At 69.8% G+C, this 218,618-nt stretch carries 220 protein-coding genes, 2 tRNA genes, 1 pseudogene and 2 riboswitches (1 of these 225 running past the window's edge); of the genes and pseudogenes, 133 read left to right on the top strand and 90 right to left on the bottom strand.

Features of this window, described 5'->3' with window-relative positions; genetic code table 11:
• Positions 1 to 123 precede the first annotated feature (123 nt).
• Both ABD708_RS17140 and ABD708_RS17135 read right to left on the bottom strand, forming a co-directional pair.
• A complete protein-coding gene (locus ABD708_RS17140; protein ID WP_344756707.1) occupies positions 124 to 2,187 on the bottom strand; it encodes an aldehyde dehydrogenase family protein in 2,064 nt (687 codons plus the stop codon).
• Positions 2,187 to 3,113 carry a dihydroxyacetone kinase subunit DhaK gene (locus ABD708_RS17135; RefSeq protein WP_344756705.1) on the bottom strand — a complete coding sequence of 309 codons (927 nt, stop codon included), beginning with the start codon at positions 3,111 to 3,113 and terminating at the stop codon, positions 2,187 to 2,189. The genes ABD708_RS17140 and ABD708_RS17135 overlap by 1 nt, the downstream gene beginning before the upstream one ends.
• Positions 3,114 to 3,122: 9 nt before the next feature.
• Here ABD708_RS17135 and ABD708_RS17130 point away from each other — a divergent pair, with 9 nt between their 5' ends.
• The 4 genes from ABD708_RS17130 to ABD708_RS17115 all read left to right on the top strand — a co-directional run bounded on the left by ABD708_RS17130 (position 3,123) and on the right by ABD708_RS17115 (position 7,420).
• Positions 3,123 to 4,235 (top strand): dihydrodipicolinate synthase family protein, encoded by a 1,113-nt coding sequence (locus ABD708_RS17130; RefSeq protein WP_344756703.1) that lies wholly within the window; start codon positions 3,123 to 3,125, stop codon positions 4,233 to 4,235.
• A 96-nt stretch (positions 4,236 to 4,331) separates the two neighbouring features.
• The gene (locus ABD708_RS17125) at positions 4,332 to 5,042 is read left to right on the top strand and encodes a FadR/GntR family transcriptional regulator (RefSeq protein ID WP_344756701.1); all 711 of its coding nucleotides are present in this window, start codon (positions 4,332 to 4,334) and stop codon (positions 5,040 to 5,042) included.
• A gap of 102 nt (positions 5,043 to 5,144) precedes the next feature.
• Complete coding sequence (locus ABD708_RS17120; RefSeq protein WP_344756699.1) at positions 5,145 to 6,506, top strand: MFS transporter; 1,362 nt, start codon at positions 5,145 to 5,147, stop codon at positions 6,504 to 6,506.
• A 29-nt stretch (positions 6,507 to 6,535) separates the two neighbouring features.
• Positions 6,536 to 7,420 (top strand): dihydrodipicolinate synthase family protein, encoded by an 885-nt coding sequence (locus ABD708_RS17115; protein WP_344756697.1) that lies wholly within the window; start codon positions 6,536 to 6,538, stop codon positions 7,418 to 7,420.
• Between the two features lie 4 nt (positions 7,421 to 7,424).
• Here the strand turns inward: ABD708_RS17115 and ABD708_RS17110 are convergent, their stop codons facing one another.
• Both ABD708_RS17110 and ABD708_RS17105 read right to left on the bottom strand, forming a co-directional pair.
• Complete coding sequence (locus ABD708_RS17110) at positions 7,425 to 7,775, bottom strand: hypothetical protein (RefSeq protein WP_344756695.1); 351 nt, start codon at positions 7,773 to 7,775, stop codon at positions 7,425 to 7,427.
• Between the two features lie 49 nt (positions 7,776 to 7,824).
• Positions 7,825 to 8,799 (bottom strand): zinc-binding dehydrogenase, encoded by a 975-nt coding sequence (locus ABD708_RS17105; RefSeq protein WP_344756693.1) that lies wholly within the window; start codon positions 8,797 to 8,799, stop codon positions 7,825 to 7,827.
• Between the two features lie 121 nt (positions 8,800 to 8,920).
• Between ABD708_RS17105 and ABD708_RS17100 the strand changes: the two genes are divergently transcribed.
• Positions 8,921 to 9,373: a VOC family protein gene (locus ABD708_RS17100; protein ID WP_344756691.1), complete on the top strand. Its 453-nt coding sequence runs from the start codon at positions 8,921 to 8,923 to the stop codon at positions 9,371 to 9,373.
• 3 nt (positions 9,374 to 9,376) lie between these two features.
• Here ABD708_RS17100 and ABD708_RS17095 read toward each other — a convergent pair whose 3' ends face one another.
• Both ABD708_RS17095 and ABD708_RS17090 read right to left on the bottom strand, forming a co-directional pair.
• Positions 9,377 to 10,186: a putative protein N(5)-glutamine methyltransferase gene (locus ABD708_RS17095; protein WP_344756734.1), complete on the bottom strand. Its 810-nt coding sequence runs from the start codon at positions 10,184 to 10,186 to the stop codon at positions 9,377 to 9,379.
• A 22-nt stretch (positions 10,187 to 10,208) separates the two neighbouring features.
• On the bottom strand, positions 10,209 to 10,496 hold the full coding sequence (locus ABD708_RS17090; protein ID WP_344756689.1) for a GNAT family N-acetyltransferase: 288 nt from the start codon (positions 10,494 to 10,496) through the stop codon (positions 10,209 to 10,211).
• Between the two features lie 50 nt (positions 10,497 to 10,546).
• On the opposite strand from ABD708_RS17090, the gene ABD708_RS17085 reads away from it, so the two are divergent.
• Complete coding sequence (locus ABD708_RS17085) at positions 10,547 to 10,816, top strand: hypothetical protein (protein ID WP_344756687.1); 270 nt, start codon at positions 10,547 to 10,549, stop codon at positions 10,814 to 10,816.
• Here ABD708_RS17085 and ABD708_RS17080 read toward each other — a convergent pair.
• Positions 10,813 to 13,413, bottom strand: coding sequence for an MGH1-like glycoside hydrolase domain-containing protein (locus ABD708_RS17080; RefSeq protein ID WP_344756685.1), 2,601 nt, complete (start codon positions 13,411 to 13,413; stop codon positions 10,813 to 10,815). The two genes, ABD708_RS17085 and ABD708_RS17080, sit on opposite strands and share 4 nt — an antisense overlap.
• 35 nt (positions 13,414 to 13,448) lie before the next feature.
• On the opposite strand from ABD708_RS17080, the gene ABD708_RS17075 reads away from it, so the two are divergent.
• Positions 13,449 to 13,925 (top strand): GyrI-like domain-containing protein, encoded by a 477-nt coding sequence (locus ABD708_RS17075; protein ID WP_344756683.1) that lies wholly within the window; start codon positions 13,449 to 13,451, stop codon positions 13,923 to 13,925.
• Positions 13,926 to 13,956: 31 nt separating this feature from the next.
• Here ABD708_RS17075 and ABD708_RS17070 read toward each other — a convergent pair whose 3' ends face one another.
• Complete coding sequence (locus ABD708_RS17070; RefSeq protein ID WP_344756681.1) at positions 13,957 to 15,210, bottom strand: alpha-amylase family glycosyl hydrolase; 1,254 nt, start codon at positions 15,208 to 15,210, stop codon at positions 13,957 to 13,959.
• Entirely contained in the window at positions 15,210 to 15,653 is a 444-nt protein-coding gene (locus ABD708_RS17065; protein WP_344756679.1) for a MarR family winged helix-turn-helix transcriptional regulator, read from the bottom strand. Before ABD708_RS17065 ends, ABD708_RS17070 begins: the two co-directional genes overlap by 1 nt.
• A 127-nt stretch (positions 15,654 to 15,780) precedes the next feature.
• On the opposite strand from ABD708_RS17065, the gene ABD708_RS17060 reads away from it, so the two are divergent.
• Genes ABD708_RS17060 through ABD708_RS17050 form a run of 3 tightly spaced genes read left to right on the top strand, consistent with a single transcriptional unit; the run spans position 15,781 to position 18,410 of the window.
• Positions 15,781 to 17,130: an FUSC family protein gene (locus ABD708_RS17060; RefSeq protein ID WP_344756677.1), complete on the top strand. Its 1,350-nt coding sequence runs from the start codon at positions 15,781 to 15,783 to the stop codon at positions 17,128 to 17,130.
• A complete protein-coding gene (locus ABD708_RS17055; protein ID WP_344756675.1) occupies positions 17,123 to 18,043 on the top strand; it encodes a ribokinase in 921 nt (306 codons plus the stop codon). The genes ABD708_RS17060 and ABD708_RS17055 overlap by 8 nt, the downstream gene beginning before the upstream one ends.
• Complete coding sequence (locus ABD708_RS17050; RefSeq protein WP_344756673.1) at positions 18,033 to 18,410, top strand: RNA-binding S4 domain-containing protein; 378 nt, start codon at positions 18,033 to 18,035, stop codon at positions 18,408 to 18,410. Before ABD708_RS17055 ends, ABD708_RS17050 begins: the two co-directional genes overlap by 11 nt.
• On the opposite strand, the gene ABD708_RS17045 is transcribed toward ABD708_RS17050, so the two are convergent.
• Positions 18,407 to 19,579: an acyl-CoA dehydrogenase family protein gene (locus ABD708_RS17045; protein ID WP_344756672.1), complete on the bottom strand. Its 1,173-nt coding sequence runs from the start codon at positions 19,577 to 19,579 to the stop codon at positions 18,407 to 18,409. The two genes, ABD708_RS17050 and ABD708_RS17045, sit on opposite strands and share 4 nt — an antisense overlap.
• Positions 19,580 to 19,636: 57 nt before the next feature.
• Here ABD708_RS17045 and ABD708_RS17040 point away from each other — a divergent pair, with 57 nt between their 5' ends.
• Complete coding sequence (locus tag ABD708_RS17040; protein WP_344756670.1) at positions 19,637 to 20,653, top strand: aldo/keto reductase; 1,017 nt, start codon at positions 19,637 to 19,639, stop codon at positions 20,651 to 20,653.
• Between the two features lies 1 nt (position 20,654).
• Here ABD708_RS17040 and ABD708_RS17035 read toward each other — a convergent pair whose 3' ends face one another.
• Positions 20,655 to 20,873, bottom strand: a complete 219-nt coding sequence (locus tag ABD708_RS17035; protein ID WP_344756668.1) for a hypothetical protein — start codon at positions 20,871 to 20,873, stop codon at positions 20,655 to 20,657.
• 47 nt (positions 20,874 to 20,920) lie between these two features.
• On the opposite strand from ABD708_RS17035, the gene ABD708_RS17030 reads away from it, so the two are divergent.
• Complete coding sequence (locus tag ABD708_RS17030; RefSeq protein WP_344756666.1) at positions 20,921 to 21,394, top strand: MarR family winged helix-turn-helix transcriptional regulator; 474 nt, start codon at positions 20,921 to 20,923, stop codon at positions 21,392 to 21,394.
• A 232-nt stretch (positions 21,395 to 21,626) separates the two neighbouring features.
• Entirely contained in the window at positions 21,627 to 22,625 is a 999-nt protein-coding gene (locus ABD708_RS17025; RefSeq protein WP_344756664.1) for a type IV toxin-antitoxin system AbiEi family antitoxin domain-containing protein, read from the top strand.
• Positions 22,626 to 22,781: 156 nt separating this feature from the next.
• On the opposite strand, the gene ABD708_RS17020 is transcribed toward ABD708_RS17025, so the two are convergent.
• A complete protein-coding gene (locus ABD708_RS17020) occupies positions 22,782 to 24,011 on the bottom strand; it encodes an MFS transporter (protein ID WP_344756662.1) in 1,230 nt (409 codons plus the stop codon).
• Positions 24,012 to 24,254: 243 nt separating this feature from the next.
• On the opposite strand from ABD708_RS17020, the gene ABD708_RS17015 reads away from it, so the two are divergent.
• The 4 genes from ABD708_RS17015 to ABD708_RS17000 all read left to right on the top strand — a co-directional run bounded on the left by ABD708_RS17015 (position 24,255) and on the right by ABD708_RS17000 (position 29,507).
• Positions 24,255 to 26,732 (top strand): ribonucleoside-diphosphate reductase subunit alpha, encoded by a 2,478-nt coding sequence (locus ABD708_RS17015; protein ID WP_344756660.1) that lies wholly within the window; start codon positions 24,255 to 24,257, stop codon positions 26,730 to 26,732.
• 6 nt (positions 26,733 to 26,738) lie between these two features.
• The gene (locus ABD708_RS17010) at positions 26,739 to 27,722 is read left to right on the top strand and encodes a ribonucleotide-diphosphate reductase subunit beta (RefSeq protein WP_344756658.1); all 984 of its coding nucleotides are present in this window, start codon (positions 26,739 to 26,741) and stop codon (positions 27,720 to 27,722) included.
• A 71-nt stretch (positions 27,723 to 27,793) separates the two neighbouring features.
• Positions 27,794 to 28,681, top strand: coding sequence for a sulfurtransferase (locus tag ABD708_RS17005; protein ID WP_344756656.1), 888 nt, complete (start codon positions 27,794 to 27,796; stop codon positions 28,679 to 28,681).
• Between the two features lie 142 nt (positions 28,682 to 28,823).
• Positions 28,824 to 29,507: a hypothetical protein gene (locus ABD708_RS17000; RefSeq protein ID WP_344756654.1), complete on the top strand. Its 684-nt coding sequence runs from the start codon at positions 28,824 to 28,826 to the stop codon at positions 29,505 to 29,507.
• Between the two features lie 22 nt (positions 29,508 to 29,529).
• Here the strand turns inward: ABD708_RS17000 and ABD708_RS16995 are convergent, their stop codons facing one another.
• Both ABD708_RS16995 and hrpA read right to left on the bottom strand, forming a co-directional pair.
• Complete coding sequence (locus ABD708_RS16995) at positions 29,530 to 32,202, bottom strand: phosphoenolpyruvate carboxylase (protein WP_425553316.1); 2,673 nt, start codon at positions 32,200 to 32,202, stop codon at positions 29,530 to 29,532.
• A 78-nt stretch (positions 32,203 to 32,280) separates the two neighbouring features.
• Positions 32,281 to 36,210: an ATP-dependent RNA helicase HrpA gene (gene hrpA / locus ABD708_RS16990; RefSeq protein WP_344756652.1), complete on the bottom strand. Its 3,930-nt coding sequence runs from the start codon at positions 36,208 to 36,210 to the stop codon at positions 32,281 to 32,283.
• A 152-nt stretch (positions 36,211 to 36,362) separates the two neighbouring features.
• Here hrpA and ABD708_RS16985 point away from each other — a divergent pair, with 152 nt between their 5' ends.
• The gene (locus ABD708_RS16985; protein ID WP_344756650.1) at positions 36,363 to 37,190 is read left to right on the top strand and encodes an ArsR/SmtB family transcription factor; all 828 of its coding nucleotides are present in this window, start codon (positions 36,363 to 36,365) and stop codon (positions 37,188 to 37,190) included.
• A gap of 10 nt (positions 37,191 to 37,200) precedes the next feature.
• Here ABD708_RS16985 and ABD708_RS16980 read toward each other — a convergent pair whose 3' ends face one another.
• A complete protein-coding gene (locus ABD708_RS16980) occupies positions 37,201 to 38,094 on the bottom strand; it encodes an alpha/beta hydrolase family protein (protein WP_344756648.1) in 894 nt (297 codons plus the stop codon).
• Between the two features lie 93 nt (positions 38,095 to 38,187).
• Here ABD708_RS16980 and ABD708_RS16975 point away from each other — a divergent pair, with 93 nt between their 5' ends.
• Complete coding sequence (locus ABD708_RS16975) at positions 38,188 to 39,468, top strand: O-acetylhomoserine aminocarboxypropyltransferase/cysteine synthase family protein (RefSeq protein ID WP_344756646.1); 1,281 nt, start codon at positions 38,188 to 38,190, stop codon at positions 39,466 to 39,468.
• A gap of 77 nt (positions 39,469 to 39,545) precedes the next feature.
• Here ABD708_RS16975 and ABD708_RS16970 read toward each other — a convergent pair whose 3' ends face one another.
• From ABD708_RS16970 to ABD708_RS16955, 4 genes are all read right to left on the bottom strand, one after another.
• On the bottom strand, positions 39,546 to 40,730 hold the full coding sequence (locus ABD708_RS16970) for a MalY/PatB family protein (RefSeq protein ID WP_344756643.1): 1,185 nt from the start codon (positions 40,728 to 40,730) through the stop codon (positions 39,546 to 39,548).
• A 64-nt stretch (positions 40,731 to 40,794) separates the two neighbouring features.
• Complete coding sequence (locus tag ABD708_RS16965; protein WP_344756641.1) at positions 40,795 to 41,640, bottom strand: PPK2 family polyphosphate kinase; 846 nt, start codon at positions 41,638 to 41,640, stop codon at positions 40,795 to 40,797.
• 114 nt (positions 41,641 to 41,754) lie between these two features.
• Positions 41,755 to 42,087 (bottom strand): hypothetical protein, encoded by a 333-nt coding sequence (locus ABD708_RS16960; protein WP_344756639.1) that lies wholly within the window; start codon positions 42,085 to 42,087, stop codon positions 41,755 to 41,757.
• 67 nt (positions 42,088 to 42,154) lie between these two features.
• Complete coding sequence (locus ABD708_RS16955; protein WP_344756637.1) at positions 42,155 to 43,411, bottom strand: citrate synthase; 1,257 nt, start codon at positions 43,409 to 43,411, stop codon at positions 42,155 to 42,157.
• Between the two features lie 52 nt (positions 43,412 to 43,463).
• Between ABD708_RS16955 and ABD708_RS16950 the strand changes: the two genes are divergently transcribed.
• The 3 genes from ABD708_RS16950 (at position 43,464) to ABD708_RS16940 (ending at position 46,443) form a co-directional block, all read left to right on the top strand.
• Positions 43,464 to 44,594, top strand: a complete 1,131-nt coding sequence (locus tag ABD708_RS16950) for a citrate synthase (RefSeq protein ID WP_344756635.1) — start codon at positions 43,464 to 43,466, stop codon at positions 44,592 to 44,594.
• A 101-nt stretch (positions 44,595 to 44,695) separates the two neighbouring features.
• A complete protein-coding gene (locus ABD708_RS16945; protein ID WP_344756633.1) occupies positions 44,696 to 45,136 on the top strand; it encodes a hypothetical protein in 441 nt (146 codons plus the stop codon).
• On the top strand, positions 45,133 to 46,443 hold the full coding sequence (locus ABD708_RS16940; RefSeq protein WP_344756631.1) for a M18 family aminopeptidase: 1,311 nt from the start codon (positions 45,133 to 45,135) through the stop codon (positions 46,441 to 46,443). Before ABD708_RS16945 ends, ABD708_RS16940 begins: the two co-directional genes overlap by 4 nt.
• A gap of 112 nt (positions 46,444 to 46,555) precedes the next feature.
• Here ABD708_RS16940 and ABD708_RS16935 read toward each other — a convergent pair whose 3' ends face one another.
• Positions 46,556 to 47,275, bottom strand: a complete 720-nt coding sequence (locus ABD708_RS16935; RefSeq protein ID WP_344756629.1) for an SDR family oxidoreductase — start codon at positions 47,273 to 47,275, stop codon at positions 46,556 to 46,558.
• Between the two features lie 101 nt (positions 47,276 to 47,376).
• On the opposite strand from ABD708_RS16935, the gene ABD708_RS16930 reads away from it, so the two are divergent.
• Entirely contained in the window at positions 47,377 to 47,949 is a 573-nt protein-coding gene (locus ABD708_RS16930; RefSeq protein WP_344756627.1) for a TetR/AcrR family transcriptional regulator, read from the top strand.
• Here the strand turns inward: ABD708_RS16930 and ABD708_RS16925 are convergent.
• Positions 47,937 to 48,308, bottom strand: coding sequence for a DUF5997 family protein (locus tag ABD708_RS16925; protein ID WP_344756731.1), 372 nt, complete (start codon positions 48,306 to 48,308; stop codon positions 47,937 to 47,939). The two genes, ABD708_RS16930 and ABD708_RS16925, sit on opposite strands and share 13 nt — an antisense overlap.
• Before the next feature lie 80 nt (positions 48,309 to 48,388).
• Between ABD708_RS16925 and ABD708_RS16920 the strand changes: the two genes are divergently transcribed.
• Entirely contained in the window at positions 48,389 to 49,096 is a 708-nt protein-coding gene (locus ABD708_RS16920) for a LysR family transcriptional regulator substrate-binding protein (protein WP_344756625.1), read from the top strand.
• Here ABD708_RS16920 and ABD708_RS16915 read toward each other — a convergent pair.
• Positions 48,987 to 49,934 (bottom strand): sulfurtransferase, encoded by a 948-nt coding sequence (locus ABD708_RS16915; protein WP_344756623.1) that lies wholly within the window; start codon positions 49,932 to 49,934, stop codon positions 48,987 to 48,989. The genes ABD708_RS16920 and ABD708_RS16915 overlap by 110 nt on opposite strands.
• Before the next feature lie 96 nt (positions 49,935 to 50,030).
• Between ABD708_RS16915 and ABD708_RS16910 the strand changes: the two genes are divergently transcribed.
• Genes ABD708_RS16910 through ABD708_RS16895 form a run of 4 tightly spaced genes read left to right on the top strand, consistent with a single transcriptional unit; the run spans position 50,031 to position 52,688 of the window.
• Positions 50,031 to 50,276: a helix-turn-helix domain-containing protein gene (locus tag ABD708_RS16910; RefSeq protein WP_344756621.1), complete on the top strand. Its 246-nt coding sequence runs from the start codon at positions 50,031 to 50,033 to the stop codon at positions 50,274 to 50,276.
• Positions 50,260 to 50,811, top strand: a complete 552-nt coding sequence (locus ABD708_RS16905; RefSeq protein ID WP_344756619.1) for a Clp protease N-terminal domain-containing protein — start codon at positions 50,260 to 50,262, stop codon at positions 50,809 to 50,811. The genes ABD708_RS16910 and ABD708_RS16905 overlap by 17 nt, the downstream gene beginning before the upstream one ends.
• A 57-nt stretch (positions 50,812 to 50,868) precedes the next feature.
• Positions 50,869 to 51,867: an ATP-binding cassette domain-containing protein gene (locus tag ABD708_RS16900; protein ID WP_344756617.1), complete on the top strand. Its 999-nt coding sequence runs from the start codon at positions 50,869 to 50,871 to the stop codon at positions 51,865 to 51,867.
• Positions 51,864 to 52,688 (top strand): ABC transporter permease, encoded by an 825-nt coding sequence (locus tag ABD708_RS16895; RefSeq protein WP_344756615.1) that lies wholly within the window; start codon positions 51,864 to 51,866, stop codon positions 52,686 to 52,688. The genes ABD708_RS16900 and ABD708_RS16895 overlap by 4 nt, the downstream gene beginning before the upstream one ends.
• Positions 52,689 to 52,815: 127 nt before the next feature.
• Here ABD708_RS16895 and ABD708_RS16890 read toward each other — a convergent pair whose 3' ends face one another.
• The 3 genes from ABD708_RS16890 to ABD708_RS16880 form a co-directional block, all read right to left on the bottom strand.
• Entirely contained in the window at positions 52,816 to 56,193 is a 3,378-nt protein-coding gene (locus tag ABD708_RS16890; RefSeq protein ID WP_344756613.1) for an AfsR/SARP family transcriptional regulator, read from the bottom strand.
• A gap of 23 nt (positions 56,194 to 56,216) precedes the next feature.
• Entirely contained in the window at positions 56,217 to 57,173 is a 957-nt protein-coding gene (locus ABD708_RS16885; protein WP_344756611.1) for a nucleoside hydrolase, read from the bottom strand.
• Positions 57,174 to 57,320: 147 nt separating this feature from the next.
• Entirely contained in the window at positions 57,321 to 58,997 is a 1,677-nt protein-coding gene (locus tag ABD708_RS16880) for a dolichyl-phosphate-mannose--protein mannosyltransferase (RefSeq protein ID WP_425553315.1), read from the bottom strand.
• 117 nt (positions 58,998 to 59,114) lie between these two features.
• Between ABD708_RS16880 and rsmI the strand changes: the two genes are divergently transcribed.
• Positions 59,115 to 59,930 (top strand): 16S rRNA (cytidine(1402)-2'-O)-methyltransferase, encoded by an 816-nt coding sequence (gene rsmI / locus ABD708_RS16875; protein ID WP_344756607.1) that lies wholly within the window; start codon positions 59,115 to 59,117, stop codon positions 59,928 to 59,930.
• Between the two features lie 11 nt (positions 59,931 to 59,941).
• Here rsmI and ABD708_RS16870 read toward each other — a convergent pair whose 3' ends face one another.
• Complete coding sequence (locus ABD708_RS16870) at positions 59,942 to 60,385, bottom strand: DUF4190 domain-containing protein (protein ID WP_344756605.1); 444 nt, start codon at positions 60,383 to 60,385, stop codon at positions 59,942 to 59,944.
• A 133-nt stretch (positions 60,386 to 60,518) separates the two neighbouring features.
• Between ABD708_RS16870 and metG the strand changes: the two genes are divergently transcribed.
• Genes metG through ABD708_RS16850 form a run of 4 tightly spaced genes read left to right on the top strand, consistent with a single transcriptional unit; the run spans position 60,519 to position 64,752 of the window.
• The gene (gene metG / locus ABD708_RS16865; protein ID WP_344756603.1) at positions 60,519 to 62,093 is read left to right on the top strand and encodes a methionine--tRNA ligase; all 1,575 of its coding nucleotides are present in this window, start codon (positions 60,519 to 60,521) and stop codon (positions 62,091 to 62,093) included.
• A gap of 3 nt (positions 62,094 to 62,096) precedes the next feature.
• Positions 62,097 to 62,981: a TatD family hydrolase gene (locus ABD708_RS16860; protein WP_344756601.1), complete on the top strand. Its 885-nt coding sequence runs from the start codon at positions 62,097 to 62,099 to the stop codon at positions 62,979 to 62,981.
• Positions 62,978 to 63,820, top strand: a complete 843-nt coding sequence (gene rsmA / locus ABD708_RS16855; protein ID WP_344756599.1) for a 16S rRNA (adenine(1518)-N(6)/adenine(1519)-N(6))-dimethyltransferase RsmA — start codon at positions 62,978 to 62,980, stop codon at positions 63,818 to 63,820. Before ABD708_RS16860 ends, rsmA begins: the two co-directional genes overlap by 4 nt.
• A complete protein-coding gene (locus tag ABD708_RS16850; RefSeq protein ID WP_344756597.1) occupies positions 63,817 to 64,752 on the top strand; it encodes a 4-(cytidine 5'-diphospho)-2-C-methyl-D-erythritol kinase in 936 nt (311 codons plus the stop codon). The genes rsmA and ABD708_RS16850 overlap by 4 nt, the downstream gene beginning before the upstream one ends.
• A gap of 170 nt (positions 64,753 to 64,922) precedes the next feature.
• Here the strand turns inward: ABD708_RS16850 and ABD708_RS16845 are convergent, their stop codons facing one another.
• Entirely contained in the window at positions 64,923 to 67,835 is a 2,913-nt protein-coding gene (locus tag ABD708_RS16845) for a LuxR C-terminal-related transcriptional regulator (protein WP_344756595.1), read from the bottom strand.
• Positions 67,836 to 67,987: 152 nt separating this feature from the next.
• Here ABD708_RS16845 and ABD708_RS16840 point away from each other — a divergent pair, with 152 nt between their 5' ends.
• Positions 67,988 to 69,820 carry an ABC-F family ATP-binding cassette domain-containing protein gene (locus tag ABD708_RS16840; protein ID WP_344756593.1) on the top strand — a complete coding sequence of 611 codons (1,833 nt, stop codon included), beginning with the start codon at positions 67,988 to 67,990 and terminating at the stop codon, positions 69,818 to 69,820.
• 74 nt (positions 69,821 to 69,894) lie between these two features.
• On the opposite strand, the gene ABD708_RS16835 is transcribed toward ABD708_RS16840, so the two are convergent.
• From ABD708_RS16835 to ABD708_RS16825, 3 genes are read right to left on the bottom strand one after another with little or no spacing between them, the layout of a single operon-like run.
• Positions 69,895 to 70,638 (bottom strand): GNAT family N-acetyltransferase, encoded by a 744-nt coding sequence (locus ABD708_RS16835; protein WP_344756591.1) that lies wholly within the window; start codon positions 70,636 to 70,638, stop codon positions 69,895 to 69,897.
• Positions 70,635 to 72,020: an MFS transporter gene (locus ABD708_RS16830; RefSeq protein ID WP_344756589.1), complete on the bottom strand. Its 1,386-nt coding sequence runs from the start codon at positions 72,018 to 72,020 to the stop codon at positions 70,635 to 70,637. Before ABD708_RS16830 ends, ABD708_RS16835 begins: the two co-directional genes overlap by 4 nt.
• A gap of 22 nt (positions 72,021 to 72,042) precedes the next feature.
• Positions 72,043 to 72,891 (bottom strand): class I SAM-dependent methyltransferase, encoded by an 849-nt coding sequence (locus ABD708_RS16825; protein WP_344756587.1) that lies wholly within the window; start codon positions 72,889 to 72,891, stop codon positions 72,043 to 72,045.
• 221 nt (positions 72,892 to 73,112) lie between these two features.
• On the opposite strand from ABD708_RS16825, the gene ABD708_RS16820 reads away from it, so the two are divergent.
• Positions 73,113 to 74,183, top strand: coding sequence for a 3-deoxy-7-phosphoheptulonate synthase (locus ABD708_RS16820; RefSeq protein ID WP_344756583.1), 1,071 nt, complete (start codon positions 73,113 to 73,115; stop codon positions 74,181 to 74,183).
• 114 nt (positions 74,184 to 74,297) lie between these two features.
• Here the strand turns inward: ABD708_RS16820 and ABD708_RS16815 are convergent, their stop codons facing one another.
• Positions 74,298 to 74,807, bottom strand: coding sequence for a MarR family winged helix-turn-helix transcriptional regulator (locus tag ABD708_RS16815; protein WP_344756579.1), 510 nt, complete (start codon positions 74,805 to 74,807; stop codon positions 74,298 to 74,300).
• 43 nt (positions 74,808 to 74,850) lie between these two features.
• Between ABD708_RS16815 and ABD708_RS16810 the strand changes: the two genes are divergently transcribed.
• Positions 74,851 to 74,922, top strand: a tRNA-Gln gene (locus ABD708_RS16810).
• 17 nt (positions 74,923 to 74,939) lie between these two features.
• Here ABD708_RS16810 and ABD708_RS16805 read toward each other — a convergent pair.
• Positions 74,940 to 75,737 carry a family 1 encapsulin nanocompartment shell protein gene (locus tag ABD708_RS16805; protein ID WP_344756577.1) on the bottom strand — a complete coding sequence of 266 codons (798 nt, stop codon included), beginning with the start codon at positions 75,735 to 75,737 and terminating at the stop codon, positions 74,940 to 74,942.
• Complete coding sequence (locus ABD708_RS16800) at positions 75,734 to 76,792, bottom strand: Dyp-type peroxidase (protein ID WP_344756575.1); 1,059 nt, start codon at positions 76,790 to 76,792, stop codon at positions 75,734 to 75,736. Before ABD708_RS16800 ends, ABD708_RS16805 begins: the two co-directional genes overlap by 4 nt.
• A gap of 72 nt (positions 76,793 to 76,864) precedes the next feature.
• Here ABD708_RS16800 and ABD708_RS16795 point away from each other — a divergent pair, with 72 nt between their 5' ends.
• The 11 genes from ABD708_RS16795 to ABD708_RS16745 are packed head-to-tail and all read left to right on the top strand — an operon-like array spanning position 76,865 to position 86,789.
• Positions 76,865 to 78,748, top strand: coding sequence for a Na+/H+ antiporter NhaA (locus ABD708_RS16795; protein WP_344756572.1), 1,884 nt, complete (start codon positions 76,865 to 76,867; stop codon positions 78,746 to 78,748).
• Between the two features lie 40 nt (positions 78,749 to 78,788).
• The gene (locus ABD708_RS16790; protein WP_344756570.1) at positions 78,789 to 79,568 is read left to right on the top strand and encodes an SDR family NAD(P)-dependent oxidoreductase; all 780 of its coding nucleotides are present in this window, start codon (positions 78,789 to 78,791) and stop codon (positions 79,566 to 79,568) included.
• A 40-nt stretch (positions 79,569 to 79,608) separates the two neighbouring features.
• Complete coding sequence (locus tag ABD708_RS16785) at positions 79,609 to 80,079, top strand: S-ribosylhomocysteine lyase (protein ID WP_344756568.1); 471 nt, start codon at positions 79,609 to 79,611, stop codon at positions 80,077 to 80,079.
• Complete coding sequence (mtnN, locus tag ABD708_RS16780) at positions 80,076 to 80,780, top strand: 5'-methylthioadenosine/S-adenosylhomocysteine nucleosidase (protein WP_344756566.1); 705 nt, start codon at positions 80,076 to 80,078, stop codon at positions 80,778 to 80,780. Before ABD708_RS16785 ends, mtnN begins: the two co-directional genes overlap by 4 nt.
• On the top strand, positions 80,777 to 82,237 hold the full coding sequence (glmU, locus tag ABD708_RS16775) for a bifunctional UDP-N-acetylglucosamine diphosphorylase/glucosamine-1-phosphate N-acetyltransferase GlmU (RefSeq protein ID WP_344756564.1): 1,461 nt from the start codon (positions 80,777 to 80,779) through the stop codon (positions 82,235 to 82,237). The genes mtnN and glmU overlap by 4 nt, the downstream gene beginning before the upstream one ends.
• Entirely contained in the window at positions 82,234 to 83,229 is a 996-nt protein-coding gene (locus ABD708_RS16770) for a ribose-phosphate diphosphokinase (RefSeq protein ID WP_344756562.1), read from the top strand. The genes glmU and ABD708_RS16770 overlap by 4 nt, the downstream gene beginning before the upstream one ends.
• Positions 83,230 to 83,233: 4 nt before the next feature.
• Positions 83,234 to 84,472 (top strand): methyltransferase domain-containing protein, encoded by a 1,239-nt coding sequence (locus ABD708_RS16765; protein ID WP_344756560.1) that lies wholly within the window; start codon positions 83,234 to 83,236, stop codon positions 84,470 to 84,472.
• 15 nt (positions 84,473 to 84,487) lie between these two features.
• Positions 84,488 to 84,751, top strand: a complete 264-nt coding sequence (locus tag ABD708_RS16760; protein ID WP_344756558.1) for a toxin HicA — start codon at positions 84,488 to 84,490, stop codon at positions 84,749 to 84,751.
• Positions 84,744 to 85,082, top strand: coding sequence for a type II toxin-antitoxin system HicB family antitoxin (locus ABD708_RS16755; RefSeq protein WP_344756557.1), 339 nt, complete (start codon positions 84,744 to 84,746; stop codon positions 85,080 to 85,082). The genes ABD708_RS16760 and ABD708_RS16755 overlap by 8 nt, the downstream gene beginning before the upstream one ends.
• 54 nt (positions 85,083 to 85,136) lie before the next feature.
• The gene (locus ABD708_RS16750) at positions 85,137 to 85,499 is read left to right on the top strand and encodes a hypothetical protein (protein WP_344756556.1); all 363 of its coding nucleotides are present in this window, start codon (positions 85,137 to 85,139) and stop codon (positions 85,497 to 85,499) included.
• A 30-nt stretch (positions 85,500 to 85,529) separates the two neighbouring features.
• Positions 85,530 to 86,789, top strand: coding sequence for a chloride channel protein (locus ABD708_RS16745; protein ID WP_344756555.1), 1,260 nt, complete (start codon positions 85,530 to 85,532; stop codon positions 86,787 to 86,789).
• Positions 86,790 to 86,855: 66 nt separating this feature from the next.
• On the opposite strand, the gene gndA is transcribed toward ABD708_RS16745, so the two are convergent.
• Complete coding sequence (gene gndA / locus ABD708_RS16740) at positions 86,856 to 88,319, bottom strand: NADP-dependent phosphogluconate dehydrogenase (RefSeq protein ID WP_344756553.1); 1,464 nt, start codon at positions 88,317 to 88,319, stop codon at positions 86,856 to 86,858.
• Between the two features lie 26 nt (positions 88,320 to 88,345).
• Between gndA and ABD708_RS16735 the strand changes: the two genes are divergently transcribed.
• The 6 genes from ABD708_RS16735 to ABD708_RS16710 all read left to right on the top strand — a co-directional run bounded on the left by ABD708_RS16735 (position 88,346) and on the right by ABD708_RS16710 (position 93,062).
• Positions 88,346 to 88,903: a gluconokinase gene (locus ABD708_RS16735; RefSeq protein WP_344756551.1), complete on the top strand. Its 558-nt coding sequence runs from the start codon at positions 88,346 to 88,348 to the stop codon at positions 88,901 to 88,903.
• A 132-nt stretch (positions 88,904 to 89,035) separates the two neighbouring features.
• Positions 89,036 to 89,257 (top strand): hypothetical protein, encoded by a 222-nt coding sequence (locus ABD708_RS16730; protein ID WP_344756549.1) that lies wholly within the window; start codon positions 89,036 to 89,038, stop codon positions 89,255 to 89,257.
• A 105-nt stretch (positions 89,258 to 89,362) separates the two neighbouring features.
• Entirely contained in the window at positions 89,363 to 90,406 is a 1,044-nt protein-coding gene (locus tag ABD708_RS16725; RefSeq protein ID WP_344756547.1) for a helix-turn-helix domain-containing protein, read from the top strand.
• A gap of 22 nt (positions 90,407 to 90,428) precedes the next feature.
• Positions 90,429 to 91,043, top strand: coding sequence for a TetR/AcrR family transcriptional regulator (locus ABD708_RS16720; RefSeq protein ID WP_344756544.1), 615 nt, complete (start codon positions 90,429 to 90,431; stop codon positions 91,041 to 91,043).
• 87 nt (positions 91,044 to 91,130) lie between these two features.
• Entirely contained in the window at positions 91,131 to 91,736 is a 606-nt protein-coding gene (locus tag ABD708_RS16715; RefSeq protein WP_344756542.1) for a DUF6230 family protein, read from the top strand.
• A gap of 12 nt (positions 91,737 to 91,748) precedes the next feature.
• Positions 91,749 to 93,062 (top strand): DUF6114 domain-containing protein, encoded by a 1,314-nt coding sequence (locus tag ABD708_RS16710; protein WP_344756540.1) that lies wholly within the window; start codon positions 91,749 to 91,751, stop codon positions 93,060 to 93,062.
• Positions 93,063 to 93,066: 4 nt separating this feature from the next.
• Here the strand turns inward: ABD708_RS16710 and uxaC are convergent, their stop codons facing one another.
• A complete protein-coding gene (uxaC, locus tag ABD708_RS16705; RefSeq protein ID WP_344756538.1) occupies positions 93,067 to 94,473 on the bottom strand; it encodes a glucuronate isomerase in 1,407 nt (468 codons plus the stop codon).
• A 105-nt stretch (positions 94,474 to 94,578) separates the two neighbouring features.
• Here uxaC and ABD708_RS16700 point away from each other — a divergent pair, with 105 nt between their 5' ends.
• Positions 94,579 to 94,992 (top strand): DUF3054 domain-containing protein, encoded by a 414-nt coding sequence (locus ABD708_RS16700; RefSeq protein WP_344756536.1) that lies wholly within the window; start codon positions 94,579 to 94,581, stop codon positions 94,990 to 94,992.
• A 2-nt stretch (positions 94,993 to 94,994) separates the two neighbouring features.
• Here the strand turns inward: ABD708_RS16700 and ABD708_RS16695 are convergent, their stop codons facing one another.
• The gene (locus tag ABD708_RS16695; protein ID WP_344756534.1) at positions 94,995 to 96,002 is read right to left on the bottom strand and encodes a LacI family DNA-binding transcriptional regulator; all 1,008 of its coding nucleotides are present in this window, start codon (positions 96,000 to 96,002) and stop codon (positions 94,995 to 94,997) included.
• Between the two features lie 76 nt (positions 96,003 to 96,078).
• On the opposite strand from ABD708_RS16695, the gene ABD708_RS16690 reads away from it, so the two are divergent.
• The 5 genes from ABD708_RS16690 to manD are packed head-to-tail and all read left to right on the top strand — an operon-like array spanning position 96,079 to position 101,284.
• A complete protein-coding gene (locus ABD708_RS16690) occupies positions 96,079 to 96,921 on the top strand; it encodes a sugar phosphate isomerase/epimerase family protein (RefSeq protein WP_344756532.1) in 843 nt (280 codons plus the stop codon).
• Entirely contained in the window at positions 96,918 to 98,111 is a 1,194-nt protein-coding gene (locus ABD708_RS16685; protein WP_344756530.1) for a Gfo/Idh/MocA family protein, read from the top strand. Before ABD708_RS16690 ends, ABD708_RS16685 begins: the two co-directional genes overlap by 4 nt.
• Positions 98,108 to 98,977: a sugar phosphate isomerase/epimerase family protein gene (locus ABD708_RS16680; protein WP_344756528.1), complete on the top strand. Its 870-nt coding sequence runs from the start codon at positions 98,108 to 98,110 to the stop codon at positions 98,975 to 98,977. The genes ABD708_RS16685 and ABD708_RS16680 overlap by 4 nt, the downstream gene beginning before the upstream one ends.
• Positions 98,974 to 100,044: a mannitol dehydrogenase family protein gene (locus tag ABD708_RS16675; protein WP_344756526.1), complete on the top strand. Its 1,071-nt coding sequence runs from the start codon at positions 98,974 to 98,976 to the stop codon at positions 100,042 to 100,044. The genes ABD708_RS16680 and ABD708_RS16675 overlap by 4 nt, the downstream gene beginning before the upstream one ends.
• A complete protein-coding gene (gene manD / locus ABD708_RS16670) occupies positions 100,034 to 101,284 on the top strand; it encodes a D-mannonate dehydratase ManD (protein ID WP_344756524.1) in 1,251 nt (416 codons plus the stop codon). Before ABD708_RS16675 ends, manD begins: the two co-directional genes overlap by 11 nt.
• A gap of 114 nt (positions 101,285 to 101,398) precedes the next feature.
• Here manD and ABD708_RS16665 read toward each other — a convergent pair whose 3' ends face one another.
• Complete coding sequence (locus ABD708_RS16665; protein ID WP_344756522.1) at positions 101,399 to 102,067, bottom strand: TetR/AcrR family transcriptional regulator; 669 nt, start codon at positions 102,065 to 102,067, stop codon at positions 101,399 to 101,401.
• 72 nt (positions 102,068 to 102,139) lie between these two features.
• Between ABD708_RS16665 and ABD708_RS16660 the strand changes: the two genes are divergently transcribed.
• Positions 102,140 to 103,588 (top strand): MDR family MFS transporter, encoded by a 1,449-nt coding sequence (locus tag ABD708_RS16660; RefSeq protein ID WP_344756520.1) that lies wholly within the window; start codon positions 102,140 to 102,142, stop codon positions 103,586 to 103,588.
• Positions 103,589 to 103,670: 82 nt separating this feature from the next.
• Here the strand turns inward: ABD708_RS16660 and ABD708_RS16655 are convergent, their stop codons facing one another.
• The 3 genes from ABD708_RS16655 to ABD708_RS16645 all read right to left on the bottom strand — a co-directional run bounded on the left by ABD708_RS16655 (position 103,671) and on the right by ABD708_RS16645 (position 105,964).
• Positions 103,671 to 103,931, bottom strand: coding sequence for an SHOCT domain-containing protein (locus ABD708_RS16655; RefSeq protein WP_344756518.1), 261 nt, complete (start codon positions 103,929 to 103,931; stop codon positions 103,671 to 103,673).
• Between the two features lie 132 nt (positions 103,932 to 104,063).
• Positions 104,064 to 104,711, bottom strand: coding sequence for a response regulator (locus ABD708_RS16650; RefSeq protein WP_344756516.1), 648 nt, complete (start codon positions 104,709 to 104,711; stop codon positions 104,064 to 104,066).
• Entirely contained in the window at positions 104,708 to 105,964 is a 1,257-nt protein-coding gene (locus ABD708_RS16645; protein WP_344756514.1) for a sensor histidine kinase, read from the bottom strand. Before ABD708_RS16645 ends, ABD708_RS16650 begins: the two co-directional genes overlap by 4 nt.
• Before the next feature lie 225 nt (positions 105,965 to 106,189).
• Here ABD708_RS16645 and ABD708_RS16640 point away from each other — a divergent pair, with 225 nt between their 5' ends.
• The 7 genes from ABD708_RS16640 to ABD708_RS16610 all read left to right on the top strand — a co-directional run bounded on the left by ABD708_RS16640 (position 106,190) and on the right by ABD708_RS16610 (position 113,345).
• Positions 106,190 to 106,810: a 50S ribosomal protein L25/general stress protein Ctc gene (locus tag ABD708_RS16640; RefSeq protein ID WP_344756510.1), complete on the top strand. Its 621-nt coding sequence runs from the start codon at positions 106,190 to 106,192 to the stop codon at positions 106,808 to 106,810.
• 64 nt (positions 106,811 to 106,874) lie between these two features.
• Positions 106,875 to 107,468 carry an aminoacyl-tRNA hydrolase gene (gene pth, locus ABD708_RS16635; RefSeq protein WP_344756508.1) on the top strand — a complete coding sequence of 198 codons (594 nt, stop codon included), beginning with the start codon at positions 106,875 to 106,877 and terminating at the stop codon, positions 107,466 to 107,468.
• Positions 107,469 to 107,478: 10 nt separating this feature from the next.
• A complete protein-coding gene (locus tag ABD708_RS16630) occupies positions 107,479 to 108,060 on the top strand; it encodes a GNAT family N-acetyltransferase (protein WP_344756506.1) in 582 nt (193 codons plus the stop codon).
• The gene (locus ABD708_RS16625) at positions 108,057 to 108,770 is read left to right on the top strand and encodes an alpha/beta fold hydrolase (RefSeq protein WP_344756504.1); all 714 of its coding nucleotides are present in this window, start codon (positions 108,057 to 108,059) and stop codon (positions 108,768 to 108,770) included. The genes ABD708_RS16630 and ABD708_RS16625 overlap by 4 nt, the downstream gene beginning before the upstream one ends.
• 132 nt (positions 108,771 to 108,902) lie before the next feature.
• Positions 108,903 to 112,466: a transcription-repair coupling factor gene (mfd, locus tag ABD708_RS16620; protein ID WP_344756502.1), complete on the top strand. Its 3,564-nt coding sequence runs from the start codon at positions 108,903 to 108,905 to the stop codon at positions 112,464 to 112,466.
• A 362-nt stretch (positions 112,467 to 112,828) separates the two neighbouring features.
• On the top strand, positions 112,829 to 113,086 hold the full coding sequence (locus tag ABD708_RS16615) for a type II toxin-antitoxin system Phd/YefM family antitoxin (RefSeq protein ID WP_344756500.1): 258 nt from the start codon (positions 112,829 to 112,831) through the stop codon (positions 113,084 to 113,086).
• A gap of 1 nt (position 113,087) precedes the next feature.
• Positions 113,088 to 113,345, top strand: coding sequence for a Txe/YoeB family addiction module toxin (locus tag ABD708_RS16610; protein ID WP_344756498.1), 258 nt, complete (start codon positions 113,088 to 113,090; stop codon positions 113,343 to 113,345).
• A 50-nt stretch (positions 113,346 to 113,395) separates the two neighbouring features.
• Here the strand turns inward: ABD708_RS16610 and ABD708_RS16605 are convergent, their stop codons facing one another.
• A complete protein-coding gene (locus ABD708_RS16605; protein ID WP_344756496.1) occupies positions 113,396 to 114,268 on the bottom strand; it encodes an aminoglycoside phosphotransferase family protein in 873 nt (290 codons plus the stop codon).
• Positions 114,269 to 114,357: 89 nt separating this feature from the next.
• Here ABD708_RS16605 and ABD708_RS16600 point away from each other — a divergent pair, with 89 nt between their 5' ends.
• Positions 114,358 to 114,780 (top strand): GNAT family N-acetyltransferase, encoded by a 423-nt coding sequence (locus ABD708_RS16600; protein WP_344756494.1) that lies wholly within the window; start codon positions 114,358 to 114,360, stop codon positions 114,778 to 114,780.
• A gap of 30 nt (positions 114,781 to 114,810) precedes the next feature.
• Here the strand turns inward: ABD708_RS16600 and ABD708_RS16595 are convergent, their stop codons facing one another.
• On the bottom strand, positions 114,811 to 115,437 hold the full coding sequence (locus ABD708_RS16595) for a GNAT family N-acetyltransferase (protein WP_344756493.1): 627 nt from the start codon (positions 115,435 to 115,437) through the stop codon (positions 114,811 to 114,813).
• Positions 115,438 to 115,495: 58 nt separating this feature from the next.
• Here ABD708_RS16595 and ABD708_RS16590 point away from each other — a divergent pair, with 58 nt between their 5' ends.
• Both ABD708_RS16590 and ABD708_RS16585 read left to right on the top strand, forming a co-directional pair.
• Positions 115,496 to 115,945, top strand: coding sequence for a GNAT family N-acetyltransferase (locus ABD708_RS16590; protein ID WP_344756491.1), 450 nt, complete (start codon positions 115,496 to 115,498; stop codon positions 115,943 to 115,945).
• A 119-nt stretch (positions 115,946 to 116,064) separates the two neighbouring features.
• Positions 116,065 to 116,649 carry a 2'-5' RNA ligase family protein gene (locus tag ABD708_RS16585; RefSeq protein WP_344756489.1) on the top strand — a complete coding sequence of 195 codons (585 nt, stop codon included), beginning with the start codon at positions 116,065 to 116,067 and terminating at the stop codon, positions 116,647 to 116,649.
• Between the two features lie 74 nt (positions 116,650 to 116,723).
• Here ABD708_RS16585 and ABD708_RS16580 read toward each other — a convergent pair whose 3' ends face one another.
• The 4 genes from ABD708_RS16580 to ABD708_RS16565 all read right to left on the bottom strand — a co-directional run bounded on the left by ABD708_RS16580 (position 116,724) and on the right by ABD708_RS16565 (position 118,910).
• Positions 116,724 to 117,065 (bottom strand): type II toxin-antitoxin system PemK/MazF family toxin, encoded by a 342-nt coding sequence (locus ABD708_RS16580; RefSeq protein WP_344756487.1) that lies wholly within the window; start codon positions 117,063 to 117,065, stop codon positions 116,724 to 116,726.
• Positions 117,062 to 117,262, bottom strand: coding sequence for a hypothetical protein (locus tag ABD708_RS16575; protein ID WP_344756485.1), 201 nt, complete (start codon positions 117,260 to 117,262; stop codon positions 117,062 to 117,064). The genes ABD708_RS16580 and ABD708_RS16575 overlap by 4 nt, the downstream gene beginning before the upstream one ends.
• 347 nt (positions 117,263 to 117,609) lie before the next feature.
• Positions 117,610 to 118,278, bottom strand: a complete 669-nt coding sequence (locus tag ABD708_RS16570; protein WP_344756483.1) for an SGNH/GDSL hydrolase family protein — start codon at positions 118,276 to 118,278, stop codon at positions 117,610 to 117,612.
• A gap of 185 nt (positions 118,279 to 118,463) precedes the next feature.
• Positions 118,464 to 118,910, bottom strand: coding sequence for a winged helix-turn-helix transcriptional regulator (locus tag ABD708_RS16565; RefSeq protein WP_344756481.1), 447 nt, complete (start codon positions 118,908 to 118,910; stop codon positions 118,464 to 118,466).
• A 128-nt stretch (positions 118,911 to 119,038) separates the two neighbouring features.
• Here ABD708_RS16565 and ABD708_RS16560 point away from each other — a divergent pair, with 128 nt between their 5' ends.
• From ABD708_RS16560 to ABD708_RS16550, 3 genes are all read left to right on the top strand, one after another.
• A complete protein-coding gene (locus ABD708_RS16560; RefSeq protein ID WP_344756479.1) occupies positions 119,039 to 119,911 on the top strand; it encodes an oxidoreductase in 873 nt (290 codons plus the stop codon).
• 73 nt (positions 119,912 to 119,984) lie between these two features.
• Entirely contained in the window at positions 119,985 to 120,230 is a 246-nt protein-coding gene (locus ABD708_RS16555; RefSeq protein WP_344756477.1) for a ribbon-helix-helix domain-containing protein, read from the top strand.
• Complete coding sequence (locus ABD708_RS16550) at positions 120,224 to 120,571, top strand: type II toxin-antitoxin system PemK/MazF family toxin (RefSeq protein WP_344756475.1); 348 nt, start codon at positions 120,224 to 120,226, stop codon at positions 120,569 to 120,571. The genes ABD708_RS16555 and ABD708_RS16550 overlap by 7 nt, the downstream gene beginning before the upstream one ends.
• Before the next feature lie 258 nt (positions 120,572 to 120,829).
• Here ABD708_RS16550 and ABD708_RS16545 read toward each other — a convergent pair whose 3' ends face one another.
• The 3 genes from ABD708_RS16545 to ABD708_RS16535 are packed head-to-tail and all read right to left on the bottom strand — an operon-like array spanning position 120,830 to position 123,227.
• Entirely contained in the window at positions 120,830 to 121,876 is a 1,047-nt protein-coding gene (locus tag ABD708_RS16545) for an alanine racemase (RefSeq protein ID WP_344756473.1), read from the bottom strand.
• Positions 121,873 to 122,592, bottom strand: coding sequence for an alanine racemase C-terminal domain-containing protein (locus ABD708_RS16540; RefSeq protein ID WP_344756471.1), 720 nt, complete (start codon positions 122,590 to 122,592; stop codon positions 121,873 to 121,875). Before ABD708_RS16540 ends, ABD708_RS16545 begins: the two co-directional genes overlap by 4 nt.
• 53 nt (positions 122,593 to 122,645) lie before the next feature.
• Positions 122,646 to 123,227: a TetR/AcrR family transcriptional regulator gene (locus ABD708_RS16535; protein WP_344756469.1), complete on the bottom strand. Its 582-nt coding sequence runs from the start codon at positions 123,225 to 123,227 to the stop codon at positions 122,646 to 122,648.
• A gap of 60 nt (positions 123,228 to 123,287) precedes the next feature.
• On the opposite strand from ABD708_RS16535, the gene ABD708_RS16530 reads away from it, so the two are divergent.
• Positions 123,288 to 124,016 carry an MBL fold metallo-hydrolase gene (locus ABD708_RS16530; protein ID WP_344756467.1) on the top strand — a complete coding sequence of 243 codons (729 nt, stop codon included), beginning with the start codon at positions 123,288 to 123,290 and terminating at the stop codon, positions 124,014 to 124,016.
• Here the strand turns inward: ABD708_RS16530 and ABD708_RS16525 are convergent.
• From ABD708_RS16525 to ABD708_RS16510, 4 genes are all read right to left on the bottom strand, one after another.
• Entirely contained in the window at positions 124,013 to 124,606 is a 594-nt protein-coding gene (locus ABD708_RS16525) for a VIT1/CCC1 transporter family protein (RefSeq protein WP_344756465.1), read from the bottom strand. The two genes, ABD708_RS16530 and ABD708_RS16525, sit on opposite strands and share 4 nt — an antisense overlap.
• A 102-nt stretch (positions 124,607 to 124,708) precedes the next feature.
• Positions 124,709 to 125,443, bottom strand: a complete 735-nt coding sequence (locus tag ABD708_RS16520) for an FAD:protein FMN transferase (RefSeq protein WP_344756463.1) — start codon at positions 125,441 to 125,443, stop codon at positions 124,709 to 124,711.
• Positions 125,440 to 125,916, bottom strand: coding sequence for an FMN-binding protein (locus tag ABD708_RS16515; protein WP_344756461.1), 477 nt, complete (start codon positions 125,914 to 125,916; stop codon positions 125,440 to 125,442). The genes ABD708_RS16520 and ABD708_RS16515 overlap by 4 nt, the downstream gene beginning before the upstream one ends.
• Positions 125,913 to 127,214 (bottom strand): ferredoxin reductase family protein, encoded by a 1,302-nt coding sequence (locus ABD708_RS16510; protein ID WP_344756459.1) that lies wholly within the window; start codon positions 127,212 to 127,214, stop codon positions 125,913 to 125,915. The genes ABD708_RS16515 and ABD708_RS16510 overlap by 4 nt, the downstream gene beginning before the upstream one ends.
• Before the next feature lie 107 nt (positions 127,215 to 127,321).
• Between ABD708_RS16510 and ABD708_RS16505 the strand changes: the two genes are divergently transcribed.
• A complete protein-coding gene (locus ABD708_RS16505) occupies positions 127,322 to 127,957 on the top strand; it encodes a nucleoside triphosphate pyrophosphohydrolase (protein ID WP_344756457.1) in 636 nt (211 codons plus the stop codon).
• 101 nt (positions 127,958 to 128,058) lie between these two features.
• Here ABD708_RS16505 and ABD708_RS16500 read toward each other — a convergent pair whose 3' ends face one another.
• Positions 128,059 to 129,459 (bottom strand): MDR family MFS transporter, encoded by a 1,401-nt coding sequence (locus ABD708_RS16500; RefSeq protein WP_344756455.1) that lies wholly within the window; start codon positions 129,457 to 129,459, stop codon positions 128,059 to 128,061.
• Between the two features lie 106 nt (positions 129,460 to 129,565).
• Here ABD708_RS16500 and hisS point away from each other — a divergent pair, with 106 nt between their 5' ends.
• The 15 genes and pseudogenes from hisS (at position 129,566) to ABD708_RS16425 (ending at position 143,594) form a co-directional block, all read left to right on the top strand.
• Positions 129,566 to 130,843, top strand: a complete 1,278-nt coding sequence (hisS, locus tag ABD708_RS16495; RefSeq protein WP_344756452.1) for a histidine--tRNA ligase — start codon at positions 129,566 to 129,568, stop codon at positions 130,841 to 130,843.
• 40 nt (positions 130,844 to 130,883) lie between these two features.
• A pseudogene (locus tag ABD708_RS16490) lies at positions 130,884 to 131,045 on the top strand (tyrosine-protein phosphatase); the annotation flags it as partial.
• 69 nt (positions 131,046 to 131,114) lie between these two features.
• Complete coding sequence (eno, locus tag ABD708_RS16485) at positions 131,115 to 132,395, top strand: phosphopyruvate hydratase (RefSeq protein ID WP_344756450.1); 1,281 nt, start codon at positions 131,115 to 131,117, stop codon at positions 132,393 to 132,395.
• 71 nt (positions 132,396 to 132,466) lie between these two features.
• The gene (locus ABD708_RS16480) at positions 132,467 to 132,907 is read left to right on the top strand and encodes an FtsB family cell division protein (protein ID WP_344756448.1); all 441 of its coding nucleotides are present in this window, start codon (positions 132,467 to 132,469) and stop codon (positions 132,905 to 132,907) included.
• Between the two features lie 26 nt (positions 132,908 to 132,933).
• Positions 132,934 to 133,449, top strand: coding sequence for a DUF501 domain-containing protein (locus ABD708_RS16475; RefSeq protein ID WP_344756446.1), 516 nt, complete (start codon positions 132,934 to 132,936; stop codon positions 133,447 to 133,449).
• A gap of 53 nt (positions 133,450 to 133,502) precedes the next feature.
• The gene (locus tag ABD708_RS16470) at positions 133,503 to 135,005 is read left to right on the top strand and encodes an NAD(P)/FAD-dependent oxidoreductase (RefSeq protein WP_344756444.1); all 1,503 of its coding nucleotides are present in this window, start codon (positions 133,503 to 133,505) and stop codon (positions 135,003 to 135,005) included.
• A 77-nt stretch (positions 135,006 to 135,082) separates the two neighbouring features.
• A tRNA-Leu gene (locus ABD708_RS16465) sits at positions 135,083 to 135,156 on the top strand.
• Positions 135,157 to 135,243: 87 nt separating this feature from the next.
• A complete protein-coding gene (locus ABD708_RS16460; RefSeq protein ID WP_344756442.1) occupies positions 135,244 to 135,879 on the top strand; it encodes a TetR/AcrR family transcriptional regulator in 636 nt (211 codons plus the stop codon).
• The gene (locus ABD708_RS16455) at positions 135,876 to 137,135 is read left to right on the top strand and encodes an MFS transporter (RefSeq protein ID WP_344756440.1); all 1,260 of its coding nucleotides are present in this window, start codon (positions 135,876 to 135,878) and stop codon (positions 137,133 to 137,135) included. Before ABD708_RS16460 ends, ABD708_RS16455 begins: the two co-directional genes overlap by 4 nt.
• Positions 137,132 to 138,382, top strand: coding sequence for an alanine racemase (locus ABD708_RS16450; protein ID WP_344756438.1), 1,251 nt, complete (start codon positions 137,132 to 137,134; stop codon positions 138,380 to 138,382). The genes ABD708_RS16455 and ABD708_RS16450 overlap by 4 nt, the downstream gene beginning before the upstream one ends.
• Positions 138,379 to 139,728: a D-arabinono-1,4-lactone oxidase gene (locus ABD708_RS16445; RefSeq protein WP_344756436.1), complete on the top strand. Its 1,350-nt coding sequence runs from the start codon at positions 138,379 to 138,381 to the stop codon at positions 139,726 to 139,728. The genes ABD708_RS16450 and ABD708_RS16445 overlap by 4 nt, the downstream gene beginning before the upstream one ends.
• Positions 139,729 to 139,776: 48 nt before the next feature.
• Positions 139,777 to 140,106, top strand: a complete 330-nt coding sequence (locus tag ABD708_RS16440; protein ID WP_344756434.1) for a YciI family protein — start codon at positions 139,777 to 139,779, stop codon at positions 140,104 to 140,106.
• Between the two features lie 175 nt (positions 140,107 to 140,281).
• On the top strand, positions 140,282 to 141,562 hold the full coding sequence (locus ABD708_RS16435) for a GAF domain-containing protein (RefSeq protein WP_344756432.1): 1,281 nt from the start codon (positions 140,282 to 140,284) through the stop codon (positions 141,560 to 141,562).
• Between the two features lie 74 nt (positions 141,563 to 141,636).
• Complete coding sequence (gene exaC, locus ABD708_RS16430; protein ID WP_344756430.1) at positions 141,637 to 143,208, top strand: acetaldehyde dehydrogenase ExaC; 1,572 nt, start codon at positions 141,637 to 141,639, stop codon at positions 143,206 to 143,208.
• A complete protein-coding gene (locus ABD708_RS16425; RefSeq protein WP_344756428.1) occupies positions 143,208 to 143,594 on the top strand; it encodes a DUF779 domain-containing protein in 387 nt (128 codons plus the stop codon). Before exaC ends, ABD708_RS16425 begins: the two co-directional genes overlap by 1 nt.
• A gap of 19 nt (positions 143,595 to 143,613) precedes the next feature.
• Here ABD708_RS16425 and ABD708_RS16420 read toward each other — a convergent pair whose 3' ends face one another.
• The gene (locus tag ABD708_RS16420; protein WP_344756426.1) at positions 143,614 to 146,112 is read right to left on the bottom strand and encodes a DEAD/DEAH box helicase; all 2,499 of its coding nucleotides are present in this window, start codon (positions 146,110 to 146,112) and stop codon (positions 143,614 to 143,616) included.
• 136 nt (positions 146,113 to 146,248) lie between these two features.
• Between ABD708_RS16420 and ABD708_RS16415 the strand changes: the two genes are divergently transcribed.
• The 4 genes from ABD708_RS16415 to ABD708_RS16400 are packed head-to-tail and all read left to right on the top strand — an operon-like array spanning position 146,249 to position 148,983.
• Positions 146,249 to 146,767 carry a MarR family transcriptional regulator gene (locus tag ABD708_RS16415; RefSeq protein ID WP_344756424.1) on the top strand — a complete coding sequence of 173 codons (519 nt, stop codon included), beginning with the start codon at positions 146,249 to 146,251 and terminating at the stop codon, positions 146,765 to 146,767.
• Between the two features lie 53 nt (positions 146,768 to 146,820).
• Positions 146,821 to 147,111, top strand: a complete 291-nt coding sequence (locus tag ABD708_RS16410; protein ID WP_344756422.1) for a hypothetical protein — start codon at positions 146,821 to 146,823, stop codon at positions 147,109 to 147,111.
• A gap of 6 nt (positions 147,112 to 147,117) precedes the next feature.
• Positions 147,118 to 148,014, top strand: a complete 897-nt coding sequence (locus tag ABD708_RS16405; protein ID WP_344756420.1) for a serine/threonine-protein kinase — start codon at positions 147,118 to 147,120, stop codon at positions 148,012 to 148,014.
• A 54-nt stretch (positions 148,015 to 148,068) separates the two neighbouring features.
• Positions 148,069 to 148,983, top strand: coding sequence for a DUF817 domain-containing protein (locus ABD708_RS16400; protein WP_344756418.1), 915 nt, complete (start codon positions 148,069 to 148,071; stop codon positions 148,981 to 148,983).
• Here the strand turns inward: ABD708_RS16400 and ABD708_RS16395 are convergent.
• Together ABD708_RS16395 and ABD708_RS16390 are read right to left on the bottom strand one after the other, a co-directional pair.
• On the bottom strand, positions 148,958 to 149,692 hold the full coding sequence (locus tag ABD708_RS16395) for an ABC transporter permease (RefSeq protein ID WP_344756416.1): 735 nt from the start codon (positions 149,690 to 149,692) through the stop codon (positions 148,958 to 148,960). The genes ABD708_RS16400 and ABD708_RS16395 overlap by 26 nt on opposite strands.
• Positions 149,689 to 150,420: an ABC transporter ATP-binding protein gene (locus tag ABD708_RS16390; RefSeq protein ID WP_425553312.1), complete on the bottom strand. Its 732-nt coding sequence runs from the start codon at positions 150,418 to 150,420 to the stop codon at positions 149,689 to 149,691. The genes ABD708_RS16395 and ABD708_RS16390 overlap by 4 nt, the downstream gene beginning before the upstream one ends.
• A gap of 73 nt (positions 150,421 to 150,493) precedes the next feature.
• On the opposite strand from ABD708_RS16390, the gene ABD708_RS16385 reads away from it, so the two are divergent.
• Together ABD708_RS16385 and ABD708_RS16380 are read left to right on the top strand one after the other, a co-directional pair.
• On the top strand, positions 150,494 to 151,060 hold the full coding sequence (locus tag ABD708_RS16385) for a LemA family protein (protein WP_344756727.1): 567 nt from the start codon (positions 150,494 to 150,496) through the stop codon (positions 151,058 to 151,060).
• 9 nt (positions 151,061 to 151,069) lie between these two features.
• Positions 151,070 to 151,993, top strand: a complete 924-nt coding sequence (locus tag ABD708_RS16380; protein ID WP_344756414.1) for a M48 family metalloprotease — start codon at positions 151,070 to 151,072, stop codon at positions 151,991 to 151,993.
• A 103-nt stretch (positions 151,994 to 152,096) separates the two neighbouring features.
• Here ABD708_RS16380 and ABD708_RS16375 read toward each other — a convergent pair whose 3' ends face one another.
• Together ABD708_RS16375 and ABD708_RS16370 are read right to left on the bottom strand one after the other, a co-directional pair.
• Complete coding sequence (locus ABD708_RS16375; RefSeq protein ID WP_344756412.1) at positions 152,097 to 152,996, bottom strand: aminoglycoside phosphotransferase family protein; 900 nt, start codon at positions 152,994 to 152,996, stop codon at positions 152,097 to 152,099.
• Positions 152,997 to 153,014: 18 nt separating this feature from the next.
• The gene (locus tag ABD708_RS16370; RefSeq protein ID WP_344756410.1) at positions 153,015 to 154,262 is read right to left on the bottom strand and encodes a winged helix-turn-helix domain-containing protein; all 1,248 of its coding nucleotides are present in this window, start codon (positions 154,260 to 154,262) and stop codon (positions 153,015 to 153,017) included.
• A gap of 61 nt (positions 154,263 to 154,323) precedes the next feature.
• On the opposite strand from ABD708_RS16370, the gene ABD708_RS16365 reads away from it, so the two are divergent.
• Together ABD708_RS16365 and ilvA are read left to right on the top strand one after the other, a co-directional pair.
• On the top strand, positions 154,324 to 155,508 hold the full coding sequence (locus ABD708_RS16365) for an AI-2E family transporter (RefSeq protein ID WP_344756408.1): 1,185 nt from the start codon (positions 154,324 to 154,326) through the stop codon (positions 155,506 to 155,508).
• 9 nt (positions 155,509 to 155,517) lie between these two features.
• The gene (gene ilvA, locus ABD708_RS16360; RefSeq protein WP_344756406.1) at positions 155,518 to 156,780 is read left to right on the top strand and encodes a threonine ammonia-lyase; all 1,263 of its coding nucleotides are present in this window, start codon (positions 155,518 to 155,520) and stop codon (positions 156,778 to 156,780) included.
• A gap of 16 nt (positions 156,781 to 156,796) precedes the next feature.
• On the opposite strand, the gene greA is transcribed toward ilvA, so the two are convergent.
• Together greA and ABD708_RS16350 are read right to left on the bottom strand one after the other, a co-directional pair.
• Positions 156,797 to 157,288, bottom strand: coding sequence for a transcription elongation factor GreA (gene greA / locus ABD708_RS16355; RefSeq protein WP_344756404.1), 492 nt, complete (start codon positions 157,286 to 157,288; stop codon positions 156,797 to 156,799).
• 95 nt (positions 157,289 to 157,383) lie between these two features.
• Complete coding sequence (locus ABD708_RS16350; RefSeq protein WP_344756402.1) at positions 157,384 to 157,791, bottom strand: DUF4307 domain-containing protein; 408 nt, start codon at positions 157,789 to 157,791, stop codon at positions 157,384 to 157,386.
• Between the two features lie 77 nt (positions 157,792 to 157,868).
• On the opposite strand from ABD708_RS16350, the gene mca reads away from it, so the two are divergent.
• Together mca and ABD708_RS16340 are read left to right on the top strand one after the other, a co-directional pair.
• The gene (gene mca, locus ABD708_RS16345; protein WP_344756400.1) at positions 157,869 to 158,741 is read left to right on the top strand and encodes a mycothiol conjugate amidase Mca; all 873 of its coding nucleotides are present in this window, start codon (positions 157,869 to 157,871) and stop codon (positions 158,739 to 158,741) included.
• The gene (locus ABD708_RS16340; protein WP_344756398.1) at positions 158,738 to 158,983 is read left to right on the top strand and encodes a hypothetical protein; all 246 of its coding nucleotides are present in this window, start codon (positions 158,738 to 158,740) and stop codon (positions 158,981 to 158,983) included. Before mca ends, ABD708_RS16340 begins: the two co-directional genes overlap by 4 nt.
• Positions 158,984 to 159,078: 95 nt before the next feature.
• On the opposite strand, the gene trhA is transcribed toward ABD708_RS16340, so the two are convergent.
• Complete coding sequence (gene trhA, locus ABD708_RS16335; protein ID WP_344756396.1) at positions 159,079 to 159,786, bottom strand: PAQR family membrane homeostasis protein TrhA; 708 nt, start codon at positions 159,784 to 159,786, stop codon at positions 159,079 to 159,081.
• A 49-nt stretch (positions 159,787 to 159,835) separates the two neighbouring features.
• On the opposite strand from trhA, the gene ABD708_RS16330 reads away from it, so the two are divergent.
• Positions 159,836 to 160,630 (top strand): isoprenyl transferase, encoded by a 795-nt coding sequence (locus ABD708_RS16330; protein ID WP_344756394.1) that lies wholly within the window; start codon positions 159,836 to 159,838, stop codon positions 160,628 to 160,630.
• Positions 160,631 to 160,635: 5 nt separating this feature from the next.
• Here the strand turns inward: ABD708_RS16330 and ABD708_RS16325 are convergent, their stop codons facing one another.
• Positions 160,636 to 161,400 (bottom strand): SDR family NAD(P)-dependent oxidoreductase, encoded by a 765-nt coding sequence (locus ABD708_RS16325; RefSeq protein ID WP_344756392.1) that lies wholly within the window; start codon positions 161,398 to 161,400, stop codon positions 160,636 to 160,638.
• 98 nt (positions 161,401 to 161,498) lie between these two features.
• Here ABD708_RS16325 and ABD708_RS16320 point away from each other — a divergent pair, with 98 nt between their 5' ends.
• The 3 genes from ABD708_RS16320 to ABD708_RS16310 all read left to right on the top strand — a co-directional run bounded on the left by ABD708_RS16320 (position 161,499) and on the right by ABD708_RS16310 (position 164,890).
• On the top strand, positions 161,499 to 162,614 hold the full coding sequence (locus ABD708_RS16320; RefSeq protein WP_344756390.1) for an aminotransferase class V-fold PLP-dependent enzyme: 1,116 nt from the start codon (positions 161,499 to 161,501) through the stop codon (positions 162,612 to 162,614).
• A 234-nt stretch (positions 162,615 to 162,848) separates the two neighbouring features.
• Complete coding sequence (gene phoH2 / locus ABD708_RS16315; RefSeq protein ID WP_344756726.1) at positions 162,849 to 164,156, top strand: RNA 5'-3' helicase PhoH2; 1,308 nt, start codon at positions 162,849 to 162,851, stop codon at positions 164,154 to 164,156.
• A 242-nt stretch (positions 164,157 to 164,398) separates the two neighbouring features.
• Complete coding sequence (locus tag ABD708_RS16310; protein ID WP_344756388.1) at positions 164,399 to 164,890, top strand: DUF4262 domain-containing protein; 492 nt, start codon at positions 164,399 to 164,401, stop codon at positions 164,888 to 164,890.
• Positions 164,891 to 164,969: 79 nt separating this feature from the next.
• On the opposite strand, the gene ABD708_RS16305 is transcribed toward ABD708_RS16310, so the two are convergent.
• The 5 genes from ABD708_RS16305 to xseA are packed head-to-tail and all read right to left on the bottom strand — an operon-like array spanning position 164,970 to position 169,207.
• Positions 164,970 to 166,370, bottom strand: coding sequence for a class II fumarate hydratase (locus tag ABD708_RS16305; RefSeq protein WP_344756386.1), 1,401 nt, complete (start codon positions 166,368 to 166,370; stop codon positions 164,970 to 164,972).
• Positions 166,371 to 166,413: 43 nt separating this feature from the next.
• The gene (locus ABD708_RS16300; protein ID WP_344756384.1) at positions 166,414 to 167,067 is read right to left on the bottom strand and encodes a carbonic anhydrase; all 654 of its coding nucleotides are present in this window, start codon (positions 167,065 to 167,067) and stop codon (positions 166,414 to 166,416) included.
• Positions 167,064 to 167,720: a DUF4245 domain-containing protein gene (locus ABD708_RS16295; protein ID WP_344756382.1), complete on the bottom strand. Its 657-nt coding sequence runs from the start codon at positions 167,718 to 167,720 to the stop codon at positions 167,064 to 167,066. Before ABD708_RS16295 ends, ABD708_RS16300 begins: the two co-directional genes overlap by 4 nt.
• Positions 167,713 to 167,937: an exodeoxyribonuclease VII small subunit gene (locus ABD708_RS16290; RefSeq protein ID WP_425553311.1), complete on the bottom strand. Its 225-nt coding sequence runs from the start codon at positions 167,935 to 167,937 to the stop codon at positions 167,713 to 167,715. The genes ABD708_RS16295 and ABD708_RS16290 overlap by 8 nt, the downstream gene beginning before the upstream one ends.
• Positions 167,938 to 167,968: 31 nt before the next feature.
• Positions 167,969 to 169,207, bottom strand: coding sequence for an exodeoxyribonuclease VII large subunit (gene xseA, locus ABD708_RS16285; RefSeq protein ID WP_344756377.1), 1,239 nt, complete (start codon positions 169,205 to 169,207; stop codon positions 167,969 to 167,971).
• Positions 169,208 to 169,286: 79 nt separating this feature from the next.
• Here xseA and ABD708_RS16280 point away from each other — a divergent pair, with 79 nt between their 5' ends.
• Genes ABD708_RS16280 through ABD708_RS16270 form a run of 3 tightly spaced genes read left to right on the top strand, consistent with a single transcriptional unit; the run spans position 169,287 to position 171,465 of the window.
• Entirely contained in the window at positions 169,287 to 170,318 is a 1,032-nt protein-coding gene (locus ABD708_RS16280) for a 4-hydroxy-3-methylbut-2-enyl diphosphate reductase (RefSeq protein WP_344756725.1), read from the top strand.
• Positions 170,315 to 170,980: a DUF6264 family protein gene (locus tag ABD708_RS16275; protein WP_344756375.1), complete on the top strand. Its 666-nt coding sequence runs from the start codon at positions 170,315 to 170,317 to the stop codon at positions 170,978 to 170,980. Before ABD708_RS16280 ends, ABD708_RS16275 begins: the two co-directional genes overlap by 4 nt.
• A gap of 23 nt (positions 170,981 to 171,003) precedes the next feature.
• Positions 171,004 to 171,465 (top strand): GNAT family N-acetyltransferase, encoded by a 462-nt coding sequence (locus ABD708_RS16270; protein WP_344756373.1) that lies wholly within the window; start codon positions 171,004 to 171,006, stop codon positions 171,463 to 171,465.
• A 53-nt stretch (positions 171,466 to 171,518) separates the two neighbouring features.
• Here ABD708_RS16270 and fbaA read toward each other — a convergent pair whose 3' ends face one another.
• The 3 genes from fbaA to ABD708_RS16255 are packed head-to-tail and all read right to left on the bottom strand — an operon-like array spanning position 171,519 to position 174,431.
• Positions 171,519 to 172,547, bottom strand: a complete 1,029-nt coding sequence (gene fbaA / locus ABD708_RS16265) for a class II fructose-bisphosphate aldolase (protein WP_344756371.1) — start codon at positions 172,545 to 172,547, stop codon at positions 171,519 to 171,521.
• Positions 172,548 to 172,582: 35 nt separating this feature from the next.
• Positions 172,583 to 173,791, bottom strand: a complete 1,209-nt coding sequence (locus ABD708_RS16260) for a DNA recombination protein RmuC (protein WP_344756369.1) — start codon at positions 173,789 to 173,791, stop codon at positions 172,583 to 172,585.
• Positions 173,792 to 173,846: 55 nt separating this feature from the next.
• Positions 173,847 to 174,431: an exonuclease domain-containing protein gene (locus ABD708_RS16255; protein ID WP_344756367.1), complete on the bottom strand. Its 585-nt coding sequence runs from the start codon at positions 174,429 to 174,431 to the stop codon at positions 173,847 to 173,849.
• Between the two features lie 31 nt (positions 174,432 to 174,462).
• Between ABD708_RS16255 and ABD708_RS16250 the strand changes: the two genes are divergently transcribed.
• Positions 174,463 to 175,215 (top strand): class I SAM-dependent methyltransferase, encoded by a 753-nt coding sequence (locus ABD708_RS16250; RefSeq protein WP_344756365.1) that lies wholly within the window; start codon positions 174,463 to 174,465, stop codon positions 175,213 to 175,215.
• On the opposite strand, the gene ABD708_RS16245 is transcribed toward ABD708_RS16250, so the two are convergent.
• Positions 175,111 to 176,181, bottom strand: a complete 1,071-nt coding sequence (locus tag ABD708_RS16245) for a DMT family transporter (RefSeq protein WP_344756363.1) — start codon at positions 176,179 to 176,181, stop codon at positions 175,111 to 175,113. The two genes, ABD708_RS16250 and ABD708_RS16245, sit on opposite strands and share 105 nt — an antisense overlap.
• Positions 176,182 to 176,513: 332 nt before the next feature.
• Between ABD708_RS16245 and ABD708_RS16240 the strand changes: the two genes are divergently transcribed.
• The 3 genes from ABD708_RS16240 to ABD708_RS16230 all read left to right on the top strand — a co-directional run bounded on the left by ABD708_RS16240 (position 176,514) and on the right by ABD708_RS16230 (position 178,055).
• On the top strand, positions 176,514 to 176,879 hold the full coding sequence (locus ABD708_RS16240; protein WP_344756361.1) for a hypothetical protein: 366 nt from the start codon (positions 176,514 to 176,516) through the stop codon (positions 176,877 to 176,879).
• Between the two features lie 10 nt (positions 176,880 to 176,889).
• Entirely contained in the window at positions 176,890 to 177,303 is a 414-nt protein-coding gene (locus tag ABD708_RS16235) for a hypothetical protein (RefSeq protein WP_344756359.1), read from the top strand.
• Between the two features lie 167 nt (positions 177,304 to 177,470).
• Positions 177,471 to 178,055, top strand: a complete 585-nt coding sequence (locus tag ABD708_RS16230; protein WP_344756357.1) for a CPBP family intramembrane glutamic endopeptidase — start codon at positions 177,471 to 177,473, stop codon at positions 178,053 to 178,055.
• A 333-nt stretch (positions 178,056 to 178,388) separates the two neighbouring features.
• Here the strand turns inward: ABD708_RS16230 and ABD708_RS16225 are convergent, their stop codons facing one another.
• Entirely contained in the window at positions 178,389 to 178,640 is a 252-nt protein-coding gene (locus tag ABD708_RS16225; RefSeq protein WP_425553321.1) for a hypothetical protein, read from the bottom strand.
• Positions 178,641 to 178,784: 144 nt separating this feature from the next.
• Here ABD708_RS16225 and ABD708_RS16220 point away from each other — a divergent pair, with 144 nt between their 5' ends.
• On the top strand, positions 178,785 to 179,123 hold the full coding sequence (locus ABD708_RS16220; protein WP_344756353.1) for a hypothetical protein: 339 nt from the start codon (positions 178,785 to 178,787) through the stop codon (positions 179,121 to 179,123).
• 12 nt (positions 179,124 to 179,135) lie between these two features.
• Positions 179,136 to 180,215, top strand: a complete 1,080-nt coding sequence (gene ychF / locus ABD708_RS16215) for a redox-regulated ATPase YchF (protein ID WP_344756351.1) — start codon at positions 179,136 to 179,138, stop codon at positions 180,213 to 180,215.
• Between the two features lie 27 nt (positions 180,216 to 180,242).
• On the opposite strand, the gene ABD708_RS16210 is transcribed toward ychF, so the two are convergent.
• The 3 genes from ABD708_RS16210 to ABD708_RS16200 all read right to left on the bottom strand — a co-directional run bounded on the left by ABD708_RS16210 (position 180,243) and on the right by ABD708_RS16200 (position 181,647).
• Positions 180,243 to 180,371: a hypothetical protein gene (locus ABD708_RS16210; protein ID WP_344756349.1), complete on the bottom strand. Its 129-nt coding sequence runs from the start codon at positions 180,369 to 180,371 to the stop codon at positions 180,243 to 180,245.
• Between the two features lie 278 nt (positions 180,372 to 180,649).
• Entirely contained in the window at positions 180,650 to 181,294 is a 645-nt protein-coding gene (locus ABD708_RS16205) for a dihydrofolate reductase family protein (protein WP_344756346.1), read from the bottom strand.
• 11 nt (positions 181,295 to 181,305) lie between these two features.
• Positions 181,306 to 181,647, bottom strand: coding sequence for a YciI family protein (locus ABD708_RS16200; protein WP_344756344.1), 342 nt, complete (start codon positions 181,645 to 181,647; stop codon positions 181,306 to 181,308).
• Between the two features lie 77 nt (positions 181,648 to 181,724).
• Here ABD708_RS16200 and ABD708_RS16195 point away from each other — a divergent pair, with 77 nt between their 5' ends.
• From ABD708_RS16195 to ABD708_RS16185, 3 genes are read left to right on the top strand one after another with little or no spacing between them, the layout of a single operon-like run.
• Positions 181,725 to 182,144 (top strand): globin domain-containing protein, encoded by a 420-nt coding sequence (locus tag ABD708_RS16195; protein WP_344756342.1) that lies wholly within the window; start codon positions 181,725 to 181,727, stop codon positions 182,142 to 182,144.
• A 17-nt stretch (positions 182,145 to 182,161) separates the two neighbouring features.
• Positions 182,162 to 182,452, top strand: a complete 291-nt coding sequence (locus ABD708_RS16190; RefSeq protein WP_344756340.1) for a DUF1905 domain-containing protein — start codon at positions 182,162 to 182,164, stop codon at positions 182,450 to 182,452.
• Positions 182,449 to 183,108: a CHAD domain-containing protein gene (locus ABD708_RS16185; protein ID WP_344756338.1), complete on the top strand. Its 660-nt coding sequence runs from the start codon at positions 182,449 to 182,451 to the stop codon at positions 183,106 to 183,108. Before ABD708_RS16190 ends, ABD708_RS16185 begins: the two co-directional genes overlap by 4 nt.
• A gap of 8 nt (positions 183,109 to 183,116) precedes the next feature.
• On the opposite strand, the gene ABD708_RS16180 is transcribed toward ABD708_RS16185, so the two are convergent.
• Positions 183,117 to 183,608, bottom strand: a complete 492-nt coding sequence (locus ABD708_RS16180) for a flavodoxin domain-containing protein (protein WP_344756336.1) — start codon at positions 183,606 to 183,608, stop codon at positions 183,117 to 183,119.
• Between the two features lie 93 nt (positions 183,609 to 183,701).
• Between ABD708_RS16180 and ABD708_RS16175 the strand changes: the two genes are divergently transcribed.
• A complete protein-coding gene (locus ABD708_RS16175) occupies positions 183,702 to 184,445 on the top strand; it encodes a class I SAM-dependent methyltransferase (protein WP_344756333.1) in 744 nt (247 codons plus the stop codon).
• 74 nt (positions 184,446 to 184,519) lie between these two features.
• Here the strand turns inward: ABD708_RS16175 and ABD708_RS16170 are convergent, their stop codons facing one another.
• The 5 genes from ABD708_RS16170 to ABD708_RS16150 all read right to left on the bottom strand — a co-directional run bounded on the left by ABD708_RS16170 (position 184,520) and on the right by ABD708_RS16150 (position 190,666).
• On the bottom strand, positions 184,520 to 185,635 hold the full coding sequence (locus ABD708_RS16170) for a substrate-binding domain-containing protein (RefSeq protein ID WP_344756331.1): 1,116 nt from the start codon (positions 185,633 to 185,635) through the stop codon (positions 184,520 to 184,522).
• Positions 185,636 to 185,703: 68 nt separating this feature from the next.
• Positions 185,704 to 187,011 carry a multiple monosaccharide ABC transporter permease gene (gene mmsB, locus ABD708_RS16165; protein WP_344756329.1) on the bottom strand — a complete coding sequence of 436 codons (1,308 nt, stop codon included), beginning with the start codon at positions 187,009 to 187,011 and terminating at the stop codon, positions 185,704 to 185,706.
• A complete protein-coding gene (gene mmsA, locus ABD708_RS16160; protein ID WP_344756327.1) occupies positions 187,012 to 188,532 on the bottom strand; it encodes a multiple monosaccharide ABC transporter ATP-binding protein in 1,521 nt (506 codons plus the stop codon).
• A gap of 128 nt (positions 188,533 to 188,660) precedes the next feature.
• Complete coding sequence (locus tag ABD708_RS16155; protein ID WP_344756324.1) at positions 188,661 to 189,674, bottom strand: LacI family DNA-binding transcriptional regulator; 1,014 nt, start codon at positions 189,672 to 189,674, stop codon at positions 188,661 to 188,663.
• A gap of 68 nt (positions 189,675 to 189,742) precedes the next feature.
• Positions 189,743 to 190,666 carry an SDR family oxidoreductase gene (locus ABD708_RS16150; RefSeq protein ID WP_344756322.1) on the bottom strand — a complete coding sequence of 308 codons (924 nt, stop codon included), beginning with the start codon at positions 190,664 to 190,666 and terminating at the stop codon, positions 189,743 to 189,745.
• 87 nt (positions 190,667 to 190,753) lie between these two features.
• On the opposite strand from ABD708_RS16150, the gene ABD708_RS16145 reads away from it, so the two are divergent.
• Genes ABD708_RS16145 through ABD708_RS16135 form a run of 3 tightly spaced genes read left to right on the top strand, consistent with a single transcriptional unit; the run spans position 190,754 to position 192,555 of the window.
• Positions 190,754 to 191,440 carry a TetR/AcrR family transcriptional regulator gene (locus tag ABD708_RS16145; protein WP_344756320.1) on the top strand — a complete coding sequence of 229 codons (687 nt, stop codon included), beginning with the start codon at positions 190,754 to 190,756 and terminating at the stop codon, positions 191,438 to 191,440.
• A complete protein-coding gene (locus ABD708_RS16140; RefSeq protein WP_344756318.1) occupies positions 191,437 to 191,952 on the top strand; it encodes a GNAT family N-acetyltransferase in 516 nt (171 codons plus the stop codon). Before ABD708_RS16145 ends, ABD708_RS16140 begins: the two co-directional genes overlap by 4 nt.
• A gap of 9 nt (positions 191,953 to 191,961) precedes the next feature.
• A complete protein-coding gene (locus ABD708_RS16135; protein WP_344756316.1) occupies positions 191,962 to 192,555 on the top strand; it encodes a DinB family protein in 594 nt (197 codons plus the stop codon).
• A 4-nt stretch (positions 192,556 to 192,559) separates the two neighbouring features.
• On the opposite strand, the gene ABD708_RS16130 is transcribed toward ABD708_RS16135, so the two are convergent.
• Positions 192,560 to 194,008, bottom strand: coding sequence for a DHA2 family efflux MFS transporter permease subunit (locus ABD708_RS16130; RefSeq protein ID WP_344756314.1), 1,449 nt, complete (start codon positions 194,006 to 194,008; stop codon positions 192,560 to 192,562).
• 101 nt (positions 194,009 to 194,109) lie between these two features.
• Positions 194,110 to 194,196, top strand: a riboswitch (glycine riboswitch).
• A gap of 1 nt (position 194,197) precedes the next feature.
• Positions 194,198 to 194,284: riboswitch (glycine riboswitch) on the top strand.
• Between the two features lie 25 nt (positions 194,285 to 194,309).
• On the opposite strand from ABD708_RS16130, the gene gcvT reads away from it, so the two are divergent.
• The 3 genes from gcvT to gcvP are packed head-to-tail and all read left to right on the top strand — an operon-like array spanning position 194,310 to position 198,660.
• Positions 194,310 to 195,455: a glycine cleavage system aminomethyltransferase GcvT gene (gcvT, locus tag ABD708_RS16125; protein WP_344756312.1), complete on the top strand. Its 1,146-nt coding sequence runs from the start codon at positions 194,310 to 194,312 to the stop codon at positions 195,453 to 195,455.
• Between the two features lie 2 nt (positions 195,456 to 195,457).
• Entirely contained in the window at positions 195,458 to 195,829 is a 372-nt protein-coding gene (gene gcvH / locus ABD708_RS16120; protein ID WP_344756310.1) for a glycine cleavage system protein GcvH, read from the top strand.
• Positions 195,830 to 195,885: 56 nt separating this feature from the next.
• The gene (gcvP, locus tag ABD708_RS16115; RefSeq protein ID WP_425553320.1) at positions 195,886 to 198,660 is read left to right on the top strand and encodes an aminomethyl-transferring glycine dehydrogenase; all 2,775 of its coding nucleotides are present in this window, start codon (positions 195,886 to 195,888) and stop codon (positions 198,658 to 198,660) included.
• 89 nt (positions 198,661 to 198,749) lie between these two features.
• Here the strand turns inward: gcvP and ABD708_RS16110 are convergent, their stop codons facing one another.
• Positions 198,750 to 199,496, bottom strand: coding sequence for a CPBP family intramembrane glutamic endopeptidase (locus ABD708_RS16110; RefSeq protein ID WP_344756306.1), 747 nt, complete (start codon positions 199,494 to 199,496; stop codon positions 198,750 to 198,752).
• A gap of 174 nt (positions 199,497 to 199,670) precedes the next feature.
• Here ABD708_RS16110 and ABD708_RS16105 point away from each other — a divergent pair, with 174 nt between their 5' ends.
• The 3 genes from ABD708_RS16105 (at position 199,671) to ABD708_RS16095 (ending at position 204,275) form a co-directional block, all read left to right on the top strand.
• A complete protein-coding gene (locus ABD708_RS16105) occupies positions 199,671 to 201,464 on the top strand; it encodes an ABC transporter family substrate-binding protein (protein ID WP_344756304.1) in 1,794 nt (597 codons plus the stop codon).
• Positions 201,465 to 201,657: 193 nt separating this feature from the next.
• Positions 201,658 to 203,205, top strand: coding sequence for an ABC transporter permease (locus ABD708_RS16100; RefSeq protein WP_344756302.1), 1,548 nt, complete (start codon positions 201,658 to 201,660; stop codon positions 203,203 to 203,205).
• Positions 203,202 to 204,275, top strand: a complete 1,074-nt coding sequence (locus tag ABD708_RS16095; protein ID WP_344756300.1) for an ABC transporter permease — start codon at positions 203,202 to 203,204, stop codon at positions 204,273 to 204,275. The genes ABD708_RS16100 and ABD708_RS16095 overlap by 4 nt, the downstream gene beginning before the upstream one ends.
• Before the next feature lie 15 nt (positions 204,276 to 204,290).
• On the opposite strand, the gene ABD708_RS16090 is transcribed toward ABD708_RS16095, so the two are convergent.
• Positions 204,291 to 204,908: a PH domain-containing protein gene (locus ABD708_RS16090; RefSeq protein ID WP_344756298.1), complete on the bottom strand. Its 618-nt coding sequence runs from the start codon at positions 204,906 to 204,908 to the stop codon at positions 204,291 to 204,293.
• Positions 204,909 to 204,973: 65 nt separating this feature from the next.
• On the opposite strand from ABD708_RS16090, the gene ABD708_RS16085 reads away from it, so the two are divergent.
• Positions 204,974 to 206,647: a dipeptide ABC transporter ATP-binding protein gene (locus ABD708_RS16085; RefSeq protein ID WP_344756296.1), complete on the top strand. Its 1,674-nt coding sequence runs from the start codon at positions 204,974 to 204,976 to the stop codon at positions 206,645 to 206,647.
• Between the two features lie 101 nt (positions 206,648 to 206,748).
• The gene (gene typA, locus ABD708_RS16080) at positions 206,749 to 208,668 is read left to right on the top strand and encodes a translational GTPase TypA (RefSeq protein WP_344756294.1); all 1,920 of its coding nucleotides are present in this window, start codon (positions 206,749 to 206,751) and stop codon (positions 208,666 to 208,668) included.
• 4 nt (positions 208,669 to 208,672) lie between these two features.
• Here typA and ABD708_RS16075 read toward each other — a convergent pair whose 3' ends face one another.
• The 4 genes from ABD708_RS16075 to efeU are packed head-to-tail and all read right to left on the bottom strand — an operon-like array spanning position 208,673 to position 213,354.
• Positions 208,673 to 209,155: a DUF4190 domain-containing protein gene (locus ABD708_RS16075; RefSeq protein WP_344756292.1), complete on the bottom strand. Its 483-nt coding sequence runs from the start codon at positions 209,153 to 209,155 to the stop codon at positions 208,673 to 208,675.
• 56 nt (positions 209,156 to 209,211) lie between these two features.
• Positions 209,212 to 210,522 carry a Dyp-type peroxidase gene (locus tag ABD708_RS16070; RefSeq protein ID WP_344756290.1) on the bottom strand — a complete coding sequence of 437 codons (1,311 nt, stop codon included), beginning with the start codon at positions 210,520 to 210,522 and terminating at the stop codon, positions 209,212 to 209,214.
• Positions 210,519 to 211,769: an iron uptake system protein EfeO gene (gene efeO, locus ABD708_RS16065; RefSeq protein WP_344756288.1), complete on the bottom strand. Its 1,251-nt coding sequence runs from the start codon at positions 211,767 to 211,769 to the stop codon at positions 210,519 to 210,521. The genes ABD708_RS16070 and efeO overlap by 4 nt, the downstream gene beginning before the upstream one ends.
• Positions 211,756 to 213,354 carry an iron uptake transporter permease EfeU gene (efeU, locus tag ABD708_RS16060; protein WP_344756286.1) on the bottom strand — a complete coding sequence of 533 codons (1,599 nt, stop codon included), beginning with the start codon at positions 213,352 to 213,354 and terminating at the stop codon, positions 211,756 to 211,758. Before efeU ends, efeO begins: the two co-directional genes overlap by 14 nt.
• Positions 213,355 to 213,467: 113 nt before the next feature.
• Between efeU and ABD708_RS16055 the strand changes: the two genes are divergently transcribed.
• The 5 genes from ABD708_RS16055 to adhP all read left to right on the top strand — a co-directional run bounded on the left by ABD708_RS16055 (position 213,468) and on the right by adhP (position 217,789).
• Positions 213,468 to 213,851 carry a histidinol dehydrogenase gene (locus ABD708_RS16055; protein ID WP_344756283.1) on the top strand — a complete coding sequence of 128 codons (384 nt, stop codon included), beginning with the start codon at positions 213,468 to 213,470 and terminating at the stop codon, positions 213,849 to 213,851.
• 4 nt (positions 213,852 to 213,855) lie between these two features.
• Positions 213,856 to 214,176: a ferredoxin gene (gene fdxA / locus ABD708_RS16050; RefSeq protein ID WP_120788084.1), complete on the top strand. Its 321-nt coding sequence runs from the start codon at positions 213,856 to 213,858 to the stop codon at positions 214,174 to 214,176.
• A 13-nt stretch (positions 214,177 to 214,189) separates the two neighbouring features.
• On the top strand, positions 214,190 to 215,290 hold the full coding sequence (dapC, locus tag ABD708_RS16045) for a succinyldiaminopimelate transaminase (RefSeq protein WP_344756278.1): 1,101 nt from the start codon (positions 214,190 to 214,192) through the stop codon (positions 215,288 to 215,290).
• A 63-nt stretch (positions 215,291 to 215,353) separates the two neighbouring features.
• A complete protein-coding gene (locus ABD708_RS16040; protein WP_344756276.1) occupies positions 215,354 to 216,637 on the top strand; it encodes a citrate synthase in 1,284 nt (427 codons plus the stop codon).
• A gap of 84 nt (positions 216,638 to 216,721) precedes the next feature.
• Entirely contained in the window at positions 216,722 to 217,789 is a 1,068-nt protein-coding gene (gene adhP, locus ABD708_RS16035) for an alcohol dehydrogenase AdhP (RefSeq protein ID WP_344756724.1), read from the top strand.
• Between the two features lie 6 nt (positions 217,790 to 217,795).
• On the opposite strand, the gene dapD is transcribed toward adhP, so the two are convergent.
• Positions 217,796 to 218,618, bottom strand: partial view of a 2,3,4,5-tetrahydropyridine-2,6-dicarboxylate N-succinyltransferase gene (gene dapD / locus ABD708_RS16030; protein ID WP_344756274.1) — the 3' portion only. Its footprint extends 125 nt past the window's final position; only the last 823 of its 948 coding nucleotides appear in the window; its start codon lies off the right edge, out of view; the stop codon is at positions 217,796 to 217,798.

The raw sequence follows: 218,618 nt of genomic DNA, 5'->3' as shown, positions 1-218,618 counted from the left end.
GTCAGATGGGCATTAGCGTGAGTCACGAAGACCTCCGTGAAGCGATGAGAGTGTGGTAACCCACATCGTTCCGGAGGTCTTCGCTACCTCAGCCCACGTTCACAACGTGCCGAGGAACTACACCTAGGCGTCGCGGAGCTCGGCCGGGAGCAGCCGACCCGGGAAACCCTGGAGGGCGACCGGGCGCAGGAATCGGACGATCGCCGCGGTGCCGACCGAGGTCGTCTGTGACGCCGTGCTCGCTGGATAGGGACCGCCGTGCTGTTGCGCATCGGTGACGGCGACCCCTGTTGGCCATTGGCACCAGAGCAGACGTCCCGCCCGCTCTGCAAGCGTGTCGAGGAGGGTGCGCGGGGAATCCGCCTCCGTCCCGAAAACGGTCGCGGTGAGCTGCCCGTCGAAGACCTCCGCGAGTCGGAGCAACTGGTCGTCGGAGCCGTACTCGACGACCAGCGCCGCAGGCCCGAAGCACTCGTCGAGATACCGCGCAGGGTTCGCGAGCACCTGATCGCCGTGCGTGCGCAACAGGATCGGGCCGGGAACGTCTGCGAACGGGTCGTCGACGCTGCGCAGCCGCGTGACGCCGGGCGCCTCGATGAGCTCAGTGAGGCGGCGCCGGAAGCCGGTGAGAATGTGGTCGTTCAGCAGCGGCGCGGGATCGGGGAGAGGCGATCGTTCGAGCGCCGTGAGGACCGCCGATCCGCTCGGTACGAAGAGGGTGCCGGGTTTCGTGCAGAACTGGCCGGCGCCGAGCGTGAACGACGCGATGAAGCCCGCGGCGATCTCCTCGGCGTCATCCGCATCCGCAGCCGGCGTCACGAACACAGGGTTGCTGCTCCCGAGCTCGCCGTAGAACGGGATCGGTACGGGCCGCGACTGGGCGATGTCGAACAGCGCCCGTCCGCCCGCGATCGAACCGGTGAATGCGGCGGCGGCGATTCGCGGATCGCGCAGCGCCGCGACTGCCTCGTCCTGTCCTTCGATGAGGGCGAAGATCCCCTCGGGCGCCCCTGCCGCGGCGAGGGCGGTGATCGCGAGCTCGGCCACACGGCGGGAGAGGCGGGGATGCCCGGGGTGTGCTTTCACGACGACCGGATTCCCGGCGCCGAGCGCTGATGCGGTGTCGCCACCCAGTACGGAGAAGGCGAAGGGGAAGTTGCTCGCCGCGAACACCAGCACGGGTCCTACCGGGCGCAGCGAGCGGCGGAGCTCCGGTCGCGGCGCGACCGGCCATGAGGGGTCGGCTGGATCGATCCGGGCATCGAGGAACCCGCCGTCGCGGACGAGGTCTGCGAACATCCGCAGTTGGAAGGCGGTGCGCACGACCTCCCCGGAGAGGCGCCCGGTCGAGAGATGTGTCTCGTCCTCGGCGATCGCGACGAGCTCCTGGCTGTGCTCCTCGAGCGTCGCCGCCAGCTGATCGAGCAGATCGGCCCGCTGTGTGAGGGGAAGCCCCGCCAAGGGGCGGCGGGCGCGGTGGGCGGCCGCTATGGCAACTGCGGAATCGGGAGCGAGCGCGTCGGTCGCCGCGTCGGTCGACTCCTCCGCACTCGCTGACGCCTGAAGCAGGCGGTCGAGGCCTTGCTCGACGTCCTCGCCGGCGGATCGGCCGAAGGCCGTGAACATCAAGGCGATGCCGACCGCACCAGGATCGGGGGACCCCACGGCCCGCTCGCCGACGTAGCTCGCACGTCCACGGCGGGCCACCAGTTCGCGTGTCGCGATGGCGCCGTCCACCGCCGCGGTGACGGCCGTGGCGAGCGTGCCGCCGGTGCGGAGGACCTCGACGGCGGGCGCCAGCGCGTCCACGAGCGTGCGATCGCCGAGCTGTGCTTCGCCGACCCGCTGAATCGCGGCGAGGCCCGCAGCGGTGCCGTCGGCGAGCACGGCGGGAAGCGTCGCGCCCATCGCCGCCGCTCGCGCGAGCTGCCGGAAGAGAAGGCCGAACAGCGGGCCGCTGGTTCCACCGACGTCGTCGAGGAAGACCTTCGCGAGCGCCGCCCAGGCATCGCTGCCGCTGTCGCCCTCCGCATGGCTCGCCGCGAGGGACAGCCCGCCCTGGAGGTTCGCTCCGAAGTCGCCGTCGCCCGAACGCTCATCGAGAGCAGTAAGCAGCGGCTCGGCCTCATCGACGAGTCTCTTATAGGCGTCGAAGGCAGAGCGCAGGGTCGCATCCAGTGCGGTCATCAGTGCAGTCCGTTCCATCCGGCGGCGCATGCGTCCGCCTGCCAAAGCCCGAGCCAGTCGTCCTCGGCGAGGTCGAGGAGCGACAGCGAGAATCCGTGCATATCGAGTGCGGAGACGAAAGTGCCTACGAGGCGTGCCGCGACGTCGATGCCGAGCACCGCAAGGCGCTCGACCGCGATCGAGTAGATCGCGTAGAGCTCGAGAGGGGTTGCGGAGCCCAGACCGTTCACGAAGAGGATGGAGCCGCGCCCGGTCAGCGTGCCGAGCGAGGCGAGGACATCATCGAGCATCCGCGTTATGAGTGTCTTCAGATCGGCGAACGGGGTCGACAGCGTGGCCCGTTCGCCGTGGATGCCGATGCCGTATTCGACCTGCCCGGGGGCGAGCTCGTGCATGCGCGCCCCGGTGTGCACCGAGGTGAGGAACTCGCTCGCGACGGCAATGCTGCGGCTGCGGTCGTTGACCGCCGTTCCGAGGCGCACGAGCTCTTCGAGCGTCGCGCCCCGGTCCGCAGCCGCCCCGAGGATCTTCTCAACGAGCAGGGTTGCCGCAGTCCCGCGCCGTCCCGTCGCGGTGTGCGCGGATTCTGTGGCGACATCATCGTGCACGAGCACGCGCCCGACCGGGATGCCCTCGTCGCGGAGTCGCTCAGCCGCGATCCCGAAGTTGATGCGATCGCCCGTGTAGTTCTTGACGACGTGCACGACTCCACCCGGCAGCGCGACGGCACGGCTCGCTTCGTACACCTGACGGTTGTGCGGGGAGGCGAAGACCTGCCCGGGAGCGACGGCGTCGAGGAGACCGGGCCCGATGAAGCCGCCGTGGAGGGGCTCATGGCCGGATCCGCCGCCGGAGACCAGTGCGACCGACCGGCCTGGATTGCGCTGCACGCCGGCGAAGTAGGTCGGATCCTCGACCAGTCTCACCTTCTCCGGGTGCGCGTCGGCGAACCCGCGGAGCGCAGCCGCAAGCCCCTCTCGACCGGAAGGGATGAACAGTTGTGGCATCGGAGTGGTCCGCCTTCCTGGGGTGCCTGCATTGCCAGCATCGCGCGATACGGGCATGATATCAGTTGTCCGTCAACGGATGACTTCAATCAAAGGACCGAACTCATGAGTCACAGTTACTCCAAGTCGCACAACGGCGTACAACTCGACCTGTCGGGCATCATCCCCCCGATGGTGACCGCCTTCGATCCAGAGACGGAGGAGCTCGACGAGGACCTCATCCGTGCGGAGGTCGAATACCTGATCTCGACGGGCGTGCACACCATCTGCATCGGCGGCAGCACCGGTGAAGGTCAGGGGCTCTCGGAAGACGAGACCTACCGGCTCAACAAGGCCGTGGTCGATCAAGCCGCGGGGCGCGTCAAGGTGATCGGCGGCGTCATCGCCGACACCACCATCGAGGCGATCCGCAAGGGCGAGGCGGCGCGGCGCGCCGGCGTTTCCTCGCTCCAGGTCACGCCGCCGCACTACCTGTGGGTGCCGTCCGTGGCCGGACTCGTTCAGCACTTCACCCGCATCGGCGATGCGGTCGAACTGCCGATCTTGATCTACAACGTGATCCCGTGGGTCGACATCGACGTCCACGCGATGAACAGCATCGTCGACGACGCTCCGTGGGTACTCGGCGTCAAGCAGAGCGGCGGTGATATGCACAAGGTGGCCGACATGATGGCCCTGCTGCACGACAAGGTGCCGATCACGACGGGCATCGATGACCTTCTCTATCCGACCTTCGCGCTCGGAGTCGACGGCGCGGTGACCTGTATGACTGCGGTGTTCCCGCGAGAGACCTCCGAGCTCCATGCGGCCGTGCAGGCCGGTGATCACGACCGCGCGCTTGCCATGCATCGTCGCCTTCTGCCCGTCTGGCGCAGCATCGAGGGTCCGAACATGACGGCGAACGCGAAGTACGCTCTCTCGCTCCTCGGTCGGAACAACGGCGTGTCGCGCAGCCCTATCCTCGCGCCCGACGAGGGTCGGCGGTCGCGCATCCGGGAGGCGCTGAAGTCGGCGCGCCTGCTCGAGCCCGCCGGCGTCTGAGTCAGGGGGAGGGGGCCGGTGGCGCTCCCTCCCACGCCTGGCTGCCGGGACGGGTCGCGGGCCGGCTGTAGGCTCGGTCCACCGGAGGGGCAGAGTATGGCGAGAGCGCGTCGTGTGAGTCGTGTGGACGAGGTCTTTCCCGTTCTGCGGGACCACGCCCGATCGTTGGAGGTCGGGCAGCAGATGCCGACCGAGTTTCAGATCGTCGAGGAGTTCGGAGTCAGCCGCCAGACCGCTCGCGAGGTGCTGGCCACCCTGCGAGCCGAGGGCTACATCGAGATCAAGCACGGCCGCGGGGCGTTCGTCGTGGACAAGACGCAGTCCGATCGGCAGCGCTTCCAGGAATGGTTTCGCGGCAATGAGTTCGAGATCGCCGAGCTGCTCGAGATGCGCGCGGCGATCGAGCCGTTCGTTGCCGAGCTCGCTGCCGAACGGGCGACGGACGAGGAGATCGCTGCGCTGCGCGAGAGCGTCGACGCATTCGAAGCTGTCCTGCTCGGGCATGACGTCGACGCCAAGGTGGCGGCCGACGAGGCCTTCCATGGCGTCATCCTTGCGGCCAGCCGCAACAGTGGCTTGCGGGTCTTCTACGACTCCTTCATCCCGAGCCTGCGGCAGTATCGCGCGCACGTCTTCTCCCCACCGGCCGACCCTCTGCTGGCGCTCCCGCATCACCGCGCGATCTTCGAGGCGATCGCCGCACGGAACCCCGCGGCCGCGAGCGCGGCGATGCGGAATCACATCGATCACTCGCGCCTGGACGTCCACCGTCTCGCGAGTGGTGACGGCCACGCCGCGGCAGAGTGACCTCTGCTCGATTTATTTTGTCGGTTGACAGACAACTGACGTGTATATAGTTTGGCGACGGCCCCCAGCTCCGGGCCCACCCGAACCGACAGGACTTCAACGATGAATGCTTCCGTTCCTTCACCCGCATCCCCGGCCCAGGGCCGCGGCTACTTCTGGAAGGCGACGCTCTCCGGTCTCGCAGGCAACACGCTCGAGCTGTACGACTTCCTGCTCTACGGCACCGCCGCCAGCCTCTTCTTCCCGACGCTTTTCTTCCCCGGCGACGCCTTCGCCGCGACCCTCTCGAGCCTCGCGACGTTTGCCGTCGGTTTCTTCGTCCGCCCGCTCGGCGGTCTGCTGATCGGCCGCTACGGCGACCGATTCGGCCGCAAGAAGGCGCTGCTCTTCACGCTCTGGGTGATGGGCGGCGCGACGATCGCGATCGGCTTCCTGCCGTCGTATGCGAACGTCGGGGCGCTCGCTCCGATCCTGCTGATCGTCGTGCGTGTCATTCAGGGCATCGCGCAGGGCGGCGAGTGGGGCGGCTCGATGGTGCTCGTGGCCGAGTCTGTGCCCCCTGGGCGCCGCGGGTTCTTCTCCGCCATTCCGAACCTCGGCGGGTTCGTCTCCCAGCTCTTCGTCGCAGGGGCGATTGCCCTGGTCCTCATGCTCCCGCAGGAGGCGCAGCTGAGCTGGGGTTGGCGGCTGCCGTTCCTCGCCTCGATCGTGGTGCTGATCGCCGGCCTGTGGATGCGCCGCAGCCTTGTCGAGACTCCTGTCTTCACCGAGAACAAGATCGCGGAGGCGACGGGCGCTCTTCCGCTCGCCAAGCGCGGGCCGATCGCGACGCTCTTCGTCGACCACTGGCGCGACATCCTGCTCATGACCGGACTGCGCTTCTCGGAAGGACTCCCGTACTTCCTGCTCACCGTGTTCGCGATCAGCTACGCCAAGGCGATCGACGTGAACGCGTCCGGCATGCAGGCCTCGATCCTGATCATGGCGGTCATCGCGATCCCGGCCACATGCCTCTACGGCTGGGCCTCCGACAAGATCGGGCGGCGCCCGGTCTTCGCCTTCGGATCGATCGTCGTCGCGCTCGCCGCCTTCCCGTTCTTCCTGCTGATGAACACCGGGAACTTCTGGTTGATCACGCTCGGCTACGTCCTCGTGCTCAACCTCGGACACAACCCGGTCGGCGCCGTGCAGCCGGCCCTGTTCTCGGAGATGTTCCCGGCGCACAGCCGCTACAGCGCGGTCGCCGGCGCCCGCGAGATCGCCGGCATCATCACCGCGGGCCTCACGCCGTTCATCGCGGCCCTGCTCGCTGGCCCGGACAGCACGCGCTGGTACCTCGTGGCCGGGTACGTCGTAGTAGGTGCGATCGTCTCGCTCATCGCGATCAAGATCGTGCCGGAGACCCGGAAGCGCGATCTCCTGACCATCGGCCGCGAGATCCCGGACGCGGCACCCGCCCGCTGACCCCCTCACCCCACTCAAGGAGCAACATCATGCCGACCGCGCCCATCCGGGGCCTCGTCGCCCCGGCGCTCACCCCCTTCACTGCCGATGGATCGATCGACTACGGGATCTTCCGCGACCAGGTCGAGCATCTGCTCGGGCAGGGCGTGCACGGGGTCAGCCCGGGTGGCAGCACCGGCGAGGGCGCTGTGCTCGAGGACGACGAGCTCGGCCGGCTGGTCGCGGAGGCACGCGCTCTCAGCGGTGATCGGCCGGTCGTCGCCGGGGTCATCCGCAGCTCGACGAAGGCCGCGGTACGTGCAGCGAAGCTCGCCAGGGACGCCGGGGCCGACGCCCTCATGGTGACGCCGACCTTCTACAACGTGCTGGTGCCCGACGCCGCCGGGAACGAGGTGTTCTACCGGGCGATCTCCGACGAGGTCGGGCTCCCGATCGTGATCTACAACGTCGTCCCGCAGAACGAGATCTCCCCGGAGACCTTCACGCGCCTCCTCGAGATCGAGCACGTGGTGGGCGTCAAGCAGAGTGTCGGCGGCATCATGGCGATGTACGACATGCGGCTGACGGCCCCGAACGCAATGGTGTACGCCGCCACTGACGAGCTGCTGTTCAGCTGCTTCGAGCTCGGCGCCGACGGCGCGATCTCCGCGGTGCTCTCGCTGTTCCCGGCGGAGTGCCGTCGTCTGTGGGATTGGGCGCAGGAAGGCGATCACGCTGCGGGCCGCGCGCTGCAGGACACGATGTTCCCGATCTGGAAGGTCGTCCGCGGGCCGCAGTTCCCCGCGCGGGTCAAGGCGGCGCTGTCGATTCTCGGGCGTGACCTCGGCGAGTGCCGCAGCCCCGCCTCGCCGGTGCCCGCCGCGGTCCGATCAGCGCTCGAGGATGCACTCGCCCCGCTCGCGGCCGTCCGCTAGCCGGTCAGACGATGGTCCACTCCGAGTCGCCGGAGTCGGCGAGTGCCGCCGACGGCTCGGCGTGCGCCAGCCGCACGGCGATGAGCTCCTCGTCGAGAGCGAACCGGCGGGCGCGCTCGTCGGCTCTGGCGGCCTCTGCGGCGCAGCGATCCGCCTCGGCGTCGAGCCGCCTGGCATCCGTCTCGCGCATCTTCGCGATCTGACCGGAGCGAGCGGATGCCGCCAGCAGCCGCACCCGCTGCGCCTCGCCGCGCTTCTCCTGCTCGATCGCCCGGAAGTCCGCCGCCTTGCGCTCTTCGGCGAGGCGGTTCTTCCGCTTCAGCATCAATTCGACTTCGGTGACGGGGGCAGGCATCACGCCGACGGTACCCAGGGATGCGGCGTGCACGGCGCAAGGGCCGCGGCTATTCAGAAATCCGCACCACGAGCTTCCCGCGCACCTCGCCGTCGATGAGCCGCTGGAAGCCCGCCGGGATCTCGTCGAAGGGCAGCACGGAATCGACGTGCGGCCGCACGCCGCTCGCCTCAAGGAAGCGCAGCAGTGCCTCGAACTCGGAGCGCGTCGACCCCGTCGAGCCGATCACCGACAGCTGCTGATAGAAGATGCGGTTCAGCTCGGCCGGCGGCATGTTGCCGCTCGTCGCGCCGCAGGTGACCACGACGCCGCCCGGCTGCAGTGAACGCAGCGAGTGCGCCCAGGTCGCCTCGCCGACCGTGTCGACGACGACGTCGACCCGCTCGGGTAGCCGGGCACCGCTCTCGAACACCTCGTGTGCGCCGCACTCCAGCGCGAAGGCACGCTTGGCGTCGGTGCGCGCCGTCGCGTAGACCTTGGCACCGGCGGCGCGGGCGAGAGAGATCGCGGCGCTGCCGACACCGCCCGACGCGCCCTGCACGAGCACGCGATCGCCGGCGCGGACCCGGGCGCGGGTGAACAGCATGCGGTAGGCGGTGCCCCACACGATGCCGAGCGTGGCCGCGTCGTCGAAGCCCAGCCAGTCGGGCTTCGGCACGACGCAGGCGTCGGGCACCAGCACGAACGACGCCAGCGAGCCGTTGACGGTCTCGGACAGCAGCGCCCGCTTCGGGTCGAGGGTGACGTCGCCCCCGCCGCGGTTCGGATCGCCGAGCACGGGGTGGATGACGACCTCGTCGCCGGCATCCGTCACTCCCGCGCCGTCGCAGCCGAGCACCATCGGGATCCGCTCGGCGGGGTGGCCGACGCCGCGCAGGGTCCACACGTCGTGAGGGTTGAGGGATGCGGCGCGCACCCGCACCCGCGTCCACCCCGGTTTCGGCTCGGGATCGGGCATTTCCTTGAGGGATAGGCCCGACAGCGGGTCGTCCAGGCTCTGAGCGACGGCGACAGCAGCGCGCACGGTGTACCTCCCGTTCCGCCTGCCACGATATCGACTCTTGCCGCCGCGCGGCTCCGGCGGGATGATGCCCGCGACTGCAGGTCATTCGGCCACAGAATCACTCATTTCAGGAGGCCTTCCGATGTCCGCCAGCTTCACTCCCTACCTCTCGTTCCGCGGCCAGGCCCGCGAGGCGATGAACTTCTACCAGTCGGTGTTCGGCGGCGAGCTGAGCCTCATGACCTTCGCGGAGGGCGGCATGACCGACGGCGCCGATCCGAACCAGATCATGCACGCGAGCCTCGACGGCCCGGTCTCGATCATGGGCTCCGACGTGCCGGAGTCGATGCCCTTCTCGCAGGGCTCCCGGGTCTCCCTGTGCTTCTCGGGCGACGCCGCCGAACTCGACACCGGCCGCCGGTATTACGCCAGCCTCTCCGAGGGCGGCGCCGACGTGCTGCCCTTCGACCTCGCGCCGTGGGGCGACTACTACGGCCAGCTCACCGACCGGTTCGGCATCAGCTGGATGTTCGACTTCGGCGCCCCCGAAGTCCCGAGCGACCCCAGCTCGCTCGGTTCGCACCAGGCTCTCTGAGCACTACGCGCGAACCGCGCACACGGCCGTCGCGTCGAGCTCGTCGTCGCGCGCGATCTCGGCGCGCCAGCCGTGGGATTCGAAGATCTCGAGATCGACGGATGCCTGACGCCGGCTCGTCTCGACGAGCAGCGTGCCTCCGGGCTTGAGCCAGGTGGCCGCCTCGCCCGCGATGCGCCGGTGCAGCGCGAGTCCGTCCGCCCCGCCGTCGAGGGCGAGCGCGTGCTCGAAGTCGCGTGCCTCGCGCGGCATGTTCCGCACCTCGTCCGTCGGCACATAGGGGGCGTTCGCGACGATCACGTCGAAGCGCGCGCCCGCGGGCAGCCCGGCGAACAGGTCGCCCTCGACGACCGCACCGCCGAGCGGCTCGAGATTGCGGCGCGCGGCGGCGACCGCGGCCGGGTCGAGATCGGAGGCGACGACGGATGCCTGCGGCATCCGTCTCTTCACCGCGGTCGCCACCGGCGCGACCCCGCAGCACACCTCGAGCACCGAACCCCCGATGGTTGAGGAGCCGTGCAGCGGTGTCTCGAAGCCATCGTCACCGGCGAGATCGTTTCGAGACGCGCCTACGGCGCTCCTCAACGATCGCAGGGCGAGCCTGACCAGCAGCTCCGTGCGCCGCCTGGGCACGAACACTCCCGGCGCGACCGCGAGCCGCAGCCCTGCGAACTCGACCCAGCCGAGCACGTACTCGAGCGGCTCGCCCGCGATGCGCCTCGCGACGAGCGCCTCGAGCTCGCCGGCATCCGTCGTCGCCGCGATCAGCAGCGCTGCCTCGTCCTCCGCGAAGACGCAGCCGGCCGCGCGCAGTCTCGCGACCAGCTGGGCGAGATCAGCCAGCGAGCAGCCCCGACTTCTCGGGGTGCTCGTCGAACCACTTCGCGGCGTACCAGCACATCGGCACGATCTTGAGCTCTGGGGAGTTCTTCTCGATGTCGTCGACCGCGAACGAGACGACCTGGCCGGCATAGCCGTGGCCGCGCTGCATCGGGTCGGTGAAGGTGTGGGTGATCGAGAGGCGGTCGCCGTTGACCGTGTAGTCGGCGGCGCTGACCAGCTTCCCGTCGACCTTGAGGGTGTAGCGGTGCGCCTCGGTGTCGTGCTGGAACTCGCTGCTCACGCTCTGAGCCTAAGCCCGCGTGCGCCCTGCCGCGCCGGTAGCCTGGGCGCGTGCACAGTCCTGGGCGGCGCCGCGTGGTGTTCCTGCTGATCGCGGTCGGGGTCGTGTTCCTCGGCATCGAGGCGGTCGAGGCGGTGATCGCGAACCAGACGCTGCCGTCGGCGCTGCGCTTCGCCGCGCTGCACTCGGTCGGGGCGATCGTCTTCGGAGCGCTCTCGATCGTGGCCGTCATCGCGGCGGTCGTGCTCGAGCGTCGCTGGCTGGTCACCCTGATCGCCGCCTGTGTCGCGGCGGCGGCCGTCGCGCTGCTGCTGGTCTAGGCGCGATTCCGCAGCAGCAGATGGGCGACCAGGGCTGTCCAGCCGGTCTGGTGCGAGGCGCCGAGACCCTGGCCCGTGTCGCCGTGGAAGTACTCGTAGAAGAACAGCTGCTCGCGCCACCTCGGGTCGGCCGACAGCAGCGGGTAGCGGGCATCCGAGGCCCGCGGCCCGCCCCCGGGTGCCGGCGTGAACAGCGTGATCAGCCGCTCGGCGAGGTCGTCGGCGATGGCGCCCAGTCCGAGCGCGCGCCCCGACCCCGCGGGGTACTCGACCGTGTGCGATTCCCCGAGGTTTGCCTCGTAGTCGCGCAGCGCGTCGATGATGAGCACGTTGAGCGGGAACCACACGGGCCCGCGCCAGTTCGAGTTGCCGCCGAACAGGTGGCTCGTCGACTCGCCCGGCTCGTAGTCGACGAGTTGCTGCACCCCGCCGACGGACACCTCGAAGGGGTGCTCCCGATGCCACGCCGAGATCGAGCGGATGCCGTGCGGCGACAGCATCCCCTGCTCGTCGAAGACCTGCGCCAGCACGCGCGTGAGCCGCTCCGGGCTGACCAGGGCGAGCAGCGTCGTGCCGCCGCCGCGTGGGTGGGCGTGCAGATTCTCGGCGGCTTCGGGCTGCCGCCGGAGAAATGCGCGAACGGATGCCTGGAACTCGGGCAGCCCGTCGGCGAGGCCCTGCAGCGGCAGCGACGCCGTCACCGGCACGAGCCCCACGAGCGAGCGCACCCTGAGCGGGTGCTTCGACCCGTCGGGCAGGGTGAGCACGTCGTAGTAGAAGGCGTCGTCCTCGCTCCACAGGCCCTCGTCGTTCGCGGCATCCGCGATCCGCGTGAAGTGCTCGAAGAACTTGACCGCCACGTCCTCGTAGGCCCGATCGTGGTGTGCGAGGGTGAGTGCCATCTCGAGCAGGTCGAGGGCGTAGACGGCCATCCACGCGGTCGAGTCGGCTTGCTCGATGCGGCCTTCGCCCGCCGGCAGCGTCGAGCGGTTCACGGGCGCGATGTTGTCAAGGCCCATGAAGCCGCCCTCGAAGAGATCGTCCTGCCCGGCGTCCTTCGTGTTGGTCCACCACGTGAAGTTCATGAGCAGCTTGTGGAAGACGCGGGCGAGGAAGGTGAAGTCGCGGTCGCCATCGAGGTGGAACACCTCGAGCGCCGCGCGCGCCTGCGTCGGCGGGTTCACGTCGCCGAAGTCCCACTCGTAGGCGGGCAGCTGCCCGCTCGCGTGCGTGTACCACTCGCGCAGCAGCAGGATCAGCTGGCCCTTCGCGAACTCAGGGTCGACGTGCGCGTAGGTGACGCAGTGGAAGGCGAGGTCCCAGGCGGCGAACCACGGGTATTCCCACGCGTCGGGCATGAGGATCACGTCCTTCGCGGCCAGGTGCTGCCACGCCCCGTTGCGGATCGCGCCGCGGCCCGGCGGGGGCGGCGGGTAGGCCGGGTCGCCCGTGAGCCAGCGGCGCACGTCGTAGTGGAAGAACTGCTTCGACCAGGTGAGGCCCGCGAGCGCCTGCCTGAGCACGCGCTTCCGGTCGTCGTCGAGCCCGGCCGGCGCGAGGCTCTCGTGGAACGCGTCGGCCTCGGCCTCGCGGGCGCGCATGACATCGTCGAAGTCGCCGAAGGGGTTCCCGATGGCGCCCTCGCGGAGCCGAAGCCTGATGACCCGCTTCTCCCCAGGCGCGACCGTGAGCGTATAGCGAACGGATGCCTTCGTGCCCGTCTGCGCCGGGTTCACCGTCTCGGCCCCGCTCACCACGAAGTCGTTGATGCCGTCCTTGGGATAGGGCGAGCGATTCACGGCGCCCTCCCCGAAGAGCTTCACCGCGTTGGTCTCGTTGTCGCAGAAGAGCGCGGCCGCGGCATCCGTCTTCTCATAGCTGAGTGTCAGCGGGCCGGCCCGCAGCGCGCCGTCGCCCGCCGTGATCTCGGGCTTCTCGCCCTCCGGCACGTCCCAGCTCCAGGTGTTGCGGAACCAGAGCGTGGGCAGCACGTCGATGGTCGCGGTCTCGGGTCCGGCGTTCTCGACCGTGAGGCGCAGCAGCAGATCGTGCGGGCCGGCCTTGGCGTAGTCGGCGGTGACGATCCAGTAGCGCGAGTCGTCGAAGACGCCGGTGTCGGCGAGCTCGTACTCGGCGTCGAGCGAGCCGCGGCGGGCGTTCTCGGCGCGCAGCTCGTCGTACGGGAACGCTGCGTGCGGGTAGTGGTACCGCCAGCGCTGCCACGAATGCGTCGGCGTGCCGTCGAGATACCACCAGTAGTCCTTGGCGTCCTCGCCGTGGTTGCCCTCCGGCCCGCCCAGGCCGAACATGCGCTCCTTGAGGTGATCGTCCTGCCCGTTCCACAGCGCGAGCGCGAGCACCCAGGTCTGCTCGAGATCGCAGAAGCCGGCCATGCCGTCCTCGTTCCAGCGGTAGACGCGGCTGCGGGCGTGCTCGTAGGGGAAGAACCGCCAGGCGTCGCCGTCGGCGCTGTAGTCCTCGCGCACGGTTCCCCACGCGCGCTCGGCGACATATGGGCCCCAATCACGCCAGGGGGCTTGCCCGGAATCCGCCGCTTCGACACGCTGGTGTTCGGGTGAGCGCTCGTCCGCGGCCATAGCTGCCGATGATATGCGCAGGAGAGGGGCGCGACATGGACATCGAGGAAGCGCGGCTCGATCCGCTGCACGTGTACGCGATCTCCTCCGGCCCGGCACCGATCCCGCGCGACGAGGTGCCGCCCGTCGTCTACAAGCTGTTCGACCAGCTGCGTGAGCGGCTGTCGGACATCGAGATCGAGATCCCCGAGCGGGCGATCGCCTGGTATGAGCGGGTCACCGGCGAGTTCGGCGAGCACAGCCAGCGGGTGTGGGTCGGCTACGTCGCCGCCGAGGACGAGATCGGCGGCGAGATCTCGCCGGTCGTGCTCGACGGGGCGGAGCATGTCGCGATCGGCATGCACTACGGGCCGATGGCAACGATCCGCGAGTCGTGGAATGAGCTGTTCGACTGGGTGCACGAGCACGGCGGGCATTCGGCCGGCTACATGCGCGAGGTGCACGTGAAGGCGTGGCCCTACCCCGAGGACGAGTGGGTCACGAAGCTCGAGCTCCCCTTCGACGTGGACTGAGCGCAGCGGGGCGGGGCGCTCAGCGCGCGGGTCAGCCGAGCACGGCCCAGCCGTGCGGCGGAACGGAGGCACGCTCGGCGTCGTACGAGGCAGCCCCGTCGAGCAGGCGCGTGCGGCCGCCGGTCGGCAGCTCCGCCGGGGAGTCGGCGAGGTTCAGGAGCACGGTGACCCCCTGAGCGGCGTCGGCCGCACCGAGCGACTCGTAGGCGAGCGCCGTCGTCGCGACGCTCAGCGGTTCGGTGCGGGCATCGTGCAGCCACGGGTTCCTGCGCCGCAGTCCGATGAGCCGCTGGTGCAACCGATACAGCTCGGCGCCAGCGGGGTCGAGTTCGTCGGGACGGTCGGGGTAGGCCGGGCGTACGGCGTCATCGCCGCCCACGCGGTCCTCCTTGACGCCGAGCAGGCCGCGCTCGTCGCCGTAGTAGACCGCCGGCGTGCCCGCCACGGTGAACAGCACGACGACGGCATGCGCGAGATGCCGCGAGTCGCCGATGCGTGTCGCGACCCGGCTGACGTCGTGATTGCCGAGGAAGGTGAACGGCACGAAGTCGGCGAGGAGCTGCTGGTGGCGCTTGAGGCTCCATGCGAGCTCGAAAAAATTGTGGTCGTGGATGCTGCTGCCGATCGCCTTCCACAGCTCGTACTGCGTCACGGAGTCGAGGCCGCCATCGCGCACGAGGCCCGCGTAGTCGCCGGCGATCTGCTCGCCCCAGAGGTACGCCTCGGGGTGGCTCGCCCGCACCCGGGGCAGCACGCGCGCCCAGAACGCGCGCGGCACCGAGTACGCGGCGTCCAGTCGCCAGGCGGAGGCACCCCGATCGAGCCAGTGCGTCATGACCGCGGCGACGTAGTCGGCGACCGCGGGCGAGTCGTGGTTCAGGGTGACGAGCTGCCGATGCCCCTCCCAGACGTAGAAGTCGTCGCCGACCGGCTGGAACCACTCGCGCGCGACGGCAGGGTCTTCGAGGGCCTGCAGGAAGCGGGGGTGCGAGCGGCCGACGTGATTGAAGACGCCGTCGAGGGCGATGCGCAGGCCGCGCTCGTGCGCGGCCGCGATCAATGCGTCGAAATCGGAGTCCTGGCCGAGTCGGGAATCGATGCGGAAATGGTCGACCGTGTCATAGCCGTGGGTCTCTGACGCGAACACCGGGCCGAGGGCAACGCCCGACGCACCGAGCTCACGGGCGTAGTCGAGGTAGCGCTCGATGCGGCGCAGGCCGCCGCCGAAGCCGAGCGGATAGATGTGCCACCAGACGGCGCTGCGCACCCAGGGCGGCGCGGCCATCAGGGCGACTCCGCGAGGCGCGTCATGAGTTCGGCGGCGAGGCGGAGTACGGCGAGCTCCGCCGGGGTCAGCTCCGCCAGCGCGTCGGCGAGCCATGCGTCACGCCGAGCGGCGTCCGAGCTGACCGCTGCCGCACCGGATTCCGTCACCTCGAGCAGCGACTGGCGCGCGTCATCGGGGTCGGGGTGACGCGCGATCAGCTGCGCGGCCTCGAGCTCGGCGAACACACGCGTGAGGGCCTGCGGGCTCACGTGCTCGGCGGCCGAGATACGGCCGGGCGTGCTGGGCCCGTCGCGCAGCAGGCGGCTCAGTATGAGCAGCTTGTTGCCCGAGAGGCCGCTCTCATGGCCTCGCTCGGTGCGAAGCCGATGGCCGAGGTGCACCGTGCCGAAGCGCAGCCGACTCGCGATCTCGCGCAGTTCGGGTGCGGGCGAAGGAGTCATATTAGTACGCTAACACGTACTATTCAGGCAACAGAGTGCGGTCACGATGACGGGAGGTATTGAAGGAATGCTTAGGGAACTAAGGCGCCTCTCGCTCGGTCGGCTGCGCACAGGGGCGAGGCTCGCTGTGGCATCCGTCATCGCCGCCCTGCTCTCGTTCTGGACCATCGCCTACGTCGCGCGCCACCAGCCGGTCGTCGTCCAGCTGTGCATCTCGGGCGTGATCATCGCGCTGTCGATCGTCCGCTCTTCCGAGCGGCGTGCCGAGCCCGAGCCCCTGCCGCGCTGGGCGACGTGGGCGGCGCGGTTCCTGATGATCCCGCTGGTCGCGCTGCTCGGCTCGGCGATCGGCCGCGTGGTGCAGACGGATGCCGCACTGGGCTTCGCCCTCATCGGGGTGCCGCTCGTCGCGGCGGTGTGGGTGCGTCGCTTCGGGCCGGCCTGGACCCGGATCGGTACGCTCTGGTCGTTCCCGTTCATCGCCGCGCTCGTGACGCCGGCCGCCGCGCTCGCCGCAGGGGGCGGGGTGTGGTGGGGCGCGCTCGCCGCGCTGATCGCGGTCGCATGGGGGTCGGCGCTAGGAGCGGCGACCCAGTGGGTCGCCGCGCGCCGGGCCCCCGAGCGGGCTGTGCCCGCGAGGTTCGAGAATCGCCGCTCGCGGTCTGGCGCCGAACGCAAGCTCCTCCCCAGCACCCGAATGTCCCTCCACCTCGCCCTCTCCCTCGCGGCGGCGATCGTGCTCGGCTGGTGGCTTCTGCCCGACCACCTCGGCTGGCTGGTGCTCACCGCCTACCTCGTCAACAGCGGGAACCGCGGGCGGGGCGATGTGGTCTACAAGGGCATCCAGCGCCTCATCGGCGCCGGTGTCGGCACCGTCGTCGCGACCCTGCTCGGCACGCTGTACGCCCCAGGGGATTCGACGGCGCTGGTCGTGCTGTTCATCATCCTCGGAATCGGCGCCGTGCTGCGCCCGGTCAGCTACGCGTGGTGGGCCGCCGCGATGACGGGCGGACTCGCGCTGCTGTACGACTACCTCGGCCAGGGCGGCACCGGGCTGCTGGGGCAGCGGCTGCTCGCGATCCTGATCGGCGGCCTCATCGCGATCGCGGCGAGCTGCTTAATCGCGCCCGTGCGGTCGATCGACGTGGTGCGCCGCCGCACCGCCGACCTGCTCAGCCTCGGCAGTGCGGTCCTGACCGGTGACCGGTCTGCCGAGGAATACGTCGCCCTCGCTGCGGAGGCGCGCGTCGCGACGGCCCGCGTCGAGCAGCTCGCGCCGCCCTTCCATGCGCTGCGCATCGTCACCCTCGGCCGGGTCGCGGTCGCACGCCGCACCGCCGACCTCGTCGATCGCGCCGCTGCGCTCGGCGCCGGTCTGGAGCGCTTCGTCGCCGCCCCGTCGCGCGAGCTCGGCGCCGAACTCGGGGGCGAACTGCGCGGCCTCCGCGAGGTTTTGGTTTCATTGAGGCGTGACTGAGCACATCGTCATGGTCGGGGCGCTGAACGCCGACCTCGGCATCCGTGTCGACCGCCTGCCCGCCCCCGGTGAGACCGTCTCGGGTCGAGAAGTCGAGGTGCTGCCCGGCGGGAAGGCCTCGAACCAGGCGGTCGCCGCGGCCCGCCTCGGCGGCAGGGTTCGGCTCGTCGGGGCCGTCGGCGACGACGAGAACGGGCGGATGCTGCGCGAGCACGCCACCGCCGCCGGCGTCGACGTCTCGTTCGTGCGCGTTCTGCCCGAGGTGGCGACCGGCCAGGCGATCATCCCGGTCGATGACGCAGGCGAGAACTCGATCATCCTCGTGCCCGGTGCGAATGGCGCGATCACGCCCGATGACATTCCGATCGAGGCATATACGGATGCCTCTCTCGTCTGCCTCTCGCTCGAGGTGCCGCTTCCCGTGGTGCTGCGCGCGGCGTCCCGCGCGGTGTCGGTCGGCGCGACGGTGGTGCTCAACCCCTCGCCCTACCGGCCGCTTCCCGGCGAGCTGCTCGACGCGGTGGGTGTCTTGATCGTCAATGAGCTCGAGGCCGAGCAGCTGCTCGACGCCTCGATCGAACCGGCCTGGCCCGCCGGGGCCGAGGCGCTGCGCCTGGCGCTCGAGCCGCATCGCATCGCGCGCATCGTGGTCACCCGCGGCGCTGCGGGCGCCATCGTGGTCGACGGCGACGACATCACGGAGATCGAGCCGACGGCCGTCGAACCGGTCGACACCACCGGGGCCGGCGATGCCTTCACTGGGGCTCTCGCCGTGAGGCTGGCCGAGGGTCGCTCGCTGGCGGACGCCGCGACCGAGGCATCCGTCGTCGCCGCCTTCAGCACCACGCGCCGGGGCGCGCAGCCGTCCTACCCGACGATCGCCGAGCTGGCCGAGTTCCGTGATGGCCGCTGAACTCACCAGCGTGCGCGTCGACGTCTGGGCGTGGTCGGTGCGGCTCTACAAGACGCGTTCGGCCGCGACGGATGCCGCGAAGGCCGGGCACATCCGGGTGAACGGCGACCGCGCGAAGCCTGCGCAGCCGGTCAAGGTCGGCGATGAGGTACGCGCCCTGACCGACCGCGAGCACATCGTTTTCGTGAAACAGCTGCTGACGAAGCGCGTCAGCGCGGCCGTGGCGGCCGCCGCGATCGACGACCGCACTCCCGCGCTGCCGCCGAAGGAGGAGCGCGCCGCGCCGGTCGTGCGCGAGCGCGGCGCCGGCCGGCCGACGAAGCGCGACCGCCGTGCGCTGGAGAAGCTCAGGGGCGAGCGGCGCTAGGCGACGGGGCCGAGCAAAGCGTTCGCGACGGTGTTGTGCGCCGACTCGTCGTCGGACGGGTGGAAGATACCCGCGAGCACGTCGCGGTAGAGCCGCCCGAGCTCCGAGGAGTTGAAATACGACGAGCCGCCCGACACACGGATCGCCGCGTCGACCACCTCGCGCGCCGTCTCGGTCGCGCGGATCTTCACCCCGACGAGCTTCGGGAACCACTGGCCGCCGTGGTTGACGAGGTTGTCGACGTCGCTCGCCACGGACTGGATCTGCGGCGCCAGCCCGTCCTGCGCGATGGCGGCCGAAGCGAGGCGGAAACGGATGTCGGGGTCCTGCGCGTAGGGCAGGCCGGTCTTGAGCGAGGTGCGCTTCTGCACGGTTTCCACGGCGAGCTCGAGCGCCCGCGCCCCGATCCCCGTGTAGACCGAGGCCAGCAGCACCTCGAAGTTCGCGAAGATGCCGAACACCAGGCTGTCGGGGTTCGGGCCGGGTGCGAGCCGGCGCACGATGCGGTCGGCAGGCGCGTGCGCGCCCTTCAGCACGGTGGTGCGCGACTGCGAGGCCCGCATGCCGACCGTGTCCCAGTCGTCCTTGATCTCGACCGTGCCGTCATCGACCGCGGCGCGGTCGACGAAGCCGTAGACGACTCGCGGCCCGTCGTCGCTGGTGGAGTCGAGCCCGGTCACCCCGAGCCGGGTCCAGGCGGGGGAGAGGGACGTGAAGATCTTCGTGCCGGTGAAGCGATAGCCGCCGTCGGCGTCGGGCGCGGCATCCGTCGTCGACCCGAACAGCACCAGGTCGTTGCCCGCCTCGCTGATGCCGAAGCCGAACACCTCGCCCGCCCCTGCCTCGCGCAGGACGAAGTCGAGCGAGTCGTCGCCGCGGTCGCGCAGCACCTTCGCGACCCCCGTCCACACGAGGTGCATGTTCACGGCGAGGGCGGTCGCCGGCGCGGCGCCCGCGAGGCGCTGCTGCTCGCGTGCCACCTCGGCGAGCGTCATGCCGAGGCCGCCGTAGCCGGCGGGCACGAACGCCGTGAGATACCCGGCCGCCTTCAGCTCAGCGAGGTCCTCGTCGAAGAACCCGTTATCGCGGTCGTAACCGGCAGCACGGGCACGGATGCCTGCCAGCAGCTCATCGGAGAGAACGGACACACCCGGGATCGATTCGGCCATGTCGCTAGCGTATGCAAGCCCTCTGACATGCACGACGACCCACTTAGAGTGGAGGGCATGCAGCAACGGACGCTCGGAAGGACGGGGCGCAGCGTCTCCGTCATCGGCCTCGGCACCTGGCAGCTCGGCGCGGACTGGGGAGCCGTCACCGAAGCGGATGCGCTGGCCGTGCTCGACGCGTCCGCCGAGGCGGGCGTCACCTTCTTCGACACCGCCGACGTGTACGGCGACGGTCGCAGCGAGACGATCGTGGGGCGGTTCAAGGCCGCGCATCCGGATGCCGGCATCACGGTCGCCACCAAGATGGGCCGCCGCGTCGACCAGGTGCCCGAGAACTACACCCTCGCGAACTTCCGGCAGTGGCTCGACCGCTCGCGGTCGAACCTGCGCGTCGACACGATCGATCTCGTGCAGCTGCACTGCCCGCCGACGCCCGTGTACTCGAACGACGAGGTCTTCGACGCGCTCGACCAGCTCGTGTCCGAGCAGGTCATCGCGAACTACGGCGTCAGCGTCGAGACCGCGGCCGAGGCCCTGACCGCGATCGCCCGGCCGAACGTCGCCACCGTGCAGATCATCCTGAACGCGTTCCGCCTCAAGCCGCTCGACGAGGTGCTGCCCGCGGCCAAGGCCGCCGGTGTCGGCATCATCGCGCGCGTCCCGCTCGCCTCGGGGCTGCTCACGGGCCGCTACACGAAGGACACGACCTTCCCCGAGAACGACCACCGCAACTTCAACCGGCACGGCGAGGCTTTCGACGTCGGCGAGACCTTCTCCGGTGTCGACTTCGAGACCGGCGTCGCCGCCGCGCAGGAGTTCGCCGACGCCGTCGCCCGCCTGCGCGAGGAGTGGAAGATCGAGAACCACGCCCTGCTCACGCCCGCCAAGGCGGCGCTCGCGTGGGTCGCCCAGCAGGCCGGCGTCTCGACCGTGATCCCCGGCGCACGCAACGCGGACCAGGCGCTGAGCAATGCGGCCGCGGCATCCGTGCCCGAACTCGGGCCCGAGTTCAACGCGCGCGTGCGCGACATCTACGACCGCCGCTTCCGTGCGGTGATCCACGACAAGTGGTGAGCTAAGCAGGACACACGAGCCGCGTCGGCTCGCGCTGATCGTCGGCGCGCAGCACGGTGTGGGCCGTCATCGGCTGCCCGCAGATCGGGCACGCGGCATCCGCTCGCCTGATCTCGGGTTCTTCGGGGTGCCCGGCGCCGATCTGCGCGGGCCCCGTGAAGGTGCGCACGATGCGGTTCGCCTTCTGATAGAAGCCCCAGAACCCCTTGTGGTCAGCCACCGCGTGCCTACTTTCATTAGCGCACTAACTATTTGTACACTGATCATATGACGGATGCCGCACCGCGCGCCACCTCGCCCGACGACCTCCTCGCGCTCGAGAACCAGGTGTGCTTCGCCCTGGCCGTCGCGTCGCGCAGCGTGATCGGCATGTACCGGCCCCTGCTCGAGCCGATGGGGCTCACGCACCCGCAGTACCTCGTGATGCTCGCCCTGTGGGAGCGCGGCCCGCACTCGGTGCGCGCCCTCGGCGAGGCGCTGCGCCTCGAGCCGGCGACGCTGTCGCCCCTGTTGAAGCGCCTCGAGGCGCTGGGCTATGTGCGTCGGGGCCGCGACCCCGAGGACGACCGCGCACTGCGGATCGAGCTCACGCCGTCCGGGAGGGCGCTGCGGGCGCAGGCCCTCGAGGTGCCGCCCGCCGTGATGAAACTGCTCGACATGGACGTCGCGGAGCTCGCCTCCCTGCGCGACACTCTGCACGCCCTCATCGCCGCGGTGGAGTCCGCCCCGGCGCGCGCGTGACCCGCCCTGCCTCGCCTCGCCTCGCCTCGCCCAGGGTGCCCGTTCGGCGCGAATGTGCCCGGCGTATCGGGCGCACTCGCGCCGAACGGGCGCGGCTTCCGGCCATTCGGGCGCGCCCGCACAGCGGCGGACGCAGCAGCAGTTGCGCGGGACTCTCCCTCCACGGGCGATGATCACGTGAGTTCTGCACAGAAGGCCGATTGCGGGGGCGTCTGGTCCTACAACGGATCGCATGGATGCCCCGACGCCCGACCTCTCCCGCATCATTCGCGTGTCGCGTGATGCCGCCGCCGAGCTCTCGCATCAGGAGTTCGCCCGACGTGTTCGCGCGGGCGACGTCGAGCGGCTGCGTCGTGGGGTCGGGCGCCCGGCGCCCGTCCCGCTCGCTCTCGTCGACCGCTTCGACCGGCCAGCCGAGCGCAGATCGCGCTACCTCGACCTCGTGGCAGCGGTGGCCGAGACTCGTCGGAGCCAGGTTGTCTTCGCTGGCCGATCCGCCGCCGCGATCTGGAACCTCGCGACCGTCGCCGCGTGGCCATCATTTGTGGAGATCCTCGAGCCGCGAGGCTCAGCGCGGCGCAGCAAGCGAGGGATCGTCGTGCATCGCACGGCGTTCGAGGCCGATGACATCGTCCCGTGGGGTGAGCACTATGTGACATCCCCCGCCCGCACGATTGCCGACCTGGCGCGGTCCGGCGATTTCGTCGCAGCTGTGGTCGCACTCGACCACGCGCTCTCGCGGCGTGCCAACGACGCGCTGCGCATGACGAAGGAGGACGTGAGCGAGGTGCTCGATCGCACGGGCAGTTCGCGCGGCCTCGCGAGAGCGCGCGCCGCGGTCGAGTTCGCCGACGGCCGTGCGGACAGCGTCGGGGAGTCCCTCAGCCGCATTGACATCTTCCAGCTCGGATTCGAACTGCCGGAGCTGCAGGTCCGGCATCCGCACCCTGGCGGCTTCTACGATGCGGACTTCAAGTGGCCGGGGACCTCTCGTCGGCCGCCGACGATCGGAGAGTTCGACGGCGTCATGAAGTACCTCGATGAGCGATATCGGAACGGGACGGATGTCGGGCAGGTCCTCGTCGCGGAGAAGTTTCGCGAGGACTTCCTCCGCGGCGAGGGCAATGGCTTCCTGCGGTGGGGCTGGGAGGAAGCGCGTAAGCCGGTGCCGTTGCTGCGCCCGAAGCTGTTGCGGGCCGGCATCCGTATCGTCCGCCGCCCGCTTATCTGAGGAACGGTTCCCAAACGGCGCGATTGTGGCCACCGTACCGGGCGCGCTTGCGCCAAACGGGCGCACCTCGACGCGCAACGGGCGCAGTCGATGCGGGTGCGTGTGCGCGTGCGGGTGCGGCGCCGTGAGGCAGGGGAGCGAGACGGATGCCGCGGCTCAGCTCGGCTGGATGGCGATCGGCTCCGTGTCGGGGATCGGACTCGAGTCGCGGCCGCGCAGGTCGGGCAGCTTCCGCACCCCCAGCGCGGCCACGATGACGCCGAGCAGCGCGACCGCCGCTGAGACGAGGAAGGCCCCCTGCGCGCCGTGCTCGTCGATGACGACGCCGGCGACCGCCGAGCCGATGCCGGCGCCGATGAGCTGGCCGGTGCCGATCCAGCCGAAGGCCTCTGCCGTGTCGCTGAACTTCACCGACGACGAGGTCATCGCGAACATCGCCGCGAGCGCCGGCGCGATCCCCGCGCCGGAGACCAGCAGGGCGGGGATCATCCACCAGATGTTGAGCCAGGCCGCCGCGAGCGCGACGCCCGCGAACATCAGGAACATGCGCCGCGCGAGTGCCCATGGCGACAGCGGCAGATGTCCGAACGCGAAACCGCCGATGAGAGACCCCAGTGACCAGATCGCGAGCACGACCCCGGACTGGTAGCCGTGCGCCGAGGCATCCGTGCCCGTCCCCTGGAAATTCGCGACGACGCCCGCCTCGACCGCCGAGCACGAGCCGATGAGCAGCAGGCCGACGATCGTCGACAGCAGCACGGTCGGCCGGGTGAGCACCACGCCGAAGCGGCGCTTCGAGCGAGGGATCCGCACCCGGCCCAGCTCGGGCGAGAGCAGGAACCAGAGGCCGCCGAACACCATGAAGAACGCGCACAGCACGAGGCCGAGCACGGTCGAGACCTGGGTGGAGACGAAGGTGACGACGACGGGCCCGGCGATCCAGATGATCTCTTGCGCAGAGGCGTCGAGCGAGAACAGCGGCGTCAGCAGCTGACTCGTGACGAGCTTGGGGTAGATGGTGCGCACGGCCGGCTGCACGGGCGGCGTGGCGAGGCCCGCGACGAACGAGACCAGCACGGTGAGCGGCACCGGCATGGTGACGAAGGCGATGAGCAGGATGCCGGCGGCGCACACCGCCGTCGTGACGGCGAGGACGGGGCGGATGCCGAGGCGGCCCATCAGGCGGCTGGTGAGCGGCCCCGCGACGGCCTGGCCCGCGGCGCCCCCGGCGAGCACGAGCCCCGCGGCGGTGTAGCTCGCGTGCACCTGCTCGATGTGCAGCAGCATGCCGAGCGAGAGCATTCCGGAGGGGAAGCGGGCGGTGAGCTGCGCGGCGATGATCCGGGCGACGCCCGGCGTCTTCAGGACACTCGAATACGCGCTCACAGTTCAGCCAGTCTATCGAGGGACCACCGACATCACGGGTGCCGGAACGGCCCGCTGCGCCAGTGTCGGAGGTCGCGCCTAGCCTGTCCTGAGCTGTGGAAAACAAGGCGAAGTTATACACAGATTGTGGATGACACGCCCACTAGATGTGGTGTCGTGAGGCTCGAGCACCCCCGCTATATAGTGATCAAGCTGTTGCGGGGACGAGCAGCGATCTGACCGGGGAACGAAGGAGAAATAGCCGTGGCAATCACCGTTGTCAAGCGTGATGGAACGCGCGAGCCGTACGACGCGAACAAGATCAACCTCGCCATCGAAAAGGCGGCGGAGGGGCTCGACGAGAACATCACCTGGGTGACGCAGATCGCGAGCGAGCTCGAGCTCACGCTGTTCGACGGCATCACGACGCAGCAGCTCGACGAGGCGGTCATCCAGGTCGCGCTGCAGAACGTCAAGGACGACCCGGCCTTCGACACCGTCGCGGCCCGCCTGCTGCTCAAGACCATCTACAAGCGCGTGCTCGGGGACTACGCGACGGATGCCGAGCTGAAGCAGAAGCACCGCGACCAGTTCCGCGCCTACGTCGAGCGCGGCGTCGAGGAGCAGCTGCTCGACCCGCGGTTCCCCCAGCTCTTCGACCTCGACCGTCTCGCCGCCGCGCTCGAGCCGGCGAACGACCAACTGCTGCGCTACATCGGCCTGGTCACCCTCAACAACCGCTACGGCATCAAGGCCCGCAACGGCGAGCCGCTCGAGGTGCCGCAGTACTTCTGGATGCGCATCGCGATGGGCCTCTCGCTCAACGAGGCCGACCCGACCGCCATCGCGCTCGAGTTCTACGAGACGATGTCGCGCCTCGACTACCTCGCCGCGGGCTCGACGCTCGTGAACGCGGGCACCAAGTTCCCGCAGCTCTCCAACTGCTTCGTGATGGAGATGCACGACGACATCGAGCACATCGCGAAGTCCGTGCGCGACGTCATGTGGATCACGAAGGGCACCGGCGGCATCGGCCTCTCGGTGACCAAGCTGCGCTCGCAGGGCTCGCCGATCCGCTCGAACAACACCGTCTCGACCGGCCCGATCCCGTTCATGCACACGATCGACTCGGTGCTGCGCGCCGTCAGCCGCGGCGGCAAGAAGTTCGGCGCCCTTGCCTTCTACATGGAGAACTGGCACCTCGACTTCCCCGACTTCCTCGACCTGCGCCAGAACTCGGGCGACCCCTACCGCCGCACCCGCACCGCGAACACCGCCGTGTGGATCTCCGACGAGTTCATGAAGCGCGTGCAGAACGACGAGCCGTGGTACCTCTTCGACCCGCTCGAGGTCGGCGACCTCAACGAGCTCTACGGCAAGGCATTCTCCGCGCGCTACGCCGAGTACATCGAGCAGGCCGAGGCCGGCAAGCTGCGCATGTTCAAGAAGCTGCCTGCCCGCCAGCAGTTCAAGGACATCCTGATGAGCCTGCAGACCACGGCCCACCCGTGGCTCACCTGGAAGGACACGATCAACAACCGTGCCCTGAACAACAACACGGGCACGATCCACCTCTCGAACCTGTGCACCGAGATCTGCCTGCCGCAGGACATCGACAACATCGCGGTCTGCAACCTGGCCTCGATCAACCTGCCGCGGCACCTGCGCGAGGACGGCACCTTCGACTGGGCATCCATCGAGCGCTCCGTGCGCCTCGCCGTGCGCCAGCTCGACAACCTGATCGACATCACCATGTCATCGGTGCCCGAGGCGGACAACGCGAACCTCAACAACCGCGCCATCGGCCTGGGGATGATGGGGTACACGGATGTCGTGGAGAAGCTCGGCCTCGCCTACGACTCCGAGCAGGCGTACGACCTGATCGACGAGGTCGCCGAGCGCATCTCGTACTACGCCATCGAGGAGTCGGTCGACCTCGCCGCCGAGCGCGGCGCGTACCCGAACTTCGAGGGCTCCCGGTGGAGTCAGGGCCTTGTGCCCTTCGACACCCTCGCCCTGACCGAGAAGGATCGTGGTGTGCCGATCGAAGTCAGCCGCCGCAGCACCCTCGACTGGGACGCGCTGCGCGAGCGCGTCAAGGGCGGTGTGCGCAACGCGACCCTGATGGCCGTCGCACCGACCGCGTCGATCGGCCTCGTCGCCGGCACGACCCCCGGCTTCGACCCGCAGTTCTCGCAGATCTTCAGCCGGGCCACCTCGAACGGCAAGTTCCTCGAGGTCAACCGCAACCTGGTCGCCGCCCTGCAGGAGAAGGGCCTCTGGGAGCAGGTGCGCGAGCAGGTGCTGCGCAGCCAGGGCGACATCCAGGGCATCGCGGCGATCCCCGACGAGATCAAGCGCGTCTACAAGACGAGCTTCCAGCTCTCGCCGATCGCGTTCCTCGAGGTCGCGGCCCGCGCCCAGAAGTGGATCGACCAGGCGATCAGCCGCAACATGTACCTCGAGACGCGCGACGTCTCCGAGATGGTCGACATCTACTCCGAGGCGTGGAAGCGCGGCGTGAAGACGACGTACTACCTGCACATGAAGCCGCGTCACCAGGCCGAGCAGTCGACCGTGCGCGTCAACAAGAGCGAGGAGCTCGGCGGGGCGCGCAAGGGCTTCGGGGCCGCTTCGGGTCCGGCATCCCCCGCTTCTGCTCCTGCCGCCGAGCCCGCGACCGCCGGCGCGCCCGCGCGCCGCGGCTTCGGCGGACTCTCCTCACACACGGAAGGCAAGTAATCACCGATGGGAATCCTCGGCACGGGCGTCAAGGACGGCCTGCTCCTCAAGCCGATCACCTACAAGTGGGCGATGGACCTCTACGACCAGGCGGTGGCCAACACCTGGTTCCCGAACGAGATCCAGCTGGGTGAAGACCTCGCCGACTTCAAGAAGATGACCGACGAGGAGCGGCACGCGGTCACGTTCCTGATCTCGTACTTCAACCCGAACGAGCTGCTCGTCAACAAGGCGTTGGCCTTCGGCGTGTACCCGTACGTGAACGCCCCTGAGGCACACCTCTATCTCGCGAAGCAGATGTGGGAAGAGGCCAACCACTGCATGTCGTTCGAGTACGTGCTCGAGACCTTCCCCATCGACCGCGACGAGGCCTACAACGCCCACGTCGACATCCCGTCGATGGCCAAGAAGGAGGAGTTCGAGGTCAACTTCATCCGGCGGATGACCGAGGAGACGCTCGACATCACGACGACCGCGGGCAAGCAGGACTTCATCCGCAACCTCGTCGCATACAACATCATCCTCGAGGGCATCTGGTTCTACTCGGGCTTCATGGTGGCGCTCTCGTTCCGCCAGCGGAACCTGCTGCGCAACTTCGGCTCGCTCGTCGACTGGATCGTGCGCGACGAGTCGCTGCACCTGAAGTTCGGCATGAACCTGATCCTCACGGTGCTCGATGAGAACCCCGACCTGCAGACGCCGGAGTTCGCGAACGAGATCAAGCAGATGATCCTCGACGCGGTCGAGATGGAGGAGCAGTACAACAACGACCTGCTGCCCGGCGGCATCCTCGGTCTCAACGCGAACTACATCAACCAGTACGTCAAGTACCTCGCCGACCGCCGCCTCGAGGAGCTCGGCTTCGAGCCCGAGTACAAGGTGTCGAACCCCGCGAAGTGGATGGCCACCGCGAACGACACCCTCGAGCTGGTGAACTTCTTCGAATCGACCAACACCTCGTACGAGTCGAACGCGAAGGCGTCGAGCTGAGTCGAGCTGAACGATGAACGGATGCTACGAGCCGGGTGTGCGCAAGGCCCCCGGCTCGTAGCGTTGGAGCCATGCCTGACATCGACTTCCCGATCCTGACCGACGCCGACGAGCTCGAGACGGCGCTGCGTGACGGGCGCTATGCGGACGGCGGCCCGGTGCGCGTGCTCGACGTGCGCTGGGGCGGCGTGGGGCGCCCGGCCGACAAGCCGGACGGGCGCGAGGCCTTCGAGCTGGGCCACATCCCCGGAGCGGTCTATGTCGACCTCGACACCGAGCTCGCGCTGCCGCCCGCCGAGCGCCGCGCAGAGGACGGTCGCCACCCGCTGCCGCGGCTCGACGAGCTGCAGCAGTCGGCGCGCAGCTGGGGGATCGACCCTGGCGACACCGTCGTCGTCTACGACGACCTCAAGAACCTGTCCAGCGCCCGGGCGTGGTGGCTGCTGCGCTACGCGGGCGTCGCCGACGTGCGCCTGCTCGACGGCAGCCTGCGGGCCTGGAAGGACGCGGGCAACCCCCTCGAAACGGGCTTCGGCGACCCGCCGATCCCGGGCACGGTCACGCTCGAGTACGGAGCCCTGCCGGTGATCGCCCTCGACGAGGTCGCCTCGTTCGCGGCATCCGGTGTCCTGCTCGACGCGCGTGCCTCTGAGCGCTTCACGGGTGCGACCGAGCCGATCGATCCGCGTGCCGGTCACATCCCGGGCGCAGTGAGCGCACCGACGACGGCGAACGTCGACGCGCACGGCCGATTCCTGACGCCGGGCGAGCTGCGGGCGCGCTTCGAGGAGCTGGGAGTGACGGATGCCTCAGCCGTCGGCGCCTACTGCGGAAGCGGCGTCACCGCGGCGCACGAGGCCGTCGCCCTGACCCTCGCCGGGTTCGAGCCGGCGCTGTACCCGGGCTCATTCAGCCAGTGGTCGAACCACCCGGAGCTTCCTGTTGCGTTCGGCGCTTAGCGCGACAACCCGGTGGGTCGTCGCGCGCTGGACGCCGAGCGAGCTGTGCTCGCGAGGGAGTGCCTAAACCTCGGCACACCCCCTTGCCGACCGTGCCGCGCGGGGTGATGATCTAAGGACCATCGACACGAGCGAGGTCGCAATGAGTTCACGCATTTCGACACCGGACTACCTTCCGCGGCTCGGCGCGGGGCGGCACCGTACGCCGCGCCGCGGCGCCTGCTTCATGGAGTTCGCCTCATACCTCGCGGGGGAGCGCTGGAGCGATCACCCCGCCTGCACCGATCCCGTCCTGGCCGCATTGGCGCGCGCCGTCAACGACCTGGTCAGCGACACCCGCCGTCAGGAGCTGCTCGGCGACGTGCCCCGCGTCATCGGCCTGACCGCGTCGAACGTCGGCATGATGAGGGTCGCGGCGAGCGCCGCGATCTCTGCGCTGCCGGTCTCGAGCATGCACCGCCAGCACGCCCTGGCGGTCGGCTTGCGCGCCGCGCTCGGCTCGTTGGACGACGCGGGCGTCGAGGTGCCCGAGCTGAAGGCCCGTGCCGCGGCCGCCTTCGCGTCGGCGCCGGGTGCCGCCGATTGGCTCGCCCGGCACGCCGAGTTCAACACCAGCATCCCGGTCGCCCGGCAGGAGCGCGCGGGCCTCGAGATCGTGCGCGTCGCCGCGTGCGGCATCGCCGAGGCATGCGTCTGGGACGCCGACGACCGGCTGATCACGACGCTGCGCACGGCGATCGAGGAGCTCGAGTCGACGAAGAAGGCGCAGGAGCCGGTGCGGATGCCGGTGGCGGAAACCCCGCTGAGGGAATCCGTCATCGTCTGAGCTGCGCCCTCGCGAGCACAGCTCACCCGGTGTTCTGCAGGCCCGCGGCCACTCCGTTGACGGCGAGCAGCATGAGGCGGTGCGGCCGGTCCTCGGCATCCGTCGATCCGGTCGCCCTGATCTCACGCAGCGCCCGCAGCTGCAGCAGCGACAGCGCGTCGACGTAGGGCGAGCGCAGTTGCACAGCGCGCTGCAGCACGGCGCGCCCCTCAAGCAGCGTCTCGTGCTGCGAGGTGAGCAGCACCTGCTCGCGCGTGAGCGCCATCTCCTCCAGCACGAGCTCGGCGAGATCGGGACGGCCGTCGAGCGCGAGGTAGCGCCGAGCGAGGCGCTCATCGGTCTTCGCGAGTGACATCTCGACGTTGTCGATCATCGTGCCGAACAGCGGCCACTCGGTGTAGGCACGGTGCAGCAGCTCTGCATCCCCGATCGAGGCGAGCGCCGTGCCGAGGCCGAACCAGCCGGTCAGGTTGACGCGCGCCTGCGACCAGGCGAAGACCCACGGGATCGCCCGCAGATCCTCGAGCGACTCGAGCGACAGTCCGCGGCGGGCGGGGCGCGAGCCGAGGGCGAGCAGGCCGACCTCCTCCTGCGGGGTGACGCGGCCGAACCACTGCGCGAAGCCATCGGCTTTCACGAGCTCGAAGAAGCGCGCGCGGCTCGTCTCGTCGAGGCGGGTCGCGAGCGACGCGTATGCGACGGATGCCTTCTCGTTGCGCTCCTGGTTCGACGGCGCCTCGGCCAGCAGCGTCGCAGAAGCCATCTGCTCGAGGTGGCGCGCGGCGATGGTCTGGTCGCCGTACTGGGCGAAGATGACCTCGCCCTGCTCGGTGATCTTGAAGCGGCCCTCGACCGAGTGCGGCGGCTGCGCGAGCACGGCCTCGTTGGCGGGGCCACCGCCGCGGCCGAGCGCGCCGCCGCGGCCGTGGAAGAGGGTGAGCTCGATGTCGTTGGCCTTCGCCCACTGGGCGATGCGGCTCTGCGCGTCGTAGAGGGCGAGCGTCGCCGAGACGGGGCCGACGTCCTTCGACGAGTCGGAGTAGCCGAGCATCACCTCGAGCTTGCGGCCGGTCGCGGCGAGGCGCGCCGTGACGGGCTCGAGGGCGATCAGTCCGTCGAGGATGTCGACGGAGTTGTTCAGGTCGGCGAAGGTCTCGAACAGCGGGATGACATCGAGCACGGGCGCCGCCTCGGCCGAGCCGAGGGCACGCTTCGCGAGCTCGTAGACGTTCGCGAGGTCTTCGGCCGACTGGGTGAACGACACGATGTAGCGGCGAGCAGCGTCGAGGCCGAAGCGCTTCTGCAGGGCGGAGATCGTGTGGAAGACCTCGAGCACCTCGTCGGCGAGCTCGGAGCGGGGCGTGGTTCCCGAGCGCAGCTCCTCGAGCACCTGGCGGTGCACCTTCGAGTGCTGGCGCACCTCGAGGTCGGCGAGGTGGAAGCCGAAGGTCTCGACCTGCCAGATGAGGTGCTGCAGCTCGCCCGAGGCGGCCCGCTCCGCACCGCCCGCGCGCAGCGAGGACTGGATGATGCGCAGCTCGGTGAGCAGCTCGTCGGGGCCGGCATAGGAGAGGTCGGCGTCGCGGGTGCGCGTCGCGACGATGCGGCGCGTCACGAACAGCAGGGCGCGACGGTGCGGCTCGGTGTGCGAGCGCTGCTCGAGCTCGTCGGCGGCGAAACCGGCAAGAGCGCGCTGTCGGGCCCACAGGTCTTGCAGCTCGGCCGACGCCGGCGCCTCCTCGGCCGAGATCGTGAGGGTGCGGCCGATGCGCGTGGCGGCGTGCTCGTAGCCGAGCAGCACGTGCTCGCTGGCGATCGCCGCAGCCTGACGGGTGACCTTCGCCGTGACGAAGGGGTTGCCGTCGCGGTCGGCGCCGATCCAGGAGCCGTAGCGCACGAAGGCGGTGGCGCGAGCGGGCGCCTTTCCGGCATCCGTGCCCAGCAGCCAGTCGTCGAGCGCGCGATACACCCGCGGCACGACCTGGAACAGTGAGGTGTCGAACACGTTCATCGCCGTGCGCACCTCGTCGACCGGCGTCGGCTTCTGTGCGCGCAGCGGACTGGTGCGCCACAGGGTGTCGATCTCCTCGAGCAGGCGGCGCTCGTTCTCGAGCCCGGCGGCGTAGCCGAGGCGCGGGTCGTCGCGCTCGGCGAGCAGTTCGGCGATGCGGCGGATCGCGCCCGAGATCGCCGGGCGCCGCGCCTCGGTCGGGTGAGCGGTGAGCACGGGATGGAAGCGCAGCGCGGCGACGCGGCGCGCGGTCTCCTCCGCACCGACCTCGTTGGTGAGCTGCGTGATCGCGCCCGCGAAGGTGTCGGTGCGCGTCTCGGCGCGGCCGGGCACGTCGCGCTCGCGCAGACGGCGGATGCGGTGCTGCTCCTCGGCGAGGTTCACGAGGTGGAAGTAGGCGGTGAACGCGCGCGCGACCTGCTCGGCGCGCTCGGGGGTGAAGCTCTCGACGAGGCCTTCCGCCTGCTCGAACGCCTGCTGGTCGTCATCGGTGTACGCCGTGATCGTCAGCGAGCGCAGCCGCTCGACGTCGTCGAGCAGGCCGGGGTCGCTCGCGCTCAGCACCTGGCCGAGCAGGCCGCCGAGGGTGCGGACGTCGGCGCGAAGGGACTCATCGACCTCGGCGCGCACGGAATCGCGGCGGCGAGTGGACAGCGATGCGGTGACGGGCTGGGAGTCGCTCACGGAAGTCAGGTTAGGTGACGTGCGTAGAGAGGAGCGAATTCGCCTGTTTCGTGCGCGTTACGGTATGCGCAATGCTCGCTATGCCCCGGCCGCTTCGGCAAGGACCTTGGCGATGCGCTGCACCGAGACGCTCTCGGCGGTGCCGAGCGGCTGGGCGAACAGGCTGATGCGCAGCTCCTCGAGCATCCAGCGGGCATGACGGATGCCGGGGCGAGCGCCCGGGGCGAGGGGCAGCGTGCCCCCGGCATCCGTATATCTCGCCGTGGCGCTCTGCACCTCGGTCATCCACACCCGGTCGCGGCCCGGATTGTCGGGCAGCTTCTCGACACGCCAGGCGATGCCGTTCAGATAGCGCGGCAGGTGGCGCAGCTGCGCGCGGCCCGTCGCCGAGATGAAACCGGGGTAGACGAGGTTCGCGAGCTGCTGCTTCGCGTCGGCGAGCGGCGCGAGCAGAGCGAGGCTGCTCGTCGAGGTGAGGGCCTTCTCGGCCGTGCGCGCGGCCGCGAGCACGGCGGCGACCTGCTTGACCGTGTCGAACATCGCGTCGACGACGACGGCCGAGACGCGGTCGCGCACACGCTCGTAGTCGGCCTGCGCGAAGACCATTCCGCCGGTCTGGTCGTTCTCGAGCACCTCGTCGACGACCGCCGCGAGGCAGTCGGCGAACAGCGCAGGCGTGCTGGCGTAGGGCGCGGTGGCGAGGGCGAGCTTCTCGGGCGCGGTGAGGTGCTCCTGCACATAGGACGCCGGGGACGGGATCTCGGTGAGCAGCAGCCGACGCACCCCGCGCGGGTGCTGCCTGGCTTGGTCGGCCGGGGTCGCGAGGATGCGCAGGGCGACCCTGCCGCGCTCATCGACGAGGGCCGGGTAGCCGCGCACGGTGTTCTGGAGCCCGCCGACGGTCGTGTCGACCTGGCGGGGCAGCTCGCGCATGTCCCACTCGGGCACCTCGGCGCGCTCGAGCGCGTTGGGAACCGTGGCGGCCGCGACGGCGGCGACCGAGTCGCGAGCGCGCGTCGCGAAGCGGCGCTGCAGCTCGGCGAGATCCTTCGAGCGGCCGAGCCGCTTGCCGCGCTGGTCGATCACCGCGAAGGTCGGGCGCAGGTGGGCGGGGACGCGCTCGAGGTCGAAGTCGCCCGCGTCGACGGGGGCGTAGGTGAGCTTCTTGATGACGGATGCCACCACCTCGGTGAAGGCACGGCCATCGGGTTCTGATGGAAGCTCTGTGACGATCTTCGCCGCCCAGTCGGCGGCCGGCACCACCGAGCGGCGCAGCGCCTTCGGCAGCGAGCGGATCATCGCCGCCACGAGCTCGGCGCGCAGCCCCGGCACCTGCCAGTCGAAGCCCTCTGGGGTGAGCCGCGCCAGCAGCGGCAGGGGGACGGTGACGGTCACGCCGTCGTCCTCGGCGCCCGGCTCGAAGCGGTAGCTCAGGGCGAAGCGCTGGTCGCCCTGCTGCCAGATGCTCGGGAAGGCGTTCTGGTCGACGAGCTCCTCGGGCGAGTCGTCGCCGAGAAGCATCCGTTCGGTCATCGTCAGGAAATCGGGGTCTGCGGTGCGTGCCTCGCGCCACCATGCCTCGAAGCTGCGGGTGTCGACGACATCGCGCGGCACGCGCTCGTCATAGAAGGCGAAGACCGCCTCGTCGCCGTCCAGGATGTCGCGGCGGCGCGTCTTCTCCTCGAGCTGGCCGATGCGCTTCACCAGCGCGCGGTTGGCGCGGTCGAACGCGAACAGCTGGCCCTTGCGCTCGCCCGGCCACTCTCCGTCCACGAGTCCGTGGCGCAGAAACAACGTGCGGGCGTACGCCTGGTCGATGCGCGCGAATTGCACCCGGCGGCGCTCGACGATCGGCACGCCGTAGAGCGTGACGCGCTCGTAGGCGACGGCGGCGCCCTGGTTCTTCTCCCAGTGGGGCTCTGAATAGGTGCGCTTCAGCAGCGCGTCGCCCGCGATCGGCTCGGCCCACGCGGGGTCGATCGCGGCGTTCACGCGCGCGAACAGCCGGCTCGTCTCGACGAGTTCGGCGCTCATCAGGGCCGGCGGCTGCTTCTTGGCGAGCGCCGAGCCGGGGAAGACGACGAATCGGGTGCCGCGGGCGCCGGCGTAGTCCTTCTTCTGCAGATCGCGCAGACCGATATGGCTCAGCAGGCCGGCGAGCAGGGACTTGTGGATGCCGTCGCTCAATGCGCCCGGATCCCGAGGCTCGGGACGAGCCTCGGCGCGATGGCCGCCGGAACGGCCAGAAATGGCCGTTCCCTCAGGCGGCAACGCGCGCCTGAGCTGCCGGTAGACGTCCTGCCACTCGCGCACGCGCAGGTAGTTCAGGAACTCGGCTTTGCAGAGTCTTCTGAAGGCGCTGGAGCTGAGCTCGCGCTGTTTCTCTTCAAGGTGGTTCCAGAGGTTCAGCAGGGTGAGGAAGTCGCTCGTCGGGTCGACGAAGCGCGCATGCAGCTGGTCGGCGGTGCCGCGGCGTTCGACCGGTCGCTCGCGCGGGTCCTGGATCGTGAGGCCCGCCACGATCGCCATCACCTCGCGGGTCGTGCCGTGGCGGCGGCTCTCGAGCACCATGCGCGCGAAGCGCGGGTCGATCGGTAGCCGGGCGAGTTCGCGGCCCGTTCTGGTGAGCCTGAGCTCGGCGCCTCTTCCTTGCAACGCGCTGCGCTCATTGTTCGCGTCCTTCGGCCGCGAATGCGCTACCGCGCTGATCGCCCCCAGCTCGGCCAGCAGATCGAGGCCATCCTTCACGCCGCGCGGGTCGGGCTCGGTGAGGAAGGGGAAGCTCTCGATCGCGCCGAGCCCGAGCGAGATCATCTGCAGGATGACGGCGGCGAGGTTCGTGCGCAGGATCTCGGGCTCAGTGAACGCCGGGCGCTTGCTGAAGTCGTCCTCGGAGTACAGCCGAATCGCGATGCCGTCGCTCGTGCGCCCCGCGCGGCCGGAGCGCTGGGTGGCCGACGCCTGGCTGATCGCCTCGATCGGCAGCCGCTGCACCTTCGCGCGCGTCGAGTAGCGCGAGATGCGCGCGGTGCCGGTGTCGATCACGTACTTGATGCCTGGCACCGTCAGGCTCGTCTCGGCCACGTTGGTGGCGAGCACGATGCGGCGACGGATGCCGGCGCGGGTGCTGGTCTCGAAGACCTTATGCTGCTCGGCGGCGCTCAATCGGCCGTAGAGGGGCAGCACCTCGGTCTGCTCGGCCTTGCCCTGACGGGTGAGGTGGCCGCGGATGGCATCCGCTGCGTCCCTGATCTCGTTCTCGCCGGAGAAGAACACGAGCACATCGCCGGGTTTCTCACGGGCGAGTTCGTCGAGGGCATCGAGGATGCCCTGATTCATGTCCCGGTCGACCGCGGGGGCCGAATCCACGTCATCGTCTTCGACGTCTTCCGCGACGAGCGGCCGGTACCGCACCTCGACCGGGTACGTCCGCCCCGACACCTCGATGATCGGGGCCGGGTTGCCTGCGGCATCCGCGAAGTGCCTCGCGAACGACTCGGGGTCGATCGTCGCCGAGGTGATGATGACCTTGAGATCGGGGCGGCGCGGCAGCAGGCGGGCGAGGTAGCCGAGCAGGAAGTCGATGTTGAGGCTGCGCTCGTGGGCCTCGTCGATGATGATCGTGTCATAGGCGGCGAGGTCGCGGTCGCGGTGCATCTCGTTGAGCAGGATGCCGTCGGTCATCAGCTTGATGCGGGTGCTGCTGCTCACCTGATCGGTGAAGCGGACCTTGTAGCCGACGGTCTGCCCGACGTTCTCGCCGAGCTCGTCGGCGATGCGCTCGGCGATCGTGCGGGCGGCGAGGCGGCGGGGCTGCGTGTGGCCGATGCGCTCGCGGCCGATGCTGAGGGCGATCTTCGGCAGCTGCGTGGTCTTGCCCGAGCCCGTCTCGCCCGCGACGATGACCACCTGGTGGTCGCGGATCGCCGCCGCGATCTCGTCGCGCTTCGCGCTGACCGGGAGCTCGGCGGGGAAGCGGATTTCGCGTGCGGGGGCGGTGTCGGACATGCCGCTTCTAGTGTCCCATGAGAGTGCGCGTGCCATCTGGCGGCCGAATCGCCCAAGACGCACGCTCGGGAGGAGCTTCTGACGGATTTCTCCTCCCGAGCATGAATATTGGGTCATTGAGATATGCAGGTAAATGCCTGCATAATGCGACTGTGGACGCGGACAAGGTGTTCAAGGGGCTCGCTGATCCCGGTCGGCGGCGGCTGCTCGATGCCCTGCACGAGCGCGCCGGGTTGACGCTCGGCGAGCTCTGCGAGGTTCTCGAGCTGCGCCGGCAATCCGTCAGCCAGCACCTCGCCCTGCTCGAGGCCGCCGGGCTCGTCACAGCGGTGCGCAACGGGCGGCGCAAGCTGCACTACCTGAACCCGGTGCCCATCCACGAACTCCAGAGCCGCTGGATCTGGAAGTTCCAAGAGCCGCAGCTCGCGGCTCTCGCGTCGATCAAGAACAGAGCAGAGAAGAGCGCGATGTCAGAGACCACGCCATCACCGGCGATACCCGACTATGTCTACGTCACCTACATCCGTGCCACGGCCGAACAGGTCTGGCACGCCCTCACCGACGCCGAGCTCACCGCCCGGTTCTGGGGCCACGCCCAGATCTCCGACTGGAAGGTCGGCAGCCACATCGAGCACGTCCGCTCGGACGGGTCCGGCATCGCCGACGCGGCCGGCACCGTCGTCGAGGTCGACCGCCCGACGCGCCTCTCGTTTGAGTTCGGAGATCCGCGTGACGCCGCCGACCCGACCGCCGAGCTGAGCCTCGTGACCTTCGACATCGAGCCGTTCCGCGAGATCGTCAAGCTCACCGTCACCCAGACCCGTTTCCCGAGCGCCGCCGACCGCGACGCCGTCGGACAAGGCTGGCCGACCGTGTTCGCCAACCTCAAGACGCTGCTCGAGACGGGCGAGGTGCTGCCGACCGCGCCCTGGGAGTTCCACGCCGTGCAACGCGCCGCGCGCATGGCCGAGCACGGCTGAACGGCGCCGGCTACTCGGTCGGAACCGGGTGCTCGCGGGCCCAGGACTGCATCGCATCGAGCACGGCGTCTGCGTTCTGGCGAGGCCAGCGCACGTGATCCCAGGCGCGGCCGTCGTTGGCATCCGTACCCAGATGAAGCCGCTGCGGCGTGACCGGTCCGACCCGTGCCGCCAGCATGTCGACCGCACGCGGCGAGACCAGCGTGTCGCCCGCGAACGACACCTGAAGCACGGGCACCTCGACATGGTGCAGTGCTTCCTCGTAGTCGACGTCGGTGTTCGCGAACTCGAAGCGGCCCGTGCGCGCCTCACGGTGCCAGTCGCCGATCATCGTCTTCGGCTGCCGATCGCCGAAGCCGAGCCGGTCGCCGGGGAAGTACCCGACCGCCTTCGTGATCGCGATGGCAGTGGGGGTGATCAGGCGGCGCTGCAGCTTGGGGATCGCGCCGTCGCGCGTCGTGTAGTGGGCGGCGCCACTGCCGGCAGTCACGATGCGCTCGGGCTTCAGCACCCCGGCACCGGTCGCCGAGAGCGCGAGCAGGCCGCCCAGGCTGTGGCCGACGACGCTCAAGTGCTCGACGTCGCCGAGCGGGGACTGCCGGAACGCCGCCGGGATGTCCTGCTCGATGATCGTCGCGTAGCCCCAGTCGTGCTTGCGCATGTCGGTCGTCGAGGTGCGCGGGCGGCCGCGCATCTCGAGGCCGAAGATACGGATGCCGCGCGCGGCGGCCTTCTCGAACAGGGGCGTGTAGTAGCCGATCGGCACGCCGAGGGCCGGCAGGAAGAGCACGGCGCTCCCGGCATCCGTCGTCGCGCCTGCACTGCCTGGTGCAGTGGTCGGAAGGTATTCGTCGACGACGGTCCTGGTGCCGTCGGGCGCGGTGATCGGGTGCTCCGTTGCCATGGCGTCACGCTAATCGCACGCCGCTGCGCTCTCGTTGCGTCTTGTGAACCGGCCACAACGGGCGCTCGCGGGAGTGCCAATACAGTTGTCGGCATGCCCCTCGACTTCGAGACGCGCCAGATCCACGCGGGTGCCGTGATCGACGCGCACGCCCAGGCACGCGTCACCCCGATCTATCAGACCGCCGGGTACGTGTTCGACGACTTCGACGACGGCGAGGCGCGCTTCGCCGGCCGCGGCGGGCGCGCCTACTCGCGCAACGAGAACCCGACGAACTTCGTCGCCGGGCAGCGCATCGCCGACCTCGAGGGCGGCGTCGACGGCATCGTCGTCGCGAGTGGGCAGGCGGCGATCCTCGTCGCGGTGTCGGCGCTCGCCGGCGCGGGCGATCACCTGCTGATCACGAAGTCGCTCTACGAGGGCACCAATGAGATGTTCCGCGGCGTGCTGAAGCGCCAGGGCATCGAGGCCGAATACGTGCCTGACGAGGCGAGCGACGAGGAGTGGGCCGCCCGCATCCGGCCGAATACGAAGGCGCTGTACACCGAGAGCCTGACCAACCCGCTCGGCCAGGTCACCGACCTCTCGCGCCTCGCCGAGATCGCGCACGCGCACGGCATCCCGCTCGTGGTCGACAACACCGTGCCCACGCCCTATCTCGAGCGGCCGATCGAGTTCGGCGCCGACGTGGTCATCCACTCGACATCGAAGTGGCTCTCGGGCCACGGCTCGGTCATCGGCGGCGCCGTGGTCGACGGCGGGCGCTTCGACTGGGCCGCGTCCGGCCGCTTCCCGCAGCTCAGCGAGCCGCCGCGCCCCGGCGTCGGGTCGTTCGTCGAGCGCTTCGGCGCCGGTGCGCTCGGGGCGTACCTGCGCACGGTTATCGTGCTCGAGTACGGCCCCACTGTGCCGCCCACGAGCACTTTTCTGCTGCTGCACGGCATCGAGACGCTGTCACTGCGCATGGAGCGCCACGTCGCCAACGCCCAGGCGGTGGCCGAATTCCTCGCGGGTCGGCCCGAGCCGGCATCCGTTCTCTATCCGGGTCTGCCGTCGAGTCCGTACTACGCGCTGGCACAGCGCTATCTGCCGAAGGGCGCCGGCTCGGTCGTGTCGGTCGACCTCGGCTCGCGCGAGGCCGCGCGCCGCTTCATCGACGCGCTCGAGCTGATCACGCCGATGACGCACATCGGCGACGTGCGCACGCTGGCGATCCACCTGGGGTCGACGATCCATCTCAAGCTGGACGAGCAGCAGCAGGCGGATGCCGGCATCACGCCCGGCCTCGTCCGGCTGTCGATCGGCATCGAGAGCGCCCGCGACCTCATCGCCGACCTCGAGCGCGGGCTGGTCGCGGCGGGGTCGGTGGCGTAGCCGCGCTGCGCGCTACAGCTACGGGATGGCGCTGCAACTGTGGCGGCCACGCCGATCCGCAGGTGTAGCGCGGGCGATCAGCGAGCGGCGGGAGCGGCGGATTCCTCCGCCACGAGCTCCAGCGTGCGCGCGATGCGCGCCACCGCCTCGACGACCGTCGACGGGTCGCAGGCGAGGTTCGCGCGCACGAAGCCACGGCCAGGTGCGCCGAACGACGGGCCCGCGTTGAAGGCGACCCGACCGAGCTCGCGCAGCGGCGTGGCCGGGTCGTCGCCGAGCGCGGTGTCGCGGAAGTCGAGCCAGACGAGGTAGCCGGCGTTTGGTCGCACCAGCCGCACCGAAGGGGCGTGCGCCGCGAGCTCGCGCTCGAGCAGTCGGGTGTTGGCCACGATCTGCCGCACCGCGGCATCACGCCAGTACGGGTTCGCGAACGCCGCGATGTTGGCATGCAGGCCGAGGATGCTGGTGCGGGCGGCGAGCTCCTCGGGCAGGCCCTGCAGCTGTGCGGCAGTGCGCGAATCGGCCGCGACCACGACGGCGCACTTGGCGCCAGCCAGGTTCCAGCCCTTGCTCGCGCTCGTGACGGTGGCGCTGCGCGCGCCGGCCGCCGCGGCGATCGGCGCGAACGGGGCGAACTCGGTACCCGGGTGCGTGAGCGGCGCGTGCACCTCGTCGCTCACGATCAGCACATCGTGCGCGGCGGCGATCCGGGCGAGCTCTTCGAGTGCGGCACGCGAGTGCACGCGCCCCGTCGGATTCTGCGGATGGCACAGCACCATCGCGTCGACGCCGCTCGCAAAGGCCGCCTCGAGCCCCGCGAGATCGAGGGACCAGCCGGATGCCTCATCGAGCGGCACCTCGACGATCTCCGCGCCCGTCTCGCCGACCATCTCGTAGAACGGGTTGTAGACCGGCGGCGTGATCACCACGCGTCCGCCTGTGCGCGGCACCTCGAGGCGCAGCGCCTCGACGACGCCGACCGTGACGTCGGTGGCGAGGTGCACCCAGCCTGGGTCGACGAGCCAGCCCCACGAGGTGAGCGCGAAGTCGGCGAAGGCGGGAGCGAGCGGGCCGGGGTTGTCCAGGTATCCGGTGTCGCCCTTGGCCAAGGCATCCGTCAGCACCGCCGTGATCTCGGGTGCGATGCCCCAATCCATCTCGGCGACCGACATCGGCAGCACGTCCTCGTCGAACCTGCGCCACTTGATGCTCGAGCGCGTGCGGCGCAGTTCGTCAAGCGGCAGTGCGGGCTCGAACGTCATGGATTCAGGATGCCGCGCAGCCGTCGCACGACGAAATCAGCGTGAAGCCCTATGACTTCAAGCCCTATGACTTCTTGAGCCGCTTCTTCTCGGCGGCGAGGTCGAAGCTCGGCAGCGGCCAGGTCAGGTCGAAGCCCTCGAGCACGCCGTCGAGCAGGCGCTGCACGGCGATGCGGGCGTACCACTTGCGGTCGGCGGGGACGACGTACCAGGGTGCGGCATCCGTCGACGTCCGCGTGATCGCGATCTGGTACGCCTCCTGGTATTCGTTCCAGAAGCCGCGCTCCGTCACGTCGGAGGGGTTGTACTTCCAGTACTTGTCCGGGCGGTCGAGGCGCTCCTGCAGGCGCGCCTTCTGCTCATCGGGCGAGATGTGCAGCATCACCTTGATCACCGCGATGCCGCGCTCGACGAGACCGGCCTCGAAGTCGTTGATCGCGCCGTAGCGGCGCTCGATCTCGGCGGCCGGCGCCATCTGGTGCACGCGCTGGATCAGCACGTCCTCGTAGTGCGAGCGGTTGAAGACGCCGATCATGCCGGGCCCGGGTACCTGGCGGGCGACGCGCCAGAGGAAGTCGTGGCGGCGCTCCCACGGGGTGGGCGCCTTGAAGGATTTGAGGGCGATGCCCTCGGGGTGGGTCGTGCCGACCACGTGGCGCACCGTGCCGTCCTTGCCCGAGGTGTCCATGCCCTGCAGCACGAGCAGCACCCGGCGCTCGTCGCCCTCGACGCCGCGGGCGTAGAGGCGCTGCTGCAGCGCGGTGAGGTCGGCGGCGCCGGCAGCCAGCACCGCCTCTGAGTCCTTCTTGCCGCCCGTGAATCCGGGCGTCGACGCGGGGTCGAGATCGGCGAGCGCGAACTTCGGGCCCGCCTTGAGCGCGACGGACGGGTCGACCTTCCATGCCTTCATGGGGCGACTCTATTGCGGCGGGCCGACTGTGCCCAGAGGGCGGGGCGGTGCGCCCGAATGGCGCAAGTGCGCCCGGTGCCGCGGACGCAGGTGCGCCGAACGGGCGCAGCCGGGCTACGCCGCGTCGTGCAGCCGGCCCAGCAGACCCCACACGGCCCGGGTGAGGCCAGGGTGGTCGAGCGCGATGCCGCGCAGCACGCTGAACTCGAAGCGCTCGGCCGCGTCGTGCGGGGCCGTCGGGTGGTAGGCGCGCGCCCGCTCGTCCTCGAGGCCGGCCTCTTCGATGCGCTCGAGCCGCATGGTCAGCACGACCTGCTCGTCGACGCTCGGCAGCTCGGGCAGGAACTCCCACGGGTCGTCGCCCATTCGGCACTTGAGCTCGATGATCGCGGAGAGCTCGTCGCGCGCCTCACGGCGCCGCGTCTCGAGATCCTCGCTGCCGGTCATGCGGAAAACCCTACGCCAGCCCGGTGACGGGTGGATTGCGCCGCCGTGGAGTGCCGCGTGCTATGGGCTACGGCCCGACGTAGCGGCCGCGCGGCCGAAGCCGCATCGGGCGCTGCTCGTACTCGGCGAGCGCGTGCGCGATCCAGCCGACGAGGCGGCCCATGGCGAAGGCGGCCGTGCCCGCGTCGTGACGCATGCCGGCGGCCAGGGCAAGCGCCCCGAGCGCGAGGTCGATGTTCGGGTGGAGGTGCGAGGCGCGGCCGCTCACCTCGGCGGTCAGCGCATCGACGGCTGCGAGCACCGGCGCGGCGCCGTCGAGCTCGGCGATCAGCGGGAAGAGGGCGGCGGCTCTGGCATCCGTGCCCGCATAGAGCGGCTGACCGAACCCGGGCACGCCGCCGCTGTCGCGCACCGCGACCGCAAGCGCTCGGTGCGGCTCCGTGCCGCCGACGATCTCGGTGAGAACCTCGGCAGCGGCACGGCTCGCGTTGCCGTGCAGCGGTGAGTCGAACGCGCCCAGCGCCGCGGTGGCGACGGCGTAGCCCGAGGCTCGAGCCGACGCCGCGACCCGGGCGGCGAGCGTCGAGACGGCGAGATCGTGATCGATCAGCAGGACGAGGGCGGCATTGAGGGCACGGATGCCTGCCGCCGTCGGCGCCTCGGCGGTGAGCGCCGGCCAGAGGACTTCGGCGACGCCGGCCTCGGGCGGTGCGTCGATGGGGGAGAGCGCGCGGGGGATGCCGGCCAGCAGCAGCGCGCCCGCACGTCGCAGTCCGTCGGCGGTCGCCTCGTGTCGCAGCGGGTCGGAGGCGGCCAGCCCCGTCACCGCCACCTGGATGCGGTCGAGCAGCGCGGCATCCGGCGGGAGCGCGGCGACGAGCGCGCGGGCAGTGTCGAGGGCGGCATCGTCGAGGAGAACAGCGCCCGCCTCGACCGCGTTGCCCGGGCCGTGCCAGAGCCAGGCCGCCACCTCGCCGAGCGGCCGCCCAAGTAGCTCGACGACGGGGCGGCCGCGGTAGAACAGCTCGTCATCGGCGATCTCCGCGAGGTCGGTGTCGAGCACCATGAGGGGCGAGCCGGCCGCACTCGCCGCGGCGGCCGTGCTTCTCGTTCCGGTCGAGCCGGACGCGGGGCCACGCTGCCGCGCGCGTGCGAACGCCTCGACCTCGAGCGGGTCGAAGGTCGAGCCGGCCGCCGTGCGCTCGCGGCCGAGCAAGCCGCGCGAGACGTAGGCGTAGAGCGTCGCCTGCTTGATGCCGAGCCGGGCGGCTGCCTGGGCGGCGGTGAGGCGAGGGAGCGGTTCGTGGCTGCCGTGCTCTGTCATATTGATCCGATCAAGATTGACTGACTGGCGATCACGTTCGCACACTGATCGCATGGACGACAAGCTCATCGACGTGCCGCGAGGCCTCAGCGGGGTGGCGGTGGCCGAGACCACGATCAGCGACGTGCACGGCCGGGAGGGCTACTACCAATACGGAGCCCACTCAGCCATCGAGCTCGCCCGCACCGCGAGCTTCGAGGAGGTCTGGCACCTGCTCGTCACGGGACGCCTGCCGAGCGAGCCCGAGCTCGCGGCGTTCCATGCGCGGGTGCGTGCCGCGCAGCAATCGCCCGAGCTCGGGCGGGTGATCGCGTCTCTCGTAAAAGGGGCCGGTGAGGCATCCGTCACGCCGCTCGCCGGGCTCAAGGCGGCCTGGCCGCTGCTGTCGGCCGCGCGCGGCCTGCGCCCCGTCTACGACCTCGACGAGAACGCGCGACTCGCCGACGCGATCGAGCTGGCAGCCGCCGCCCCGGTCGTGCTCGCAGCGGTGTTCCGCGGCGCGGTCGAGCCGCTGCCGCTGCGTGATGACCGCGGACTGGTCGCGAACTACCTGTTCCAGGTGACGGGAGAGGTTCCGGATGCCGTGCACGAGCGCGCCCTGAGCGCCTATCTCGTCGCGGCGATGGACCACGGTTTCAACGCCTCGACCTTCACCGCGCGGGTGATCGCATCGACCGGAGCCGACGTGGCCTCGTGCCTCGCGGGAGCGCTCGGCGCGCTCTCGGGGCCGCTGCACGGCGGGGCGCCTGCGCGCGCCCTCGACAGCCTCGACGAGGTCGGCACGCCCGAGCGCATCGAGCCGTGGGTGCGGGAGCAGCTCGCCGCCGGGCGGCGGATCATGGGCTTCGGCCACGCCGTCTACCGCACGGTCGACCCGCGCTCTGCGCTGCTGAAAGAGGTCGCGCGGGGCTTCGGCGGCCCGCGCGTCGAGTTCGCGCTGCGCTTCGAGGAGACCGTCGAGCGGCTGCTCGCCGAGCTGAAGCCGGGGCGCGCGCTGCACGCGAACGTCGAGTTCTACGCCGCCGTCGTGATGGAGCTGTGCGGGCTGCCGCGCGAGATGCTGACGCCCACCTTCGCGGTCGCGCGCACGATCGGGTGGACGGCGCACGTGCTCGAGCAGGCGCGCGACGGCAAGATCATCCGGCCGTCGGCGCGCTATGTGGGGCCCGAACTGGCGGCCTGAGGCGCCGGTCTTCTTCAGCACAGGCGCGAGATGCGGTTGCTTGTCCACATTTCGGGGGTCCGACCGGATGCCGGGTCTGCGGCTGCCTGCACGATGGCCGCATGGACGAGATCGACCGCTTCGAGCCCCTGCTCACGGACACCGACATTAACGACCGCGTCGCCCTGCTGATCGGGCGCGCCTGCCGGAACCAGCTCTGGCTGCTGTTCCTCGATGAGCGTTCGGTGATGCTGCCGACGCTCATGCCCAATGACGAACTGCCCTCGCCGCTCGATCCCGAGCTGGCAGCAGGCATCGCCGGAATGCTCCGCCAGGCGATCGCCGGCACGCCGATCGAGTCGGTGATCCTCGTGTGGGAGCGCTTCGGCGGCCCGATCGCCACCGAGGCCGACCTGCAGTCCGCCGCCGCGCTCGCGTGGGCGTGCGCTGACGAGGGCGTGCCCGTGCACGCGCAGCTCATCAGCCACGACTTCGGCGTGCGGAGCCTCGGTGCGGAAGAGTTCGCCGAGGTCGCCCGGGTCGCCGCTAGTTTTGAGGAGTGACCGACGCCAGCGAATCCCCCGTCACCGACGCCTATATCGCCGACTTCACCGCCTTCATCGAGGCATCCCCGAGCTCGTACCACGCCGCAGCCGAGGTCGCGCGCCGGGTCGAGAACGCGGGCTTCGCTCGGTTGGCTGAGACGGATGCCTGGCCTGAGGCCCCTGGCCGCTATGTGGTCGTGCGCGACGGCGCGGTCGTCGCGTGGATCGTGCCGGAGGGTGCGGGGGCGACGACCCCCTTCCACGTCCTCGGCGCGCACACCGACTCGCCCGCCTTCAAGCTCAAGCCGAAGCCCACCGTTGAGGGCTCGGGGTGGCTGCAAGCCGGCGTCGAGGTGTACGGCGGGCCACTGCTGAACTCGTGGCTCGACCGCGAGCTCGAGCTCGCCGGACGGCTCGTCACCCGCGACGGCCGCGAGCATCTCGTGCGCACGGGGCCGCTGCTGCGCATCCCGCAGCTCGCGATCCACCTCGACCGCGGCGTCAACAACGAGGGGCTGGTGCTCGACAAGCAGCGGCACACGCAGCCCGTGTTCGGGCTCGCCACCGACGCGCCGCTCGGCGGCGCCGACGTGGTCGGGCTGCTGGCCGAGGTGGCCGGTGTGCGGGCATCCGATGTCCTCGGCTACGACGTGCTGACCGCCGACACCCAGCCGCCCGCGCGCTTCGGGCTGGGCGGGTCGCTGTTCGCGAGTCGCCGCCTCGACAACCTGAGCTCGGTGCATGCCGGCGTGACCGCGCTGATCGCGGCAGCCGAAGGCGCGGCGGCCGGCGCCCAGATCCCCGTGCTCGCCGCGTTCGACCATGAGGAGCTCGGCTCAGAGTCCCGCTCGGGGGCATCCGGTCCGTTCCTGTCCGACGTGCTCACCCGCATCTCCGCCGGGCTCGGGGCGTCGGAGACCGAGCGGCTGCGCGCGTATGCGGCGAGCTGGGTCGTCTCGGCCGACGCGGGGCACTCGGTGCACCCGAACTACTCCGACCGTCACGACCCCGTGAATCGGCCGCTCGCCGGTCGAGGGCCGCTGCTCAAGATCAACGCCAACCAGCGCTACACGACGGATGCCGCGGGCGCGGCGCTCTGGGCGCAGCTGTGCGAGACGGCCGGGGTCGAGTACCAGGAGTTCGTGTCGCACAACTCGGTGCCGTGCGGGTCGACGATCGGGCCGCTCACCGCGACGCGGCTCGGCATCGCGACGCTCGACGTCGGCATCCCGCTGCTGTCGATGCACTCGGCCCGCGAGCTCTGTCATGTGAACGACCCGGTCGCCCTCGCGAGCGCTGTCACGGCGTTCTTCGCGCTGGGCTGAGTTGATTGTGCGCCGGTCTCTACCCGGCGCACCGCAGCCGGCGTGAGGAGTACGGCCCGATCGACGCAGCGGCGAGCACGTCGCCGCCGCGTGGAGTGTCTTGCGACGTGCTTCAGGCGAGCAGCTGGCCGCCGTCGACGGTCAGCACGGTGCCCGTCACGAAGGCGTTCTGCATCAGGTAGAGGTGCGCCGCCGCGATCTGCTCCGCCGAGCCGATCGTCTTGGTCAAGGTGCGGTTCGCGAGCGAGGCCAGCGCGGCCTCGCGCTGCGGCTCAGGGACGCCGTCCCACAGCGGCGTGCGGATCGCGCCCGGCCGGACCGCGTTGACCCTGATCGGCGCCAGCTCGGCGGCGAGCCCCCTGGCCAGTCCCTCGATCGCCGCTGCACCGCTGGCGACGAGCGCCATGCCCGGCGCGGGGCGCTCGCCGACCGTGCCGGAGGTCAGGGCGATCGAGCCGCCTGCCCGCAGCCGCGGCGTCGCATGCTTCACGGCGGCGACGGCACCCCAGAAACGCACATCGCGCAGCTGCCGCGCTTCGTCGAGCGAGACTTCGGCGAGCGGCTTCGGCCGGACGGAGTCGCCCGCCGTGTAGACCAGGTGATCGATCTCGCCTGTGTGTGCGAACAGCTCCGCGAAGTCGGACTCGCTGCGGGCGTCGACCACGATGCCGACGCTGTCGGCGGGGAGGGTGGCGAGCGCCTCATCGAGACGCGACCGATTGGAGGAGGCGATGGTGACCTGCGCCCCAGCCTCGGCGGCTGCCCGGGCCGTGGCGAGCCCCATTCCCGAGCTTCCCCCGATCACGACGACGTGCTGATCCGTGAGTGCCATGGTGTCTCCTTCGCGAGAAAGGGCCGATACGGCCGTGATGTCTCAATGTGACATCACGCTATCACTGATGTCTCACTGTGTCATCGCGCTAATGTTGACCCATGCCGCGTTGGGACCCAGAGGGCGAGAGCCGCCTCCGCGAAGCGGCGCTCCAGCTGTTCCTCGAGCGCGGCTACGAGAACGTCACGGTTGCCGAGATCACCGAGCGGGCGGGCCTCACTCGCCGCACCTTCTCGCGCTACTTCGCCGACAAGCGGGACGTGCTGTTCGCCGGTTCCGATGAGCTGCCGGCGGTGATCGGCGATCGGATTCGAACGGCAGACGCGGCGCTCGCTCCCATGGAAGCCGTGCTCGCCGCCCTCGACGCCGTCGCCGAGCGGCTCGCGGACCAGGCCGCGATCGCCGCGCGGCGGCAGGCCGTCGTGCGCGCGAGCCCCGAGTTGCAGGAGCGCGCGCTGACGAAGTTCGCCGTCGCGACAGATGCCGCGGCCGATGCGTTGCGCAGCCGCGGTGTGCCTGCCTCGACCGCGACGTTGCTCGCCCAGGTCGCCATCGCGATCTTCCGCACCGCGTTCGAGCGGTGGCTCAACGCCCCCGCCGAGGTGAGCCTGCGCGATCGCGTCCGCGAATCAGCGGCCGAGCTCAGCAGCAGCTTCGGCTCTCAGCCCTCCTGAGCTCGCGCAGCCTTTGCGGCGTTCGCCTCTTTCACCCGCGCGTTCTCGGCGCGCACGGCGGCCTGAGTCGCACGCTCGCGCACGAGCCACTCGGGCGGGCTCTGCAGCAGAGCCGTGATCTCGGCGGTCGTCAGCGCCTCGGTGACGCCGGCGCGGGCGAGACCCGAGGTCGAGACGCCGAGCTTGCGGGCGACGACCTCGCGCGGGTGCGGGCCGGCGAGACGCAGCTCGACGAGCCACTCGGGCGGGTTCGACTGCAGCTCCTGGAACTCGTCGCGCGTGAGCGCGCCCACCTGGAACGTCTCCGGCGCGGCCGGCAGGTAGATGCCGAGCTTCTTCGCGGCGGTGGCCGGCTTCATCGCATCGGGGCCGGCGGGTCGGGGCGCGTTGTCGCTCATGACCTCAGGCTACCGGCGACCGCCTTCGGTAGCCTGGCCGTGTGCCCGACAGCCTGCGCATCGCCTACGCCCGCGGCGTCACGCCCGGCAAGTGGGCGCGCATCTGGGGGGAGCGCTTCCCCCGGCATCCGCTCGAACTCGTTCAGATCGCGGCGGTGACGGATGCCGCGGCCGAGCTGCAGCCGCTGCGCGAGCGCGCAGCCGAGCTGGCCTTCATCCGGCTTGAGGAGGGTGTGGAGCGCCCCGACGACGTGCACCTGATCGCGCTCTACGAGGAGCGCCCGTTCGTCGTCGCGCCCAAGGGCCACGTGGTCGAGGCCGCCGATGAGGTGACGCTCGCCGAGCTCGAGGGCGAGGTGCGGCATCCGTTCGACGATGACGTCGAGATGACGATCGAGGTGGTCGCTGCGAACGTCGGCGTCGTGATCGTGCCGCAGTCGATCGCGCGGCTGTACGCCCGCAGGGACGTCGTCGCGCGCCCCGTCACGGACGTGCCCGGCTGGCGGGTCGGGCTCGCCTGGCTCACAGATTCACCAGAAGAGTCGCGGCCGCGCATCGACGACTTCATCGGGGTCGTGCGCGGGCGCACGGCGAACTCCTCGCGCGGCGCGAACTCGGGCGCAGGCGCGAACGCAGGCGCTACGGCTTCGGCTGCTCCGGCCGCGCCAGGTGCCGACCGCCGCCGGAAGCCGCAAGCACCGGGACGCTCGTCTCGAGCGGGGCGCTCGCGTCGGCGGCCCACTCGTTGAGCGATCCGTCGTAGACCTTCACATCGGTGCGGCCGATGAGCTCGAGGGCCAGCGCTCCGCTCGTCGAGGCGACGCCGCTGCGGCAGTAGGCGATGATCGGCGACTCGGCGACGAGTGCCTCTGCCAGGGTCTCGCGCAGCCGCGCCGCCGGCAGGTAGGCGTTCGTGGCCCGGTCGACGAGTTCGGCCGCCGGTGCGCTCACCGATCCGGGAATGTGCCCCGGCCGGCGGATGCCGCCCGCCTCGCCCGTGTACTCGGGGGCCGGCAGTGCGCACAGCAGCACGGCATCCTCGCCGCCCGCCACCACGGCCTCGACCTCGCTTTTGTCGGCCCATGCGTCGTTGTCGGGGTGGGCCGAGAACTCCCCGGCGCGCCGCGGGCGCACGTCGCCGGTCGCGATCGGCCGGCCCTCCGCGCGCCACTTCACAAGGCCGCCGTCGAGCACCCGCACCGCGAAGCCGACCGAGCGGAACAGCCACCACAGCCGCGCCGCCCAGACGCCGTCCGCGGTGTCGTACACCACGACCGCGGTGTCGTTGTCGATGCCGTGTGTCTGTGCGGCGCGCTCGAAATGCCCGGCGCTCGGATGGCTGAAGGGGTACTCGCCCTCTGGGTCGCTGAAATCGTCGAACAGGTCGGCGAACACCGCCCCGGGGATGTGGCCGTTCACGAGGTACTGCTCCTCGCCGCTCACATACGCGTCGGCCCCGTTGAAGCCCGTCACCCGCAGCACCGTGGCGTCGAGCACGACGAGCCCCTCGGCGCCGAGGTGTTCGGCGAGCCACTGCGTCGTGACCAGGGCCGGGTCGGGAAGACCGTCGAAGAGGGGGTGCGGCACAAGCGCAATGCTAGGCGGATGTTCAACCGGTGTTAAGCATCGCGGAATAGCAACTTCAGTTGACATCCTCGAATTAAGCAACCACAATTGCTTGTCATGGCCTCGACTGTTCCCGACCCGCTCGGCGGCCCCGCCGACGAGCTCGCGGCCGTCGTCGCCCTGCGCGAGCTCGCCGACCGCCTCGAGGACGCCGCCGTCGAGCGCGCTCTGCGTGCCGGCTGGTCTTGGTCCCAGGTCGCCGAGGCGCTCGGGGTGACCCGCCAGGCGGTGCACAAGAAGCACCTGCGCCGGCTCGCCGGCACCGACATCGACTTGAGGAGGCGCAATGTCCGCGTCGACTGACGGCCGCACCGGCGGCCACCAGGGCCGCTCCGGCCAGTCCATCGGCGCCGAGGTTCGCGCGCTCGTCCGCCTTGCCACCGCCGAGGCGGAGCGCCGCGGCCTCCCGGCCGTTGAAGCCGAGCACCTGATGCTCGCGCTGCTCGCCGGCACAGGCAGCACAGGCGGCACAGCCGGCACAGGCGGCGCTGCGGCGGTGCTCGCCGCCGAGGGGCTCGACTACGACACCTTCGCCCGCGCGCTGATCGCCGAGCGCGAGAACAGCCTGCGCGCCGCCGGCGTCGAGCCGGTGCCTGCTGACCGTCTGGTGAGCACCGGGCGGCAGAGCCGCGCCCGCTTCGGCACCTCGGCGCGTCAGGCGCTGGTCGCTGCCCACCGCGTCTCGGCATCCCACAGACGCCACAACATGAGGACGGGCGATGTCGCGGCAGGCATCCTCTCGTCTTCTCTCGGCACCGTGCCGCGCGCGCTCGCCTACGCCGGTCTCGACCGTTCGCGGCTGCTCCAGGCGGTTGTAAGCGCCACGCAAGAGGCGTGAAAGCGCCGCGTCCGATCATCGAATCATCCACTCAACGAACAGATTGAGGACACAGACATGACTTCCACCGAACTCGCCGTCGAGGCCGAGGGCCTCGTCAAGGTGTTCGGGTCCAACCGGGCGGTCGACGGCGTCGACCTGCAGGTTCAGGCGGGCACGGTTTACGGCGTGCTCGGCCCGAACGGCGCCGGCAAGACCACGACCATCTCCATGCTCGCCACCCTGCTCAAGCCCGACGGCGGCACCGGCCGCGTCTTCGGCCACGACGTGGTGCGCGAGGCGAACATCGTGCGCCAGCTGATCGGCGTCACCGGGCAGTATGCCTCGGTCGACGAGAAGCTCTCGGCCAACGAGAACCTGTACATCTTCGGCCGCCTGCTCGGGCTGTCGAAGAAGCAGGCGAAGGCCAAGGGCGACGAGCTGCTCGAGGCGTTCGGGTTGACGGATGCCGCGAAGAGGCCCCTCGCCAAGTTCTCCGGCGGCATGCGCCGCCGCCTCGACCTGGCCGCCTCCCTCATCGCGCAGCCGCCGCTCATCTTCCTCGACGAGCCGACCACGGGCCTCGACCCGCGCACGCGCGGGCAGATGTGGGACACGATCCGCAGCCTGGTCGCGACCGGCTCGACCGTGCTGCTGACCACGCAGTACCTCGACGAGGCCGACCAGCTCGCCGACCGCATCGCAGTCATCGACACGGGCAAGGTCGTCGCAGAGGGCACGGCCGATCAGCTCAAGGCATCCGTCGGCACGTCCTCGCTCATCCTGCGCATCGCCGACCGCAACGACACCGGCGAGGCGCTGCGCCTCATCTCCGAGGTGTTCGGCGTGCAAGGCACGCCCTCGCCGGAAGCCGGCCGCATCACGGCACCCATGTCGAACCCCGACGCCGTCACCGACCTGCTGATCCGCTTCCGCGAAGCCGGCATCCGCCTCGACGAGTTCTCGGTGCAGAAGCCGACGCTCGACGAGGTGTTCCTCACCATCACCGGCCACGGCGTCACCGCCGAGGCCGACGACTCGGATTTTGAAGACAGCGCTGCGGAGGTGCGCGCATGACCACCATCTCGACGACTCGGATCGTCCCGGCATCCGAGCGCAAGCTCAAGAACCACACGAGCATCGCGCAGACGGTGTCGAACTCGCTCGTCATGGCCTACCGCGGGTTGGTGAAGTTCCGCCGCACGCCCGAGCAGTTCTTCGACGTGACGCTGCAGCCGATCCTGTTCACCGTCATGTTCACCTTCCTGTTCGGCGGAGCGCTCGCAGGCGACATCAAGGGGTACCTGCCGACGATCATCCCGGGCGTGCTCGCCCAGACGGTCATCACGGCATCCGTCGTCACCGGCGTGCAGCTGCGCGAGGACATGGACAAGGGCGTGTTCGACCGCTTCCGCTCGCTGCCGATCGCGCGCATCGCGCCGCTTGCCGGAGCGCTCACGGCCGACACGCTGCGCTACGCGATCGCCACGACGATCACCTTCCTCACCGGCATCGCGATCGGCTGGCGGCCCGACGGGGGAGTGCTCGGCCTCGTGCTCGCCGGGCTGCTGATCGTCGCCGTCGCGTGGGCGATCAGCTGGATCTTCGCCTTCTTCGGCGTGATCGCGCGCACCGCGAGCTCGGTGCAGGGCATCTCGTTCATGGTGCTGTTCCCGCTGACGTTCCTCTCGAACGCCTACGTCAACACCGCCACCATGCCGAACTGGCTGCGCTGGTTCGCCGACGTGAACCCGGTGTCGCACGTCATCACCGCGATGCGCGCGATCGTCGCCTCTCAGCCGGTCGGGGCCGACGTGTGGTGGACCCTGCTCGGGGCCGCGGTCGTGGTCGCGGTGTTCGCGCCGCTCACGGTGCGCGCGTACATGCGCAAGGCGTAGCCGCCCCGGCGCGGCCTCGGCGCCGCCCCGCCATGCGCGCCGCGCTACAGCTACGGATCGCCGCCACTCTTCTTGAGGTGGCGGCGATCCGCATGTGTAGCGCACTTGACCGCTTCGCGGGTGCCGCTCAGAGGCGGGTCAGCCGCAGCAGCTCGTCGAGGTCGCTCGTGCAGGCCGCGAGATCGGGCAGGGCGGCCACCCGCTCGCGGGCGGAGGCGACGGCGGATGCCCCGACCGCGCTCTCGGCGAGGGCGAACGCCCGCGCCCGCACCAGCACCGGCTGATCCTGTCGGGAGTGCAGCCGCTCGGCCAGAGCCACGAGTTGCACGCCGACCCGGCGTGCGGCATCCGTCGCTCCTGGCGCGCCCAGCAGCCAGATCGCGAGGCCCAGGGCGGCGGTCGCGAGCACAGGGCGGTCGACCATGGCCGGCCCGCCGCGCCCACGGCCGCGGGCCGCGACGCGCGTGCCGATGCGCTGGATGCGCCACATCGCCAGCGCCTCCTCGTCCCTGCGGCCGTAGTAGACGGATGCCGCGAGCGCGCCGGCCCCGCTGATCAGGTACCACGCGCCGCGCGAGAAGGAGCCCGGCTTGGGGCCATAGAGCCGCACGGCGGAGCGGTAGCGCTCGACCGCCTCGTCGGTGTCGCCGTCGGCGGCGGAGAGCTCGGCGAGCCCCGCCCACCCGATCGCGCGCGCGTCGAGGCCGTCGAAGCCCCCCTGCGGGCCGTCCTCCGTGTTCGCGAAGCGCTCGAACGCCTCGGCGACACCGTCGCGCCGGCCGAGCTTGAGCTTGTTGATCGCCACGACCCAGTCGGACTGCCCGATCTCCTCGACGGCGCCGATCGCCGCGAGCTTGTCGCGCGAGCGCGCGGCCCAGTCCAGGGTGTCGGCAGGCCGGTCGTCCTGGCTGGAGAGGTTGGCGAGGCCCTGCGCCGCCTGCCCGGCGACCCAGTCGAGGCCGAGGCGCGAGGCGCCGTCCCACGCGGTCCGCACGTGCGCCAGTGCACGCTCGAGTTCTCCGGTGTTCTCGCTGAGCAGACCGCTGAACAGGTGGCCGAGGATGCGGACGACCTCGTCATCGGAGTCGCGCAGCCCCTCGAGCTGGGCGGCACCCCACTCGGCTCGGTAGCTGATCGTCGAGGCGAGCACTTCGCCGAGCGCGGCGAGCCAGGGCGACACCGCGCCCGAGCGCACGAGGCGCCGCACCTTGACGCGCGCCCGCAGGCCGGCGCGCAGCAGCACGCCCGGCGGCACCGCCTGGAACTCCTTGAGCTCGTCGGGCAGCTCGGGCCGCTGCTCGCGCCCGCGCTGGCCGGTGCGCGGCGCCTGCGAGCCCGCGAGGCCCATTATCGAGGCGAAGATCAGGGTGATGGTCGCCGCGTCCGGAGCCTGCGCAGGCAGTTCGCCGGCCGCGGTGCGCGCGATGAGCGGCGCGAACGCCAGCACCTCGCGGAACTGATTGCGGACCATCCAGTGGAACAGCAGCGCGGCGAACACCGGCACGACGACCGCGGGGTCGCTGTCGTGGGTGCGCAGCACCGCGACCAGGTTGTCGTGCTCGACGGCGAGCGCGCGGATCGCCTCGCTCTGCCGCGACGTCGGAAGACGAGCGATCGCCTCACGGGAGAAGCGCTGCGCCCAGCGTGCCTGGGCGGTCGCGACGAGGGCGTCCTCGCCGGCATCCACCAGGGCCATGTCGCCGAACTCGCGCACCGTCTCGAGCATGCGGTAGCGCAGCCCGACGGGCCCCTCCGTGACCGAGACGAGCGATTGCAAGACCAGAGCATCGAGATCATCGGATGCCGCGAGTCGTGCTGCGTCTTCGCCGTCCGCCGCCGTGTCGATGAGTACGACGGCCGCAGCGGCCTCTGCGCTGAACCCGTCGGGGAAGCGCGAGAGCCGCCGCAGCATGCGGCGCTCGGACTCCGAGAGCAGGTTCCAGCTCCAGTCGATGACGGCGATCAGCGTGCGGTGGCGCTCCGGCGCGCTGCGGTCGCCGCCGCGCAGCAGCGCGAAGCGGTTGGAGAGGCGGCGCTCGATCTCGTCGACCGACATGGAGCGGATGCGCGCGGCGGCGAGCTCGATCGCAAGGGGCAGCCCGTCGAGGTGCTCGCACAGGCGGGCGACGGCGTCGAGCGGGAGTGCAGCGCCCGGGCGCGCGGCGCGGGCGCGCTCGAGGAAGAGCGCGACGGCCGGGCCGTGCTCGTCAGCGGTGAGCGGGCCGAGCGGGTAGACGCTCTCGGCGCCGAGCTGCAGGGGCGCGCGGCTCGTCGCGAGCACCCGCACGGTCGGGATCTCGCTGAGGACCTGGTCGACGAGCTCGGCCGCCCCCTCGATGACGTGCTCGCAGTTGTCGAGCACGAGCAGCGTCTCGCGCTCGGCCAGCGCGGTGCGGATGCGGGTGCGCACCTCGAGCAGCACGATCGGGTCGCGCAGGCTGAGCCGCCCGGCGCCGACCTCGCCGATGCCGAGGGTGGCGGCGACGGCGAGCGGCACATCGTCGGACTCACGGATGCCGGCGAGCTCGACCACCACGACACCGGGCGTCGTCTCGGCGGAGCGGTGCGCGAGCTCCTGCGCGAGGCGCGTCTTGCCGAGCCCGCCCGGCCCGAGGATCGTCGTGAGCCGCGAGCTCGCCATGAGCTTCTCGAGCGCGTTGATGTCGGCGTCGCGGCCGATGAGCTGGTTCGGTGCGGCGCGCAGGCCGATCGCGACGCGCTTCGGGGCGCCGCCGCCCTTCCCCGACGCGGATTGCGCTGCTGGGATCCGCTCTGCGCTGTCCGGATCCGAGCCGCGCGTGGCGGATCCGAGCAGCGCACGTGTCGGGGTCGCGGCGCCGGGGTCGCGCAGCAGCTCCGCGTTGCACGCGACCAGCTCGGCCCCCGGCCGCGCCCCGAGCTCGTCGTCGAGGCGCTGCTTGAACTCCGCGAAGGCGCGCAGCGCCTCGCCGCGGCGGCCGTCGGCGGCGAGAGCCTTCATCAGCATGAGCTGGGCGCGCTCGTCGTACGGGGTGGCGTCGGCGAGGGCGCGGGCCGCGTCGACCGCGTCGGCGGGGGAGCCGGAGTTCACGGCATCCGTCACCCGTGCTTCGAGCGCGCGCACGCGCACACCGTCCGCGGTCTCGCGTAGCCGGGTGGCGAGCTCGGTCTCGCCGAGGTCCGCGCCCGGCTCGCCGCGGCGGGGCGATTCGGCGGACCAGAGGTCGACGGCATCCGTGCCCAGCCGGTAGCCGCCGGCGTGCGACTCGATCAGCTCGTCGCCGGCGACGGCGCGCACCCGCGAGACGAGCGTCTGCAGGGCGGCGCGGGCGTTGCGGGGCGGGTCGTCCTGCCAGATGTCGTCGACGAGCGACGGCACCGAGACCACCGCGCCGCGGGCCAGCACGAGCGAGACGATGAGCGCCTTGCCGTTGACGCCGGGCACGTCGACCCACCCGTCGGGCCCGGCGACGCGCACCGGCCCGAGCACCTGGACGCGCGCCGCGCCCACGCCCGTCTCTGCCACTTGCCCAGTTTAGAGAGCGGGGTCTAGGGAGCGGGGGATGCCGCGACGGCGTCGACGACCAGGTCCCAGAACCAGGCCGCGTCGAGGCCGAGGGCGACCGACGTGGGCGTGTCGCTGCCGGCGGCGACCCAGGGCCGCAGATCGACGACCGTCATGCCTGTCGTGTGCCTGCCCCCGGTCTCGACCGCGATCGGCGCCCGCACGAGGTCGACGTGGCCGCCGCCCAGTTCCTCGTCGATGACGATCGCGACCGCGACGGGGTCGTGCACCGGTGGCGCATCGAAGCCCTGCACGTCGGAGTAGCGGCGCCCGTACTCCGCGATCAGGTCGACCATGAACACGGACTTCGAACCGCCGACCGCCGCAATGCGCTCGGCGACCGCGGGCAGCGCGAGCGCCTGGTGCGTCACGTCGAGACCCGCCATCACGACGGGCCAGCCCGCCGAGAACACCGCGTCGGCGGCTTCGGGGTCGAAGGCGATGTTGAACTCCGCGACAGGTGTCAGATTGCCGGTGTGCGCGGCGCCGCCCATCAGCACGACCTCGCGCACGCGGCCGACGATGCCGGGCTCGCGCGCGATCGCGAGGGCGATGTTGGTCAGCGGCCCCGTGGGAACGAGCGTGATCTCGCCCGGCTCGTGCGACATCACCAGCTCGACGATCAGGTCCACCGCGTTCCGCGGATCGAGGGCGACGGATGCCGCGGGCAGCACGACGCCGTCGAGCCCGCTGTCCCCGTGGATGTCCGCGGCGTAGTCCGCCGACCGCACGAGCGGGCCCTCTGCCCCTGCCGCGATCGGCGCCGTCACGCCGAGGAGTGTCGCCACCCCGAGGGCGTTGTGTGTCACCTTCGGCAGGCTCTGGTTGCCGGCCACCGTCGTGACGGCGAGCAGTTCGATCGCGGGGTGCGCCTGGGCGAGCAGCATGGCCACGGCGTCGTCGTGGCCGGGGTCGCAGTCGAGGATGATCTTGCGTGGCATCCGTCAATGCTGTCTCATGCGATCGACTCCTTGCGGAAGGGATTTGGGCCGACACGCCGCGTCAGAGCTCGAACACGCCGATCACCGCCCCGGATCCCTTCCGTTGGCGCCCGCCTCACTCGGAGTGGGCCTGGGTGGGCAGGCTGCCTAGATCCAGCTGCGCAGCCACATGTGGGCACGCCAGAACTCGTATGAGGTCTGCACCCCCGACCAGATCGGCCAGAAGAACGCGCTCGCGGCGAGCACGATCAGGAGATATGCCGCGACGCCGACGATGCCGCGGGTGCGTCTGTAGGTGGAATCCGTCGCCCTCCCGAGCGCCTTCGCGGCGAAGTAGACGATGCCGAGGATCAGATACGGCTCGAACGCGATCGCGTAGAAGGTGAAGATCGTGCGGCCGTGGTACAGGATCACCCACGGCAGCCAGCCCGCGCCGACCGCGGTCAGCAGCAGGCCGGCGCGCCAGTCGCGATAGCGGATCAGCACGTAGATCAGGCCGAGCAGCGCGAGCGTGCCCGCCCACCAGATGAACGGATTCCCGAGGTCGGTGATCGCCTGCGCGCAGCCGAACTGCGCCGCCGTGCATCCGTTCTGCCCGTCCGAGACCGGGTTGTAGTACATGCTCGTCGGACGCAGCATGAGCGTCCACCACAGTGGGTTGGACTGGTACGGATGCGTCGCGTGCAGGTTGATCGAATAGCCGTAGAGCTCCGTGTTGTAGTGCCACAGGTTCTGCGCCCAGTACGGCACCCACGACAGCAGCCCGTGCCAGGCGTGCTGCGCGGGGTTCTGCTCGACCCAGTGCCGGTCCCAGCCGCCGTCCGTGAACAGCCACCCCGACCACGCCGCGATGTAGGCGGCGATCGCGATCGGCACCATCGTGACGAAGCTCACGACGGTCTGTGCCGCGGCCTCGACGCCGCCGAGGAAGCCGGCCTTGCGGTAGGCGATGAGGTCGGAGAGCACCGCGTAGACGCCGAACACGGCGAGGAAGTAGAAGCCCGACCACTTGACGCCGGAGCAGAGCCCGAAGGCGAGCCCGGCGGCGAGCAGCCAGGGGCGCCAGAGGACAGGGCCGGGCAAGCGCTTGGGCGCCTTGCGGCGGGCTGAGCCCGCCGCTTCAAATGGGCGCTGCCCGCTAAGGCGAGGAATCCGTCGATCGCGATAGCCGCGATCGAGCAGCACAGCGCCCACGCCGAGCAGCGCGAAGAACATCACCATGTTGTCGAGCAGCGCCACACGGCTCATGACGATGGCGCTGCCGTCGACGGCCATGAGGAGCCCGGCGACGCAGCCGAGCAGCGTCGAGCCGTGGAACAGCTTCTTCGCGATCAGGATGATGAGGACGACCGCGAGAATGCCCACGATCGCGTTCGACAGCCGCCAGCCGACCGAGCTGTCGATGCCGAGCAGGTGCTCGCCGAGCGCGATGATCCACTTGCCGAGCGGCGGGTGCGCGACGAACTCGGGGTCCGGCGACCAGCCGCTGGCGTTGCCCGCGTTGAACGCTTTGTCGGGGTTCGAGACCCAGGAGCCCTCGTAGCCGAGGTGCGAGAGGGTCCAGGCGTCCTTCACGTAGTAGGTCTCGTCGAAGACCAGCACGTGGGGGATGCCGAGGTGCCACAGGCGCAGCGCGGCGGCGAGCAGCGTCACCGCGATGGGGCCGCCCCAGTCCCACAGGCGCTTGTTCAGCGGGCTCGCGAGCCGCCGCGCCCACCAGCGGTCGAGGCGGGTGCCCGTGGGCTCGGGCTCATCGGGTTCGACGGGTGCGTCCACGATCTCGTCGAACTCGTCGGCGGGGTCATGGGAAGTCACGCGCGTCATCGTACCGGGGCCACCGATGCCCACTCAGAGTCCTTGCGGGCACAGCCCGCTCGGCGCGCCGCGCGGCGGCCCACCGGGCCGCCGCCGTTCAGCGGACGCGCGCATTAGATTCGCCTCATGCTCATCCTCGCCGCGACGCCCATCGGAAACCTCGGCGACGCGACCCGGCGGCTCGTCGCCGCGCTGGGCGCCGTCGAGCTCGTCGCCGCCGAGGACACGCGGGTCGCGCAGCGGCTGCTGCAGGGTCTCGGCGTCGAGCATCGGCCCCGCCTCGTCGCCCTGCACGACCACAACGAGCGCGAGCGCTCGGGCGAGCTGGTGGCGCTCGCGGCATCCGTCGACGTCCTCGTGCTGTCGGATGCCGGCATGCCGACCGTGAGCGACCCGGGCTACCACCTCGTGCAGGCCGCGATCGCCGCCGGGGTCACGGTCACCGCGCTGCCCGGCCCGTCCGCCGTGCTCACCGCGCTCGCCGTCTCGGGCCTGCCGACCGACCGCTTCGCCTTCGAGGGGTTCTTGCCGCGGAAGGAGGGGGAGCGCGGCAAGCTGCTCGCCTCCCTCGCCGACGAGCGCCGCACGCTGGTGTTCTTCGAGTCGCCGAACCGGCTCGCGGCGTCCCTCGCGGACATCGCCGCGCACTTCGGCGCCGGTCGCCGCGTGGTCGTCGCACGCGAGCTGACCAAGCTGCATGAGGAGGTGCGCCGCGGCACTGCCGCCGAGCTCGTCGCGTGGGCAGAGGGCGGGGTGCGCGGCGAGATCGTGATCGTCACCGAGGGCGCGGCCGAGAAGGTCGTGTCGCTCGATTCCGGGGTGACTCGGGTTCTCGAGCTGGTCGCCGCGGGCACGAGACTGAAGGATGCCGCGGCCGAGGTCGCGGGCGCGACGGGGCTGTCGCGCCGGGAGCTGTACGAGGCGGCGCTTCGGGCTCGCTGACCGCACGCGCCTCAGTTGCCGTAGGGGGTCGCGCCCGGCGTCGGGATCCGGAACCGCGGCCCGCCGCCCCCGAAGCCGCCCTGGCCGCCCGGCGTGACGACCGAGCCGTGGCCGAAGTGGGTGAACGCGAACACGATCCACACGATCGCGAGCACGACCCAGATCGCGGTGAACACGTAGCCGAGGATCGTGCCGGCGAGCGCGTACTCGCGCCCGCGCTCCGGCAGGCCCTTGCGGTACTCGGCGAGCGTGATGTGGCCGCACACGATGCCGACCACGGGGATGACGAAGGCTCCGACGAAGGCGATGATCGCCATGATGTTGAAGGGCGGCAGCTGGCTGCGGTCCACGACCGGCTGCGCGGCGGGCGCCGGCGCGGGTGCGGCAGGCGCAGGCGCAGCAGGCGCGGCGACGGATGCCTGCTCGGCGGTCTCTGGCTCGTTCGGCGTGCTCATACGCAGACCATAAGCCGGGCCGCCCTGGCGCGAAGATGACGATTGCCGAGATTCCGATAAGGAAAATCCGGCGAAATGCAACCTGACCTGCCCCGGCACAGTCGCTCAGGCATCCGCCTCTAGGATTAAAAACATGCCAGAGGGCCGCCCGTTCTACCTCACCACCCCCATCTTCTATGTCAACGATGTGCCGCACATCGGGCACGCGTACACCGAGGTCGCGGCCGATGTTCTGACGCGCTGGCACCGCCAGTCGGGCGACGACACCTGGCTGCTGACGGGCACGGACGAGCACGGGCAGAAGATCCTGCGCACGGCGACCGCGAACGGCGCGAGCCCCAAGGAATGGACCGACCGGCTCGTCGAGACGGCCTGGAAGCCCCTGCTCGAGACGATCGATATCGCGAACGACGACTTCATCCGCACGACGGACGAGCGCCACGAGCGCCGTGTGAAGCTGTTCATCGAGAAGCTGCACGAGGCCGGCCACATCTACGAGGCCGAGTTCGAGGGGCTCTACTGCGTCGGCTGCGAGGAGTTCAAGCCGCAATCCGAGATCGTCGAGGGCACCGGGCAGTACGCGGGGCAGAAGGTGTGCGCGATCCACGGCCGGCCGCTCGAGCTCATGCAGGAGAAGAACTACTTCTTCCGCATGAGCGCGTTCCAGCAGCAGCTGCTCGACCTCTATAAGGAGCGGCCCGAGTTCGTGCAGCCCGAGAGCGCCCGCAACGAGGTCGTCGCCTTCGTGTCGCAGGGGCTCAACGACCTTTCGATCTCGCGGTCGTCGTTCGACTGGGGCATCCCGATCCCGTGGGACCCGTCGCACGTGCTCTACGTGTGGGTCGACGCGCTGCTCAACTACGCCACGGCGATCGGCTACGGCGAGGACGACGCCGAGTTCACCCGCCGCTGGCCCGCCCAGCACATCGTCGGCAAGGACATCCTGCGCTTCCACGCCGTCATCTGGCCGGCCATGCTGATGGCGGCCGGCCTGCCGGTGCCCGCGGGCGTCTTCGGCCACGGCTGGCTGCTCGTCGGCGGCGAGAAGATGTCGAAGTCGAAGCTGACGGGCATCGCGCCGAACGAGATCACGGACACCTTCGGGTCGGACGCCTTCCGCTACTACTTCATGCGCGCGATCTCCTTCGGGCAGGACGGCTCGTTCTCGTGGGAGGACCTCGCGGCCCGCTACCAGGCCGAGCTCGCCAACGGCTTCGGCAACCTCGCCTCGCGCGTGCTCGCGATGGTGAAGCGCTACTTCGACGGCGTCGTGCCGCAGCCGGTCGTCGACGAGGCGGCCGAGCTGGCGATCCAGACCACGGTGAGCGCCGCGGTGCTCGAGGCGGATGCCGCGATCGAGCGCTTCGCGATCCATGACGCGCTCGCCGCGGTGTGGAAGATCGTCGACGCCCTGAACGGCTACATCACCGAGCAGGAGCCGTGGGCGCTCGCGAAGGACCAGGCCCGGCGCGACCGTCTGGCCACCGTGCTGTACACCGCGACCGAGGGACTGCGCGCCCTCGCCGTGCTGCTCTCGCCCGTGCTCACGAAGGCGGCGCCCAAGCTGTGGGCGGCGCTCGGCGTCGAGGACTCGCTCGGCGAGCTCTCGGCCCAGCCGCTGCGTTCCGCGGGCGAGTGGGGGCAGCTGAAGCCCGGCACGGCCGTCGGCGAACTCGAGCCGCTGTTCCCCCGCATCGAGGCCGCGTAGCGCGTGGCATCCGATCGCTCCTACCCGCCGCTGCCCGATGCGCTCGCCGTGCCGGTGTACGACGACCACACGCACCTCGACCCGGCGATCCACCGCGACGAGCCCGGGCTCGAGCAGCTCGGCTGGCGCGAGCAGCTCGACCGTGCGGCCGCGGTCGGGGTGCGCGGGGTCGTGCAGGTGGGGGTCGACGTCGAGACGTCGATCTGGAGCGCGGAGCATGCGCTGAGGGACAGGCGGATGCTTGCCGCGGTCGCCCTGCACCCCAACGAGGCGCCTGAGCTCGCGGCATCCGGCCGGCTCGACGATGCGCTCGAGACGATCGCGTCCCTCGCCGCCCGGCCGCGCGTGCGGGCGATCGGCGAGACCGGGCTGGACTTCTTCCGCACCGACGAGTCGGGGCGGGCCGCGCAGTTCCGCAGCTTCGAGGCGCACCTCGACATCGCGAAGCGCCACGGCCTCGCGCTGCAGATCCACGACCGCGACGCGCACGCCGAGGTGGTAGAGACTCTGCTGCGCGTCGGCGCGCCCGAGCGGACGGTGTTCCACTGCTTCTCGGGCGATGCCGCGCTCGCCCGGCTCGCCGCCGAGCACGGCTGGTACCTGTCGTTCGCCGGAACGGTCACCTTCAAGAACGCGCCCGCGCTGCGAGAGGCGCTCGCCGTCGTGCCGCGCACCCTGATCACGGTCGAGACGGATGCCCCGTACCTGACGCCCACGCCGTACCGCGGACGTCCCAACGCGCCGTACCTCGTGCCGCACACCGTGCGGTTCATGGCCGAGACCCTGGGGATGCCCGTCGACGAGCTCGCGGCACAACTCGCGGCGAACACTGTCGACGTGTACGGCTCGTGGGATTCCGAGCTCGAGTCGCTCGTGGGGGAGTCGTGACGGGCCTGCTGGGGCCGGCCGAGGTGCGCGACCTCGCCGAGCTGCTCGATGTGACGCCGACCAAGAAGCTCGGCCAGAACTTCGTGCACGACGCGAACACGGTGCGGCGCATCGTGCGCGTCGGCGAGGTGCAGCCGGGCGACACGGTCGTCGAGGTCGGGCCCGGGCTCGGCTCGTTGACGCTCGGGCTGCTCGAGGCCGGGGCATCCGTCGTCGCCATCGAGATCGACGGACGGCTCGCCGCGCAGCTGCCGGTGACGGTCGAGACGCAGCTCGGGGCCGAGGCGGCGGCCCGCCTGACCGTCGTCCACCAGGACGCGCTCACCGTCGACGCGCTGCCCGGCGATCCGACCCGGCTCGTCGCGAATCTGCCTTACAACGTCTCGGTGCCCGTGCTGCTGCACCTGCTCGAGACGGTGCCCTCGCTGCGCTCGGGCGTCGTGATGGTGCAGGCCGAGGTCGGCGAGCGCATCGCCGCCCGGCCCGGCTCGAAGGTCTACGGCGCTCCGAGCGTGAAGGCCGCGTGGTACGGGCGCTTCCGCACCGCGGGAGGTGTCAGCCGGCAGGTGTTCTGGCCGGTGCCGAACGTCGACTCCATCCTCGTGGCGTTCGAGAAGGGCGAGGCGCCGGGTTCCGAGGAGCTGCGGCGGCGGGTGTTCACGGTGGTCGACGCCGCCTTCCAGCAGCGGCGGAAGATGCTGCGCCAGTCGCTCTCGGGCGTCTTCGGGGGTTCGGCCGAGGCGTCCGCCGCCCTCGAATCGGCGGGTGCGGCGCCGACCGCGCGCGGCGAGGAGCTCGACCTCGCCGCCTTCGTCGCGATCGCGCGGGAAGCGTCATGACCGAGGCGGTGGAGACGGGGCGCGACACGCGCGTGCATGTGCGCGCGCCCGGCAAGATCAACGTCTATCTCGGCGTCGGCGAGGTGATGGCCGACGGCTATCACGAGGTCGCGACGACGTATCAGGCGGTGAGCCTCTATGAGGAGGTGTACGCGAGCGAGTCCGCCGAGTTCACGGTCGCCTTCCGCGGTCCGATCGACTGCTCCGGACTGCCGACCGACGAGACGAATCTCGCCCTGCGCGCGGCGCGGCTGCTCGCGACGCACACCGCCTACGCGGGCGGCGTGCGGCTCGAGATCGAGAAGCATGTCCCGATCGCGGGCGGCATGGGCGGAGGGTCGGCGGATGCCGCGGCGGCGCTCGTCGCCTGCGACGCGCTCTGGGGCACCGGCGTTCCGCGCGAGGAGCTGCACGAGCTGGCCGCCCTGCTCGGTGCCGACGTGCCCTTCGCGCTCGCCGGCGGCACGGCGATCGGCACCGGCCGTGGCGAGGAGCTCTCGCCCGCGCTTGCGCACGGCACCTTCCACTGGGTGCTGGCACTGCCTGAGGCGCAGCTGTCGACCCCGGCCGTGTACGGCGAGCTCGACCGGCACCGCGAGCGCCACCGCGCCGAGCTCGCCCCGCGGCTCGCGCCGACGGTCGACCCCGCCGTGCTGCAGGCACTGCGCGCCGGCGACGCGCGGCAGCTCGCCGAGGTGCTGGCGAACGACCTGCAGGCGGCGGCGATCCACCTCGCGCCCGAGCTGGCCGGAGTGCTCGAGACGGGGGAGCGGGCCGGGGCGCTCGCCGGGCTGGTCTCGGGCTCGGGCCCCACGGTCGCGTTCCTCGCGGAGGACGGCGACGGTGCGCTCGATCTGCAGATCGCCCTCTCGGCCTCGGGCCTGCACGCGCTGCGTGTCACCGGGCCGGTGCACGGCGCCCGTGCCGTGTGAGCCGGCCGCGCGACATGTAAGCCGGCGGGGAACCCTTCGGGTCGTCGGGTCGTTCCACGGGGTTGGGGGGAGTTAGGGGGTGTGGGCTCGCCTAGAGCACTGGTCCCCCGCCTGGCCTGACCAGGCTATGGGCGCGGGAAGCCCGTGCTCGCCGCCCGCCGGGCAAACCGTCAAGACCTGACAGTCCCGTCGCCGTCCCGTGGTTTCCGGTGAAGGACCACACGCAGCTCGCGGCGTGATCGCAGGCCGAGCTTCGCGAGGATGTTGCGCACGTGAAAGTTCACCGTCGTCACGGAGATGTACAGCTGCTCGGCCACCTCGCGGTTCGTGAGGCCGCTCGCGACCGCGAGGGCCACCTCGCGCTCGCGCGCGGTGAGCTCGGCGAGCACGGCGGCGTTCGCGGGCTGGTCCAGCGCGGGCCGAACCGGCGGAGGCGGCACGGCCGGGCGCTCGTCTGCGAGCGCCTCGATGCGCTCGAGCGTGCGCATCAGATAGGTGCCCGCCTTCAGCCGCCGGAAGGTCGCAGCCGCGAGCTCGAGCTGCTCGAGTGCGCCATCGGCGTCGCCTGAGGCCTGCAGCACCGACGCGTAGTCGACGCGGTCGCGGGCGAGCAGGAAGGGCTGGCTTGCCCCGGTCTGGCTCTTCACGACGCCGGCGTAGAGCGCCTTCGCCTGCTCGAGCTCGCGCGTGGCGAGGGCGATGCGGGCGCGCAGCCGGCTCGCCGCGTGGGGCGAGCGGCTCCACGGCGTCTGACCGGAGAGCGCCTCGTTCGCGATGCTGAGAGCCTCGGCGGTGCGGCCGAGCGCGAGCAGGGCGTCGACGTGCAGCGGCAGCCAGCTCCAGGCGCTGCCGCGGCGAGTGGCGACGCGCGCGGCCTCTGTCGCCCGCAGCTGCGCCAGAGGGTCGCCGAGGGCGGCGCCGAGCTCGGCGCGCATCAGATCGGCCAGGTCGGGGTCGTAGGGCACCGCGCCGCCGCCGGTGGGCGGCAGCAGCCCGATCAGCCGCTCGACGCGCTGCACCTCGGCGGCGTCGCCACGAGCGGCCGGCACGAGGCCGGAGATCGCGTAGGCGGTGGGCAGCGTCGCGCGATAGGGGTCGTCGAAGGCGCTGTCGAGCGCCTTCCGACCCGTGATGAGCGCCTGCTGCCAGTCGCCGGTGAGAAAGAGCACGTGCGCGTACATCGTGAGCGCGGTGTGCCGCATCCAGGCGTTGGGGTAGCCGCCGGCGACTCTGATGGCGCGGTGCAGCAGATTCGCGGCATCCGTCACCCTGCCCGCATAGAGCAGGGTGCGCGCCCGGTACACGATCGCATCGACGGCAGCAGGCGAGTCGGGGGTCGAGCGCAGCAGCAGGTCGAGCCGTGCCATGCGGTCGGCGAGCCGCTCGGGCTCGCGCAGGCGGGCGGCGGCGACGAGCTCCCATGAGGTGAGCCAGAGCTCGTTCTCGCCGGGGCGCACGAGCCAGCGCAGCTCGGGGGCGACGTCGGCCGCGCGGACGGGGGCGGAGGCGAGGATGCGGCGCGCGGCAGCGACGTGGCTGCCGACGAGCTCGTGGTGCTCGTTGACCGCGTCGTACAGCGGGATCATCGCGGCGGCGTGCGCGCGCAGGGCGCGGCCGGTGGGCGAGTCGTCCGGCGCCGCGATGACCGCGAGGGCGCGCTCGATGCCGGCGTCGCGGTTGCCGGTGAGCACCTCGAGGTCGGCGAGGATCGCGTCGCGCAGTTGCGACTCGGGCAGTGCGGCCACCTCGCCCTTGAGACCGAAGACGCGCTGGTGCTCGTGCAGGCGCAGGGCGAGTGTGCCGGCGGAGAGCAGGGCGCGCTCATACTCTGCGCCCGGGGCCGCCAGCTGCACAGCCGAGAGGGCGAGTGACATGGCGCGCTCGGCGTCGCCGACGGCGGCACGGGTCAGGGCGCCCTCGATCAGGTCGGCGACCAGAGTGACGTCCTCGACGTCCATCGCGCCGATGCGGTGGCGCAGCACCGTGACGCCCGTCAGCACATCGGCAGCCGCGCGGTGGATCTCGCGTCGGCGGTCGATCGTGATGCCCGCCGCGATAGCGTCCCCGGCCACGCGCGTGGGCGGTGCGACGGTCGGCACGGCGGCGTCCGCGATGAAGCGCACGAGGCCCGCGCGCTCCGCGCCGTCGAGGTCGAACGCGCCGAAACTGTCGGTGATGCCGAGCCAGGCGGCGACCCGGTTCACCGCGGCGATCGCCGTGGGCTCGCGCAGCACCGCGACGATCTCGGCCGCCGTGCGCACCCCGAGCGGCGCCTCGCCGAGCGCGCGCTGCTGGTGGGGGAGGAGCGGCACGATGCGGCCGCGGTCGAGGTCGACCGCCGCCGGGTGCAGGGCACGCCGCAGGTCCCCGCTGTAGGCCTCGAACAGGCCCGCGATCAGTGTCGGATTCCCCTCGGTGTCCTCGACGAAGTGCCGCGCCACCCGGCCCGCGAGCGGCCGGCCTGCCCGCTCCACGGCGAGCTCCTGCACGTCGGCGGCTGAGAGCGCGGGCACGCGCACGATGACGTTGTTCTCGGGCCGCTGCTGGGCGAGCGAGAGCAGCGTCAGCTCATTCGGGCTCGCGAGCGACTCGGTCGACATGAGCAGCAGCTGCGGCTGTCGCCCGTGACGGCGCATGGCGAAGCGCACGGCATCGGCCGACTTCTCGTCGACGAAGTGCATGTTCTCGACGATGAGGCAGATCGGCGCCTCGATGCCGGCGAGTGCGCGCGCCAGGCCGCGGCCGACGACCGTCGGGTCGTCGGGGACCCCCGGTGCCGAGAGCGGCGTCGTGAGCTGCGCACCGAAGTGGGCGAGAGTGGAGCCCAGCGACTCGAGGAACGCCCAGTCCGACATCCGCTCGCGCTCATCGGCGACCCCGGCGACGAGCGTCCAGTCCTCGAGGAAGCGCACGCAGTCGCGCAGCAGAGTCGCGGGCTGGTGCCCGGGCGGCCCGTAGACGAGCACCGATCCGACCCGGGCGCGCGGCTCGAGGGTGAGCGCGGCGACCCGGGCGATCGCGGAGCGCAGACGCTCGTACGTGGCCGCCGTGGCGACCGCGCGGGGCGTCGGGTATGCGCTCATGCCTTCCCCCAGGCTGAAGTGGCGTGCGTGCGCCGCATCTCGGGCCGCGGATACACGCTGGAAACACAGGATGCCACAGTCTGCTCGTCTAGGTACCCGGCGGTCTGCCCCCCAATTCAGAGGTACACGAAGCCGTCCGTAGACTGGACAGAATGGCCCACCTCCTCGGCGCCGAGTCGCTGCACGTCGAATTCCCGACCCGCGTGGTCTTCGATTCCGTCACCCTCGGGCTGCAGGACGGCGACCGCGTCGGCATCGTCGGCCGCAACGGCGACGGGAAGTCGACGCTGCTGCGGCTGCTCGCAGGCCTCATGCAGCCGGATGCCGGGCGAGTGACCCGCCGCCGCGGGCTGCGCGTCGGCGTGCTCGACCAGGCCGACACTCTCGACCCCTCTCTGACGGTGGCCGAGGCGATCGTCGGCGACGCCGCGCATCACGAGTGGGCCGGGGATGCCAGGACCAGGGACGTCCTCGCCGGGCTGGTCGCGGACATCGGGTGGGATGCCGCGATCTCGACCCTCTCGGGCGGTCAGCGCCGCCGCGTGGCGCTCGCCGCGCTGCTCGTCGGCGAGTGGGATGTCGTCTTCCTCGACGAGCCCACCAACCACCTCGACGTCGAGGGCATCGCGTGGCTCGCCGGGCATCTCAAGACGCGCTGGGCCGCCGGGGCCGGCGCGCTCGTGGTCGTCACCCACGACCGCTGGTTCCTCGACGAGGTCTGCAACGCCACGTGGGAGGTGCACGACCGCATCGTCGAGCCGTTCGAAGGCGGCTACGCGGCCTATATCCTGCAGCGGGTCGAGCGCGACCGGATGGCGGCGGCCGCCGAGTCGCGGCGCCGCAATCTGGCTCGCAAAGAGCTCGCCTGGCTGCGCCGCGGCGCGCCCGCCCGCACCTCGAAGCCGAAGTTCCGCATCGACGCGGCGAACCAGCTGATCGAGGACGTACCCGAGATCCGCGACGCCGTCTCGCTGCAGCGGCTCGCTGTCTCGCGCCTCGGCAAGGACGTCGTCGACCTCATCGACGTGTCGGTGGCGTTCGACCGGCCGATCCTGCGCGATGTGACCTGGCGCATCGCGCCGGGGGAGCGCACCGGGGTGCTCGGCGTCAATGGCGCGGGCAAGTCGACGCTGCTGGGGCTCATCGCGGGCACGGTCGCGCCGGACTCGGGCCGCGTGAAGCGGGGCGCGACGGTGAAAGTCGCGACGCTGACGCAGCGCCTCGACGAGCTCGACGAGGTGCTCGACGAGCCGGTGCGCACGGTGATCGGCCGGCTGCGCGCCTCGTACACGATCGGTTCGGGCTCGAAGGCGCAGGAGCTCACGCCCGGCCAGCTGCTCGAGCGCCTCGGCTTCTCGTCCGCGCAGCTGTCGACGCCCGTGAAGGATCTCTCTGGTGGGCAGAAGCGCCGCCTGCAGCTGCTGCTCATCCTGCTCGACGAGCCCAATGTGCTGATCCTCGACGAGCCGACCAACGACCTCGACACCGACATGCTCGCCGCCATCGAGGACCTGCTCGACTCGTGGCCGGGCACGCTGATCGTGGTCTCGCACGACCGCTACCTGCTCGAGCGCGTCACCGACCAGCAGTTCGCGATCCTCGACCAGCGCCTGCGGCATCTGCCCGGTGGGGTGGACGAGTACCTGCGGCTGCGACGCGCACAACAGGCAACGGATGCCGCACCCGCTGCCGCTTCGGCCACGGCCGCGGTTGCCGCGGCCTCGGCTTCCGACCGGCCGGTCCCCGAGGCGTCCGCCCTCAGCGGCGCGGACCGGCGCAACGCCCAGAAGGAGGTCGCCTCCATCGACCGCCGCATCACCCGCCTGCAGAGCGACATCGCGGCGGCGCACGACCGGCTCGCCGCGCACGACCAGGCGGATTACGTGGGCCTAGGCGAGCTCACGGAGGCCCTGCGGTCGCTCGAAACCCAGCTCGCCGACCTCGAGACCCGCTGGCTCGAACTCTCGGAGCAGCTCGAGGGCTGACCGGGCGCGCCGAGACGCGCTGAAACGGGCCTCTCCGGCAGAATTCCGCCATTACGGACCGTCTCGGCGCGGCATCAGCTACAGATCTCCACCCAGAGGTAGCTGTACCGGTCGACCTCGGCGAAGCCGAAGCGCTCGTAGAGCGCGATCGCGCCGGCGTTGCGGGCGAGTACCTGCAGCCAGGCATCCGTCACGCCGCGCTCCGCACCGGCCGCGAGCACTGCCGCCACCACGCGCTCGCCGAAGCCCCGGCGGCGGCACTTAGGCAGCGTCGCGACGCAGTACAGCCCGCCCCACGAGCCGACGAGGGCGAGACGCGCGACCGAGACCAGCACGCCGTCCCTGCGCAGACCGGCATAAAGGGCGGGCACGCCGGTCAGGATGCGGCGCGCGATGGCGAGCTCGGCCGTGCCGCCGCGCCCATCGACCGCCCACCACACGGCGATCCACTCGTCGCTCGGCGCGTCGGCGATCTCGACCCCGCTCACGGGCGGTGACGGAGAGACGGATGCCGCGAGCACGAGCGTCTCGTCGATCGCACGGTAGCCGCGCCCGATCAGCTGTGCCCGCGCATCGCCGTCTGCGCCCGACAGCTGGAACAGCGGCGGCAGCCCGCGCTCGCGATACGCGTGCTCGACGGCGGCGAGCGCTTCGAGTGAGGCCGCCGGATCGAGCCCGTCGAGATCATCCGCGCCGCCCGCCCACGCCGAGTTCGCCCGCTTGGTCACCCCGCCGGCGAAGCGCAGCCGCCACCCACCGAGCTCGGCGCGCTCAAGCGGAGGCCACGCCGCATCGGCCAGTGCGGCGAAGTCGGTCATGAGAGCACTCCCGCGCGCCGGCGCAGCGAGACGACGGTCAGCCAGACGACGGGTGCCGTGAGGGCGGCGAGTATCAGGAATCCGATCGTCAGGGTCGGCGCCGCAGCCGCCCCCGAGCTCGTCGCCAGCGAATAGCTGCCGCCGGTCAGCAGCGAGCCGACGGTGATGGAGCCGGTCTCGGCGAACGCGGCGGCCGTCGCCACGGCGGAGACCTGCGTCGGCTCCAGGTCGTTGAAGTTCGCCGCGGACTGCACCGTGTAGGCCATGCCCATGCCGATGCCGACCACGGTGCCGGCGACGATCGCAGCAGGCACGCCGACGCGCGTCGACCCCGACAGCACGGCGAGCGCGAGTCCGACCAGGCCGAGGCCGATGAGCACGGCGCCGATCGGCGCCCGGCCGAAGGCACGCGGGGCGCTGCCGACGGGCACGAGGCCGAGCAGCGACCACGCCACACCCGCCGCGCCGACGACGATGCCGCCCGCGAGCACGGTGCCGCCGAGCCCCGTCACCACCGAGAGCGGCATCACGGATTCCGCGGCGAAGTAGACGACGCACGAGCCGAAGAAGGCCGTGAGCGCGGCCACGCGCCGCCGCGAGCCCACCGAGGCGTGCACGATGAGGACCAGCGAGAGCACGATCGCGGCGCACAGTCCGATGAGATAGCCGGCCCAGGCGAGCAGCCCGCCGCCCGAGGACGTCCACGTGGCGAGCGCCAGAGCGGCCACGACGCCGAAGCCGATCAGCGGGCTGACGCGCGCGCCGCCCTCCTGCTTCGGGATGATCGCGGCCGAGCGCCACATCAGCAGCCGTCCCCCGATCACGAGGACGGCCGGCCATGCCATCGCCCATCGCCAGCCGGCGGCCGACGCGACCGCGGCGTTGATCAGCGGCCCGACCAGCGACGGCACGAGCCACATGAACGCGAACAGCCCGAACACCCGCGGGCGCAGCGCGTCCTCATAGAGCGAGCCGAGCGCCGCATAGCCGAGCCCGGCGATGACGCCCATGCTGAGGCCCCTGATCACGTTCCCGACGAGGATCCAGACCATCGCGGGGGCGAGCGCCGACAGTGCGGCGCCGAGCGCGAACAGCACGGTCGCGGCGCCGATGGCGTTCGAGAAGCCGAGTCGCACCATGAGCCCGGGGCCGAGCGCGAGCACGAAGATCGACGACAGCGTGGCGGCGGCGAGCGTCGCGCCGTAGAGCGCCGCGCCGTGCAGCTCGGTCGCCGCGAGCGGCAGCACGGTCGAATAGGCGATGCCCTGCACCGCGGCGCCGAACTCGCCGATGAGCAGCGCAGTCAGCAGCCGGCCGCGCGGCCCGGAGAACACCGCCCGCAACGTCGCCGATGGCAGCTGTGCAGCCGATGCGTCACTCACTCATCCGAGGCTACGCGACAGCTCAGGCGCTGCGGCGCACGTCGCCGGGCGGCTCGATGGTCGGCAGCTCGCGGGTCTGGTCGAACATGTGCGACAGCTCGTCGACATCGTCGCGCGCCAGCACGCGGGCGTCTTCGGCATCGGCGGATGCCTCGCTCGAGCGCTCCTCCGGCGCTTCGCCCGCCCTCGCCTCTGACTCGGCCTTGGGTCCCGCCACCGCCACGGGCTTGGCCCACTGCAGCCGGTACCTGCCGAGCAGGCCGCGGTGCAGCTCGGCGCCGGGGAGCAGCTCGGCTGCGGCATCCGTCACATCCGCAAAGGAGTAAGAGGGGGCGACCGGCTGCGCCGAGGCGAACTCGGGGCGATACATGCCGCGCCATGTATAGAAGAGCTCGAGCGCGCGGGAGTACGGCGCTGAGATCCACTGCACGCCGCGGTCCAGCAGCGTCGTCGGCGCGGTCTGCCCCACGACGATCAGGGTGCCGCCCGGCTTGAGCAACTCGACCACCCGCTCGAGCGCGGGGATCAGCGGCAGCTCATGCAGCACCGACACCATCGTGATGACGTCGTAGCTCTCGGGAATGAGGCCCCACTCCGTGCCGAACTCGGACACCGCGGCATCCGTGTTCGGCACCAGGCCCAGCCGCTTGTGCGCCTGGGCGATCGCGACCGGGTCCTTGTCGATGCCGACGACGGAGCGCGAGACCTCGGCAAGCCGCAGGGCCAGCAGGCCATCGCCGCAGCCGACATCGAGCACATCGCCGGCGTGCTCGGCCGCGATGCGCCGGATCCAAGGGTGGTAGGCGGCGTCGCGGTTCCATTCGCCGCGGACGTCAGAGGGCATGGCCCCCATAGTGGTCACGACGCACACTCGCCGCCAGGGGACACGCCGCAAAGCCCTGGCGCGCCACCCGTGATAACCTCAGCGGCATGAACCGTTTCTGGTATGTGTATGAGGCTCCGGCTGAGGTGCCGGCTCTCTGACACGACCAGAACCCCACCTTCAGCCCGGCAGAGATTTCGATCTCTGCCATTCGTCTTTCTAGGCGTCGGGCTGTGGGCCTTCCGCCGGGAAGGGAGAGAGGAATCGGAATGTCTCACGACATCGACTCGGCAGCGACCTTCGAGGCTCTGCCCACCCCCAACCAGCTCAAGGCCGAGTTGCCGATCAGCGCCGAAGCGGCCGCGCGCATCGCAGGCCATCGCGCCGAGATCGACGCGATCATGCAGGAGCAGGACGACCGCCTGCTCGTCGTCGTCGGCCCCTGCAGCGTGCACGACCCTGAGGCCGCCCTCGACTACGCCCGCCGGCTCGCGCCGATCGCCGAGAAGCTGCGCGAGGACGTGCTCATCGTGATGCGGGTCTACTTCGAGAAACCGCGTTCGACCGGCGGGTGGAAGGGCCTCATCAACGACCCGCACCTCAACGGCACGCACGACATCGCGACGGGTCTGCGGGTCGCGCGCAAGCTGCTGCTCGACATCGTCGAGCTCGGCCTGCCGACCGGCACCGAGTTCCTCGAGCCGGTCAGCCCCTCGTACATCTCGGATCTGGTCAGCTGGGGCGCGATCGGCGCCCGCACCACCGAGAGTCAGATCCACCGCCAGATGGCCTCGGGCCTCGGCATGCCGATCGGCTTCAAGAACGCCACCGACGGCGACGTGCAGGTCGCGATTGACGGCGTCACCGTCGCCGCCCAGCAGCACACCACCTTCGGCATCGATGACGACGGCCGGGCCGCCGTGGTCACGACGCGCGGCAACAACGCGGGCCACATCATCCTGCGGGGCGGGCGCTTCGGGCCGAACTACGGCACCCACAACGTGATCCACTCGGCGCGGCTGCTCGCCCGGGCGGGGCTATCGCCGCGCATCATCGTCGACGCGAGCCACGCGAACAGCGGCAAGAGCCACATCCGCCAGCTCGAGGTCGCGCACGAGCTCGCCGCCCAGATCGCCGACGGCGAACCGATCGCAGGCGTCATGATCGAGAGCTTCATCGAGCCGGGCGCGCAGAAGCTGACGGATGCCGGACTCGCCGGCCTCGTCTACGGCAAGTCGATCACCGACGCGTGCATCGGCTGGGACGACACCGCCGCCCTGCTCGAGGACCTCGCCGCGGCGGCGCGTCGTGCGGCGCGCCTCGAGCCCGTGGACGTCTGAGTCCACGGCGCACCGGCCCTCGCCGGGCGCGCGCCGGATTCCAGCGGAAGGGATTCCGCGCGGCTTCCGGCGTGTCGCGCTCAACACGCCGACGAGGCGACCGAATCCCTTCCGTTAGGGCTGCGTCGGCTCGTCGAAGTCGACCGTCAGCTTGCGCAGCAACGTCGAGAGCCGACTGCGATCGGCGGCGCCGAGATTGGTGAGGATGCCGGCCTCGGCATCCACCAGCCGGGTGATCGCCGCGTCGACGTGGGTCAGGCCCGAGCGCGTCATCCGCACCAGCACCCCGCGCCCATCGGCCGGGTCGGAAGAGCGCTGCACGAAGCCGCGCTCGACGAGCCGATCGATGCGATTGGTCATCGTCCCCGAGGACACCAGCGTCTGCTGGAGAAGCGTTTTGGGGGAGAGCTGATACGGCGCGCCGGCTCGGCGCAGCGCCGCGAGCACGTCGAACTCCCACGACTGCAGGCTCGAGCGGCTGAACGCCTGCTTGCGCGCCGCCTCGAGGTGCCGTGAGAGGCGGTCGACGCGCGAGAGCACCTGCAGCGGCGTGAAGTCCAGGTCGGGGCGCTCGCGCAGCCAGGCGTCGACGATGCGGTCGACTTCGTCCTGGGGTGCCGGCATGCGGTCAGCCTAGCGGCGCGCGTTCTGCAAGACTTGTAGGCGATCCGCGGTGGTGTAACGGCAGCACGACGGCCTTTGGAGCCGTTAAGTCCTGGTTCGAATCCAGGCCGCGGAGCGCACAACGACGGGCCCTCAGTGAATGACGACCGCCGCCTCGGGCGTCGCCACCCGGAAGCTCAGGGTCTCCTCGAGGTACAGCCCGACCGACTCGCCGGTGTGGGCCGCGTACCCGAGCGACAGGTCCTCGCCGAGCTCGAGCAGCCAGTCGCCGCCGCGGGTTGAGAGCACCACACTTTCGCGGATGCCCGGGATCCACTCGATCGGCCCGTCGAGCACCTCGCCGAGGTGGCGCAGCAGCGGGTAGCCGCGGTCGGTCGCCTCGATGACGGCCGTCCAGTCAGAGGGACACAGCGCGAGCGCGTACGGGCCGCCGATGCCGGCCGACTTCAGTGTGGCGACGGCCCGCGCCGCGACCGCCTCGAAGCCGGTCGCGCCGGGCTCGTGCACCAGCGGCTCGTGCGGCGACGACGGGATGATCCCCACGATCCCCGCCTCCTCGAAGCCGTGGAACACCGCCGCGTTCTCGGCGCTCGCGATCTGGTGGGCGGCGAGGTCGAGGGCGCTTAGGTCGACGTCGGCGGCGCCGCGTGTGGCATCCGTCAACTCCGCAAGCGGCAGCGTGAAGTCGGCCCTCAGCTCGGTCAGTGGCAGCACGCGGCGGCTGCGGCCGACGACGCCTTCTCCGAGCGCAACGCTCGGCCCGACGCGCCCGAGATTCGTCGCCGAGTGCTGCCAGCCGAGTGGCCCGGCCACGTCGACGAACTTGCGCGCGCCGAGCGCGACGGTGAGCCGCTCCTTCGCCTCGTTGTCGAGCAGCTCCCACACCTCGTCGGCGATCGGAGCGTGCCTGCGCAGCAGATGACCGGTCATGATGTCCGTCCTATTCGAAGAGATCCGATGCCGAGCGATTCGTCGGGGTCAGCAGGGGGAGACGGGTGAGAGACGGATGCCGGCGAAGCATCCGTCTGCTCCTCAGACTCGCCCAGCCCCACGAGCACCGGCCGCGACGGCACGAAGAACGTCGTGCCCGTGAGCGCGGTCGACACGTCGAGGATGCGGTCGTGGAAGCCCGTGGGCTCGCCGATGAACATGCGCTCCAGCATCCGCTCGATCACCCACAGCCGCCGCGAATAGCCGATGAAGAAGGTGCCGAACTCGCCATGGCCGGGCCGTCCGAATGGCATGTTGTCGCGCAGGATGTCGAGCTCGCCGCCCGCCCCGTCGTCGATCGTCGAGAGCGTCTTGTGCGCGAACTGCGGGCCGGGCGCGTCGTCGAGCTCGACGTTGTCGAGCTTGGTGCGGCCGATGATCGACTCCTGCTCTTCGGTCGAGAGCCGGCCCCAGGTGTCGAGGTCGTGCAGGTACTTCTGGACGACGACGTAGCTGCCGCCCGCGAAATCGGGGTCCTCAGACCCGATGAGAACGGATTCCGCGAGCTCGGCGCCCACCGGATTCGCGGTGCCGTCGACGAAGCCGAGCACATCGCGCGCGTCGAAATAGCGGAAGCCCTGCGTCTCACTCGCGACCGTCGCGGCACCGCGCAGCGCGTCGAGCAGCAGCCGCTCGAACTCGAAGACGAGATCGACGCGGTCGGCGCGAATGTGGAAGAGCACGTCGCCCGGCGTCGACGGCGCCGTGTGCCGCGCGCCCGAGACCATCGGGAACGGACGCAGCTCGGCGGGTCTCGCGCCTGGGCTCAGCCGATCCCACAGCTCCGACCCGATGCCGACCACGCACGACAGGTGCGCCGACAGGTCGCGGAAGCCGACGGTCTTGATCAAATCGTCGACCCCGGCGACAACCCCGCGCGCCTGCTCGAGCGCGGCATCAGAAGCCCCGACCGTCACCACGAGGAATACCGCGAAGCGCGACAACGGGGCGGCGACGCTCTGCGCGTCCAGCGGGATGCGATCGCCGTCGGCCATGGTTCTGAGGCTAGCGGCGCGAGCCCCGACTGCGAAGAGCCCGATGGTCGCCTGTCTGCGACGATGAACGGTGTGACGTCGCCCGATCGCACCGTGTGGACCCGCAGCCTCGCGATGCAGCTCAGCCGCTTCGCCGAGACCGAGGCCGCGAGCTCGATCGTGCTCATCGGCGCCATCGCCGCGGCGCTCGTGTGGATCAACGCCGCGCCGGGCAGCTACGACGATGCGTGGGGCACTGAGCTCGGCATCCGTCTCGGCTCCCTGGACGTCGAGCTCAGCCTGCGCGAGTGGGTGACGCAGGGCCTCATGCCCCTCTTCTTCCTCGTGGTCGGGCTCGAGGCTCGCCGCGAGTTCGACCTCGGCACCCTGCGCGAGCGGCGGCAGCTGATCGTCCCGTTCACGGCGGGGCTCGCGGGCATGGTGCTGCCGATCCTGATCTTCCTCGCCTTCAATCTGCACTCGGGCGGCGCGCACGGCTGGGGCGCAGCGATGTCGACCGACACGGCGCTCGCGCTCGGGCTGCTCGCGGCGGTCAGCAGGCGGCTGCCCGAGCAGGTGCGCACCTTCCTCGTGACGGTCTTCATCGTCGATGACCTGGTCGCACTCGTCGTCATCGCGGTCGTCTACAGCAGCGACGTGCGCGTGCTGCCTCTGGTCGCCGGCATCGTCTGCTTCGCGCTCTTCGCGGGTTTGATGCGATGGACACGGACGCCGGGCGCGCTGCTCCTCGTCGTGGGCGTCGCCAGCTGGGCGTTCGTGCGGGCCTCCGGCATCGACCCGATCGTCGTGGGGCTCGCCATCGGGCTCGTCGCGCCCGCGTACACCCCCGGTCGGGAGCAGCTCGAGCACGCGAGCGGCATCTTCCGCAGCTTCCGCGAGCAGCCGACCTCGCGGCTCGCGCAGCTCGCGGCGACGACGCTCGTCGGCACGACCTCGCCGAACGAGCGCCTCCAGACGCGTCTGCACCCCTGGACGAGCTTCGTGATCGTCCCACTGTTCGCGCTCGCCAACGCCGGCGTGCGCATCGACGGCTCCTTCGCGCGCGCGGCGTTGGCCTCGCCGATCGTGATCGGCATCGTCGTCGCCTACGTGGTCGGCAAGCCGGTCGCGGTGATCGGCTCGACGGCGCTGCTCGCGCGGCTGTCGGGCGGCAGGCTCAGGCCGCCGGTCGGCTGGAACGCGGTGGCCGGCAGCGGCACGATCGCAGGCGTGGGGTTCACCGTCGCCGTGCTCGTCGCGACGCTGGCGTTCACGGGGCCGGTGCTCGGCGAGGCGAAGATCGCGCTGCTCGCCGGGTCGGCGATCTCGACCGGGCTGACGTGGCTCGTCGTGCAGGGCACCGCACGGCTGCCCGAGCAGCGCCGCGTGCGCGCGCTGCTCGGCGACGCGCAGGACGGCGTCGACCTGGTGCCGCCGGTCGACGCCGCGCGCGATCACATCCGCGGCTCGGCCTCGGCGGTGGTCACCGTCGTCGAGTACGGCGACTTCGAATGCCCGCACTGCGGCCGAGCCGAGCATTCGGTGCGCGAGCTGGTCGCCGCAGAGGACGTGCGGTTCGTGTGGCGGCACCTGCCGCTCAGCGAGGTGCACCCGCATGCGGCGCTCGCCGCAGAGGCATCCGAGATCGCGGGGCGCGCCGGCCGCTTCTGGGAGCTGCACGACCTCATGCTCGCCGACCAGGGGCGGCTTGCCCAGGCCGAGCTGATCGGCAGCCTCGAGCGGCTCGGGGTGGCCGCCGAGCTCGCGGAGGACGAGCTGCAGCGGCACGTGCATCGCGCCCGGGTCGAGGACGACATCGCGAGCGCCGACCTCAGCGGGGCATCCGGCACACCCACCTTCTTCATCAACGGGCAGCGGCACTACGGCGCGTACGACGCCGCCAGCCTGAAGGAGGCCGTGCGGCTCGCCCGCGACCAGGTGCGCGCGACGGCGACCGGCGGGCCGCGGCGGCGATGAGCTGATGACAGGCGTGCCCCCGTACCAATACGGTGTGCCCATGGAACTCGGTCTTGAGGGTCGCTCGGTTGTCGTCACCGGAGCAAGCAAGGGAATCGGGCTGGCGATCGCCAAGGCCTTCGTGGCCGAGGGCGCGACGGTGATCGCCGGCGCCCGCCACAGCTCCGATGCGCTCGAGGCGCTGGTCGCCACGGGCCGCGCGCGCGTCGTCGAAGTCGACCTCGGCACGGTGGACGGCCCCGGCCGGCTCGTGGCCGCGGCCGATGGCCCGGTCGACGTGCTGGTCAACAACGTCGGCTTCGCGACGCCCCGCGTCGGCGGCTTCCTCGACGTCACCGACGAGCAGTGGCAGCAGTCGATCACGCTCAACTTCTTCGCCGCGGTGCGCGCCACCCGGGCGGTGCTGCCCGGCATGATCGAGCGCGGCCACGGCGCGATCGTCAACGTCTCAAGCGTCAACGCGAAGCTGCCTGACCCGCTCGTGATCGACTACTCCGCCGCGAAGGCTGGCCTCGCGAACTTCTCCAAGTCGCTCTCGAAGGAGGTCGGGCAGCATGGCATCCGTATCGTCGACGTTGCTCCTGGCCCCGTGCACACCGACCTTTGGCTCGGCGCAGGCGGGGTCGCGCAGACGGTGAGCGCCGCGAACGGCGTCGCGCCTGACGATGTCGCCGCCGGTGCGGTGGCAGGCACGGCAACCCGGCGCTTCACCAACCCGCGCGAGGTCGCCGACCTCGTGCTGTTCCTCGCGAGCGACCTGGCAGCGAACATCACGGGCACCTCGGTCGGTATCGACGGCGGCCTCGTTCAAACGCTGTAACGGCACCGCGTTCGGCGCGCATGCCTGAAAGAATCGGGGCATGACTGATCAGCAGCGCATGAACGTCGAGTCGTTCAACCTCGACCACCGCACGGTGAAGGCGCCCTACGTCCGCCTCGCCGACCGCAAGGTGCTTCCGCACGGCGACGTCATCGTCAAGTACGACGTGCGCTTCGCTCAGCCCAACGTGGGCCACCTCGAGATGAAGACAGTCCACTCGGTTGAGCACCTCTTCGCCGAGAAGAGCCGGAACCACAGCAAGGACGTCATCGACTTCTCGCCGATGGGCTGTCAGACCGGCTTCTACCTGATCCTGCAGGGCGAGCCCGCCTACGACGACGTGCTCACCCTCATCGAGCAGACCCTGACCGACATCACGACCGCGACCGAGGTGCCTGCCGCCAACGAGGTGCAGTGCGGCTGGGGTGCGAACCACTCGCTCGAGGGCGCCCAGCAGGCGGCGCGCGACTTCCTCGCGAAGCGCGACGAGTGGAGCCAGGTCACCGCATGACGGATGCCCAGGCTCCGGCATCCGTCGTCATCGTCGCCATGGAGGAAGAGGCCGCGCCCTTCCTCGAGCGCGCCGAGAGCGTGAGAGAGGTCGAGACCGGCGTGCACGCCGTCCGCCGCGACCTCTCCTTCCGCGACAACGACGTCGTGCTGCTGCGCGCCGGCATCGGCTTCGCCAACGCGGTGGCCGCCGCCGCCTACGCGCGGTACACCTTCAGCGCCGGAATCCCGCTCATCAGCGCGGGCACCGCCGGCGGGCTCGCGACGGGAGTGCAGGTGGGCGAGGTCGTCGTCGGCTCGCGCTATCTGAACCTGAATGCGGATGCCACGGCGTTCGGCTATGCGCTCGGGCAGGTGCCCGGCATGCCGGCCGACTACGCCCCGGAGCCGCTGCTCGCCGAGCGGGCCCTCGGCGCGGACTCGGCCGAGCAGAGCGTGCGCGCGGGCACCATCGGCTCGAGCGAGGCCTTCGTCACCTCCGACCGCGCGCTGCGGTTCCGTGAGGCGTTCCCCGACGTGCTCGCCGTCGACATGGAGACCGCCGCGATCGCGCAGTTCGCCTACACGCACGGCCTGCCGTTCGTCTCGATCCGGGCGATCAGCGACTTGTGCGCGCCTGACGGCACCGAGTTCCTCACCCACGTCGACGACGCGGCCGCCCGTTCGGCCGATGTGGTCGTGGCGACGATAATGGCTTTGTGACCGACAGCCGCCTCGCCATCGTCGTCCTGGCAGCCGGGCAGGGTACGCGCATGAAGTCCGCGACCCCGAAGGTGCTCCACGAGCTCGCGGGGGTTCCGCTGCTCGGCCACGTGCTCAACACGGCGCTGGCCCTCGACGCCGCGCACCTTCTCGTCGTCGTGCGGCACGAGCGCGACCGGGTTGCCGCGGCGGTGGCCGAGCTCGCGGCATCCGCTCGCCTCATCGACCAGGACGAGGTGCCGGGAACCGGGCGCGCTGTCGAGCAGGCGCTCACCGCGCTGCCCGCCGACTTCGACGGCGATGTGCTGATCCTGTCCGGCGACGTCCCGCTGCTCGACGCCGACACCCTGCGCGCGCTCGTCGCCGCCCACCGCGATGGGGGCGACAGCGGCACTCTGCTCTCCACGGTCGTGCCCGACCCGACGGGCTACGGCCGCATCGTGCGCGACGCCGACGGCGCCCTCGCGCGCATCGTCGAGCACAAGGATGCGAGCAGCGTCGAGCGCGCCATCGACGAGATCAACGCGGGCGTGTACGTCTTCGGCGTCGCTGCGCTGCGCGACAAGCTCGCGGGCCTGAGCACTGCGAACGTGCAGGGCGAGAAGTACCTCACCGACGTGGTCGCCGCGCTGCGCGCCGCTGGAATGGACGTCAATGCCGTGCCGACGCCCGACAGCTGGAAGGTCGAGGGCATCAACGACCGCGCCCAGCTCTCCGAGGCGGCCGCCCGCCTCAACGCCCTCATCGTGCGGGGCTGGCAGCTCGCGGGCGTCACCGTGCAGGACCCGGCCACCACCTGGATCGACCTCGCCGTCAGGCTCGAGCCCGACGCGACGATCCTGCCGAACACGCAGCTCAAGGGGGCGACCGTGGTCGCGGCGGGCGCCGAGGTCGGACCCGACACGACGCTGGTCGACACCGAGGTCGGTGCGGGCGCCACGGTGAAGAGAACGGATGCCACGCTCGCCGTCATCGGAGCAGGGGCCACCGTCGGCCCGTTCTCCTACCTGCGCCCCGGCACCGAGCTCGGCGCCGACGGGAAGATCGGCGCGTTCGTCGAGGTGAAGAACGGGAAGATCGGGGAGCGCGCGAAGGTGCCGCACCTGAGCTACATCGGCGACGCCGAGATCGGCGCAGGCGCGAACATCGGCGCGGGCGGCATCACGGCGAACTACGACGGCGTGAACAAGCACCGCACCGAGATCGGGCCTGAGGCCAAGACGGGGGCGCACACCGTCTTCGTCGCGCCGGTTAGAGTAGGCGCGGGGGCCTACACGGCCGCAGGCGCGACGATCCGCAAGGACGTTCCGCCCGGGGCGCTCGCGATGGCCGTCTCACCACAGCGGAATCTCGAGCGGTGGGTGCACGCCAACCGCCCGGGAAGCACGGCCGACCAGGCCGCGCGCGACGCGCAGGGCTCTGCCGACGCGCAGCACGAGGAAGGGCAGGGCCGGTGACGGAGTCCGTTACCCAGTGGGGCATCAAGTCTGACGCGCGGCGGAGGCTGGTGCTGGTCTCGGGCCGGGCGCACCCGGGGCTCGCCCAGGATGTGGCCGACGAGCTCGGCATCGAGCTGCTGCCGACCGACATCCGCACCTTCGCAGGCAGCGAGATCTACACCCGCTTCGAAGAGAGCGTGCGCGGCGCCGACATCTTTGTGCTGCAGTCGCACACGAGCCCGATCAACGAGTGGCTCATGGAGCAGCTCATCATGGTCGACGCCGCGAAGCGCGCCTCCGCCAAGCGCATCACCGTCGTCGCGCCCTATTACCCCTACGCCCGGCAGGACAAGAAGGGGCGCGGCCGCGAGCCGATCTCGGCCCGCCTCGTCGCCGACATGTTCAAGGTCGCCGGCGCCGATCGCATCATGTCGGTCGATCTGCACGCCGCGCAGATCCAGGGATTCTTCGACGGCCCCGTCGACCACCTGTTCGCGATGCCCGTGCTGCTCGCGCACTTCAAGAAGTCCCTCGACCCCGAGACGCTGACGGTGGTCTCGCCCGACATGGGCCGGGTGAAGGTGGCGGATGCCTGGAGCGACAAGCTCGGCGTGCCGCTCGCCATCATCCACAAGCGCCGCGACCCGAAGGTGCACAACGACGTCACCGTTCACGAGATCGTCGGCGACGTCTCGGGCCGGGTGTGCCTGCTGGTCGACGACCTCATCGACACGGGGCGCACGATCGTCAAGGCGGCCGAGGCGCTCAAGGCCAACGGAGCGATCGGCGTCGTCGTCGCCTCGACCCACGCCGTGTTCTCCGACCCGGCCACCGAGATCCTGCAGAGCGACTTCATCGACCAGGTCGTCGTCACCGACACGCTGCCGCTGCCGGAGGAGAAGCGCTGGGACCGCCTCACCGTGCTCTCCATCGCGCCGCTGCTCGCCCGCGCGATCCACGAGGTGTTCGACGACGGCTCGGTGACGAGCATGTTCGATGGGGCAGCGTAGGCCCGTGGCCCACTCGGCGGCGAAGCCGTCGACGATAAGCGCAGTGCGGCCTGAGCTCACGGCATCCGTCGCCATCCCCTGCAGGTATTTCGACGCGGGCGTCTGCCGGTCCTGCTCGCTGCTCGACGTCGCCTATGACGATCAGCTCGCCGGCAAGCAGGCGCGAGTTCACGAGCTGATCGACGGCTTCGGCGCCATCGAGTGGCTCACGCCCGTGGCGAGCGACGTGGCCGGGTTCCGCACGAAGGCGAAGCTCGTGATCGGCGGGACGACGGATTCCCCGACCCTCGGCATCCTCGACGCGCAGCAGCACGGTGTCGACCTCGAGGGCTGTCCGATCGTGACGCCGGCCATCCGCGAGGCGCTGCCCGCGCTCGCGTCGTTCATCACGACCGCCCGCCTCGTTCCGTACGACATCCCGGCCCGCCGCGGAGAGCTCAAGTACCTGATCGTCACGGCGAACGCGCGCGGCGAGCTGATGCTGCGCTTCGTGCTGCGCTCGACGGAATCCGTCGGCCGCATCCGGAAGCACCTGCCGGCGCTGCGCGACGGGCTGCCGCAGCTGCGGGTCGCGACCGTGAACCTGCTGCCCGAGCACAAGGCGGTGCTCGAGGGGGAGGAGGAGCTCTGGCTGACCGAGCAGCGCGCCCTCGAGCTGCCGCTGGGCGATGTGGAGCTGCAGCTGTTGCCGCGCAGCTTCGTGCAGACGAACGAGTCGATCGCCGCGCGGCTGTATGAGACGGCGGCAGTCTGGGCAGAAGGGCTCGCTCCTGCATCCGTCTGGGACCTGTACTGCGGCGTCGGCGGCTTCGCCCTCCACCTCGCCTCCCGGTCATTGAGGAGCGGCGACGCCGCGTCTCGAAATGATCGTGTGCAGGTCACCGGCATCGAGCTCAGCGAGGACGCCGTCGCAAGCGCCACGATGGCCGCGGCATCCGCCCGCCTCGACGCCGATTTCATCGCAGCGGATGCCACGCAGTGGGCGCTCGCCCAGGTGTCCGCCCCCGACCTGGTCGTCGTGAACCCGCCCCGTCGCGGCATCGGCGCCGAGCTCGCCGGCTGGCTGGAGAAGAGCGGCGTGCGCCACGTGCTCTACTCGAGCTGCAACGCGGAATCGCTCGCGCGCGATCTCGCAGCGATGCCGACGCTGCGCCCGGTGCGCGCCCAGATCTTCGACATGTTCCCGCACACGGCGCACTTCGAGACGCTGGTCCTGCTTGAGCGATCGTTCTGGTACCAATAATGGTATTGTTTTCGTGTGACGCGGTTCGGCAAGATCATCGATGAGATGCGTCGAGCACCGCAGAACGTTCGTTTCGACGAACTGATCAAAGTCTGTGAAGAGCATTTCGGCAGCCCTCGCCAGCGGGGCACTTCGCACGCGGTGTTCAAGACGCCGTGGCCGGGCGACCCGCGCGTCAACATCCAGCGAGGTGAGGGCGGGCGGGCCAAGCCCTATCAAGTACGGCAGGTTCTCGCTGCGATCGACAAACTGCATGAGGAAGGAGATGCGGATGGCTGAGATCGATGTCGCGCACTACACCTATCGAGTCGCATGGTCGCCAGAGGATGGTGAGCATGTGGCCACGGTCGCAGAACTACCCTCTCTGTCTTGGCTGGCAGGATCGCCGGCCGAGGCGCTGAGCGGCCTGGCGGTGCTCGTGAACGAGGTCATCGCGGACATGAGGACTTCCGGTGAGCCCGTGCCCGAACCCCTAGGCGACCGCAGCTATTCCGGCAAGTTCAACGTGCGAATCCCTCCCGAGTTGCATCGGCGCCTGGCGATCGAGGCGGCCGAGCAGAAGGTCAGCCTCAACCGGCTGGTGTCCGATCGGCTGTCGCGCGCGTCCTGAGTCGGCGCACTTCGAGATGCTGGTTCTGCTCGAGCGGCCTGAGAGACTGGTGCGATGACCGTTCCCGCCGACTGGCTCGAGTTCCGCCGCACCGATCGCGAGCTCGTCGGCTGGTTGCGCCCCGACGGTGAGGGCTGGATCCCCGTCGACCTGCTCGGCCGCGACGCCGCGCCGGCTGCCCTCGATCTCGACCGGGCCGAGGGCGTGCTCGACGAGCTGGGCATCGGATTCCTGGCCGAGCGGTGGTCGCTCGAGCAAGACGGGGTCGAGCTACCTGTGCGGCTCTCGGAGGTGTCGGCAGAGGCGATCGTCGTGGTCGATGACGCGTTCGGTTCGGCCGCAGTGGTCGCCCCAGGCCGCCGACGCGCCACGTGGACCCTCCCGTGGCCCGCGCCCGAGACGCTCCGCCGTCGCTGACGCCGCGGCGGAACCGCTAACGTCGAGAGCATGCCCGCCGCCGCCCGACGCATCCTGCGCCTCGCGCTCGTCATCCTCATCGTCGGCGTGCTCGTCGGCGTCATGGCGGGGCTCGTCACGCTGTTCTTCCGCGGGGTCGAGAGCCTCGCGTTCGGCTACTTCGAGGACCCGTCGCGGCCCGGCGCGGTCGCGGCGCCCGTCTGGCGCCGCTTCGCCGCCGTCATCGTCGCGTGCTGCATCGCCGCGGTCGTGTGGTGGCTGATCCGCACCAGGGCGCGCGCGGTGCCGAGCGTGCAGAAGGCGGTGACGGGCGAGCGGATGCCCTGGTGGGAGACCATCGTGCACGCCGGGCTGCAGGTGTTCATCGTCGGCGCGGGCGCGCCCGTCGGCCGTGAGGTCGCGCCGCGCGAACTCGGTGCGCTCATCGGCGGCGGATTCAGCCGCCTGTTCCGCCTGGACGCGCGCGAGCGCACCCTCGTCGTCGCAGCTGCCGCCGGAGCCGGCCTCGCCGGCGTCTACAACGTGCCGCTCGCGGGCGCGCTGTTCACGGTCGAGATCCTGCTCGCCGAACTGTCGCTCGAGGCGATCGGCGTCGCCCTGGGCGCGTCTGCCCTCTCCGCGCTCGTCGCCAGCGTCGTCGAGGGGGACCACGGCTTCTACGCGATCCACGGCGCCGACCCGTCGTGGTCGCTCGCCGTGTTCGCGCTGGTCTTCGGGCCCCTGTTCGGATTCCTCGGCTATTGGTTCTCGCACTGGACGGCCTGGGCCGAGAAGAAGAAGCCGAACGGCATCGCCATCCTGTGGCTGCTGCCCGCGGCATCCGTCATCGTCGCCGTCATCGGCATCTGGCTGCCGCAGATCATGGGCAACGGGCGCGCGCTCGGCCAGTACGCCTTCAACGCGACGTCGTGGACCGCGCTCGGCGTGCTGGTGATCGGATTCGCCGCCAAGTCGGTTCTGACGCTCGCGACGATCCGCTCGGGCGCAGCGGGCGGCGTGCTGCAGCCGGCGATCTCGCTCGGCGCGGCCGCGGGCGCCGCGCTCGGCATCGGCTGGGCGCTGCTGTGGCCGGGCTCGCCCGTCGCCGCGTTCGCGATCGTCGGCGGAGCCGCGCTGCTCGCCGCGAGTCAGAAGGCGCCGCTGATGGCGCTCGCGATCGTCTTCGAGCTGACGCACGCGCCCCTCGAGTTCCTCGCCCCGCTCGGCGTCGCGGTCGCAGGCGCCGCCCTCACGCGCCGTCTGCTCGAGCACCGCGAGGACCGCAACGCTCCCCGCAAGCTCGACATCTGACCCCGAATACGGAGTAGCTGCTCTCAAACCACGGGTTTTCGAGCAACTACTCCGCACTCGATGGGCTCAGTGCCAGCTGGGCTCCGTCTCGATCTCCGAGCGGTCGCCGGACCACAGGGTGTGGAAGATGCCGTCCTTGTCGATGCGCTTGTAGGTGTGCGCGCCGAAGAAGTCGCGCTGGCCCTGCACGAGCGCGGCGGGCAGCCGCTCGGCGCGCAGGCCGTCGTAGTACGCGAGCGACGACGAGAAAGCGGGAGAGGGGATGCCGGCCTCTGCGGCCGACACGACGACGCGGCGCCACGCGCCCTGGGCTGCGGTCACGGCGTCGCGGAAATACGGCGCGAGGACGAGCGCGACGAGATCGGGGTCGTCCGCGTACGCCTCGGTGATGCGCCCCAGGAAGCGCGCTCGGATGATGCATCCGGCCCGCCAGATCTTCGCGATCTCGCCCTTCTTGATGTCCCAGCCGAACTGCTCTGCCCCGGCGATGATCTCGTCGAAGCCCTGCGAGTAGGCGATGATCTTCGAGGCGTACAGCGCCTGGCGCACGTCCTCGATGAAGGCGTCGGGGTCAGAGGGCTTCCAGTCCTCGCTGTCCGGCCCGGGCAGCACGCCCGCGGCCGCGGCGCGTTGCGAGGCCTTCGACGACAGCGAGCGCGCGAACACGGCCTCGGCGATGCCCGAGACGGGCACGCCCAGGTCGAGCGCGTTCTGCACGGTCCACGCGCCGGTTCCCTTCGCGCCTGCTGCGTCGAGGATGACGTCGACGAGGGGCTTGCCGGTCTCGGCATCCGTCTGCCGCAGCACCTCTGCGGTGATCTCGATCAGGTAGGACTCGAGCTCGGTCTTGTTCCACGCGTCGAAGACGTCGGCGATCTCGGCGGGCGTCTTGCCGGTGCCGCGGCGGATCAGGTCGTAGGCCTCGGCGATGAGCTGCATGTCGGCGTACTCGATGCCGTTGTGCACCATCTTCACGAAGTGGCCGGCGCCGTCGGTGCCGACGTGCGTGACGCACGGCTCGCCGTCGTCGGCGCGCGCGGCGATGGATTCGAGGATCGGCCCGAGGGTCTCGTACGACTCGACCGAGCCGCCGGGCATGATCGACGGCCCGTGCAGCGCGCCCTCCTCGCCGCCGGAGATGCCGGTGCCGACGAAGTGGATGCCCGTCTCGCGGATCTTCTGCTCGCGCGCGATCGTGTCGTGGAAGTTCGCGTTGCCGCCGTCGACGATGATGTCGCCCGGCTCGAACACCTTGGTGAGCTCGTCGATGACCGCGTCGGTGCCGCGGCCTGCCTGCACCATGATGATCGCGGTGCGCGGCTTCGACAGCGACGCGGCGAACTCGGCGTAGTCGTGAGCGGGCACGAACCCGGCCTCAGGGTGCTCGGTGATGAGCGTCTCCGTGCGCTCCCACGTGCGGTTGAAGACCGCCACGGTGTTGCCCTCGCGCGAGGCGAGGTTGCGGGCGAGGTTCGACCCCATCACCGCAAGGCCGACGACACCGATGTTTGCCACGGACTGCTCTGTCATATGACCACAGTAGCCAAGATAGAGACATGGATTCCGCGCCGGTCGTCACACTGCAACCCATCGTCCTCATGGGGGTGAGCGGGTCGGGGAAGTCCACGGTCGGCGAGCGCCTGGCCGCGGCATCCGGCCGTGTCTTCATCGACGGCGACGACCTGCACCCGGCCGAGAACAAGGAGAAGATGGCGGCGGGGATCCCGCTCACCGACGACGACCGCCTGCCGTGGCTGCGGCGCGTCGGCGAGCGCCTCGCGGTGGGCGACGGGGCGATCGTCGCGTGCTCGTCGCTCAAGCGCGCCTATCGCGAGCTGCTGCGCGAATACGCGCCGGAGGCGTACTTCGCGCTGCTGAGCGGCACGCGCGAGCTCCTCGAGCAGCGCCTCGCCGGGCGGCACCACGAGTACATGCCGACGACGCTGCTCGACTCGCAGCTCGCGACCCTCGAGCCGCTCGATTCCGACGAACGCGGCGGGGTCTTCGACATCGCGCGCCCCGTCGACGATCTGGTCGCCGAGATCCGCGCCGCGCTCGCCGCGGGCGAGCCGGTCGACATCGGCGCGCCCGCCGAAGGCGACATCATCTGCTGAGACGGATGCCCGAGGCATCCGTCTTCTCGTGCACAGCGGTCCAGCCGGGCGAGTCGTCCACAATCCGTGCGATCGCGGAAAGATCGACTTCATCGTCTGGCAATCTGGCGGCACCGGTTCGATGATGGAGGGGTGCCGACGTTGACGGAAGCGCAGGTCTGGACGATTATCGGGGTCTTCGCGACCCTGTTCTTCAGCATGCTCGCGCTCATGTCGAACATGTTCGTGCGGGTGATCCGGGCGGAGATCGGCCGGCTGGATTCCAAGTTTGACATCGTCAACGCCAAGATCGACGCACTCGATCGCGACGTTCAGCTCCTCTTCCGACGGGAATTCGGCAGCGACGCCGAGTGAGTCGGTGTGCGGGGTTCCGCGGAATTCCGCCACTGGCTTGACGGTCGGGTCGCCGATCAGGTTCAGAATGCGCGAACCTTCGGCGCCCCATGCTGAGCTTCTTCCATGACCCCCAGCAAGAAGGCGTTCGGCCAGTTCGTCATCGCGAAGCGGCAGGCGGCCGGCCTCACTCAGCGCGAGCTCGCCGAGCGCCTGTACATCACCGAGTCGGCCGTATCGAAGTGGGAGCGCGGGCTCTCGTACCCTGACATCACCCTCGTCGGCCCGCTGGCCGAGGCGCTGAGAGTGAGTGAGGGCGAGCTCATCAACGCGAGCGATGATCATGCGTCGCAGCGGGTCGAACGCGAGGCTCGGGTCTACCGCCGGTGGCGGGCCGCGGTGCTGTGGAGCACGTCGATCGGCTACGCCGCCGCGCTTGTCACATGCTTCATCGTCAACCTCTCGGTCGCGCACACTCTCAGCTGGTACTGGGTCGTGCTGGCGGCGATCGCGCTCGCCTTCAGCCTGACGACGCTGCCGCTGCTTCCCGGGGAACGCAACCCGTGGATCGCCCCGGCCGCCGCGTTCCTCAGTCTGTTCGCGCTGCTGGCGATTATCCGGCTGCTGTACAGCGACGACGGCGCCTGGCTCGCCGTCGCCATCAGCTCCGTGCTGTTCGCGACCATTCTGATCCTCGGCCCCATCTGGCTCGCCGCACGGCCGCTGCCGGAGACCGCAGCCCGGCATCGCACCGTCATCGCGCTCGGCGCGGACACCGTGGCGCTCGTCCTGCTGCTCTTCGTCATCCGTGCGGCGACCGGGCAGCCCGAGCACCTCATCACGCAGGCGCTGCCGATCGTCGTGGTCAGCGCGGCGCTGCCATGGCTGATCGCCCTCGTCATCCGCTACCTTCCGGTGGCCGCCCTGTACCGTGCCGCGATCGTGGTCGCTGCGGGCGGTGTGTACACCTTCGCCGTCCTGCAGCCCGCGATCGACCGGCTGGCCGGCGGCCAGCAGCAGGCGCGCCCCGTCGACCTCGGCCGCTGGGACGGCGACCACATCAGCGGCAACGTCAACGCCCTGACCGTCGTCGCCTGCCTGCTCGTCGCCGGGATCCTTGCCGTGACCGCCGCGTTGCGCAGCTCGCAGCGCGCCCGAGAGCTCCGTTGAGAGGCCCCGATAAGCTCGGGGGATGCCAGGTTCGGAGCGTCGCACGCGACTGACGCCCGAGGAGCGGCGCAAGCAGCTGATCGCCTTCGGGGTGAACGCGCTCGCCGATCGGCCGCTCGAAGAGGTCACGATCGAGTTCCTCGCGGCGGAGGCGGGGGTCTCCCGCGGGCTGGTCTTCTACTACTTCAACTCGAAGACGGGACTGCACCACGAGCTCGTTCGCGCTGCGCGCGACAGTCTGATGCGCGCCACCGAGCCGAAGCCCGAGCTCGCTCCCTCCGAGCGGCTGCACGACACCCTCGAGCGCTTTGTGACCTTCGCCCGTGAGCACAGCCAGACGTTCTTCTCGCTCGTGCGGGGCGCGGCCTCCGGCGACGAGACGGTGCGCACGATCGTCGACGAGGTGCGCTCGGCGCAGGCCGAGCGGCTGACGCAGATGTTCAGCGAGCTCGGCGTCGTGCCGAGCCTTCGTCTGCACATCGCGCTGCGCTCGTGGGTGTCGCTGGCCGAGCAGGCACTGATCGACGGCGCCGTCAACGCGGGGCTCGAGCACGAGGAACTCGTGGCGTTCCTCGAGCGCAGCTGCCTCGCCGTCGTCGAGCTGGCGACGCCCGCTGCGGCATCCGACACGCCCTGAGAGCGCTATTTGACCGTTTGTCAATAGGCTTGTAACCTCAACGGGGCAAGACAGAGTGGTCTTGTCACTCGTTCCAAAGGGGGAGCAATGAACTTCAAGAGCATCGTGAACTCGCGCGGGGGGCGCATCGCGATGGTCGCCGTTCCGGTGGGAATCGTGGCGGCGGTCATGGTGGGCGGAGTCGCCCAGGGCGCGGTTCCCGTCTCGTTCTCCATCTCGGGCACCTCGTTCACCATGGGCGGCTCCGAGCTCGACGGTACCTCGTTCTCGCAGTACGGCGGCGTCGCCAAGCTGCAGGACGGCAAGGAGCAGCCCGTCGCGATCGCGAACATCGGCAGCGCGACGATCTCGAACCTCTGCCAGGCCGTCGTGCAGGACACGCCGCTCGGCAAGGTGGGCCTCGTGATCACCGCGGGCGAGGGCGGCGACCCGGTGACCGCGAAGGACCTCCAGATCGGCATGACCGACCTCAAGGGCGACGCGGTCTTCAGCAACATCCGCATCGGCGCCGACGCGTCGACGGTCGTGACGAACGCGAAGGGCTCCGCGGGCGACTTCGCCCAGGATTCGCAGGGCATCACGCTGAAGAACTTCTCGCAGGTGGCCTACAGCACGACGGCGGGCACGCTGGCCCTGCCCGGCATGCACCTGAAGATCACCACTGACGGCAGCGGCTGCCCCGCCGGCAAGTAGGCGGCGCGCATCGTGACGACACGACGCGCCGCCTTCGCGCGCTGGCGCCGCGAACGCCCCTTCTGGGGCGCGGTGCTCATCGCGCTCGGCGGCATCGAGGAGTTCTTCTCCGGTCAGCTCGACATCGGGAAGATCCACATCCAGCTGGGGCTCGAGGGCCTGCAGGCCCTCGTGATCCCCGCCGTCTTGGTCCTGCTCGCGATCCTGATCGCGCTCATGCCCGTGCACCGCATCTTCTACGGCATCATCGCGCTCGTCCTGTCGCTCTACTCCCTGATCGGCGTGAACCTCGGCGGCTTCGTGATCGGCATGCTGCTCTCCGCGGTGGGCGGGGTGCTCGCCGTCGCCTGGATGCCGAGGCCGTCGAGATCCAGAAAACAGGCGGGCCATGCGATGACGGATGCCGGGGCCGACGTCTCTGACGCAGAAGACGCCGCATCGCAGGACCCGCCAGGGAAGTCGCGCGTGCTGCACGGCCCCGGGCACGCCGAGCCCGTCATCCCGCCCGGGCTGCGCAAGGGTGGTGCGGCCGCCGCCATCGCGGCGCTCGCGCTCACCGTCGCCGCTGTGGCGCCGCAGCCCGCGCAGGCGGCCGAGACCTCGGCCGTGCAGTCGGGCTGCGTGCTGCTCATCTTCTGCTCGCCGTCGTCGACTCCCACTCCGACTCCGTCGTCATCGGCGTCGAGCACACCGAGCCCCAGCCCGTCGTCGGGCTCGGGCGGGTCGGTGATCACGCCCGGGTCCGGCGGCGGCACGACGATCCAGGTGCCCGGCCAGTCGGGCTCGTCGGCTCCCGCGCCCGGGCAGCCGGCCGCCACCCCCGGGGCGAGCGACCCCACGACGCAGACCCCGCTGCTCGCGCTCGGCGCCGACAACGACCACGGACTTTTCACGACCCCGTCCGCGACCACGTGGGGCGACTCGCTGCAGCTCTCCGGTCCGAGCCAGATCGGCATCGTGACGGTTCCGCTCGCGAACGGCTCGCGGGCGACCGCGATCCGCATCGAGTGCGACCAGCTCACGATCGGGAACTTCCACCTCGACACGAAGAACCGTCAGGAGGTCGTGAACCTCGACACCTCCGGCATGACGCTGAAGGGCCACGCGGTGGTGTACATCGACCGCATCGGCACGCAGTACGGCGACGGCGAGGGGCTCGACAAGAGCCTCGCCGCCAACCCCCTCACGCTCGAGGCGCTCATGACGCTGCTCGGCCAGGGGCACATGGTGCTGGGCCTCCTCGGGGCACAGGCCGACAGCCTGAGCTACTCCGATTTCCAGGAGTCGGCGTCGCTGCAGAGCACGGGCGTGCCCACCAGCCCATAAGCGCTCAGAGCTTGAACACGCGCCGGGGCTGTTCGTCGACGAGTCGTCGGGCAGCCCCGAGCGCGTCTTCCTCCGTCAGCTGGTGGGTCGTGACGAGGGAGGCCAGGAATGCGGCATCCGCTCGCCTCGACATGTCATGCCGCGCCGGGATGGAGCAGAACGCGCGCGTGTCGTCGATGAAGCCGCTGGTCTTGCCGAATCCGGCGGAGTCGGTGACGGCGGCGCGGTAGCGCTCGATGGCCGCGGGGGAGTCGAGGAACCACCACGGGGCGCCCGCATACACGCTCGGGTAGAACCCGGCCAGCGGTGCGATCTCGCGGCTGAACAGCGTCTCGTCGACCGTGAACAGCACAAGGTGGAAGCCCTCGGCCGTTCCGAAGTCCTGCAGCAGCGGTGCGAGCGGCAGCGTGTAGCCGCCGACCGCCGGAAGGTCATGGCCCGTGTCCGGCCCGAAGCGGTCGAACGTCGGGCGATGTGTGTTGCGGTGCACGCCCGCGTGCAGCTGCATCACGAGCCCGTCATCGACGGACAGCTCGGCGAGGCGGTACAGCAGGTTGGAGCGATAGGCGGATGCCTCGGCCGGCGTCACCTCGCCCGCGAGCGCCCCGAGGTGGATGCGCTCGGCCTCCGTGTTCGAGAGGGGCGTCGTGTCGGGCCAGAGCACGCCGGTGTCGGTCGCCGTGCCGCCCGCTGCGCGGAAGAACGCGCGCCGGCTGCGCAGTGCGTCGAGCAGGCCGGCGTAGCTCCCCGTGTCGATGCCGGATGCCTCGGCCAGCGCCGCGAGCGCCGGCGCCCACGCCGCGGTGCCCGGCGTCAGGTAGCGGTCGGCGCGGAAGGTGGGGATGACCCGGCCCGTGAACGTCGGGTCCTCGCGCAGCGCGAGGTGCGCGGCGAGATCGTCGGCCGGGTCGTCGGTGGTGGCGAGCACCTCGATGCCGAAGCGGTCGAAGAGGGCGCGCGGCCGGAACGCCGGCTCGGCCAGGCGCGCCTGCAGCTCGTCGTAGATGCGGTCGGCGGACTCCTCACCGGGCTGCTCGGCGATGCCGAAGACGCCGGCGAGCGCACTCTCGAGCCAGAAGCGCACGGGGGTTCCGAGGAAGGCGTCCCAGTGCGCGCAGAGCAGCCGCCAGATGGCCCTGCCGTCGCGGTCTTCCTGGGGAACGCCGACTCCGAGCCGGTCGAGGGGGACGCCGTGCGCGTGCAGCAGCCGGGTCACGTAGTGGTCCGGCGTGACGAACAGTGCGGCCGGGTCGGGGAAGGGCTCGTCGTCGAGCAGCAGCCTCGCCTCGACGTGCCCGTGCGGCGAGAGGATCGGGGCGTCGGCGACCTCGTCGTAGAGCCGTCTGGCCACGTCGCGTGTCGCCGGGTCCGAGGGCAGCAGGCGGTCGGGGTGCGGGGACAGCGCGCTCATGCTGGGCAGTCAAGCAGCAGGCATCCGTCATGACAAACGTTTGCCATGGGCTTGCCAGAGCGGTAGCCACGGCGTTTTCCCAGACATAGATGCAAGCATGCATACATGACCGTTTACAAGATCACCTCGGCCCGCCGCTCCGGCCTGAGCCTGTGGCTCGTGCCGGCCCTCTTCCTGGATCTCGCGCTCGTGACCGCGTTCACGATGGTCGGGCGCATGATCCACGGCTACGATCTCGGCTTCCTCGGGGTCGCCCACACGGCATGGCCCTTCCTCGTCGGGGCGCTGCTCGGCTGGGGCGTCAGCCTCGCCTGGCGCCGCCCGCTCGCCGTCATGAAGTCGGCTGTCCCGATCTGGCTCGTCACGATCGGCGTCGGCATGCTTCTGCGCTTCGTGAGCGGCCAGGGCGTCGCCCTTCCGTTCGTCATCGTCGCGCTCGTCTTCGTGGGCGTGGTGCTGCTCGGGTGGCGTGCGCTGGCGAAGCCCTTCGCCCGGCGGTCGGCCCTGCTGCAGAGCTGACGCTAGCCCGGCGCAGGCCCTGTCGACGCCCTGATGGTCAGGTGCGTCGGCAGGGTCACCCCCTGGCGCATCCGGCTCTCACCACCGAGCTGCGCGAGCAGCGTCGACACCGCGACGCGCGCCGCCTGGGCGACCGGCGCGGTGATCGTGGTGAGCGGCGGGTGGCAGAAGTCCGCGCCGAAGATGTCGTCGCAGCCGACCATGCTGAGATCGCGCGGTACCCGCACGCCGCGCTCGGCGAAGCGCTGGAGCATGCCGATCGCGAGCAGGTCGTTGAACGCGAGGGTCGCGCTCGCGCCCGTGTTGAGCACCGCGTCCGCCGCGGCGGCGCCCTGGCTCTGCCGCGGCTCGAAGGGTCCGACGCGCGACACCTCGACACCGAGCCGCTCGGCTGCGGTGCGGAACGCGCGCCAGCGCCGCTCGTTCGGCCATGAGGTCAGGGGCCCGCCGGCGTAGGCCACGCGCCGGTGCCCGTGCGACACGAGGTGCTCGAGCGCCTGGCCGACGCCCGCGGGGGTGTCGATGAACACGCTCGGCACGCCGCGCGTCTGCCGGTTGATCGCGACGAGGGGCACGGCCTGCGCGAGCTCGGCGAGCCGGCGGTCGGTGAGGCGGGACGCCGCAATGATCGCGCCGTCGTAGGAGGCGCGCAGCCGGCGCAGCATCGCCTCCTCGAGCTCCTCCGACTCCTCGGTGTCGAGCAGCAGCGGGGTGTACCCGGCCGGGCCCAGCTCCTGCTGGGCGCCCCGGATGATGTCGAAGTAGAACGGGTTCGTGACGTCGGAGACGAGGATCGCGACGCTGCGGGTGCGGCCGGAGCCGAGCGCGCGCGCCGCCGTATTGGGGCTGTAGCCGAGTTCTGCCGCGGCGGCGGAGATGCGCTCGCGCGTGGCCGCGTTCACACGCTCGGGCCGCGTGAGCGCCCGCGACACGGTCGAGATCGCGACGCCGGTGCGCGCCGCGACGTCGGCGAGGGTGGCGCGGCGAGCGGGCCGAGCGGCAGGCGGCATGGCTCGATGCAAGCATCCGTGGCAATAATTGGCAAACGTTTGCTGCAATCGGATGCCGATGCCTAGCGTGAATGCCGTGAGCGACACCGCGGTCTGGACCCTTTCCGGCTTCGGCGACGAGATCTCCCCAGACCCTGCCATTCAGCTCGCGGTGCTCGAGGCGCTCGGCGCCCGGCATCTCGAGGTGCGCAGCGCATGGGGCGTGAACGTCGCCGACTTCGACGATGAGAGAACGGATGCCCTGGCCAGCCTCCTCTCCGGCGCGGGCTTCGGCGTCTCGGCCATCGCCTCGCCGATCGGCAAGGTCGATGTGTCGTCGCCCGTCGAACACGAGGTGGAGCGGCTGCGCGCGGTGATCCGCGTCGCGCACCGGCTCGAGTCGCATTACGTGCGCGTCTTCTCCTTCTACCGGCGCGAGGGCGCGCCGGCCGAGAGCATCCGCGATGACGTGCTCGCGCGTCTGCGTGCGCTGGCGGACCTCGCCGAGGCCGAAGACATCGTGCTGCTGCACGAGAACGAGAAGGAGATCTACGGCGACGTGCCCTCACGGGTGCTCGACCTCGTCGAATCCGTCGGCAGCGACCACTTCCGGCTCGCGTGGGACAACGCGAACTACGTGCAGTGCGGCGTGAAGCCGTTCAGCGAGGGCTGGGCGCCGCTCGCGCCCTACGTCGACTACCTGCAGGTGAAGGACGCCGTCGCCGCGACCGGCGAGGTGGTTCCCGCCGGTGAGGGCGACGGCGAGCTGCTCGAGACGGTGACCGCGCTGCGCGACGCGGGGTACGACGGATTCGTCAGCCTTGAGCCGCACCTCGCGGAAGGCTTCTCGCTCGGCGGCTTCAGCGGCCCGGGCGCCTTCGGCACCGCCGCGCGCGCACTCGCGCGTCTTCTCGACCGGATCGGAGTCCGCACCGTATGAATGACACCTCCGCCCTCACCGTCGCGATCGTGGGGAACGGTGTGATCGCCGCCAATCACGTCAGGGCGATCGCGCAACAGGGCGGCATGGCCGTCACCGCGCTCGTCGACCCCGATCCGGCGGCGCGTCAGGCGATCGCCGCGATCCTGCGGGACGAGACCGTGTGGGCTGCGCCGGCCGAGTTCGCGAGCCTCGGCGAGCTGACCGCCTCCGGCGTGCCCGACATCGTCGTCATTGCGACGCCGAGCGGAACCCACGTCGAGCTCGCGCTCGAGGCGCTCGCCGCGGGCGCGCACGTCGTCATCGAGAAGCCCCTCGACACCACGGTCGGGAAGGCGCTGCCCCTCGCCGCGGCCGCGCGCGAGGCATCCGCCCGCAGCCAGGTGGTCAGCGTGATCAGCCAGCACCGCTTCGACCCGGCATCCGTCGTCGTCGCCCGAGCCGCGCACGGCGGCGAGCTCGGCAGGCTGACGAGCGCCGTCGCCACGGTGGCGTGGTGGCGCAGCCAGGACTACTACGACTCCGGCGCGTGGCGCGGCACCTGGGAGTTGGATGGCGGCGGCTCGACCATGAACCAGGGTGTGCACACCGTCGACCTGCTGGTCTGGTTCCTCGGCAACCCGGTCGCTGTGTTCGCCTATGCCGCTTCGCTCGCGCACGAGCGGATCGAGGTGGAGGACACGCTCGCCGCGACCATCCGCTTCGAGGGCGGCGCGATCGCCGTGCTGCACACCACGACGGCCGCGTTCCCCGGCCTGTCCGTACGGCTCAACGTGCACGGCTCGAAGGGCTCCGCCCAGATCGACCGCGACCAGCTCGAGTACTTCTATGCCGAGCCCGCCGAAGGCATCGACCCCGCGGTGCTGGGCGACACCCACGTCGACCCCACCCGCCGTGGGCCGCGCAATCTCGCGCCAGAGCTGGTCCCGGCCGAGCATCTCGCCGGCGCCGACGTGCCGCCTGACGCCTTCGTGCAGGGCCACCGCCGGCAGTACGACGACGTGGTCGCCGCGATTCGCGAGGGGCGGGCGCCCCGGGTCGGCGTCGACGACGCGCTGCTGTCGCTCGCGGTCGTCCGCGCGCTCTACGCCTCAGCTGCCCTCGGGCGCGAGATCGCCGTCGCCGATGTGCTCACCGGGTTGTTCGACGATGTCGTCTTCGACCCAACCGCCGGGAGGGTCGCGCAATGAAGTTCTCGGTCTTCACCGCCTCGACACCCGACTGGACGCCGGAGCAGGCCTCCCGCACGCTCGCAGCCCAAGGGTGGGACGGCATCGAGTGGCGCATCACCGACCAGGTCGATGCCCCCGACGGCGAGGGGCCTGGGTTCTGGGCGGGCAACCTCGCCACCTGGCCGCTGACCGGGCTCGAGGAATCCGTGCCCGAGATCCTGCGCATCACGCGCGAGGCCGGGCTCGACTTCTCCGGCGTCGGCGGCTACGCGCCGGCATCCGATCACGACGACGTCGAGCGGATGCTGGCCGCGACCGCCGCCCTCGGCGCGCACCGCGTGCGCGTGACGATGCCGAAGCTGCCGGTCGACGATTACCGAGCGGCGTTCGCGGCGACCCGTGCCGATCTCGAATGGGCCGTGGAGCGCGCCGCGGAGCACGGCGTGCAGGTGCTCGTCGAGCTGCACCACCGCACCATCACCTCGAGCGCGTCGGCCGCCCTGCGGCTCATCGACGGGCTCGACCCGGTGCGCATCGGCGTCATTCACGACATCGGCAACCTGATCTTCGAAGGCCACGAGGACTTCGACGTCGCGGCGCAGCTGTTGGGGGAATACCTCGCCCACGTGCACGTCAAGAACGTCGCGTGGCGCCCGAGCGGCGAGACCGGGCCAGACGGCCGCACCGTCTGGCAGGCGGATTGGGCGACGCTGCGCGAGGGCCAGGGCGACATCGACGCGCTCTTCCGCGCGCTCGCCGCCGTGGGGTATGACGGCTGGGTGACCCTCGAGGACTTCTCGACCGCGCTGCCGCTCGAAGAGCGAACCGCCGACAACCTCGCCTATGTGCGCGCCGCCTGGCAGCGTGCTGGCGGCGCCGCATGACCCGGCTCGTGCACCTCGGCCTCGGGAACTTCTTCCGAGCGCACCAGGCCTGGTACACCGAGCGGGCGAACGCGCTGCAGCCCGAGGACCCCTGGACGTACACGGCGTTCACCGGCCGCTCGCCCGCCCTCGCCGCGGCGATGACCGCGGGCGGAGATCGCTACACGCTGATCGAGCGCGGCGCGTCCGGCGACAGCGCGATGACGATCAGGGCCGTCGCACACTCGATTCCCGGCGGCGATACGGATGCCTGGGCCGCGGCCCTCTCGGAACCGGAGCTCGCCGTCGTGACGGTCACCGTCACCGAGTCGGGCTACGGCGCCGAACCGAGCGGGGCTCCCGCGCGGCTGCTCGCGGGCCTCGCAGCCCGGCGGAGCGCAGGCGGGGGCCCGCTCGCGCTGGTGAGCTGCGACAACCTGGCGGGCAACGGCGAGGTGCTGCACGGGGCGGTGGTGCGGCTGGCCGAGGCATCCGATCTCGAGCTTGCGCGCTGGGTCGAGGCGAACGTGACGTTCCCGTCGACCATGGTCGACCGCATCACGCCGCATTCGGGCGACCCGCTCACGGTCGTCACCGAGCCGTTCTCGGAGTGGGTGATCGCGGGCGGCTTCCCGGCCGGGCGCCCCGCATGGGACGAGGTCGGCGCGCGCTTCGTCGACGACGTCGCGCCCTATGAGCGCCGCAAGCTGTGGCTGCTGAACGCGGCGCACTCGACGATGGCCTACCTCGGGCTGCTCGCCGGGTTCGAGACCGTCGACCAGGCGTGGGCCTCGCCCGAGATCCGGGCCACGGTCGAGCAGCTGTGGGGCGAGGTGCGGCCCGTCCTCGGCTTCAGTGACGACGAGACGGATGCCGCGCTCGCGGCGCTGCGCCCGCGATTCGCGAACCCGCGCATCGCCCACCGGCTCGAGCAGATCGCCCGGCAGGGCAGGGAGAAGCTCGCCCAGCGGCAGCAGGCGATCATGGCCACGCGCGTCGAGGCGGGGCTGCCGCCCGGTGAAGCGTGTCAGACGACCATCGCCGCCTTCGAAGACGTCGTGAGGAAGGGACAGTTCCGTGTTGATTGAGAAGGCCGAGGTCCTTGTCGCGAGTCCGGGGCGCAATTTCGTGACCCTGCGCATCACCACCTCCGACGGGGTGACGGGGCTCGGCGACGCGACCCTCAACGGGCGCGAGCTCGCCGTCGCGGCCTACCTGCGCGAGCACGTCGTGCCGCTGCTCATCGGGCGGGACGCGCAGCGCATCGAGGACACCTGGCAGTACCTGTACCGGGGCGCGTACTGGCGGCGCGGGCCGGTCACGATGGCATCGATCGCGGCGGTCGACACCGCGCTGTGGGACATCAAGGCGAAGGTCGCGGGGCTGCCGCTCTACCAGCTGCTCGGCGGGCGCTCGCGCGAGGGGCTGCTGGTCTACGGGCACGCGTCGGGGGCCGAGCTGCCCGAGCTGTTCGACTCGATTCGCGAGCACCTGGAGGAGGGCTATCGGGCGATCCGCATTCAGACCGGCATCCCCGGTCTCCCGTCCGTCTACGGCGTCGCGTCGTCGGCCAATGCCGCGACGGGATCGGCCGAGGGCACAGACGAGCGCTACGACTACGAGCCCGCTCGGCGCAACGCGGTGCCCGTCGAGGAGACTTGGGACACGCGCGCGTACCTCAGGCACATCCCGGGGGTGTTCGAGGCGGTGCGGAACGAGTTCGGGCCCGAGCTGCCGCTGCTGCACGACGCGCACCACCGGCTCACGCCGATCCAGGCGGCGAAGCTCGGGAAGTCCCTCGAGCCGTACGACCTGTTCTGGCTCGAGGACGTGACGCCGGCGGAGAACCAGGACGCGCTGCGGCTCGTGCGGCAGCACACCACCACGCCGCTCGCGATCGGCGAGGTGTTCAACACGATCTGGGACTACAAGACCCTCATCGAAGATCAGCTGATCGACTATGTGCGCAGCCCCGTCACGCACGCGGGCGGCATCACGGGGCTCAAGCGCATCTTCGACTACGCGAGCGTGTACCAGATCAAATCGGGTGTGCACGGGCCGACGGATGTCTCACCCGTCGGCCTCGCGGCGGCGATCCACCTCGGGCTCGCGATCCCGAACTTCGGCATCCAGGAGTACATGCGGCATGCGCCCGCGACGCACGACGTGTTCCACACGACGTACTCGTTCGAGGGCGGTCTGTTGAATGCGTCGGAGGAGCCGGGCTTGGGCGTCTCCTACGACGACGAGGCGGCCGCCGCGCGCCCCTACGAGGCCGCCTACCTGCCGGTCAACCGGCTTCTCGACGGCTCCATGCACGACTGGTAGCCGCCCCGGCACCACTGTTCGAGCGCGATGTGCGCAACGTCTGCATCGGGTGATCCGGCAGAGTCGCCGCCAAGACTTCCCGTCCTCAGGGGCGCGGGCCTCGGCCTGAGGGGCTCAGCCTCTTCGGCCGTACGCCCGCATGAACGCGTGCGCTCCATCGACCATGACCTGGCGGATCCTGGTCGCATCGTTGCGGGCGCTCGCCGGCAGGTTGACGGCCAGTAGCGTAGTCAAACCGTTGAAGTGATCGGCGGCCAGGCGCGGGTCGGGGGCATTCAGAAGGCCGGCACGTGCGAAGTGGGCCAACCGTTCGGCGAGCGCCTCCTCGGGGGCCACAGCGAGCGGGTGATCTTCCAGCTCGGCCAGCTGTGCGCCGTTCTCCGAGATCAGCCCCAGCACCGCCGCGTAGTCGGAGGAGCCGATCATCGAGGCGCCCAGCTCGATCGCGAAGTCGACAAGAGCTCGCTCCAAGCCCGCGACGTCTGCGATCTCGGCGGCATCCGAGAGGTGTGCGTCGAGCGCTCCGCGCAAAGTGCGCACGAGGGATTCGCCCGCGGACTCGATCACTCCGAGAAGCAGCCCGCGCTTGTCGCCGTAGTAGTCGTAGACGGTGCGCTTCGAGACGCCGGCTCGTGTAGCGACAGCATCCATGCTGGTGCGCTCGACACCGTCGCGCACGAACAGCTCTCGAGCGGCGGCGAGGATGGCGGCGCGCTTGGCCGCGTTGCCGTCACGAATGGGCTTCTCGGGCGTAGCGACCGCCGCTGCCGAAGTGGACGTCAATGAATGCCTCCTGCTCCGCATCCTACACTGAGCGGTTTACTTAACTACACTGCACGGTGTAGTGTGACGCGCATGACCACACCCTCCACGGAGCCGGTATCGAGCCGCCGGCTGAATCTCCTCAGCGTTGTCCTGGTGCTGGGAGCGATCACCTCCCTGCTCGACACGACGATCGTGAACATCGCGCTCGACCACCTGCATGCCTCTTTCCACGCGTCGGTCGCCCAGACACAGTGGATCTCCACCGGGTACTTGCTGGCCTACGTCTCGGTGATCCCGGTCAGCGGCTGGGTATCCGAGAGATTCGGTGCCCGCAACGCCTGGATGTTCGCGATCGCGACCTTCCTCGTCGGCTCGCTGCTGTGCGGCCTGTCCGGCTCGCTGCCGCTACTGGTCGCCTTCCGGGTGCTCCAAGGGATCGGCGCCGGCATGATCCTGCCCGTGACGATCACGATCCTGACCCGCGCCGCCGGCCATGCCCGCATCGGTCACGCCATGATGGCCATCGCTCTGCCCGGTCAGCTTGCGCCCATCCTGGGCCCGGTCATCGGCGGGGCGATCCTCGACTCACTGAACTGGCACTGGCTGTTCTTCGTGAATGTGCCGATCTGCGTCGTCGCCCTCGTGCTCGGCCCGGTCTTCCTCGCGAAGGATCTCGGCCGGCGAGAACACCGCTTCGACCTCGCGGGCTTCGCGATGCTCACGCCGGGCGTCATCGCCATCGCCTACGGTGTCAGCGAAGCGGCCGGAGCACACGGATTCGCCGCGATCGGCGCCTGGTTGCCGCTGGTTCTCGGTGCGGTGCTGCTCGTCGCCTTCGTCTTCTACGCGCTGCGCGTGCGCACGCCCGCACTCATCGACGTGCGCGTGTTCGCCCGCCGCAGCTTCGGACTCTCGAGTGTCATCACCTTCGTCGGCGGCTTCTCGACCTTCGCGCTGATGTTCCTGCTGCCGCTCTTCTACCAGCAGATCCGTGGTGAGACCGTGCTTCACACCGGACTGCTGCTCATCCCGCAGGGACTCGGCACGATGTTCTTCCTGGTTCTCTCGAGGCGGTTCCTCGCGAACGTCGATGGCCGCATCGTGGTCGGCGGCGGGGTCCTGCTCACCATGATCGGCATCGTGCCGTTCGCCCTGGCGGGCGCCTCGGGCGGCGAGGCCGTGTTGCTCGCCGCACAGTTCCTTCAGGGCATCGGTCTCGGTGCCGTCAGCCTGCCGGTCATGGCGCTCGCATTCTCCAGCCTCAGCCCGGCCGAGACGCCGCGAGGCTCGGCCGCGTTCAGCGTCGTGCAGCGCGTCGGCGCCCCCTTCGGTGTCGCCGTGATCGCGGTGATCCTGCAGGGGCGCCTCTCGCACGCGGTGACGCCTGCGCTCGCGCTTGGCGCATTCGGCGGCACCTTCTGGTGGATCTTCGGTCTGAGCGCGATCCCGCTTCTGCTCGCCTTGTTCATTCCGAGACGGCGCGCGACCGCCGCTGTGCCGACCGAGGAACGGCCGGCCGAGGTCTCCTCAGCCGCGTAGCGCCGCTTCCGGCGAAGTCGTCGCCATTTTCTGCGCCCTCGACATGCGCGAGTCGACGGAACATGGCGACGACTTCCGCTCACTACGGCCGCGCGCCCGGGCCGAACTCGGGGCGGTTCGCGCGCAGCACCTCGAGGCGGGCGCGGTACTCCTTCTCGTCGATGTCGCCGTTCGCGTAGCGCTGCGCGAGCGTCTGCTCGGCCGCCCGCGAGCCCTCCGAGTGCCAGTAGCCCCACATCGCGCGGCGCCGCCGGCCGAAGACGATCGCGAGCACGACGATGACCGCGATCCAGAAGAGGGGGATAAAGATGAAGAACGGGAAGAACCCGAATCCGTGCATCATGTCGATTCCTTTCAGGGACTTTCTCGGACATGAGCAACCCTTCCGGGCAGGGTCTTTCGGCGCGTCCGCCCGGCGGAGTGATCTGCCGTACTCCTGACGGAGCAGCAGCCGGATCGCAGCCGCCCCGCCCTGCTACGGCACGAGTCCCGTCTCGTAGGCGGTCACGACCAGCTGCACCCGGTCGCGCGCGTCGAGCTTCGTCATGATGCGCGAGACGTGCGTCTTCGCCGTCAGCGGGCTGAGGAACAGCTCGCTCCCGATCTCCTGGTTGTTGAGGCCCCTCCCGACGAGCCGCAGCACCTCGCGCTCGCGCTCGGTGAGCACGGCGAGGCGGCCGGCGTCGACGGGGGCATGACCGGCCGACAGCTGCTCGAGCAGCCGCTTCGTCACGCCCGGCGAGAGCAGCGCCTCGCCGGCGACCGCGACGCGCACCGCCCGCAGCAGGTCGACGGGCTCGGTGTCCTTCACGAGGAATCCGCTCGCCCCTGCCTTCAGCGCCCGCGCGACGTACTCGTCCAGCTCGAAGGTGGTGACGATGACGACGTGAACGGATGCCAGCGCTGGATCGCCTGCGATCTGCTCGGTCGCCCAGAGGCCGTCCCCGTCCGGCATCCGGATGTCCATCAGCACCACGTCGGGCCGGGTCGCGCGCACGACATCGATCACCTCGCGCCCGGTGCCGGCCTCGCCGACCACCTCGAGGTCGGGCTCCGAGTCGATCAGACTGCGGAATCCGGCCCTGATCAGCGCCTGGTCATCGGCGACCACGACCCGGATCACGACGCGGCACCCAACGGCAGCTCAGCTCGCACCTCGAAGCCGCCGCCCGCGCGCGGCCCTGCCGAGAAGATGCCGCCGAGCAGCTCAGCCCGTTCGCGCATCCCCAGCAGCCCGCGGCCGCCCTCCGAAGTCGTCGCCACGTTTCGCGGGCTCCCCGCCGTCGAACCCGCAGAAGCTGGCGACGACTTCTCGCCGGCCCCGTCGTCGACGACGCTCACCTTCAGCGCGCGCCCGGACTCCGCGACGACCACGTCGACGTGGTGTGCCGCGGCGTGCTTCGTCACGTTCGTGAGCGCCTCCTGCACGATGCGGTAGGCGGCCTGCTGCACCGCGGCCGGCACGCGTGAGGCATCCGTCGGCTCGATTCGCAGCGTGACGTCGAGACCCTGCGCGCGCACCCCGTCGACCAGCTGACGGATGCCGGCGAGCTCGTGCTGCGGCGCGAGCGGCGCCTCGCCGGGCTCATCGCCGCGCAGCATCCCGAGCACCTGCCGCACCTCGCCGAGCGCCTGCCTGCTCGTCTCCTTCACGTTCGCGAGCGCCTCGGACGCCTTCTCGGGCTGGGTCTCGAACAGATGCAAGCCGACGGAGGCCTGCACGTTGATCTGGCTCAGCGAGTGCGCCAGCACATCGTGCAGCTCGCGGGCGACGCGCACCCGTTCGGCCTGCGCCTCTTCCGCACGGCGCGCCTCGGCGTCGCGCAGCAGCTGCGCGCGCCAGGCACGCCGATTGCGTGCGCCCTCCGGCAGCACGAGCACCAGGATCGACACGATCGTCCACGGCACGAGCAGCAGGAGAGTTCCGGCCTGCCGCGTCAGCAGATAGAGCGCGATCGGGGTGAGCCACAGCACGCCGGTCACGATCCAGGCCCACAGGCGCGCGCCGTGGAACACCGCGATCACGACCCCGAAGATCACCGAGATGTAGAACGCGACCGCGCCGACCACCCCGATCAGCAGTGCCTCGCCCAGCACTGCGGCGGAGGCGATGGCAACGAGCACCGGGCCGGGGCGGCGCCTGATCCAGATGAGCAGAACGGGGCCGGCCAGCGCCAGCACGAGGGCCGCGACGACGATCGCCGCCGGCTGCTCGATCTGCGGGGTGTGATGCTGCACCCAGGGCGGCGCCGACCGAACGCTGCGCGTCGCGAGGACCGCGAAGGTCGTCGCGAGCTGGACGAAGGCCGACAGCACGACCGGAACCCAGACGCGAAGCGCTGAGCGTCGGCTCTGCTCTTCCGGGCTGGCGGGCATGGGGCCAGCGTAGGGGTGGGCGGCGAGGGCGGGCATCCTCCCCAGGGAGTAGGTCCCAGAGGCTGATAAAGTGGACCCAACTTCGGCGAGGGAACCCCTGAGGGGCATCCGTTATCGACGCGGTGGAACCGGCTTCACGTCATTCCTCACGCGCATTCGCGTTCGAGTTGAAATCACACACCAGACGTGGGCCGGCAAGCCCACCGAGACGAAAGCAGCACGACTATGGCTGACAAGCTCACCGCGGAGGTCCGCGAGTCCTTCGGCAAGGGCGCCGCGCGCAAGATCCGCGCCGCCCACAAGATCCCGGCCGTCATCTACGGCCACGGCACCGAGCCGCGTCACGTGACCCTGCCCGGCCACGAGACCATGCTCCTCATCCGCAAGGCGAACGCGATCCTCGAGCTCGAGATCGCCGGCAAGTCCGAGCTGACGCTCGTCAAGGACGTGCAGCGCGACCCGGTGCGCCAGATCATCGAGCACATCGACCTCATCATCGTCCGCCGCGGCGAGAAGGTCACCGTCGACGTCCCGGTGCACGTCGAGGGCGAGCCCTTCGGCTCCGCCATCGCCGAGCAGGACGCCAACACGGTCTCGGTCGAGGTTGAGGCGACCAACATCCCCGAGCGCATCGTCGTCGACGTCGAGGGCAAGGAGGCAGGCACGCACATCACCGCCGCCGACCTCGAGATCCCGGCCGGCGCGACCCTGCTCACCGACCCCGAGACGCTCATCGTCGGCATCGTCACGCCGGCCGCCCCCGAGGCGGAGGAGACGGCTGAGGCGACCGAGGCCGCTCAGGCCGAGGCCGCGTCGGGCGAGGCAGAGGCCGAGTCCGCCGAGTAACACCCGTTCTGCACGAAAGGCGGGCGCCCAGATGGGGCCCGCCTTTCGCGTACCGTAGATGCTTATGGCTTCCCCTGCTGACACCTGGCTCGTCGTCGGGCTCGGCAACCCCGGCTCGGCCTATGCGAGCACGCGCCACAACGTCGGGCAGATGGTCGTCGACGAGCTTGCGACGCGGGCATCCGCCGCGTTCAAATCGCACAAGACGAACGCGCAGGTCGCGGAAGGGCGCATCCATGTGCCCGGCCCGAAGCTGATCCTCGCGAAGTCGAACGGCTACATGAACACCTCGGGCGGCCCGGTGTCGCAGCTGCTCAAGTTCTACTCGCTCGAGCCCGCGCAGCTGATCGTTGTGCAGGACGAGCTCGACATCCCCTTCGACACCCTGAAGCTCAAGTTCGGCGGCGGCCACGGCGGCCACAACGGCGTGCGCGACATCATCAAGGCGACGGGCACGGGCGATTTCACGCGTGTGCGGGTGGGCGTGGGGCGGCCGCCGGGATCATCGGATGCCGCGGATCACGTGCTCAAGGCATTCAGCGCGGCCGAGCGGAAGAACCTGCCGATCCTGATCGGCGACGCCGCCGACGCCGTCGAGCTGATCACGACGCAGGGCCTCACCGCGGCCCAACTGCGCTTCCACACGAAGTCGGCCTAGAGAGGCATCCATGAATACCTTCGCTCAACCGCTGCAGACCTCTCGCCTCGTGATGCGCCCCGTCGAGCCTGCCGATGCCGCGGCCTTCCTGAGCTGGCGCTCGCGCCCCGACGTCATGCGCTTCATGTACCAGGAGCCGTGGACCCCCGAGACCGCCGAGGCGAAGCTCGCGGAATGGAGCGCAACGCGCGAGCTGGCGAAGACGGGGGATGCCGTGCAGTTCGCCGTCGCGCGGCGCCGGCACCCGGAGACGCTCATCGGCGAGCTCATGCTGAAGCGTGCGGAGGGGGAAGCCCAGGCGGAGATCGGCTGGACCCTCGACCCCGCGGCGCAGGGCCGCGGCTACGCGACGGAGGCGGCAGGGGCCCTGCTCAATCTGGCCTTCGGGGAGCTCGGCTTCCACCGCGCATTCGCGCGCCTCGACGAGGAGAACTTGCCGTCGGTGCGCCTGTGCGTGCGGCTCGGGATGCGGCTGGAGGCGCGGCACATCGAGAACGACCGGCGTCCCGCCGACGGCGTCTGGTCGACCGAACTCGTCTACGCCGTGCTCGCGAGCGAATTCGCTCAGAGCGCCGATAGCCTCCGAGTATGAGGCTGTTCACTCGCGAGTGGGGCGAGGGCGACCGGGTCGCGGTGCTCGTGCACGGCGTGATGAGCAGCTCGCGGAACTGGCGGGAGCTCGGCCCCGAGCTGGCGGCCCGTGGCTATCGTGTCGTCGCCGTCGATCTGCCGGGCCACGGGCAGAGTCCGCGTGCTGAGCACTATTCGGCCGAATTGCTGGTCGAGAGCCTGCTCGAAAGCGTGCCGTCACACCCCGAGCTCGCCCTCGGCCACTCGCTGGGCGGCTTCACGCTGAGTCGGGCGGTCGAACGGCTTCAGCCCGAGCGGGCCGTCTATGTGGACCCGGCGTTCTCTGCGCCGCGGCTCTCGCTCGCGGTGCGTGCGCTGGCCTGGCCCGCGTCCCGCCGCCTGCTGCGCTCGACGCCTGAGAAAGTCGCGAAGTCGAACCCGCGCTGGGCGCCGGAGGACACCGTCATCGAGTCCGAGGACTTCCACGCCTTCGATCCGCGCTTCCGCGCGTTCCTGCTGCGGCGCGACATCGCCGATGTGCTGGTGGGGCCGGAGCATCCGATCGTCCCCTCCCTGCTGGTGCTCGCTGAGGACTCAAAGCTTGTCGACGGGACCCGCGCCGCCCGGCTCGCCGAGGCCGGTTTCGTCGTGCGAGTGGTCGCCGGCGCAACGCACACCGTGAACCGCGACGACCCAGCCGGATTCCTCGCAGCCCTCGACGGCTGGGTCTAGCGGAAGGGATTTCGAGCGCTGGCCGGCGTGTTGCGCGGCGCAGGCGGCGTGTCGTTCCGAATCCCTTCCCTGAGGTGGCGAGCCCACGGGCGCCGGCCCGCGGTGTCGGCACCCTTCCGTAGACTTGAACACGTGGTACTCGAGGGATTGATCGAGGCGCTTTCGCGCGCCCAGAATTTTGAGGACGCCCTTGCGTACGCGGCGCGCAGCGCCGATTTCCAGGCCGCAGACGGCCTGCGGGTGCCGCTGCTCGCGGCCCTGCTCGCGAAGCGGCCGGTCGAGAGCCAGGCACTGCTGGTCGTCACCGCGACGGGGCGCGACTCCGAAGCGCTGCGGCAGGCGCTGCCGAGCTTCGCGCCTGAGGCCGAGATCATCGAGTTCCCCGCATGGGAGACGCTGCCGCACGAGCGCCTCAGCCCCAGCGCCGAGATCGTCGGGCGGCGCCTCACGACCCTGCGCCGGCTGAAGGAATGGCAGGCGGAGAAGCCCGAGCTGCGGCATCCGCTCGTCGTCGTCGCCAGCGTGCGCGCGGCCCTCCAGCCGCTCGCCGACAATCTGACCGACATCGACCCGGTCGTGCTCGAGGTCGGCCACCGCGGCTACGACCTCGACCGCATCACGCAGACCCTTGTCGACCTCGCCTACGCCCGCGTCGACATGGTGACCCGCCGCGGCGAGTTCGCGGTGCGCGGCGGCATCCTCGACGTGTTCAGCCCCATTGCTGAGCACCCGTACCGCATCGACTTCTTCGGTGACGAGGTCGACCAGATCCGCTGGTTCTCGGTCGCCGACCAGCGCTCGGTTCCCGAGCCGGTGCACACGGCGAGCCTGCCGCCGAGCCGCGAGCTGCTGCTCTCGGAGTCCGTGCGCCAACGCGCACGCGAGATGCAGCACGAGTTCCCGAGCCTCTCCGGCCTGCTCGAGCGAGTCGGCCAGGGCATCCCGGTCGAGGGCATGGAGTCCCTCGCCCCGGCGCTCGTCGACAAGCTGGTGCCGCTCACGGCGTACCTGCCCGAGGGCGCGGCCGTCGCGGTCATCGCGCCCGAGCGCGTCGCGAGCCGCGCAGTCAGCCTCGCCGAGACGAACCGCGAGTTCCTCGCCGCCGCCTGGAGCGCCGCCACGGTCGGCGCTGCAGCGCCGATCGACCTCGAGGCCGGCGACTTCCTCACGCTCGAGGCGCTCAAGGCGAGCGTGCCGGGCGACCCGTGGTGGACGATCTCGACCTTCGATGCGGGCGAGGCCGGCGATGCTGTACGGGTGGCGGGCCGTTCGGTGCCGAGCTTCCAGGGCAACGTCATGGGCGCTCTCGAGCACGTCGGCGAGCTGCTCGAGGGCGGCTGGCGGGTCGTCATCGCGGCGGCCGGGCAGGGCCTCGTCGGCCGCGCGGCTGACGTACTGGGCGAGGCGAGCCTGGCTGCGCGCGTGGTCGACGATTACCCGACGGATGCCGAGCCGGGCGTCGCCTACCTGGTGAAGGCCGCCGTCGAGCACGGCTTCGAGCTGCCAGAGGAGAAGCTCGCGCTGATCGGCGAGACCGAGTTCTACGGCCGCACGATCGGCTACGACTCGCGGCAGGTGAAGAAGCTCGGCAGCCGGCGCAAGAACGTCGTCGACCCGCTGCAGCTCAAGGCGGGCGACATCGTCGTGCACCAGACGCACGGCATCGGCCGCTTCGTCGAGCTCGTGCAGCGCGAGGTCTCGAGCGGCGGTCGCAACGCGGTCAAGACCAAGCGCGAGTATCTCGTGCTCGAGTACGCGCCCAGCAAGCGCGGTGGGCCGCGCGACAAGCTCTACGTGCCCACCGACCAGCTCGACCTGCTCACCCGCTACGTCGGCGGTGAGGAGCCCGCGCTGTCGAAAATGGGCGGCAGCGACTGGGCGGCGGCCAAGTCGAAGGCACGCCGCGCCGTGCGCGACATCGCGGTCGAGCTCGTCAAGCTCTACTCGGCGCGCATGGCCGCGAAGGGTTTCGCCTTCCCGCCCGACACCCCCTGGCAGCAGGAGCTCGAGGACGCGTTCCCCTTCGCCGAGACGCCCGACCAGCTGCAGACCATCGACGAGGTGAAGGCCGACATGGAGCGGCCGATCCCGATGGACCGGCTCATCTCCGGCGACGTCGGCTTCGGCAAGACTGAGATCGCGGTGCGTGCCGCGTTCAAAGCGGTGCAGGGCGGCAAGCAGGTCGTTGTGCTCGTGCCGACGACGCTGCTCGTGAAGCAGCACTTCGAGACGTTCAGCGAGCGCTTCGCCGGCTTCCCCGTGCACCTGCGCCAGCTCAGCCGCTTCCAGACCGACAAGGAGGCGAAGGAGGTGCTCGACGGCCTCGCCGACGGCACCGTCGACGTCGTCATCGGCACGCACCGCCTGCTCGCGCAGGGCGTCGTCTTCAAGGACGTCGGCCTCGTCATCGTCGACGAGGAGCAGCGCTTCGGTGTCGAGCACAAGGACGCGCTGAAGAAGATCAAGACCAACGTCGACGTGCTCGCGATGAGCGCCACCCCGATTCCCCGCACGCTCGAGATGGCGGTGACGGGCATTCGCGAGATGTCCACCCTCGCGACGGCGCCCGAGGACCGGCATCCGATTCTCACCTTCGTCGGGCCGTACAACGACAAGCAGGTGGCGGCGGCGATCCGGCGGGAGATCCTGCGCGAGGGCCAGGTGTTCTTCGTGCACAACCGGGTCTCGTCGATCAACCGGGTCGCATCGCAGATCGCCGAGCTCGTACCAGAGGCGCGCGTCGCCGTCGCACACGGGCAGCTGCCCGAGCACGTTCTCGAGCAGATCGTCGTCGACTTCTGGGAGCGCAAGTTCGACGTGCTGGTCTCGACGACCATCATCGAGACCGGCCTCGACATCGCCAACGCGAACACGATCATCATCGACCGCGCCGACAAGTACGGGCTCTCGCAGCTGCATCAGCTGCGCGGGCGCGTGGGCCGCGGCCGTGAGCGCGCCTACGCCTACTTCCTGTGGGACGAGAACAAGCCGCTCTCCGAGACCGCGCACGACCGGCTCTCGACCCTCGCGGCCAACAACGAGCTCGGTTCTGGCATGCAGATCGCCTTGAAGGACCTCGAGATCCGCGGGGCGGGGAACCTGCTCGGCGGTGAGCAGTCGGGCCACATCGCGGGGGTCGGCTTCGACCTCTACCTGCGCATGATCGGCGAGGCCGTCGGGCAGTTCCGCGGCGACGTCGCCGAGGGGCAGACCGAGCTGCGGCTCGAGCTGCCCGTCGACGCGCACATCCCTGAGGACTACGTGGATTCCGAACGGCTGCGCCTCGAGGCGTACCAGAAGCTCTCGGCCGCCTCAGGCCCGAACGCGCGTGACAATGCGATCGACCTCGTCGTCGAGGAGCTCACCGATCGCTACGGCGAGCCGCCCGAGGCCGTGCAGAACCTCGTCTCCGTCGCGCGGCTGCGCCGGCACGCGCAGCTCGCCGGGCTGTCGGAAGTCGTCACGATGGGCTCGAACCTGCGCATCGCGCCGGCCGATCTCGCCGACTCGATCCAGGTTCGGCTGCAGCGCATGTACCCGGGCGCGCGCCACTTCCAGCAGCAGAGGGCGATCTCGGTGCCGATCAAGCAGGTCGACGGGCACCCGCTGCCCGACACGGAGCTCATCGAATGGGTCGGCGGCCTGCTGGGCGCGATCTTCCCGCTGCCCGAGAAGATCACAGAGGGCGCGGCTTAGCGAAGCGTGAGGCCACGCCGGCGCTGGTGCCTCTGCTCATGCATTTCGATAGCGGAACAGTCTTGACCACGCAGACGCGGCCGGGCCCGCCTGACCAGATCTGCTTGTAGGTTCCGGGGTTTGGGTCGCTACCGCGTTGAACGTCGCTGCCATGTCGACGTCCGGCGGGTGATCAACTTCGGCGTTGCAATTGCGGTACGCGAGCGGGCGTCTTTTGCGTGCGGGGTAAACGGGCATTGGCACAAACCGTGCCCGCCCGGAAGTCGCTTTCAGCCTGAGTCCGCGCGGTGGGGGACCGGCTTACGTGCAAGCGTGCGATGACGCGCGGCGCGACGTACAATTTCCTGTACAGGAGGTCGACCATGAAGACGATGAGCTACACCGAGTCACGGGCGAACTACGCCGAGGTACTCGACTCGGTGGTCGATGACCGGGAAGAGGTCGTCATCACTCGTGCGGGACACGAGCCGGTCGTCATCGTCTCGCTCGACGACTACGAGTCGTTGCGAGAAACCGCGTACCTGATGCGTTCCCCCGCCAATGCGCGCCGCCTGCTGGATGCGATGGAACGCCTCGAAGCTGGACACGGTCAGCCCCACGAGCTGATCGAGACCGACTGACGTGCAGCTGGTCTGGGACGAGAACGCCTGGGACGACTATCTGTGGTGGCAGACGCAGGACCGCAAGGTGCTGAAGCGGATCAACGCGCTGCTCGCCGACATTCAGCGAGATGGCAACGAAGGCATCGGCAAGCCCGAGGCTCTCAAACACGACTTCGCCGGCTACTGGTCGCGACGCATCACCGACGAACACCGCCTCGTGTACAAGGTCGTCGGGAACGACGTGCGCATCGCCGCTTGCAGATACCACTACGGGTAACCCCATCGGCTTCCGCGCCGCCTCGGTGGGCGTGCACGCTGAACGATCCGTCAGCGTGCATTCGCGAGGTAGGTTTCGAGCACCCGCGCGGCAACCTTTGGCGTGCGTTCGGGTACGAGGGGCTGGGTGAATCTGCCGTGGATGAACTGCAGCCCGGCGATAGTGGTCCACGCGCGAAGGTGCGCGCTGTCAAGTCGCGCCGCGACGGCTGCCCGCGCCGTGTACCCGCGAACCAACGCGGCTGTGAGTTGGTCTGGGATGCCGCTGCGGCCGAGGTCCATGAGACCGATGAACACCGCGCGGCCGAGGTCGATGCCCTGTGGTGAGACCGAGGCGGTCTCCCAGTCCAAAAGGACACCGGGTTCGTCGTCGTTGCCGCTGTCGAGGTAGTTGCCGCTGCCTGGGTCGCCGTGCGTGACGACCAGGTGATCGGTGCCGCTGATCACGGCGATTGCCTCGTCGATTTCCGCTGCGAGGGACGGCGCGAGCAGCGGCCGCACGAGGTCCAGCCTCTCGCGATGGTCGGCAGTGAACTCGGTCGCGGTGATTCGCGGGAAGGGGCAGGTATCGGTGCTCACGTCGAGCAGGCAGGCAAGGTCGCGACCGAACCGCCACCATCCCTCGGGTGTGTTGGTGCGGGTGCCACTCTCGCGAGTGATGACGAGGAACGGCTCGCCCGTCGGGGTAGTGCCCGCGGCGACGACACGGGGCACTCTTACACCGGCCGCGGTGAGGAACGCCAGGGCTGCTTCTTCGTCGCGAAGGCGACCGTGAGCGCGCTGGATCTTCACGACAACGGGATCGGTGCCGATCGTGCCATAGCGGGTTTCGTTCTTCGTTCCGCCTTTGGTCCGCTCGCCAAGCTCGAGCGCGCGGCCGTCTTCCAAAGAGAGCACGTGCACGTCGCCAAGGTATGCGACCACGCATTCTTCCTCGGGAATGAACAATCAGTGCTCGCACCGTGCCCCTACGCAAGGGGATCCCGCTTCGGGCGGTTCGGCAGAATCGTCAGATGGGGTTTTCGATCCGAGACGAGTGTCCGGGCCGTGCTGAACTTGTCGCGCTTTATGAGTCAGTCGGCTGGTCGGCATATACGGCTGCCCCCGAAAGGCTCGAGCAGGCGGTGGCGGGTTCTCATCTCGTGCTGTGCGCAAGGGATGAGGACAACGGCAACTTGCTTGGGTTGGCGCGGACCATCTCAGATGGTCAGACGATCGCTTACCTTCAGGATCTACTGGTGGCGCCCGGCCATCAGCGGCGGGGCATCGGTGGAGCCTTGCTCGACGAAGTGCTCGACCGCACACATGAGATACGGCAATTCGTGCTCCTAACCGATGCCGAACCGGCTCAAAGAGCGTTCTATGAGTCGCGGCGACTGGTCGAGACGCATGACGCCCGGCCGAACGAACTTCGCGCGTTCGTCCGCTTGGCATGACCGCCCGCTGAACGACCCTTGCGGGCATGATTACGCGGGTTCGAGGGCCTGCCAGCTGTCGGCATTTGCACCCCGCTCGTCTGCGGCGTCGAGTTCGGCATGCCAGCAGGGCGGGTGCGACCCGTCGCGGAACTCGCCAGCAGATGCGCGGGTCCCCGTGAACCGAAATCCGAGCTTTCGCGCGACCTGTATCGAGGCTCCGTTGCCGACGATCGCCTCCCACGTCAGCCGACTCGTGACGTTCTCATCGAACAGCCACGCAACAACGACCAGCGCAGCCTCGGTTGCGTAGCCGCGCCCACGATGCGGTGCGCCCAGCCAGAGCCCGAGATCGAACGACGCCGCATCGGGCGCGGTGCGCCGAGCGCCGAGCATCCCGGCGAACTCGCCGTTCTGAGCGCGAATAGCCCAGTTGTATTCGTTGTCACTGGCCCATCCTGCAGGGATCAGCTTCTCGATGAAGAACCGGGCGCTGTCCTCGGTGTACGGTACTGGAACCGGTACATATCGCGTGAGGTCGGGGTCCTGGCAGTAGCCGGTCATTGCCTCGACGTCAGCCGCGGTGGGGACGCTGAGGCTCAGTCGGGTGGTCGTCAGAAGCACCGGTTGCATGACCACACACCAGGCGCCAGCGCGAACGCTGATGGATCGGGTCACAGGCCTGAGGGGAGGGCTGACGAGCGTCACCGATAATCGTCTTGTGAGTTTTGCGCCCGTGTCTCTGGACGATGTTGACGATCTGCGGGGATTCCTGCGCGATGTCGACCTCACGCTAGCCGGCTTGGATGAGCCCACGGTTCAGCTCTGGGTCGAGCGCAATGCCGACGACGACATCATCGGCAGCACGGGTTTCGAGTTGAGCGCGGACCGGAAGCACGCGTTGATCCGCAGCGTCGCGGTGGCACCGCAGCATCGCGCCGCGGGCGCTGGCTCGCGGCTGGCACGGTACGCGATGGATCAGGCGTACGCGGCGGGAGCAACGCGGGCATGGCTGTTTTCACGGCGGTCTGGGCCGTTCTGGCAAAAACTCGGGTTCATGAGTGCCGACCGGGACGAGCTCGCGGCCGCGCTGCCGGACGCGCATCAGGTGCGCCTGTTCGTTGAGAGCGGCCAGCTGGAGCGCGAAGTCGCCTGGTCTCGCACCCTGGGAAGCGACGCCCGCTGAGCGATCCCCCTCCCGCGCCTTACCGATCCATTGGGCCTCGAAACGTCGCGCGTCCGAACGTCGTGGGCCCGGTAGCGTCGACAGCGAAGAAGCTGGAGGACCTGTTGGTGCGAGCGTTCATGACGGACCCGGCGTTGCTGGAGCCTCTCAACGGCCAGCAGTACCTCGTGCTGAGGCCGGCCGGTCGTGTAGCCGAGTTCTACGAGTCCGAACAGGCAAGGTTGAAATCACGACTGCCGACCTCGATCTCCCACCCGCACACGGGACACGTGACTCTGCGCGGCTTCTACGAGCCGACACGAGTCCGCGAACTGAGAGACGCAATCGCCGCCTGGGCGGCCCGGCAGACGCCGATCGAAGTACAGGTTGAGGCCGTCGACGGGTTCCCGACGCCATTCCAGATCTTCATAGCGCGGCTAAACAGGAACACGGCTCTGATCGAGGCGTACGCCGGACTCACCGCAGCGTTGGATGTGACGGACTTCCAGCGCATCGGCGAACTGCCGCTTGAGCAATGGGTCTTTCATGTGTCACTCATCTATTGCGGCGCCTTGAGCAACAGCGACTGGGAAGCGGCGCATGAGAAGCACGCACGCGACGTCCGCCCACGCCCGAGCGAAGTGCTCACCGAAGCCGAGTTCGTCTGGTACGAGAACGGCACCGAGCACGCCGAGACAATCACGCTTAGCGGGAACAGCCGCTGAGTTTTCGGCGCGCTCCCTTCGACGGATCGGAACTGTTCCGACTTGTGCTCGCTCACGGATCGCTCAGCGGGCAGCTACGTTATCCGTGGCGGGACGACGTCTTGGACTCCGAGGTAGTGCGCGAGCGCAAGTTCGACCTCCGCCAGTTGGTCGCGGGTGAGGTAGCCGACCGGGCCGCCGATGACGTAATCGGTGTCGATCGACCGGATCTGGTCGATCAGCAATCGAGTCATTCGCCCGGCGATCCCCAGTGCTGGCCGATGAACGGATGCGCCTGCCGACATCGAGGTCGGGACCACTGTCACGACAGAAAGCGGCAACTGCGTGGGCGAGACGACCAGCCCGAGGCGCCTGCCGCCATGCCCATGGCCGCGGGACTTGCCCAGGTCGACTCGGTAGACGGCGCTTCGGATCACCAGGCTTCCGGCTCTGTGTTGACGTTCTCGTTCTTCAGCGCCTCGGCGTCAGTGCGGAACTGAGTCAGCCACCGCTCGTGGTCGAGCAGCCCCAATGTGCGCCGCAGAGTGTCGGAAGTCGACTCGCCAGGCTTGGCCGCCTCGCGGAGAATGCGCGCGTCGTCGTCAGTGGGACGGAAGCCGATCGACGCAGGCATACGATGATCTTGCTCGATGTACGACAAATGTTGAACGCCGCAGACTTCTCATCAAGCCCGCAACAGGATCGGCTACCGGGCGTCCGCGTCCGCGCACGACGGGGTGCGCACTGCTCGTGGCGTCTCGACGGGTGTGGGGCCGTCGGGTCAGACTGCGGTCATGAGAGCAGTAGCGGCGAGCGAGCCCTGGGGCATCCGGCGATTCTTCGTGTGAAGCCCCGACGGGCACGTCATCAACGTCGCCCAGTGACCCTTCTCGTTTTCGAGAGATCCGCGTGGACGCACCCGCGAGCGGGTGCATGATGGCCGCCGTGGATTGCAATCTGCCGTGGAAGCAGGCGAAGCTGCTACAGATACGGCGTGAGGTTGGTCAATACCACTCGGTAGCCGTCGGGGTTGAGGTGGGCTCCGTCGAAGGTCAGCTCCTTCTTCAGGTTGCCGCGCTCGTCGGCCAGGCCCGCGTTCACGTCGATGAAGCGGAAGCCGAACTCGCGCGAGAGCGCCTCGATCTTGTCCGAGGCGGCCTGAAAGGCAGCGTTTGAGCGGGTCGCGAAGAGCGTTTTCTCGTCCTCGTCGTTTTGGAAGTCGAGCGTGTTGATCGGGTAGTACCTCAGCACGTAGGTCTCGCAGTCGGGCAGGCGCTCGGCGATCTGGCGGAAGATCTCACGCTCGTTGCTCAGGAACTCCTCCTCCGGTACCTGGAACCCGATGTCGTTCGTGCCGATGTTGATGAAGATCTTCGACGGCTCCAACTCGAAGATCTGGGTGTCGATGTGCTTCAGCAGGAAGGCCGTGGTGGTGGCTCGCACGGCGCGGTTGTAGATGTACTTGCCGAAGGCGACCTCGCCCGCCTCCTCCCACTGCTCGATGGGGAAGATCTCCATCAGGCTGGAGCCGACGAAGACGATCTGGCCCCGCCTCGCAGTCTGATTCGCCGCGGCGTACTTCGCGATGAGTGAGGTCTGAAACTCCTCCAACTGCGGGTTCAGCGTCAGTGACTTCGTTTCTTTCGACATGGTGTTTCCCTCTCCGGCACGGGCGGGGATCGCCCAGCGGGCAGTTCCGTCGCCCGTGGCGGAACGCGTGGGCTCCACGGTAGTGCGCAAGGGCGAGTTCCACCTCCACCATTTGGTCGCGGGTGAGGTAGCCGACGGGATCGCCGAAGACATAGTCGGCGTCGATCCCGCGCTGGGGGGATGCGTCAGGCGCTGATGCGCGCGTCGTACTCCGCGCGATGGTGCGTGACGGTGTCCATGTTCTCCTGAGCCCATGACTTGACGCCGCGTACCAGCTCGCAGAGTGAGAGGCCGAGGGTGGTCAACTCGTAGCTCACCGTCACGGGCACGGTCGGGGTCACCGTGCGTCCGATCAGCCCGTCGCGCTCGAGCCGCCGCAGGGTCTGCGTGAGCATCTTGGGGCTCACCCCGGCCAGCACGCGCGCGATCTCGGAGTAGCGCATCCTTCGAGGCTCACCCTCGCCGCCGTCATCCGGCTGGTAGGCGCCGCCATTGTGCAATGCCACGAGCACCAATGTCACCCACTTGTCGGAGATGGTGCTCAGCAGCTTCTGACTCGGACACGCAGCCAGGAACGCGTTGTACTCGGCCTTCGACTTCTCGCGCGCTTGCGCCGCGGTGAGCGTTGTCAACGGAATCCTCCGATCGTGGTGAGCTACGCACCCTGAGGTAACTACTTCCCAACGGGAAGTTACCACCTCAGGATTGACCGAGTCGGCCGCCGGCAGCAGGGCGGCGGCCTCGGACAGGAGGAAGACACATGCCCACCCCAACCTCGCTCCCCGGCGGCAGCTGGATGCTCGGCGACCGGCTCGTGCCACGATTCGGGTTCGGCGCGATGCAGTTGTCCGGCCCCGGCGTAATGGGGCCGCCGCGCGACTACGACGAAGCGCTCGCCGTTCTGCGCAGTGCGGTCGAGGCCGGGATCGCGCATATCGATACGAGCGTCGCCTACGGGCCGCGGACGGTCAACGAGGTGATCCGTGACGCGCTGCACCCCTACCCGGACTCGCTGCTGATCGCGACCAAGGTCGGCGCCGAACGGGACGAGCGCGGCGGATGGCCCACGGCCCGTACACCCGCGGACCTTCGCGCTCAGGTCCGCGAGACTGCAGAGACGCTCGGCGTCGACACTCTCGACCTGGTGAACATGCGCATGGGCGACGCGAACGGTCCGCAGCCCGGCTCGATCGCGGAAGCATTCGAGACGCTCGCCGAACTGCAGCAGGCAGGGCTCATCCGTCACCTTGGCGTCAGCAACGTCACCGCTGCCCAGGTCGAGGAGGCGCGGACGATCGCGCCGATCGTCTGCGTGCAGAACGCGTATAACCTGGCCCACCGTGTGGACGACGACCTCATCGACCAGCTCGCCGTGAACGGCATCGCCTACGTGCCCTTCTTCCCGCTTGGCGGGGGCTACACGCCCTACGTCTCCGCCGGGGTTCCTGCCGTTGCTGCCCGGCATGGGGCGACCGAGAAATCAGTCGCGCTCGCATGGCTGCTGCACCGGTCGCCGAACATCCTCGTCATCTCCGGCACCTCATCGGCCCAACACCTGCGCGAGAACATCGTCGGCGCCGGCCTCGAACTCACGGACGAGGACGTCGCCGAGTTGAACGGACGCGCCGCATGAGCGGCTGGACCGCGCAGCGCCCGCAAGCGGATCCCCTCCTGGGCATACGGGTCATACCGGTTGTATTGGCGTCGTGAAGACCGCGATCTCCCTTCTTGACGACGACTTCGAACGTTTTGAGCGCGTTGCCGCTCGCAATGGGATGAGTCGCTCCGAGTTCTACCGAAGGGCCGGTGCGAAGTTCGCGGAGGAACTTGAAGGAACCAGTGCGCTGACCGCCATAGCCGAGGACGTACTGAGCCTCGCCGGGCAGCCGTCAGGAGACGGCCTGCTGCATGCGGAGTCGCAGCGAGTCATCCAAACGGGTTCAGAGTGGTGATCGCTCGCGGCGATGTCGTCTGGGTGGATCTCGGCGAGCCTTGCAGCTCGCAACCGGCGAAGGTGCGCGCCACCGTCATCTTTCAGGACGACTGGCTGCTAGCGACGTCGATCAACACGGTTCTGCTCATTCCGCTGACCTCGAATCTCGCCCAGGAAGCCTTTCCGGGTAACGTCCTGGTTCCTGCAGTCGCCTCGGGGCTCGACAAAGACTCGGTCGCCCTTGTCACTCGACTCGGGCCTGTCAGCCGCGACTTCCTCCAGCCCTTTTCGGTCGGGCATTTGCCGCCGTACCTCCGGAAAGAGATCAGCGCGGGAGTCCGGCTCGTCACCGGAACCTGAATCGGTGAGCTGATCCACCGGCTTGCGGGCGCTTCGGGTTCAAGGTCGGTGGTTACTGCTATTACGTCTGGTCGAAGTTCGCTGACCCCGGTCCTGGTCGGAGTGCACGCTGAGCGATTCCCTCGCGAAACACGAGCTGTGCCGGCACATTCGCCGCTTGCAGTACCGCCAAGACTTGTTCCCTGATCGAACTGGCGCAGAAGTCGCACGTCGGCGCACGCGAAGCCTGGCGGCTGGAAAACCAGTCGGAGCGATGTGTCAGTTGAGGTACGTGCGGGGGATGCGCGCGTCGACGCGCGTGTGCAGCTCCTCCGGGATGGTGCCGATCGCCTCGGCCCACTGCGTCGACGTGAGCGAGCCCTCCGACCCGTCGCCGAAGATCACCGCCTCGTCGCCGGCCTCAATCGCGGCATCCGACGTGATCACGAGGTGCTCCGGCTCGATACGGATGACAGGCCGTGCGACGCCCCGCACTGCGACGGTCACGCGACCGGCGGCGGTCGACGGCAGCCCATGCCAGGCGCCGACGCCCACGACGGCCTCGCCGTCGGAGACCGCGAGCACGGGCGCCCGCAGCGACGCCGTGGGGGAGATGCCGAGCTCGTCGCCGTAGGGGCCGCCGGCCGGGGCGATGCCGTGGGTGAAGGCGCCCATGCGCACGAGGTCGTAGTCGAACTCGGGTCGCAGGGTGCCCGCCGCGCTCGCCGCGAGGTGCCGCAGCGCGGGGCGCAGCCCGGCGGCGCGGGCTGCGTCGACCGCCTCGTCGAATCGGGTGCGGGCCAGGTCGTCCTCCTCGTCCGAGGCCTCGGCGATATGGCTCCAGATGCCCTCGACGACGAGGCGGCCCTCATCCTCGAGCACGGCCGCGCGGGCGACGAACTCGGCCCACGACTCGCGTCGCACGCCGTTCCGGTTGAGGCCGGTGTCGATCTTGAGGTGAACTCGGGGCACGATCTCGAGGGCGGCGGCCGTCGCCGCGACGGCTTCGAGCACGGCCGGGCTGCCGACACCGAGATCGACACGGGCGCGGATGCCCGCCGCGAGGTTCTCATCGGGCGAGAGCAACCACGAGAACAGCCTCGGGGCCTCGCCCGCGAAGGCGCGCACAGCGAGCGCGGTGCCGAGGTCGAGGCATCCGATCCACTCCACGCCCTGCGCGAGCGCGCGCGTGACGATCGACTCGAGGCCGTGGCCGTATGCGTCGTTCTTCACGACGACCATCAGCTTGGCCGGCGCGACGCGCGCCTGCAGTGCGGCGACGTTGCGCTCGAACGCCGCGAGGTCGATGACGAGGCGGGGGGTCACGAGACGTACCTCTTCTCGAAGCGGGCGGCGACCTGCACGACGAGCTCGGCCGGGTCGAGGCCGGTCACCGCGGCCCAGTCGGCGAGCGTGGGCTCTGCGGGGCCGGTGCCGAGGTAGACGACCGCGTTGCCGACGCCCGCGGGCGCGTCGCCGAGGTCGACGACGCACACGTCCATCGCGACGCGGCCGACGATGGGCAGGCGGCGTCCGTTGATCGCGACCTCGGCCGCGCTGCCGAGCCCGCGCACGACGCCTTGCGCGTAGCCCCCGGTGACGAGCGCCAGCCGCGAGTCGACGGTGGCGCGGTGGATGTATCCGTACGAGACGCCTTCGCCCGCGCGCACCGGCTTCACGTTCACGACGCGGCCGAGCGCGCGCAGCACCGGCTCGCCGCCGCTGCCGGGCAGGCCGTAGAGCTCGCCGCTCGCGAGCGACCAGCCCTCAGGAGCCTCGCCCGTGACCGAGGCGGCGACGACGGTCGCGGACGGGAACGCCGCACGTGCGGCATCCGTCTCGGTGATCGACGTGAGCAGGCCCGTGGCGCCCGCATCGAGCGCGGCGCGCGCCACCTCGACGAGACCGTGGCCGAGCGCGTCGTGTCGCACGTCGGCGAGCAGGGGGAGCGGGGCGGATGCCTGGGCCGCACGGACATTGCGGGCGATCGCGGCCAGGTCGATCACGGCCGTGAGGTCGACGCCGGGGCGGCCGATCGGCATGCTGCGTCCCTTTCCGTCAGAGCGCCCCGAGGGTTCCGGCGCGCTCTGCCAGCCTAACCAGCGGGCTTCTGCTCGGCCGACACCGCCGCGATGACGCGTGCCAGCCCCCACTCGAACGCCCGGTCGACATCGCCGCCCAGCTGGAACCCGCCGGTGAGCTCCATCGCGAGGAATCCGTTCGCCCACGCCGTGACGGTGCGCGCCGCGTCGAGCGCCTCATCCGCGCCGACGAGCCGCGTGGTCGCCTCGATCAGCGGCGCGGCCGAGCGCGCCAGGACGGCGATGTCGGGGCGTGCCTCGGCCGGCACGGAGCCGAAGATCATCCGAAACCCCGACGGATCGTCGTGCGCGAAGGCGCGCAGCTCGCGGGCGAGGTCGGCGATGGCCGCACGAGGGTCTGACTCGATCAGCCCTGCCGCTGACCTGAGGCGCGCTTCGAGCTCGTCGATGGCCGCCTCCACGACGAGCTTGAGCAGCTCGTCGCGACTGCGTACGCGCTTGTATAGCGACGGGGCCCGCACGCCGACCTGGTCGGCGACGGCCTGCATCGTCAGGGCCTCGACGCCCCTGCTCGCGACGATGCGGCGCCCGGCTGCCACGATCTCGGCGGTGGTGGTGCGGCCCGGTGCGGGCATGGCGGCTCCTTTCACGATGGCTATTGCAATTAGCCATGAAGGCTAGTTATCGTAGCCTTCATGGAGATCGTACCTGGCATCCACCGCATCGGAAACGATCTGATCGCGGTCCATTTCATCGTCACCGACGCCGGCGTGACCGTCGTCGACACAGGCCTCGCGGGCCACTATCGCGGGCTGCGCCGCGAGCTCGCCGCCGCCGGCCTCTCATTCGCGGACGTGCGCGGCGTCGTCCTCACCCACGGCGACAGCGACCACACCGGGTTCGCCGAGCGGATCCGGGCGGAGCACCACGTCCCCGTCTACGTGCACGAGGCCGACATCGCCCGCGCCCGCGGGCTCGAGAAGACCTCGCCCGCCTGGGGGCACTGGCGCATCGGGCCCATGCTGCAATTCCTGGGCTACACGATGGCGATGGGCGGCCTGCGTCCCAAGCCTCTCAGTGAGGCAGTCCCCGTGCACGACGGCGATCGGCTCGCGCTGCCGGGCGAGCCGCAGATCGTTGCCCTTCCCGGGCACTCGCCGGGCAGCGTCGCGGTCTACTTCCCGCAGCTTCGCGCCGTGTTCGTCGGCGACGCGCTCACCACGCGCGACGTGCTGACGGCGGCAGGTGGCCCTCGGCCGGCGCCGTTCACCGATGAGCCGGCCGAGGCGGCGGCATCCCTCGATCGCCTGCTCGAACTCGACATCGAGCTCGTGGTCCCCGGTCACGGGGCGCCGTGGCGAGGAGACGCCGCAGAGCTTGTGCGTCTGTACCGCGCCGCGGCGGCGGCCCCGTCGGGCCGCTAGAGCGACATCCCGGTGCCGAGCAGGGCGCCGATGCCGAAGGTGATGCCGAGCGCGATCGCGCCGCCGACCACGACGCGCACCGTCGCCCGCAGCGGGGGAGCGTCGCCGAAGCGCGCCCCGAGCCAGCCGGTCAGGGCGAGCGCGAGCAGCACGGCGCCGAAGGTCACGGGCACCCGCGGCGGCACGGGCACGAGCACGGCGCACAGGAACGGCAGCAGGCCGCCGATGAAGAACGCGACGAGCGAGGCGAGGGCAGCGTGCACGGGGCTCACGTCGTCGTCCTCACCAGCCTCGCCGCGGGCCATGCGCGCGCGGACGGCGTCGCGCTGCGAGCTGACCGAGACGTACTCGCCGAGCGCCATCGAGAGCGCGCCGCCGATCAGCGCGGCCGTGCCCGCGAGCATGATCGGGTGGATCGCGGTGGTCGCGCCCGCGACGCCGATGACGACCGCGGCGACCGACACGATGCCGTCGTTCGCGCCCAGCACGCCGGCGCGCAGCCAGTTCAGGCGGGATGCGAGGCTCTCGGGGGCGACCTCCTGCCCGGGGGTTCCGAGCAGGGCGCGCAGGGGCGACAGCACGTTCGTCATGACCCCATGGAATCACCGTGGCGGCGGCTTGGCTAGCAAGGTGAGGCGAGCCTAAATCCCTGGTCAGAGGCCCAGTTTGCGCCGTGCTGAGCTTAGGCTCACCTATCCTCGGGCCCACGTCACGTGCCCCGCGACGGCGAGTCTGCCGAGCTGGTCGAGGGCGACCACCGAGGCGTCGAACTCCTCGTGCGCCCACCGCGGCCCGGCGGACCCCATCGCGAACACGGTCGTCGCGAGCACATCGGCCACGGTCAGGTCGGTGTCGATCACGGTGACCGAGGACCAGTGAGCGGATGCCTCCCCCGATCGCCCGTCGACGATGTGGGCGCCCCGCTCGTAGCTCCCCGACGTCGCCATCGCGCCCTCGCCGAGCACCACGACCCCGAGCATCCGATTGCCCTGCATCGGATGCCGGATGCCCGCCTGCCACCGGCGCCCTGGTTCCGGCGCGCCGCGGGTGATCAGATCGCCGCCGGCATTGAGGCAGAAATCCGTCGCTCCGCCCGCGACGAGCGCGTCGGCCGCGCGCTGCGCCGCCCAGCCCTTCACGATCCCGTTCGCGTCGAGCGCCCCGTCGCGCCACACCGTGAAGGCGCCGCCGCTCGCGCGCTCGAACGCGTCGGCGAGTTCGAGCACCTCCTGCATTTCTTGGCTCGCCTCGTCGAGGGCCAGCTCGCCGCGGCCGATGCGCGACAGCTCGCTGTCGGCGCGGAAGGGACTGAACCGGGCATCCGCGTCATCGAAGATCTCGAGCGCACGGGCGACGAGCTGGTCGTCCGCCGGGCCGCGCAGATCGAGCAAGACGACCGTGCCCATCACGCGGTGGGTGAGGTTCACGTGTGCGCGTCGATCGCCGACTGGACGCTCGCGAGGTAGCCCTCAGAGGTGTAGGTCGCACCCGAGATCGTGTCGACCTTGGCCGACTGCGAGGCGATGACCTCCTGTGCGAGCAGCGGGGTCGCGTACTGCGTGAGCATCTCGTCGCGGCCGCCGCCGCTCGGCGCCTGCACGACCGTGACGTCGGTGATCTTCGCGCCGTCGAAGGTCACCTTCACCTGCACCGGGCCGAAGCGCGTCTGCTCGACGGAGCCCATGACCGTGTCGCCTGAGCTCGGTCCTGAGCTCGATCTCGGGCTCGAGCCCGACCCTGAGCTCGAGCCCGAGCCGCCCGTGACCGACGTGCTCGAGCTCGTGCCGCCGGCCTCGGCGGCCCCGGTGCCACTGCCCGCGAGCATCCGCCCGGCCACCGTGACCGACAACCCCGCCATGATCGCCGCGAACAGCGCTGTGCCCTGCCACTTGCGGCTCATGCGAAGCTCAGCTCCTCGAACTGCACCCGGCGCTCGGGCACACCGAGCGCTTTGAGGCTCTCGGCGGTCTTCTCGATCATCGCCGGTGGCCCGCATACGAACGCCTCGCGCTGTGCGGCGTCGGGTACGTAGAAGCCGAGCGACTCCGCGTCGAGCGGGTCGAAGCCGAGCTCATCGCGTCGGCCCACGAGGGTGATCACCTGGATGCTCGGCAGACTCGTGAACTCGTCGTAGAACGCGAGATCCTCGGGGCGGCTCGCCCGGTAGATCACGACGACCGACCGCCCCAGCCGCGCGAACTGCTCGGCGAGGCCCCTGATCGGCCCGATGCCCGCGCCGCCCGCGATGAGCAGCACAGCGCCGGCACGCCGCCGTCGCCCGAAGAACCCGCCGAACGGGCCCTCGAGCAGAACCTTCGTACCCGGCCGCAGCGCGCGCAGCCGGCCGGAGTGGTCGCCGAGATCGGCGACGGTGATCCGCAGCAGCCCGTCCGCAGGCACGTTCGAGATGGAGTACGGATGCGCCGAGAGCAGGTGCCCCCATGCGAGGAAGCGGAACAGCATGAACTGCCCCGGCCGCACACTGAGCAGGTCGGGTCGCCGCGAGCGGATCCACACGCTGGTGAGGCGCGCCGACTCCGGCACGACAGAGACGACCTCGAAGCGGTGCTCGGCGAAGCGCATCAGCGGCGTCGCGACGCGCCAGAACACGATGCACGCGGCCGTCGCGACATACATGGCGATCCAGAGACCGCGGGTAAACGGATGCCCCGCGAAGACCGGCCCTGCGCTGATCTGGTGCAGGAAGGTCAGGAAGATCGCGATATACGTGGTGACGTGCGTCCAGTACCACAGCTCGTATGGCAGCAGCCTGCGCAGCGCCTGCGCGCTCAGCAGCCCGGCGAGCAGCAGCACCGCCGTGCCGACGGTCGCCGTGAGCATGTCGGGGTAGAGGTCGAACAGGCCGAGGTAGGCGCCGATCGGGCCGTGCCCGCTCGTGATCCACTGGCTCAGCGTCATAAAGCACACGTGGGCGAGCACGAGGAAGAGCGTGGCGGCCCCGACCACTGTGTGCCACCCGACGAGCCGGTCGAGTCCGATCAGCCGTTCGAGCCAGGGCACGCGGGCGATGAGCAGCAGCTGCACGCAGACCAGGTACGAGCCGATCATTCCGGCCAGCTCGGCGATGGCGGTGGCGAGCGCCGGCGCAGAGGCGGTCACGACCGCCGTCGGCCACCACAGCGCGACGACGGCGACGGCCCCGGCGATCGCCAGCAGAGTCACTGCGCCACGTTTCATGAGCAGAACTTACGAGTGCCGAGTCAAAGATTCTTATGAGGAACGGCTGTGCCCCATAATTCGGCGATGCTGCGCGTGGCGTTTCCACACGCGGCGATACTGGCTGGATGACCGAGAGCCAGCTCGACGCCTTCGCCGCCGCCATGTCCGAGGTCCTCGACCGCTGTGTGTGGAGTCAGCGCGAGACCCACGAGAGCCTCGTGCCCTACCTCATCGAGGAGAGCTACGAGCTCGTCGAGGCGATCGAGTCCGGCACGCGGGACGACCTGCTCGAAGAACTCGGCGACGTGCTCTGGCAGGTGGTCTTCCACGCCGAGATCGCACACCGCACCGAGGCCGAGGGCTTCGATGTGCAGGACGTCGCGGCGAACGTGCGCGACAAGATGGTCCGCAGGCATCCGCACGTCTTCGCCGGTGCGGTCGCCGAGACCCCCGAGGACGTCGTGCGCCTCTGGACGGCCGCCAAGAAGGCCGAGAAACATGATCGGAAGAGCGTGCTCGACGGCATCCCCCGCTCCCTGCCGGCGCTCGCGCTGGCTGACAAGACGATCGGCCGCGCCGCGTCCGTGGGAGTCGAGACGGATGCCGCACCGCAGCTCTTCTCGAACGAGGAGGAGCTTGGCGACCAGCTCCTCGCCATCGTCGCCGCGGCCCGCGCCCAGGGCCTCGACGCCGAGCGTGCCCTCCGCGCCCGGGTGCGCACTCTCGCCGCAGAGGTCGCGGCGGCGGAGCCTGCTCGATGAGCTCGCCGCCCCGCCGCGTGCGCTACTGCGATCCGTATTGCGCTACTCGGATCCGAGTAGCGCACCCGGGATTTGAGTAGCGCACGCGAGCACGTGGCGCGCTACGCGGCGACCGCGGCGCCTGTGCCGGTCTGCTCCGCCTCGCGGCGGCGATGACCAGGCAGGAAGAGCACCGACACGAGCAGCACGATCGCCACGACGAAGATCGCCGTGTAGACGAGGTGCATGGCGTGCGCGAGCCCCGGCCCCTCGGGGACCCCCGCCGCCGTCAGCGTCACGCGGGAGTTCACGACGGCGCCGAAGATCGCGACGCCGATCGCCGAGCCCATCGAGCGGGCGAACATGTTGGTCCCGGTGACGGCGCCGCGCTCGTGGTACTCGGCCGACGACTGGGCCGCGATCAGCGACGGCACGGCGGTGAATCCCATGCCCGCTCCGATGATGAAGCAGAACAGCGCGACCAGCCAGATCGACGAGTGCTCGCGCAGCATGAGCGTCAGCCCTGCGCCCAGCACGACGAGCAGCGAGCCGATCACCGAGGTGACCCGGAAGCCCCAGCGCAGGTACAGGCGCCCCGCCTGCGACGCGGCCGCAGGCCAGCCGATCGTGAGCGCGGCGAGGGCGAGGCCGGCGATGAGAGCGCCGAAACCGAGCACGTTCTGCGCGTAGATCGGCACGTACGTCGACAGGCCCAGCACGACGACGCCGATCATGAGCGAGGCGATGGTGGACGCGGCGACGACCCGGCGCTTCAGCAGCGCGAGGGAGAAGATCGGATGCTCCACCCGCAGTTCGACGTACACGAAGCCGGCGATCAGCGCCGCAGCCAGGATGAAGATCCCGATGCCGAGCGCGGAGCCCCACGCCCATGCCTGGCCGCCTTCGAGCAGGCCGAGCAGCAGCAGCGTGGTGCCGCCGGCGAGCAGCACCGCACCGAGGTAGTCGATCGGCTCCCGCTCGGAGGCCGCACGCTTCTCGTGGTACGAGCGCCACAGCATGAACACGGCGACGGTGCCGAGGGGGATGTTGATCCAGAAGATCCAGCGCCAGATGCCGAGTTGGGCGAACACGCCGCCGAGCGTCGGCCCGACGACCGAGGCGATCGCCCACACCGAGGCGAGGTAGCCCTGCACCTTGGCGCGCTCCTGCAGCGTGTACAGGTCGGCGGTGATCGTCATCGACACGGGCATGACGGCGCCGGCGCCGAGTCCCTGGATCACGCGGGCGCCGATCAGCACCGGCATCGACCAGGCGGCGCCGCACAGGATCGAGCCGAGCACGAACAGCGCGACGCCGAACAGCAGGGTGTTCTTGCGACCGAGCACGTCGGCGAGCCGCCCGTAGATCGGCACGACGACGGCCTGCGCGAGCAGGTAGACGGAAAAGAGCCAGGGCAGCTGCTGGAAGTGCCCGAGATCCTTCGCGATCGACGTCGAGGCGGTCGCGATGATCGTGGAGTCGAGTGCGACGAGGCCTGTCGCGAGCATTTGAGAGAGAAGCACCGGACCGCGTTCTGAGCGCAGCCCGACCCCGGAAGATCGTTCAGGCATATGAACTACAAGCCATCGTCGCTCCTGGGGTATTCCCGTCCAATGGCAGGATTGCCTTATGGCCCAAGACGTGAACCCGCCTCGTGGCATGCGCGACTTCCTTCCGGCTGAGAAGGCGAAGCGCGAGCGTCTCCTCTCCATCATTCGCTCGCAGTACGCGGCCCGCGGATTCGAGGAGATCGAGACGCCGGTCGTCGAGGACTCCGCCCGGCTGCATTCGGGCCTCGGCGGCGACAACGAGAAGCTCGCCTTCGGCATCCTCAAGCGAGGGCTCGACACCGACGATGTGAGTGCGGCTGCGGCATCCGGCGATCTGTCCGCCCTCACCGACCTGGGCCTGCGCTTCGACCTGACCGTGCCGCTCGCGCGCTTCTACGCGACCAACCGCGCCAAGCTTCCGGGCGTCTTCAAATCCATCCAGATCGCGCCGGTCTGGCGCGCCGAGCGTCCGCAGAAGGGCCGCTACCGCCAGTTCGTGCAGTGCGACATCGACATCATCGGCGAGCCCGGCATCCTGGCCGAGGTCGAGCTGATCACCGCGACCGCCGCGACGCTCACCGCCCTGGGGCTGGCCGGCTGCCGCATCCGCATCAACCACCGCGCGATCCTGAAGCACCTGATCGCGTCGTGGCGGATCGGGCCGAAGCAGGCCGATCGCGCCCTCATCACGATCGACAAAGAGGACAAGATCGGCGTCGACGGCGTGGTCGCCGAGCTCGTCGCCCTCGAGCTGCTCGCGCCAGAGCTCGCCGACCAGGCCCGTGCCGATCTGGCCGAGCTCGCCGACGACGGCTGGAACCTCGTGGGCGAGAACGCACCGGCCTGGCTCGACGCGGACGCCTATGCGCAGCTGCGCGAGATCCGCGACGCGGTGAAGGCGGCGGCCCCCGACGTGCCGCTGATCTTCTCGCACAACCTGGTGCGCGGCATGGGCTACTACACGGGCGCGATCTTCGAGATCCAGCACCCCGAGTTCAGCTCGTCGCTCGGCGGCGGCGGGCGTTACGACGGCATGATCGGGCGATTCGCGGGCACGGATGCCCCGGCCGCGGGCTTCTCGATCGGATTCGAGCGCATCGTCGACCTCCTTCCCGACGACGAGGCCGCCGCCCGCGACGCCGTCGTGCTGCTGCACGACAAGGACGTTCCCCCCGCGACCTTGATCACGCTTCAGACGGCGCTCGTCGCCGACGGCAAGCGGGTGCGTCTCGAGAAGCGCACCAAGAACGTCAAGGCGCTGCTGGCGCGCGCCGCGGAATCCGGCTACGGCTCCGTCGCCAACGTGAACGCCGACGCTGCGTCGGTCGCCGAGCTCGAGTTCCGCCCGTTGTCGTGACCAAGCGGGGCTCGCCGTCGACTGACCTGTCAACGTTCGCGACCTCGGCGGCCTGCGCCGCCGCGACGGCTCCCGGACGCCGAGCGGCGTGTTCCTCCGTTCGGAGAATGTGGATCGGGTGACGGATGCCGGTTGGCAGCAGCTCTTCGAAGCCGGTGTCCGCACCGGTCGTATTGGCGAAAAACTTCCGGGTAACGGCTGAAGTCCTGCTTTCCTGCGCCACCCCGCCCCTCACTAAAGTTGAACCGAACCCCAGCAGAAGGAGAACACTGTGGCTGCTATCGAGGCCGTTGGCGCTCGCGAGATCCTGGATTCCCGCGGCAACCCGACCGTCGAGGTCGAGGTGCTGCTCGACGACGGGACCGTGTCCCGCGCCGCTGTCCCGTCCGGTGCATCCACCGGCGCGTTCGAGGCGTACGAGCTGCGTGACGGCGACAAGGGCCGCTACCTCGGCAAGGGCGTGACCAAGGCCGTCGATGCCGTGCTCGACGTGCTCGGGCCGGCCATCGAGGGCGTCGAGGCCACCGAGCAGCGCGTCATCGACGCCACCCTGATCGAGGCAGACGGCAGCGACAACAAGTCGAGCCTCGGCGCCAACGCGATCCTCGGCGTCTCGCTCGCCGTCGCTCGCGCCGCAGCCGACTCGGTCGACCTGCCGCTCTATCAGTACGTCGGCGGCCCGAACGCGCACGTCCTGCCCGTCCCGCTGTTCAACGTCATCAACGGCGGCGAGCACGCCGACAACGGCATCGACTTCCAGGAGTACTTCCTCGCGCCGATCGGCGCCGAGAGCTTCGCGGAGTCGCTGCGCTGGGGTGCCGAGACCTACCACGTCCTCAAGGGCGAGCTGAAGGCGGCGGGCTTCTCGACCGGCCTCGGCGATGAGGGCGGCTTCGCCCCCGACCTGCCCAGCAACCGCGAGGGACTCGACTTCCTCATCAAGGCGATCGAGAAGGCCGGCTTCACCCCCGGCACCGACATCGCCGTCGGCCTCGACGTGGCCGCGACCGAGTTCTTCTCGGACGGCGTCTACAAGGTCGAGGGCAAGGACTGGACGGCGGAGCAGCTCATCGGCTACTTCGAGGGACTCGTGAACGACTTCCCCATCGTGACGATCGAGGATGCCCTCGCCGAGGACGACTGGGACAACTGGAAGGCCTTCACCGAGGCGCTCGGCGGCAAGGTGCAGCTCGTCGGCGACGACCTGTTCGTCACCAACCCGACCCGGCTCGCGAAGGGCATCGACCTCGGCGTCGCCAACTCGCTGCTCGTCAAGGTGAACCAGATCGGCACGCTGACCGAGACGCTCGACGCCGTCGAGCTCGCGCACCGCGCCGGCTACACCACGATGTTCTCGCACCGCTCGGGCGAGACCGAGGACACCACGATCGCCGACCTGGTCGTCGCCGTGAACTCGGGCCAGATCAAGAGCGGCGCCCCCGCCCGCAGCGAGCGCGTCGCGAAGTACAACCAGCTGCTGCGCATCGAGGAGGAGCTCGGCGACGCCGCGATCTTCGCCGGCGCGAAGGCGTTCCCCCGCTTCGGCAAGTAAGAGGGTTCTTTCAGGAGGCGCGCCGTCCGAGTGGGGCGGCGCGCTTCTGTGCCTCGCCTACGCTCGGGATCATGTCGACCGCCCGTCCCAACACCGTCAACGCGCGGGGCTGGCTGCGCGGCATCCGATTCTCCTGGTTCGCGGTCGTCATGTTCGGCGTGATCGTGCTCGCGGTGCTCGTGCTCGCGCCGACGATCCGCATGTACGCGACCCAGCAGCAGCAGATCTCGAAACTGCAGCAGCAGAACGCGGCGCAGAAGGCCGAGGTCGACAAGCTCAACACCCAGATCAAGGACTGGGACGACCCCGACTACATCAAGGCGCAGGCGCGCGACCGGCTGCTCTACGTGATGCCGGGGGAGACGAGCTACCTGATCATCGACGACCTGCCGCCTGCACCGCAGACAGCGCCGAAGAAGGTCAGCACGAAAGTGCAGCAGCAGGACGGCGACTGGTCGGCGACGCTGCTGCGGTCGATCCTCGAGAAGCCGGCGGCGGCCGCGAAGCACTGAGCGTGCACCCCTGAGAGAATGGGCCGATGACCACTCCTCCGTTCGAGCCCGCCGGCGACCGTGACATCGCCATCGTCTCGGCGCAGCTCGGCCGGCCCGCCCGCGGGGTGCTCGGCATCGCCGCGCGCTGCGCCTGCGGCAACCCGACGGTCGTCGCGACGGCACCGCGTCTGCCCGGCTCCGGCACGCCCTTCCCCACGCTGTACTACCTGAGCCACCCGGCTGCCACCGCGGCGATGTCCCGGCTCGAGGCAGAGCACGTCATGGTCGAACTGCAGGACCTCTTGGCGACGGATGCCGAGGTGCAGGCCGCCTATCAGAAGGCTCACGAGGCATACCTCGCCGATCGCGAGTCGATCGAGGTCGTCGAGGAGATCAGGGGATTCTCCGCAGGGGGCATGCCCGCCCGCGTGAAGTGCCTGCACGCCCTCGCGGCGCACGCTCTCGCCGCCGGCCCAGGGGTCAACCCGATCGGCGATCTGGCCCTGCAACGTGGGAATTGGTCCCCTGCTGTCTGCGAATGCGCCGATTACGGCGTCTGATCGGCCGCCTGTAGGCTAGAGGCACACTTTGTCCTCCGAGGAGTCGCTGAACTGTGCCCAAGATCCTGATTGTCGGCGGTGGCTACGCCGGTTTTTACACCGCGTGGAAGCTGGAGAAATCCCTTCGTAAGGGCGAGGCAGAGGTCACTCTGATCGATCCGCTGCCCTACATGACGTACCAGCCCTTCCTCCCCGAGGTCGCCGCGGGCTCCATCGACCCGCGCTACGCGGTCGTCAACCACCGCCGCCACCTCAAGACGACCAAGCTGATCTCCGGCCGCGCGACGTACATCAACAACGCCGAGAAGAAGGTCACCGTCACCCCGCTCGTGGGCGAGCCCTTCGACCTCGAGTACGACCAGGTCGTCGTCACGGCGGGTGCGGTGAGCCGCACCTTCCCGATCCCGGGTGTTGCGGACCTGGCCTACGGCCTCAAGAACATCGAAGAGGCCGTCGGCGTGCGCGATCGCCTCATCACCAACTTCGACAAGGCGGCGATGCTGCCCAAGGGCGACCCGCGCCGCGAGCGCCTGCTGACCGTCACCGTCGTGGGCGGCGGCTTCGCCGGCATCGAGGCGTACGGCGAGCTGCGCTCGGTCGCCTCGGCGCTGCTCAAGGTGTACCCCGAGATCGACTTCGAAGAGACGAAGTTCCACCTCGTCGAGGCGATGGGCCGCATCATGCCCGAGGTGTCGCTGGAGACCAGCCACTGGGTCGTCAACCGCCTCGCCGAGCGCGGCGCTCCGATCCACCTCGACACCCAGCTCAAGAGCGCAGAGGGCGGGCGCATCGAGCTGTCCAACGGCGATGTCTTCGAGTCCGACCTCATCGTCTGGACCGCCGGCGTCATGGCGAACCCCGTTGTGACCCGCAACACCGACCTGCCGATTGAGGCGCGCGGCCGCATCACGACCAATGCGTCGCTGCGCGTCATCGACGCCGACGGCGACGTCATCGAGGGCGCCTGGTCCGCGGGTGATGTGGCGGCTGTGCCCGACCTGACCGGCAAGGGCGTCGGCGGCTTCTGCGTGCCGAATGCTCAGCACGCCGTCCGCCAGGCCAAGCGCCTCGCCAAGAACCTCATCGCGGTGCTCCGCGGCGAGGAGCCCGTCGACTACATCCACAAGAGCCTGGGCGCCGTCGCCGGCCTCGGCCTCAACGACGGTGTGTTCCAGTCGGGCAACTTCGCGCTCAAGGGCTACATCGCCTGGCTCGCGCACCGCGGCTACCACGGCCTCGCGATGCCGACGTGGGAGCGCAAGTGGCGCGTGATCTTCGGCTGGATCGGCAACTTCCTGCTTGGTCGCGACTTCGAGACGCTCGCGCTCGTGCAGCAGCCGCGCGCCAACTTCGAGGAGTTCGCGTCGCGTCCGAAGCCCGCCGCCCCCGCGGTCGAGGCGCCGGCTGCGCCCGCGGCTGCCGACGCTGAGACTTCCGCGCCCGCGGCGGACGCCGCCCCGGCTGCGCCGAAGCGCGCGCCGCGCAAGACCGCTGCGCAGAAGGCTGCAGAGGCAGAGGCTGCGGAGACCGAGAAGGCCGAGACGCCTGCCGAGTAGGCATCCGTTTTTTGCTAGCAGAATCGGGCTCGTCCTTCGGGGCGGGCCCGATTCGCCGTCTAGCCTGATTCAGACACGCCCCCGTAGCCCAATTGGCAGAGGCAGCCGACTTAAAATCGGCCAAGTGCCGGTTCGAGCCCGGCCGGGGGTACCCGCGCAGCATTGACATCGGCGCGCCAGCCCATATGCTCTCTCCAACTGGGACAAATGTCCCAGTCCACCTCAAGGGAGGCATCCGTTGGCCCACATACCCGCCAATGAGCGGCGCGAGGCGCTCATCGCGGCCGCCCTGCGCGTGGTCGCGCGTGACGGCATCGCGGGGGCGACCACCCGGGCGATCGTCGCCGAGGCGGGTATGCCGCTCGCGAGCTTCCACTACGTCTTCGCCTCGCATGACGAGCTCATGGCCGAGCTCGTACAGCGCGCGGTGAACGAGGAGTATCGCGCGATCGCGCCGCTGTTGGGTTCGGACGTGACGGATGCCGCACTCGGCGACCTCGTCTACGCCGGGCTCCAGCGCTACCTCGACTCGGTCAAGGCCGAGCCCGAGCGGGAGCGCGCGATGCTCGAGCTGACCCAGTACGCGCTGCGCGACGAGCGCACCGCGCACCTCGCCCGGCTGCAATACGAGCGCTACACCGAGCTCGTGCAGATGGCGCTCGAGGCGGCGGCCGGGCGCACCGGATGGCGCTGGAATACGCCGCTGGTCGAGGTGGCCCGCATGGTCGTCGCCCTCGCCGACGGCATGACGATCTCGTGGCTCGTGCGTCGCGACGACACCGAGGCGCTCGCGCTCGCGCGATCAGCGGCGCGCGCGGTGGAGGCGCACGCCGCCGCGCCCGTGGCGGCGGGCACGCAGGGCGCCGCATCATGAGCGAGACCACGGCGGCACCGAGCCGCACCGAGCCGCTCACCCCGGTGCCCGGTCGGTGGATCGCGCTGTTCGCCACGGCGTGGCTCGGGGTGTGGCTGGCGCAGCTCACGCCGATCCAGCTGCTGCTTCCTGCGCAGATCGAGACCGAGCTGCACAGCGGCTACTGGGTCGACAACGTGCTGTGGTTCGGTGTCGTCTCGGGCATCGCCGGGTTGTGCGCGATCGTCGCCTACCCGCTTACGGGTGCTCTCAGCGACCGCACCGCGAGCCGTTTCGGCCGCCGCCGCCCGTGGGTCGCGGGCGGCGCGCTGCTGTTCGCCCTCGCGCTCTTTGCCCTCGGCGCGCAGACGACCATGGCAGGCATCGCGGTCTTCTGGGCGCTCACTCTCACGGGCTTCTGCGTGCTGACGGCCGCGCTCACCGCGATGATCTCCGACCAGGTGCCGGTCGGCCAGCGCGGCTACGTCTCCGGGTGGATGAGCGCCCCGCAGGCGATCGGCGTGATCCTCGGCCTCGTGCTCGTGACGATCCTCGGGCTCGGTGCCTTCGGCGGCTACGCGCTTGCGGCGGTCGCGCTCCTCGTGCTCGTCGCCCCGTTCCTGCTCGTCATCCCCGACCCGCGGCACATCTCCCGCGGCCTGCCGCCGCTCACGCCCCGCCACATCGTCGGCTCGCTGTGGATCTCGCCCAAGGCCCACCCCGACTTCGGCTGGACCCTGCTCTCGCGCGTGCTCGTCAACCTCGGCAACGCACTCGGCACGGGCCTGCTGCTCTACTTCCTCGAGTTCGGACTGCACGACCGCAATGCCGAAGACGACCTCATCCCGATCGTCCTCGTCTACATGGTGTTCGTGATCATCGCGTCGCTCGTGCTCGGTCGGGCATCCGATCGCCTGCAGCGCCGCAAGCTGTTCGTCTTCGTCGCAAGCGTGGTGCAGGCGCTGGCGGCGGTGCTGCTCGCCGCCTTCCCCTCGATGCCGATGACCTACGTCGGCGCCGCGCTGCTCGGCCTCGGCTACGGCTGCTTCCTCGCGGTCGATCAGGCGCTCGCGACGCAGGTGCTTCCTGACCCCGAGAGCCGCGGCAAGGACCTCGGCATCATGAACATCGCCTGGGCCATCCCGCAGGCGTTCGGCCCGCTGCTCGGCGGCATCGTGGTCTTCTGGCTGGGCGGATTCACCGGCCTGTTCATCCTCGCCGGCCTCGCCGCCCTCGGCGGGGCGTTCGCCGTCGCACGCGTGAGGAGCGTCGCATGATCGACCTTTCGGCGGCCCCCGCCGCGCAGCCCTGGCTCACTCCCGCCGAATACTGGCAGGGATTGACGGATGCCACGAGCCGGCTCGACCCGCCCTACGGCGTCATCCACCTCGGAGCGCTCGCCCACAACACCCACGACATGCTGCGGCGGGCCGGCGGCAAGCCGATCCGCGTCGCGTCGAAGTCGGTGCGGGTGCGCGAGGTGCTCGACGCCGTGCTCGCACTGCCCGGCTACGAGGGGGTGCTGGCGTACACGCTGAGCGAGGCGCTGTGGCTCGCGACGGATGCCGGCCCCGATCGCACCGGCATCCGCGACGTCGTCGTCGGCTATCCGACCGCCGAGCGCGCCGCGATCGCCCGGCTCGCCCGCGACCCGGAGCTCGCCGCGCGCGTGACCCTGATGGTCGACTCCGTCGCGCAGCTCGACCTTGTCGACGCCGTCGTCGCGCCCGCCGAGCGCGAGCCGATCCGCATCGCCCTTGAGCTCGACGCCTCGTGGGACGGTCCCGCCGGTCACATCGGCGTGTGGCGCTCGCCCGTGCACACGCCCGCGGCGGCGCGCGCGCTCGCCGCGCACGTCGCCCGGCGGCCGGGCTTCGCCCTCGTTGGCATGATGTCCTACGAGGCGCAGATCGCGGGGCAGGCCGACGACCCGGCCGGGCGGCCCGCATTCGCGCAGACCGTGCGCTGGATGCAGCGCCGCTCGAAGGCCGAGCTGCTCGAGCGGCGCGCGCTCGCCGTCGCCGCGGTGCGTGAGCTCGCCGAGCTCGAGTTCGTGAACGGCGGCGGAACGGGCTCGCTCGAGTTCACCTCGGAGGACCCGTCGTGCACCGAGATCGCGGCCGGCAGCGGGCTGTTCGGCGGTCACCTCTTCGACAACTACCGCGGATTCGCGCCGGCGCCCGCGACCGCGTTCGCGCTGTCGGTCGTGCGCCGGCCCAAGCGCGCGACGGCGACGGTGCTCGGCGGCGGCTGGATCGCGTCCGGCCCGCCCGGAGCCGATCGGATGCCGCGGCCGGTGTGGCCAGAAGGCCTCGAGTTCGCCCCGCGCGAGATGGCGGGGGAGGTGCAGACGCCGCTGTCGGGCGCCGCGGCCGAGGCGCTGCGCGTGGGCGACCGGGTGTGGCTCCGGCACACGAAGTCGGGCGAGCTCTCCGAGCACCTGAACGAGTTCGCGCTCGTGGGGGAGCAGGGCGTCGTCGGCACGACCCCCACCTACCGCGGCGAGGGAAAGGCGTTCCTGTGAGCGTCGCTGCGCCGCCTCGTCCGAACGTCTTCCGCGCAGCGGAATGGCGCAACTGGTCTCGCACGGAATCCGTGCGTCCTATCCGCGTCGAGACCCCCGACAGCCCCGAGGCCGTGCAGCGCGCCGTGCAGGCCGCTGCGCACCAGGGCCTCACGATCAAGGCGATCGGCGCCGGACACTCCTTCACGGGTATCGCGGTCGCCGAGGGTGTGCAGCTGCTGCTCGACCGGCTCTCCGGCGTGATCGCCGTCGACGAGGCATCCGCCCGCGTCACCCTGGCAGCCGGCACCCGGCTGCACCAGCTGCCGCGCCTGCTCGCGCCCTACGGACTCGCCCTGCAGAACATGGGCGACATCGACCGGCAGTCGATCGCCGGGGCGACGAGCACGGGCACGCACGGCACGGGCGGCTCCTTCGGCGGGCTCGCGACGCAGATCGTCGCTTTCACCCTCGTCACCGGTGCGGGCGAGCTGCTGCGCATCTCCGAGACCGAGAACCCCGAGCTGCTGCCCGCCGCGCGGCTCGGCCTCGGCGCGCTCGGCATCCTCGTCGATCTCACCCTGCAGTGCGTGCCCGCGTTCACGCTGCAGGCGGTCGAGCGGCCCGAGCCGCTGCCCGAGGTGCTCGACGGCTATCTCGAGCGCTCGGCGCGGGAAGACCACTTCGAGTTCTACTGGTTCCCGCATACGCAGTATGCGCTGACGAAGACGAACACCCGGCTGCCGCGCGACGCACCCCGGCATCCGCTCAATCCCGTGGGCCGCTGGTTCGACGACGAGGTGACCGCGAACGGCTTGTACCGTGCGCTGTGCGCGCTCGCGACCGTGACGCCGGCGATGATCCCGAGCGTCAACCGGCTCGCACAGCGGCTCACCGGCAACCGCGATTTCACGGATGCCTCGCACAAGGTCTTCGTCACGAATCGCTCCGTGCGCTTCCGCGAGATGGAGTACGCTCTGCCGCGCACGGCGGTGCCCGACGCGCTGCGTGAGCTCGACCGGCTGATCGAGCGGCGCGGCTGGCGCATCTCCTTCCCCGTCGAGGTGCGCTCGGCGGCCGCTGACGACAACTGGCTGTCGACCGCCTCCGGGCGCGAGACCGGCTACATCGCGGTGCACCGCTACTACCGCGAGACGCGACCCGACCAGCTCGAGTACTTCACCGAGGTCGAGAAGATCATGGTCGCGGCGGGCGGCCGCCCGCACTGGGGCAAGCTGCACACGCGAGACGCCGCCTATTTCGCCGATGCGTACCCCCGCTTCGCCGACTTCCTCGCGGTGCGCGACCGCCTCGACCCTGGGCGCCTGTTCCGGAATCCGTATCTCGATCGCGTTCTCGGACTGTAGAGAACGGATGCCGCACTCCGACCATCTCGTGATTGAAAGGCGGCGACCATGGCCGAATTCCTGATCCTGATCTATGGGGACGACGAGAAGTGGGGGCAGCGCACCGAGGCGCAGCTCGAGCAGCTGGATGCCGCGCACCGCGCGTTCCAGGCCGGCGGCGCGCTCGCCTCGGGCGAGCTCGATGCGCCGGAGATGGCGAAGACCATTCGCGGCGCGCTCGTCACCGACGGCCCGTTCGCCGAGTTCAAGGAGGTGCTCGGCGGCTTCTATGTGATCGAGGCGGCTGACGTCGACGAGGCCGTCGCCCGCGCCTCCGGCCTTTACGAGACGCACGAGCCCCACGCGCGGATCGAAGTGCACCCGCTCATCCAGCACTAGGTCGGCCGCCGCCCTTCACCTGCGCTGGACGGTCACCGCTGTGCCGCGCACACGTCGATCTGACGCTGCGGTGACCGTCTGGAGCAGTTAGGCGCGTGACATCCGTCCGTCGTACCCCGAGGTAGCATGGCGCGCAAGACAGGCGGTCGAAGAAGATCGGTGGAGCAGGTGGGCGATGACGGTCGATGACGCCGGCGAGTGGCTCGCGCTTCCCGGGCGCGGAGGCCCGCGTGGCGTCGTGCTCGACTCCTGGCGTCGTGCGCGCGAGCGCCGGCTCGACCCCGAGAGCGTGCTGCCGGCACTCGAGTTCGACTCAGACCTCGAGGACTACCGCAGCAGCCACCGTCTCGCCGCGGTGATGCCGCTGATCCGGCGGCTGCTCGTGCGCGACGTCGACGGCGAGGGGCTGCTCGTCGCGGTGGGGGACGAGAACGGGCGGCTGCTCTGGGTCGAGGGTGACGCCGCGGCGCGGCAGCGCGCTGAGCGCATGCTCTTCGTCGCGGGCGCCAACTGGGCGGAGGACCGCGTCGGCACGTCGGCTCCTGGAACCGCGCTGACGCTCGATCACGGCATCCAGATCCATGACACCGATCATTTCGACACCATCGTCCACGGCTGGAGCTGCACGGCCGTCCCGATCCACGATCCGGAGACGCGCCGCATCCTCGGCGTCCTCGACATCACGGGGGATGCCCGCGCCATCGCCCCCTTCACCCTGCCGCTGCTCGAGGCGACGGCGGCCGCGGCCGAGTCCCAGCTGCTCGCTCAACGGCTCGCGCAAAGACCTCCGATGGTTGAGGAGCCGCATCGCGGTGTCTCGAAACCATCTCAGCAGGCTTCGAGACGCGCTGCGCGCTCCTCAGCCGTCGGGGTCGCCCCGGTCCTCCGCGTTCTCGGCCGAGACACCGGCGAACTCGACCTCGGCGGCCGCATCACCCCGCTGAGCACCCGGCACGCGACGATCCTGGCCCTGCTCGCCTGGCACCCGCAGGGCCTCTCGTCCGAGGCGCTCCGGGAGCTCGCGTATGCAGAGGGCGCGGCCGAGGTGACCCTGCGCGCCGAGCTCGTCCGGCTGCGCCGCCTGCTCGCGCAGGCCGCTCCTGAGCTCACGATCGAGGCGCACCCCTATCGGCTGTCGAAGCGGCTCGAGCTCGATGCGCATCAGGTGCTGGCGCTGCTCGACCGCGGCGCGCACCGGGTCGCGCTCGCCGCCTACGCGGGCCCGCCGCTGCCGGGAAGCGCGGCCCCGGGCATCGCCGACATTCGCGAGGTGCTGCGGCGGCGCCTGAGGGAGGCGCTGCTGACGGATGCCGCGGCCGACGTGCTCCTGCAATACGCCGCGACCCCGGAAGGCGCCACGGACGTCGCCGTGCTGCGCGAAGCGCTTCGCCAGCTGCCGCCGCACTCGCCGAAACGGGCGGCCGTCGTCGAGAGGCTCGAAGTGCTCGAGCGCTGACCGGCGCAACGCGTTGCAACGTCCTCCTTCCTAGGCTGGCCGCGTCAGACAGAGCAGTCAGACAAGGAGAAGACATGACCATCGTCGACAAGCCGGTCGAGGCCGAGGTGCAGGCGCCGGCATCCACCGTCTACGCCGCCCCGAACACCCCGGGCGCGGCCGTCAACTACCGGCCCCGCTATGACAACTTCATCGGCGGGAAGTATGTGCCGCCGGCATCCGGCCAGTACTTCGAGAACGTCACACCGGTCACCGGCAAGCCGTTCACCGAGGTCGCGCGCGGCACCGCGCCCGATGTCGACGCAGCGGTCGAGGCAGGGTGGCGGGCATTCCAGAGCTGGGGCAAGACCTCGGTCGCGGAGCGCGCGCTGCTGCTGAACCGCATCGCCGACCGCATGGAGCAGAACCTCGAGCTGCTCGCCGTCGCCGAGACCTGGGACAACGGCAAGCCGATCCGCGAGACGCTCGCCGCCGACCTTCCGCTCGCGATCGACCACTTCCGCTACTTCGCCGGTGCGATCCGCGCGCAGGAGGGCGGCATCTCGGAGATCGACCACGACACGGTCGCCTATCACTTCCACGAGCCGCTCGGCGTCGTCGGGCAGATCATCCCGTGGAACTTCCCGCTGCTGATGGCGACGTGGAAACTCGCGCCGGCGCTCGCCGCGGGGAACTGCGTCGTGCTGAAGCCCGCTGAGCAGACCCCGGCGTCGATCCACGTGTGGCTCGACCTCGTGAAGGACCTGATCCCCGACGGCGTGCTCAACATCGTCAACGGCTTCGGCATCGAGGCGGGGGCGCCGCTGGCGCAGCATCCCCGGATCCGCAAGATCGCGTTCACCGGCGAGACCACGACGGGCCGCCTGATCATGCAGTACGCGACCCAGAACCTGATCCCCGTCACGCTCGAGCTCGGCGGCAAGAGCCCGAACATCTTCTTCGAGGACGTGGCGGCGCAGCACGACGCGTTCTACGAGAAGGCGCAGGAGGGGTTCGGATTCTTCGCGCTGAACCAGGGGGAGGTGTGCACCTGCCCGTCGCGAGCGCTCGTGCAGAGCTCGATCTACGACGGCTTCGTCTCAGATGGCCTGGCCAGGGTCGCCGGGTTCAAGCAAGGCAACCCGCTCGACCTCTCGACGCAGGTCGGCGCGCAGGCGTCCAACGACCAGCTCGAGAAGATCCTCAGCTACTTCGACATCGGCAAGCAGGAGGGCGCGAGGGTGCTCATCGGCGGGGAGCGGGCCGATCTCGGGGGAGACCTCGCCGGCGGCTACTACGTGCAGCCGACGGTGTTCGAGGGTCAGAACAAGATGCGCATCTTCCAGGAGGAGATCTTCGGACCCGTCGTGGCGCTGACCTCGTTCAGCGACTTCGACGACGCCATCTCGATCGCGAACGACACGCTCTACGGCCTGGGCGCTGGTGTGTGGGCGCGCGACGGGGCGCTCCAGTACCGAGCGGGCCGCGCCATCGAGGCCGGCCGTGTGTGGACGAACACCTACCACCAGTACCCGGCGCACGCTGCCTTCGGCGGGTACAAGCAGTCGGGCATCGGGCGTGAGAACCACAAGATGATGCTCGACCACTACCAGCAGACGAAGAACCTGCTCGTCTCCTACGCAGAGGGCCCGATGGGGTTCTTCTAATGGGAACCTCGACGCTTTCCCGCGTCGACGTGACGGATGCCGCAGCGGACCTGCTGCGGCATCTCGCCGCGTCCTACGGGCCGCTGATGTTCCATCAGTCGGGCGGCTGCTGCGACGGCTCGTCACCCATGTGCTACCCCGTCGGCATGTTCCTCACGGGCCCCGGCGATGAGTTCCTCGGCGTGCTTCCGGTCGCCGGTATCGACCCGGTGCCGGTGTACATGTCGAAGGCGCAGTTCGAGTACTGGAAGTACACACACCTGACGATCGACGTGGTCGACGGCCGCGGCAGCGGCTTCTCCGTCGAGGCGCCAGAGGGCAAGCGCTTCCTGATCCGCTCGCGACTGCTCACCGACGAGGAACTCGAGGCCTTCGGGCTGAGCTGAGCGGGCGTGCTCGGTTCGATCACAACCGCCCGATCCAGTCGACGTGCAGCACGGCTTCGCCGGCTTCTTCGGAAGCCGCGAGGTCGACGGTCGCGCGGATGCGCCAGTCGTGGTCTCCCGCAGGGTCGTCGAGCGTCTGCTCGACCTTCCACTCGGTGGCACCAGCGGTGACCGAGAACAGCGACGCCGAGCGGGATGCTGGCCCCGTGAGCACCTCGTCGTGGTCGGCGTAGTACCCGTCGAGGAACGCGCCCCAGTCGACGTCGGGGTCGAGCTCGGCGAGCTCGTCGTCACGTTCGAGCGCCGCGAGCTGCACGCGCCGGAACAGCTCGTTGCGCACCAAGATCGTGAACGCGCGCGTGTTCGTCAGGACGCTGGGCGGTGCCGGCGGCACGACGGGGGTGTCATCGGTGACGGTCGGGTTGACGAGCTCGCTCCACTCGTCGACGAGCGAGGAATCCACCTGCCGCACGAGCTCACCGAGCCACTCGATGATGTCGCGCAGCTCGTCCGTCTTCGCCTCGTCGGGCACGGTCTGCCTGATTGCGCGGTACGCGTCCGACAGGTAGCGCAGCACGAGGCCCTCCGAGCGCGCGAGCTGATAGTGCTGCACGTATTCCGCGAACGACATGGCGCGCTCGAACATGTCGCGCACGACGGATTTCGGTGAGAGGGCGAAGTCGCGCACCCACGGCTGGCTCGTGGCGAAGGTCTCATAGGACTGCGCGAGCAGCTCGTCGAGCGGCTTCGGCCACGTGACGTCCTCGAGCAGCTCCATGCGCTCCTCGTACTCGATGCCCTCCCTCTTCATGGCCGCGACCGCCTCGCCGCGCGCCGCGAACTGCTGCTGCGACAGGATCACCCGGGGGTCGTCGAGCGTCGCCTCGATCACGCTCACCACGTCGAGCGCGTAGTGACCTGTGCCGGCGCCGCCCGCCTCGTCGGAGGGGTCCAGCAGCTCGATCGCCGCGAGGGCGAACGGCGACAGCGGCTGATTGAGCGCGAAATTGGGCTGCAGGTCCACCGTCAGAGACACGTTTCCCGAGGAATCCGTCTGCACGATGCCCGACGTCACGAGCGTGCGGTAGATCCCCAGCGCGCGCCGCGCCAGCTCGTATTGCCGCGCCCGCGGCTGATGGTTCTCGAAGATCAGCCGGCGCATGTTCGCGAGCGCGTCGCCACCGCGGGCGATCACGTTGATGAGCATCGCGGCGGTCACCTCGAAGTGCGGCGTGAGCGGCTCGGGCTCGGCGGCGATCAGCCGGTCGAACAAGCCGCGTCCCCAGGTGACGAAACCCGTCGGCGGCTTCTTGCGCACGACCTTCTTCAGCTTCTTCGGGTCGTCGCCCGCCTTGCGCAGCGCGGCAGCGTTCTCGATCTCATGCTCGGGCGCCAGGGCGACGACTGTGCCCGCGGTGTCATAGCCCGCTCGCCCCGCGCGGCCGGCGATCTGATGGAACTCGCGCGCCGTGAGCTGCCGCATGCGCGTGCCGTCGAACTTCGACAGCCCGGTGAGCAGCACCGAGCGGATCGGCACGTTGATGCCCACCCCGAGCGTGTCCGTGCCGCAGATGACGGGCAGCAGCCCGCGCTGCGCGAGCGTCTCGACGAGGCGGCGATAGCGCGGCAGCATGCCGGCGTGGTGCACGCCGATGCCGGCGCGGACGAGCCGCGACAGCGTCTTGCCGAACGCGGTTGTGAAGCGGAATCCGCCGATCGCCTCCGCGATCTCGTCGCGTCGCTCGCGCGAGGCGATGCGCATGCTCGACAGCGCCTGCGCCAGCTCGAGGGCGGCCGCCTGCGAGAAATGCACGATGTAGATCGGAGCCTCGCGCCCCTCGAGCAGCGACTCGACGGTCTCGTGCACGGGCGTGTCCACATAGGAGTACGACAGCGGCACCGGCCGCGCGACCCCCGTCACCTCGGCCACGTCCCGTCCCGTTCGCCGACGCAGGTCTTCGACGATCGGCGTGACATCGCCCAGCGTGGCAGACATGAGCACGAACTGCGCGCGCGGCAGCTCGAGCAGCGGCACCTGCCACGCCCAGCCGCGCTCGGGGTCGGCGTAGTAGTGGAACTCGTCCATCACGACCTGGTCGACCTCGGCGTCGGACCCCTGTCGCAGTGCCAGGTTCGCGAGGATCTCGGCGGTGCAGCACACGATCGGGGCATCCGGATTCACCGAGCTGTCGCCCGTCACCATGCCGACGTTCTCTGCGCCGAAGATCTCGACGAGTGCGAAGAACTTCTCGCTCACCAGGGCTTTGATGGGCGCGGTGTAGTAGCTGCGCTTTCCTTGGGCGACGGATGCCGCATGCGCGGCCACCGCGACGAGAGACTTCCCTGTGCCCGTCGGCGTCGACAGGACGAGGTGCGAGCCGAAGAAGAGCTCGAGCGCCGACTCCTCCTGCGCGGGGTAGAGCGTGAACCCGCGATCGGTCGCCCAGCCGGTGAACGCCTCATACATCGCGTCCGGGTCGTATGGGCGGGGCAGGCGCTCCGGCAGGCTGGCAGGCATCCGCTCAATTCAACCATCGAGGCCCGCGCGCCGGGTCTCGCGCCCTAGCACAAGCACTACTTTGTGTATAGCCCACTGGGTAAATTTTGTCGGTAAATATTTCACCGAGTAGTTTCATCTGCGGAAAGGAACGCACGTGCCCCTCACCGTCGTACGTCGCGAAAGCGAGCACCTCTACAGCCGTCTGCCCAAGACGGAAGCGGGACTGCGCGCCGTCGAGGCACTTCTCGCGCTTCAGCGCGCGGAGACCATCGAACTCGAGAACGCACGACGCGCCGCCCACCTGACCCGCAGCGAGTTCCAGGCGCTGCGCTACCTGCTGCAGGCGCAGCGCGACCAGCGCCCCATGGGTCCGAAGGACCTGGTGGTCATGCTCGACCTGTCGCCTGCCGCCGTCACCAAGGTGGTCGACCGCCTCGTCGCGCTCGGCGACCTGCAGCGCACGGCGCACCCGCATGACCGCCGTGCGATCTATCTGACCCCGACCGAAGCGGGCGAGGCGAAGATCAACGCCGCCTACGCCCCCTTCCACCAGACCCTCGTGGACGTGATCGACGATCTGGACGAAGCCACCAACAATGCCGTGCACGACGGCCTCCTCGCCGTCGTCGAGCAGCTCGCCCGCAATCACTCGGGCGAGATGGCAACCGCCTGACTTCCGCAACCCACCTGCGGCGCCGAGAGCGCAGCGGATCGAGAGGACTCACCGTGACGACCTTCCTTGAGGCACCGGGCGACCGGCGCGATGCGCAGGCTGCCGCTCCCGCTGCGGCGACGTCCGGCGCCGCCGCCATGCAGTGGCGGGAGGTCGAGCCCGGCTTCTGGGCGGCCAGCATCGACGGGAACTTCGGCGGCACGGTCGAGCGCATGGGAAGGCGTTTTTGCGCTCGCGACGCACTGGGAACCGTATTGGACGTGTTCGCGGATGCCGCGAGCGCGAGGCATGGGGTGGCGGAGCGCTACGCACAGGCCCTGCCGACCACTGACAGGTGGGAGTGACCGATCATGACCGGTCTGGACAATCCGGAGAGCCGCTCGATGGTGATCGGCGGCCGCTACTCGGTGCGTGAGGCACTGGGCCGCGGCGGCGCCGCCACCGTCTACCGCGCCGTCGACCTGAAGCTCGACCGCGAGGTGGCGCTGAAGGTCTTCGCGACAGACGACATCACGGGCACCGATGGGGAGCGACGCGACCGACGAACCCGAGAGATCTGCCTGCTGGCGCGCGTCAACCACCCCAACCTCGTCACCCTGTTCGACGCCGACTGGGACGTCGAGCACTCGGGCAACGGGTACCTCGTGATGGAGCTCGTGCGCGGTCTGACGCTGCGGCGACGCCTCGAGGTGCGGGGCGCGGAGCCGGCGCTCGCCGCGCAGCTGGCCACCGAGCTCGGCGGCGCGCTGGCGTATCTGCATGCCGACGGCATCATCCACCGCGACCTGAAGCCCGAGAACATCCTGCTGGCCACCACCGGCGTGCGGGGCTCGGTCACCACCAAGCTCGTCGACTTCGGCATCGCGCAACTGCTCGGCGACGAGCGGCTGACCGCCGATCGCAGCATTCTCGGAACGGCGGCGTACCTCGCGCCCGAGCAGGTCGCGGGCGAGGGCGCGGTCCCCGCCAGCGACATCTACGCCCTCGGGCTCGTGCTGCTGGAGTGCCTCACCGGCCGCCGGTCGTTCCCGGGCGGCGCCGTCGAGGCGGCCATCGCGCGCATGACGCAGGATCCGCCGATGCCCGCCGGCCTCTGCCTGCCGTGGCGGCGGCTGCTCACCGCGATGACCGCGCGCGACCCGGGCGACCGCCCGACCGCCGCACAGCTCACCGAGATCGTCGCGAGCCTGCCGCGAGTGCTCATCGTCGAGCCGGACGCGGCCACCGAGCTGCTGCCGGTCGCGTAGCGCGCGTCTTTCCAGCATCGCAGGGCAGGATGCCTGCATGCTGAGGTCTTCGGGATGAGAGCCGGAGCGCCCGCGACGCCGCTCGAGCAGCGCATCGACGCGGCCGCGAACCGGCTGCTCGGCGACGCGCCCGAGACGGGCTGGCGTGCGCGGCTGGTCGAGTTCCTCGTGTTCGGGGCGAAGCAGGCGTGGGCGTGCGTCTTCGGATTCCTCATGCTCGTGCTCATCCTCATCGCGAAGTTCGCGTTCCCGCACGGCGTCGGGCCCGTCGCGCACAACGACCTCGTGACGATCGGCGCGGTGCTAATCCAAGCCGGCATGGTGATCTTCGGCCTTGAGACGCTGCGCGAGCTGCGGGTGATCGTCATCTTCCACGTCGTCGGCACGGTGATGGAGCTCTTCAAGACGGGCATCGGCGCCTGGCTGTACCCCGGCCCCGGCATCCTGCACCTCGGCGCCGTGCCGCTCTACAGCGGCTTCATGTACGCCGCGGTCGGCTCGTATCTGGTGCGCGTCTACCGCCTCTTCGACCTGCGCTTCGCGCGCTACCCGTGGCGCTGGCTGACGGCCGTCGTGGCCGGCGCGATCTACCTCAACTTCTTCACCCATCACTGGATCGTCGACCTGCGCTGGGTGCTGCTCGCCGTGGTGCTGGCGGCCTTCGGCCCGTGCGTCATGCACTTCCGGGTGTTCCGGCACAGCTTCCGGATGCCGCTCGTCGTCGCCTTCGGACTCGTGGCCGTTTTCATCTGGTTCGGTGAGAACCTCGCGACCTTCGGCGGGGCGTGGGCCTATCCCGACCAGCTCGCGGGCTGGCATCCGGTCACTCCCGCGAAGATCGTGAGCTGGTTCCTGCTCATGATCATCTCGGTCGTGCTGGTCGCGTGGGTCTACCCGCCGCGGAAGCCGGAGCCCGCGGCATCCCTCGCCGCGGCGACCGGCCCTACGCCGTCCGCCGACGCAGTGTGAGCGCGCCGACGATCACGGCCCCGACGACCCACGCGCCCAGGAATCCGATGCGCACCCACACCCAGCCGTCGTCGTGCGTGCCGTTCGCCACGGCGTTCAGCGCGTCGATGGCGTGCGAGAGCGGCAGCCAGTCGCCGATCACGCGCAGCACGTCGGGCATCGACGAGCGCGGCACGAAGATGCCGCCGAGCAGGATCTGCGGGAACACCAGCGCCGGCATGAACTGCACCGCTTGGAACTCGGTGCGCGCGAACGCGCTCGCGAGCAGCCCGAGCGTCGTTCCGAGCAGCGCGTCCGCGACCGCGACCGCGAACAGCAGCCAGATCGACCCCTCGATCGAAAGCCCGCACACCCAGACCGCGAACGACACGGCGATCGCCGACTGGATCAGGCCGAGCAGCCCGAAGGCCAGCGCGTAGCCGACGATGAAGTCGCCCTTGCCGAGCGGCATCGCGAGCAGCCGCTCGAGGGTACCGGTGCGGCGCTCGCGCAGCGTCGTGATGCTCGTGACGAGGAACATCACGATGAACGGGAACAGCGCGATCATCGCCGGGCCGATCTGCGCGAACACGGGGGTGTCCTGGAAGATCCACGCGACCAGGCCGATCAAGAGGCTCGGCACCACGATGAGCAGGCCGATGGTGCGCGGGTCGTGCCTGATCTGCAGCAGCACGCGCCCGGCCGTCGCGATCGTACGCCCGGGGCTCATCGCCGCTCCGGCGCTTCGCGTGCGCGAATGACCGCGAGAAACGCCGCCTCGGCGTCGTTCGCGCCGGTCGCCTGCAGCAGGCCGAGGGGTGTGTCGTCGGCGATCACCTCGCCGTCGCGCAGCAGCAGCAGGCGGTCGCAGCGCGCGGCCTCGTCCATGACGTGGCTCGAGACGAACAGGCTCGTGCCGGCATCCGCCAGCCGGTGGAACAGCCCCCACAGCTCGCTGCGCAGCACCGGGTCGAGCCCGACCGTGGGCTCGTCGAGCACGAGCAGCTCGGGCGCCCCGAGCAGCGCGGCGGCGAGCGAGACCCGATTCCGCTGCCCGCCCGAGAGGCTGCCGGTCAGCTGCCCGGCCTGGCCGCCGAGCCCCGTCTCGTCGATGACGCGATCGACATCGGATGCCGGCGCGTCGAGCACCCGCGCGAAGTAGCGCAGGTTCTCGCGCACGGTGAGATCGTCGTAGACGCTGGACGCCTGCGTCACGTAGCCGACCCGCCGCCGCAGGCGCGGGCTGCCCGCAGGCTGGCCGAGCACGGTGACCGTGCCGTCCGCGACGCGCTGCACGCCGACCACGCAGCGCATGAGCGTGGTCTTGCCGCTTCCACTCGGCCCCAGCAGGCCGACGACCTGTCCGCGCGGCACGCTCACCGTGAGACCGCGCAGCACCTCCGCGCGGCCGCGCCGCACGCGCAGCCCGCGGGTCTCGATGGCGCCGATCTCCACCACGCTTCGATTATTGCTTTGAGTGAGCCGACAAGCATCCGGAAGCCGGCCCCTACGCCGATAAGATGTGCGCATGTTGGCATGGCTCATCCCGCTCATCATCGTCGTCGTGATCCTGGTGATCATCGGCATCTGGTACTGGGCCACCTACAACTCGCTCATCCAGCTCAACGTGCGCGTCGACGAGGCCTGGAGCGACATCACGGTGCAGCTCAAGCGCCGCGCCGACCTCATCCCCAACCTGGTCAGCACCGTGCAGGGCTATGCCACCCACGAGAAGACCGTCTTCGAAGACGTGACGAAGGCCCGCGCAGAGACCATCTCGGCGCAGACGCCAGGTGAGGCATCCGTCGCCGAAGGCCATTTCCAGGCCGCGCTGAAGAGCATCTTCGCCGTCGCCGAGGCGTACCCGCAGCTGCAGGCGAGCCAGAACTTCCTGCGCCTGCAGGCCGATCTCGTCGACACCGAGGACAAGATCCAGGCGGCTCGCCGGTTCTACAACGGCGGCGTGCGCGAGTACAACACCAAGATCAAGCAGTTCCCGTCGAACATCGTGGCCCGCAATCTGCACTACGCCGACCGCGAGTTCTTCGAGGTGCCCGATGCGGCGGCGATCTCCGAGCCGCCGCGCGTTCAGTTCTAGCGTCTTTCCATGTACCGAGCGATAGCCCGGAACAAGCGGAACACGGTCTTCTTCATCCTGTTCTTCCTGGTCCTCGTCGGGCTCGTGTCCTACGCCATCAGCTACTTCATGGGCGGCGGCTGGTCGGTCACGATCATCGCGGTCGTGATCGCCATCGCCTATGCGGTGCTGCAGTACTTCACCGCGGGCTCGCAGGCGGTGGCCATGGCGGGCGCGGTGCAGCTGCAGCAGAAATCCGATCACCCCGTGCTGTGGCAGACGGTCGAGAACATCTCGATCTCGACAGGGATGCCGATGCCGAAGATCTACATCGTCAACGATCCGGCGCCGAACGCGTTCGCGACCGGGCGCGACCCCGACCACGCCGTCGTCGCCGCGACCACCGGGCTGCTCGAGATCATGGACCCCACCGAGCTCATGGGCGTCATGGCGCACGAGATGGGGCACGTGCGCAACTACGACATTCGCGTGTCGACGATCGTGTTCGGGCTCGTGGTGGCGATCGGCCTCATCGCCGACATCTTCATCCGCATGACGTTCTTCGGCGCCGTGTTCGGCGGAGGCAACAACCGCGGCCGCGGCAACAACAACGGCGGCGGGGGCGGGGGCAACCCGATCATCCTGATCCTCGGGCTCGTCGCGATCGTGCTCGCCCCGATCCTCGCGGCGCTCGTGCAGGCGGCGATCTCGCGTCAGCGCGAGTACCTCGCCGACGCGACGAGCGCCGAGATCACCCGGTTCCCCGAGGGGCTCGAGTCGGCTCTGCAGAAGCTCGGCGACTACGGCCGCCCGATGAAGCGGCAGAACACCTCGATGGCGCACCTCTGGATCGCCGACCCGCTGAAGCCCTCCTTCACCTCGCGCCTGTTCTCGACGCACCCTCCGATCCCCGACCGCATCGAGCGTCTCAAGAAGATCGGTCAGGGCTTCTGAGCCCGATTGCGTCCGAACGGCGCGCCGCTGCGTCCGTTCGGCGCAGCAGCGCCCTGTACGTCGGGCACGATTGCGCCGAACGGGAACAGTTCTCGACGGGAGGCTAAACGGATTCCTGCTCGAGGGCTCTGAGCGCACGGGTGGCCATCTCGACCATGCCCGCATTCGTCGCGCGGTAGTAGGGGAGTGCCAGCACCGCCTGCGAGATTGCCCAGCCGCGGCCGCGCCGCCAGGTCGCGTCGTCGAGGCCGAGGCGCGCCTCGAGCCGCTCGCGGAACAGCGCGCGGGATTCCGCGGGGAACACGTTCCAGGCGGCGAGCAGCTCGCACGACGGGTCCCCGACACCGGCCGCGGCCCAGTCGATGAGGCCGGCGAGGCGCCCGCGCCCGTCGACCAGCAGATTGCTCGGCAGCAGATCGGCGTGCAGCCACACCGGGTCGCCCGGCCACAGGGGCGCGCCGAGAGCGTCATCCCAGAGCCGGTGCAGGGCATCCGTGTCGAACTCGCCGTCGAGCTCGCTCATGGTGTCGTGCACCGGATCGGCCAAGGGCGCGAGGGTGCCGCCACGCTGCGCGACGCGCACCCCCTCCGTCGGAAGCTCGCGCAACCGCGCGAGGACGTCGATCAGGTCGTCAGCGAGCCCGGCGGCATCGACCAGCGCCTCGGGCACCGGCATCTCGCCCTCGACCCAGCTGAGGACGTTCCACGTGTAGGGGTAGCGCTCGTCGGGTCGGCCGGTCGCGAGCACCCGAGGCACGGCCACGGGAAGCTCGTCGCCGATGCGCTCGAGGATCGCGGTCTCGACGGGAACGCCAACCCCGTCGCCGGGGATGAACGGCAGCCGCACCACCTTGTCGGCGCCGAGCTTGAACATCGCGTTGGTCGTGCCGTACGAGGGCACGCGCCGCACGCTCTCGTGCGCCCACTGCGGGAACTGTGTCGCCACGAGGCGGCGCGCATCGTCATCGGTCACATCGATCTGGTGCGCGTGCATCTTGGCCATCACCACCAGTCTGCAGCTTCAGCCTGCGAGTGCTGCACCGCCCAACTCGTCGGCCAGCGCGCCGGCGAGGTTCCCGCGGCCGGCGACCATGACATCGCCGAGCCCCTGCCACTCGGCCACCGAGCCCAGCAAGGGAGCGAGCCGCTCGGCGACCGCGCCCGCCGAGCGCCCCTCTTCGACCCAGGCGGCCTGCACGCGCAGCACCTCGGCCTGCCGGTCGCTCTTGAGGTCGACGCGGCCCACGATCTCATCGTCGACGAGGACCGGCAGCACGTAGTAGCCGAACACCCGCTTCGGCGCCGGCGTGTAGATCTCGATGCGGTAGTGCATGCCGAACATGCGCAGCAGCCGGTCGCGCTCCCACACGACGGGATCGAAGGGCGAGAGCACCGCGGTCGCCGAGATCGCCCGCGGCACCCGCACTCCCGCCGGCACGAAGGCGGCGAGCGGCCTTCCGCCCGCCCCGGTCCAGCCGTGCACATGCACCCGCTCGACCTCGCCGGCGTCGACGAGGTCGTGCAGCGCCGCCTTCGTCTCGGCGGTGTACAGCCGGTAGTAGTCGGCGATGTCCGAGAGGGTGCCGACGCCCAGCGCCGTCACCGAGCGGCGCACCAGCTCGCGCACGGCATCGGGCTCGGAGGGGTGTCGCTCGAGAACGGACGCAGGCAGCACCTGCTGCACGAGCGCGTAGCGCCGCTCGAATCGTGTGCGGCCGGCCGTCGCGAGCTCGCCGGAGCGGAACATCAGCTCGAGCGCCTGCTTCACCTCTGACCAGCCCCACCACGGGCCCTGCCGCACATTGGCGTCGTGCTCGATCTCGCTCGCGGCGAGCGGCCCCCTGGCCGCGAGCTCGGAGCGCAGCCACTCGATCGTGTCGCGGCCGGCGGTGAGTCCCCAGCTGTCCTTCCCGGCGAGGTACTTCGCGCGGAAGCGCGCGTTGCGGAAGCGGAACAGCGGCCAGTCGCGCACGGGCACGAACGCCGCCTCGTGCGCCCACACCTCGGTGTAGCCGGCCTCTGACGACGGAGAGGTCGGACGGAAGGTCAGCCGGTCGAGCAGCGCCTTGTCGTAGCCGCCGAGCCGGGCGAAGCCCGGCAGATAGTGCGACCGCTCGAACACGTTCACGGAATCGATCTGCAGCAGCCCGAGCCGGTCGAACAGCCCGTTCAGCTGCCGTGTGCCGACGCGCCCAGAGGGCGCCTTCCCGAAGCCCTGGGCGGCAAGCGCGACGCGGCGCGCGGCGGCCGCACTGAGTGTCTGAACCATCGTCTCGAAGGTACCCCGAGCCTCTGACATCCCCGCCTGCCGGGGCCCTAGACTCGGCCCCATGCCCGCCCCTCGGCCGCACCCCCGGCGCAGCGAGTCGCAGAAGGTCGACGACTCCCTTCCCCGCGGCGTGCTGCTGGCATCCGCCTGGTCCTGGCGGCTGCTGCTGATCGGCGCCGCGATCGCCGTGCTGCTCTTCCTCGTCGTGCAGCTGCGCCTCATCGTCGTGCCGGTGCTGATCGCAATCCTGCTCTCCGCACTGCTGATCCCGCTCAGGGACCTGCTGATGCGCGCCCATCTGCCCAAGTGGATCGCGATCGTGCTCTGCATGGCGATCACGATCGCGATCATCGGCGGCCTGGTCTTCCTCGTCGGTCAGCAGGTGCGCTCAGAGGCCGGCACGCTGCGGCATCAGACGATGGCGTCCGTCGAGGCGCTGCGCACCTGGCTCATGGGACCGCCGTTCAACCTCTCGAACCGGCAGATCGACGGCGGCATCAGCCAGATCACGGATGCGATCCAGGCCGACACGCAGGTCCTGATCAACGGCGCCCTGTCGGTGGGCTCGACGGTTGGCCACTTCGTCACCGGTCTGCTGCTCACCCTGTTCAGCACGCTGTTCATCCTGATCGACGGCGCCGGCATCTGGCGCTGGGCGGTCAGCGTCTTCCCGAAGCGTGCGCGGCTCGCCGCCGACGGCGCGGGCCGCGCGGGGTGGGCCACCCTCGGGACCTTCGTGCGCGTGCAGATCCTGGTGGCATCCATCGACGCATTCGGCATCGGCCTCGGCGCGTTCTTCCTCGGTCTTCCCCTTGCGATCCCGGTCGCCGTGCTCGTCTTCCTGGGCTCCTTCATCCCCATCGTCGGCGCCGTCGTGACGGGCACGCTCGCCGTGTTCATCGCGCTGGTCTACAAGGGCTTCTGGTTCGCGCTGATCATGCTCGCGATCGTGCTGTTCGTGCAGCAGGTCGAGGGGCACGTGCTGCAGCCGCTCATCATGGGGACCGCGGTGAAGGTCCACCCGCTGGCCGTCGTTCTGGTGGTGACGGCGGGGTCGCTGCTGGCCGGCATCACCGGCGCGCTGTTCGCCGTTCCGTTCGCCGCGGTGCTGAACGCGATGATCGGATTCCTCTCAGCAGACACCGGGACGAGGGGCTCGCCCCCGCTCGCGCAGCGGGGGACCGCTCTGTGGCAGGTGGTGCCCGCCGAGCGGGTGCGCCGCAACCGCGTGCTGCCAGGCAAATAAACTCAGGGCATGAGTTCCGTGTCCGAATCGCCAGCCGCCCTCTACCTCGGCCCGAGTCTCGACGAGATCGAGCAGGCCCGCGAGGTGGTCGCGCAGGTGATTCAGCCGACGCCGATGGAGCACAGCCGGGCCCTCGAGGAGATCCTCGGCGCGCCGGTGTGGCTCAAAGCCGAGAACCTGCAGCGCACGGGCTCGTACAAGATCCGCGGGGCCTACAACCGGCTCAGCCGCCTCACGGCCGACGAGAAGGCACGCGGCGTCGTCGCCGCGTCTGCGGGGAACCACGCCCAGGGCGTCGCGATGGCCGCGCAGCGCCTCGGCATCAGCGCCACCATCTTCATGCCCGTCGGTGTCGCCTTGCCGAAGCTCCAGGCGACCCGCGCCTACGGCGCGGAGACCGTGCTCGATGGCACGACCTTCAACGAGACCCTCGCCGCCGCGCAGGAGTTCACCGCGCGCACCGGCGCCGTCTTCATCCCGCCGTACTCCCATGAGGACGTCATCACCGGCCAGGCGACGCTGGGCCTCGAGATCGTCGAGGAGGTGCCCGAGGTCGAGACGATCATCGTGCCGATCGGCGGCGGCGGCCTCATCGCCGGAGTCGCGCGCGCCGCGAAGCTCACGGCAGAGGCCTCCGGGCGAAGCATCCGCATCATCGGCGTGCAGGCCGAGAACGCCGCCTCCTACCCGCCCTCGCTCGCCGCAGGGGAGCAGGTCACGATCAGCCTCGAGCCGACCATCGCCGACGGCATCGCGGTCTCACGCCCCGGCGACCTCAACTTCCCGATCGTGCGGGAGTACGTCGACGAGGTCGTCACGGTCGGAGAGGACGACCTCGCCCGCGCGATCCTCCTGCTGCTCGAGCGGGCGAAGCTCGTGGCCGAGCCGGCGGGGGCCGCGGGTGTCGCCGCGATCCTGGCGGGCAAGGTGCGCAGCACCGGGCCGACCGTCGCGATCGTCTCGGGCGGCAACATCGACCCGCTGCTGATGCAGCGGGTGATCGCGCACGGCCTCGAGGCATCCGCCCGGTATCTGACCGTGCGCATCATGCTGCCCGACCGTCCTGGGCAGCTCGCGACGATCTCGCAGATCCTGGCGGAGGTGAGCGCGAACGTCATCGAGGTGCTGCACACGCGGCACCACAACGGGCTGCAGATCAGCCAGGTCGCCCTCGAGATCTCGGTCGAGACCCGCGGGCCCGAGCACCGCGCGCAGGTGCTGCAGCACCTGCGCGACGCGGGCTACGAGCCGCTCGTGGAGCAGAGCGAGTAGAACGGATGCCCGGAGGCTACTGCCCGCTCCAGGTCTGCACGTCGGTGATCTCGACCGAGATCTCCTTGCCGTTCGGGGCCGTGTAGCTGGTCTTGTCGCCGATCTTGAGGCCGAGGATCGCGGAGCCGATGGGGCTCTGCTCGCTGTACACCGAGTACTCGCTGTCCTTCGCGATCTCGCGGTTGCCGACGACGAAGGTGTCCTCCGCGCCGGCGATCTTGGCGGTCACGAGGGTGCCGGGTTCGACGATGCCATTGCTCTCGGGGGCGACGCCCACCTTGGAGTGAGCGAGCAGGTTCTTCAGCGTCACGATGCGCGCTTCCTGCACGCCCTGCTGGTCCTTGGCGGCGTGGTAGCCGCCGTTCTCCTTGAGGTCGCCCTCTTCGCGCGCGGCTTCGATGCGCTTGGCGATCTCCGTACGGCCGGTCGTCTCCAGGTAGGTGAGCTCGTCGTTCAGCCGGTCGTAGGCCTCCTGCGTGAGGAAGGTGACCGTGGTCTCCTGGGACATGATTTCTCCTTGCTTCGACAGCAGCCTGCAACTGCCGTCTCGTTCGGGATAAGGTCACGCCCCGACGGTGTGCGTCGAGGCGTTGAGGACCAATCCTACGACAACCAGCATTTGTCTAGCGAGCCTGAGACGGCGGGTTCGTACGTGACCAGGGATTTTGTGACGACCTGATGCGTCTTCATCGTCGGCTTCAGATGCACGACGTCGTAGCCGACGACGGTGAACCCGAGGTTCTGGGCCTCGACCGCGCACGAGACCGCGGTGTGCGCCGGTGCGTCCACCGTGAAGCTCACCAGGATGTGCTGCTCGTCGACGGTGTCGCTCGCCGTGGAGGTGTACTGCAGCGCCGCCGTCTTCGAGCCGAGGCCGGAGCCCCAGACGGCCCACGCGATCATGACGAACGCGATGAAGACGCCGAGCCCGATGAGCAGCCAGCGGGTCGTGCCGCGCCGCTTCGCGGTCTCGCCGTATCGCCCGGCGAGGGTCGGGCTGCCAGCTGGCATGTCGGTCCTTCCACGTATTCTTGAAAACACTACGGCGCGTTCCTGTGCGCTTCAGTCCCCAACCCGAGAGGCGGCGTGTGGCCAAGCGTCTGATGGCGGTTCACGCCCACCCCGATGACGAGTCCAGCAAGGGCGCCGCGACGTATGCGCACTACCTCGCCGAGGGCGCGGAGGTGATGGTGGTCAGCTGCACGGGCGGTCAGCGGGGAAGCATCCTCAATCCTGCCGTCGAAGACGTGCCCATGGCGCATCGCGACCTCGCCGGGCTGCGGCGCCTCGAGATGGCGGCCGCCCAGCGGGCGATCGGCTTCGAGCACCGCTGGCTCGGCTACTACGACTCCGGGCTGCCCGACGAGGGCGAGCCGCTGCCTGCGCTGTCGTTCGCGACGATCCCGCTCGAGATCTCGGCGGAGCCGCTCGTGCGGCTCATCCGCGAGTTCCGCCCGCATGTCCTCGTGAGCTATGACGAGAACGGCGGCTACCCGCACCCCGATCACATCCGGGCCCATGAGATCGCGGTGTACGCGCGCGATGCCGCGGCAGATGCCGCTCGGTACCCGGCAGCGGGCGAGGCATGGCAGATCCCCAAGCTCTATTACGACCGCCTGTTCAGCTCGCAGAAAACGCGTGCGGTGTATGACGAACTGGTGAAGCGCTACCCCGACTCGCCCCTGATCGCCGAGTTCCAGGAGATGAAGCGCTGGCTCACCGAGTCGCCGTACCTTGCGACGACGCGCATCGACGTCGGCGATCACCTGGAGAAGAAGGATGCCGCACTGCGGTCGCACGCGAGCCAGGTGGCCCCCGACAGCCCGTTCTTCTTCTGGCCGAACGACGTCGTGCGCGCCGCGTGGCCCACTGACGACTACCAGCTCATCGATTCGAAAGTTCCTGCAGTGACCCCTGAGACCGATCTGTTCGCCGGCATCCCCGAGGCGGAGCTGGCATGAGCGCGGCATCCGTTCTCGTCCAGCTCGCGGCGACGCCGACACCCTCACCGACGCCGAGCATCCCCGCTGCGGACATCACGACGCCCGGCGTGTGGGGCTTCGTCGCCTTCTTCGGCGTCGCGGTCGTGGTGCTGCTGCTCGTGATCGACATGACGCGCCGCATCCGCCGGGTGCGCTACCGCGCCGAGGTCAACGAGAAGCTCGACGCCGAGCAGGCTCAGCGCGACCAGAGCGAGTCGTAAGACGCTCTACAAGGCTGCGACGTGATCGCAGCCGAAAGCGGGGAATCGAAAAGTCGACCGCGGTGCGCCGCAGGGGCGGCGGCGCACAAATGGGTTCAGCCGTTGAACGGGGGATTGAGCGCCAGCACGAGCATCGCGGCCCAGTGGCAGGCGAAGGACGCCGCCGTGAAGGCGTGGAAGATCTCGTGGAAGCCGAAGTGCTTCGCAACGCGCCCGGGCCACTTGGTGCCGTAGACCACGGCGCCCAGCGTGTAGAGCAGGCCGCCGGCGCCGATCAGGATGCCGGCCGCGATCGCGCCCGTCGAGAGGAACGGGTTGAAACCCTCGGCCGCGCACACGGCGACGCCGGCCCAGCCGAGCACGAGGTACAGCGGCACGTACAGCCAGCGCGGCGCGGTGATCCAGAACACGCGGAAGAAGACGCCGGCGATCGCGCCCGCCCACACGACGGAGAGGACGAGGACGCCCTCCCACGCGAGCGGGAGCATCGTCAGGGCGACGGGGGTGTAGGTGCCCGCGATGAGCAGGAAGATGTTCGCGTGGTCGACTCGCTTGAGTGCGAGCTTCGCGCGCGGGGGCCAATTGAAGCGGTGGTAGAGCGCCGAGTTGCCGAACAGCAGGACCGACGTGCCCATGAAGATCGCCGCTCCGGTCTTGGCGGCGGCGCCCTGGGCCAGGCAGATGAGGACGATGCCGGCGGCGATGGTGAGCGGCGTCGTCGCCGCGTGGATCCAGCCGCGCCAGCTCGGCTTGAGCTCGAGCTCGACGGCAGGCGTGCGGGGGAGCGGCGCTGCGTACGTCATGGGGCGAGAGTAGCCGCTCGGGCTGGAGGATCTTCGGTAAGTTGTGCCTGTGAGTGACAGGCGGCATACCCCGGGGCGCGGTCTGCTGTACGGGCTCTACCAGAAGCGGCTGCGCCGCGACCTCGCTGCGGCCGGTGCCGAGGCGCTGCCGCATCACGTCGCGATGATCATCGACGGCAACCGCAGGTGGGCGCGCCAGGTCGGATACACGACCGTCGAGCACGGGCACCGCGCGGGCGCGGCCAAGATGATCGAGTTCCTCGAGTGGTGCGATGAGCTCGGCATCCGTGTCGTCACGCTCTATCTGCTCTCCGCAGACAACCTCACCAATCGCGGCTCGGACGAGCTCGACGCGCTCATGAAGATCATCGCCGAGCTCGCCCTGGACCTGTCGCGCCACCGCGACTGGCGGGTGCAGCACGTCGGCTCGACCGCGGGGCTGCCCGGTCCACTGGCGGAGGCGCTTCGCACTGCCGAGCAGGCGAGCCGTGACAGCACCGGCCTGCACGTGAACCTGGCCGTCGGCTACGGCGGCCGCACGGAGATCACGGATGCGATGCGCTCGATCGTCGCCGAGCACCACGCGGCCGGCCGCTCGCTCGAGGACCTCGCCGAGACGCTCACGCCCGAGCTCATCGGCGAGCACCTCTACACGGGCGGCCAGCCGGACCCCGACCTCGTGATCCGCACCTCGGGCGAGCAGCGCCTCTCCGACTTCATGCTCTGGCAGAGCGCCCACAGCGAGTTCTACTTCGTGGAGGCGCTGGGCCCCGACCTGCGCGAGGTCGACTTCCTGCGCGCGCTGCGCGATTTCACGCGCCGCAACCGCCGTTACGGGGGGTAGGCGGTCTAGATATCCGTGTATCCGCCGTCGACGACATGCTGGGTGCCGTTGATGAAGCTCGCCTTGTCGGAGAGCAGGAACAGCACGAGGTTCGCGACCTCCTCGGCCGTGCCGAGCCGTCCGGCGGGGTGCTTCGAGATCAGCACCTGCTTGTACTCGGGCGGCATCGCGGCCAGCAGCGGGGTGTCGATGTAGCCCGGGTGGACGGAGTTGATACGGATGCCGCGCGAGGCATACGTCGCGCCCGCCGCCTTCGTCATGCCCGAGACACCGTGCTTCGCCGTCGTGTACGGCGTCGCGCTCGGCTCGGCGACGAGGCCGAGGATCGAGGACATGTTGACGATCGCGCCGCCGCCTGCGGCGAGGATCGCCGGGATCTCGTAGCGCATGCCGTAGAAGACGGAGTGCAGGTTGACGCCCATCAGCTGGTGGTAGGAGGCGAAGCCGTCGGAGTCGTCGTAGTCGGCGAGCGGACCCTGCGGGCCGCCGATGCCGGCGTTGTTGACGGCGAGCTCGAGGCCGCCGTAGGTCGCCACGGCGAAGTCGACCGCGGCCTTCACGATCGCGGGGTCGGAGACGTCGCCCGCGAACGCCGCGGCCGTGCCGCCGGCCGCGACCAGCTCGTCGACGACCGCCCGTGCGGCTTCGGGCTTGAGGTCGGCGACCACCACGTTCGCGCCCTCCGCAGCGAGCTGCTCTGCCACGGCTTTCCCGATGCCGGAGGCGGCTCCCGTGATGAGTGCGGTCTTGCCGGCGAAGTAGTCGTACATGAATGATCCTTCCCTGTTAGATACAAGAAAGATTCTAACTGGTGCCTGGCGTTTAGGCCAGGGCCGAACGTTCCGTCAGAATTGAGGCGGAGGTTCATGTGACGACGTTGGACGAGTACCGGGCGGGGTTCCTGGAAGAGCCGGGCTACCTGGACTACGCGGGCGTCGGGCCCATCTCGAAAGCTGTGCAGGAGGAGATCTACGCGCACGCCGACCTGTTCGCCCGTGCTCGCTTCGGCTCCCTTGCGCAGCTCGGCCACGCCGACGAGCGCGTGCGCGCTGCGGCATCCGCTCTCACCGGTTTCGCCGCCGACCAGATCGTCTTCCAGCCCTCGACGACCCAGGGCCTGATGCAGGCCATCTTCGGCATCACCGGGGACGTGCTCGTCTCGCCCGGCGAGTTCCCGAGCCTGCCTGTCGCGGTGCAGCGTGCCGCCGAGGCGCTGCGCGCCGTGCGGCCCGTCTGGCTCGGAACCGACCACGGCAAGGTGACCCCCAGCGAGATCCGCGAGCAGCTGACGGATTCCGTCACCGCCGTCGCCGTGTCGCTCGTCGACGCGCGCACGGGCTACGTCGCCGACCTCGACGGCATCCGCCAGGTCATCGGCGACCGCCTGCTGGTCGTCGACGCGATCCAGGGCTTCGGAGTCGTCGACGCGCCCTACGAGGTCGCCGACGTCGTCGCCACCGGCGGCCAGAAGTGGGTGCGGGCCGGCTGGGGCACGGGCTTCCTCGCCCTCTCCGAGCGCGCGCTCGGACACATCACCCCCGTGTTCAGCGGCTGGACCGGCACCGACCTCGTCGAGCCGTGGGACAGCGTGCCGCCGTATTCGGCCTCGGCCAAGGCGTTCACCGTCAGCAATCCCGACCGGGTCGCCCAGGCGTGCTTCGCGGCGGCCCTCGAGGAGATCGCCGCGGTCGGGGTCGCCGAGATCTCGGCCGCCGTCGCGGACAGCGCGGCACGCCTGATCGACCTCGCCGATGAGTACGGCATCGCCGTCGCCTCGCCGCGGGCCGAGAACGAGCGCGCCGGCATCGTGGTGCTGGAGCCCGAGCCCGAGTCCCTCACCAAGCTGACGGCGAGCCTGCACAACCACGGCGTTTCGACGCGCACGCGGGGCGGCGGCGTGCGGCTCTCTGCCCACGCGGGAACCACCGAGGAGACGCTCGCCATGCTGCGCGGCGCGCTCACCTCGTACGCCAGCGCCTACTGACAGCCAGTTAACGAGCTTGTTACCGCTGTGACGCGTGTCGGGGGTAGCGGATCGAATTACAGCGACGTAACTTGGCAGCCATCGGGCACGGCGCCCGGTCGAAGTGGCCACATAAGTTCACTTCGCAACCATGCGGCCACTTCGCTTTGTGAAATGTGAACCGCGCGCGGGCCGGGCCCGCGTCGGACGGGAGTGGTTGTGGCTTCAGTTTCGACCAATCAGCCGAACTCGATCGTGAAGGGGGAATCGCCGAGCCAGACGCGTCAGACCGAGAGGACCTTCGTCCTCGACACCTCTGTCCTGCTGTCGGATCCGCGAGCGATCTTCCGCTTCGCCGAGCACTCGGTGGTCATCCCCGTCGTGGTCATCAGCGAGCTCGAGGGCAAGCGGAACGACCCCGAGATCGGCTACTTCGCGAGGCAGGCGCTGCGGCACCTGGACGATCTGCGCGTCGAGAACGGGCGGCTGGACTTCCCGGTTCCCGTCGGCGACGGCGGCAGCCTGCGCGTGGAGCTCAACCACTCGAACATGACGGTGCTGCCGTCGGGCATGCAGCTCGGCGACAACGACGCCCGCATCCTCGCGGTCGCGATGAACCTCTCGAACGACGGCCTCGATGTGACGGTGGTCTCGAAGGACCTGCCGATGCGCGTCAAGGCGTCGTCGATCGGCCTCCTGGCCGAGGAGTACCGGGCAGAGCTCGCCGTCGACTCGGGTTACACGGGGCTTTCCGACGTCGACCTGTCGGCGGCGCAGATGGCCTCGCTGTACGAGCATGAGGAGCTCGAGACGGATGCCGTGGCGGGGCTGCCCGTCAACACGAGCCTCATCCTCCATTCCGACCGCGGGTCGGCGCTGGGGCGGGTCACTGGGGAAGGTGCCATCCGCCTCGTCCGCGGCGACCGCGACGTCTTCGGCCTGCACGGCCGTTCCGCCGAGCAGCGGCTCGCGATCGACATGCTGCTCGACCCCGAGATCGGCATCGTGTCGCTCGGCGGTCGCGCCGGCACCGGCAAGTCGGCGCTCGCGCTGTGCGCGGGCCTCGAGGCCGTGCTCGAGCGGCAGCAGCATAAGAAGATCATGGTCTTCCGCCCGCTGTTCGCCGTCGGCGGCCAAGAGCTCGGCTACCTGCCCGGCGATCAGCAGGAGAAGATGAACCCCTGGGGCCAGGCGGTCTTCGACACGCTGGGGGCTCTCGTGTCGGACAACGTGCTGGAGGAGGTCGTCGAGCGCGGCATCCTCGAGGTCCTGCCGCTCACGCACATCCGCGGCCGCTCGCTGCACGACGCCTTCGTGATCGTCGATGAGGCGCAGTCGCTCGAGCGCAATGTGCTGCTCACTGTGCTCTCGCGCGTCGGCCAGAACTCGCGCGTGGTGCTGACCCACGACGTGGCGCAGCGCGACAACCTGCGCGTGGGGCGGCACGACGGCGTGGCATCCGTCATCGAGACGCTGAAGGGCCACGAGCTGTTCGGCCACATCACGCTGACCCGCTCCGAGCGCTCCGCGATCGCGGCGCTCGTGACGGAGATGCTGGAGTAACGCGAGCTCCCACAGACGCCGACGGCCCCGGAGAAGACTCCGGGGCCGTCGTGCCGCCTGGCGGCTGGGCGGTCGCTATCGGAAGGGATCTGGCGCGACACGCCGCTCACCGGCGGCGACACGCCGCTGGACGTGCGGAATCCCTTCCGCAGCGTTCCGTGACTCTGCCCAGGCATCCGCCAATGTCGGTGGCCGCGCTTAGCTTTGGCTGCGCCCGCTCCGCGCCGGAATGGGACGCACAAGTGAACAAGCGCAGTGCCTCGGCAGGTGCCGATTGGTTCGACGAGCACAACGCACCGATCGCGGCGATGATCCGCACCCACGGTGTCGCGATCCAGCAGGTCAGCGGCGAGCCGTCGCGCAGCTCCACGAGTTTCTCGTACACGATCGGGCTCTTCGACCTTGGGCAACCCGAGCTGCTCGTGCTCGGGCTGCCGCCGCTGCCCGCATACTTCCTGCTGAACGACCTCGCCCGACGCGTCCGAGCCGGGAAGAGGCTGGCGCCCGGCGAGGTGCTGACCCTCGGGGGCTGGGCGCAACGATTCTGCCCCGAGGTCGTTCCGAATCCGGCACGGATCGTGCGGTGCGCCAATGCGTATTACCGACGGTGCGGCGTGCATTCCGTCCCGGTTCTGCAGTTGACGTGGGATGACGAGTACGGTCGGTTCCCGTGGGAGGAGGGGTACTCGATCCCTACGTGGATCCAGCCGCGTCCGGGCGAGTTCCGCGCCTGACACAGCGACGCGCCGCCGCGTTTGGCTGTAAACCCTGGACTATGGAGCCAAGCGCGACGGCGCAATGTCGCCGCCCCGGTTAGGGGTGCGTCATCGAGAGCACGTCGAGCTTCTCGTCGAGCTGCGCCTCGGTGATCTCGCCGCGCTCGACGTAGCCGAGCTTGATGACCGCCTCGCGGATCGTGAGGCCCTCGGCCACCGAGTACTTCGCGATCTTCGCGGCGGCCTCGTAGCCGATGACCTTGTTCAGCGGGGTGACGATCGACGGCGACGCCTCGGCCAGGAACCGAGCGCGCTCGACATCGGCCTCGAGTCCGCGCACGGTCTTGTCGGCGAGCACGCGAGTCACGTTCGACAGCAGGCGGATCGACTCAAGCAGCGCAGACCCCATCACCGGGATCGCGACGTTGAGCTCGAATGCGCCCGAGGCGCCGCTCCAGGCGATCGTCGCATCGTTGCCGATGACGCGGGCGGCGACCATGAGCGTCGCCTCGGGAATGACGGGGTTCACTTTGCCTGGCATGATCGACGACCCGGGCTGCAGGTCGGGGATCTTCAGCTCGCCGAGGCCGGTGTTCGGCCCTGAGCCCATCCAACGCAGATCGTTCGAGATCTTCGTGAGCGAGACGGCGACGGTGCGCAGCGCGCCGGAAGTCTCGACGAGGGCGTCGCGGTTCGCCTGCGCCTCGAAGTGGTTGCGCGCCTCAGTGATCGGCAGCTCGGTCTCGTCGACGATGAGCTGGATGACCTTCTGCGGGAAGCCGAGCGGGGTGTTGATGCCCGTGCCGACAGCGGTGCCGCCGAGGGGCACCTCGGCCACGCGGGGAAGCGCCGCGTTGACGCGCTCGATGCCGTAGCGCAACTGGGCGGCGTAGCCGCCGAACTCCTGCCCGAGGGTGACCGGCGTCGCGTCCATCAGATGGGTGCGGCCCGACTTGACGGTGTCCTTCCAGAGCTCCGCCTTCTCCTCGAGGGCGACCGCGAGGTGGTCGAGCGCCGGGATGAGCTGGTCGATCAGCGCGCTCGTGACCGCGATGTGCACCGAGGTCGGGAAGACATCGTTCGAGGACTGCGAGGCGTTGACGTGGTCGTTCGGATGCACGGGGCTGCCGAGGCGGCGGCTCGCGAGGGTCGCGAGCACCTCGTTCATGTTCATGTTCGACGACGTGCCTGAGCCCGTCTGGTACACGTCGATGGGGAACTCGTCGTCATATCCGCCGGCGATGACCTCGTCGGCGGCCCCGGCGATCGCATCGGCGATGGCGCCGTCGAGAGTGCCGAGCTCCTTGTTGGCGAAGGCTGCGGCCTTCTTGATGCGGGCGAGCGCCGCGATCTGCGCCGGCTCGAGCGTGGAGCCGCTGATCGGGAAGTTCTCCACCGCGCGCTGCGTCTGCGCGGCGTAGAGCGCATCGCGGGGAACCCGCACCTCGCCCATGGTGTCGTGTTCGATGCGGTAGTCGACGTCGGATTCGGTCGTCACTTCAGTGTGCACTCTCTTTTGTGAATACGGTCTTGTGTTGCGGTCAGTCGGACTCTGCCGACGGCAGGCCGAGAAGCACGTCGGGCACCGCCGTGCCCTCGTGCAGGCGGTAGTTGGCGCCCACGATGCCGACGGAGCCGTCGACCACCTTGCGGCTGATCAGCTCGCTTCCCGTCAGCAGGTCGGTGATCGTGTCGCGCAGGTGCTCGCGGCCGACCTCGCCGGCGTCGATGGCCGAGGTGTCGAGCGGCTCGTCGCGACGCGCGCGCGCCACGCGGCGCACGGCGGGGACGATCGGGCCGATCAGCTTCTCGATCTTGGGCGTCAGGCTCGGGGCATCCGATGCCTGCGAGTCGATGGCCGCGCGCACGGCGCCGCACTCGTCATGGCCGAGCACGAGAATGAGAGGAACGCCCAGCACGCCGACGGCGTACTCGAGCGAGCCGATGGCCGAATCGGATGCCACCTGCCCTGCGTTGCGGATCACGAAGGCGTCGCCCAGCCCGAGGTCGAAGATGATCTCCGCCGCGAGCCTTGAGTCGCTGCACCCGAAGATCGCGACGGTCGGGTGCTGCCCCTCGGCGAGGTCGACGCGTCGCTCCACGTTCTGGTTCGGGTGGTTCGGCGTGCCCGCGACGAAGCGGCGGTTGCCATCGATCAGGCTCTGCCAGGCCTCTGCGGGGGTGGGGGCGGTCATCGAGCGGTGCTCCCTCCGAGCTGCGTCGCCAGCGCGCTCGCGACGGTGTCGAACTCCTTCGGGCTCGCGGTTCCGGCGAGCACGACGGTGCTCGAGCCGTGCGTCGCGACCAGCGCGTAGGTGGTGTTCGTGCTGTCGGACTGGCCTGCGCGGTTGCCGTAGACCACCCACTTCACGCCGTCGATCGTCTTCGAGCCCGTGGCGCGGACGCCGTCGACCGTGCTGACGATCCAGGTGTCGTCGGCCTTGAAACCCTGGTCGAGGCCGATGTACTGCTTGTCGGGCGCGATGAACCCGATGTGCCAGTCGTCGATTCCGGATGCCGCGCCCGTGCGCAGCTCCGCGGCGTTCGCGTTCCACCCCTTCGGCAATTCAGGGGAGAGCAGCGGATCGGGCTCCGTGCCCGCGCCCTGGGCAGCGACAGACTGCCAGTCGACGGGCTTTCCGACGGTCCCCGGATTGTTGCGGGGCACGATCAGCACGATCACGAGGACGATGCCGAGGGTCGCGATGAGCGAGAAGACGAGGTTGTTGACGGTCTGGCGCTGGCGGTGCAGCCGACTCGACTCGGCCTTGCGGGCCGCTGTCTCTGCGGCGGTCTCAGGCCGCCCCAGCTCGGCGACGACACGCCCCCCTGGGCCGGTATTACTCATCGGCCTGACCCTGTCGCGCGGCGTCGAGCCGCGCTTTCGCACCGATCAGCCATTCCTCGCAGCGGCGGGCCAGTGCCTCGCCGCGCTCCCACAACTGCAGCGATTGCTCGAGGTTCGCGTTGCCCTGCTCGAGCTCGCTGACGACCCTGACGAGCTCGTCGCGCGCCTGCTCGTAGGAGAGAGCGGCGACATCGCTCGTGGCTTCGGGGGTGGGCACGGCGTTCATTCTAAGCGGCTCCTCTGTGCTGTCAGCCAGCATCGGGACGGGGGTGGGCGCCCGCCGAGACGGCGTCGAGAGAGCCGTCGGCGAGGGTGATCACGAGCGGGGTGCCGTGAGGTGCGGCATCCGTCTGCTTCACCACGTGGCCGCCCGCCTGCACGATCGCGTAGCCGCGGTCGAGCGTCGACTGCGGCGACAGGGTGCGCAGGCGAGCGGCGAGCTCGCGCACGGAGGTCTCGGCACGCTCGACCGTGCGTTCGGCGAGTTCGGCGCCTCTGGCGACGTAGCGGGTGATCTCCTCGGCGCGGGTGTCGACGATCCAGCTCGTGGTCGCGAGGGCGGGACGGCTGCGCAGTTGGGCGATGCGGTCGATCTCGATGCTGATCTGGTGCGTGATGCGCTGCTGCATGCGGGTGCGGGCCTGCTGCACCCGCACGAGCTCCTCCGCCACGTCGGGGACGACGCGCTTCGCGGCGTCCGTCGGGGTGGATGCCCGCAGATCGGCGACCTCGTCGAGCAGAGGGCGGTCGTTCTCATGGCCGATGGCCGAGACCAGCGGCGTTCGGGTCGCCGCGGCGGTGCGCACGAGGGTCTCGTCGCTGAATGGCAGCAGGTTCTGGAAGTCGCCGCCGCCGCGGGCGACGATGATGACATCGACCTCTGGGTCGTCGTCGAGCTGCCGGATGGCCGCGGTCACCTCGGCTGCCGAGCGCTCGCCCTGCACCGCGGCGTAGACCGTGCGGAACTGCACCGCGGGCCAGCGCAGCAGCGCGTTCTTCTTGACGTCTTTCTCGGCGTCGGAGTCCTTGCCGGTCACGAGCCCGATCAGGTGCGGAAGGAACGGAAGCGGCTGCTTCCGCGAGACGTCGAACAGCCCCTCGGAGGCGAGCTGGCGCTTCAGCCGCTCGAGCCGCTCGAGCAGGTCGCCGAGGCCGACGTGCCGCAGGTCGTAGACCTGCATCGACAGGGTGCCGCCCTTCACCCAGTAGTCGGGCTTCACCGCGGCGATCACGCGGTCGCCCTGCGTGAAGTCGCCGTCGAGGCGCGAGGCGACCGACGACCACACGTTGATGCTGACCGTGACGTCGAGCTCGAGGTCCTTGAGCTTGCCGTAGACATTGCCGCCGCGCACGTTCCACTGGGTGAGTTCGCCCTCGACCCAGGCGGTGCCCAGGCGGTCGACGTATTGCTTGATCTTCGTGGCGAGCAAGGCGACCGGCCACGGCGCCTCGAGCGTCGGCGGAGCCTCCGTCGTGAACGCTGCCATGAACGACCTCTTCTCCCAGGTACTGTGCACGCGCCGACCTAAACTGAACGGCGTGAGCGACTCTTCGATCAGCCTCGGCATGCCCCGCGTCGCGGGTGCCGGCGGGCGGCTCAAGAATATCCCCGGCCCCCGACACAAGCGGGTTCTGCTGGCCTCTCCGCGCGGCTACTGTGCAGGAGTCGACCGTGCTGTGGTGGCTGTGGAGAAAGCGCTCGAGCGCTACGGCGCCCCCGTCTACGTGCGCAAGCAGATCGTCCACAACAAGCACGTCGTCGCGACCCTCGAGCAGCAGGGCGCCGTCTTCGTCGACGAGGTCGACCAGGTGCCGGCGGGCTCGCACGTCGTCTTCAGCGCCCACGGTGTCGCGCCGGCCGTCGTGCAGGCGGCATCCGATCGCGGTCTGCGGGCCATCGACGCCACCTGCCCGCTCGTCACCAAGGTGCACCGCGAGGCCGTGCGCTTCGCGCGCGACGATTTCGAGATCCTGCTGATCGGCCACACCGGCCATGAAGAGGTCGAGGGGACGGCGGGCGAGGCTCCCGACAACGTGACGGTGGTCAACAATCCGGAAGAGGCCGACAGCGTCGTCGTCCGCGACCCCGAGAAGGTCGTGTGGCTGTCGCAGACCACGCTCTCGGTCGACGAGACCATGGAGACCGTGCGCCGGCTGCGCGAGCGCTTCCCCAAACTGCAGGACCCGCCCAGCGACGACATCTGCTACGCCACGCAGAACCGCCAGGTCGCGATCAAGAAGGTCGCGCAGGAGGCCGATGTCGTGATCGTCGTCGGCTCGGCGAACTCGTCGAACTCGGTGCGGCTCGTCGAGGTCGCACTCGAGCACGGGGCGAAGGCGGCGTATCGCGTCGACTACGCGAGCGAGGTGCAGCAGGAGTGGCTGACGGATGCCGCGACCGTCGGCGTCACGAGCGGGGCCTCCGTTCCCGAGGTGCTCGTTCAGGAGCTGCTCGATGACCTCGCCCAGGCGGGCTACGCCGACGTGCAGACGGTGCAGACCGCCGAGGAGGACCTGATGTTCTCCCTGCCGCGCGAGCTGCGCACCGACACCGCGGGCAACCGCGACGCCCGGGCTCTCGGCGGTCGCAGCCGATGAGCGACTCCGGCTCAGAACGCCGCCCTCGCCCGCAGTACGGCGAGTACGCGACCCCCGAGGAGCAGCGCGCAGCGATCAAGGAACCCGCCGAATGGCAGCTCGAGGGGCTCGAGGCGGATGCCGCACCGCAGCACCCCGCACCGCAGCAGCCGGCCCCCGGCGCCTACCGGCCGGGCGGTCCCCAGCACCCGCAGGCGCCGCCCCCGCAGGCGCCGTTCCACTGGCCGCCGGAGGAGTCGCGACCGCCCCAGCCGCCGTCGGCGGTGCGGCCCGGCTTCGGCGACCGCCTCGTCACCTTCGTGCTGCTCGGCTTCGGCCTCTCCAATGTGTTCGGCGTCGTCAGCGACGCGTTCAATGGCGGTCAGGTCATGCGCGAGTCGATGGCCGTGATGGGCGGGAGCTACGAGAGACTCGCGAACGCGCTGCCGGCCTGGTTGTGGCAGGGCCAGGCGATCATCTACGGGGTCGTCTGGCTGGTGACGCTGATCGTCTCCGTCTCAGCGATGCGTGCGGGCCGCCGGTCGTGGTGGATTCCCCTGCTCGGCGCCGTCGTCGCGGGCATCCTGTTCTTCGCCATCTTCGTGATCGCCCTCGGTGAGAACCCCGATTTGCTCAACATCCTGCCCTCGCCGTCGCCTGACGGCACGGGCTCAGCGACCTGAGGCTGCTTCGGTACCCTCGCACCATGGCCGACATCACCATCGAGGAAGTCACCGAGTTCAGCGACGAGCTGGCCGACACCATCGAGCGTCTGCTGCCCGAGCTCTCGTCGACCGCCGTCTACAGCGTCGACACCGTGCAGGCGATCGTGGCGAGCGACGCGACGCATCTTTATGCGGCGCGACTGGACGGTCGCATCGTCGGCACGGCGTGCCTCGTGGTCTACCCGATCCCGACCGGCATCCGTGCTCACATCGACGATGTCGTGGTCGATGAGAGCGCACGCGGCCACGGCCTCTCGCGCCTGCTGCTGAACCATCTCATCGCCGAGGCGAACGAGAGGTTCCGGGCGCGCACGATCGACCTCACCTCACGGCCTGACCGCGAGGCGGCGAACCACCTCTACCGCACGAGCGGATTCGCCGAGCGGGACACGAACGTGTACCGGTGGCGCGGGCCGCAGAGCGGCGTCAACCCGGCGGGTTGACGCGCGGCCCGGCGCCGAGCGGGCTGTGCCCGCGAGGGGAAGCCCCGGTGAGGCTACTTCCCCGACTTGCCGACCGAGCCGAGCTGCTGCGTCGCCTCGATGACGCGCTTGGCCATATCGGACTCGGCGACCTTGCCCCAGGCGCGGGGGTCGTACTTCTTCTTGTCGCCGACCTCGCCGTCGACCTTGAGCACGCCGTCGTAGTTGGCGAACATGTAGCCCGCGACCGAGCGCGTGAACGCGTACTGGGTGTCGGTGTCGATGTTCATCTTGACGACGCCGTTGCTGACGGCCTCGGCGATCTCCTCGGCGGACGAGCCGGAGCCGCCGTGGAAGACGAGGTCGAGCGGCTTCGGCCCATGGCCGAACTTCTCGGCGATGCCCGCCTGGATCTCGCCCAGCAGCTCGGGCCGCAGCTTCACATTGCCGGGCTTGTAGACGCCGTGCACGTTGCCGAAGGTGAGGGCGGCGATGTAGCGGCCGTTCTCACCGAGGCCGAGAGCCTCGACCGCCTTCGTCACGTCGCCGACGGTCGTGTAGAGGGCCTCGTTGGTGCCCTCGTGCTTGACGCCGTCTTCCTCGCCGCCGACCACGCCGATCTCGATCTCGAGGATCGCGTTGATGGCGCTCGTGCGCTTGAGCATGTCCTTGGCGATGGAGATGTTCTCGTCGAGCGGCACGGCCGAGCCGTCCCACATGTGCGACTGGAAGATCGGCTCGCCGCCGGCGCGCACCTGCTCCTCGCTCGCCGCGAGCAGCGGCAGCAGGAAGGACTCGAGCGCGGGCTGCGGGCAGTGGTCGGTGTGCAGGGCGACAGTGATGCCGTAGGACTTCGCGACCTCGGTCGCGAAGCGAGCCATGGCCAGCGCGCCGGTCGCGCGCGCCTTGACCGACTGGCCCGCGAAGTAGTCGGCGCCGCCCGTGGTGACCTGGATGATGCCGTCGGATTCCGCCTCGGCGAGCCCCTGCAGCACGGCGTTGATCGTCGCGGAGGACGACACGTTGAAGGCCGGGTAGGCGAAGCCACCCGCCTTGGCCTTGTCGAGCATCTCGGCGTACTGGTCGGGCGTTGCGACGGGCATCGGGTCTCCTTCGAAGTGGCGGGCCGATTCTTACCTTAGGGGGATTCCGTCAGCTCCAGCGCGGTCAGGGGTCTCGGAACTTTCTCGATTGTTTCCGGCGAGGGAACGTCGGCGAGGCGACCGGGGTCGATGCCGGGGAACTGCCGGGCCGTCACCAGCACGCGTGACTCGAGCGTGCCGGCGAATGCGTTGTACGACTCGACGGTGCGCTCGATCGCCTTCCGCAGCGCGTCGGCGTGGCCGGCGAGCGTGCCGATGCGGGAGTACAGCAGGTTGCCCAGGTCGAACAGCGTGCGCGCCTCGTCGGTGACGGCCTGCTGCTGCCAGGTGACAGCGACGGTCTTCAGCACGGCCCAGAGATTGACGGGGGATGCCAGCGCCACCCGCTTCCCGAAGGCGTAGTCGAGGAGCGCGGGGTCGGCTTCGAGGGCGGATGCCAGCAGCGACTCGCTCGGAACGAAGGCGATCACGAACTCGGGGCTCACCTCGAGCCCCTGCCAGTAGGCCTTCTTGGCGAGGGCGTCGATGTGCGCGCGCACGGCTTTGACGTGCGCGCCGAGCAGGGCGACGCGGCGTGCCGCCTCATCGCCCGAGGCGGTGTCGGGGATCGCGGACGCCTCGAGGTAGCTCTCGAGTGGCACCTTCGCGTCGACGGCGAGCTGCTTCCCGCCGGGAAGGCGGATCACCATGTCGGGGCGCAGCGCGCCGGCATCCGTCGCGATCGTGGTCTGCACCGTGAAGTCGACGTGCTCGGTCAGGCCCGCTGCCTCAACGACCCGTTTCAACTGCGTCTCGCCCCAGACCCCGCGGGTGGAATTGGAGCGCAGCGCGCCGGCGAGGGACTCGGTCGTGGCGCGCAGCTGCTCGTCGCTGACGCGCGCGAGGCGCAGCTGCTCGGCGAGCGAGCCGTACTGCTGGGCGCGCTCACGTTCGAGCTCTGCGACCTTCTGCTGCATCGCGCCCAGCGTCTCGCGCACCGGAGCGAGCGCCTGCAGCACCTGATTCTGCTGGCGCTCCCTCGCTTCGCGCGCGGCCTGGTCGGCGCGCAGCTGCTCGGCCGCCTCGCGCTGGGCGGCGAGCTGCTCGCGCAGGGCCGTCACGGTGGCCTCGGCGGCGGCGAGCTCGACGCGCAGCTCGTCGGCCGAGGCATCCGCCGTGGAGTGTCTGCGCAGCGCGAGGACGGCGAGCGCGCCGATCAGGGCACCGGCGACGAGGCCGATGATGAGAGCGAGGAGAGCGGGCATGGCGTCAGTCTTCAACCAGCCACTGACATCGGCCGTGAGGCGCGTCGAGGGTGGACTACGCCGCCGCGCGCACTGCCCCGAGCCGGCCGACCTTGATCGCGCAGGCGCGCGCGAGGGCGATCACGTCGTCGACGCCGTGCCGGCGCGCGGCGTGCACCATGATCGCGGCGCAAGCCTCGGCGTCGGCGGCGGCATTGTGGTGCTCGAAGTCCTCGAAACCGGCGGCCATCGCGGCGGACGGCAGGCGGTAGGAGTCGAGGTGGTAGGTCTTCCGTGCGACCTGCAAGCTGCAGACGTACTCCGCGACGGGCACGTCGACGCCGGTGACCTCGCACGCCCTGCGGATCACGCCCATGTCGAAGCCGGCGTTGTGCGCCACGAACGCGTCGCCGTCGGCGAAGGCGACCAGGTCGGGCAGCTGCTGCGCCCACGTCGCGGCACCGTAGACGTCGGCGGCATGGATGCCGTGAATGCGGATGTTCCACTCGAGGAACTCGTCGTGCCCGGCCGGCGGCTGGATCAGCCAGTACGCCCGATCGACGACCCGACCGCCGCGCACCTTGACCAGCCCCACGCTGCAGGCGGAGGCGCCGGAGGAGTTCGCCGTCTCGAAATCGATCGCGGTGAAGTCCAGTGCCACGAGCCCCATGCTCGCACGGCAGGATGGAAGGGTGGTCAATGACACCCCGGCCAGTCACGAGGCCCACGCCCTCAGCTTCGGCCCGGCGGCGCAGGTCTATGAGGAGTCCCGCCCTGGCTACCCGGCGGCCGCCGTGGAGTGGCTCGTGCCGGCATCCGCCCGCCGCGTTCTCGACGTCGGCGCGGGAACCGGCAAGTTCACCCGCTTGCTGCGCGCGCCCGAGCGCGAGGTGATCGCCGTCGATCCGAGCCAGGAGATGCTCGACGTGCTGCGCGCGCACTCCGCGGGAATCGAGACCCTGGTGGGCACCGCCGAGCGGCTGCCGCTGCCCGATGAGAGCGTCGACGCCGTCACCTTCGCGCAGGCCTGGCACTGGGTCGACCCCGAGCATGGGCCACGCGAGGTCGCCCGCGTGCTGAAGCCGGGCGGCACCCTCGGTCTCGTCTGGAACAGTCGCGACGAGCGCATCGACTGGGTGCGCGAGCTGGGCGAGGCGATGAGCAGCAATGACCGCTACGGCAACGCGTCCCTCACCGAGAACGCCGTGACCGCGCCGTTCGACGACGGCGAATCCGCCGAGTTCGCGTGGATCCAGCACCTCAGCCGTGCGGGCATCCTCACGCTCGTGCGCTCGCGCAGCTATTTCCTTGTCAAAGGCCCCGACGAGCAGGCCGAGACGCTACGCCGGGTCGAGGCCGTGCTCGACGGGCACCCCGAGATCGAGAGCGCCGGAGTGATCGAGCTGCCCCACATCACGCAGGCCTACCGCTTCCGGCGCGGGTGACGGCGGGACCGACGCGACGGATGCCGCGGCATCCGTCGCGGGCAGTGTGGCGCGCACCGCGAGCAGCACGCCGGCGGTTGACACGACGAGGCCTGCGATCTCCCACAGATTCGGCGCGGTGAGCGTCACGAGGCGCACCATGACGACGCCCGCGAGCGTTCCGACCACGATCAGCTGAGCCGCGAGGGACACCGGCAGCGCGAGGGACGCGACGTTCCACAGCACGGTCGCGACCCAGGACAGCAGGACGCCGATCGCGATGCTCACCGCGATCAGCCACAGCCAGTCGGCGGCGCCGAGGGCCGGCTGCGTGCGATGCTGCGTAGCGGCAGCGGGGATCAGGGCGAGGGCCAGCGGCAGGCATCCGATACCCACCGCTGCCGCCCAGTCGCGTGACGAGACGTGCGGATGCCGCTCGAGGAAGCTGACGTTCGCCTCCGAGTACCAGGCCCAGCCGAGCATGCCTGCGAGCGATAGCCCGGCGCCGAGCGCGTAGCGTGCCGGGTCGGCGATGTGATGGCCGATGAAGGACTCGCCGGAGAGCAGAACCAGCCCGCCGGCCGTGAGGATGATCGGCCAGGTGAGTCGTCGCATGGGGACCTCGCGGCGTTTCAGGTTGCCCCAGATTGCAAGGGCGACGGGCAGCACGCCGTACACGATCGTCGACGTGGCGCCGTCGGCGAAGCGCACCGAGAGCAGCACGAGCACGAACTGGCCCACGTTCCCGACGGCGGCGAACACCAGGGCGGTCAGCCAGCCGCGCGGGCCGAGCGTGCGCAACGCGCGCCACGCGCGGGGGAGCAGCGCGAGGGCGATCAGGCCGAACACCGTGTAGCGGCCGACGGCGAGCGCGATCGGCGGCACAGCGGGCGGGGTGATGAGCCCGACGACGAAGGCGGTGGCCCAGATCACGTTCGCCCCGAGGCCGGCGAGCAGGCCGCGACCGAGCGAAGGTGAGGATGGCACGAGTTCAGCGTATGCGCGGCGACCGACACCTGGGCATCCGCTCTGCAAAATCAATGCACGTGGCTCCGCCCGATGCGCTCGATCGCCGCGGCGCGCCGGGTTAGTCCGGTGGTACTCGTGCTGGAGCTCCGCTGCCCCCAAATGGGCGGCTAGACGATCGGTTAGCTTCCGGTGATTCTGATCACAGGTGCGCATTGCGCGGTCTCAAGTAGTCGAAGCAAGAGCACATCCGCCAAGAGTTGGGGGTTGAACTTATGTATGGATCATCTCGGTCGTTAGCGGCTATACGGCGGCAGCCGAGGCGGACGCGGATCGCCGCCCTAGCACTGGCCGTGGCGTTGGTCGGCACAATTAGCGGTTGTTCGCAGACAGCGGTCGCTCCGGTGGGGCACTGCTCCCCGCAGTACAAGGTGGGCGCGGCCGAGGGCGGCCTGACTGTTCAGCAGGCTGGCAAGGGGAAGGCCATCACGTGGGGAATCTACGTCGCGGCAAAATACAAGACTGGGACCACGTGGCACGTCACGGTGCGAGCGGATGGCACCAAGATTGACTCAAAGAACCAGGCGTACGAACCGCACGGAAGCGTAAACGCGGCCCGCGCGGCGAAGTACTCGGGAAAGATCCTGGAGATCTCCGGGTCGGCCCTGCATGGAAAGGATGATCTCTTGACGTTCGATGGAAAGTGCAAGATCGCCTGAGATGAGCCGCGTGGTCGATCTCGCCGATGTCTTGCCTGACGTTTCTGCGGACTTCTCAGCTGTGCTGGACCATTCCGCACGTGCCCGTCTCGTGATGCTCGACCATTCGCACGACCCGGCCGTGTCGGCTCTGCTTCCTGATGCGGACGAATGGCTTCCTGCCGGGCAACAGTCTCAGGTTCTGTTGGTGGTGGGGAACAACATCTCATCGGTCGACGCGGAGTGGTCAGGCAGAGGAGCGCTGGCCGTCGAAGTTGCCTCGCTGCTTCAGGAGTACGTGATGGATCAGCTGAACGCGCGATGGCCTGTGCGTTCTGATAGTGAGGGCGTGGCGGAGCCGGAGCTTCGAGGAGGCAGTCCCCGGTGGGTATGGAAGAACGGAGTGACGCCGTTCGGTCAACTCACGCAGACTCTCAGCGCTTGAGCAGCGCTGCGGGGTCGCTTGGGAGGGCATATCGACCTGTCGATGTATGGGTGCTCGGCGCAGTATTCGGCCTTGTTCCCAGCACCCTTGCTCTTTCCTGGGTTGTGCCGGTCGTCGTTGGAATCGTCGGGCTTGTGCTCGTTGCTGGCTGGAGACTCCGCTTGTCAGTGGCGCTCTACGTTGGCGCAGAGATTGGCGGCCTGCCGTGGCCCTCGGCCCCGGCAGTGGCCGCCGCGGCCTTCTTCATGCTCAACATTCACGCACTGCAAGATCCGAAGTTCTGGGTTGTGCGTCCCACGCGTCCGTGGGCAACGTGGACAATCATCTCGGCGGGCGCGATCGGCGCCGGCACCATGGCGGTTGCGCTCGACTGGCGGCAGATCCGAACTGGCTACGTGTTCCCGCTACCTATTCCACCGGAGTGGTCGGTTCCACTGCTGGCCATCGGGGCAGCCGTTCTCAACACGATCGGGGAAGAGGCTCTCTGGCGAGGGATGCTCGCAACGCTCAGTGCAAGAGTGCTCACGCTTCGGACCGCGACAGTCGTCCAAGCTTTTTCTTTCGGTCTCGCGCACTACAACGGCATTCCGAATGGGCCGGTCGGGATTGTTGCCGCAGCCGTGTTCTCGGCTTTCCTGTACCTGGTCTCTGTCCGGGTCGGTGCGGTCGGTGCACTTGTCGCGCACTTTCTGGCGGATCTGGTCATCTTCCTCACGGTGATGCACTTCGCTCTCTTCGCCTGGAGCGGGTAGACCGGACCCGGATGAGACTTGCGCTTGGTTAGCGTGCGGCGCTGGATGTAGCTCATAGCCGTCGGCGACTGCCGCCTCGCGTGCCTTCCCGCGCTGGCGGCGATCGCTTCGCCGAGCATGCGGAACTGTGACGAGTCCCGTACGGCCGCGCGCGTTGCAGCGCGCGGCCGTGGTCGTCTCGGTCTGCTTGTCGCGGATGAAGACGAGAGCTCGGGGGCGGACGAGCTCGCCGGCATCGCGCTTCTCAAGGTGCTCGACACTGCATGCGGGGCACGATGCCTTGATCGGTGTCTCGGGCACGGTCGGCGTCAGGTATGCGCGGGTGGCACTCGCCTACCGCTCGACAAACGTCAGGGCCGAGTAGTCGTGGCGGGCGTAGAAGAATGCGGACTGGTGAGGCTTCGGCTTCTCGACTGGTTCGCGGGTCTGAAATCTGAGGTGCTTGCTGACCTGGGCGAGTACCCGGGCGGCTTCGTCGGTGATGCGTTCGAGCAGATCGACGGCCACCGTTTCGATCGGCGGCCGCGACCCGAATGCGGCCGAGCCACCGCCGGATTCCATGCCGCTGAAGATTGCTTCGCGCAGCTGCTGGAGGAGCTTCCAGCATCATCTATTGCCACTGCGGCGGAAGGATGGGCAGCAGCACCGGCCACGGCCGACTGCGCTACGCGTGCGTCCAGTCCGCTGGCTACCGGACGCACCCCGACGCGTCCCATCAGGGCGGGACTCGTGAAGCTCGCCGAGCGCCTTGACAACGCCTCGGATGACCTCAACGCGCGAATCATGCTGGAAGCAACGTGCATCCGCCTCCGCGACTGGCTAGAAGCCGAGCGGGTCGCGCTCGAGGCAGAGCTGAAGCGCGCATCCGCTCAGGTCACGGTGCACCCCATCGCATTCGTCGGCGATCTCGTGGAGCAACCACCAACCCTGACGACCGAGCGTCGTCGAGAGGCGCTCAGACTGCTCGTCGGTCGGATCACGATCAACCCATCCGGAGCGGAGAAGCGGGTCGATAGGAGTCCGACCTACTCGACGCCTGAGATGAGCCGCTACGGTCGGCGCCGATAGGCTGATGACCTCATGTCACAGTTATCCATAGGCATCGTCGGTCTCCCCAACGTCGGCAAGTCGACCCTCTTCAACGCGCTGACCAAGAACGACGTGCTCGCGGCGAACTATCCGTTCGCGACGATCGAGCCGAACGTGGGTGTCGTGAACCTGCCTGATGAGCGGCTGCAGAAGCTTGCCGAGGTGTTCCACTCCGAGCGCATCGTGCCCGCGACCGTGTCGTTCGTCGACATCGCCGGAATCGTCAAGGGCGCGAGCGAGGGGGAGGGGCTCGGCAACCAGTTCCTCGCGAACATCCGCGAGGCCGACGCCATTGCCCAGGTCGTGCGCGGATTCACCGACGACGACGTCGTGCACGTGGCCGGCGCCGTCGACCCGCGCGGCGACCTCGACACGATCAACACTGAGCTGATCCTCGCCGATCTGCAGACCCTCGAGAAGGCGCAGCCGCGCATCGAGAAGGAGGTGCGCGGCAAGAAGACCGACCCCGCAGTGCTGGCGGCGGTCAATGAGGCGATCGCGGCGCTGTCGGAGGGCCGCGTGCTCTCGGCCGTCGCGGGCCTCGACCTCGCCGCGCTGCGTGAGTTCGGCCTGCTCACCGCGAAGCCGGTCATCTACGTCTTCAACGTCGACGAGGGCGTGCTGACGGATGCCGCGCGCAAGGCTGCTCTGTCGGAGCTGGTTGCCCCCGCGAAGGCCGTGTTCCTCGACGCGAAGATCGAATCGGAGCTCATCGACCTGCCTGAGGACGAAGCACTCGAGCTGCTGCAGTCGACAGGCCAGGAGGAATCCGGCCTCGATCAGCTCGCCCGCGTCGGCTTCGACACCCTGGGGCTCCAGACCTACCTCACCGCCGGCCCGAAGGAGGCGCGTGCGTGGACGATCCACAAGGGCTGGAAGGCGCCGCAGGCCGCCGGGGTGATCCACACGGACTTCGAGAAGGGCTTCATCAAGGCAGAGGTGATCTCGTTCGAGGACCTGATCGAACTCGGCTCGGTCGCCGAGGCGCGCGCGCACGGCAAGGCCCGCCTCGAGGGCAAGGACTACGTCATGCAGGACGGCGACGTGGTGGAGTTCAGGTTCAACGTCTAGCGCCGAGTCCGAAGGCTCCGGCCCTCGTTATTCGCTGGCCGCGTCGGCTTCAATGGCCTCGACCGCACGATCGAGCCAGAACGCCGCCTCGTCGATGTCCTGCCCCTCGAGCGCCTGGCGCGCAGCGATGACCGCATGATGGATTGTCGCAAGCATTTTTCCCCTCAATTGCTCGGATAATCCCTCAACCCCGCTCGCAGGTTATCGAATAGCGGGGGCCGGTGCCAGCGGGAATGGCGGCGGCCTGACTTGGGGAGACACCAGGCCGCCGCCTGCCCATAATCACCGCGGCCCGCGCTCTGTTCGGGTCAGAGGTCGCGGGCCGCGGTAGATGGGGTTGAGGTTACGGGTTCGGGTGCCCGCATATACAGACTGACGGGTCTACCCCAAGGACGGCGAAGCTCTCGCTCAGGACCTGCTCAACGTTCGGTTCGTCACCTCATGAAAGTCACGTGGATCACGCCGCTCTCGGCGATCTCCGACGTCACGTCGTAGCCGGACTCCAGGCCGCGTAGATCGTCCCAGAGACGGATGCCTCGGCCGAGCAGTATCGGAACGATGCCGACATGCAGCCGGTCGACCAATCCCGCCTTGAGGAAGTCGCGCACGACGGTGGGTCCGCCGCCGATGCGGACATCCTTCCCGTCGGCCGCCTCCAGCGCGCGATCGAGCGCCTCCTGCGGTGCCGCAGCCAGGAAATGAAAGGCAGTGCCGTTGGCGAACTCGAGCGGTGGTCTTGGGGCGCTGTGGGTGAGGACGAACACGGGGCACCGGAACGGCGGCTCGTCACCCCACCAGCCGCGCCAGTCGGGGTCGTCGGCGAAGTTGTGCAGTCCGAACATGCCGGCGCCCATGATCTCGGCGCCGACCTCCTCGAAGTACGCCTTCCCGTACCTGTCGTCGACACCGGTCGTGCCCTCGCCGGACACATCGTGCATGACCCGCTCGCGGAAGGTCCTGGTCGACACGTACGCGTGAGTCAGTCGTGCCCAGTCCTCGCCGAACGGATTCTCGGGCGTCTGGTCCGTCGTGGTCGCGAACCCGTCGAGCGAGATGTTGAGGTCAACCCGAACTGCCATTGTTTCTCCGATCAGACAAGCGGATCGTATTGGAACTCGCGGAGCTCCTGTGCGCAACGGCACGCTCCCGCGGTCTTCGCGGCCCACCGCACCGCCTCGTCGCGCGAGGCGGCCTCGATGACGGTGAATCCGCCGTCCAGCTGCGCGGTCTCGGGGTATGTGCCGTCCGAGACGGATCCGTCGGCTCCCACGAGCACCGGCGTCACGGCCTCGTTCAGCCCACCGCCGAAGACATACACCCCGGCGTCCTTCATCTCCTGGATGACCGCGTGCGCGGCATCCGCCACCTCTTGCAGCTCATCGAGCGTGACCTGCATCGCCGAGCTCGGGAACGAGATCAGATACGTCGTCATGGCCGTGAGCACACCATGCACAGGGTGTGGCGTCAACAGCGCTGGCGGCACGGCGCGTGCGATGCCACGCTGTCCGCATGGCGCTCTATGACGAGCTGGGCGGTTTCGATGCGATCCTGGCGGTCTGCCGCCGCTGGAGCGAGCTGTGCCTCGCCGACCCCGTCGCCGAGCATCCGTTCTCGCACCCCCATGTGCACCCGCAGCACGACGAACGGCTCGCCGCCTACCTCAGCGAGGCTGCGGGCGGTCCGAAGCTGTACACCGGCGGCTACGGCACCGAATCCATGGTGCGGCGGATGCACGCCGGCAACGGCCCGCACGAGGAGCTCGACGAGATCTGCCTGCGGCTCTTCGATCAGGCGCTCGTCGAATCGCCGATTCCTCCCGAGCCGGCGGCGCGGCTCGGCGCCTACTTCCGCGCCGTGGCGCATGACATGACCCGCTACGACGCGTCGGCCGACCTTGTTCCCGAAGGCCTGGCCATGCGCAGGGCGTGAGGCCGTACGGTATGCCCATGGAACTGCGCTTCCGAAGCGAGATCATCTACTGGCGCGGGCCCGCGCCGTTCACCTTCGTGCGCATCCCCGAGGCGCAGAGCGACGACATCGCCGAGATCGCGTCGATGGTGAGCTACGGCTGGGGCGCGATCCCCGTCAACGCGCGCATCGGGAAGACCGATTTTTACACCGCGCTTTTCCCGAAGGACGGCGTCTATCTGCTTCCGGTCAAGGTCGCCGTCCGGCGTGCGGAGGGCATCGATGTCGGCGACGAGGTGGCCGTCGAGCTGTCAGTGGGCGGCGCGTGAGGAGCGACGGGGTCGAGATCTGGCTGCGCGACGTCATCGCGTCGTTGGTCGGCCTCGGTACCGCAGTGCGCCGCGACGAGCCGGACTCGGTGCATCAGGCGCGCACGATGACGCGCAGGCTGCGGGTGATCGTCGCACTCGTTCCCAGCGACGCCGGCCGCCCGGCGGCGAGGGAGCTCAAGCACTACGGCCGAGTGCTCGGCGACGCCCGAGACCTCGAGGTGCGAGCCGAGCTGGCGGCCCGCCTTCTCGACGAGCTCGGCGACGACGATGAGACGGATGCCGCGCACGAGCGCCTCGTCACCGACCTTCGCGCCGAGTACCGTGAGGCGCACGGGAGGGTCGTCGAATACCTCGACGGTCGCAGCTACCGCCGACTGCTCGCGCTGCTCGAGGACGTCGCGGAGGACGCCGACGACCTCGACGAGCTCGCGGTGCAGCACGAGGCTCGCAAGCACGCCCGCGCCCTGCGCTATCTTGCCGAGGCGCTCGGCGACGACGACACCGCGAAGACCGGGGCCGCGCTGCAGGACGCGTTCGGCGAGCACCGCGACTACACGCTGCTCGCCCGCTCCCTCGATGACGAGACCGATCCGTCGCTCGTGCGCGTGCGTGAGGCCGCGAGGAAGCGCGGCGCCGCGTCACTCGGCGGCTAGCGGCACCGCTATCCCTTCAGCTCGTGCGCGAGCTGCGCGGCCCATCGCTCGACGGCGGCGCGATCACGAAAGTCTCCGGCGTGCTTCTTCGCGACCGAGCCGGCGAGCCAGCCTGCCGGGTGCGTGTCGAGGCGGCCGCCGAAGGTGGCGGTCCCTCGCGCGTGCACCTCGGCGGCTGCGCGCTGCAGCTGGGGCGCAACGGCGGCGGGATGCCCGGTGTCCACCGTCGTCAGCGGTCCCGAGGCGACGAGCCACACGGGCGTGTCCTTCCACTCCTTCGCCACGCGGTGCGCGAGCCGGCGCGCGTCGCGGTGCCACCGTTGTTCATAGACCGCGCCGGCGATCACCGCCGCATCGAAGTGCTCGGCCTCGGTGTCGACCAGGCTCGCCGGCTCGAGCTCCACCTCGAGCCCTCCTTCGAGCAGCTCCCGCGCGATCCATTCGGCAATGCCGACCGTGCCGCCGCGCCGCGACGCGTATGCAACCAGAACACTTGTCATGCCTCGCAGTCAACCTCTGCGCCCCCGCTGCCGCATGGGCCGATCGTCCCGATCCACATGGCCGAGGCGCGCACTTTTCGATAACGTCGAGACGTGCCAGACGACATAGACGGCTATGACAGAGCACGCCTTGCCGCCCTTTACGACCCGCTTGACCCTGACCGCTCAGACCTCGATGTCTACGTCGACATCGTCGGCGAGCTGGGTGCCCGCCGACTGATCGATCTGGGCTGCGGCACCGGCACCTTCGCCCTGATGCTCGCGGGCAAGGGCATCCGGGTCACCGGGGTCGACCCCGACGAGGACGCGGTCGACGTCGCCCGTCACAAGGAGGGAGCCGACGCCGTCGAATGGGTCGTCGGCGACGCCGCCGACCTGCCGCCGATGTCGGCGAACCTGGTCACGATGACGGCGAACGTCGCGCAGCACTTCCTGACGGATGCCGAGTGGGATGCCGCACTCGCCTCGATCCGCGACGCGCTGCTGCCCGGTGGCTATCTCGTCTTCGAGTCGCGCCGCCCCGAGGCGCGCGCCTGGGACGGCTGGACACCGGCGCATACCCGCGTCGAGGCCGAGACCGAGGATTACGGCCGCGTTGAGGCGTGGCAGGAGGTGCTCGACGTCACCGGCCACCTCGTGACGTTCCGCACCTCGAACGCCTTCGAGGACGGCACCGTGATCGAGGTCGACACGACCCTGCGCTTCCGCACGGAGCAGGAGCTGCGCGTCTCGCTCGCTGCCGCCGGTTTCGAGACCGTCGAGGTGCGCGACGCCCCCGACCGCCCAGGCCGCGAGTTCGTCTTCATCGCCCGTGTCGTCGACGAGGCGGATTACTGACCCTCGCGGATGCCGGACGCGAAACGGCCCCGGACGCCGAAGCGCACCGGGGCCGTTCTGGTAGGGCTGCGACTTTACTGGTTGGCGGTCGCGAGCTTCTCGAGGTCGGGGTTGTTCTTGTACGCCTCGACCGCGTTGTCCTTGGTCACCAGGACCGGGGAGAGCTCGATCGACTTGACGATGATCTTGCCGTTGTCGTTGTTCTTGTCGTTGTCGACGGTCTTCGGCTTCTCGCCCTTGCTGAGCGTGGTCACCAGGTCCACCGCGGCCTGCGCCTCGAGGGTGGTGTCCTTGTAGATCGTCGAGTACTGCGTGCCGTTCATGATCAGCGGGATCGAGTCGGTCTCGGAGTCCTGGCCGGTCACGACGGGGTTGGGCAGACCGGCCGACTTGGTCGCCTGCAGGATGGCGCGGGCGAGCGTGTCGTTGGGGGAGAGCACGCCGTCGAGCTTGGTTCCCTTGGCGTAGTAGCCCGTGATCAGGTCGGTCATGCGCTTCTGCGCGTTCTGGGCGAGCCAGCCCTGGGTGGAGGCATTGTTGAAGGTGGTCTGACCCGAGACGACCTTGATGGTGCCGTCCGCGATCTTCGGCTTGAGCACGCTCATCGCGCCGTTGAAGAACAGGGGAGCGTTGGCGTCGTCGGGCGAGCCGGCGAACAGCTCGACGTTGTACGGGCCCGAGCCCTTCTCCTTCTTCAGGCCGTCGAGCAGGGCCTGGGCCTGCAGCTCGCCGACGTGGAAGTTGTTGAACGCGACGTAGTAGTCGACGTTCTTGGTGTTGAGGATGTTGCGGTCCCAGGCGATGACGATCGCACCGTCCTTCTTGGCGGTGGCGACCTGCGTGGTCAGCTGCGAGCCGTCGGCCGCACCGATGATGACGACCTTGGCGCCCTTGGTCAGCATCGAGTTGATCTCGGCCTGCTGGCTGGGGACGGGGCTCGAGTTGTCCGCGTACTGGATGTCGGCCTTGAATCCGGCCTTCTCGATCGAGTCCTTGAAGTCCTGGCCGGCGAGAACCCAGTTCTGCGAGGTCTTCGCGGGCAGGGCGACGCCGATGAGGTCGCCCTTCTTGATCGTGGTCGAGCTGCTGTCGCTCGAGCCGCTGGTGGTGCGGCCCGTCGAGCAGCCGCTCAGCGTCAGGGCTGCGGCCGCAGCCACGGCGGCGATGCCGACGATGTACTTCTTGCGCATGTGATTGCCTTTTCTTCTCTTCTTCGAGCGTGGGCGGCGTTGTGGCCGCCCGTGGTTCTCCTGCGGGCTTAGGGCAGGGAGACTGTGGACTGGTCGTCGATCGACTTCGGCAGCGCGGCGACCTGCGCCGGGGCATCCGTCGCCTTCGTGCGGTCCCGGCCGATGCCGAGGCCCCTCGTGATGCCGCCGATGAGCGAGGGGCGGCCCTGCGTCTTCGAGTAGACGTCGAACGCGACCGCGAGCAGCAGCACGAGACCGCGGATGATCTGCTGCAGGTTCGACTCGGCGCCGATGAGCTGCAGACCGTTCTGCAGCAGTGCCATGACGAGCGCGCCGACGATCGAGCCGGCGACGGTGCCGATGCCGCCCGAAACTGCGGCGCCACCGACGAAGACCGCGGCGATCGCGTCGAGCTCCCAGCCGGTGCCGTCCGCGGGGCCGGAGGCGCCGGCGTAGCCGACGTAGACCATGCCGGCGATCGCGGCGAGCAGCGACATGTTCGCCATCACGAAGAAGTTGACCCGGCGGATGCTGACGCCCGAGAGGGCGGCCGCGTTGGCGTTGCCGCCCACGGCGTAGACCTGGCGGCCGAAGATCGTGTTGCGCGTGATGAAGCCGTAGAGGATCGTCAGGACGCCCGCGATGATCGCGACGACCGGGAAGCTGGTCCCGACGGAGCCCGCACCGAACAGGTAGGTGCCGAACAGGGTGACGGCGACGAGGATGCCGGTGCGCACGATGCTCACCCACATGGGGACGAGCTCTGCGCCCATCTTGCGGCGCTTGGCGCGGCCGCGGGCCTCACTCCAGATGAGGACGATGACGGTGATGAGCCCGAGCAGCAGGGTGCCATTGCTGAAGCCGGTGTTCGGTCCGAAGTCGGGAATGAAGCCGTTGCCGATGGTCTGGTACGACTCGGGGACGCTCACGGAGGTCGAGTTGCCGATCCACTGGTTCGCGCCGCGGAAGATCAGCTGGCCGGCGAGGGTGACGATGAACGCCGGGACGCGCACGAACGCGACCCAGAAGCCCTGCCAGGCGCCGACCAGGGCGCCGATGACGAGGCCGAGCAGGATCGCCTCCCACCAGGACCAGTGCCACTGGCTCATCGCCTGGGCGACGATGATGCCGACGAAGGCGGCGACCGATCCCACCGAGAGATCGATGTGACCGGCGATGATCACCATCACCATGCCGAGCGCCAGGATCAGGATGTAGGAGTACTGCTGGAAGACGTTGATGACGTTGGTCGGGCTGAGCGTGAGCCCGCCCGTCGCGATCTCGAAGATCGCCACGATGAGGATGAGCGCGATGATCATCCCGTACTGGCCGGCACTCGTGCCTCGGCCGCCGAAGAGTTGACGGAGCGGGTTCATCTAGATCAGTGCATCCTTCTTGCTGTGGCTGGTCATGCTGCGCATGAGCGTCTCTGGGGTCGCTTCGGCGACGGGGAATTCATCGGTGATCGAGCCCTCGAAGATCGTGTAGATCCGGTCGGAGAGGCCGAGAAGCTCGGGGAGCTCTGACGAGATGAGGATCACGCCCTTGCCCTGCTCGGCGAGCTGCTGGATGATCCGGTAGATCTCGAACTTCGCGCCGACGTCGATGCCGCGCGTGGGCTCGTCGAGGATCAGCAGGTCGGGGTCGGTGAACATCCACTTCGACAGCACGACCTTCTGCTGGTTGCCGCCGGAGAGCTTGGAGACGCCCTCTTCGACCGTCGGCACCTTGGTGCGCAGCATCTTGCGGTACTGCTCGGCGACGTCGAACTCCTTCAGAGAGTCGACCACGCCGCCCTTCGAGATCTTGCGGAGGTCGGCCGATACGGTCGAGCGCTTCACCGAGTCGAGCAGGTTGAGGCCGAGGGCCTTGCGGTCCTCGCTGACGTAGCCGATGCCGGCGTCGATCGCCTGGCGCACACTGCCGAGCTTGATCTCGCGGCCGTCCTTGAACACCTGGCCGCCGAGCCACGTGCCATAGCTCCTGCCGAACAGGCTCATCGCGAGCTCGGTGCGGCCGGCGCCCATGAGGCCCGCGAAGCCGACGATCTCGCCGCGGCGCACGGTGAAGCTCTCGTTCTTGCAGACGAGACGGGAGGAGTCGAGCGGATGCTGCACCGTCCAGTCCTTCACCTCGAAGAACACCTCGCCGATGTGCGGGGTGCGGTCGGGGAAGCGGCTCTCGAGCGAGCGGCCCACCATGCCGCGGATGATGCGGTCCTCGTCGACGCCCGTGTGCACGTCGAGCGTCTCGATGGTGCGGCCGTCGCGGATGATCGTGATGTCGTCGGCGACCTGCTCGATCTCGTTCAGCTTGTGGCTGATCATGATGGAGGTCACGCCGCGCTCCTTGAGGCCGACGATGAGGCTCAGCAGGTGCTGCGAGTCGGTCTCGTTGAGGGCCGCCGTCGGCTCGTCGAGGATGAGCAGCTTGACGTTCTTGTGCAGCGCCTTGGCGATCTCCACGAGCTGCTGCTTGCCGACGCCCAGGTTCTTGATCTGCGTGTCGGGGTCCTCGTCGAGGCCGACCCGGGCGAGCAGCTCCCGCGCGCGCAGCTGCGCCTGCGTCCAGTCGATGACGCCGCGCTTGCCGATCTCGCTGCCGAGGAACAGGTTCTCGGTGATCGAGAGCTCGGGGATGAGCGCCAGCTCCTGGTGGATGATGACGATGCCGGCTTCCTCGGACTGCTTGATGTTCGAGAACTGCACGACCTCGCCCTGGTAGACGATGTCGCCGGTGTAGGTGCCGTACGGGTAGACGCCGGAGAGCACCTTCATGAGCGTCGACTTGCCGGCGCCGTTCTCGCCGCAGATGGCGTGGATCTCGCCGGCCGTGACGGTCATGCTGACGTCGGACAGTGCCTTGACGCCCGGGAATTCCTTGGTGATGGAGCGCATCTCCAAGATGGTGTGATTGCTCACCTGTTCCTCTTCACTCCTCTTTGAGCTCAATGTGAACGATCACATTGCGAGCCGCAGAGGATCATAAGCCGAACGGTCGGGGTGTTGTCAAACCGAGCTGAGTCCTAGCCGCGCCGCGCCGGTCCGCTGGAGCGCCGCACCACGAGATGCGGCTGGATGTCGACGGTGTCGTCGTCCCGCCCCTCGAGCAGCATCTGCACGCAGCGCCGGCCGAGCTCGGCGAAGTCCTGATGGACCGTCGTGAGTGGCGGCCAGAAATGCTCGGCCGAGGGGATGTCGTCGAAGCCGATGACGCTGATGTCCTCGGGAACCCGCACCGAGAGCGAGTGTGCGGCGTGCAGCACGCCGAGCGCCATCTCGTCGTTCGAGCAGAAGAACGCCGTCGCGTCGTTCGCCATGATCAGCTGCCGCCCCGCGAAGTAGCCGAACTCCGCTGTCCAGTCGCCGCGGATCGGCGGCAGGGTCGGCAGCTCGCGATCGGAGAGCTCGAGCAGATAGCCCTGCATGCGGGCATCCGCCTCGATCCAGTCCTGGGGGCCGGCCAGATGCCGGATGTATTCGTGCCCCAGATCCGCGAGATGCGCGGTCGCCGCCCGCGCGCCGGCCGCCTGGTCGACCCACAGTGCCTGCGGATCGCCGTCGAGCCCCGAGCGCAGCGTCACCATGGGCGGCAGGTCGACCAGCCGGGCCAGCGTCTCGAAGACGCGCTGCTGCGGGGCGATGACGACGAGCCCCTCGACGTCCTGCTCGATGAGCCGGTCGACGGCGGACGTGATCGACTCGTCGTCGATCTCGGTGAGATGCGCCGTGTTCACGGAGAAGCCCTTGGCGGCGGCCGCGGCCTCGATGGCCTGCACCGTGAGCGCCGGGCCATAGGTCGCGCGGATCGACGCGAGGACTCCGATGGTGCGCGAGCGGCTGGTCTTGAGCGCTCGCGCGGCGCGGTTGGGCCGGTAGTGCAGCTCCTCCATCGCGGCGAGCACGCGATCGCGGGTCTCCGGCCGCAGTGCCTCCGAGTTGTTGAGCACGCGCGACACCGTCTGGTACGAGACGCCGGCCAGGCGCGCCACGTCCCGCATGTTCGGGGCCCGCGTGCGCGCGGAGTCGGGGGAGCTCATCGGGTTGCCTTACTGGGATGTGGTCGTTCACATGCCCGCGGACATTATGGCTGATGAGTTGCGGCGGGCTACTCAGAGAGCGTTCGAGTCCCCGTGAGCTCCTCGGCGGTGCGCCACAGCCGCGCCGCGACGTCCATCGACCGCGCTGAGCGCGGGATCCTGGCCCTCTTGGTCGGGCCGACGAGACCGAGCCTGCGGCCCGGGCCGTAGTAGGCGCCCTGCTCGGCGGCGGGAGACGTCGCGGCGAACAGCAGCGGCTCCGCGCCGGTCTCGACGCCCTGCGAGGGCAGCAGCGTGCGGCGGATCGGCGGCAGCTGGCTGTCGGCGCCGCGACCCAGGTTGCGGCCCGCCGTCTGCAGATTGGTGCGCGTGTAGCCCGGGTGCGCGATCGTGCTGAGGAGATCCCACGCGCGCTGCTGCGCGATGGCGGCGAGCTGCCTGCCGAGCAGCAGGTCGGCGAGCTTCGACTGCGCGTAGGCGAACTGCGGCGAGAACCGGCGCCTGGTCCAGTTCAGGTCGTCGAAGTCGATCCGGCCGAAGTTGGCGGTGCCGCTCGACATCGTGGCGACGCGCGCGCCTGGCGTCCGGAGCACGGCCGGCAGCAGGAGGTTCGTGAGCGCGAACGGGCCGAGGAAGTTCGTGCCGAATTGCAGTTCGAAGCCGTCGGCCGTCTCGATGCGCTGCGGTGGGACCATCACGCCCGCGTTGTTGACGAGCCCGTGCAGCGGAGCGCCGTCGGCGACCACCTGTGCGGCGAACTCGCGGACCGACGCGAGATCGGCGAGGTCGAGCCATCGCACCTCGAGCTGCGCCTCCGGGGCCTCGGATCGGATCGCCGCTGCGGCCTCTTCGCCCTTCTCCGGCGTGCGCACCGCGAGCACGACCGCGGCCCCGGCGCGCGCGAGCCGGCGCGCCACCTCGCGGCCCGTCCCGCTGTTCGACCCCGTGACGATGAAACGCCGCCCGGTCTGGTCGGGCACGTCGTAGTACATGGCAAGCTCCTTGCTAAAATAATAGAACCGCTGGTCTGTTGAGTCGAGAATAACAGACCATTGGTCTGTTGTGTGAATGGAGATGTGATGACCACGGACTTCGCGCGCGCTCGCAGCGACGAGCAGCGCGCCGTGCGGCGCACGGCGATCGTGCGCACTGCGGCGCAGCTGCTCGGCGACGGTACGCGGGTCGCAGAGTTGAGCCTGAATGAGCTCGCGCGACGGGTGGGCCTCGCCAAGTCCAATGTGCTGCGCTATTTCGAGACCCGCGAGGCGGTGTTGCTCGCCCTGCTCGATGACGTGTACGGCGAGTGGCTCGATGCGCTCCAGACCGAGCTGGAGAAGACGGATGCCGGCGCCGGCGTCTCTCCTGTCGAGCTCGTCGCCGAAGCGATCTCCCGCACCGTCGCCGAGCGCCCGGTGCTCTCCGAGCTCGTCGCGAACACCTCGATGGTGCTCGAGCACAACGTCTCCGCAGAGATCGCCGCCGACTACAAGCTCCGCGCCTACGCGCAGGCGATGCGCCTCGTCGACCTCGTCGAGATCCAGGTGGGGGCGCTGCCCGAGGCGAGCCGCATCGCACTCGCGGCAGCCGTCAATCTCGCCATCGGCGGAGCCTGGGGCATGTGCCGACCGTCGCCCGGCATGGCGGCGGCCTACCGGAGCCACCCCGAGCTCGCCGCGATGCAGCTCGACTACCGCGTCGCCGTGCGCGAGCTTGTCGCAACGGTCGTCACGGGGCTGCTCGCCCGACCCGCATCGGAGCAGCTGTGACAGTGCGCATCGAGAACGCTGCGCCGGCGGACCTCGAGGACTGCGTGGCGATCTGGGCACGGGCCATCGAGGCGCGCGACGGCGTCGATGACCCTGCCGTGCCGGGCCGCGCGCGGGCGAAGCTCACCGCGCCGAGGCGACTCGCCTGGCTCGTCGCACGCGACGGCGAGACCCCGGTCGCCTTCGCCCTCGCGAGCGAGGGCGGCACGGGCACGGTCGGCCCGCACGACCCCGCCGGCTACGCCTACCTCGGGTTGCTGGCGGTCGCGCCCGGTGCGTGGGGGCGCGGCATCGCGACGCAGCTGCTCGATCGGCTGGCCGTCGAGCTCGCCGCGACCGGGGCCCCCGGCGCGTATCTGCATGTGCTCACCGAGAACACGGGGGCGATCCGCCGCTACGAGGGCGCGGGCTGGCATCCGTTCGGCGAGGTCTTCGCGCACCCCGCGACGGGGCGGCCGAGCCTGACCTATGTGACCGAGTTCGCGAGCACGGATGTCGGCGGTGCCGCCTAGTCTCGGGTCATGGCCGACGACGCGAACGACCCGAAGCGCACCCTGAAGCGCTACCTGCAGCGCCAACGGGATGCGCTCGTCTGGAAGGTCGAGGGCCTCAGCGAGCGCGAGGTGCGCCGGCCGATGACCCCGACCGGCACCAATCTGCTGGGGCTCGTGAAGCACGTCGCGCACATGGAGTACGGCTATCTCGGCGAGGTCTTCGGCCGCCCGGCCGACGACCCGATACTGCTCGACTTCGAGACGGCCGCAGACAACGACGACATGTGGGCGCGGTCCGATGAGTCGGCGGCCGATATCGTCGCGTTCTATCGGCGCGCGTGGGCGCACGGGGATGCCACGATCGACGCGCTCTCGCTCGACGACCTCGGCTTCGTGCCGTGGTGGCCGCCTGAGCGGCAGCACCCGACGCTGCATCTGGTGCTCGTCCACCACATTCAAGAACTCGCCCGGCACGCCGGTCAGGCCGACATTGTGCGCGAGCTGACCGATCGAAGGGTCGGCCTCTCGTCCGAGACCTCCAACCTGCCCGATCGCGACGAGGCGTGGTGGGCCGCCTACACGGCGAAGCTGCGCGGCATCGCAGAGTCGTTCCCCGAGTAGCCGCTCACTCGTCGCTCTCAGGCGGCTGCCGCACGAAGAACACCCCGACGACGGCCCCGAGCGACACGATCGCGCCGATCAGGAACGCCGCGCGAACGCCGGACGCCTGCGCGGGCAGCTGCGCTGCCCCACCCGAGGCCGCCGCAAGCGTCCCGGCGGCGAGCACGGCGACGAACACTGCGGTTCCGATGGCGCCGGCCACCTGCTGAATCGTGCCGACGATGGCGCTCGCGTGCGGGTAGAAGTGCTTCGTCACCGATCCGAGCGCCGCGGTGAACAGCGGTGTGAACATCAGCGACAGCCCGAAGCTCAGCACGATGTGCGCTGCGAGCACGAGCCACACCGAGGTGCGCTCGGTCGCGAACAGCGCGAGGAACCACAGATCCGCCGAGACGATGATCGCGCCGGGGACGAGCAGCACGGTCGGCCCCCGCCGGTCGTAGATGCGCCCCACCATGGGGGCGAAGAGCCCCATGACGAGGCCGCCCGGCAGAAGAAGCAGGCCAGCCAGCAGCGAGCCGAAGCCCAGCACGTTCTGCATGTAGATCGGCAGCACGATGATGGTGCCGAACAGGGCGATCATCATGATCACCATCACCGTGACGGAGACGGTGAAGTTCCGCACGGCGAACGGTCGCAGATCGAGCAGAGCCCGCTCACGCCGAGCGAGTAGCCGCTGTCGCACGACGAAGAGGGCGAGCGCGATCGCTCCGACGGCGAGGGCGACCGCCATCGCCCATGTAGCCGAGCCGCCCGGGGCATCCGTCGCACTGCCGATCTGCGCCAGTCCGAAGACGAGCCCGCCGAAGCCGAGCGCGGCGAGCGGGATCGAGAGCGCGTCGAGCGGTGCGGGCTCAGGCGGGCTGACGTTCTCGACGCTGAGGATGCCGATGACGAGCATCGCGACGGCGATGGGCAGCACGATGAGGAACATCCAGCGCCAGGACAGGTAGTTCAGGACCAGGCCCGAGATGGTCGGGCCGATCGCCGGGGCGACCGAGATCACGGTCGAGACGCGCCCCATCAGACGGCCGCGCTCGTGCGGCGGGACGAGCCCCATGATCGTGGTCATGAGCAGCGGCATCATGATGGCGGTGCCGCACGCCTGCGTCACCCGGGCGATGAGCAGCACCGTGAACCCCGGCGCGATCGCGGCGATCAGGGTGCCTGCCGAGAAGAAGCTCATCGCGAGGATGAACGCGGGCCGGGTCTCGAGCCGCTGCAGCAGCCACCCCGTGATCGGAATGACGATCGCCATCGTCAGCATGAACACGGTGGTCAGCCATTGCGCGAGCTCGACCGTGATGTCGAGATCGACGACGAGATGGGGAATCGCGACGCCCATGATCGTCTCGTTCAGGATGACGACGAACGTCGCGCCGAGCAGCAGCCAGATCACGCGGCTCGATCGTCTGTCGATGGTCGCAGGGGCAGTGATGAGCGGCGTGGACATGTGAACAGACTAAGGATCGCCAGTGACATCGGGATGCCGCGCGAGCGAGGGTGCGTCCGCTACGCTTGCCGCAGCACCACCTAATCGAATACCGGGCCGCTAAGGCCGCCGCGGGAGAGCTGCGCGCGCAGCACCGAAGGAGCAATCCTCCCCGACAATCTCTCAGGTACACGTACCGCGGCAGGCCGGCCACTCTGAAGAGCGGAATTGCGAAGAATTCCCGCCGATGGTGAAAGCACGTGGTGCGAATCTCTCAGGCACAGATACAGAGGGGGAGTTCCTTCCTTCCCTAGGAGAACTCTTGTCTGAACGTGTCTCACCGCTCGCCGAGGTGCATGAAGCCGCGGGTGCCCAGTTCACCGACTTCGCCGGCTGGCAGATGCCGGTGCGCTACTCGAGCGACCTCGCCGAGCACCGCGCGGTGCGCGAGGCCGCCGGTCTCTTCGACCTGTCCCACATGGGCGAGATCGTGCTCGTCGGCGACGAGGCCGCAGCCGCTCTCGACTATGCGGTGAGCGGGCGGATGTCCGCGCTGCAGCAGGGCCAGGCGAAGTACACGCTGCTGCTGAACGCAGAAGGCGGAGTCATCGACGATCTGATCGTGTACCGCACGGGCGATGACCGCTTCCTCGTCGTGGCGAACGCCGCGAACGCCGAGGCGGTCGCCGCCGAACTGCGGGAACGCGCGTCGGGCTTCGCCACCGAGGTGTTCGACGAGAGCGACGACGTCGCGCTCATCGCCGTGCAGGGCCCACGGGCGCTCGAGGTCCTGTTCGCGGTGGAGGGATTCGCGATCGAAGGCGGCCACCCCGACGGCGAGGACGTGCCGGAGACGCTGCGGAAGCTGCGCTACTACCGCTCGGTCCCCGGCCTGTTCCGCGAGCACCCGCTGCTGTTCGCTCGCACCGGCTACACCGGCGAGGACGGCTTCGAGCTGTTCTGCGCCCCCGACTTCGCAAAGGAGCTGTGGGAGGCGCTCGTCGAGGCGGGCACCCCGTTCGGGCTCGTTCCCGCAGGCCTCGCCGCCCGAGACACGCTGCGCCTCGAAGCCGGCATGCCGCTCTACGGCCACGAGCTCGGGCCGGCCACGCTGCCCGTGCAGGCGGGGCTCGGCCGCGTCGTCGACTTCGGCAAGCCCGGCGATTTCGTCGGCCGCGCGGCGGTGGAGCAGGGACCTGAGACGGATGCCAGGGTGCTGGTCGGCCTCGTGGGCGACGGTCGCCGCGCGGCCCGCGCCGACTACCCGGTCTTCACCGCCGATGGCACGACCGAGATCGGCGTCGTGACGTCCGGCGCTCTGTCGCCGACGCTCGGCGTGCCCGTGGCGATGGCCTACATCGACCCCCAGTACCGCGAGGCGGGCACCGAGCTCGCCATCGATGTGCGCGGCGCGAAGCATCCGTACACCGTCACCGCCCTGCCGTTCTACACGAGAAAGAGCAACTAGCCATGGCTGCACCCGAGAACCTGAAGTACACGGAAGAGCACGAATGGGTGCTCATCGACGGCGACATCGCGACCGTCGGCATCACCGACTACGCGCAGGCCGCGCTCGGCGATGTCGTGTTCGTCGATCTTCCCGAGGAGGGCACCGCGGTCGCGGCCGCAGCGGTCGTCGGCGAGATCGAGTCGACCAAGTCGGTCGGCGAGCTGTTCGCGCCCATCGACGGCGAGGTCGTCGAGGCGAACCAGGCCGTCGTCGACAGCCCCGACCTCGTCAACTCCGACCCCTACGGCGCCGGCTGGCTGATCAAGGTGCGCTTCACCGAGCTGCCCACGCTGCTCGACGCCGCCGCCTATGACGAGCTGACCAGCAAGTGAGCAGGGAGTCATTCGCCGACCGCCACATCGGGGCGGACGCGGATCAGACGGCGGCGATGCTCGCCGCCGTCGGCTACGACAGCCTCGAGGAGCTCGTGCGGGCCGCCGTGCCCGCCTCGATCCAGCTGCCTGCGCAGTCCGGCGCCTCGAGTATTCCCGCAGCGGCATCCGAGCGCGCCGCGCTCGCCGAGCTGCGTGCGCTGTCGTCGCGCAACACGGTGAACCGCTCCCTCATCGGGCAGGGCTACTACGGCACGCTCACCCCCGCGGTGATCCAGCGCAACGTGCTCGAGAACCCGAGCTGGTACACGGCCTACACGCCGTACCAGCCCGAGATCTCGCAGGGCCGGCTCGAGGCGCTGCTCAACTTCCAGCAGGCGGTGTGCGACCTCACGGGGCTCGACATCGCGAACGCGTCGATGCTCGACGAGTCGACCGCGGTGGTCGAGGCGATGCTGCTCGCGCGGCGCGCCTCGAAGTCGAAGTCGAACCGCTTCGTGGTCGACGCCGACGCATTCCCGCAGACGCATGCGTTGCTCGCGGGCCGTGCGGCCGCCGTGGGGATCGAGCTCGAGACGGTGCGCCTCGCGGACGCGGAACCCGCCGAGCTCGGCGAGTTCTTCGGCGTCTTCGTGCAGTACCCGGGCAGCTCGGGGCTCGTCTGGAACCCGGCATCCGTCTTCGCCGCCGCACACGAGCAGGGCGCACTCGCGATCGCCGCGGCAGACCTGCTCGCCGTCGCGATCATCGCACCCCCCGGCGAGCTCGGCGCGGACATCGCCGTCGGCTCCTCGCAGCGCTTCGGCGTGCCGATGGGCTTCGGCGGCCCGCACGCCGGCTACATGGCGGTGCGCACGGGCCTCGAGCGGCAGCTGCCGGGTCGCTTGGTGGGTGTGAGTCAGGATTCCGCGGGCAAGCCCGCCTACCGGCTCACTCTGCAGACGCGCGAGCAGCACATCCGCCGCGAGAAGGCGACGTCGAACATCTGCACCGCGCAGGTGCTGCTCGCCGTGATGGCCTCGATGTACGCCGTGTACCACGGGCCTCGCGGTATCCGCGCGATCGCGGCGCAGGTGCACGAGACGGCGAAGCGGTTCGCGGCAGAGCTCGGTGCGGGCGGTGCGTTCTTCGACACTGTGCGCGTGGGAGTGGCGGATGCCGACGCCGCGGTCGCCGCTGCGCACGAGCGCGGCGTGCTGATCTGGAAGGCCGACGACACCACGGTGTCCTTCAGCGTCGACGAGGCCGTCGCCGAGGACCCCGAGCCGGTGCTCGCGGTGCTGCGTGAGGTGCTGGGCAACTCCACGGGGCCGTCGATCGGCATCCCGACCGAGCTCACGCGCACCTCCGCGTACCTCACGCACCCGGTGTTCAACTCGTACCACTCCGAGACCGCCATGATGCGCTACCTCAAGCAGCTCGCCGATCGCGATTACGCGCTCGACCGCGGCATGATCCCGCTCGGATCGTGCACGATGAAGCTCAACGCGGCGACCGAGATGGCGGCCGTCACCTGGCCGGAGTTCGCGCAGCTGCACCCCTTTGCCCCTGCGTCTGACGTCGCGGGCTATCTCGAGCTGATCGGCGACCTCGAGACCTGGCTCGCCGAGCTGACGGGTTACGACACCGTCTCGCTGCAGCCCAACGCGGGCAGCCAGGGCGAGCTCGCGGGACTGCTCGCGATCCGCGGCTACCACGACTCGCGCGGCGACACGCAGCGCACGGTCTGCCTCATCCCGCAGTCGGCGCACGGCACCAACGCCGCCTCGGCGGTGCTCGCCGGCCTGCGCGTGGTGGTCGTCGCGACCGATGCGAACGGCAACGTCGACCTCGGCGATCTGCGCGCGAAGATCGCGGCGCACCACGACGAGCTCGCGGCGCTCATGATCACCTACCCGTCGACGCACGGCGTCTACGAGCACGATGTGGTGGAGATCACGGATGCCGTGCACGAGGCCGGCGGCCAGGTGTACGTCGACGGCGCGAACCTCAACGCCCTGCTCGGTTACGCGGCGTTCGGCGGCTTCGGCGGCGACGTCTCGCACCTGAACCTGCACAAGACGTTCTGCATCCCGCACGGCGGCGGCGGCCCCGGCGTCGGGCCCGTCGCGGCGAAGGCGCATCTGGCGCCGTTCCTGCCCGGGCATCCGCTCGCACAGTCGAACGCGCATGTCGGGTTGCCGCATGGCGGCGCGCCGGTCTCGGCCGCGCCGTTCGGCTCGCCCAGCATCCTGCCGATCTCGTGGGCCTATGTGCGCATGATGGGGCTCGACGGGCTCACCCGTGCGACGGGCGCCGCGGTGCTCGCCGCGAACTATGTCGCGGTGCGGCTGCGTGAGCACTACCCGGTGCTGTACGCGGGGGAGGGCGGCCTGGTCGCGCACGAGTGCATCCTCGACGTGCGCACGCTCTCGGCCGAGACGGGAGTGACGGTCGACGACGTGGCCAAGCGGCTCGTGGACTACGGATTCCACGCGCCGACGATGTCCTTCCCCGTGGCCGGCACGCTGATGGTCGAGCCGACGGAGTCGGAGGACCGGGGCGAGCTCGACCGCTTCATCGCCGCGATGATCGCGATCGAGCGCGAGGCGCGGCTCGTCGGCGACGGTGCGTGGCCCGCAGACGACAACCCACTGCACGGGGCGCCGCACACCGCGGAATCCGTCGTCGTGGGGGAGTGGGCGCACGCCTACTCGCGCGAGCTCGCCGTGTACCCGGCCGGCCCGGGGCAGGCGCGCACGAAGTACTGGCCGCCGGTCGGTCGCATCGACCAGGCCTGGGGCGACCGCAATCTCTTCTGCGCGTGCCCGCCCGTGGAATCGTTCGCATAGCCGCCGCGCTCAACTGCTCCGGATGGCCATTGTTGCTTCGCGCGCGTGGCCGTTGGGCGCAGCGGTGACCGTTCAGCGCAGTTGGCGGATTATTTGAAGATGCCCGGCCAGAGCGCGACCGCCAAGGGGTAGCCCACGAAGGACACGATGTCGAGCAGGGCGTGGGCTACCACCAGCGGCGCGGTGCGCCCCCAGCGTGAGTACACCCAGCCGAACACGACGCCCATCACCGCGTTGCCGAAGAACGGACCGACGCCCTGATAGAGGTGGTACGAGCCGCGCAGCATCGCCGAGGCGATGATGATCGGCCACTTCCCCCAGTCGAGCTGCCGCAGCCGGGTGAAGAGGTACCCGACGACGATGACCTCTTCCTGCAGCGCGGCGCGCAGCGCGGAGAGCACGAGCACGGGCACCGTCCACCAGTGGGCGTCGAGCGGTGACGCCTGCACCTCGATCGTGATGCCGGCGAGCCGTCCGGCGGCATAGAAGGCGAGACCGGGGATGCCGATGCAGGCCGCGAGCAGCGCACCCGTGCCCAGATCGTGCCCAGGTCGGCGCCAGGTGAGCCCGATCCGTTCGAAGGCGCTTCGCCCGGGCTCCCACAGCAGGTAGATGGCCAATGCAACAGGGAAGAGGTCGAAGAAGACCCCGAGAACCTGATAGGTGAAGTCCAGCCACTGCACCGGCGATTGCGAGGAGTTGAGCGCCGTCGACTGCTCGGCGAGGGGCTTTCCCGACGAAAGGTCAGCAATGAGAGCGACGATTGCGTATACAGCAGATGCGCCGAGCGACAGCCCGAGCACAATGGCCAATTCCCACCGCAGGCGTCGTTTCAATTGAGCAATCCTCGCCCTGCAATGGAATCCGTGGAGATCGTTACGCGCGTGTAACGGTTTCGTCCCCGGTTTGGCCACGCACGCACTCGATGCATATCTTGCTTTCTATCAAGAGCGCTGTGGTGTGCCCAACAGGCGTGCCTGCAGCTCTGCACCATTCCTACAGGAGGAAAATTGAAGATCAAGCGGATCGGGGTGGGCCTGGCTGCTGTCGCAGCCACCGCAGCCCTGGCGCTGACCGGGTGCTCCGGCACTTCAAACAATTCGAGCGGCGACGAGATCAACAAGTCGCAGGCGCTGACCATCGCCCAGAACGGGCCGTTCAACGCCTACAACTCGAACACCGGCAACGACTACACCACCTACAACTCCAACGTCACCTACATGACGTGGTCGTCGTTCAACTACTACGACAACACGCCCAAGCTCGTGAAGAACACGAAGTTCGGCACGTACAAGGTGCTGTCCGAGGACCCGCTGACCGTCAAGTACACGGTCAACAAGGGCGTCAAGTGGAGCGACGGCACCGCAGTCAACGCGGCCGACCTGCTCCTGCAGTGGGCGAGCATGACCACCAAGTACAACGACGAGAAGGGCCAGGTGAACTTCACGTCGGTGAGCGCCGGCTCCGTGCCGCTCGATGAGAGCGCCCCGCCGACCGTCAGCGACGACGACCGCTCGATCACCTTCAAGTACGCGACGCCGTTCGTGGACTGGGAGCAGCTCGCGTTCAACCCGGGCGTCTCGGCGCACGGCACCTACAACGTCGCGTTCCCGGACAAGAAGCTGAGCGGCGCGGCTGCCAACAAGGCCGTAATCGACGCCGTCGAGAACAACGACACCACCACCCTGGCGGCTCTCGCCAAGGTGTGGGCGACCGGCTACGAGTTCTCGGGCGACCTTCCCACCGACAAGAACCTGTACCTCTCTGACGGCCCGTACGTGATCACCGCCCTCAAGAAGGACCAGTACGTCACGCTCGAGCGCAACAAGAACTACACGTGGGGCCCGATCCCGAAGGTCGACAAGCTGACCATCCGCTTCATCCAGGACCCGACCGCAGAGGTCCAGGCGCTGCAGAACGGTGAGGTCTCGATCATCCAGGGCCAGGCCGACGCCGATACCGTCGCCTCGCTCAAGGACCTCAAGGGCGTCACCACGAAGACGGAGAACGGCTCGACCTACGAGCACGTCGACCTCACCTTCAACAACAAGGGACCGTTCGACCCGGCAACCTACGGCGGCGACGCCAACAAGGCGCAGCTCGTCCGTGAGGCCTTCCTGCACGCCCTTCCGCGTCAGCAGATCATCGACAACCTGATCAAGCCGATCAACCCCGACTCCAAGGTCATGAACTCGCAGACCTTCCTGCCGGGCACCCCGGGCTACACCGCCTCCGTCGCCAACAACGGCTCGGCGCAGTACGCCGACGGCGGCACCGACGCCGGCATCGCGAAGGCCAAGGACCTGCTCAAGCAGGCCGGCGTCACCACCCCGGTCAACGTCCGCTTCCTCTACGGCAAGAGCAACACCCGCCGTGCGCAGGAGTACGCGCTGATCAAGGCCGCAGGCGCCAAGGCCGGCTTCAACGTCATCGACGATGGCGACGACAACTGGTCCTCGATCCTCGGCAACGGCTCGTACGACGCGGCTCTGTTCGCATGGCAGTACTCCTCGCTCGCCGTGACCGGCAGCCAGGCAGCCATCCAGACCGGTGGCGGCAACAACTTCAGCGGTTACAGCAACAAGACCGTTGACGCCGCCTGGACCAAGGTCGCCAGCTCGTTCGACAAGTCGGACCAGACGGCCGGCCTGAAGACGATCGACAAGGAGATGTGGAACGACGCCTACGGCGCCACCATCTTCCAGTTCCCGGACGTCGTGGCGTACGCGAGCAACGTGAAGAACGTGTCCTACTCGCCGCTCTCCCCGAACCAGTTCTGGAACTTCTGGGAGTGGACCAAGTAGGCCTGACGTACCCTGATCGGTAACGCCAGGTTCACCTAGAACCGAACACCGGTGTGCCGGGGCGAGAAGATCGCCCCGGCACACCCACGTCAGGCCCCGCATCCGACGCGATCCGTCGGGCCGTGGGCCACGTCCGAGGAAAATCTATGAAGACCACTTCCACTCGGGGGCGGCTGAGCGCGAGGATTCCGCTGTGCTGACCTTCTTGTCGAGGCGCCTGCTGGCATCGATCATCGTGCTGCTGCTCGCGTCGTACCTCGTCTACATCCTGTCCGCGAATGCGGGCGACCCTCTCGAGGAGCTGCGCACCAGCACCGCGAAGAACCGCGAGGCGCTGATCCAGCAGCGCATCCAGCAGCTCGGCCTCGACATCCCGACGCCGCTGCGCTACTTCCTGTGGCTCGGGGGCATCCTCAAGGTCTTCGTCGGCCACTTCACCCTCGGCGACACCATCAGCGGCACGCCGGTCACGTCGGCCGTCGGCTCGGCCGCCGTCGTGACGATCCAGCTGATCGTCGCGAGCGTCGTGCTCGCGATCGTCTTCGGCATCCTGATCGGCATCACGACCGCGCTGCGCCAGTACAGCGGCTACGACTACACCGTCACCTTCCTCGCCTTCCTGTTCTTCTCGCTGCCGTCGTTCTTCATCGCGGTCGTGCTGAAGGCCTACGTCGGCATCACCTTCAACAACTACCTCGGCGATCCACACGTCTCGTGGTGGGCATACGTGTTCATCCCGCTCGTCATCGGCGCGGCAGCCGCGGGCGTCTCCGGCGGTACCCGCAAGTTCCGGTGGATCACCTTCGCCGTCGCGACCGCCGCGACCCTGGCGGTGGTCGCCTTCGTCGCCGCCACGAACTGGCTCGTCACCCCGACCCTCGGTGCAGCCGATATCGTGCTCGTCGCGATCGTCGCCACCGCGATCGCGCTGCTCGTGACGATCCTGAACACGGGTCTGCAGAACCGGAAGGCGCTGTACTCGGCGCTCACCGCGGTCGCCGTCGGCCTCGTGCTCTACTTCCCGTTCCTGTCCATCTCGAACCAGCTCAACGTCTGGACCGTCCTGCTGCTCGGCGTCGTCACGATCGCCGTCGGCGCGCTCATCGGCTATCTCTACGGCGGCTTCGACCGCCGCCAGTCGATGCGCAACGGGGCGATCGTCGCGTTCACGACGGGCCTTGTCATCGTCATCAGCCGCTTCCTGCGCTCGTGGAACGACTACGTGCAGTACGTCGCGAACGGGCGCCCGATCGCCACGGTCGGCTCCGGCACGCCGAACCTGAACGACATCTCGACCAGCTTCTGGATCCACGGCATCGACACCTACACGCACCTGCTGCTGCCGACGATCTCGCTGTGCCTCATCTCGATCGCGGGATACAGCCGCTACATGCGCTCCAACCTGCTCGACGTGATGAACAGCGACTACATCCGCACGGCGCGCGCGAAGGGCCTCAACCAGCGCACGGTGGTCATGCGGCATGCGTTCCGCAACTCGCTCATCCCGCTCACGACCATCGTCGCGTTCGACCTCGGCGCGCTCCTCGGCGGCGCGGTCATCACCGAGAACGTGTTCGCCTGGTCCGGCATGGGGAAGCTCTTCACCGATGCCCTCCGCCGGGTCGACGTCAACTCGCTGATGGGCTACTTCGTGGTCGCCGGCGTCGCCGTCGTCGTGTTCAACCTCCTGGCGGACGTCGCGTACTCCGCCCTCGACCCGAGGATCAGGATCGCAGCATGAGCCAGCTTCCCCCCATCGAACCCGACCTCAACGAGGCGGCGGCAGGCGCAGGCCTCGGAGCCGCCGCTCCGGCCGATCAGCAGAGCAACTTCGAGCTCAAGGAGGTCGAGGGCCTCAGCCAGGGCCGCATCGTCATGCGGCGCTTCTTGCGTCACCGCGGTGCCATGATCTCCGCGGCGATCCTGCTGCTCATCGTCATCGCGGCCTTCACCTCCGAGGGCATCGACGCGGCCGGCATCAAGATCCCCGGCTGGTGGCCGTACAACTACACCGAGCTGACGACGATGCACGGCAGCGGCGCACCGAGCTGGCAGCATCCGTTCGGCGAGGACTCCCTCGGCCGTGACATGTTCGCCATCGTCATGCGCGGGTGCCAGCAGTCGCTGATGATCGTGTTCATCGTCGGCGTCATCTCGCTCGTCATCGGTGTGATCATCGGCGCGGCTTCCGGCTTCTTCCGCGGCTGGATCGACACGATCCTGATGCGCTTCACCGACATCGTGCTGATCATCCCGCTGATCGTGCTCACCGCGACGCTCGGCCGCCGCTACGGTGCGCACGGCTCGCTGATCCTGGCCGTCGTGCTGGGCCTCGCCTCGTGGACCGCGCTCGCGCGCCTCGTGCGCGGCGACTTCCTGAGCTTGCGCGAGCGCGAGTTCGTCGACGCGGCCCGCGTCGCCGGCGCGAGCCCGTGGCGCATCATGATGGTGCACATCCTGCCGAACGCCATCGGCGTCATCATCGTCAACACCACGCTGCTGATGTCGGCGACGATCCTCACCGAGTCGGCCGTGTCCTTCCTCGGCTTCGGCGTTCAGGCGCCCGACGTGTCGCTCGGTTCGGTCATCGGCCAGTACCAGACCGCGTTCCAGACCCGGCCGTGGCTGTTCTTCTGGCCGGCGGCGTTCATCGTGATCATCTCGCTGACGATCAACTTCATCGGCGACGGCCTGCGCGACGCGTTCGACCCTCGGCAGAAGCGCGCTCTGAACAAGGCGGCGCGGAAGGCGGCCACGGCCGCGCGCGAGAAGGCCCGCGCAGGGGCATCCGCCGTCGATCAGACCGCGTAAGCCGGCAGCCGGATGTCAATGCACGAGCGCCACGCAGACCGCCGCGATGATCGCCAGCGCGATCAGAGCGGCGGCCTCGCGGCCGAGCCAGCGCGTCGTCACACCGGTGCCCTCGACCACTCCGCTGTCGAGGTGCCCGGCGCCCTGCAGCTCCTCCCAGTAGCGACGCACGTAGAGCGCGGCGAGGCCGGAGTCGCTCGACGGGATGTCGCTCGGGCGGATGCTGCCCAGCATGAAGGTCGACTCGGGCAGCCCGTTCGCGTCGGTCTTCGTCGCGCGCATGCTCGCATAGCGGCTCGGGGCGGGGGCCGCCCACGCGGTGACCTTGCCCTTCGGAGTGATGAGCGTCAGAGCGTACTTCGTGTCGACGCTCTGGATCGCGGGCCACGACACCTCGTGCACGCGCAGCAGATTGCGCACGCTGACGCCGCTGAGTGCGATCGTGACGCTCGGCGACCAGAACAGCAGCCACATCACGTACCCGACGAGCACCGCCACCACGCCGTAGCGGGCGAGATCGGCCCAGCGGCCGGTCACCACGATGGTCACCAGCGCGGCGGCGCACACGCACCACACCAGCACGGTGAGGACCAGTCCGAATCGGGGCCGCAGAGTTCTGGATTCTTCGGTCACGCGCATCGCACCATCGTCCCAGACTTCACCTGATCAACCCTCCACGAGAGGAACCGAAAGCACTCATGGCACAGCACAACGAAGCCCCCATCCTCGAGGTCAAGGACCTCGGCGTCGACTTCTGGGTCGACGGCACCTGGTACCCCGCGGCGGTGCACATGGACTACACCGTGGCCCCAGGCGAGGTCCTGGCGATCGTCGGCGAGTCCGGCTCCGGCAAGAGCTCGAGCTCGATGGCGCTGCTCGGGCTGCTCCCGTCCAACTCGCGCGTCTCAGGCTCCATCAAGCTGAACGGCCGCGAGCTCGCCGGCCTCACCGAGGGCCAGCTGCGGCAGATCCGCGGCAAAGATGTCGCCGTCATCTTCCAGGAGCCCATGACGGCGCTGAACCCCGTCTACACGGTCGGATTCCAGGTCGTGGAGTCGCTGCGACTGCACCTGCACATGACGCCGACCGAGGCGCGGGAGCGGGCGATCGAGCTGCTCGAGATGGTCGAGATCCCGAACCCGGAGGCCTCGTTCGACAAGTACCCGCACCAGTTCTCCGGCGGCCAGCGCCAGCGCGTCATGATCGCGATCGCGATCAGCTGCGACCCCGTGCTGCTCATCGCCGACGAGCCCACCACGGCGCTCGACGTCACGGTGCAGGCCGAGATCCTCGACCTGCTGCGCAACCTGCGCCACCGCCTGAACAGCGCCATCGTGCTGATCACCCACGACATGGGCGTCGTCGCCGACCTGGCCGACAAGATCATCGTGATGAAGGACGGCGAGATCGTCGAGGCGGCGCCGATCCGCGAGATCTTCAACGCGCCGAAGCATCCGTACACCCAGCAGCTGCTCGGCGCCGTGCCGCGCCTGCAGGTCACCGACCGCACGGAGGGCGCCGACCCCTTCGCCGGCGCCGACACCGTGCTCAAGCTCGACCACGTGGCGATCGAGTACCCGAAGCACGGCCGCGTGCCCGCGTTCCGCGCGGCCGACGACATCAACCTCGAGATCCGCAAGGGCGAGGTGCTCGGCCTGGTCGGCGAATCCGGCTCCGGCAAGACCACGATCGGCCGCGCCGTCGTCGGACTGCTGCCCGTCGTCGAGGGCAGCCTCACGATCAACGGGCACGACCTCGCCAAGGCCGACGCGAAGGGCCTGCGCGACATCCGCCGCCACATCGGCATCGTGTTCCAGGACCCGGGCTCGTCGCTCAACCCGCGCTTCCCGATCGGCCAGTGCATCGGCGAGCCGCTGCTGCTCACCAAGCAGTTCGACAAGAAGGCGATCGATCGCCGCGTCGAGGAGCTGCTCGACCAGGTCGAGCTGCCCCGCTCGTTCCGCAACCGCTACCCCCACGAGCTCTCCGGCGGCCAGCGTCAGCGCGTCGGCATCGCCCGCGCCCTCGCGCTCGAGCCCTCGCTGCTCGTCGCCGACGAGCCCACCTCGGCGCTCGACGTCTCGGTGCAGGCGCGCTTCCTCGACCTGCTGCAGGAGATCCAGCAGGAGCAGCAGTTCGCCTGCCTCTTCGTCAGCCACGACCTCGCCGTCGTCGACCTGCTCGCCGACCGCATCGCCGTGATGCACCGCGGCAAGCTCGTCGAGCAGGGCTCGGCCGACCAGATCCTGCGAGGCCCGAAGGACCCGTACACGCAGCGCCTCATCGCCGCGGTGCCCGTGCCCGACCCCGACGAGCAGCAGGAGCGCCGCGAGGCGCGCGCCGCGCTGCTGGCTGAGTCTGGGATCAGCTAAGGGTCGGTAGACTGGAGGGGCGGTGCGTTCTGCGCCGCCCCTTTTTCTGTGTGGCACGGATGCCGCAAAAATCCGATCTTCTCCAAAGGATGCCTACTTCCATGGCCACTGCCCTCCGCACCGACCTGCGCAACGTCGCCATCGTGGCTCACGTCGACCACGGCAAGACCACCCTCGTCGACGCGATGCTGAAGCAGACCAACTCCTTCGGCGAGCACGCGCACGTCGAGGAGCGCGCGATGGACTCGAACGAGCTCGAGCGCGAGAAGGGCATCACGATCCTCGCCAAGAACACGGCGATCTCGTACAACGGCGAGCACGCGGCCGAGCACAACCCCGGCGGCCCCATCACGATCAACGTGATCGACACCCCCGGCCACGCTGACTTCGGCGGCGAGGTCGAGCGCGGCCTGTCGATGGTCGACGGCGTCGTTCTTCTCGTGGACGCCTCTGAGGGCCCGCTGCCGCAGACCCGCTTCGTGCTGCGCAAGGCGCTCGAGGCGAAGCTGCCCGTGATCCTCGCGGTGAACAAGACCGATCGCCCCGACGCCCGCATCGACGAGGTCGTCGTCGAGGCGCAGGACCTGCTGCTCGGCCTGGCATCCGATCTCTCCGACGACGTGCCCGACCTCGACGTCGACGCGCTGCTCGACGTGCCCGTCGTGTACGCGAGCGGCAAGGCGGGCCGCGCCTCGCGCAACCAGCCGGCCGACGGCTCGCTGCCCGACAGCGAGAACCTCGAGCCGCTGTTCGAGGCGATCCTCGAGCACATCCCGGCGCCGTCGTACGACGACGAGGCCCCGCTGCAGGCCTGGGTGACGAACCTCGACGCGTCGCCGTTCCTCGGCCGTCTCGCGCTGCTGCGCATCTTCTCGGGCACGATCAAGAAGGGCCAGACGGTCACGCGCGTGCACCACGACGGCACGACCTCGAACGCCCGCATCACCGAGCTGCTCATGACGAAGGCGCTCGAGCGCTTCCCGGCTGAGTCGGCCAAGGCGGGCGACATCGTCGCCGTCGCCGGCATCGAGGACATCATGATCGGCGAGACGCTCGCCGACCCCGACGACGTGCGTCCGCTGCCCGCGATCCATGTCGACGAGCCCGCCATCTCGATGACCATCGGCATCAACACCTCGCCGCTCATGGGCAAGGTCAAGGGCCACAAGCTCACCGCGCGCATGGTGAAGGACCGCCTCGACCGCGAGCTGGTCGGCAACGTCTCGATCCGGGTGCTCGACATCGGCAAGCCGGATGCCTGGGAGGTGCAGGGCCGCGGCGAGCTCGCGCTCGCGATCCTCGTCGAGCAGATGCGCCGTGAGGGCTTCGAGCTCACCGTCGGCAAGCCGCAGGTGGTCACCAAGAAGGTCGACGGCAAGGTGCACGAACCCTACGAGCACGTCACGATCGACATCCCCGAGGAGTACCTCGGCGCGATCACCCAGCTGCTCGCCGCCCGCAAGGGCCGCATGGAGGGCATGACGAACCACGGCACCGGCTGGGTTCGCATGGAGTTCATCGTGCCGTCGCGCGGCCTCATCGGCTTCCGCACCGAGTTCCTCACCACGACCCGCGGCACCGGCATCTCGAACGCCATCTCGCACGGCTACGACGAGTGGGCCGGCCCGATCGTGACTCGCAACAACGGCTCGATCGTCGCCGACCGCCAGGGCGTCGTGACCGCCTACGCGATCATCGGTCTGCAGGAGCGCATGAGCTTCTTCGTGAACCCCACCGAAGAGGTCTACGAGGGCATGGTCGTCGGTGAGAACTCGCGCTCTGATGACATGGACGTGAACATCACGCGCGAGAAGAAGCTCACCAACATGCGCACCTCGACGGCCGACAACTTCGAGGCCATGACCCCGTCGCGCCAGCTGACGCTGGAGGAGTGCCTCGAGTTCGCCCGCGAGGACGAGTGCGTCGAGGTCACGCCCGAGAAGGTCCGCATCCGCAAGGTCGAGCTCGACGCGACGGCTCGTGGCCGCGCCGCAGCCCGGTTGAAGAAGCAGGACGCGTAGCGCCTTAGGGCAACAGGCTGGAGAGCTGCGACTGCAGCTCGAACAGCGAGCTGAAGCCGAACACCAGGTTCGCAGCGGATGCCAGCCCGATGACGAGCCCGACGATCGCAATGCCGCGGCCGTTCGCGCCGCGGCGAGCCAGCCTGTTCGCACGGCTGATGCCGACGGCACTGAGCGCCAGACCGACGAGCACGGTGAGGCACACGAGCGGCCAGACGAAGCTCGCGAGGCCCGTGACGATGGCAAGTGCGCCGAAGACCCAGTTGAGACGTCCCGCGGGCTGCTGTGGGGGCGCCGCGGCCTCGCGCGCCGATGGTGGTCGCTGCCAGCCCAGCTCGGCGAGAGCAGGGGAGGAGTAGGCGACCTCCTGTGCATGGTCCCGTCGCGATTCGAAGGCGTGCGCCGGCTGCCCGTCGAACGGCGGCGGAACGAGAAATCCGTTCTCGTCCAGCGCGAACGCGCCCGAGGCGAACTGGTTGTCGGCCATGACTGCACCGTACGTGCAGTTCCAGCCCATCGGCATCGCCCAAAACGGGCCACGTGCTACGCGAAGAGGCCCTCTGCCAGGTAGTGGCCCTGCTTCGCGGCCGGCGGCACGAAGAAGATGCCGGAGCCGATGTGCGAGATGTATTCGTTCAGCCGGTCGGAGGAGCCGAGCTTCGCCTGCAGCGTCTCGAAGTGCGCGGGGTCGTTCTGGTAGGAGATGAACAGCAACCCGGCATCCAGCAGCCCGTATTGGTTCAAGCCGTCGGTGTAGTTGTAGCCGCGGCGCAGGATCTTGACGCCGCCGTTGTTCTCGTGCGCGGCGAGTGCGATGTGCGAGGTCGGCGAGATCTTCTCGGCGCCGCCGGCGCCCTTCGCATGGAAGTCCGGCGTGGTGAACTCGGTGCCGCCGGAAAGGGGAGCGCCTGCGCGCTTGTCCCGGCCGAAGACGGTGTTCTGGTCGCTGACCCGGTCGGCGTCCCAGTTCTCGATGTGCATCTGGATCTTCCGCACCACCTGGTACGAGCCGCCCTGGGTCCAGGCGGGCCCCGAGTCCTTCACGAAGACGAACTTCTCGAAGTCGGCGTCCTCCGTGATGTTCCGGGTGCCGTCCTTATAGCCCATCAGGTTCCGCGGCGTCGACTGGCCTTTCCCGGCCGAGGCGCGGCCGAAGCCCATCACGGTCCAGTTCGTCGCCGCGGTGCCCTTCGCCATCCGTGCGAGGTCGCGGATCGCGTGGTAGGCGACCTGGGGGTCGTCGGCGCACGCCTGCAGCGACAGGTCGCCGCCCGTGAGCCCCGGCTGGAACGCGTCGGAGGGCAGCGCCTTCAGCTCGCGCATCAGCGTGGGCTTCTTGTCCGCGAGGCCGTAGGCATCGGTGAACAGGCCCGGCCCGAGGCCGACGGTCACGGTCAGCCCGGCGGGCGCCAGATCGAGCGCCTCGCCCGTGTCGACGCCGATGCCGTCGACGCGGTTCGGCTCGACCTGCCCGATCGTCTTGCCCTTCATGAGCTGCGCGATCGCGCCGGACCAGCGCGCGAGCAGCACCTGCAGATCGCGCGCCAGCGGCGAGGACATGGTGAAGGTCATGTACACGCTGTAGCGCTGCGGAGGGGTACGGATGCCGGCCTGCTCGGCCTCGCCGTAGAACGCGTGCTGCACCGTGAGATCGACGGCGTCGCCGTTGTCGTCCGCCCCGCCCGCCGCAGAGGCGTCTGAGCCGCGCAGGCCTGCAGCATAGGCTCCGCCGACGCCGCCGGCCGCGCCGACGACGAGGCCGCCCGCGGCCGCGGCGCCGCCGAGCAGCATGCCGCGGCGCGAGACGCCCTTCGCGTCGCCGGCGGCGCGGCCGGTGTCGTCAGGGGCGCTCAACCTGCGGTCGCCACCTTCTCGGCGATCTTCGACAGCGGCTCCTGCAGCGCCTGCACGGCGAGGCTGAGCTTGGAGGCATCCGCCTGCTTCAGCTGCGGCGTGTAGTCGACGTAGCCGCCGGGCACGCTCGGGTCGCGATAGGTGTCGAGCAGGGCTGTGACCTTGCCGAACTGCGTCTGCACCTGAGCGGTCAGGTCGGGGTCGATCTTCTTCATGCCGGGCTCGAGGTAGGCGAACGCCTGCTCGGCGCCCTCGACGTTGGCGGCGAAGTCGACGAGGTCGATGTGGCTGTACGACTCCTCCTCGCCGGAGATCTTGTTGCTCTGCACCTCTTCCAGCAGGCCGGCCGCGCCGTTGGCGAGGTCCTCGGGCTTGTAGCTGAGACCCTTCGCGAGCTCGGCGAGCTTGCCGACGTTGGTGTTCAGGCCGCTCGCGTACTGCTTGGTCTGGTCGGTGATCGCGCCGTTCTGCCACAGGTCGCGCTCGATCGCGTGGAAGCCGCTCCAGCCGACGGACGGGTCGAGGTTGCTCGCGCGCATGTCCACGAGGTAGTCGAGGTTGCCCTTGTTGCTGGTCGCGTCGGCGCCCGGCAGCAGGAATCCGTCGACGTCGGACTCGACCTTCTCGTAGAAGGGGCGGGCGAGCGCGTAGTCCTTCTTTGCCTCCGCGACGTTCCCGGACTGCACGGCGGTGTTGAGGTTGCCGACGGCGGTGACCATGTCGGCGAGCACACCGGCGACGTAGCTGCCGTAGCCCTTGGTGCCGTCGGCGAGAATGGTCTGCACGCTGCCGGTCGGCTTCGCGGCCGCCTTGCCCGTGACGGTGAACTTCTGCTCTTCCTTATCGGCGCCGGGGCAGTACACGGTGTAGCTGCCGCCGCCGAGGGTCAGCGTGAGCTTGACGGGCGCGAGGCCCGGGGCGAGATTCTCCTTCTCGCCGACGATGCGCTGGCCCTGCAGCAGCTCGAGCTCGGTGATCGCCGTGGAGCTCTTGTTGGTGATCGTGAAGGTGATGGGGCCCGCCTTCGCGCTCGTGTGGTCGATGGCGCAGGTGTCGCCGGAATCGCCGGTGAGCGTCACCGTGACCTGGCTGGCACCGCTGGAGACCGGGGCGACCGATGACGCGGGCTTCGCGTCGTCGCCCGTGGCGGTCTTGCCCCCGCTCGCGCACGCGGACAGGGCGATGGCCGCGACGGCGGCGACGCCGACGGCCGCCGCGAGACGGCGGGTGGGACTACTGAGCTGCATAGCTATTGCTCCTCTGCGATGTCGCCGGGATCGCAGGCGACGCGGTGGGGCCGACAGGGGTGTTCTGGTCTGTGAGGGCGCGGCGGCGTGAGCGCAGCCCGAAGGCGGCGATGATCAGCGCGGCGACGCCGAGGGCGATGGGCAGCTGGATGCCCCACAGGCGGTGCTCCGCCTGCCGCGCCTGCGTGGCGGCGATCGCGTCCGAGGCGGACTGCACTGCGGCATCCGTCGCCGCCCAGCTCGGCTGTGCCAGCGGGCCTGAGGCGATCGAGACGGTGCGCGAAGTGGTGAGGCCGCCGCCGGTGATGGTCACGACGGTGCGCGCGGTCTGCTGGGCGTCGATGAGCACGCCCTCCGACGTCCACACCTCGAGCGCTCCGCCCGTCGACCACTGCGCGTCGAAGGGACCTGGATTCTGCGCGGCGTTCACGCCGACCGGCAGCCGGCCGCCGTTCGCCGCCACGAGCTGGTCGAGGCTGAGTGTCGCGGGCAGCGCGGCGCGCGGCGTCACCGGCAGCTTCCACTGCCGGGCGGCGATGCCGTTGTGGGTCACCGCGGTGCCCGCACCCGGGAGCTCGACCGCTGTGGTGTCATCGCCGAGCCCGACCTTCAGGGTCGAGCGGCTGAGCGCGACGTTCCCCTCGTCCGCGGCACCCGCGCTGGAGATCGCGAGCGGCTGATCGTGCGGGGTCGACGCGCGCGGCGCGAACGCGACCAGGCCGAGCGCGACGAGCGCGACGGCGCCGGCGACGCCGAACTGCACGCGCGCGATCTGCATGCCCTGCGCGCGGCGGGCGCGCGGCCAGTAGACGAAGAGCGCGACGGGCACGAGGTAGGCGAGCCAGCCGACGACCTCGATGAGGCGCGGGTCGGCGGGGATGCCGAGCACGCCCGTCAGCAGCGCGGACTGCACCGTGCCCGGGCGCACGACCGCGCCGAGGTCGAGCACGGTCTGCTGCCCGGCGTTCAGCCAGCCGGCCTCGTGCGAGGTGCGCAGCGCGGTGAGCACGAGTCCGGCGGCGACCAGGATCAGGAATCCGCCCGTCCATCGGAAGAAGGTGGAGAGGTTGAGCTTGACGCTGCCCGCGTAGATGCCGATGCCGATCAGCACCGCGACGACCACGCCGATGACGGCGCCGGTCGCGGCGAGCGACATGCTGGTCGACGCGCTGAAGGTGGCGAGCAGGAAGACGCTGGTCTCGAAGCCCTCCTTGAGGACGGCGAGGAACGCCATGCCGGCGAGCGCATAGGCGTGGCCGTCGTGGATCGCCTCGCTCGCCTCGGCCTCGAGCTCGCGCTTGAGCCCGCGCGAGTGGGTGTTCATCCAGACGATCATCCCCGTGACGAACACCACGGCGACGGCGCCGATGACCGACTCCATGCCCTCCTGCGCGGCCTGCGGCAGCGACTTCTCGATGACGCGCAGCACGACGCCGACCGCGATGCTGAGCGCGACGGCGACGCCGACCCCGATCCACATGGGCGTGAGGCTCTTGCCGTTCTTGCGCAGGAAGGCGGCGATGATCCCGACGATCAGTGCGGCTTCGAGGCCTTCGCGCAGGCCGATGACAAGGGTGGGGAGCACGGATGCTTTCGCTTCAGCGGGGGAGTGGGGGCTTGGTAAGGCTTACCTTACGTAGGTCAGCCTAAGGTCTGCTTCGAGGTGCTGGCAAATCCCTCCGCCGTACGATGGCCCTCATGCAGAATCGCCTCGGCGCGTCGCTCCTCGCCTTCGTCGCCGGCCTCATCCTCGGCGTCGTCGGCACGTTCAACCACCGCGGCGTCATCGGAGTGGGCGGCACGGACCTGCCGTGGGGCATCGTCGTCTCGGTTCTCGGCGCGGCCTGCTTCCTCTTCGGCTGCCGGCTCTACTCGGGCAGCCGCGTCGTGACCCTCGCGGGCACGCTCGGCCTCCTCATCCCGATCTTCGTGTTCTCGTTCGAGGGCCCGGGCGGATCCGTCGTGATCGTGCAGGACACTCTCGGCCGCGTGTGGGACTTCGTGCCCGCGCTCATCGCCGTCGGCGTGCTCGCGTGGCCCCGGCTGCCTGCGCAGAGCCCTCGCGCCGACTCTCTAAACTGAACTCATGACCTACGTGATCGCCCTCCCGTGCGTCGACGTCAAGGACCGCGCCTGCGTCGACGAATGCCCGGTCGACTGCATCTACGAGGGCGAGCGCTCGCTGTACATCCACCCCGACGAGTGCGTGGACTGCGGCGCCTGCGAGCCGGTCTGCCCCGTCGAGGCCATTTACTACGAGGACGACCTGCCCGGCGAGTGGGCCGACTACTACAAGGCCAACGTCGAGTTCTTCGACGAGATCGGCTCGCCCGGCGGTGCGGCCAAGGTGGGCGTGATCGCGAAGGACCACCCGATCATCGCCGCGCTGCCGCCGCAGAACCGCTGATCCGGCCACGGCCATGGCGATCACCGAGCTTCCGGACTACCCCTGGGACCGGATGGCCCCGTATGCCGAGCGCGCCCGCCGGCACCCGCGGGGCATCGTCGACCTGTCGATCGGCTCGCCCGTCGATCCGACGCCCGAGCTGATCCGCGAGGCGCTCGCCGCGGCGACCGACGCGCACGCGTACCCGACCACCACGGGCACGCCCGCGCTGCGCGAGGCGATCGTCGCCTGGTACGCGCGCCGTCGCGGCGTCACGGGCCTCAGCGTCGACCAGGTGCTCCCCACGATCGGCTCGAAGGAGCTCGTGGCGCTGCTGCCGCTGCTCGCCGGCATCCGTGCGGGCGATGTCGTCGTGCACCCGCGCGCCGCCTACCCGACGTACGCCGTCGGCGCCGCGATCGCGGGCGCCGACTCGTTCGCCTCTGACGACCCGGCGGAATGGCCCGACGGCACGAAGCTCATCTGGCTCAACTCGCCGGGGAACCCCGACGGGCGCGTGCTCGACACCGACTTCTTGAAAGCGGCCGTCGCCCGCGGCCGCGAGCTGGGCGCTCTCGTCGTGAACGACGAGTGCTACGCCGAGCTCGGGTGGGAGGGGCGCTGGGCCGAGGAATCCGTGCCCAGCATCCTCGATCCCCGCGTCGTGGGTGACGACCTGACGGGCGTGCTGTCCGTCTACTCGCTCTCGAAGCAGTCGAACCTCGCCGGCTACCGCGCCGCATTCGTCGCAGGTGACGCGCGGGTGATCGACGACCTGCTCACCCGCCGCAAGCATGCGGGGCTCATGCTGCCCGACCCGCTGCAGGCCGCCATGGTGGTCGCGCTCGGCGACGACGCGCACGTCGCCGCTCAGAAGGAGCGCTATCGCGCCCGCCGAGCCGTGCTCAAGCCCGCGCTCGAGGCCGCCGGCTTCGCGATCGACCACAGCGAGGCCGGCCTCTACCTGTGGGCGAGCGAGGGCACGGATGCCTGGGCGAGCATCGACCGCCTCGCGGGGCTCGGCGTCGTCGCCGGCCCCGGCGAGTTCTACGGCGAGTTCTTCCCCGACCACGTGCGCTTCTCGCTCACCGCGAGCGACGAGCGCATCCGCGAAGCCGCCGAAAGACTGGCGTAACTGCGCCCGTATAAGGTGGGACGGCAGGCCTACGGCCTGACACAGCAGACGAAGGAGTTCTAGGTGCCCGAATCCGAAGACCAGTTCGCGACGCTGTCCTACCCGGGCGGGCAGGCGCAGTTCCCCATCCGCGCAGCGGTCGACGGGCATTCGAGTATCGACATCTCGTCGCTGACCAAGCAGACGGGGCTCACGACGCTCGACTACGGCTTCGTGAACACCGCCTCCACGGCATCCGCCATCACCTACATCGACGGCGACGAGGGCATCCTGCGCTACCGCGGGTACCCGATCGAGCAGCTTGCAGCGGGCTCGACCTTTCTCGAGGTGGCCTGGCTGCTGATCAACGGCGAGCTGCCGACCGCCGATGAGCTCGGCGACTTCACCGAGCGGATCCGCCATCACACCCTCGTGCACGAGGACCTCAAGCAGCTGTTCGGCGCGCTGCCGTACCACGCGCACCCGATGTCGATGCTCTCGAGCGCGGTCGGCGCGCTCGGCACCTACTACGAGGCCGACGTCGACGATCCAGAGGCGGTCGATCTCGCGACGATCCGCCTGTTGGCGAAGATGCCGACGATCGCCTCGTATGCGCACAAGAAGAGCCTCGGCCAGGCGTTCCTCTACCCGGACAACTCGCTGTCGTACGTCGAGAACTTCCTGCGCCTCAACTTCGGCACCATGGCCGAGCCGTACGAGGTGAACCCCGTCGTCGCCAAGGCGCTCGAGCGCCTGCTCATCCTGCACGCCGACCACGAGCAGAACGCCTCGACCTCGACCGTGCGGCTCGTCGGCTCGACGAAGGCCAACATCTTCTCCTCGATCTCCGCCGGGATCTCGGCGCTGTACGGCCCCCTGCACGGCGGCGCGAACGAGGCGGTGCTCGAGATGCTCGCCGGCATTCAGGAATCCGGTGAGGGCGTCAAGAAGTTCGTCGAGCGGGTGAAGAACAAAGAGGGCGGCGTCAAGCTGATGGGCTTCGGCCACCGGGTCTACAAGAACTACGACCCGCGCGCGAAGCTCGTGAAGGAGAGCGCCGACGCGGTGCTCGCCGAGCTGGGCGTGCACGACCCGCTGCTCGACATCGCCAAGGAGCTCGAGCAGACCGCCCTTGAGGACGACTACTTCGTCTCGCGCAAGCTCTACCCGAACGTCGACTTCTACACCGGTGTCATCTACAAGGCGATGGGCTTCCCGCCGCGCATGTTCACGGTGCTGTTCGCCATCGGGCGCCTCCCCGGCTGGATCGCCCAGTGGCGCGAGGTGAACACCGACCCGGCGAGCAAGATCGGCCGCCCGCAGCAGCTCTACGTCGGCGCGCCGAAGCGCGACCTGCCGGCTCGCTGAGCCCGTCCCGGCCTGCGGCCGGGACTTTCCGCCCTAACGGCAGGCAGGTGCGCGCGCCACGCTGAGCGCATGTCTCAAGATTGCATGCGCGCCGCCGTCGCGCGCGAGTTCGGAAAGCCGCTCGAGTTCGACGATCGGGTCGTGCCGCTGCCGCACGGCTTCGAGGCCCTGGTGAGGGTCGAGTACACAGGCGTGTGCCACACCGACCTGCACGCCGTGGGCGGGGACTGGCCGGTGAAGCCCGGACTCCCCTTCGTGCCCGGCCACGAAGGTGTGGGGCGCGTCGTCGCCGTCGGGCATTCCGTCACCTCTGTGAAGGTGGGGGACCGCGTCGGCAACGCGTGGCTGTGGTCCGCGTGCGGCGAGTGCGAGTACTGCACGAGCGGGCGCGAGACGCTCTGCCCGGCGCAGAAGAACGCCGGCTACTCGGTCGACGGCAGCTTCCAGGACTACATGATCGTCGATTCGCGCTATGCGGCCCGGGTTCCGGAATCCCTGGATCCCGCTCGGGTCGCGCCGATCCTGTGCGCGGGCGTCACGGTCTACAAGGGCCTGAAGACGACCGGCGCGCGGCCCGGCCAGTGGGTGGTCGTCTCGGGGATCGGCGGTCTCGGCCACCTCGCCGTCGAGTACGCCGTCGCGATGGGGCTCGACGTGGTCGCCGTCGACGTTGCGGACTCCAAGCTCGTGCTGGCGCGCGAGCTGGGTGCGACGTTCACGATCAATGCGGCGAAGACGGATGCCGCGGCCGAGATCCAGCGCGAGATCGGCGGCGCCCACGGGGTGCTCGTGACGGCGCCGAGCGAGGCTGCCGTCGCGCAGGCGGTCGGCATGGCGCGCCGCGGAGGCACGATCTCCCTGGTGGGGCTGCCCTCGGGCACCTTCCCCGTGAGCGTCTTCGACACCGTCTTGAAGGGGCTGACGATCCGCGGCTCCATCGTCGGCACCCGCGGCGACCTGGCCGAGGCCCTCGACTTCGCGGCCCGCGGCAAGGTGCACGCGACGGTCACCAAGCATCCGTTCGCCGATGTGAACCGGGTGCTCGACGACATGCGCGACGGCCGCATCCTCGGCCGCGTGGTCCTCGAGCTCGCGGGCGCCCTCTCGCGCGAGGACGCGGGCTACCCCGCCGGCCAGCTCGCCGGGGTGTAACGCGCGCTACCCGTGCAGCGCCGCGTTCAGGGTGATGCCCGTGCCCTGGCGCTGCACGGCCTCGACCGCGCCCGTCACCGAGTTGCGGCGGAACAGCAGGTTCGGCACCCCAGACAGCTCGAGGGCCTTCACTGTGACGGGTTGCCCGTTCTCGTCGCGCTCGCCGACCAGGGTGATCTTCGTGCCGGCGGTCACGTACAGGCCGGCCTCCACGACCGAGTCGTCGCCGAGCGAGATGCCCACGCCCGCGTTCGCCCCGAGCAGGGCGCGCGCCCCGATGACGACGCGCTGCGTGCCGCCGCCCGAGAGGGTCCCCATGATCGAGGCGCCGCCGCCGATATCGGCGCCGTCGCCCACGACGACTCCCTGCGAGATACGGCCCTCGACCATGGAGGCGCCGAGCGTGCCCGCGTTGAAGTTCACGAAGCCCTCGTGCATGACCACGGTTCCGGGGGCGAGATGGGCGCCGAGGCGCACGCGCGAGGCATCCGCGATCCGCACCCGATCGGGCACGACATAGTCGAGCAGTCTCGGGAACTTGTCCACCGCATAGGCCTGGATGCCCGCCCGCTTGAGTGTCGGCAGCAGCGCGGGGTAATCGGCGGCCGAGACGGGGCCGGCCGAGGTGAACACCACGTTCGGGAGGTAGGTGAAGATGCCCTCCAGGTTGAGCCCGTTCGGTGCCACGAGCAGGTGCGAGAGCAGGTGCAGACGCAGGTAGGCGTCGGAGGTGCCGCCGACGGCGGCATCCAGATCGATCCCGACCGCCACCGCCTCGATGCGCACGTTGCGGCGCTCGTCGGGGCCCGACAACGCGGCCAGCTCCGCG

Source organism: Gryllotalpicola koreensis, assembly GCF_039538185.1.
GTDB classification, from domain to species: Bacteria; Actinomycetota; Actinomycetes; order Actinomycetales; family Microbacteriaceae; genus Gryllotalpicola; species Gryllotalpicola koreensis.
The sequence above is the reverse complement of the archived record's forward strand: the minus strand, read 5'-3'. Positions and strand labels throughout refer to the sequence as shown.

Excerpts from the sequence above, each read along its gene's own strand:
- ABD708_RS17140 (WP_344756707.1), bottom strand. The coding sequence starts at position 2,187 with ATGACCGCACTGGATGCGACCCTGCGCTCTGCCTTCGACGCCTATAAG.
- ABD708_RS17125 (WP_344756701.1), top strand. The coding sequence starts at position 4,332 with ATGGCGAGAGCGCGTCGTGTGAGTCGTGTGGACGAGGTCTTTCCCGTT.
- ABD708_RS17120 (WP_344756699.1), top strand. The coding sequence starts at position 5,145 with ATGAATGCTTCCGTTCCTTCACCCGCATCCCCGGCCCAGGGCCGCGGC.
- ABD708_RS17115 (WP_344756697.1), top strand. The coding sequence starts at position 6,536 with ATGCCGACCGCGCCCATCCGGGGCCTCGTCGCCCCGGCGCTCACCCCC.
- ABD708_RS17110 (WP_344756695.1), bottom strand. The coding sequence starts at position 7,775 with ATGCCTGCCCCCGTCACCGAAGTCGAATTGATGCTGAAGCGGAAGAAC.
- ABD708_RS17100 (WP_344756691.1), top strand. The coding sequence starts at position 8,921 with ATGTCCGCCAGCTTCACTCCCTACCTCTCGTTCCGCGGCCAGGCCCGC.
- ABD708_RS17080 (WP_344756685.1), bottom strand. The coding sequence starts at position 13,413 with ATGGCCGCGGACGAGCGCTCACCCGAACACCAGCGTGTCGAAGCGGCG.
- ABD708_RS17075 (WP_344756683.1), top strand. The coding sequence starts at position 13,449 with ATGGACATCGAGGAAGCGCGGCTCGATCCGCTGCACGTGTACGCGATC.
- ABD708_RS17070 (WP_344756681.1), bottom strand. The coding sequence starts at position 15,210 with ATGGCCGCGCCGCCCTGGGTGCGCAGCGCCGTCTGGTGGCACATCTAT.
- ABD708_RS17065 (WP_344756679.1), bottom strand. The coding sequence starts at position 15,653 with ATGACTCCTTCGCCCGCACCCGAACTGCGCGAGATCGCGAGTCGGCTG.
- ABD708_RS17050 (WP_344756673.1), top strand. The coding sequence starts at position 18,033 with ATGGCCGCTGAACTCACCAGCGTGCGCGTCGACGTCTGGGCGTGGTCG.
- ABD708_RS17045 (WP_344756672.1), bottom strand. The coding sequence starts at position 19,579 with ATGGCCGAATCGATCCCGGGTGTGTCCGTTCTCTCCGATGAGCTGCTG.
- ABD708_RS17040 (WP_344756670.1), top strand. The coding sequence starts at position 19,637 with ATGCAGCAACGGACGCTCGGAAGGACGGGGCGCAGCGTCTCCGTCATC.
- ABD708_RS17030 (WP_344756666.1), top strand. The coding sequence starts at position 20,921 with ATGACGGATGCCGCACCGCGCGCCACCTCGCCCGACGACCTCCTCGCG.
- ABD708_RS17025 (WP_344756664.1), top strand. The coding sequence starts at position 21,627 with ATGGATGCCCCGACGCCCGACCTCTCCCGCATCATTCGCGTGTCGCGT.
- ABD708_RS17010 (WP_344756658.1), top strand. The coding sequence starts at position 26,739 with ATGGGAATCCTCGGCACGGGCGTCAAGGACGGCCTGCTCCTCAAGCCG.
- ABD708_RS17005 (WP_344756656.1), top strand. The coding sequence starts at position 27,794 with ATGCCTGACATCGACTTCCCGATCCTGACCGACGCCGACGAGCTCGAG.
- ABD708_RS17000 (WP_344756654.1), top strand. The coding sequence starts at position 28,824 with ATGAGTTCACGCATTTCGACACCGGACTACCTTCCGCGGCTCGGCGCG.
- hrpA (WP_344756652.1), bottom strand. The coding sequence starts at position 36,210 with ATGTCCGACACCGCCCCCGCACGCGAAATCCGCTTCCCCGCCGAGCTC.
- ABD708_RS16980 (WP_344756648.1), bottom strand. The coding sequence starts at position 38,094 with ATGGCAACGGAGCACCCGATCACCGCGCCCGACGGCACCAGGACCGTC.
- ABD708_RS16975 (WP_344756646.1), top strand. The coding sequence starts at position 38,188 with ATGCCCCTCGACTTCGAGACGCGCCAGATCCACGCGGGTGCCGTGATC.
- ABD708_RS16970 (WP_344756643.1), bottom strand. The coding sequence starts at position 40,730 with ATGACGTTCGAGCCCGCACTGCCGCTTGACGAACTGCGCCGCACGCGC.
- ABD708_RS16965 (WP_344756641.1), bottom strand. The coding sequence starts at position 41,640 with ATGAAGGCATGGAAGGTCGACCCGTCCGTCGCGCTCAAGGCGGGCCCG.
- ABD708_RS16960 (WP_344756639.1), bottom strand. The coding sequence starts at position 42,087 with ATGACCGGCAGCGAGGATCTCGAGACGCGGCGCCGTGAGGCGCGCGAC.
- ABD708_RS16955 (WP_344756637.1), bottom strand. The coding sequence starts at position 43,411 with ATGACAGAGCACGGCAGCCACGAACCGCTCCCTCGCCTCACCGCCGCC.
- ABD708_RS16950 (WP_344756635.1), top strand. The coding sequence starts at position 43,464 with ATGGACGACAAGCTCATCGACGTGCCGCGAGGCCTCAGCGGGGTGGCG.
- ABD708_RS16945 (WP_344756633.1), top strand. The coding sequence starts at position 44,696 with ATGGACGAGATCGACCGCTTCGAGCCCCTGCTCACGGACACCGACATT.
- ABD708_RS16935 (WP_344756629.1), bottom strand. The coding sequence starts at position 47,275 with ATGGCACTCACGGATCAGCACGTCGTCGTGATCGGGGGAAGCTCGGGA.
- ABD708_RS16930 (WP_344756627.1), top strand. The coding sequence starts at position 47,377 with ATGCCGCGTTGGGACCCAGAGGGCGAGAGCCGCCTCCGCGAAGCGGCG.
- ABD708_RS16925 (WP_344756731.1), bottom strand. The coding sequence starts at position 48,308 with ATGAAGCCGGCCACCGCCGCGAAGAAGCTCGGCATCTACCTGCCGGCC.
- ABD708_RS16910 (WP_344756621.1), top strand. The coding sequence starts at position 50,031 with ATGGCCTCGACTGTTCCCGACCCGCTCGGCGGCCCCGCCGACGAGCTC.
- ABD708_RS16905 (WP_344756619.1), top strand. The coding sequence starts at position 50,260 with ATGTCCGCGTCGACTGACGGCCGCACCGGCGGCCACCAGGGCCGCTCC.
- ABD708_RS16900 (WP_344756617.1), top strand. The coding sequence starts at position 50,869 with ATGACTTCCACCGAACTCGCCGTCGAGGCCGAGGGCCTCGTCAAGGTG.
- ABD708_RS16895 (WP_344756615.1), top strand. The coding sequence starts at position 51,864 with ATGACCACCATCTCGACGACTCGGATCGTCCCGGCATCCGAGCGCAAG.
- ABD708_RS16885 (WP_344756611.1), bottom strand. The coding sequence starts at position 57,173 with ATGCCACGCAAGATCATCCTCGACTGCGACCCCGGCCACGACGACGCC.
- ABD708_RS16880 (WP_425553315.1), bottom strand. The coding sequence starts at position 58,997 with ATGACGCGCGTGACTTCCCATGACCCCGCCGACGAGTTCGACGAGATC.
- rsmI (WP_344756607.1), top strand. The coding sequence starts at position 59,115 with ATGCTCATCCTCGCCGCGACGCCCATCGGAAACCTCGGCGACGCGACC.
- ABD708_RS16870 (WP_344756605.1), bottom strand. The coding sequence starts at position 60,385 with ATGAGCACGCCGAACGAGCCAGAGACCGCCGAGCAGGCATCCGTCGCC.
- metG (WP_344756603.1), top strand. The coding sequence starts at position 60,519 with ATGCCAGAGGGCCGCCCGTTCTACCTCACCACCCCCATCTTCTATGTC.
- ABD708_RS16850 (WP_344756597.1), top strand. The coding sequence starts at position 63,817 with ATGACCGAGGCGGTGGAGACGGGGCGCGACACGCGCGTGCATGTGCGC.
- ABD708_RS16845 (WP_344756595.1), bottom strand. The coding sequence starts at position 67,835 with ATGAGCGCATACCCGACGCCCCGCGCGGTCGCCACGGCGGCCACGTAC.
- ABD708_RS16840 (WP_344756593.1), top strand. The coding sequence starts at position 67,988 with ATGGCCCACCTCCTCGGCGCCGAGTCGCTGCACGTCGAATTCCCGACC.
- ABD708_RS16835 (WP_344756591.1), bottom strand. The coding sequence starts at position 70,638 with ATGACCGACTTCGCCGCACTGGCCGATGCGGCGTGGCCTCCGCTTGAG.
- ABD708_RS16820 (WP_344756583.1), top strand. The coding sequence starts at position 73,113 with ATGTCTCACGACATCGACTCGGCAGCGACCTTCGAGGCTCTGCCCACC.
- ABD708_RS16815 (WP_344756579.1), bottom strand. The coding sequence starts at position 74,807 with ATGCCGGCACCCCAGGACGAAGTCGACCGCATCGTCGACGCCTGGCTG.
- ABD708_RS16805 (WP_344756577.1), bottom strand. The coding sequence starts at position 75,737 with ATGACCGGTCATCTGCTGCGCAGGCACGCTCCGATCGCCGACGAGGTG.
- ABD708_RS16800 (WP_344756575.1), bottom strand. The coding sequence starts at position 76,792 with ATGGCCGACGGCGATCGCATCCCGCTGGACGCGCAGAGCGTCGCCGCC.
- ABD708_RS16790 (WP_344756570.1), top strand. The coding sequence starts at position 78,789 with ATGGAACTCGGTCTTGAGGGTCGCTCGGTTGTCGTCACCGGAGCAAGC.
- ABD708_RS16785 (WP_344756568.1), top strand. The coding sequence starts at position 79,609 with ATGACTGATCAGCAGCGCATGAACGTCGAGTCGTTCAACCTCGACCAC.
- mtnN (WP_344756566.1), top strand. The coding sequence starts at position 80,076 with ATGACGGATGCCCAGGCTCCGGCATCCGTCGTCATCGTCGCCATGGAG.
- ABD708_RS16755 (WP_344756557.1), top strand. The coding sequence starts at position 84,744 with ATGGCTGAGATCGATGTCGCGCACTACACCTATCGAGTCGCATGGTCG.
- ABD708_RS16750 (WP_344756556.1), top strand. The coding sequence starts at position 85,137 with ATGACCGTTCCCGCCGACTGGCTCGAGTTCCGCCGCACCGATCGCGAG.
- ABD708_RS16745 (WP_344756555.1), top strand. The coding sequence starts at position 85,530 with ATGCCCGCCGCCGCCCGACGCATCCTGCGCCTCGCGCTCGTCATCCTC.
- gndA (WP_344756553.1), bottom strand. The coding sequence starts at position 88,319 with ATGACAGAGCAGTCCGTGGCAAACATCGGTGTCGTCGGCCTTGCGGTG.
- ABD708_RS16735 (WP_344756551.1), top strand. The coding sequence starts at position 88,346 with ATGGATTCCGCGCCGGTCGTCACACTGCAACCCATCGTCCTCATGGGG.
- ABD708_RS16725 (WP_344756547.1), top strand. The coding sequence starts at position 89,363 with ATGACCCCCAGCAAGAAGGCGTTCGGCCAGTTCGTCATCGCGAAGCGG.
- ABD708_RS16720 (WP_344756544.1), top strand. The coding sequence starts at position 90,429 with ATGCCAGGTTCGGAGCGTCGCACGCGACTGACGCCCGAGGAGCGGCGC.
- ABD708_RS16715 (WP_344756542.1), top strand. The coding sequence starts at position 91,131 with ATGAACTTCAAGAGCATCGTGAACTCGCGCGGGGGGCGCATCGCGATG.
- uxaC (WP_344756538.1), bottom strand. The coding sequence starts at position 94,473 with ATGAGCGCGCTGTCCCCGCACCCCGACCGCCTGCTGCCCTCGGACCCG.
- ABD708_RS16700 (WP_344756536.1), top strand. The coding sequence starts at position 94,579 with ATGACCGTTTACAAGATCACCTCGGCCCGCCGCTCCGGCCTGAGCCTG.
- ABD708_RS16695 (WP_344756534.1), bottom strand. The coding sequence starts at position 96,002 with ATGCCGCCTGCCGCTCGGCCCGCTCGCCGCGCCACCCTCGCCGACGTC.
- ABD708_RS16685 (WP_344756530.1), top strand. The coding sequence starts at position 96,918 with ATGAATGACACCTCCGCCCTCACCGTCGCGATCGTGGGGAACGGTGTG.
- ABD708_RS16680 (WP_344756528.1), top strand. The coding sequence starts at position 98,108 with ATGAAGTTCTCGGTCTTCACCGCCTCGACACCCGACTGGACGCCGGAG.
- ABD708_RS16675 (WP_344756526.1), top strand. The coding sequence starts at position 98,974 with ATGACCCGGCTCGTGCACCTCGGCCTCGGGAACTTCTTCCGAGCGCAC.
- ABD708_RS16660 (WP_344756520.1), top strand. The coding sequence starts at position 102,140 with ATGACCACACCCTCCACGGAGCCGGTATCGAGCCGCCGGCTGAATCTC.
- ABD708_RS16655 (WP_344756518.1), bottom strand. The coding sequence starts at position 103,931 with ATGATGCACGGATTCGGGTTCTTCCCGTTCTTCATCTTTATCCCCCTC.
- ABD708_RS16645 (WP_344756514.1), bottom strand. The coding sequence starts at position 105,964 with ATGCCCGCCAGCCCGGAAGAGCAGAGCCGACGCTCAGCGCTTCGCGTC.
- ABD708_RS16640 (WP_344756510.1), top strand. The coding sequence starts at position 106,190 with ATGGCTGACAAGCTCACCGCGGAGGTCCGCGAGTCCTTCGGCAAGGGC.
- pth (WP_344756508.1), top strand. The coding sequence starts at position 106,875 with ATGGCTTCCCCTGCTGACACCTGGCTCGTCGTCGGGCTCGGCAACCCC.
- ABD708_RS16630 (WP_344756506.1), top strand. The coding sequence starts at position 107,479 with ATGAATACCTTCGCTCAACCGCTGCAGACCTCTCGCCTCGTGATGCGC.
- ABD708_RS16625 (WP_344756504.1), top strand. The coding sequence starts at position 108,057 with ATGAGGCTGTTCACTCGCGAGTGGGGCGAGGGCGACCGGGTCGCGGTG.
- ABD708_RS16615 (WP_344756500.1), top strand. The coding sequence starts at position 112,829 with ATGAAGACGATGAGCTACACCGAGTCACGGGCGAACTACGCCGAGGTA.
- ABD708_RS16600 (WP_344756494.1), top strand. The coding sequence starts at position 114,358 with ATGGGGTTTTCGATCCGAGACGAGTGTCCGGGCCGTGCTGAACTTGTC.
- ABD708_RS16585 (WP_344756489.1), top strand. The coding sequence starts at position 116,065 with ATGACGGACCCGGCGTTGCTGGAGCCTCTCAACGGCCAGCAGTACCTC.
- ABD708_RS16575 (WP_344756485.1), bottom strand. The coding sequence starts at position 117,262 with ATGCCTGCGTCGATCGGCTTCCGTCCCACTGACGACGACGCGCGCATT.
- ABD708_RS16570 (WP_344756483.1), bottom strand. The coding sequence starts at position 118,278 with ATGTCGAAAGAAACGAAGTCACTGACGCTGAACCCGCAGTTGGAGGAG.
- ABD708_RS16560 (WP_344756479.1), top strand. The coding sequence starts at position 119,039 with ATGCCCACCCCAACCTCGCTCCCCGGCGGCAGCTGGATGCTCGGCGAC.
- ABD708_RS16540 (WP_344756471.1), bottom strand. The coding sequence starts at position 122,592 with ATGCCGATCGGCCGCCCCGGCGTCGACCTCACGGCCGTGATCGACCTG.
- ABD708_RS16535 (WP_344756469.1), bottom strand. The coding sequence starts at position 123,227 with ATGCCCGCACCGGGCCGCACCACCACCGCCGAGATCGTGGCAGCCGGG.
- ABD708_RS16530 (WP_344756467.1), top strand. The coding sequence starts at position 123,288 with ATGGAGATCGTACCTGGCATCCACCGCATCGGAAACGATCTGATCGCG.
- ABD708_RS16525 (WP_344756465.1), bottom strand. The coding sequence starts at position 124,606 with ATGACGAACGTGCTGTCGCCCCTGCGCGCCCTGCTCGGAACCCCCGGG.
- ABD708_RS16515 (WP_344756461.1), bottom strand. The coding sequence starts at position 125,916 with ATGAGCCGCAAGTGGCAGGGCACAGCGCTGTTCGCGGCGATCATGGCG.
- ABD708_RS16510 (WP_344756459.1), bottom strand. The coding sequence starts at position 127,214 with ATGAAACGTGGCGCAGTGACTCTGCTGGCGATCGCCGGGGCCGTCGCC.
- ABD708_RS16505 (WP_344756457.1), top strand. The coding sequence starts at position 127,322 with ATGACCGAGAGCCAGCTCGACGCCTTCGCCGCCGCCATGTCCGAGGTC.
- hisS (WP_344756452.1), top strand. The coding sequence starts at position 129,566 with ATGGCCCAAGACGTGAACCCGCCTCGTGGCATGCGCGACTTCCTTCCG.
- ABD708_RS16480 (WP_344756448.1), top strand. The coding sequence starts at position 132,467 with ATGTCGACCGCCCGTCCCAACACCGTCAACGCGCGGGGCTGGCTGCGC.
- ABD708_RS16475 (WP_344756446.1), top strand. The coding sequence starts at position 132,934 with ATGACCACTCCTCCGTTCGAGCCCGCCGGCGACCGTGACATCGCCATC.
- ABD708_RS16455 (WP_344756440.1), top strand. The coding sequence starts at position 135,876 with ATGAGCGAGACCACGGCGGCACCGAGCCGCACCGAGCCGCTCACCCCG.
- ABD708_RS16450 (WP_344756438.1), top strand. The coding sequence starts at position 137,132 with ATGATCGACCTTTCGGCGGCCCCCGCCGCGCAGCCCTGGCTCACTCCC.
- ABD708_RS16440 (WP_344756434.1), top strand. The coding sequence starts at position 139,777 with ATGGCCGAATTCCTGATCCTGATCTATGGGGACGACGAGAAGTGGGGG.
- ABD708_RS16435 (WP_344756432.1), top strand. The coding sequence starts at position 140,282 with ATGACGGTCGATGACGCCGGCGAGTGGCTCGCGCTTCCCGGGCGCGGA.
- exaC (WP_344756430.1), top strand. The coding sequence starts at position 141,637 with ATGACCATCGTCGACAAGCCGGTCGAGGCCGAGGTGCAGGCGCCGGCA.
- ABD708_RS16425 (WP_344756428.1), top strand. The coding sequence starts at position 143,208 with ATGGGAACCTCGACGCTTTCCCGCGTCGACGTGACGGATGCCGCAGCG.
- ABD708_RS16420 (WP_344756426.1), bottom strand. The coding sequence starts at position 146,112 with ATGCCTGCCAGCCTGCCGGAGCGCCTGCCCCGCCCATACGACCCGGAC.
- ABD708_RS16405 (WP_344756420.1), top strand. The coding sequence starts at position 147,118 with ATGACCGGTCTGGACAATCCGGAGAGCCGCTCGATGGTGATCGGCGGC.
- ABD708_RS16400 (WP_344756418.1), top strand. The coding sequence starts at position 148,069 with ATGAGAGCCGGAGCGCCCGCGACGCCGCTCGAGCAGCGCATCGACGCG.
- ABD708_RS16395 (WP_344756416.1), bottom strand. The coding sequence starts at position 149,692 with ATGAGCCCCGGGCGTACGATCGCGACGGCCGGGCGCGTGCTGCTGCAG.
- ABD708_RS16380 (WP_344756414.1), top strand. The coding sequence starts at position 151,070 with ATGTACCGAGCGATAGCCCGGAACAAGCGGAACACGGTCTTCTTCATC.
- ABD708_RS16375 (WP_344756412.1), bottom strand. The coding sequence starts at position 152,996 with ATGGCCAAGATGCACGCGCACCAGATCGATGTGACCGATGACGATGCG.
- ABD708_RS16370 (WP_344756410.1), bottom strand. The coding sequence starts at position 154,262 with ATGGTTCAGACACTCAGTGCGGCCGCCGCGCGCCGCGTCGCGCTTGCC.
- ABD708_RS16365 (WP_344756408.1), top strand. The coding sequence starts at position 154,324 with ATGCCCGCCCCTCGGCCGCACCCCCGGCGCAGCGAGTCGCAGAAGGTC.
- ilvA (WP_344756406.1), top strand. The coding sequence starts at position 155,518 with ATGAGTTCCGTGTCCGAATCGCCAGCCGCCCTCTACCTCGGCCCGAGT.
- greA (WP_344756404.1), bottom strand. The coding sequence starts at position 157,288 with ATGTCCCAGGAGACCACGGTCACCTTCCTCACGCAGGAGGCCTACGAC.
- ABD708_RS16350 (WP_344756402.1), bottom strand. The coding sequence starts at position 157,791 with ATGCCAGCTGGCAGCCCGACCCTCGCCGGGCGATACGGCGAGACCGCG.
- ABD708_RS16340 (WP_344756398.1), top strand. The coding sequence starts at position 158,738 with ATGAGCGCGGCATCCGTTCTCGTCCAGCTCGCGGCGACGCCGACACCC.
- trhA (WP_344756396.1), bottom strand. The coding sequence starts at position 159,786 with ATGACGTACGCAGCGCCGCTCCCCCGCACGCCTGCCGTCGAGCTCGAG.
- ABD708_RS16325 (WP_344756392.1), bottom strand. The coding sequence starts at position 161,400 with ATGTACGACTACTTCGCCGGCAAGACCGCACTCATCACGGGAGCCGCC.
- ABD708_RS16300 (WP_344756384.1), bottom strand. The coding sequence starts at position 167,067 with ATGACCGCCCCCACCCCCGCAGAGGCCTGGCAGAGCCTGATCGATGGC.
- ABD708_RS16295 (WP_344756382.1), bottom strand. The coding sequence starts at position 167,720 with ATGAGTAATACCGGCCCAGGGGGGCGTGTCGTCGCCGAGCTGGGGCGG.
- xseA (WP_344756377.1), bottom strand. The coding sequence starts at position 169,207 with ATGGCAGCGTTCACGACGGAGGCTCCGCCGACGCTCGAGGCGCCGTGG.
- ABD708_RS16280 (WP_344756725.1), top strand. The coding sequence starts at position 169,287 with ATGCCCCGCGTCGCGGGTGCCGGCGGGCGGCTCAAGAATATCCCCGGC.
- ABD708_RS16275 (WP_344756375.1), top strand. The coding sequence starts at position 170,315 with ATGAGCGACTCCGGCTCAGAACGCCGCCCTCGCCCGCAGTACGGCGAG.
- ABD708_RS16270 (WP_344756373.1), top strand. The coding sequence starts at position 171,004 with ATGGCCGACATCACCATCGAGGAAGTCACCGAGTTCAGCGACGAGCTG.
- fbaA (WP_344756371.1), bottom strand. The coding sequence starts at position 172,547 with ATGCCCGTCGCAACGCCCGACCAGTACGCCGAGATGCTCGACAAGGCC.
- ABD708_RS16260 (WP_344756369.1), bottom strand. The coding sequence starts at position 173,791 with ATGCCCGCTCTCCTCGCTCTCATCATCGGCCTCGTCGCCGGTGCCCTG.
- ychF (WP_344756351.1), top strand. The coding sequence starts at position 179,136 with ATGTCACAGTTATCCATAGGCATCGTCGGTCTCCCCAACGTCGGCAAG.
- ABD708_RS16210 (WP_344756349.1), bottom strand. The coding sequence starts at position 180,371 with ATGCTTGCGACAATCCATCATGCGGTCATCGCTGCGCGCCAGGCGCTC.
- ABD708_RS16205 (WP_344756346.1), bottom strand. The coding sequence starts at position 181,294 with ATGGCAGTTCGGGTTGACCTCAACATCTCGCTCGACGGGTTCGCGACC.
- ABD708_RS16200 (WP_344756344.1), bottom strand. The coding sequence starts at position 181,647 with ATGACGACGTATCTGATCTCGTTCCCGAGCTCGGCGATGCAGGTCACG.
- ABD708_RS16195 (WP_344756342.1), top strand. The coding sequence starts at position 181,725 with ATGGCGCTCTATGACGAGCTGGGCGGTTTCGATGCGATCCTGGCGGTC.
- ABD708_RS16190 (WP_344756340.1), top strand. The coding sequence starts at position 182,162 with ATGGAACTGCGCTTCCGAAGCGAGATCATCTACTGGCGCGGGCCCGCG.
- ABD708_RS16180 (WP_344756336.1), bottom strand. The coding sequence starts at position 183,608 with ATGACAAGTGTTCTGGTTGCATACGCGTCGCGGCGCGGCGGCACGGTC.
- ABD708_RS16170 (WP_344756331.1), bottom strand. The coding sequence starts at position 185,635 with ATGCGCAAGAAGTACATCGTCGGCATCGCCGCCGTGGCTGCGGCCGCA.
- mmsB (WP_344756329.1), bottom strand. The coding sequence starts at position 187,011 with ATGAACCCGCTCCGTCAACTCTTCGGCGGCCGAGGCACGAGTGCCGGC.
- mmsA (WP_344756327.1), bottom strand. The coding sequence starts at position 188,532 with ATGCGCTCCATCACCAAGGAATTCCCGGGCGTCAAGGCACTGTCCGAC.
- ABD708_RS16155 (WP_344756324.1), bottom strand. The coding sequence starts at position 189,674 with ATGAGCTCCCCCGACTCCGCGCGCACGCGGGCCCCGAACATGCGGGAC.
- ABD708_RS16150 (WP_344756322.1), bottom strand. The coding sequence starts at position 190,666 with ATGTACTACGACGTGCCCGACCAGACCGGGCGGCGTTTCATCGTCACG.
- ABD708_RS16145 (WP_344756320.1), top strand. The coding sequence starts at position 190,754 with ATGACCACGGACTTCGCGCGCGCTCGCAGCGACGAGCAGCGCGCCGTG.
- ABD708_RS16135 (WP_344756316.1), top strand. The coding sequence starts at position 191,962 with ATGGCCGACGACGCGAACGACCCGAAGCGCACCCTGAAGCGCTACCTG.
- ABD708_RS16130 (WP_344756314.1), bottom strand. The coding sequence starts at position 194,008 with ATGTCCACGCCGCTCATCACTGCCCCTGCGACCATCGACAGACGATCG.
- gcvH (WP_344756310.1), top strand. The coding sequence starts at position 195,458 with ATGGCTGCACCCGAGAACCTGAAGTACACGGAAGAGCACGAATGGGTG.
- gcvP (WP_425553320.1), top strand. The coding sequence starts at position 195,886 with ATGCTCGCCGCCGTCGGCTACGACAGCCTCGAGGAGCTCGTGCGGGCC.
- ABD708_RS16095 (WP_344756300.1), top strand. The coding sequence starts at position 203,202 with ATGAGCCAGCTTCCCCCCATCGAACCCGACCTCAACGAGGCGGCGGCA.
- ABD708_RS16085 (WP_344756296.1), top strand. The coding sequence starts at position 204,974 with ATGGCACAGCACAACGAAGCCCCCATCCTCGAGGTCAAGGACCTCGGC.
- typA (WP_344756294.1), top strand. The coding sequence starts at position 206,749 with ATGGCCACTGCCCTCCGCACCGACCTGCGCAACGTCGCCATCGTGGCT.
- ABD708_RS16075 (WP_344756292.1), bottom strand. The coding sequence starts at position 209,155 with ATGGCCGACAACCAGTTCGCCTCGGGCGCGTTCGCGCTGGACGAGAAC.
- efeO (WP_344756288.1), bottom strand. The coding sequence starts at position 211,769 with ATGCAGCTCAGTAGTCCCACCCGCCGTCTCGCGGCGGCCGTCGGCGTC.
- ABD708_RS16055 (WP_344756283.1), top strand. The coding sequence starts at position 213,468 with ATGCAGAATCGCCTCGGCGCGTCGCTCCTCGCCTTCGTCGCCGGCCTC.
- fdxA (WP_120788084.1), top strand. The coding sequence starts at position 213,856 with ATGACCTACGTGATCGCCCTCCCGTGCGTCGACGTCAAGGACCGCGCC.
- dapC (WP_344756278.1), top strand. The coding sequence starts at position 214,190 with ATGGCGATCACCGAGCTTCCGGACTACCCCTGGGACCGGATGGCCCCG.
- adhP (WP_344756724.1), top strand. The coding sequence starts at position 216,722 with ATGCGCGCCGCCGTCGCGCGCGAGTTCGGAAAGCCGCTCGAGTTCGAC.